Consider the following 230,686-nt stretch of genomic DNA (forward strand, 5'->3'; position numbering starts at 1 on the left):
CAGCAGGCCCGCCGTCATCCGCCCGGAGGACCTGCGCCGTTCCATCACCGCGATGGTGATGTCACTCATCGGTACGGAGCTGGGGGACGAGAACAACCAGGGGCGCTCCGAGGACGACTACCAGTCGTTCGCGGCCAGTTTCGTCAACAAGAGCGTGGAGCGCTCGACCCCGGCCCGCTCCGGCATCGGCTACCGCGGCATGTCGACCAGCCTGGCCGCCTCCCTGACCGTCCCCGTCGACGATCTCGCCGAGATAGTGGCGGGCCGGATGCTCGCCCACGCGGTCCGGGGCATGGCCGAGGACGCCCGGCGTCCCCGCGAGGACGGCACCGAGCGGGTCCGGGAGCTCTTCGAACGCTCGGGCATCGACAGGCTGTGGACCCGTGAGGCACCGGAGATCCCGGTCCCCGATCCGCTGCCCAAGGGGTCCAAGCAGATCGGCCAGGCGCTCCGCGACCGGATCGGTGACATGGAGGACCGCCTCAGCCGGCTGGGCCGCGACCTGGAGCGGGAGGTGCCGCGGCTGGTCGAGGACTTCAAGCCGCAGTCCGGTGCGCGTGAACTCCTGGGCCTGATCGGGCCGTTCCAGCTGGAGCGGACCCTCGCCGGTCTGCCCGGCCATCCTCAGCGGCCCGCGGAGGTCGGGTTCGCCGGGATGCTGGAGAACCGCAAGAACGACCCGGAGCGGCCGGACGGCATCCAGCCCTCCGCTCCCAAGATCCCGCGGATCAAGGGCGCCGTGGGCGGGCTCGTACCGGCCCGCTGGGGCGACCCGGACGTCCAGGAGGCGATCGACGAGCAGGACGCCTGGTACCGCTGGCGGGCCAACCGGCTGTGGCACCAGGCATGGAAGGAGCAGGAGTCACGGTGGCGGCCCCCGCTGGCCCGCGCGAGCAAGGAGATCGGTGAACTCGCCAGGGCCCTGCGCGCCCACGAGGAGGGCGAGCGCAAGCTCTTCATGGAGCGCCGCAAGGAGCTCTACCGCGACGACCGCACCGGTGTCTCGTATCTGCTCCCGCCGCAGAGCAACCTCCGGGCCTTCTACGACGATGTCTTCGACCGGCTCGTCCAGCACGAGGGTCTGCCGGACAACACCGATCCCGCCGGGCTGCTGGCCAGACTGATCCAGCCCGAGGACTGGCAGCGCGCGCTGGAAGCAGGACGCCGCTCCCCGCGCGCCGCCGTCAAGGAGATCAAGCAGGTCGTCGAGCAGCGCGTGAAGGGGCTCTTCGGGGAGGCGAGCGTGCTCAACGACCGTCCCCTGCTGCCCTCGATGGCGGTGCTGCTGCGGGCCGCGGCCGGGGACGAGGACGCCGAGGCCACCGTGGACAGCCGCTGGCTGGAGCAGTTCCGCTCGCAGCTGGCGGGACTGCTGCCGGTCGGCTTCACCCCCGACGGCAGCGGTCCGCTGAAGGTCCTGGTCGTACACCCGCAGAGCGAGGCCGACGGACGCGCCGCACAGTTCCTGCAGCAGGAGCTGAACCTGCCGCGCGACCCCCAGGCGACCCAGGAGTACCGGGCGGTGGACACCGAGTCCATCACGGTGGTCCTGTTCCGCAGCGGGATGAGTCTGACCGATGTCTCCGAGGTACGGCATGTGCTCAGGCTCTGGGCGGAGGCGCGGGACGCCGCCGGGGTGGACGACTTCCTGCACTGGCGGCAGCGGCTCGGCTACCGCGACGACTGGCTGGCCAGCACGGAGGACGACCGGCAGCGGATTCTGCACCGGATCCTCTGCGCGATGTGGAACGGCCGCGTCGACGTCGAAGGACCGGCCACATCACCCGAGTTGATAAGGATCCGGCTCCAGGACGGCGACTCGGCGACCATGACCCTGCGCCTGGAGGCCTTCGACGGATCCGTCTCCAGCTGGGCCGGGCTGCTGCCCGCCTACGAGCGGTGGGCGCTGCTGGACGAGGGGCAGATCATCGAGGACTTCTGCGACCGGCTGATGCGCACCCAGCCCACCGGGCTCGCCACCACGCCCGTTGCTCCCTCGCCGCTGTTCAAGACACTCGTGCACGAGGTGGCTCCGCGGCAGATCGCGCTCCTCGACGAGCTCACCGGGCAGTACGGCAAAGAGGACGAGGAGTGGCTCGTACCCCTGCGGCACTTCTGGGAGCAGACCCTCAAGGGAGCCATGGAGCTGCGCTTCCCGGGGGCGTCGCGGCCCACCCGGCCCTCGCTGCGGGCACTGGACGAGCGCTGTGCGCGGCAGGCCGCCGAGCAGCCGGACGGGCGGTCCAACGGCGGGCGCAGCGCCGGGGCACCGGCGCCCGGGTGGCACGAGCCCGAGCCCCCGCGTCGTGAACACGAACGGCGCGAGCCCCCGAGGCCACGGCAGTCCCCGGAGCACGGGGCGCCGGAAGCCGACACGTCCTCGGCGAGGTACCCCTGGGACCGGGACGGCGGGGAGGAGTGAAGCCGGCCGTGACACCCGAACACCACACTCCGTCCCATGCGGTCTGCCTCGACCTGCGGTCCTCCGCCCAGCCGCCCGACGGCAACCCGCCGCTGGAACGCGCGGTGGCCGACGCCCTGGACGAGCCCCAGCAGGGCGACGAGCGGCGCTTCCTCGTGATCGACGACGCGTGCGACCTCATCGCCCATCAACTCCTCTACGAGCAGCTCTACTCCTACGGACCGGCTCAGGTGATCTGCCTGGCGCTGGGCGCGGGAGACGACCGGACCCTGCGAAGGCCGCTCACCCTGCGGCCACCCGCCGCCGGTGTGCTGTGGCTCCTCGATGTGTCCGGCGGGGCGGGCACCACGGGAGGCGGCCCGCGGCCCGGGGCGGACGAGGCCCTGCGCCCGCTCGTCGAACTCCTCGTCCTGCCGGGGGTGTTCGACGCCGTGCTGAGCGCACTCGGGGATGTTGTCCACGGGGTCGCGGTGCCTGCCGTACGCATCCTGGAACACGATCTGACGGACGACGCCAGGACCAGGTCCTGGTGGCAGGCGCTGGAGAGCCTCGTCGGACAGGAAGGCCCCGCCCCCGCGCTGGGAGACGCCCTCCCCGCCGAACTGGCACTCCTCCTCGGCGACTTTGTCCCGCGCAACCTGGAGAGCCGGGCCTGGCTGCTGCCCGGCGGCCCGGCCGAGGCGCGGCACCGCGAGTGCGGCGCGGCGCTGCGTGACACCGTGGACGGATACGAGCAAGTGCGCGGCTGGGCCGGGCTGTTCACCAGGAAGGCCGGGGAGGCGGATCTGCCCAGCCGCCTCGAACGGCTGTCGTTCGCCCTGGCCGGATACCAGGAGACGATCGCCGGGGCGCTGTCCGACGGCGGCGGCGTACGGCTCACGTCCGAGCAGCGCAGCCGGCTCGTGGAGCGCGGTATCGATCTGCCGGAGATCCCCGAAGTCTCCCGCAGCAGCGTCGGACCCGGCCTCCGCGGCTTCACCGAGAGCCTGATCGCCAGGCGCCTGCCGCTGCGTTCGGTCGCCGCCAGGCTTGCGGCGCTCTCGGACCGCTCGGCCCCGGCAGGCAGTACCGCCAGGCTCGCCCGGCTCGACGAGATCTGCGACCGGACCTATCTGGCGCATCTCACCTCGCCCGTGCCCTTCACCGCGGGCGGTTCACGGCGCATCGCGGCCCTGGTGGCCTTCGTGCTGGCCCTGGCCGCCGGGCTGTGGCCCGGACTCGGCTGGGCGCTGGGACCGGCCACCGGGCTTGCCGGGGCGGCACTCGCCGTCCTCATGCTGCGCCGGCGGCCCAACAGATCGCCCGACGGCAGACTCGACGGCGGAGGCAGTACGGGGGCTCCGCCCCGCCTGTTCGGCGGTCTGGCGGGCGGGCTCGCCGGGGCGCTCACCGGTCAGCTCCTTGCGCTGCCCGCCTGGGCCGGTGCGCTCGCCCTGGTGATCTCGCTGGTGCTGCTTGTGCTGCTGGCCGTACGCCACTGGACCGCGGCCGTCGACTCCTGGTGGCGCGCGATGGACCCGGAGTTCGCCGCCCAGATGGTGGGGGAGGTCGATCAGCTGCTCATCGAAACGGCCGTCCACGACTGGCTGTTCGCGGATGCGCGCTACCACTGCTCCGACGGCGCGCGAGCCGTCTCCCTGCTCCTTCGGGGCCTCGCGGACACGGCGGAACAGCACACTCCGGGCGGCTCGCCACAGCCCGTGGCGGCGCGGGAGGAGGAGCAGGGGCCGGAGCCGTCGACGGGAGCGGATCCGCAGTCCGCGCCATGGAGCTGGGACAGCTGGGGCGACAGCGCGGCCGAGGACGGCTGGCTCGATGCCACGCCGACGGCCGGTTCCGCGGGTGGTCCGCAGCCCACCGGTTCGCCGGAGCACGCCGGCCCCTTCGAGCCCGCCCGGGCCCAGGAGGCGGTCCGGGCGCCCGAAGGGAAGGACGAGCCAACCGCCGAAGCCTGGAACGCCGAGCCCGTCGCCGATCCCGCATGGCTGGAGCGGGAGCGGGGAGACGGCGGCCCGGCGCTGGTCGACACGCTCGTCTCCGACCTCATGGACGGAGTGGCCCTCATCGTCAAACCCTGTTGGGGAGCCGTCGAACGTGACCCGTCGAACGCGGGCCGGATGCCGCTCCAGCGGCCCATGGGCGAGCTGCTCGACGAGGTGCACACCCGGCTGCAGCGGGACGGAGCAGCCTCTCCGCCGCCGTACGCGTCCCAACCCGAACGGCGCCCGGGCGCGCCCCAGTTGCTCGGGGTCTCGGCCGAGCGGGTCGCCTGGCTCCTCGGATCGGGCGGTGTGGCCGAGCAGGCCGTACCCCTGTGCGGCGCCGAACACCGGCGGATGCTCTCCAAGGACCCCGTGGCGATACGCCAGGTGCGGTTCGTCCCGGAGGCGATGCGCCGCGGCGCGGAAGCGGACGAGACCCAGGACAGCTGGCGCGGCGCTGCCGAGGACGTGGTGTGGACGGCTGCCGGCCGCCACGCGGGCGTACTGCGGCTCGTGCCGCTGCGCGCGGAGACCGTCCGCACCGTCAGGGGAGAGGAGGGCGGTGCGCCGTGAACCGGCCCGAAGGCGGTGCGCACTTCGCGCAGGGACCAGGACCGGACGAGCTGGAGTTCTTCACGCACAAGGAGGACGCGGTCCGGTTCGCGGCCCGCTTCGGCGCGGACCGGCCGACACCCGAGCGGCCGTCGCTGCTCGCCCGCAAGGTGATCCTGGGTGCGGGCTGGCAGGTGCACCAGTACCGGCTTCCGCTCTCGGCCCAGGGCGATCCCCAGGCGTACGGGACGCTGGAGCGAGAGGTGGCAGCGGCCGTCGCCCTGGAGCGGCGCTACGGCTCCGAGCGCTTCGGCGAGGTCTTCACCCGGATGATCGGCTTCGACCTGGAGGCCCCGGAACCCTTCATCCTCTACCGGATCCACGGCGGTGAGCCGATCAGCGCCCGGCGGGGCGCCCTGAGCGTGGACGAGCAGCACCGTGTGCTCGCCCAACTCGCCCTGTCCGTACGGCTGCTGGAGGACGTGGGCCTCGTACACCGGGCGATCGCGCCGGAGACCGTCCGCTGGGACGGCACCCATGTGCGGCTCACCGAGCCCTACGGCGCGCTGCGCACCAAAGAGCCCAGGAGCGCGTTCGGCGCGGCTCCCTGGGCGTCGCCGGAGCAGCGCGAGGGCACCGGCGTCGCCGATGCCAGGGACGATCTGTGGGCCGTGGCCCAGCTGATGTACTTCCTGCTCTCCGGGCGGGCGGACAAGGGTACGGGCCCGCCCGCCGACCTCGCCGACTTCCGGCGGCTGGCCGCCCTTGACCAGGGCGGTGTGTTCGCTCCGCTGGCGCAGGCGAGGCCCACGCCGTCGGAACTGATGCGGCTGCTCAACGTCTCCGACCCGCTGGCCACGGCCGCCGGTGCCAGTGACCCCCTCGGCCGGGCGCGTGCCGAATACGACGCGCAACGCGCCCGCAAGCGAAGGGAGCTGGGCCTCGACGGGCACGCCGACGAGGCGATCACCACCCCGCCCGCACCCGCCCGCCGCTCCCTGCGCTCGCTGCTGGGCGTGCCACCGCCGGCGAACGGAGCAGGACCCGCACAGCCCGCCCCCGAGCCGCCTGCGCCCACGCGCTCCCGGCTCTGCCCCCACTGCCTGCTCCCGGTCACGTTCGACGAGAGCATGCTGATCACCATCTCCGCCAAGGGCGACCGCGTACCGCTCGACCTCAGTACGGAACACCGCCCCACACACCGTGCGGACGCGATGCGCCAGGCGTTCCACCGCTGCCCCCACGCCGAAGGGGACAGGTCCCACGAGCTGCCGGTCCCGTATCTGACCAACGGCGAACCGCTGTCCATCGCCCTGGTGGGCAGCTCGGCCGTGGGCAAGACGCATCTGCTGGCCGCCATGCTCGGCGAGATCGAGCAGGGCGGCCTCGAGCCGTACGGGCTCAAGTGCCTTCCGCTCAACCCGGCTTCGCACCGCACCTTTCTGCGGGAGCGGGTGCAGGGACTGCACCAGGGCAAGCAGCTGGCCCGCACGGGACAGCAGACCTTCGCGCGCTTCGCCGACGGTCTCCTGGTCACCGGGCGCGGGGCGACCAGGCCCGTCGTCTTCTTCGACCTCGCCGGTGAGGACCTGGCCGAGGAGGGGGAGGTGACCGGATTTCTGATGGGGGTCGGCGCCTTCATCTTTGTACTGGATCCGCTGCGGGCACTGCGGTTGCCGTTCCTCGACCCGGTGCGCGAGCGCAACAAGCTGCGGCGGCGCGATCTGGGCGACGAGGCGTTCACCACCGTCCTCAACCGGATTCCGCGGCGCGGGCCCTATATCGAGGCCCCGGCGGCGGTCGCGGTGAACAAGAGCGACCTGGTGCGCTTCGACCCGTCCGTGGACCGCTGGCTGGGCCGTGCCCTGCCGCCGCACTTCGACGCGGAAGCGGTTCGGGCGGAGAGCCGCGACGCCTACGCGTTCGTCTCGCATCACGCCAGCTCCGCCTGGCTCAAGCCGTTCGACGACTGTGCCCGCTGCACGCTGCACTTCGTGGCGGCGACCGGGGGACAGGCGAGGGGCGACGAATTCCCCCACGGTGTCAGGCCACGCCGGGTACTGGCGCCACTGCTGTCGATCTTCGCCATGTGCGGGCTCCTGCCGGGAGCGGAGCCGAGAGAGGTGGGCGCCTGATGGTCCGGCAAGAGGAATCGGTGGACCAGATCGTCTTCCGCTGGGACGCGGACAACGCTTCGGGCACGACCGGATTCGGCCCGGTGGCGTGGTCCTGCGGTCAGGAGCACGCCGACATCGTCTTTCGCAGCGCGGCCGCGCTGCTGCGGGCAACCGGCGAGGACACGGTGCCGGCGCTGGTCCGGCTGGAGCGCGACAACAGTGCCTTGCTGCTGCACCGCACTCCCTGGCGCGACGAGAGCGGACGCACCCAGACGATCTGCCATGCGCTGCTCGGGTCGTCGCAGACACTCGACCCCGAGACCTGCCTCGGGCTGCACACCTGGCGCTGGGAGGGCAGCCAACTGCCGCTCGACGAAGTCCGCGGGCCCCTCGGCCAGGTGCGGGCGGCCGAGCTGATCGGCTCGGCCATGGAGGGACAGCGCCGGCTGGCGGGGAGCCTGGCGGATGTGGAGGAGGAACTGACCGGCCTGGTCGCGGAGTATCTGCGCCATCCGCGTCACTGCTTCACGGTGCTCGACCGGCAGGGCGGCGACAGCGCCTGCCGGGTGCTGTGGGGAATGGCGGGCATCTTCGGCGGGCTCTTCGAGAAGGGCTGGACCTTCGCCACCCACGACACCGCCGAGACGCCGCTGCTGCGCTTCGTCTTCGTACGGAGCTGGCCGGGCGCGGCGGCTCAGGACACCCAGCGGCTGCGTACGGATCCGCTGGAGCACCGCCGGGACCGCGTCCAGCAGCTCGCCTCCGAACTGGTCCGTCACCATGTGCGGGCGCAGGTCGAGGGGCGGGAGTTCGAGGTCGACAGGGAGCTGCGGCAGGCCGCCGCGCGGCGGGCGGGGAGTGGGGGCGGACGCGAAACCCTGCTGGACACGGTGGAACGCGCCGTATCCGCCCTGGAGAGCGCGGGACGGGACCGCACCCGCCGGGCGGAGGAACACCGTCCGCCGCCGTGGGAGGCGCCCGTGTCCCAGGCACGTGAGCCCTACGCCAGGCAGCCGGACCCGCACGCCGAGCGCGAGACGTACGCCAAACCGGACCCGTACGCCGGGCGTGAGAGGCACGCCGAGCGCGAGAGGTACGCCAAGCCGGACCCGTATTCCCGGCGCGAGCCGCATACGACGCATCAACGGCCCCCGGTGCAGCAGCCCCGGACCGTCGCGCAGCCGGCTTCGCACCCGAGCCCGCTCGCCGGCCCGCGCACGGTCCAGCAACCGTCCCCGGGCCCTGCGGCCGAGCCCGAAGTCCGCGTCGTACGGCCGGAATGGCCGCTCCCGCAGGGCAGCCCGCGCCGCTTCGTCCCCCGCGGTCGCCGCGGACGGCGGCCCACCGTCGAGCACCAGGAACTCCTGGCCGTCCTCGCCGCCTTCCCCGATCGCTACAACGGCTCCGCGGCCCAGGCCAGAACCGTGGTGCGGGGCGCCGCGGACGAGGATCTGCTGTACGCGCTGCGGGCGAGCATCCACTACGAGGCCCTGACACTCGTGATGGCGGAGATCGCCCGCAGATGGCCCCACTGGCCGCAGCGCCATCGCCGTCACCTGTGCGACACCCTCCTCGACCTGGACCTCTTTCTGACTCAGACGCATGGGCTCGGCATCGGAGGTCCCGGTGACGAGATCCGGGCCGCCAACGCCGCAGCGCTGTACGGCTGGGCGATCCGGCCTGTGCTGAAGGATCCGGCCGCGAACACCCGGCTGGCCGAACTGCTGCCGCGTCTGAGCACCGGACCGCACCGGGCCGGGCGAGCCGCGGTCTGGCAGATAGCGTCGGGCGAGCGGCCCGGACTGCCCGAGGCTGTGTGGTTCTCCCTGCTCAGCGCGGCGCACGCAAAGCACCAGCCGGACACCGTCGCCCCCGAAGCCCGGGCGGTCCCGCACGGGCTTCCGGACCGCCCTGTGCCGGACCGCCCTGTGCCGGACCGCCCTGTGCCGGACCGGCCCCCGCCTCCTTTGGCGGCCCCGCGCGATCCCGACCACTCCGCTCCACAGGACGGCCGGATGATCGTCGTCGCCCTCGCCGGGGTGCTCGTGGTGGCCGTTGCCCTCCTCGTGGTGCTGTGGAACGTCGTGTGAACGCTCGCGGACCATCAAGATTCACCGGATGAGTAGCTGTTCGCAGGTTGAATGGCGCTCAGCGCGGGTGAGGATGGGGTCATGGGATTCCATGTCGACTCCGAGACCGGGCGGCTGCGCCAGGTCATACTGCACAGGCCCGATCTGGAGCTGAAGCGCCTCACGCCCAGCAACAAGGACGCGCTGCTGTTCGATGACGTCCTGTGGGTCCGCCGTGCCCGCCAGGAGCATGACGGGTTCGCCGACGTGCTGCGTGACCGCGGGGTGGAGGTGCATCTCTTCGGCGACCTGCTGCGCGAGTCGCTGGAGATCCCGGAGGCCAGGAAGCTCGTCCTGGACCGGGTCTTCAACGAGAAGGAGTACGGTCCGCTCGCCACGGATCACCTCCGCGCGGTCTTCGACGAGCTGCCCTCGGCCGACCTGGTGGAGGCGCTGGTGGGCGGCATGACCAAACGGGAGTTCCTCGCAGGTCATCCCGAGCCGACCTCCGTCCGCTTCCATGTGATGGACCTGGACGACTTTCTCCTCGGCCCGCTGCCCAACCACCTCTTCACCCGCGACACCTCCGCCTGGATATACGACGGCGTCTCGATCAATGCCATGCGCTGGCCCGCGCGGCAGCGCGAGACGGTCCACTTCGAGGCGATCTACAAGCACCACCCGCTCTTCACCAGTCCGCAGGCGGGGGAGTTCCACCACTGGTCGGAGGGGCAGGACGACTATCCCTCGACCATCGAGGGCGGTGACGTCCTGGTGATCGGCAACGGTGCGGTGCTGATCGGAATGAGCGAGCGCACCACCCCGCAGGCCGTGGAGATGCTGGCACGCGGGATGTTCGCGGCCGGTTCCGCGCGGACCATCGTGGCGCTCGACATGCCCAAGCGGCGAGCCCTGATGCATCTCGACACCGTGATGACGATGGTCGACCGCGACGTCTTCACCCAGTACGCGGGGCTGGGGATGCTCCGCTCGTACACCATCGAACCGGCCGAGGGCAGGCAGGCGCTGAAGGTCACCGACCATCCGCCGGAGCACATGCACAGCGCGATCGCGGCTGCGCTCGGTCTGAAGGAGATCCGGGTGCTCACGGCGACGCAGGACGTGCACGCGGCGGAGCGCGAGCAGTGGGACGACGGCTGCAATGTCCTCGCCGTTGAGCCGGGTGTCGTCGTCGCGTACGAGCGGAATGTCACGACGAACACCCATCTGCGCAAGCAGGGCATCGAGGTGATCGAGATCCCCGGCAGCGAACTGGGCCGGGGCCGGGGAGGCCCTCGCTGTATGAGCTGTCCCTTCGAGCGCGACGCCGTCTAGCCGGCCGGGACTGCCCGGCCGGACCGTCTGTATAGCAATGCAGGAGTGCGTATATACTTCCACGGTCCCCGCATTCGTGACCCAGGAGCAGCAGCCACCATGGCGATACATCTCGAAGGCCGCCACTTCCTCAAGGAGCTGGACTTCACCGCCGAAGAGTTCCGCGGCCTGATCGATCTGGCCGCGGAGCTGAAGGCTGCCAAGCGGGCGGGAGCCGAGGTTCAGCGGCTGCGGGGCAGGAACATCGCGCTGATCTTCGAGAAGACCTCCACCCGCACCCGCTGCGCCTTCGAGGTCGCGGCCGCCGACCAGGGCGCCGCGACGACGTATCTCGACCCCGTCGGCTCGCAGATCGCACACAAGGAGTCCGTGAAGGACACCGCGCGCGTACTCGGCCGGATGTACGACGCCATCGAGTACCGCGGGCACGGCCAGGGCGTGGTGGAGGAGCTCGCCGTGCACGCCGGTGTCCCCGTCTACAACGGGCTCACCGACGAATGGCACCCCACCCAGATGCTCGCCGACGCGCTGACGATGACCGAGCACACCGACAAGCCGCTGGACCAGGTCGCGTACGCCTATCTCGGCGACGCCCGCTACAACATGGGCAACTCCTACCTGGTCACCGGCGCGCTGCTGGGCATGGACGTGCGGATCGTCGCCCCCCGGCTGCTGTGGCCCGACGACACGATCGTGGATCTGGCGCGCGGGCTGGCCAAGGCGTCCGGTGGCAGCGTCACGCTGACCGAGGACGTCACCGAGGGCGTGCGCGGTGCGGACTTCGTCGCCACCGACGTATGGGTCTCGATGGGGGAGCCGAAGGAGGTGTGGGACGAGCGGATCGCGCTGCTCGGCCCGTACGCCGTGACCATGGACGTGCTGCGCGGCACCGGCAACGCGAACGTGAAGTTCATGCACTGTCTCCCCGCCTTCCACGACCTGGGAACCAAGATCGGCCGCGAGATCTATGAGAGGCACGGTCTGACCGAGCTCGAAGTCACTGACGAGGTCTTCGAGTCGGAGCACTCCGTCGTCTTCGACGAGGCGGAGAACCGGATGCACACGATCAAGGCGATCATGGTGGCCACGCTCGGCCGGACGGGACCTGGCTAGGGGGCCGTCAGCCCCGCGACGGGAGGGTGAACCAGACCGCCTTGCCCGCGTCGGTGGCTCGGTGCCCGCAGGCCGAGCTCAGCGCGCGTATCAACAGCAGCCCCCGGCCGTGCTCCTGCAGGGCGTCGGGCTCGGGCGCGGGTGCGTGCCGGGACAGATGGCCCGGCGGGACCGGGTCCCCGTCGTGGACCTCCACCTGGCAGCCCGTCGGGAGCAGCTCCACCACCAGCTGGATGGGGCTCCCACCGCGCGTGTGCTCCACCGCGTTGGCGACGAGCTCCGCCGTGAGCAGCTCGGCCGTGTCGCGGTCCGCCGACGCCTCGATGTCCGCCAGCGCCGTACGCACCAGGGCGCGGGCGATGGGCACGGCGGCCGCGGAGTGCGGCAGGGCGACGCGCCAGGAGGCGGGGCCGGAGGCTTCGAGCAAGGCGGGCAGTTCCCTTCGACGGGGAGAGGTCCGGATTCCAACCCTAGAGAGGCATGGGGGCGAAGCAGGGGCCCGGGCCCGTCTTGGACAGGACCTGTGCCACGGCTGATACGAGACCTTTGTCTCGGTACAAACCGGCTACAAAGCTCGTATCGCGTAGTCGTGACGGGAGTCACGTAAGAGTGATAACTTCGGAAGGGCGGGCAGCAGCAGACCGCCCGCCTGAAGGAGGCCACACTTCATGAGCCCCTTTTCCGGCTCCGCGCAGCGCACCGAGCGCTGGCGCCATCTGCGGCTCAGCACGCACGACGGCGTCGCGACCGTCACCCTCGCCCGCCCCGAGAAGCTCAATGCCCTCACCTTCGGCGCCTACGCCGACCTGCGTGATCTGCTCGCCGAGCTGTCACGGGAGCGGTCCGTACGGGCGCTGGTGCTGGGCGGCGAAGGGCGCGGGTTCTGCTCCGGCGGCGACGTCGACGAGATCATCGGCGCGACCCTTTCCATGGACACCGCCCAGCTCCTCGACTTCAACCGAATGACCGGTCAGGTCGTACGCGCGCTGCGCGAGTGCCCCTTCCCGGTGATCGCGGCGGTCCACGGCATCGCGGCGGGCGCGGGGGCGGTACTGGCGCTGGCCGCGGACTTCCGCATCGCGGACCCGTCTGCGCGTTTCGCCTTCCTGTTCACCAAGGTGGGCCTCTCGGGCGGCGACATGGGGGCGGCGTATCTGCTGCCGAGGGTCGTCGGCCTCGGCCACGCCACGCGACTGCTGATGCTCGGCGAACCGGTCCGCGCTCCCGAGGCCGAACGGATCGGCCTGATCAGCGAGTTGACGGAAGAGGGCCAGGCGGACGCGCGGTCGGCCGAGCTGGCCCGCCACCTCGCGCAGGGCCCGGCCCTGGCCTACGCCCAGACCAAGGCCCTGCTCACCTCCGAGCTCGACATGCCGCTCGCGGCCTCGGTGGAACTGGACGCGGCGACGCAGGCGCTGCTGATGAACGGCGAGGACTACGCGGAGTTCCACGCGGCGTTCACGGAAAAGCGCGCCCCGAAGTGGCGGGGGCGCTGACCATGCCGCGCCGCCCGTCCCGCGGCTCCGCCCCGGACCCCGCGCCTCAAGCGCCGGCGGGGCTGGAGAATCCAGCCCGTCCGGCGATGGAGGAAACTCCCCCTGCGCCCGGGGGCGCCATCTCAGCCCGTCCGGCGTTTGAGGACACGGCCGAAGGCCGTACGGGGTCCGGGGCGGAGCCCCACGTCGGGAAGGGGCGGGGCGGGGAGAGGCCCGCCGCAGGTGCCGCGCCCCGTCAGCAGGGACAAGCCCACCCCCTCCGCGTCGCCGTCATCGGCGGCGGCCCCGGCGGTCTGTACGCCGCCGCCCTGCTCAAGCGCCTCGACCCCGACCGCGAGATCACCGTCTGGGAGCGCGGCGCCCCCGACGACACCTTTGGCTTCGGCGTCGTCCTCTCCGACGAGACCCTCGGCGGGATCGAGCACGCCGACCCCGTCATCTACCGCGCGCTCCAGGACGAGTTCGTCCGCTGGGACGACATCGACATCGTCCACCGCGGCCGCACCCTCACCTCCGGCGGCCACGGCTTCGCCGCCCTCGGCCGGCGCCGGCTTCTGCAGATCCTCCACGACCGCTGCGCCGGTCTCGGCGTACACCTCCGCTTCCGCACCCCCGCCCCGCCCGCCGCCGAACTCGCCACCACCCACGACCTGGTCATCGCCGCGGACGGCGTGAACAGCCTCACCCGCGAGGCGCACGCCGACGCCTTCGCCCCCCACATCACCACCCACCGCTGCCGCTACATCTGGCTCGCCGCGGACTTCGCCTTCGACGCCTTCCGTTTCGAGGTCGCCGAGACCGAGCACGGCGCGATGCAGCTGCACGGCTACCCCTTCTCGCCCGACGCCAGCACCGTCATCGTCGAAATGCGTGAGGAGGTCTGGCGGGCGGCCGGTCTCGACCGCTGCGACGAGCAGGAGTCCATCGACCGGTGCGCCAAGATCTTCGCCGACGCGCTCGACGGCCGGCCGCTGCACGGCAACAACTCCGCCTGGATCGCGTTCCGTACGGTCGTCAACGACCACTGGTCCCACGGCAATACGGTGCTGCTGGGCGACGCCGCCCACACGGCCCACTTCTCCATCGGCTCCGGCACCAAGCTCGCCGTCGAGGACGCCCTCGCGCTCGCCGCCTGCATCGAGGAGCAGCCCGACCTCCCCGCCGCCCTCGCCGCGTACGAGAGCGAGCGCCGCCCCGTCGTCGAGTCCACGCAGCGCGCGGCCGCCGCCAGCCTGCGCTGGTTCGAGGAGCTCGGCACGTATCTCGACCAGCCGGCCCGGCAGTTCGCGTTCAATCTGCTCACCCGCAGCCGCCGCGTCACCCATGACAATCTCCGGCTGCGCGACCCGGCGTTCACCGACGCAGTCGAGCACGACTTCGGCTCCCCGCCCGCCACCCCGCCGATGTTCACGCCCCTCACGCTGCGCGGGCTGACCCTGCGCAACCGCGTGGTCGTCTCGCCCATGGACATGTACTCCGCCAAGGACGGCGTCCCCGGCGACTTCCACCTCGTCCACCTGGGCGCGCGGGGCCTCGGCGGGGCGGGCCTGGTGATGACCGAGATGGTGTGCGTGAGCGCACAGGGCCGTATCACCCCCGGCTGCACGGGCCTCTACACCCCCGAGCAGGGCGCCGCCTGGCGCCGGGTCACCGACTTCGTGCACCTCCACGCACCCGGCACCGCGATCGGCGTCCAGCTCGGGCACTCCGGCCGCAAGGGCTCCACCAAGCTCATGTGGGAGGGCATTGACGAGCCGCTCGACGAGGGGAACTGGCCTCTCGTCGCGGCCTCACCGCTTTCCTACCGTCCCGGCGTGAACCAGGTCCCCCAGGCGCTGGACCGCGACGGACTCGCCGAGATACGAGAGCAGTTCGCCGACGCGACCCGGCGCGCGGACGAGTGCGGTTTCGACCTGCTCGAACTCCACTGCGCCCACGGCTACCTCCTCTCCGGCTTCCTCTCCCCGCTCACCAATCAGCGCACCGACGCCTACGGCGGCTCCCTGCAGAACCGTCTTCGCTTCCCCCTCGAAGTCTTCGACGCCATGCGCGCGGTCTGGCCCGACGACCGGCCCATGACCATCCGTATCTCCGCCACCGACTGGGCGCGGGGCGGCAACACCGCCGAGGACGCCGTCGAGATCGCCCGCGCGTTCGCCGCCCACGGCGCCGACGCGATCGACGTCTCCACGGGACAGGTCGTGTCCGACGAACAGCCGGAGTACGGCCGCTCGTACCAGACCCCGTACGCCGACCGGATCCGCAACACGCTCGGCATTCCCGTCATCGCAGTCGGCGCCATCTCCTCCTGGGACGACGTCAACTCGCTCCTGCTGGCGGGCCGCGCCGACCTCTGCGCGCTGGCCAGGCCGCACCTCTACGATCCGCACTGGACCCTGCACGCGGCCGCCGAACAGGACTACAAGGGACCGGGAGCGATCTGGCCCGACCAGTACGCGGCAGGCAGTCGCAGGCCCCCGACCGGCCGGACGGACGCGCCCAAGCCCCGGCTCACCCTGAGCTGAGCGCTCACGCCTGCACGAACGCCGCTCCCGCGTCCCGCAGCAGCGCGTGCAGCCGGGCGAAGACCTCCGCCGACCGTCCCCCCGGCCAGCCCTGCGGCAGCAGTTCGGCCGGCAGCCCCGGATCGATGTACGGCAGCCGCCGCCAGGAGTCCAGCGCCGGAAGATAGTCGCGGTACGCCTCCATGGGGGGCAGCTCGCCGCGCGCCTCCCACGCCCGCAGTCTCGGCTCGTGCAGATCGAGGAACTCCTCGTGCTCCTTGGCGATCGCACCCAGGTCCCACCAGCGGGCCACCGCCTCCGCCGTCGCCGCGAAGCCGAGATGCTCGCCGCGGAACAGCTCGACGTACGGGTCGAGTTGGAGTCGGCGCAGGGTGTGCCGCGCCTCCTCGTACAGCCGCGCGGGCGCGATCCACACGCCCGGTGCTGCCGAGCCGAAGCCGAGCCGCCCGAGCCTTGAGCGCAGCAGATGGCGCTTGTGGCGTTCGGCCTCGGGCACCGAGAAGACCGCGAGCACCCAGCCCTCGGACAGCAGGGGCGATTGGCGGGCGTAGATCCGCCGGTCGCCGTCGTCGAGCAGCTGGCGGGCGTCGTCCGACAGGGCGTACCCGGCCGCGTCGTCCTCGGTGCGTTCGGGGACCAGTAGTCCGCGGCGTTTGAGCCGGGAGACCGATGAGCGCACGGACGGGGCGTCGACGCCGAGAACCGCCAGCAGACGGATGAGTTCGGCCACAGGGAGGGGGCCCGGCCGCTCGCGTCCGTACGCGCCGTACAGGGAGACGATCAGGGAACGGGGAGTGTGCTGCTCGGCCACGTGATCACTTTAGAGCCCGCAGGCGGAAGCGCTGCAGCTTGCCGGTGGGCGTGCGGGGCAGCGCATCCAGGAAGACGATCTCGCGCGGACACTTGTACGGGGTCAGCTGCCGCTTGACCGCGTCGGTGAGCGCCTCCACAGTCTCCTCGCCTCTCGGGACGCCTTCCCGCAGGACGACATACGCGACCACGATCTGTCCGCGCAGGTCGTCCTCGCGGCCGATCACCGCGGCCTCCGCCACGTCCGGATGCCGCAGCAGCGCCTCCTCCACCTCGGGCCCGGCGATGTTGTACCCGGCCGAAATGATCATGTCGTCGGCGCGGGCGACGTAGCGGAAATAGCCGTCGGGTTCACGCACGTACGTGTCACCGGTGAGATTCCAGCCCTCGTGCACATACACCAGCTGGCGCGGGTCGTTCAGATAGCGGCAGCCCACCGGGCCGCGCACGGCGAGCAGTCCCGGCTCGCCGTCCGGAACCGGAACCCCGGAGCGGTCCACGACGCGAGCCTGCCAGCCCGGTACCGGTATCCCGGTGGTTCCGGGTCTGATCGCGTCGTCCGCCGCCGAGATGAAGATGTGCAGCAGCTCGGTCGCGCCGATGCCGTTGATGATGCGCAGCCCGGTCCGCTCCTGCCAGGCCTGCCAGGTGGCCGCGGGCAGATTCTCGCCGGCCGACACGCACCGCCGCAGTGAGCCGGTGTCGTACTCGTCGATGCGCTCCAGCATCACGCGGTACGCCGTCGGCGCGGTGAACAGCACCGACACCCGGTGGGCCTCGATCGCGGGCAACAGCCGGTCCGGGCCCGCCTGTTCGAGCAGCAGCGCCGACGCCCCCGCCCGCATCGGAAAGATCACCAGCCCGCCGAGCCCGAACGTGAAGCCGAGCGGCGGGCTGCCCGCGAAGACGTCGTCGGGCTCCGGCCGCAGCACCTGCGCGGAGAAGGTGTCCGCGACGGCCAGTACATCGCGGTGGAAGTGCATACAGCCCTTGGGCCGCCCGGTCGTGCCGGAGGTGAAGGCGATCAGCGCGACATCGTCGGCCGCGGTCCGCACCGCCTCGTAGGGCTCGGGGGGCCCGGCGGCGGCCAGTCGCAGCAGATCGTCGGGCCCGTCGCCGCCGTACGCCGTGATGCTCAGCCCCGGCACCTCGGCCTTGGCCAGGTCGTCGAGGGAGCGGATGTCGCACAGGGCGTGGCTGACGGCGGCGATCTCGCACACCGTGGCCAGTTCCTTGGCCCGCTGCTGGGCCAGCACGGTGACGGCCACCGCGCCCGCCTTCAGCACCGCCAGCCAGCAGGCGGCGAGCCAGGGCGTGGTCGGGCCGCGCAGCAGGACGCGGTTGCCCGGGACGACGCCCAGGCCGGAGGTGAGGACATGCGCGATCCGGTCGACCTGGTCCCGCAGCTCTCCGTAGGTCCAGACCTCGCCGCCGCCGGTCCGGAAGACGGGCCGGTCGGCGCCGAAGCGCTCGATCGTACGGTCCAGCAGTTCGGCTCCGCAGTTGAGCCGCTGTGGATAGTGCAGCGCGGGCAGATCGAAGAGAAGTTCCGGCCACTGCCCGGGCGGCGGGAGGTGGTCGCGCGCAAAGGTGTCGCGGTGGGCCGAGGGTGACAGTTCCATGGTTCGCCCCCTTCTCGTGGTGGGGTCGCGAATCGAGCGTATCGTGAAGGTGACGACAGTCAACAGTCCGCGATACCGTGCTTTCCCGGGGCCCACCCCGGATCCCCGGGCCGCATGAAATGGGGGCACGAATGCCCGTATTCTCGCTCGATCCGGAACAAACCGCCCGATGTGCTCAGCTGCGCACGCTGGCCGCCGAGCAGTTGCGCCCGATCGCCGACAAGGGGGAACCGGGCCACGTCAATCGCCCCTTGGTGGCCGCCCTCGGTGAACTGGGGCTCCTGGGCCGGCTGTTCGGAGCCGGGGCGCTGGAACTGTGCCTGCTGCGCGAATCCCTCGCCCACGGATGCACGGAGGCCGAAACCGCCCTCGCCCTCCAGGGCCTGGGCAGCTACCCCATCGTCCAGGCGGGCACCGCGGCCCAGCAGGAGCGATGGCTCCCCGACGTGATCATCGGGCGCGCCGTGGCCGCCTTCGCGCTCAGCGAGCCGGACGCGGGCTCGGACGCGGCGGCCCTCGCTCTCAGGGCCGAGCCGGATCGTGGGGGATGGCGCCTGAGCGGCGAGAAGCGCTGGATCTCCAACGCGCCCGAGGCCGACTTCTACACCGTCTTCGCCCGTACGACCGAGGGCGCCGGAGCACGCGGCGTGACGGCGTTCCTCGTCCCCGCCGACCGGCCGGGGCTGACCGGAACCGCCCTGGAGATGCTCTCGCCGCACCCCATCGGCGCGCTGACCTTCGCCGATGTGCCCGTGACCAGGGACGATGTCCTCGGTGACGTGGACGGTGGCTTCCGTGTCGCGATGAACACCCTGAACCTCTTCCGGCCCAGCGTCGGCGCCTTCGCCGTCGGTATGGCCCAGGCTGCCCTGGACGCGGCCATCGACCACACCGCCCACCGCACGGCCTTCGGCGGCCCGCTCAAGGACCTCCAGTCCGTCGCCCACCAGGTCGCCGAGATGGCCACCCGCACCGAGGCAGCGCGGCTCCTGGTCTACGCGGCGGCCGCGGCGTACGACGAAAGGGCCGCAGACGTGCCGAAACGGTCCGCGATGGCGAAACTGCTCGCGACGGAGACCGCGCAGTACGTCGTGGACGCGGCCGTCCAGCTGCACGGCGCCCGCGGGCTCCAGCGCGGTCATCTGCTGGAACATCTGTACCGGGAGGTCCGCGCGCCCCGGATCTACGAGGGCGCGACCGAGGTCCAGCGCACGATCATCGCCAAGGAGCTGTACGCATGAGCGCCAAGGAGCCGCACGCATGAGCCTGCACCGTCACAATCCGGCCGAGCTCTCGCCCCCCACCGGCTTCTCGCACGCCATCACGGCCACCGGCTCGCGGCTGGTGTTCCTGGCGGGGCAGACCGCGCTGGACCCCGGCGGCAAGATCGTAGGGGAGACGCTGCCCGAGCAGTTCGAGACGGCCCTGGCGAATCTGCTCACCGCACTCGCGGCCGCCGGCGGCGCCCCGCAGGACCTCGCCCGTGTCACGGTCTACGCCACCGATGTCGCCGGCTATCGCGCCCACGCCCCTGAACTGGGCCGTATCTGGCGGCGGTTGGCGGGCCGCGACTATCCCGCGATGGCGGTGATCGGAGTGGACCGGCTCTGGGACGAGGAGGCCATGGTGGAACTGGACGGCACGGCGGTGCTGCCCTGACCAAACTCTGGCGGGCCGCCATCCCCTCTACATAACATCGTTATGACCCAGGGAGAGGCCATGCCGGAGATCGAGCTCAGCGCGGGGACGATCACCTACGAGGACAGCGGAGGCACGGGCCCCGTCGTCGTCCTGCTGCACGGGCTCGTCCATGACGCGACGGTCTGGCGCAAGGTCGTCGCCGACCTGCGGCGCGACCACCGCTGCATCGCCCCGACCCTCCCGTACGGCGCCCACCGCACCCCCATGCGCCCGGGCGTCCCCCTGAGCCCCGACACCGTCAACGAGCTGATCGCGGAGTTCCTGGACCGCCTGGACCTGCGCGACGTCACCCTGGTCGAGAGCGACTGCGGCCGCGCCCAGACCGTCGCGGCCCGTCACCCCGACCGGCTCGCCCGGCTGGTGCTGATCTCCTGCGAAGCCTTCGACAACTACCCGCCGGGAGCGCCCGGAAAGATGATCTCGTTCGTCTGCAAGGTGCCCGGCGGCATCGCGCTGACCGCCCGGATCCTCGGGCTGAAACCGCTGCGCCGGCTGCCCATCGGCTTCGGCGCGCTCACCAAGCGTCCCGTACCCGACGAGATCATCGACAACTGGCTGCGTCCACTGCTGACCGACAAAGCGATCAGGGCCGACTTCAAGCGCTACAACGCGGGCCTGCGCAAGACCGAACTTCTCGAGGCGGCCGAGGGGCTGCGGAAGTTCGACCGGCCCGCGCTGGTGGTCTGGGCCACGGAGGACCGGATGATGCCGCGCGAACACGGCAGGCGGCTCGCCGAACTGCTGCCCGAGGGGCGGCTGCTGGAGATCGAGGACAGCTGCACGCTCATCGCCGAGGACCGGCCCGACGCGCTCACCGAGGCACTGCGCGCCTTCGTCGCGGAGCCCTCCGGCGGCGGATCTTGATCGACTGGTGGCGGGCTCGCCGTAGGTTTACCGTTCATTAGTGGACGGAACCGTCTACAGACCCTCGTGTGAGGGCTCGATGCGCCATGACGACCCCGCAGCCGGTACCCACATCGCAGATCGCCGCCTCGAACAAGATGAGCGGCGGCGATGTGATCGCACTCCTCGTCATCGCCTCCTGTCAGTTGATGGTGGTCCTCGACATCACCATCGTGAACATCGCGCTCCCGCACATCCAGAGCTCGCTGGACTTCTCCACCACGAGCCTGTCCTGGGTGGTCAACGCCTACACGCTCACGTTCGGCGGCCTGTTGCTCCTCGGCGGCCGTATGGGCGACATCCTCGGTCGACGCAGGGTCTTCATCTTCGGAGTGCTGCTGTTCGCACTCGCCTCGTTGCTCGGTGGCCTCTCCCAGAACTCCGGTCAGCTGCTGGCCTCGCGCGCCCTGCAGGGCGTCGGCGGCGCCATCGCATCGCCGACCGCGCTCGCGCTGATCACCACCACCTTCACCGAAGGCCCGAAACGCAACCGGGCGTTCGGTGTTTTCGCGGCCGTCTCCGCGGGCGGCGCCGCGATCGGCCTGCTGGCGGGCGGCATCCTCGTCGAATGGCTCGACTGGCGCTGGGTGTTCTTCGTCAATGTGCCCATCGCCCTGCTCATCGCTCTGGCAACTCCCCGCCACATCAAGGAGTCCGAACGCCATCCGGGCCACTTCGACCTGGCGGGTGCGTTCACTTCGACCCTCGGCATGGTGGCGCTGGTCTATGGCTTCATCCGGGCTGCCCAGGAAGGCTGGCGCGATCCGTGGACGATCGCGTCGTTCTGCGCCGCGGTGGTGCTTCTCACTTCGTTCATTCTGATAGAGCGCCGGTCCAAACAGCCGATCACGCCCCTGCACATGTTCGCCGACCGTAACCGGTCGGGCACGTATGGAATCATGCTCAGCATTGCTGCCGCGATCTTCGGCATGTTCTTCTTCCTCACGCTCTTCGTGCAGAACGTGCTCGACTTCAGCCCGTTGCAGGCTGGTCTCGCCTTCCTGCCCGTGAGCGCGGTCGTCGCGGTGGGCGCGGGCTTCGCCTCCCAACTCCTGCCGAAATTGGGCCCGAAGCCCTTCATGGTGACCGGTTCGATCCTGTGCGCGGTGGGTCTGTCCTGGCTGACCCTGACCGATATCAACTCCACGTATCTGGGCAGCATCCTGGGACCGATAGTGGTCTTCGGCTTCGGCATGGGCCTGAACTTCGTCTCGCTGACGCTGATGGCCGTCTCCGGCGTGCCCACGCACGAGACGGGCGCGGCGTCCGGCATGCTCAACGCGACCCAGCAGGTGGGCGGTTCGCTGGGTCTGTCCATCCTGGTCACGGTGTACGGCACGGCCAGCCGCAACGAGGCCGACGACCAGGTGCCGAGCTTCCTCGCCCAGGCGACCCCGGTGGAAAAGCTGCAATTCCAGCGCACCGGCCAGCTCCCGCCGCCCTTCAGCGACGAGGTCCTCACCTCGGGAGTCTCCGCCGCGTTCGTCGCGGCCGCCATCTTCACCGTCGTCGCGGCCGTGGTCGCCGTCCTGGCCATCCAGGTCCGCCCCTCCGACCTGGCACGCCTCCAGGGCGGTGTCACTCCCGGCCGGCCCTGAACCCCTCCCGCCATCCGGCCCGCATCCTCGCCCGGGTGCGGGCCCGGACCTGTGATGCGCGGGGACGAGGGGCGCATAAGACTTGAGGACAGCGCCCGTGCGGGAGGAGGTGATCGTGTGCGTGCCGACTCGCCGGACGGACGCGGGGACGCGTCCTCGCAGCCTCGGGCCTCGGTGGGGCTCGCCGTCCTCGGCACGGACATGAGATATCTCTTCGCGGACCCGGTCTACTGCCGTGTCTCGGGCGAAATACGCGCAGGGCTTGAAGGCAGGGCCGTCAGCCCCCGGGCCGAGCTGAGCGTCGGCCCGGCGGCGCTCGTCGCCGCCGTCCTGGCCGACGGGTGCCCCCGTACGCATGTGACGCCCGTCAGCCGCTGCACCTGGCAGCAGCTGACCATCCGCGGGGAGGTGGCCGGTCTGGTGGGCCTGGTCGTCGAGAGCCTCACTTCGGCCGACCGGCTGCACATCGCGGACGCCGCCGACCGGATCGGGACGACGCTCGACGAGAGAACCACCTGTCTGGAGGTAGTGAGCTTTCTCGGTTCGGGACTGGCCGACGCGGCCGCTGTGGACCTGCTGCCGCGGGAGACGCGGCCCGGCGGCGGGCCGGGCGTGGAGCGGGCCGCCGTGGCGGGTCATGCCGAGCTGCTGCCCCCGTACGCGCCTCGTGCCGTACTCCGCGGCCGGACAGCCCTCGACGAAGGCCGGCTCGCGATACCCCTCAGCATCCACGACCATGTCCTGGGCGCCGTCCTCATCGCCCGGGCGTCCGGCACCTTCACCGACCGCGACCTGCTGATCGCCCGGTCGGCGGCCCACCGGGCCGCGGTGGCCATCGAACACGCCCGCCTCTTCGGCCAGGCGCAACGCACCGCGGTCGAACTCCAACGGGCCCTGCTGACCGACCCCGGACTGCCGCACCCGAACCTCCAGCTGGCCACGCGCTACCTCCCCGCCGGCTCGGGCGACCTCGTGGGCGGGGACTGGTTCGAGACCGTACGCCTGCACTTCGGGCGCACGCTGCTGGTGATGGGCGATGTGATGGGCCACGGGGTGGAGGCGGCGGTCGACATGAACAGCTACCGCTCGGCCCTGCGCGACGTGGCGGCCGCCGACCTCCCGCCGCACCGGGTCCTGCGCCGCCTGGACATGGACATCTCCGACGCCTCCACCCGCCGCCCCGCCACCTGCCTGCTCGCCCGGGTGGACCCGGCGCGCATGCTCGCGTCCTTCTCCAGCGCGGGCCATCTGCCGCCCGTCGTCTTCAGCCACGAAGGCGTGGCCCACCTGGTCAATGTCCCGGTCGGACCACCGCTGGGGACGGGTGTGGGCGGCTACGAACTCGTCTCGCGCACCTTCGACCCCGGTGACACCCTGCTCCTGTTCACCGACGGCCTCGTCGAACGCCGCAGCGAGGACATCGACACCTCCCTCGCCCGCCTGGCCCATGTCCGCCCCGACCCGGGAGGCACACTCGACGACCTGGTCGACGAGGTCCTTCACGAACTCGACGCCGCGCACGCGGAGGACGACGTCGCGGTCATGGCGGCGCGCATCCGCCGCAAGGCGGCGCCGGACGACGAGTGATTGAACCTCCGGCCGATGCCGACCGACTGGGCAAGAAGTTCGGCCCTGGCGCCGACGAAAGGTCGGTGGTGCCAGGGCCGAGTAGGTCAAGAGTCGTACCTCATGTCGTACTGTGAGCCGCTTTCGTCGTCCCAACAGCGCAGACCCGATCGGCGAGCAGCAGCGCCAGTGGGCCGCCCTGCAGCAGGAACTGCCCCTCGGACGCGGCCGCGATCGCGTCCTGCATGGGCGACCACATCAACTTGAAGTTCCGTTCGCTGGGGGTCAACTGCTGGGGTCCGAGCGTGAGACCTTCGGCGAGGTAGAGATGGATCCGGGCCGTGGTGGCCAGCGTGATGGCGTAGGAACCCAGCGCGCGCCACGATTCGGCGGTGATGCCCGCCTCCTCGCGCAGCTCGCGCCGGGCGCATTCCTCCGTGGTCTCGCCCGCTTCGCGCCGGCCACCAGGGAGGAACAGATACTCGCCCCCGTGCTTGGGGAATTGCACTGTCAGCAGCGCGACTGAGCCGCCCGCGTCCCGCGCCACCACGACTGAAGCGTCCCGCATCGGCCCATGGTTTTGTGCGTCGTCCATGGGCCGTGAGCGTAGCGAGTGCTAGACCACCATCGCCGCGAACGGCACGTTCATCACCACGGGGTGGGTGATCCCGCGCCCGTGGTATCCGTCCTCGCCGAAGGCGTCGCCATGGTCGGCGCACATGATGATCAACCAACGGCCCTTTCCGCTCAGCTCGTTCACGAGCCTTCCGAGGTGCTCGTCCGCGTACGCGAGCGCCGCACTCTGCGAGCGCCATGAGTCCTGGCTCTGGTCCTCGTCGAACATGTCCGGCAGTACGGATCCGAGCGGTGTTTCTCGGGAGAAGTACGTGACTCCACCGACGCACACGGTGCGATATCCGTGTAGGGCCAGACCGGCGAGCAGATTGGGAGCGTCGAACACGAAGGTTTCCGCATTGATCTCCTTGAATGCGGGCGGCCTGCACTCCCAGAGCCTCGACGGCTGGTGGGGCTGCGGAAGCTTTGGAAGGAACCCTGAGAAGAAGGCCATGTGAGCCGGCAGAGTGAAGGTGCCCGGTGTACGGCGCTCCTCCCACTGCCCAGCGGGCAGCAGAGCGGCGAGGTGAGGTGTCTGGCCCGCGTGCATGGCCGCTCGGGCGACGTCGTAGCGCAGCGAGTCAAGCGTGACGAACAGGATGCTGGTCCGGGATTGGATGACCTCTGCCGCATTGATCACGACCGCGCCTCCAACCCCGCCACCAGGTCACCACGGTCTTCGACCTGCCCCTTGGCGGCCTCGTTGACTGGGATGGGAACGTGGTCGTCGGCGATCATCTCGCGGATGCGTGAGATCCCCGTCTCCTCCTCCAGCTGGTTCCCGTCCGCGTCGTACAGCCGGATGGAGACAATCACCCTGTCCTCGATCGAAGTTGAGGTCAGGTAGGCGCCGGGGATGCCGCCCAGCTCCTTCATCGCGAGTTTGAGCAGGTCCTCATCGGCCACCCCGAGATCGGAGACGAGGCAGGCCCAGTGCTGGGAATTCATCGCCCCGCTGTGAAACCGGCGGCGGAACTCCTCGGTGGTAGCCCCGCCGTCGTACGACACGACCAGGCGAGACGTGCCGCTCACCGCTACGAAGCAGGCGCCCATCCACCAGGCGACTCCTTCATGAATCTCACCAGGAAACCGGCCGACCGCACCGCCGTGGCGGATGACAGCGTTGGCGTCGATGGGGTTAAGCATTGCGGCCCTCCAGGATGCCGATGATGTGCACGGCCAACTCGTCCGGGCTGTGGTCGTCGGTGTCGAGAACCACAGCGCTCGGGTCGCTCGCGGCTATGGCGTCGAAGTTGGCCAGCAGGCTGGAGAGTCGGCCAGGTACGGCGAACAGATCGGTGTCGTCCTGGCTCGTGTCCGACTTCTGCCGCAGCCGGTCGCGCAGTACCCCTTCCGAGGCCCTCAGATAGAAGGTCCGATCCGGCTGCACGAGGTACGGGCGGAAGGGCGCGAGCATCCCCTCCACCTGGTCCATTGCGACGGCGTTGACGGCGGCGTGGCAGGCGATGACCGAGGACACGTACCGATCCGCCACGACGTGATCGCCGGCTGCCGAGGCCCGTACGAGATCCGACGCATGGAGCAGACCCGAGACGTAGAAGGCGAGCTGAGGCAACGGCCGTAGCAGGCTGTTCACTGCCGCCGAGAGACTCGTCAGCGGCTCTGGAAGGGTGTGCAACGTCGCGGCACCCATCCGCTCGCCGAGAATGGCTGCAAGCGTCGATTTTCCGATTCCTGAGACGCCTTCCAGGACGGCGAACTTCCCTTGCGGCGCCAGTTCCTCGGGTGTATAGGGAAAACGCAGCGGCGTCATAGGGTTCCCTCAGTGAACGACGTGAGATGACCGGCGACAGCAGCGGCCATTGCTTTCGGGTCGGCCAGGAGCGGCCGGATGTCCAGGCGAAGGTCATCGCGAAGCAGGCACGGTTGAACGCCTCCGGCGTGGTCCAGACGCAGAGCCCAGAACCCCTCGACGCATTGCGATCGCAGAGGGCACATGCCGCACTGTCCGACGTGATGGCGGCCGAGGTCGCGGTGGATAACGTCGATCTCGACTCCGTCGACGCAGAACACGCGGCGGCCTTGTCCGACGCCTGCCGCCTCGACGTGCTCCTCGCTGGTCAAGGTTCGCAAGTGGTCGATGACGCCCTGTGCGGAGACCGCCGATGAGTGACGGTCAGCGTTGAAGTCGGTGTCAACCAACTCGATGAACTGCACTGGCAAGCAACCGGCTGAGCGCGAATTCCAGGATGGGCAGGATCTCGTGTTCGTTCTCGCGCTGGAGCAGAGTGTTGAGCTCGACCCGCTCGAAGACCTCACGCGCCGCTTCGATCCCATCCAGCACTGCGTTGATGCCAACACGCGTGTGCGCGATCGCTTGAAGCGACTCGTCCGAGAAGTAGTGAAGTGACACCTTCACTTTGTCCAGGGCAGTAGTGGCGAGCCATTCCTGATGCGTCCGTACCAATGCGCCGTTGGTAATGAGCGTGTACGACACGTCAGGGGCGCGGACGGGTAAGCGAGTGAGCACTTCCCGTGCCAGAGGGGAGGACAGCGGCTCACCCCCGGTGAAGTAGACCCGCTTCAGTCCGGCGTCGATCAACGAGCGCATGACGGATGCGTAGTCGTCGGCGATGAGCTCCTGACGGCGCGGCTGGACGTCGCGGTGCAAGTGCGTGTACGGCGGCGGTACGTCACCCTCGTTGTGGCAGAACCAGCACTTGAAGTTGCAGCGGGGCGTAAGAGAGACCCGAAGCTGTCCGCGTAGCAGCGCGAGGTTCCGCAGCGCTGTCCAGTCCACGGCCGACGGGGTGGGCGGTGCTGATGGCAGAGTCATGTCGTGCCCCTCTCGATCGGCGCAGTGACCGACGGCGACAGGGCAGCGCGGTCCCGCTCTTCCACCTGGCCGAGAAAATGGACGGGGTCAGGGGCGAGCCGGAGTCCTGCCCTGCTGATGATCAAGTCGATGCGTGGCCGTAATCGCGTCCCGACGGGAATCGGCGCAGGTGCGGGCACTTCGAACTCGGCCCACGTCTTCTTGCCTCGGGCAGTCGGCGCCCAGCCGTGGTTGGAGGTGAGGAGATCCACCAGAGTCAGGCCCCGGCCGCCCTCGTCGTCCTCGGTGGCGTAGCGGCGCTCCGGAGGTTTGGGGTTGCTGTCGTGGACGACCAGATGGAGGCGGCCCTCGCCAAGGCGGAGACCAACAGCAATGAATCCGCTCGCGTGCACCACGGCGTTGCTGATCAGTTCCGAGGCCACCAGCTTCACCGCATCGCGTTGATCCGCATCCAGCGCCACTCCCCACAACCCGATCTGTATGACAACCCTGTCGCGAGCGAACGCGACGGCGGAGGGGTCTCCGGGTACGAGAAGGCGGGTGCAAGCGGGTGACCATCAGGAGGACTCCTTGGCAGCGGATTGGAGGGCGGCTCCGTCCGCGGCGGGGGACGGGGGACGGAACCGCCGGTCGGAAGGCCACACGGGCGGCACGCCTGTGGATCGCGCCTCCGAGCGGATGACAACCAGTCAACGAGGGTTTGTGGCCCGGGAGTTAGGAAGAACGCCGTCCATCTCCTTGCGTCCGACCAGAAGATTTGACCTTCTCGATACTCGGCTTCTGGCGCCCCGCGTGACCGGAGGGCTACTTTCGGTTGCATGGGGGACAATCCGATCCTGAGGCGACGTATCGAGGAACTCGGCCTGACCCAGGCTGAGCTGGCTCGTCAGATGAACGCCGAGATCGAGAGGCTGACCGGCCGGTTCGGAAGCGTCTCGGAACGTACGGTGCACAATCTGGTGACAGGCAAGACACGATGGCCGCAGTCCAAAATGAGGGTCGCGCTGGGCGCAGTATTCGGGTGTCAGGCCGAAGAGCTCGGCTTCATCCCGCCGAGCTCCAGGCGCCCGCCTCCGCCCTCGGAGGAGCATGTGAGGCGACGGACTTTTCTCACCTCAGCCACTGGCAGCGCTACATCGGTGGCTCTACCGCGTCGTTCGTCTCGGCTCACGATTGGCTCGTCCGATGTGAACCGCATGCGTTGTCTCGTCGACGGGCTCGCTGCCCGGGACGACGCTGATGGCGGCAGTCAGGCCCTGGAGAACTTGGCCCTCAGGGAGTCGCTGTCCATTCAGGATCTTCTCAACAACGGGACGGCATCGCAGCGTGTCCGCTCGGCGTTGTACGGGCTGGCCGCCGACGCCGCGACGACGGCGGCCTGGGCCGCAATCGATACGCAGGCGAAGGGCCGAGCTGGGCGCCATCTGGACCGGGCGCTCGTCCTGGCCGGCTTCTCCGGCGATGCGTCAGTGGCTCTGCGCGCCTGGCACAACATCTCAATGCTGGCTACCCAACGTGGGCGGCACGCGGATGCACTCGCGGCCACAACAGCGGCCAGAGCGACTCGGATCACCAGGATCGACCCCCTCTACGCTTCGCTCTGCCATGCCCGTACCGCGTCGTGCCACGCTCGTACGGGCGATCGGCAGGCTGCGCTTCGAAGCCTCGGCAACGCTGAAGAGGTCCTGGCCCGAGCTGCGTGGGACACCATGCGGCCAGGTTGGATGCGCTTCTACGATGCGGCCGAACTCGACGGTCTGGCGGCCATCGTCCATCTCCGCCTCGGAGAAGGAGACCTGGCGGAGTATCGCGCCCATCGGACTCTGGCCCGTCTGCGGCCCGAACTCGTCCGCAATCGCACGTACTACACCGCACAACTCGCGCTTGCTCAATTGTGCCAGGGCGATCCTGAGGAGGCGGGAGCGACAGCGAACCGAGTGATCGAGCTCGCCGGAGATTCTCCGTCGTCAGCCCGTGTGCGTACGCTCCTCAAAGACTTCCGCGCCGACCTGACGGCCCGGTACGGCGACACGCGCGCGGCTCGGGACTGGCTGGAGAGCACAGCGGAGTATGGAGGAGGGTGGAAGTGTCTCTGAAGCTGCGCCATGTCCATGCTGAAGGTCTCCCCAATGTCCGGGAGTTGCTCGTGGACCTCTACCTGGAGATCTACGGCGACGAGCGGGACAACCCCTTCTATGCACGGGAACGGATCGAGGAGCGCCTCGACATTCACGCATCGTGCGACGAGTGGAAAGCGGTCATCGGATACAACGACGGCGAGATTGTCGGATACGCCTACGCGGCCCGGCTCCCGTCCGGCTCCGGCTGGTGGAATGGCACCACCCCGGCTCTGCCACCCGAATTCTGCGAGGAAAGCGGGAATCGCACGGTGGCGCTCTTTGAGCTGATGGTGCGGAAGCCCTGGCGCAAGACCGGCGCCGCCCAATGCATCCATGATGATCTGTTGGCCGCTCGCGACGAGGAGCGCGCGACCCTGTTAGTCGATACCGCCCACCCCAAGGCGGTGGCTCTGTACGAGTGTTGGGGCTATGAAGCCATCGGGACCAAGCGGCCCTTCACCGACTCGCCGACGTACGCGGTCATGCTCAAACCCCTGCGCTGAAGCGTGGCGCCGCGCCCTCGGTGAATGGTGCGGGCCTCCCGTGCCCACTTCCCAGATGCCGTAGAAGAGACCGGACAGCCCTGTGACCTGGTGCAATGGACAGGTGCGGGGCTCTGACCAGCAGGGCCAGTAGGCGTACCAGGATCGGCTGCACGGCGCTGACCTGCGGGACGCGCGGGTGCCACGGAACCTCCGGCCGGAGCCGACCCATGGGGTCAGGTTCTGGCCTCCGCCACCCTGGCCAAGTGCGGATGCCGTTCCCGCCAGCGTGCGTACACAGGGCTGGCGGCGCAGGTGTCCAGATAGCCGTCCGCGACTCTGCGGTGGATTTCGGCACCGTGTGCGGCGAGGGGGCCGTCGCGGCGCCAGGCCAGGACATGCCGGTACCACAGAGGATGTCCTGCGAGGGGACGGACAGCGACGCCCGGGGCTTCGATGAAGGTGGCCTGGCAGAGGCTGACGGCCAGGCCGGCCCGTACGATCTCGATCAACTGCCGCCCCTCGGCGTCGTACGGGGTGAACGGACGGTGATCCACCTGAGCGCAGACGGACGACCAGTATTCGCGGGTGCGGTCGCCGTCGGGGCGGGGGACTGCCCAGTCCTCGTCCATGAGTTGGGCCAGCGACACCTCCTCCTGTGCCGCCAGCGGGTGGGCCGTTCGGCAGGAGGGCGAAGACGGGCTCGGTGACGATCAGGTTCAGCACCACGCCCTCACGCGGCGGCAGCTCCTGGTCGGGATGGTCGCCGAGCACCGTCGCTTCCAATCGGTCGACCGCGAGGTCGTCGAGCAGAGTCGCGGGGGAGTACTGGCAGCGTGAGGTCACGTCGGCATGAGGCAGCAACTGCTTTACAGCCCGGAGGAGATGGCCGAGCAGTGGGGCGCCGACCGAGCCGATGCGGACTCGATCAGGGGTCGACGTTCGGCGGGCGGCCCGGGCGGTGTCGGCGAGCAGGCCGTCGATGCCCGGCAGGATGGCGCGGGCCCGGCTCAGTACCAGTTCGCCGAAGGGTGTGGGGACGGCGCCGGCGTGCCTCCGGTCGAACAGGGTTCCGCCCAGCATGGCCTCGATACGGCGTAGTTGGGTGCTGAGTCCTGGCTGAGTCATGCACAGCGAGGCGGCGGCGCGAGTGAGGCTGCCCGCCTCGGCGACCGCGCACACCACCCGCAGATGCCGCACCTCCAGATCCATGGCGTGGATGTTATGGAGCGGCGACAGCTTTCGGACAGGGGCCTTCAGCCGCAGTCTTATGTGAAATGTCACACGCCATATATCGAGAGGTACTGATCCGGTGCGACTGTCCCACCCCTTGACGCCGGCGCACAGGGCGCTTCTGCCTGCGCTCCTCGCCGCCATGCTCCTGCTGCTCCTCGGCACGCCGCCCGCGAAGGCGGCCTCAACCGCCCCTTCAGCCTGTGCCCTTCGCGGCACGACCGGCTGGACGGACGAGGGCCACAACACCGACTACTCTGTCTTCCAGCGCCCCATTGGCACCATCAAGGTCGGCATGATCTTCGTGGACTTCCCGGACGCGCCGGCCACCGAGTCCCCGGCCGACGACGCGGCGCAGCTTATGCCGGGCGCCGACTGGCTGTGGAACGCCTCGTACGGCAAGGCGTGGCTCGCCATCACCCAGCAGCAGCGCTGGGTCCGGATGCCGCACAACTCCACCGACTACGGCTTCGCACGCGGTCTCAGCCACGAGACACACGAGGCCTACCTCAAGGATGCCGTGACGGCCGCCGACCGGGATGTGGACTTCTCGCGGTACGACATGGTGTACGTCGTCGCGACGAGGAACGCGTCGGCGATCTCCTTCACCCCCACGTACGTGTACGACCCGGGCACGGCGGGTGTCGTCGCCGACGGCACCAGGATCAAGTGGGCGGTGACCTTCGGTCAGGACATGTGGCACTGGGGGCCGAAGCTGGTCGCCCATGAGACCGCCCACAGCTTCGGGCTGCCGGACCTGTACGCCTTTGACGCGGGCACCGATGCCCACCGGTTCGTCGGAGGCTGGGACGTGATGGGTCTGATCGGGGGGAAGGCGCCGCAGTACTTCGCCTGGGAGTCGTGGAAGCTCGGCTGGATCGACGACGGCCAGGTCTACTGCCAGGCCTCGGTGGGCAGCGGCACGGCGCGTCTCACCGCTGTCGAGTACGGCAGCGGCACCAAGATGGCCGTGGTGCGTACGGGACCGACGACCGCGTACGTCGTCGAATCCCGCAGGGCGGTCCAGGCGGACACGGCGGCCTGCTCGACCGGCGCGCTGGTCTACAAGGTCGACACGTCCGCGCAGACCGGTTACGGACCGATCCGGGTCATGGACGCCAAGCCCGCTGCCACTCCGGCGAGCGGCTGCCGTCCGCTGGACGACGCCCCGTACTGGGCCGGTGAGTCCTTCACGGACTCCGCGGCCCGTGTACGGATCGACGTGCTGAGCGCCGATGGCTACGGAGAAACGGTGCGCGTCACCAAGTGGTAGCCAGGACGAAGCAGTTGTGCCCCGGATCCGTTGTGCGGATCCGGGGCACAGCCGTGTTCAGGCCGCCTCGGGGAAGTGGCAGGCGACCTCCCTCGGCTCGCCGGGTGCGGCGATCCGCAGCAGTGGTGCCTCGGCGCGGCAGATGGCCTGGGCCTTGGGGCAGCGCGGGTGGAAGGTGCAGCCCGGTGGGGGAGAGGCCGGGCTGGGCGGGTCGCCCAGGAGTGTGATGCGCTCACGGGCCCGCTCGGCCGCGGGGTCGGGCAGGGGCACCGCGGAGAGCAGTGCCCGGGTGTAGGGGTGGGCGGGGGCGGCGTACACCCGCTTCTTGTCGCCGATTTCGACGATCCGGCCGAGGTACATGACGGCGACCCGGTCGCAGACCCGCTTGACGACCGAGAGGTCGTGGGCGATGAAGAGGTAGGCCAGGCCGAGCTCCTGCTGGAGGCGTTCCATGAGGTTGACGATCTGGGCTTGTACGGAGACGTCGAGGGCGGAGACGGGCTCGTCGGCGACGACCAGCCGGGGGCTGGTGGCGAGCGAGCGGGCGATGCCGATGCGCTGGGCCTGGCCGCCGGAGAACTCGTGCGGATAGCGGTCGATGTGCTCGGGGATGAGTCCGACCAGGTCCATCAGCTCCGCTGCCCGTTTGCGTGCGTCTGCCGACGAACTCCCTTGCGCCAGAAGGGGGTCGGAGATGATCCGCGCCACGGTCTGGCGCGGATTGAGGGAGGAGTGCGGGTCCTGGAAGACCATCTGGAGTTCGCGGCGCAGTGGCCTCAGTTCGCGCTGGGACAGGTGGCTGATGTCGTGGCCGTCGTAGGTGATCGAGCCGGTGGTGGGTTCCAGGAGCCGTACGATCATGCGCCCGGTGGTGGACTTGCCGCAGCCGGACTCGCCGACCAGGCCCAGCGTCTCCCCGGCGGCCACATCGAAGCTGATGCCGTCGACGGCTCGCACGGGATCCGCACGGCGGCGCTTTCCCGGGAAGGCCATCGTTACGTCCCGCAGGCTGAGGAGCGGCCGCACGCTGAGGAGTGGCTGAGCTGTACTGGTCATGACGCGACGCCTTCGTATGCGGGGAGGTGGCAGGCAGCCGGATGCTCGGCCGGACCGGAGAGCAGGGGCCGTTCGGTCTCGCAGCGCAGCCGCTCGCTCGCCGAGGCGCCCGCCGCCCGGGGGCAGCGGGGCGCGAACGCGCAGCCGGGGCCGGGTGCCAGCAGGGACGGCGGGCTGCCGGGGATGGCTCGCAGCGGTTCGTCGTCGCTGTCGTCGAGCCGGGGCAGGGAGTCGAGCAGCCCACGGGTGTAGGGGTGGGCGGGGGTTGCGAACAGGTCGTCCACCGGGGCCTGTTCGGCCGCGCGCCCGCCGTACATCACCAGCACCTCGTGGGCAACCCGGGCGACCACCCCGAGATCGTGGGTGATCATGACGACGGCGAGTCCGCGCTCCTCCTGCAGCCGGGCGATCAGCTCCAGGATCTGGGCCTGGACCGTCACGTCGAGGGCGGTGGTCGGCTCGTCCGCGATGAGGAGTTCGGGCTCGCAGGCCAGCGCCATGGCGATCATCACGCGCTGGCGCATCCCGCCGGAGAACTGGTGCGGATACTCGCCCGCCCTGCGCTCCGGCTCGGGGATGCCGACCTCGGCGAGCATCTCCACGGCCCGCCTGTGGGCCACCGCACGGCGGGAGCTGAAGTGAACCCGGTGGTGTTCGGCGATCTGCTCGCCGACCGTGTAGTACGGGTGGAGGCTGGAGAGCGGGTCCTGGAAGATCATGGCCATCCGGCGGCCCCGCAGCCGGTTCAACTCCCGTTCCGGGAGCCCCAGCAGCTCCTGGCCTTCGAGGTTGATCGAGCCGGTGACCTCGGCGGCGGTGTGCAGCCCGAGCACCGCCATCGAGGTGACGGACTTGCCCGAACCGGACTCGCCGACGATGCCCAGGGTGCGGCCCTGGTGGACGTCGAAGCTGAGGGAGTCCACGGCCCGCACCGGCCCCCGCTTTGTCGCGAAGGTGACACTCAAGTCCCGTACGGTCAGCAGGGATTGGCTTCCGGTCATCAAAACCTCACCCTCGGGTCGACGACGGCGTACAGCAGGTCGACGGCCAGGTTGGCGACGACGATGAAGGTGGCGGCGAGCAGCGTGACCCCGAGGATGACCGGCTGGTCCCCGCTGGAGAGCGCGCCGTAGAAGAGCCGGCCGATGCCCGGCAGTCCGAAGATGGACTCGGTGATGACGGCGCCCGCGAGGAGCCCGCCCAGGTCCATGCCGAAGATGGTGAGGATCGGCGTCATGCCGGCCCGCAGCCCGTGCTTGACGACGACCGTGCGACGCGGCAGGCCCTTGGCGCGGGCAGTGCGGATGAACGGCTCCGCCATCGTCTCGATCATCGAACTGCGGCTCTGGCGTGCGTACATGGCCGCGTACAGAATGGCGAGTGCCAGCCACGGCAGGAGCAGATTGGTCGCCCAGTCGACGGGGTCGCTGCCGAAGGAGACGTACTGCGGATAGGGGAACAGCCCCGCCACCCGGATCAGCCCGTAGATGAGCATCATCGAGGTGAAGTACACGGGCATCGAGGCGGCGCCGACAGCGCCGATCATCAGGACCCGGTCGAGCAGGGTGTCCTTGCGCAGGGCGGCAGTGACCCCGGCGGTCAGGCCGAGCAGCAGCCACAGCACCGCCGCGCCGAACGCCAGCGAGGCGGAGACCGGCAGCCGGTCCATCAGCAGGCCCCAGACAGACTCGCTGTTCTCGTACGAGTAGCCGAGGCAGGGAAAGCCGCAGCGCAGCGCGTACTGGCCGCTGCCCAGGGTGCGGCCGGTGAAGATGCCGCTGAGGAACTCCCAGAACTGCACCCAGATCGGCTGGTCCAGGCCCATGTGGGCGCGGATCGCCGTCAGGCGTTCGGCGCTGCACGACTTGCCGCAGGCCGCGGCGGCCGGGTCGGAGGGCAGGACGTAGAAGATGGTGAAGGTGACGGCGGCGATCGCGATCAGCACGCCGACCACGCCGAGCAGCCGGCGGCCGAGGTAGCGGGTCATGTGCGGCTTCCCCTCGGGTCGAGGATGTCCCGCAACGCGTCTCCGAGGAGGGTGAAGGCGAGCACGGCGAGGAAGAGGCAGATGCTCGGGATGACGAAGTACATGGGATCCGTGTCGTAGAACGCGACGCTCTCGGCGATCATCTGGCCCCAGGACGGGGTGGGCGGGCGGACGCCGACGCCCAGATAGCTCAGGGCCGCCTCGGTGGCGATCATGCCCGGGATGATCAGGGTGGTGTACGCGATGACGGGCCCGGCAACGCCCGGGAGGATGTCGCGGGTGAGGATCCGCCAGGACCCCGATCCGCCCACCCGCGCGGCGTCGACGTACTCGCGGTGCTTGAGCGAGAGCGTCTGGCCGCGCACCACGCGGGCGATGCCGGGCCAGCCGAACAGCCCGATCACCGCGGTCATCAGCACGATCCGGTTGACGTCCTTGGCCACCGACATCATCGCGATCATGAAGATGAGGGAGGGGAAGGACATGGTCAGGTCCATGATCCGGCTGAGGACCGCGTCGGTGCGGCCGCCGAAGTAGCCGGCCGCGATACCGGCCGCCGTGCCCGCGACCACGACGATCGCGGTCGCGGTGAAGGCGATCAGGAGGGAGACCTGGGCGCCGTGCACGACCCGGGCGAACAGGTCGCGGCCGGTCACGGGTTCGACGCCCAGCCAGTGGTCGGCGGAGATCCCGCCGAGCGGTCCGAGCGGCAGCCCGCCCAGGTAAGGGTCGACGGCGGACTTGTCGAACTCCTCGGGCGACCAGCCGCCCAGTGCGCTCAGCAGGGGCGCGGCGGCGGCCATGACGACGAAGAGCGCGACAATGACGAGGGAGATCTTGACGGAGGTGCGGCGGCGTAGTTCCGCGCGGGCCAGCTGCCAGGGGCCGCTGCCCGCCGGAACCTCCACCGGTGCTGTTGTGAGAGCCATGATCTTTCCGAGCCCTCAGCCCTGGCTCTTGGACGGGTCCTTGAGGCCGACTGTGGCGTAGTCGAGCTGACCGCCGAAGGAGGTCTGTCCGTAGGCGCCGGCGATGTTGCTGCCGAGTACCAGGGGCCAGCGGCGGACCAGGACCGGTACGGCGGGGGCCTTGGCGAGGATCTCGCCGTCCAGCTGCTGCCAGGCGGTGTTGGCCTGTTTGGCGTCGGTCATGGCGGCGATTTCGTCCATCCGCTTCATGGTCGGCTCGTCGCGGAAGAGCGAGTGGTTGCCGGAGTTGCCCTTCTCCTTGATGTAGCGGCCGTCGAAGACGAACGGCAGGAAGGTGGAACCGGACGGGTAGTCGGGACACCAGCCCGTGTACGCGATGTCGGTGCGGTTCTTGGTGTCGCCGATCGTCGCGTAGAACGCCGACGGGTCGACGGTCTCGATGGTGACCTTGATTCCGGCCTTGCCCAGCGACTGCTGGATCGCTTCGGCCCGCCCCTTGTCCCCGGTCGAGACGGTCATCTTCGTCGCGAACCCGTCCGGCTTGCCCGCCGCCTTCAGCAGTTCCTTCGCCTTCTCGACGTCACCGGTCGCGGGGATCTTCAGAGTGTCCGGTTCCTTGCCGTCGAAGAGCGTGGCCGGCATGTAGGCGGTGGACAGGTCGTTGAAGGCGGGGCCGCCCGAGGCGGTGAGCACCGAGTCCCTGTCGAGCGCGTACTGCACGGCCTGACGGACCTTCAGATCATTGAACGGGGCCCGTCCGGTGTGCATTTGGACCATGTCCGTGCAGTTGGTCGACTCGGCGATCAGCCGTTTGCGTACCTCGGCGTTGGGCAGCACCTTGGCCGCGCTCTCCGGCCGCAGCGCACCCCAGGAGACGGCGGAGGCGTCAGCGCCCTGGCTGGCGATCAGGCGGTCGTCGATCTGGTTCGCCTTCAGCCCCATCACCATGACCAGCTTGTCCGGGTACGCCTTGCGCACCTGGTCGGTCGAGGCGTCCCAGTTGGTGTTGCGCACCAGCACGAGCTTCTTTCCGCGCTGGTACGACTCGATCTTGTACGGGCCCGAGGAGAACGGCCGGTTGTCGTACTGAGGCCCCTTGTCCTTGCCCTTGGGCACCGGGGCGAAGGTCGGCATGACGGTGGCGTTGGGGAACTCCGCGAAGGGCTTGCGGAGTTCGAAGACGATCGTGTGGTCGTCGGGCGTCTTGATGGAGGCGAGGTGCTTGCCCTCGGCGGGCCCCTGGTAGCCCTCGGCGCCGGCCAGATAGCGGGCCGCGTAGTCGGCGCCGCCGGGCAGGTCGGGGGAGAAGGACCGCTCCACGTTGTACTTGATGTCCTGCGCGGTGACGGGCGTGCCGTCCTCGTACTTCACTCCCTGCTTGAGGCGGAAGGTCCAGGTCTTGGCGCCGTTGGAGGAGGTGCCGAGGTCGGTCGCGAGGTCCGGGACGAGTTCACCGCCCCCCGTGCCGGGGGCCGCCTTGTAGGTGACCAGGGTGCGGTAGAGCAGCCGGGTCCCGAACTCCATGTCGCTCATCACCCAGTTGCGGGCCGGATCGAGGTGGGTGAAGTCCTGGTTGGACAGGACCGTGAGGGTGCCGCCCTTCTGCGGAGTGCCGCCGACCACGGCGCCCTGGTTGGCGGTCGCCGGGTTCTTGCCGTCGGCACCTTTGCCGCCGGACGGTTGCTTGGAGCCGGAACAGCCGGCTGCGCCGAGTGTGACGGTCGCCGCCAGGGCGGTGGCGACGGCGGTGAGGGTGCGCGTGTTCATCAGTGGTCACTCCGAGAACAGTCGGCCAGCCAAGGGCTGGAATGTGACAGGTAACATAGTAATGTGAAATTGCACTGACAAGGTGCTGGCGAGCCCGTTACTCACCTGTGTCCGAGTGGGCGCGCCACTGAGGGCGCCGGACGCCGTCAAGGAGAGGATGGGCGCCTTGCTGGAGAGGTGAGCGCGAGCGAGTCGTGCGAAGCCCTTGGCATCGGTTATGCAATGTGAAATATTACTGTCGTGCCCAAGAGAAACACCTCGGACGTCATCGTCGTCGGTGCGGGCGTGATCGGCGCGGCCTGCGCCTACTACGCAGCCCGAGCCGGCCTCTCCGTCACCGTGATCGACCGCGGCCCCGTCGCGGGCGGCACCACGGGTGCCGGCGAGGGCAACCTCCTGGTATCCGACAAGGAGCCCGGACCCGAACTCGAACTCGCGCTGCTGTCAACCGGGTTGTGGCAGGAGCTGGCCGAGCTGCTCCCGCCGCAGATCGAGTACGAACCCAAGGGCGGCCTCGTCGTCGCCTCCGGGGAGGCCGGGATGGGCGCCCTGCGTGACTTCGCGGCCGGACAGGACAGGGCCGGTGTGCGGGCGGAGGAAGTCCCGGCGGACCGGTTGAACGACCTGGAGCCACATCTGGCCCCCGGCCTGGCGGGTGGCTTCCACTACCCGCAGGACGCGCAGGTCATGCCTGCCCTGGCGGCCGCGCATCTGCTGCGCGCGGGCGGCGGGCGGGTGCGCCTGAGACTCGGCCATGAGGTCACCGGCCTGCTCACCACGGCGGACGGATCGGTAAGGGGGGTGCGTACGGTGGCCGGCGACGTGCATGCCCCGTACGTGGTCAACGCCGCCGGCACCTGGGGTGGCGAGCTGGCCCGGCTCGCGGGCGTCGAACTTCCCGTGCTGCCCCGCCGCGGTTTCGTTCTCGTCACGGAACCGCTGCCGCGTGTGGTGCGGCACAAGGTGTACTCCGCGGACTACGTCGCCGATGTCGCGAGCGGTTCCGCCGCGCTGCAGACCTCGGCCGTGGTCGAGGGCACCCCGGCGGGCCCGGTCCTGATCGGTGCCAGCCGGGAACGGGTCGGCTTCGACACCACGTTGTCGACCGAGGTGGTGCGGCGCCTGGCGGCGCAGGCCACCGCACTGTTCCCGGTCCTGGCCGGGGTCCGGGCGATGCGGACGTATGCGGGGTTCCGCCCGTATCTGCCCGACCATCTCCCTGCCATCGGCCACGATCCGCGGGTGCCGGGCCTGCTGCACGCCTGCGGTCACGAAGGCGCGGGGATCGGGCTGGCCCCGGCCACCGGGCTGCTCATCGCTCGCTGCCTGGACGGCGGTGAACCACCGCTGGACCTGGGCCCGTTCAATCCCGGCCGCTTCCAAGCCGCAGCTTGACCCCGTCTGCTACGAGAGGAGGCCCGCAGTGGCCCGTACCCCCACCGACCTGGTCGGGGCGAACCCCGGCCCGTCGTTCGAGATCACGATGGACGGCAGTCCGGTCGCCGCCCTGCCCGGGCAGTCCGTCGCCGCAGCCCTGTGGACCGCGGGCATCCTCGCCTGGCGCACCACGCGCAAGGCCGGTCGCCCGCGGGGTGTGTTCTGCGGCATCGGGCAGTGCTACGACTGCCTCGCCACCATCAATGGGGAGCCCAACCGCAGGGCCTGTCTGGTGCCCGCCGCTCCCGGCGACGTGATCACCACCCAGGAGGGACACGGCCATGCCCGCCTCGGCGTCTGAACCGTACGACCTCGCGGTGATCGGAGCGGGACCGGCCGGTCTCGCAGGTGCCGTCACCGCCGCCGAACTCGGCCTGTCCGTCGCCCTGTTGGACGGATCGCCGCAGCACGGCGGACAGTTCTACCGGCATCCGGCGCCCGGCCTGGGGGCGGCGCGGCCCGAGGCACTGCACCACGACTGGGCCGCCTTCGCCGAGCTCCGCCGACGCCTGGAGCAGAGCGACGTCAGTCACCTCTGCGGACACCATGTCTGGGCCGTCACCAAGGAGGACGACGGTGTGTGGGCGGTGCACGCCGTCACCGGGGCCGACGGCACCGCGGAGCGGTCGGTGCGGGTATCGGCCCGTACGGTCCTGTTCGCGACCGGGGCGTTTGAGCGCCAACTGCCCTTTCCCGGCTGGACCTTGCCGGGTGTCGTGGGTGCCGGGGGAGCGCAGGCCATGCTCAAGTCCGGCCTGGTGCTGCCCGGTAGGCGCGTTGTCGTGGCGGGCAGCGGCCCCCTGCTGCTCGCGGTCGCCACCTCGCTGGCCGCCGCGGGCGCACGCGTCCCGGCCGTGGTCGAGGCATCCGGCTATCTGCGGTACGCCCGCCGCCCCCGGGCGCTCGTCACCAACCCGCACAAGCTGGCGGAGGCCGCGGTACACGGCGCCGCTCTGCTGCGGCACCGGGTGCGGGTGCGGCTGCGCAGCGCGGTCACCCAGGTGCACGGCACCGACCGGGTGGAGGCCGTAACCGTCGCCCGGCTCGACCCCGACTGGCGGCCCGTACAGGGGGCGGGCCGGCGGATCGAGTGCGACGCGCTCGCTGTGGGGCACGGCCTTGCCCCTCAGATCGAACTGGCCACCGCACTCGGCTGCGCCACCCGTCCCCTGGCGGACGGGACATCCGCCCTGGCCCTGGACGGCCTTCAGGAAACCTCGGTGCGTGGCCTGTGGGCGGCAGGGGAGACCGGGGGAGTCGGTGGCGTACGGCTCGCCCGCTCGGAAGGGGAACTGGCCGGGCTGGCGGCTGCCGCCAGACTGCACGGGCACCCCGTCCGTGAGGGGCGCGTCCGCGAGCTGCAACGCCGCCGGGACCGTATGCGCGCCTTCGCCGATGCGATGACCGCCGCCCACGCCCCGGCACCGGGCTGGGCGGGCTGGCTGACCGACGACACGGAGGTGTGCCGCTGCGAGGAAGTATCGGCCGGCAGCATCCGCGAAGCCGTCACCGACCTCGGAGCCCGCGACGCGCGCACCGTCAAACTCCTCACCCGGGCCGGTATGGGATGGTGTCAGGGGCGGATGTGCGGGGCGGCCGTAGCGTGCCTCGCGGCCCGTGAGGGTGCCGTCGAGCCACCCGCTGAACGCCGTCCGTTCGCCGTGCCCGTTCCGCTCTCGGCACTCGCCTCGCTCGCCGGACCCGCCGAGATCGGGCCCGACCCGGCTCCGGGCGCCGACCACTGACCCGCGGTCCCCCTTGTGGGCGCCGCACACCAAGCAGTAAAATGTCACACATTATAGAGAGGGCTTAACTCATGACAGGCACCGCCTGGAACAGCACCCGTCCCTGGCGCGGGATCATGGTGGCCACCGCGCTGCCCCTGCGCGACGATCTGTCCGTCGACTACGACGCGTACGCCGAGCACGTCCGCTGGCTGATCGAGAACGGCTGCGACGGTGTCGTGCCGAACGGTTCGCTCGGCGAGTACCAGACCCTCACCGACGAGGAGCGGGCCCGCGTGGTCCGTACCGCCGTCGACGCCGCGGGCGACGGCGCGCGGGTCATGCCCGGTGTCGCCGCCTACGGCAGCGCCGAGGCCCGCCGCTGGGCGGAGCAGGCGGCCGAAGCCGGCTGCGGCTCGGTCCTCCTGCTGCCCCCGAACGCCTACCGGGCCGACGAGCAAGCCGTCCGCGCCCACTACACCGAGGCCGCCGAGGCGGGGGTGCCGGTCGTCGCCTACAACAATCCCATCGACACCAAGGTGGATCTGACGCCCGGGCTGCTGGCCCGTCTGCACCAGGACGGCAGCATCGTCGCCGTCAAGGAATTCACCGGCGATGTACGGCGCGCGTACGAGATCGCCGAACTCGCTCCGGAACTCGACCTGCTGATCGGCGCGGACGACGTGCTGCTCGAACTCGCCCTGGCCGGTGCGGTCGGCTGGATCGCCGGATACCCCAACGCCTTCCCCGCCACCTGCGCCGAGCTGTACAACGCTGCCGTCGCCGGTGACCTGGACACCGCCCTGCCGCTCTACAAGTCCCTGCACTCGCTGCTGCGATGGGATTCGAAGACGGAGTTCGTCCAGTCCATCAAGCTGTCCATGGACATCGTCGGCCGCCGCGGTGGCCCCACCCGCCCGCCGCGCTCCCCTCTCACGGGGGAGGTCGAGGCCGGAGTCCGGGCCGCCACCGAGAAGGCCGTCGCCGACGGTCACCACTGACCGCATCCGCGCTGCTTCGAAAGGATTGATCGTGCGCACGCGACACGTCTTCCACGCCGTCGATTCGCACACCGAGGGCATGCCCACCCGGGTGATCACCGGCGGCGTCGGGGTGATCCCCGGCGCCACCATGGCCGAGCGCAGGCTGCACTTCATCGAGCATCTGGACCATCTCCGGACGCTTCTGATGTACGAGCCGCGTGGCCATGCAGCGATGAGCGGGGCGATCCTCCAGCCGCCGACCCGGCCCGACGCCGACTTCGGGGTCCTCTACATCGAGGTGTCCGGGCTGCTGCCGATGTGCGGGCACGGCACGATCGGCGTCGCCACCGTCCTCGTCGAGACGGGCATGGTGCCGGTGAGCGAACCGGTCACCACGGTGCGGCTCGACACCCCGGCCGGCCTTGTCAGCGTCGACGTATCGGTCGTGGAGGGCGCGGCGAAGTCGGTCACGCTCACCAACGTGCCCTCCTTCTGTGTCGGCCTGGACCGCAAGGTGGACGTCCCCAAGTACGGGACGGTCACCTACGACCTCGCGTTCGGCGGCAACTTCTACGCCTTCGTCGACCTCGACGACCTGGGGCTGCCGTTCGACCGCGCCCGCAAGGACGACCTGCTGGCCGCCGGGCTCGCGGTCATGGACGCGATCAACGCGTCGCCGGACCGGCCCGTCCACCCGGAACAGCCGGAGATCGCCGGGGTCAAGCATGTCTACCTGGCGGCTCCTGGCTCGAACGCCGACCACTCGCGGCACGCGATGGCGATTCACCCGGGCTGGTTCGACCGCTCCCCGTGCGGCACCGGCACCTCGGCACGGATGGCACAGCTGCACGCTCGCGGTGAGTTGCCCCTGGGCCGCGATTTCGTCAACGAGTCCTTCATCGGGACGCGCTTCACCGGCCGCCTCCTCTCCCGGACGGAGGTCGGCGGGCTGCCCGCCGTCGTGCCGGCCATCACTGGCCGCGCCTGGATCACCGGCACCGCCCAGTACTTCCTCGACCCGGACGACCCCTTCCCCGGAGGCTTCCTCCTGTGACCAGCATCGTCTCCCACAACCCGGCCGACCCCACCGACGTACTCGTCAACATCCCGGCTCCCGGCGCGTTCGCGACGGTTGACGTCGTCGAGCGGGCCCGTGCCGCCCAGCCCGGCTGGCTGATCGGCGGCGCGGCCGCCCGTTCGGCGGCCCTCACCGCGGTCGCCGCCGGCATCGAGGCCGCCGCGGACGAGCTGGCCCACCTCGCCGTGCGCGAGGTGGGCAAGCCGCTCGCCGAGGCCAGGGCCGAGGTCGCGCGGACCGTCGCGATCTGGCGGTACTACGCCCAGGCCCCCTACGAACCCACCGGCGCCGTCCACGAACCCGCGGCCGGCCCCGGACTCCTCCTCACCCGCCGGCGCCCGCACGGCGTCGCGGGCCTCATCACCCCCTGGAACTTCCCCTTCGCCATCCCGAGCTGGAAGGCCGCCCCGGCACTCGCCGTGGGCAACGCGGTCGTCCTCAAGCCCGCTCCGGAAGCGACGGCGTGTGCCCAGCGGCTGGCGGAGATCGTCCAACAGAGCCTGACAGCAGGGGTGTTCACCGTGCTGCCCGGCGGGGCGACCGAGGGCAACGCCCTCGTCTCCGCCGCCGACGTCGTCTCCTTCACCGGCTCGACAGCCGTCGGCCAGGCAGTCGCACGTGCCGCCACGGCCCGGGGCATCCCGGTCCAGTCGGAGATGGGCGGCCTGAACGCGGCCCTCGTCCTGCCGGACGCCGACATCGAGCAGGCGGCGGTCCACATCGCCGCCGCGATCGCCGGATACGCAGGCCAGAAGTGCACCGCCACCAGCCGCGTGGTCGCGGTCGGCGCGGCCCTCGACCCCCTGCGCGAGGCACTCTCCGAGGCGCTGCGGACCGTCCCGGTCGGCGACCCCGCCGACCCGTCCACCGTGTGCGGACCACTGATCAACGGACAAGCCCGCGATCAGGTCAGCAGTGCCTGGGAGGGGTCCTCGGTGCTCGCGGGCGGCACCGTGCCCGACGGCCCCGGCTGGTACACGGCCCCGACCCTGGTCGAGAAGGTGTCCCCGGGCCACCGGCTGCTGCGCGAGGAGGTCTTCGGGCCCATCGCGGCCCTGCTGCCCGCCGACGACCTCGCCCATGCGGTACGGATCACCAACTCGGTCCCGTACGGTCTGGTCACCTCGGTCCACACCGCGGACCTGGACACCGCCCTGAACGGACTGGATCAGCTCGACACCGGGATGATCCGGATCAACGCCCCGTCCAACGGCGTCGACTTCCATCTGCCTTTCGGGGGCGCCAAGGCATCCAGCCACGGGCCGCGCGAACAGGGTCACTCGGCCTTGGACTTCTACACCTCCAGCCGTACGTACACCCTGTCACCTGTGAAAACAACGTGACATTGTACGCTGGTGATCCGCTCCGGCATGAAGGGATCACCACCGCTATGGGGCACCTGAAGCAGCGCGACCTCAACGCCACCCGCGAGCGGCTGCGCGACCAGGTCGCCCATGCCCTGCGGGCCGCCCTGATCTCCGGCGAGCTGAGGCCGGGCGAGGTGTACTCGGCGCCGGTTCTCGCCGAGGACTTCGGGATCTCCGCGACGCCCGTGCGCGAGGCGATGCTCGACCTGGCCCGGGAGGGCCTGGTCGAGCCCGTCCGCAACAAGGGGTTCCGGGTCACCGAGGTCAACGAGCGCGATCTCGACCAGTACACCGAGATCCGTGCCCTGATCGAGATCCCTACAGTCGGCCGGATCACCCGGTCCGCGGCTCGTGAGGCACTGGAGGCGCTGCGGCCGGTCGCCGAGGAGATCGTCCGGGCCGCGCGCGAGCACGACCTCATCGGCTATCTGGAGGCCGACCGGCAGTTCCACCTCTCGCTCCTTGCCCTCTCGGGCAATGAGAGGCTCGTCGAAACCGTCGGCGACCTGCGCAAGCGATCCCGCCTGTACGGGCTCACGGCCCTCGACGAGCGCGGCGGGCTGATCCCCTCGGCCGAGGAACACCTGGAACTCCTGGACCTGATGCTCGCCGGCGACGCGAAGGGAGCGGAGAAGCTCATGGCCAGGCACCTGAGCCATGTCCGCTCCCTCTGGGCGAAGAGCGGGACCGCGGCGAAGACCGCCGGGTAGCGGCCCCGGCCGCGTCGGGCCACGGCCGACTCGGGCCGCGCCGCCCTCCATAACGTGGAGTTATGCGGACATGGGGGCTCCCCACCGACAGTCGGCCGCATCATGCTGATCTGTGCAATGTCACACTGCATGCTGCGGCTTGGGCTGTGAAAGGGATCCATGAACCCCGCGTACGCGACCGTCGACCACGTCTTCACCGTCCCCCTGGACCACTCCGCGCCCAGCGGGCCGGGCATCCAGGTCTTCGCCCGTGAGGTCGTCGACCCGGCCCGCGCCGGCGAGCGACTTCCCTGGCTGCTCTACCTGCAGGGCGGACCGGGCGGCAAATCACCGCGTCCGTCGGCCGGTTCACCGAGCTGGCTGGCCCAGGCGCTCAAGACCCACCGGGTGCTCCTGCTGGACCAGCGCGGCACCGGCCGCTCCACCCCGGTCACCGCCCGGTCCGCCGCCCGCTTCACCTCCCCCGCCCAACTCGCCACATATCTCGGCCACTTCCGTGCGGACGCCGTGGTCGCCGACGCGGAACTGATTCGCCATCAGCTCTGCGGTGAACAGCCCTGGGAGACACTCGGCCAGAGCTACGGCGGCTTCATCACCCTCACGTACCTCTCCGAGGCGCCCGAGGGACTGCGGGCCTGCTACGTGACCGGTGGCCTGCCCGGTCTCACCGCCACCGCCGACGATGTATACGCCCGCACCTACCCGCGGGTGCGGGACCGCGTTCTCGACTTCTACGCCCGCTACCCCGACGACGCCCCACGCCTCCGCAAGATCGCCGATCTCCTCGCGGCCACCGAGGTCCGCCTGCCCAATGGAGACCGCCTCACCACCCGCCGCCTGCGCACCCTCGGACTCGCCCTCGGCATGGGCGACGGCTTCGAACGGATCCACTGGCTGCTCGACGAATCCCTGGACGCCGAGGGCGAGCCGAGCGACACCTTCCTCCACCAGGTGATGGCCCTCACCGGCTTCACCGACAATCCGCTGTTCGCCGTGATGCAGGAGACGCTCTACGGTCAGGGCGCGGGTTCGAGCGGCTGGGCCGCCTCGCGGGCGCTCGAGGACCTCCCCGAATTCGCCGAGGACGCGGATCCCCTCCTCCTCACCGGAGAAATGATCTACCCGTGGATGTTCCGCGACATCACGGGTCTGCGCCCCTTCGCGGACGCCGCCGACCTGCTGGCCGAACGCGCCGACTGGCCGCCGCTGTACGACCCCCACCGCCTGGCCGCCAACCAGGTCCCCCTCTCCGCGATCGTCTACCACGACGACATGTATGTGGACGCCGCACTCTCCCTGCGCACCGCGCGCGAGGTCGGCGGCACCCGCGTCTGGATCACCAATGAGTGGGAACACGACGGCGTCACCGCCTCCGGCGGCCGCGTGCTGGCCCGCCTGATGGACCTGGCCGCAGACCGCGCGTAGCCCCTCCTCCGCCCTTCCCCTCCCCTTCCGCCTATCTACCACTGCCTCCGATGGGAGAGACATGTCCACTCTGCCGACCACCCGCCTGCGGCCCCTCGCCGCCGCAATCGCCCTTGCCTCCTGTCTTGCCGCCCCGACCACGGCGACCGCTGCCGCCGAGCCCAATTCGCCTGCTCCGGCCGCTGATTGTGCTCTTGTCGGCAAGACCGGCTGGACCGACGAAGGCCACAACACCGACGCGAACCAGTTCCAGCCCTCCAGAGGCGTCCGCCGCGTCCTCACCCTGTTCGTCGACTTCCCCGACGCTCAGGCCACGGACTCCACCGATGCGTACGCCACCCAACTCGCCCCGGCCGCCGACTGGATGAGCCGAGCCAGCTACGGCCGCTCCCAGCTCGCCATCAGCTCGTTGCACCGCTGGATCCGGATGCCCGCGGACTCCACCTCGTACGGGTTCGCGCGCGGCCTCACCTTCGAGACCCACGAGAAGTACGTACGCGACGCGATCACCGCGGCCGACCCCTACGCGGACCTCTCCCAGTACGACATGGTCTATGTCGTCCCCACGAAGGCAGCGGCCGCGATCTCCTTCTCCCCGACCTACCTCTTCGACCCGAACACGTCCGGTGTCACCGCCGACGGCACCCGTCTCAAGTGGGCGGTCACCTTCGGACAGGACATGTGGCGCTGGGGATACAAGGTCGCCGCCCACGAGACCGGTCACACCTTCGGCCTCCCGGACCTGTATTCGTTCACCGCCCCCACCCACCAGTACGCCGGCGGCTGGGACGTCATGGGCAATATCGCGGGACCCGCCCCGCAGTACCTCGGCTGGCACTCGTGGAAGCTCGGCTGGACCCGCGACAGCCAGGTCGCCTGCCTGCCCGGACCCGGACGCCGCACGGTACGGCTGACCCCGGTGGAGCGCCCCGGCGGGACCAAGATCGCCGTACTGCGCACAGGCGAGACCACGGCGTATGTCGCGGAGTCCCGCCGCGCCGAGGGCAATGACGCGGCCGCCTGTTCCACCGGCGTGCTCATCTACAAGGTCGATTCCGCCGCCCAGACCGGCGAGGGACCGGTGAGGATCATGAACGCCAACCCGACCGCCACCCCGCCCACTGGTTGCACCCAGTTGGACCTGGCCGCCTACGCGCCTGGCCAGACCTTCACCGACCCGGACACCGGAGTTCGGATCGATGTCCTCGCGGACGGCTGGGCAGGGGATGTGGTGCGGCTAAGCAAGTCGTGAAGGCCCATGGCCTGCTGATCCCGCGTGATGTTCCGGCAGGGTGAAGTTCACCCTGCCGGAAACGTTGCCCTCTCAAGGTCCCCGACAGGACCACGTTCTGACGACTCATCAGTTTTTTTGCTGTTTGCAACCCTCTTTCACTGCCATGTGAACTGTGAAATTGTACGGTCACACTTTCCGTGGGCATGACAGCTGCGGGAGGGCTCAACTTCCGCTGCCATCACGGTCCGCACCCCCCACCGCCGTGCCCCACGCACGGCTGCCGACCGGCCTGGAGGCCATCGCTATGCGCCAACCCCCCACTCTCAGGAAACTCGCCCAACTGCTGATACCCACCGTGGCCGCCGCCGGCCTGGGGCTCACCATGCTCGCGCCCCATGGCGCGGCGGCCCCGGCCGGCTCCGGGGCACCCAAGCCCGCACCGAGGTCGGCCCCCGCCCCACAGCCCGCCTCATCCACCGTGCTTGCCGCCGATCTCGCACCCGGACACGCCGCCGACCCCGCGCGATCGGCGACGAAGACCTCGAACCCCGCGCAACGTCCTCCGCTCCCCGCGGCCCAGAACGCCGCAGAGCGCAAGCAGGCCCGCTCTACGGCGAAGGCCGCGGCGGACTGCAACGTCAGCGACTTCACCTCGAAGACGGGCGCTGCCCTGGTCGAGCAGATCAAGCAGTCGGAAACCACCTGCATCAACACGCTGTTCAGCGTGACCGGTGAGGACTCCAAGGCCCTCTTCCGCGAGGAACAGATGGTCACGGTGGCGAACGCACTCAAGGATGTCGCGGCCAACTACCCGGGGGACAACAGCACTTTCGCAACCCAGGTGGTGCTGTACCTGCGCGCCGGCTACTACATCCAGTACAACCAGCCGGAGAACGTCGGCGAATACGGCCCGACGCTGAAGAGCGGCATTCAGGGCGCCCTGGACGCCTTCTTCGGCTCGTCCCACGCCTTCGACGTCACCGAGGCCAACGGAGAAACCCTGGCCGAGACGGTCACGCTGATCGACAGCTCCGGCGAGAACACCCGCCACCTCGACGTGGTCAAGCGTCTGCAGAAGGACTACAACTCGTCGTACGACCAGTTCTACGGGATGCTCTCGGCGGTCAACAACACCTACACCGTGCTCTTCCGCGGCCACCAGCTGCCGGAGTTCGTGGAAGCCGTGAAGGCGGACCCGAGCGTTCTCACCGGACTGCGTGACTTCGCCGTCGCGCACGATGATCTGCTCGGCACCGACAAGTCCTACCTGACCGGCAACGCCGGACGCGAACTCGGCCGCTTCCTGCGGCACGCCGACCTCAAGGACACCGTCAAGCCGTTGGTCAAGGAGCTGCTCGGCCGCAGCGAGATCACCGGACGCACCGCCCCGCTCTGGGTCGGCCTTGCCGAGATGACGGACGAGTACGACAAGGAGAACTGCGCCGAGTACGACACCTGTGACCTGCAGAACCGCGTGCGCAACGCCGTGCTGACGGTCAAGCACGAATGCGGTCCGAGCGTGAAGATCCTCGCACAGGAGCTGACCGCGTCCGAACTGTCGGCCACATGCGACAGCGTCCTCAAGCAGGACCCGGTCTTCCACAACATCGTCAAGGACAACGGTCCGGTCAAGGACGACAACAACACCAGCATCGAGATCGTCGCCTTCAACTCCAGTACCGACTACAAGACGTACGCCGGTGTCGTCTTCGGCATCGACACCAACAACGGCGGCATGTACTTGGAGGGCGACCCGGCCGCCGAGGACAACCAGCCGCGCTTCATCGCCTACGAGCAGCCGGCCCAGGACAGCGCCTTCCAGATCTGGAACCTCAACCACGAGTACACCCACTACCTCGACGGCCGCTACGACATGTACGGCGACTTCGCAGCCGGGCAGACCACCCCGACCGTGATGTGGATCGAGGGTTTCGCCGAGTACGTCTCCTACTCGTACCGCGGCATCACCTACGACCGGGCGATCGAGGAGGCGGGCAAGAACAGCTACAAGCTCAGCCAGCTCTTCGGGACCACCTACGACAACGCCGACACCACGCGTATCTACCAGTGGGGCTATCTGGGCGTCCGTTACATGCTCCAGTCGCACCCCGAGGACGTGGCCACCCTGCTCGGCCACTACCGCGCAGGCGAGTACGACGCGGCCTACAGCCTGCTCCGCGACACCATCGGCACCACGTACGACGCCGATTTCGCCGACTGGCTGAGCAAGTGCGCCGGCGGCGACTGCGGCCAACTGCCGGCCCGGAGCGGTCAGTGACCGGGACCTCGGTCACCGGCAAGAACTGAGCCGTCCCCGAGGAAGTCACACGGGTGCCGCCGCACCCCCGACTGCCGGTGCTCCTGCCGGTCAGTTGGGGCGTGCGGCGGCATTCCCTGGTCATATGTCGCGGAAGAGACCAGCCAGCCCGATGACCTGCCACTCGTCTCTGCCTTCCCGTAGGAGGTGGTGCCCATGGTGGTGGTGACGTCGATGGCGCCAAGGGCCGAGCTTGGCAAAAGTGAGGACGCCGCCGTGCCAGCGGGGTCGGCGAGGGAGAGGGAGGCGACGTAGTAGCCGGAGTCCGTCACGATCAGGATCCGCGTCCGTAGGGGTGGAACAAAGGCCGGTCGTCGCTGGTGGGAGCGTCGGGGCGGAGCCAGTTACTGACGTCCACGGCCAGTACGATCCGCCCGTCGGCAGCGGTAGGTCTGCCAGAGCACGCCGCAGACGCGTCGGTTCAATCCAGCCCCGGTCCAGTGCCGGGCACAAGGCGCCGTGCCCGCGCCGGTGCTCGATCGTCAGCGACAGCTCGACCAGGGTGTTCACCGGCGCGTCCGCATACAGCGCGGAGTCGGTGAGCCCGAAGAGCGCGTCGGCGCGAGCGTAGAGGCTCTCGTACATGAGCAGCGGCCGTTCTCTTGCACTTCGTGACTCGACATCTCGAAGCGTGGAGAACGGCCGCGTCACATGCTGCCGGATCGCGGGGATCTCAGCAGGTCGAGTGACCAGCGACGTTGAACGTCAAGCCAGGTACCCGTTGTTGTACCGAGAGGTTCGCCCTCCGGCGGCACGTACGTCCGTTACATCGTCGACAGTGGCGGGCGAAGTACACGTCAGGCAGCAGTGGACAACTCGTGCAGGACGTCGCCAAGTTGTTCGAGCAGCCGCTCGGCTTGAGCGTCGGACATCCCGTCTGCGCGTCTGCTCAACACGAGCTCCCAGGCGCCATCGGGCTGCGGCACAGCCTCGATCAGCAACTCGAAACCGGTATGAGGGGGACGGATGCGCAGCGCTTCCGCGGTCACCCCTTCGCCGAGGCGCACCCGCGGGGGCTGGCGTTGCAAGATCACCCAGACCTGGAACCAGGGGTGCCGGTCCCGCTTGGGCTGCAAGGACCGCACCAGCTCGTCGAACGGCGTGCGGGCGTGCTGGAACCCCGACGCAACGGTCCGGGCACAGGTGGCCAGGAGCTCCGTGGCATCCCGTGCGGGCACGGACGTCAGCGGAATCGACAGGGAGTTGACGAAACAGCCGACTATCGATTCCAACTCGGGATTGTGTCGTCCGGTCGACACGGTGCCCAGGCACAGGTCCTCCACGCCGAACACCTGAGACAAGGACCTGCCGGCCGCGGCCAGCAGTGCGGCCACCGGTGGGCCGCCGAACGTGTCTGCGGTGCTTGTCAGTTGGGCGACCACCTCGGGGGACACCGGCAGGACGGATTCGATGCGGCGGGCCTGTGTGCCCTCGGAGGGGCGCGGCAGGAAGGGTCGCGGCGCATCCTTGAGCGCCTCCTGCCAGTACGGCAGATCGTGCTCGAGCCAGGAGCCGAGCCGGTCCCGCTCCCACCTGCTGTACCCGGCGTAGGTGACGTGTGGTGGCTCGGCCAGTGATACGTCCGGTTCCATGGCAGCGGCGAGGTCTTCCATGTACAGGGTTTCCGACCAGCCGTCGAAGGCCAGGTGGTGCACGCGCATGCAGAACAGATGTGTCTGCTCGTCTATGCGGCACAGCCGAAGTCGCAGCGACGGCTCCTTCTCCAGATCCGTGGGTCCGCCCCACCAATCCGCGCAGATCTCTTCGGCGAGCTCTCGCAGATCGTCCCCGTCCGTGTGGTGCGGGGCGCTCGTGTGTTCCAGGGCCACGGTGGCGTCGTCCGTCGGCAGGACGCGCTGTACCGTTTCGGCGCCTTCGTAGGGATACACGGTCCGCAGTACTGGATGCCGCGCGACCACCTGGCTCAGGGCCGCCTCGAACCGCTGGGTGTCCAAGGGGCCCTTCAGGGCGTAAGCGAGCACGATCATGTTGTCGGCGTCGCCGGGGGTGAACTCTTCGGACAGCCAGAACCGTTCCTGGGCCCGCGACAGAGGCGCGTCGCCGTGGCCGGCGTCCAGCGATCCAGGGCCGACATCAGCCGACTGCTCCCGATCGCCGCTCAAAGTCAGAAGCTTGTCGAGGGTCCGCTGCCGGTACACGTCGGCCGCCGTGATGTGAGCTCCCGTGCGGAAGGTTATCCGGGAGGCGAGTCGCACCGCGTCCAGGGAGGTGAGCCCGGCGTGGAAGAGATCCTCGTGAGGTGTGGTGCCCGGGCAGCCGAGAAGTTGTCCGACCTCGGCGAGCAACTGGTCGGCGACCGAGTCGGAAGACGTGTCCGTGACGCCGGCAGCGGAGGCAGGTGCCGGAGCGGCATCCTGCTCGACCAGGACGCGAACTGCCGCGTAGTCGGCTTTGCCTGTGGCAGTCAGTGGCAGTTGCCGCAGGTACAGGAGCCGGGTAGGCACCATGGCGCCGAGCAGCGTACGGGCCGCGAATTCGCGTAGTTCGCGCGGGTCCAGGGGCGCGTCGTCGAGCGTGGTGTAGGCACAGGCCAGCTCGGGCCGCCCGGGCGTGGTCTCTATGCGCAGCACACAACACGTGGCGACGTTGGAGTGTGCTTCCAACGCCTTTTCGACTTCTCCGGGGGCGATGCGCACGCCGCGGATCTTGAACTCACGGTCGGCGCGGCCCCGGTAGCGGTAGTTGCCGTCCTCGTCCAGGACCGCCAGGTCTCCCGTGCGGTAGTGGCGGACACCGTCCAGGTCGAAGAAGGCGCGCGCCGTGGCTTCGGGGTCCGCTAGGTAGCGCAGGGCGAGGCCGTCGCCCGAGATGGCGATCTCCCCGATGTCGCCGGGCTTCGTGCGGTCTCCGGAGGCGTTCACCAGGGCCACGCCGGTTCGGGGCACCGGCCGGCCGATGGGGACTTCGGTGGCCGTCTCGACGACGTCCTGGGCGCGCACGACGTGCGTGGTGGCGAAGATGGTGCTTTCCGCGGGCCCGTAACCGTTCACGATGTGCAGGTTGGGAAGGGCCGTCAGGACCCGGCGGACATGCGCCGGCGAGACACGCTCGCCACCGACGAGCAGCAACCGGATGCCGTGGAAGACCTCTACGTCCTCCTCGGTCAGTACGTTGAACAGCGAGCTGGTCAGCCACAGGCTGTTCACCCCGCTCCGCACAGCTTCACGCAGTGTGGCCGCGTCCAGGGCGGGATGACCTCGGTCGAGCAGGACGCTGCAGCCGCCGTTCAGCAACGGGGCCCACAACTCCAGGGACAGGCCGTCCCAGGGCAGGGGCGCCGACTGCAGGAAGACGCTGTCGGCGTCCAGGGGAATGGACGGGCAGTCGACCAGGGTGCGGATGGTGCCGCGGTGCGGTGACATCACGCCTTTGGGCTGCCCGGTCGAGCCGGAGGTGAAGAAGACGCACGCTGCTTCGGTGCCGTCCTCGAGGGGCTTCAGCGAGACGGGCTCGGCCGCGCCGGCCGCGAAGCGTGCGAAGTTGTCCTCCGACACCACCAAGGACGCCCCGGAACGCTGGATGATCGAGTCGGTGCGAGCCGTGGGCCAGGCGGTGTCGACGGCGATGTAGGTCGCCCCCGCCTCGAGGACGGCCAGGAGCGCCACGACCAGCTCCGGCGAGCGTTCCATGCGTACGGGGACACAGTCTCCGTGCCGCACTCCCGCGGCGTGGAGCCCCTCTGCCATGGTGGCGGCCCGCTGCCGTAGTTCCGCATAGGTGAACGCACGGTCACCCTGGCGGAGGGCGATCGCTTCGGGCGTGCGCTCGGCGTGGTGAGCGATGACGCGTTCGATGCGTTCACCACGTGCATAGGGGCTGTGCATGTCCATGGATCATCGGTCTTTCAGCTAGTGCCGTGGCTGGGAAGGTTTGCCAGGTCGCGGCGTCCGGTGCGGTACGTCGCAAGGCGGAGGGCCGCAGCTCGTACGGAATTGCTCGCGCGGTCCGACAACGCGGCGAGGCGCCGTGCCGGGCGCCGCGACCCGGGTGAACGTCTCCGGTCATGGCACTAGGGCCTTGCTGCGACGGTCCGTCACACTCGCGTGTCGTCGAAGGAGGTGCGGCGCGACGCGATGAGGATGGTGCCCGCCTCCTCGATCAGGTCGAAGAAGTCGCTGAAGGGTCAGGTCGGCGCGTGAACCGTCATGGAGGATCCCGGTGAACCGTCCTCGACCGCCACCTGCCGGTCTGAGTGGAACGGCGCTTCGACGACGTGCTGGCCCTTCACGATGACGCGGCGGGCGGCGTAGAACTCGCGGAATTCGGCGATTCCCTCGATCACGGGGTGGCCCGGACGCTTGTAGCGGATCGAGGGGTGGAACAGGTCGAACATCGCTGGGTCCTGACGGTCGACGCACGTGTAGTAGCGGCGGATCAGTCCCTCTGCCGTGTTGTTGGGGGCCGTCATATCGGGATGTCTCCGTCCTTGGTTCCGCCGATGGGCCAGCCCGGTCGGTCGGGCGGCTGTGGCAGAAGGTGGCGCGGTACTCCAGCGCGGCGTGCCAAAACATACATGGCCCCCGCACATGCATCCGGAAGGCTAGCAGGGATCGCCGTTCAGTTCGAAGGAGTTGTTCTTCGCATTGGGTTGTGTTTGCCCGAGGTTGGTAGAGACCGTATCTCCGCTGGTGGCAGGTCGGTTAGGTGCCGGATCGGAACGAAGGCAACGGGGTTGCGTTGGTAACGCAGCCCCCCGGGACCGCTGTTCCCCCTCTGCTCCCGCAGTCGCCACAGCGGACCCTGCTCTTCCGCTTCCGGAGGCCCGGATCGCCGCGGACCGCGGGATCCTGCCGGCCGTGCTGCACCACGCGACATATTCGATGGTTGGTCGATGCATGTTGTGGCAGGATCTGCACGTCGCCCGCCGCGGGTGTGATGCCGAACGCCCGCTGCGCTCCGTACAGTTCACGGACTCGCGTGCGCCGAGCATGCTCAGGACTTCCGATCGGCTTCGGCATTTGGAGGAGTGATGGCGCAGTGAACTCGACGGCGCCCCGCTTGCATTGGGCCTGCCCTACGACCCCTTCCGCCCGGCCGGGTTGTCGGGGTACGGCGGCCCGTACGCCCTCGACGGCCGTACGGCTGGGCTGGTCACCGAGGCGGCAGCGGGCTTGGGTGCCACGCTGTACGTGATCTGGGCGGCACGCTGTTCACGGCGCTCGACCATCAGGACCTGCCGCTGAGCGAGGTGGCCGGGCTGCCGCTAAAGGCCCCCCGGCGCCGCACTCTTCCTCACGGTGCCGTCACGGTGTTGACCGTCACAGCCGCCCGCCCTGGAACCGCACGGTCCGCCGTCAGAGGCGCCGCCGTGCACGCGTCGGCTCGCAACGAGCTGTATGTAGTCGTGAATCCCGGTCCGGAGAAGGCGAAGCTCACCTTTGAATACTCGACGGGCCTGTTTGGGCGCGACTATTGAGACTTGGGAGTCCGATTTCGGCCAGAACTTGTCGCGGCTGGAGGCCGGACCGGTGGTCCTCATCACATCGCGCGTTGGAAACTGACGAGCCGTCACCAAACCTCGTTGTTATGGTGTTTCCGTCCGTTTCGACTCTATAGGACCTGAAAATTAGGGTAGTCAGAGATAATTCGAAGGGATACACTCGATGGATCTTGGGCGGCCCCCTGGGTAATTCTGAATGACTGGAGGGTGCCACGCGCTTCAGGGGGAGTGTAGGTTTGCGCAGTCGTCGTTCTGCCCGGCTATTCACACGGCCGAGGGTCATGCCGAGTGTGACATCAACGATTAACGCGACACGGGGATTGGTCGGCGCTCGTCGCCGATAGCTTTTCTTGTACGACGGGGGAGTAGGAATCAGTGCAGCCTGCGGGAAATCTTGCCAAACCGGTAAGTATGTCCGAATCCGGTCTTCATGGAGAACTTGGGGGAGTTGCGGGTAGAGGGGGAGGTCTGGCCCAGATGCGCCTGGCAATTGTCGGCGGCGGCCCGTACTGCACCTACGCAATGGAGCGCCTTGCCGCTTCCGTGGCCTCTCATGACGGTTCCGTCAAGCTCGACATCCACGTCTTCGACCGCACCGGTCATTTCGGTGCTGGTGGGGTGCACAGCGACGCGCAGGCTCCCACGAGCTTCCTCAACCGCATCGCCAAGCATGTGTCTTTCGGTGCGGACGAGAGCGTCGAAGACGCAGGTCCGCTGCTTCCCGCGGAGCTTCGCCCCAACTTGTACGACTGGTGCAGGCGAAAGTTCGACGACACCGGGGATCCCCGCTTCGACATAGATCCGGACAGTTGGCCCAAGCGCTACCTGCACGGCCTCGCGCTGCGTGAGCACTTTTCCGAGTATGTGGAAATTCTGCGCTCCCAGCCCTCGGTCACGGTGACCCTGCACCATAGCGAGGTCACCGACATCGAGGACCTCGCCGAAAAGGGAGAAGAGGGCCCGCTTCTCATCACGTCGGCCCCCGTGGATGACGAACAGAACGGTGCCGTGACGCGGACGGCCGTCGATCAAGTCCTCCTCCTGACCGGTCACTCCTACAACGATCCCATGCGCTCGGAGCGCACCCGCCGGTGGGCCGAGTCCGCCGCACGTGTACCGGGTTCCCTGTTCGTGCCCAGCGCCTATCCGCTGCGTGAGCAACTCACTCCGGCGAATGCGGGCCCCGGCCAGGTGGTCGGTTGCGCCGGAACGATGCTCACGGGTATCGACGTTATCCTGCACCTCACGGAGGGCCGCGGCGGCCGCTTTCAGCGGGCCGCTACTGGTGAACTGCGCTACGTGCCTTCCGGGCAGGAGCCGAGTTCCATCGTCGCCTTCAGCGAATCCGGTCTGTTCGCCTTCGCCCGGCCCCACGAGTCCGGTCCGTCCGGTGCGAAGAAGAATAAGCGGAAAGGAATATTCCTCACCTTAGAAGCCATTGACCGGCTGCGCGAGAACTTCGGGAGCGACCCGGTCAGGGTGAGCCGATCGGTATCGCGCCAAATCGACTACGAGCGACACCTGTTCCCGCTCATCGTCGCCGAAATGTGGTTGCTGTACTACGAGACCCTGTTCGGCGCCGACTTCGGCGGGCACCTCGCGGAAGCCACGGCCGTCGCCCGGCAGGACTTCCTCGACCGGACCGCGGAGACCGCATCGACCGAGGAATCAGTCCGCATGCTGACGGCGCCGATCGAGCGCGTCGTCGCGGAGGCCGTCGACGCCCTGGAGTCACTCCTCCTCGGCCGTTCCCCGTACGCCTCGCTCCGCGCCGAGGTGCGGCCCTGGTGCTTCGACACCCTGCTGTGGCGCTACGTGGACGTGGTTCTCGGAGAGAGCGCCAGGGAGCGGCTGGAAGCCGCGCTCGACGACCCGGCCGAGGTGGCCTCGATCGTCGCCGGCCTGGAATCGCCGAGCCGGCACGCTGTCCTTCCCTCCGGCAACCTGTTCTCCTGGGAACGCACCCTCGACCCCATCGCGCCGAGTGATCAGACGTCGCCCGAGCAGTACCGCAAGGCGATGGTCGAGTTCATGACGGTCGATCACATCTGGGCGCGGCAGGGCATCTTCACCAGCCCCGCCAAGACCGCGGCGGACGGCGTCTGGCGCGGTCTTCGCCCCGCCGTCGTGCACGCCGTCAACTTCGGCGGCCTGCACGCCGATGCGCACCGCACCTTCCTCGGCAGCTGGCTGCGCCAGCACAACCGACTGGCGTACGGACCGGTGCCGGAGGTCATGGAGCGGATCCAGGCGCTCATCGAGCACGGAATCCTGGACGTGTCCCCGGGACCGCGGGCCCAGGTGGACACGGACGGCGACACCCTCGTCGTCAGAGGCCCGCGCACCGGCGCCGTCCGCCCGATCGACGTCCTGGTCGACGGCCGGGTCCCCTCCTTCGACGCCTCGGCCGACATCGCGCCGCTCTACCCGAACCTGCTGCGCCGCGGTCTCGTACGCGTCTGGCGCAACCCGCACACCGGCGGCGGCGAAGCCTTCGAACCGGGCGGCCTCGACCTCACCGAGGACTTCCGGGTGATCCGCCCGGACGGTTCAGTCGACGACCGGATCTCCGTGCTCGGCCCCGCCATCGAGGGGCAGCGGTTCTTCCAGGGCGGCGCGATGAAGCCCGACGCGAACCACCACGCCATGCGAAACGTCCTCTGCTGGCTGCGCACCTTCTGGAAGCAGACCACAGCAGCCTGACGTGGCCCACGCGCCGGACCTTCGCCCGTATCCGACCTCTCAAGAGACGCCACTCGTCATGGACACCCAGAATGCCTACTCCCGGGCCGACAATGTGGCCGGAGTTCACCACCCCATCGGACAGCACGCGCAGCACCACCCCGACGCGCTCGCCGTGCACGAGGCGACCACCGGACATCGCCTCACCTACCGCGACCTGTGGAACCTGGCCGGTTCCGTCGCCGCGCGGCTGACCGCCGCGGGCGTCGGCCCCGGCGACGCCTGCGGGATCGCCCTGGACCGCAGTGCGGACCTCGTGGTGGCCATGCTCGCCGTGGCCCGCGCGGGAGCACGCTACGTACCACTGGACAACGGCGCGCCGGCGCGCCGCTCCGCCGCACAGCTGACCGACACCGCGGCGCGCGCCATCATCGGCGCACCCGGCGACGTCGCCCGTGTGCAGGCGCTGGCTCCGGGACTGCCCGTGATCGAGGTGGTCCGTGAGTGCGCGGGCGACCCCCTGGGCACGAGTCACGCGAGCGGTCTTGACGACGCGCTGTACGTGAACTTCACCTCCGGAACGAGCGGCCTGCCCAAGGCCGTCGTCGTGCCCCACCGTGCGGTGCGCCGCCTCGTCGACGACCCGACGTACTGCACCCTCGGGCCGGGCACCCGCGTGGGCAACGCCGCCAACCCGAGTTTCGACGCCACCACGTTCGAGATCTGGGCGACCCTGTCCGCCCGAGCCACCGTCGTGGTCCTGCCGCCCGTGGTCGCCGCCGGCCTCGACGGCTGGCTGGAACTGCTGCGCACCGAGCGGGTCGACGCACTGTTCCTGACCACGGCGCTGTTCCACATGATCGCCCATGAGCGTCCGGCCGCCCTGGGCGTCCTGGACACCCTGCTCGTGGGCGGCGAAGCCCTCACGCCCGAGGCCGCGAGCCGCGTGCTCGCGGCCGGACCGCCGAAGCGTCTGGTCAACGTGTACGGACCGACGGAGGCCACCACCTTCGCCACGTACTACGACCTCACGCCCGAGCGCCTCGACCACACGGACCGGGTGCCGATCGGCCACGCCATCCAGCACACCACGCTCCACGTGCTCGGACCCGACCTGCTCCCCGTCCCGGACGGAGAGCGCGGCGAACTGTGCATCGGCGGACCGGGCGTCGCGCTCGGATATGAAGGCCGCCCCGACCTCACGGCCGAACGGTTCGTCACCGTTCCCGGTTCCGAGGACCTGGGCACGCTGTACCGCACGGGCGACGTGGTGAGCAGGGGCCGGGACGGCCGACTGGAGATTTTCGGGCGCCTCGACCGGCAGGTGAAGGTGCGGGGCTTCCGCGTCGAGCTGGAGGAGATCGAGCGGGCAGCCGTCGCCACGGGACTCGTCGAGACCGCGGTGGTCGAGAAGATCGCCGAAGGGGCCTCGGCCGCGCTCGTCGGCTTCGTGGTGCCGGCGGGCCACGACGGCCTCGAACACGCCGCTGTCGTAGGCAAGTTGCAGGCCGCTCTCGCCGAGGTGCTGCCCGACTACATGCTTCCGGCCCGGTGGAGCGTTCTGGACCGGCTGCCGCTCGGCTCCACCGGCAAGGTGGACCGTGCCGCACTGCTGGCGGCCGGTGCCGAGGCGGGAACGCCGCAGCCGGCACCCGCCGGTTCCGCCGATGACGGACTCCCCGAGGCGGACACCGTGCCCCGCGACGTCCTGCGCCTGTGGTGCGAGGTCCTCGACGTGCCCGACGCCCGCGTCGACGACAACTTCATCGCGTCCGGTGGCAACTCCATCCTCGCGATCCAGCTGTCGTCGCGCATCAGCGAGGCCGCGTCGGTCGACCTCGGCCCTGCGGACGTCCTGCTGGCGGCCGACTTGACCGAACTGATCGACGTGGTGCGGCGCTCGATGTCCGGTCGCGGCTGACGGATGGGGACGAAAATGACTGATCAGAACAACCCGGTCCTCGGCCGACGCGGCGCGGCCGAGGCGCCCCTTTCCGCGGTGCAGCAGAGCCTGTGGTTCATCGAGCAGGCTCATCCCGGCACTGCCGCCTACAACGTGCCACTGCTGCTCCGCTGGAGCGAAACGGTGGACCTGCCCGCCCTGCGCCGGGCCTTACAACACCTGACAACTCGTCATGAGGCGCTGCGCACCACGTACTCGTCGCACGACGGCCGGCCCGTGCAGGTCGTGGGCCCGCCCCGTGCCGTCGACGTCACGGTGAGTGCGCTCGACGCGCGGCCGGGTCCGGACGAGCTTGACGCCGTTGCACGGGTCCCCTTCGACCTGGAGAGCGGACCCCTGCTGCGGTGCCACCTGTGGCAGGGGGCGCCCGAGGGCGACACCCTGCTGCTGACGGCGCATCACATCGCCTTCGACGGCTGGTCCCTGGCGACGTTCTTCGACGACCTGCGCGAGGCGTACGACGCGGCCCCCTCCCGGGGCCTCGTCGCGTCCGGCGAACCGGCGCTCCAGTACGCCGACTTCGCCGCGTGGGAGAGTGAGTCCTGGCAGCAGCGCGACGTGGAGGGCCGGGCCGCGCGACGGGCCGACGAGCTGGCCGAGGCGGCCGACTCGCCGCTGTTCCCCGGCCGAGGCGCGCACACCGACGACGTCCGCACGGGCGGTCATCTGACGTTCTCCGTGCCCGCGGACCTGTGGGAGGAGACCGGCCTGGTGGCCACCCGGCTGCGGGCCACGCCCTTCGTCGTGCTCTTCGCCGCTTTCCAGGAGGTGCTGCGCCGCTGGTCGGGGGCGGCGGACTTCGTCGTCGGCACCGTCATGGCGAACCGCCCGAAGCCCGTCCTGGAGGGCGTGGTCGGCTGCTTCGTCAACATGGTTCCGCTCCGGTGCAGTCCTGCACCCGACATCACGTTCGAAGAGCTGTGCCTGCGGTCGCGTACGGAGTCCTTCCGGTCCCTGGCCCACCAGGACATCCCCTTCGACCGGCTCACGGCACTGACCGCCGCCAAGCGGGGATCCGGCCGGGGCCCGCTGGTGGAGGTCGCCTTCGGCCTGCAGAACATGCCGGCCCCCCGCGAGTCGGGCCACCACCGCTGGGAGCAGCCGGAACTCCTGCCCACCGGCACTGCCCGGTACGACCTGCTGCTCCTGATCGAGCAGCGTGCCGATGGGGTCGTCGGCACCATCGAGTACGACCTCGCGCTCTGTTCCGAAGAGACGGCCGAGCGCTTCCGGGACGCCTATCTCGCACTCCTCGCCGCGGCCGTGCGCGCCCCGGAGACCGCGCTCGCCGCGCTCCCGCTGTCCAGCAGGGCCCCGGGCGCCGCCATCCCGGGCATCCTGGCCGGACCCCGCAAGGACCTGAGCAGAAACGAACCGCCCGCCGACCGGACGCTGCTCGACGTGATCGCCTCCCGGCTGGCCGACGACCCGCACGCCACCGCCGTCCGTGTGGGCGACACCCGGCTCAGCAGGGGCGAGCTCGACGACTGGTCCTGGTCGGTTGCCGCGAGCCTCGGCTCCGAAGGCGCAGGCGGCATCGGCGGCGTCGTCCCCGTGCTCGCCGCGCGCGGCCCCGCCCTGGTGGCGGGCTGGCTCGGCACCCTGCGTGCGGGCAGCGCCTACGTCCCGCTGAACCTGGACACACCCGTCGAGCGCCTGGAGCACGTACTCGGCGACCTGGACGCCCGGGTCGTCCTCGCCGACGAGGCAGGGGCCGCGGCGCTCCGGCGGGTGAACACCGACGTACGCGTGATCGATGTGGCGGCTCTCCGGCACGGCTCCCAGGGCGAACGACGGTCTCCCGCGCTCACCGGGGACGACACCGCCGTGGTCATCTACACCTCGGGCACCACGGGCCGGCCCAAGAGCGTCCCCGTGCCGCACCGCGGACTCGCCAACACCGTGCTGTGGTGGGCCGATGACGCCGGGCTGGGGCCGGACGACAGGCTGCTGTGCGTCGTGGGCACCTCGTTCGACCCGGCGACCTTCGAGACCTTCCGCGCGCTTGCCTCGGGCGCGGAACTGGTCTACGCCGACGACGTCGAGCGCAAGGACGGCCGGGCCCTGCTCCGCCTCCTGCGCACCAGCACCGTGGTGTCCATGACGCCCGGCCTGTTGCGCGCCGCGCTGGACGCCGAAGACACGGCAGACACCGCAGGCGTCGGGCCCGCCGGGACCTCGCTGCGGCTGATCCACCTCGGCGGCGAGAAGCTCACCCGTGCCCTCGCCGCGGAGTGCGCACAGCGCTGGCAGGTGTCCCTGCGCAACGTCTACGGGCCCTCCGAGGTCTCGTGCACCAGCCTGTCGGCGTCGGTCGACCCGGACGACCCGCAGGCGCCGCCGATCGGCTCACCCGTGTGGAACACCCGGGCCTATGTGCTCGGGCCCGCCGGGGAGGAGCTGCCGCCCGGCGTGCCCGGCGAGCTCTACCTCGCGGGGGACGGCGTGTCCCGGGGCTATCTCGGCCGCCCCGACCTCACCGCCGCGGCCTTCCTCGCGGACCCGTTCGCCCCGGCTGATGAGCCGGACGCCCGGATGTACCGGACCGGGGACCGCGTCGTGGTCCGCGGCGACGGTCTGATCGAGTACCTCGGCCGCGCCGACGACCAGGTCAAGATCCTCGGCAACCGGATCGAACCCGCCGAGGTCGCCGCACTCCTCGAGGAGCAGCACGATGCGGTGCTGTCCGCCGCGGTCACCGTCGACGAGGACGACCCCGAGCGCCTGATCGCGTACGTCGTGCTCGCCGACACCGGCGCGGCGCCGACCCATGACGAACTGGTCGGGCCGCTGCTGCGCTGGCTGCCCGCGGCGGTCCTGCCCGGCGCGGTCCATGCGGTGGACGCACTGCCCATGACCCCGAACGACAAGATCGACTTCCGGGCGCTGCGCGCGCTGCGTCGCGTCCCGCTGCTCCGGGCCGAGCGCCGGGCGGCCGAGCTGGACCCGGCACAGCGGTGGGCGAGCGAGCAGTTCCTGTCCGCGTTGGGAGCCGACGGCCGGCTCGGTGCCTCCGCGGAGGCGCTCCGTGCGGGTTCGCTCGCCCCCGACGACGACTTCTTCGCCCTGGGCGGGCACTCGCTGCTGGCCGTGCGCATGCTGGCCGCCATCGAGCGCGAGGACGGCGCCGCGCCGGCGCTGGGGGCCTTCCTCGCACAGCCGACCGTGGACGGCCTCGCCCGGCTGCGGGAGACCGCACCCGGCGGGCCGCGGCACGGTGCGGCACCGACGCCGCAGGACGGCCGTCACCCGGCGACTCCGATCCAGCAGCGCATGCTGTTCCTGGACCGGCTCGCCAGCCAGCGCACCGCCTACCTGGCGCCCACCGTCGTGGAGTTCACCGGCCCGGTCGACCGCCAGGCCCTGGCCCAGGCCCTGACCCACGTCCTCGGACACCACCCGGCGCTGCGCTCCAGGTTCGCCCTGGACCGCGACAGCAGGCAGGTCTTCTACACGACCGACGGCACCGCCCCCGAGGTCGGCGTGAGCGACTGGACCGGGCTCGGCGGCGAGCGGTTCGCGGAGCACCTGAAGGAGCTGTGCTGGACGCCGTTCGACCTCGCCGAGGAGGCTCCGGCCCGGGCGGAGATCGCCGCGGTCGGCGACCGGACCGTGCTGGTCCTGGTGTGCCACCACATCGTCGCCGACGGCTGGGCCCAGCAGCTTCTGATGCGGCAGCTGGGGGAGGCGTACCAGGCGGTCGTGGCCGGTGTCCGGCCCGACCTGCCCCCGGCGGTCCACCCCGGCGCGCTGCCCGACGGCTGGGCCGCACTCGGCGCCGACCAACGCGCGGCCCGCACCGAGGTGTTGCTGGAACGGCTGCGCGGAGCGCCCACCGACATCGCGCTCCCGCGCGACCGCGAGCGCCCGTCCGTGCAGGACACCGCGGCGGACAGCTGCGCCGTTCGGCTGTCCGGGGCCACCAGTGCCCGGCTGCGCGCGGTCCTCGCCGGCGCAGGCGTCACCACTTCGATGGCGGCCCCCGCCCTGCTGGCCGCGGCGCTCGCGCGGCCCGGCGGCCAGCGCGACTTCCTGTTCGCCTTCCCCTGGGCCGGGCGCGAGAGCGTCGCGGGAACCGAGGCGGTGGCCGTGCTGATCAGGACGCTGGTGTTGCGGATCGACCTGAGGGACGACCCCACCTGGCGCCAACTCCTCTCCTCCGTACGGAAGGAGAGCCTGACGAGCTACCAGTACGCAGACGTCCCCTTCGAGGAGCTCGTCGCCGGCCTCGACCCCGGCCGCGGCCTCGGCCGCCCGCCCGTCACCCCGGTCCTCGTGACCGCCGCGTCGGGTCCGCCCGCCGTGCCCGACCTCGGGCCTGCGGTACGGGCCCGGCAGGCGCCGCCGCCCGGACTGCGCATCAAGTACGAGCTGGAACTGATGCTGCGGGACACCGACGACCGCATCGAGCTCGAACTGTCCTATTCGACGGCCCTGTTCGACCGCACGACCGTCGACGCTCTGCTGAGTGACGTAGCGCGCGCCGCTGACCTGCTGGCCACGCATCCGGACTCCCGAGTCCTGAACGATTTGACCCCGGCGCCCCAGGGCGCGCACGCCGACCGGCCCGACCAGGGTCCGGAGACTGGAGAAATACAGCCGTGACGGACCCGACGGAGGACATACGACGGATCTGGAGCACGGTGCTGGGCACCGAGATCCAGGACACCGACGTCAACTTCTTCGACGCGGGCGGCCATTCGCTGCTCGTCATGGTGCTCCAGGAGCACTTGGAGGAACTCGCGATTCGCGAGATCGCCCTTGAAGACCTCTTCGACCATCCCACCATCCGTGCACAGGCCGGCCTGCTCGCCGCCGGCCCCGATGCCGCTGCCGGTGCCGCGGTCGACGCGGGCCTGGGCGCGCGCGCCCGGTCCCAGCTGCTCGGCCGCAACCGCTCCGAGACCGTGGAGGACCGGGCATGAGCCATACGACGGACATCGCGGTGGTCGGCCTGGGCTGCCGCTTCCCCGACGGCCCCGACACGGGGGCGTACTGGAACAACCTGATGTCGGGGGTCGTTTCCACGCGTGCCCAGTCCGACGAGAGACTGCGGGCCACCGGCCTGTCCGAGGCGGAGCTGAACGACCCGAACTTCGTCGGGGTAGCCGCCACGGTCCCCGACGTGGAACTGTTCGCCGCCGAGTTCTTCGGCTACTCCCCGGCCGAGGCCGAAAGCATCGACCCCGGCCAGCGGCTCTTCCTCGAAGTCTGCTGGGAGGCCCTGGAGTCCGCCGGGCACGCACCCGCCGAGTCCGGTACGGGACCGGTCGTCGGCGTCTTCGCCAGCGGCGGCCCGAGCCCCTACACCGTGGCCCTGCAGGCGGCCAAGCTGCGTGAGGGCGGCCTCGCCGCCGCGGTCGACGACCTGGACCTCACCCTCGGCGGGGCACCGGACTTCCTGGCCTCGCGCGTCGCGTACAAACTGGGCCTGCGCGGCCCCTCGGTCGGCGTCCAGACGGCGTGTTCGTCCTCCCTCACCGGAGTGCACTACGCCGTCCTGAGCCTGCTGTCCGGCGAATGCGACCTGGCCGTCGTCGGCAGTGCGGCCGTCAGCGACCCGCTGGTCGGCTACAACTACCAGCCCGGCGGGGTGATGTCCGAGGACGGGCACTGCCGCCCGTTCGACGCCCGCTCCACCGGCACCGCTGCAGGCGCGGGCGCGGGAGCCGTGGTGCTCCGCCGCCTCGACGACGCGCTCGCCGACGGCGACCCCGTGCTCGCCGTGGTGCGCGGCAGCGCGGTCGGCAACGACGGGTCCCAGCGCTCCGGCTTCACAGCGCCCAGCTCCACGGGGCTCGCCGGGGTCGTCGCCGGGGCGCTCGCGGTGGCGGACACGGCGCCGCACACCGTGCGGTACGTCGAAGCACACGGCTCCGGCACCCAGCTGGGCGACAGCCTCGAACTCCGTGGTCTCACCGAGGGGTTCCGGACCGCCGCCGAGAGCGCGGGGACGCTGCAGCCGAGCCCCGGCGGGTGCGCCCTCGGCTCGGTGAAGGCCAACATCGGGCACGCCGGCTGGGCCGCGGGAATCGCCGGATTCATCAAGGCCGTACAGGTCGCGTACACCGGTGTCGTGCCGCCGCACCCGTCCTTCGAGCACCCCCGTGACCCGGGCGTCCTCGCCGACAGCCCCTTCCGAATCCCGAAGGAACCGTGGCCCATCGACGACGGCGACGGCTGGCACGTCCTGGTGAACTCGATGGGCCTCGGCGGCAGCAACGCCGCCGTGGTGCTCGCCCCGCCCCCCGCCCCCACCCGCCCCGCGGCCGAGCCCGCCGACCGGACGCGCCTCGTCCTCTCTGCGCGCACGCGCACCGAACTGGACGCGCTGTCACGCCTGCTGGCCGACAGCCTGGACGCCGGTGCCCCAGCGGGCGACGTGGCCCACACCCTGCGGGTCGGCCGCCGCTCCTTCGCCGAGCGCCGGGTCGTGACGGCGGCCCCGGACCGGCTCGCCGCCGCCCTGCGGCTGCCGCGTCCGCCGCATGCGCGGACCGTGCGGGCCACGCCCGGCAAGGTCGTCCTGGTCGCGCCGGAGCACGGGGAGGCCGTACCGGCCAAGCCGCTCCTCGACCACTTGGTGAAGGCGTTCAACGGCCGGGCCGACGTGGTCACGGAGGCCCCCGCTGATCCGGCGCCGCACACCCGCCTCCTGTGGCTGTCGGCCGATGCCGCCCCGGTCGGCGCCCACCTGCTCGTGCTCGGCCCGCAGGGCGTGCCGGAGCCGGACGCCCTGGACGAGGCCGTCACCACGGCGTGGCTCCACGGCGCCGAGGTCGACTGGGCGTACCTCGCGCGGGGCGCCCGCGGACGGCGGCTCGCCCTGCCCACCTATCCGTACGAGCGGCGCCGCTACTGGGCCCTCGACCGCATCGACGTACGGGCCGTCTCCGCCCCCGCCACTCCGGCAGGCACCGGCGGACCGGCGGCCGAAGGCCGTCCGGCGGGCGCCGACGTGACGGAGGAGACGCTCCTCGGCATCTGGGCCGAGCTGTTCGGCACCCCGGACATCGGCCTCGACGACGAGTTCGGCGCGCTCGGCGGGACCTCCCTGCTGTCGGTGAAGATGGGGCTGGAGGTCCACGCGCGGCTCGGCGTCCTGGTCAACCTGCACCGCGTCGGAGGGAGCCGGGCCACTGTGCGCAAGCTCGCGGCCACCGTGCGCGCCGGGCTGAAGGCCAAGGACGCGACGCCTGCCGACGGGGAGAACGCCGACGGCGAGATCGCGGACGGCGAGGGCGCACTCGTCGACGCCGATCTCGGGCTGTCGTTGGGAGAGGCGTCATCCGCCACCGCCCCGGGCACCGACGTCTTCCTCACGGGAGCCACCGGCTTCCTCGGCGCGTTCCTCCTGCACCAGCACCTCGCCGCGACGCAGCGCCGTGTGTACTGCCTGGTCCGTGCGGACAGCGAAGCCGAGGGCGAACGGCGTCTGCGGGAAGCCGCGGCCTCGTACGGGCTGCCCGAACCCGACCCCGAGCGGGTACGGGTGGTGACCGGTGACCTGCGCGACGTCGAAAAGGTCTGTGACGAATACCGCGACGGTGAACTGATGCGCCGTGTCGGGCACGTCATGCACTGCGCCGCCCGGGTGGTGTTCACCGAGCCCTACAGCGAACTGCGCGACGACAACGTGGTGCCCACCCTCGGGCTGCTGCGCTGGGCGCGGCGTCACGGCGTGCGGGAGTTCAACTTCGTCTCCTCGCTGGCGGCGACAGGAGCCGCGCTGGGGGCCGACGGCCGGACCCTGGAGACGCGGGAGCAGCCGCTCGATCCGGCCGCGGGCGGCTACGGCGTCGGCAAGTGGGTCTGCGAGCGGCTCCTGGAGCGCGCGGAGACGGACGGCATGCGCGTACGCGTGTTCCGGCCCGGCCTCATCCTGGGCTCGACCGTCACCGGAGCCTGCAACCCGAAGGACATGCTCTGGCGCATGCTGGCCGCCGGCCTCGCCACGGGGGTCCGTCCGCTGGACGACAGGCCGATGCCGATGGCACCCGTCGACCTCGTGTCGCGGGCCGTCGTCGACCTCGCGTTCACGCCCGGCGCGGCCGGGCGGGCCTTCCACCTCGTGGCGCCCGAAGGTGTCAGCGCGCAGCGGCTGTTCGCGCTGCTTGGCGAGAGCGGACTGCCCACCGAGCCGCTGAGCCGATCCGACTGGCTCTCCGCGGTGGTCGACCGGGCCCGTGCCTCGGACAACGAGGTGCTGAGCAGCATGGCGCTCTACGACCTCGCAGGACACGAGAGCGGCGACAGCGCCGTCGAAGCCGTGGCATGGCGACCCTGGCTGGCCGAGAGCGGCCACAGCCCGGAGCCCACCGGGGAGTTGCTGCGCACGGCGCTGCGGCACCTCGCCGGCAAGGACCCGGCCTATCTGGAACTACTCGGGAGCCGTGGCGCACCCGGACCCGATCGAAATGAGTGAGGAAGACGTGACGGAACGACAGCAGACCGATCTGCTCGCCGTGCTGGGCGCGGGAGTCATGGGTGTGGGAATCGCCGCGCTCGCCCTCGGCCACGGCATTCCGGTGGTCCTCGTCGACGTGGACGCCGCCGCGGTGGAACGGGCCGCCGAAGCGGTGCCGCTGCGCATCCGCCAGGGGCAGCTCCTCGGCAAGCTGCCGCGCGGCACGACGCACCCCCGGCTGGTGACCACCACCTCCCTCGACGAGGTGAGGGAGGCCACGGTCGTCGTGGAAGCCGTGGTGGAACTGCCGGCGGTGAAGGCCAAGGTCCTCAGCGAGGTGTCCGAACTGGTGGCTCCCGGCACGCCGGTGGTGACCAACACCTCCGGCATCCCGGTCGACGAGCTCGCCGGGCACACCGCCCGCCCGGCCGACGTCCTCGGGGCGCACTTCATGAACCCGCCGTACCTGATCCGCACCGTCGAGGTGATCAGGGGGCCGCGCACCTCCGAAGCCGCGCTCGGCCGGGCCCTGAAGCTGCTCACCGCCCTCGACCGGGAGTCGATCGTGGTGGGCGACGGCCCCGGCTTCGTGATCAACCGGATCCTCCAGCGGATGATCAACGAGTCCGCCCGGATCGTCGAGGAGGGCATCGCCTCCCACGAGGACGTCGACTCCCTGTTCCAGGGCTGTCTCGGCCACACGACGGGTCCGCTCGCCACCGCGGACCTGATCGGCCTCGACAACGTCGTCGACAGTCTGCGGGTACTCCACGAGCGCACCGGCGACGCCGGGTACGCGCCGTGCGACCTGCTGCTCAGCAAGGTCGCCGCGGGTGACTTCGGACGCAAGACGGGGCGTGGCTTCTATGCGTACGCACCCTGACCCGACCCGTCCGGACCCTGACCCGACCACCGCCGTCCCTTCGGGACCCATGACCGAGAGGCCTCTGATCACCGTGTCCACCACCTCTTCCGCCCAGCCGACCGCCGCCGAGATCGAGGCCGCGCTGCTCTCCTTCCTGGAGGGCCGAGTGAAGGTGCCGGTGGCCCCCGACGCCGACCTGTTCGCCTCCGGGGCGATCACCTCTCTGTTCTCCCTCGAACTGGTCGTCCACGTGGAGACGGTGTACGGCGTGGCGGTCCAGGGGGACGAGCTGCGGATGGACAACTTCCGCAGCGTGCGGGCCATGGTGGCGCTCATCGAGCGGCTGCGGTCCGGGATACGGGACGGGGCCCGCTCGTGAACGAGGCGATGGAGCAGGCGGCCGTCCTCGCCACCGGTCTCGCCGAGGGCATGGCCGAGGAGTGGGACCGCCGCGCCGAACTGCCGCGCGAGGTGATTCGTGAGCTCGGCGCCAAGGGCGTGCTCTGCGCCGACGTCCCCGAACACTTCGGCGGCCTCGGCCTGAGCAGTCTCGACAACGGGCAGCTGATCGTCGCCACGGGCGAGGTGTGCAGCTCCCTGCGCAGCATCATGACGTCGCAGGGCATCGCCGCCTGGACCGTGTCCCGGTTCGGATCGGCCGAGCAGCAGGCGGACTTCCTGCCGCGCCTCACGTCCGGCGAAAGCGCGGGAGTGGCATTCAGCGAGCCGGGGGCCGGCAGCGACCTGGCCGCGATGGCCACCGAGATCACCCGGGACGGCGACTCGATCGTCGTCGACGGCGTGAAGACCTGGGTGACGGGCGCCCATTACGCGTCCCTGCTCGTGGTCTTCGGCCGGTACGGCAACGGGGCCGCCATGGCCGTGGTCCCGGCCGACGCCCCCGGAGTGAGCATCGAGCGCGTCCCCGACCCGCTCGGCTGCCGCGCGGCCGGGCACTCCACAGTGCGCCTCAGCGGCGTGCGGCTGCCCGCGGAGTACCTGCTCGGCGGTGCGGGGATGCCGGTGACCATGCTGGCGACGTCGGCGCTCACCCACGGCCGGATCTCCGTGGCCTGGGGCTGCGTCGGCATGCTGCGGGCCTGCCTGCGCGAGGTCGTACGCCACAGTGCCCGGCGGGAGACCTTCGGCAGCCCGCTCTCGCAGCACCAGCTGATCCGGCGTCATATCGCCGAGCTGCACGTGGGTGAGCGCACCGCGACCCACGCGTGTGAGCGCGCCAGCGCGGACTGGGACGCCAAGCGGCCGCAGCACACGTCGGCGGCAGTGCTCGCCAAGCACGTGGCCGCCGGGCAGGCGGCGCGCGGCGCGGCCAGCGCCGTGCAGGTGCTCGCGTCGGCGGGAGCCACGTCCTCGCACGTGGTGGCCCGCGCGTTCCGGGACGCCAAGCTGATGGAAATCATCGAAGGAAGCAACGAGATCAGCCAGCTGCTCCTGGCTGACGAGGCAATGACGGTGTGGGCATGACGAAGCGCGACGGGTACGGCGACGAGATCGGCCTGGGTGCCATCCACTGCCTGCTGCCGGACGAACGGACGAAGGTGGCCGAGCTGCCCGAGATGGGTCTGCTCGGCCACGAGGAAGCCGAGTTCGCTCGGGGCTCGGGCGTGGAGACCGTCGGCGTTTTCGACGGGCGCGCCACCGCGGGCCTCGCGGCCGAGGCCGTGCGCGGCCTCGGCCTGGCGGACGCCGACCACCCGGATTTGCTGATCCTGGTCAGCCCCCGCTCCCCGGACGTGCTGCTCGGTTCGGACGTCGGCCAAGTGCAGGCCGAGGCCGGCCTGACCGGAGCGTTCTCCTTCACCGTGGACGGCCTCGGCTGCACCGGGTCCAGCGCGGCGTGGGCCCTGGCCCGCGACCTGATCGCAGCGGACCCGGGCCGCGACAGCGCGGTGATCGCCCACGCCAGCCGTCCCACGGGGGCCGACCGGGTGCGCTACCCGGTCACCGTGATCGGTGACGGCGCGTACGCCATGACCATGGTGCGCGGTGGCCGCCCGGTGCTGCGGGCCCACCGGATGGAGAGCGACGGCACCTTCCACGACCTCTTCCGCGTCGACTACAAGTCCGCCCCCTGGTACGAGTGGCGGGAGGAGTGCCAGTCGGCGGACCGCTACCGGTTCGAGCTGGCCCTGCACAGCCGGCAGCGCCTGGGCCGCCTGGTCGACGAGGTGCTCGCCGACGCGGGGATCGGCAAGCAGGACGTCGCCGCGACGCTGATGCAGAACGTCACCGCAGGGGCGTTCGACTTCTACGAGACCCTGCTCGGTCTACCCATCCACCCCGTCTGCCGACGCCATCTCACGGAGCTCGGCCACCTGGGGGCGATGGACGTCGTGCTCAACCTCCAACTGCTGCTCGCCGAGGGCGGACTGCGGCACGGCGATCACGTGCTCGTCCTGAACAACAGCCCGGTCGCCGCCTGGGCCGCCACACTCTGGGAGATCTGACCATGTCGCAATCCGCAGCCGGGCCGACGCCGGCCGAAGCCGACCAGCCTCTGGTCAAGTGTCTGGTCTGGGACCTGGACAACACCCTGTGGCGAGGCACGATCCTCGAAGACGAAGAGGTCGAGCTGCCCGAGGAGATCCGGCGCACCGTGGTGGAGCTGGACGCGCGGGGCATCCTGCAGTCCGTCGCCAGCCGCAACGACCACGACCTCGCCTGGGAGCGGCTGGAGAAGCTCGGGATGGCCGAGTACTTCGTCCTGCCCCAGATCGGCTGGGGCCGCAAGTCGGACTCCGTCCGCACCATCGCGAGCCGGCTCCAGTTCGCCGAGTCGGTCGTCGCCTTCATCGACGACCAGCCCACCGAGCGTGCCGAGGTGACCTATGAGCTGCCCGCCGTGCGGACCTACGAGGCCGAGCGCGCCACGGAGCTGACGGGGCTGCCGGAGTTCAGCCCCGCCCATGTCACCCAGGACGCGGCGAACCGCCGTGCGATGTACCAGGCCGGCTTCCAGCGCGAACAGGCCGAGCAGGAACACGTCGGATCCAGCGAGGAGTTCCTCAAGTCCCTCGACCTGCGCCTGGTCATCGAGCACGCGGGCGACGAGCATCTGGCCCGGGTCGAAGAGCTGACGCTGCGCACGAGCCAGATGAACGCGACCGGCGTGCACTACTCGGACGCCGACCTGCGGGCTCTGCTCGCCGACCCGGACCACGACGTCCTCGTCATGAGCCTGACCGACCGCTTCGGCAGCCACGGTGCCGTCGGCGTAATGCTGCTCGAGCGCGGCAAGGAGAGCTGGCGCCTCAAGCTCCTGGCCACGTCCTGCCGCGTGGTCTCCTTCGGCACCGGTGCCACGATCCTGCGCTGGCTCATGGCCCAGGCGCACCACGCCGGGGTGCACCTGACCGCCGACTTCCGCGCCACCGACCGCAACCGGATCATGGAAGTGGCCTACAGGTTCGCCGGGTTCACCCAGCAGCCGTGCGTGGACTGCGGCCCGGCGGCCGGATCCGACGCGGCCGACGGCGCGGAAACCGGCATCCAGCGGCTCCATCTCGTACCCACCGCGCAGGACGTCTCGGCCACCATGCGGGTCAACGCCCCGACGCTCGGCGCCGACCGGATCCACTCCGTGCACGAGTGCTACGGCTACCGCGTGGAATGCTCGTACGACGTCGCCGCGCGCGGCGTGGTGCGGGACTTCTTCGGCCCGGCCGTGGCCGATGACGCCCTGACCGGGGCCCACAGCCGCACCGTGCGGCTCGGCTTCTCGGTGCAGGACGGGCCGTCTGCCGAACCCGTGAACCCGCCGCACAACCTGGACGTGATGACGGGCGACCCCATCGTGATCGACACGGCCAGCTCCCGCTGCGTGTTCGACCCGACGAGCGCCTCGGGTGAACTCACCCTGGCCCGGGCCGACCTGGAGAGCTCCGCCGTGTGGGGCAGGTGGATCCTCGAGCGCCTCTTCCTGTACCTCGTCTGCCGCTCCCCGCGCAGTTACCCGCTGCACGCAGGGGCCATCGAGGCCGAAGGGCGGGTCGCCGTCCTGACGGCCGCCGCGGGCGTGGGCAAGTCGACGTTCACGTACTGGGCGCTGCACCGCGGGGCGCGCCTGGTGGGCGAGGACATCCTGGCCAGGAACATGGACGAGCCCGGCGGTGCGGTGTGGGGCTACCCGCGCGCCCTGTACCTGACCCCCGAGATGATCGCCCGCAGCACGGCGCTCCAGGACGCGATTGCCGCCCCGATCGAGAACGGCGCCAAGTGCCGGGTCACCGTCCCCGCGGCACTGGAGGACCGGCTGCTGTCGCGGGCCCGCCCCTCCTGCCTGGTCTTCCTGGTCAGGGGCGAGGGCGGTGCACCGCGCGAGCTGGACATCGAAGAGGCCCTCGACCGCTGCCGCGAGGACTACGCCACCGCGAAGAGCGCCGAAGGCGTCGCCGCGGTGGAGGAGGACCTCAGGGAGCTCCTGGCGGGGCTGCCGCTGTGGGAGTTCGAGGTCTCCGGCGACCTGGACGAGAGCTACGACAGGCTGCACGCGGCCCTCGTCGCCCTGCCGACGAAGTCCGCCGAGTGACCAGGAGAACCATGCACGAGCTGAAGCAGGCCACCTCCCTCTACGAGGTGTTCGCCGGGCAGGCCGCCCAGCGCCCCGACACCGTGGCGATCACGGACGGCCCGCTCGACATCACATACCGCGAACTCGACACCGCGGCGCGGGAGTACCGCGCCGCCCTCGCGCTCCACGGCGTACGGCCCGGGGACCTGGTCGGCATCAGCCTCGAACGGGGCTGGGAAGTCGTCGCGGCGATCCTCGGCGTCATCGGCCACGGCTGCGGCTACGTTCCGCTGGACCCCTCGTACCCGGCGGACCGGCTCGCCTTCATGGCGCAGAACAGCGGCGTGCGCGCGGTGATCTCGGCGCCGGACAACGCCGCGCTGCCCGTCGGCGTCGACCGGGTGGCGCGCTCGGACAGCGATGCGGCCGCACCCGCCGAACCCCTTCCGAGGCCGGAGGGCACACCCGTCTACGTGATCTACACGTCGGGGTCGACGGGGCAGCCCAAGGGGGTGGCCGTCCCCGAGAGCGCGGTCCTCGAACTGTTCAGGTCCTGCTCGGACGGCCCGTTCGATTTCGGTCCCGACGACACGTGGACGCAGTACTTCAGCTACAGCTTCGACTTCTCCGTATGGGAGATCTGGGGCAGTCTGCTGTTCGGCGGGCGGCTCGTGATCGTGCCGCCGGAGACCGCCCGTCGTCCCGCGGCCTTCCTCGAACTCCTCGCCGAGCAACGGGTCACGGTGCTCAACGCAGTCCCGAGTTTCTTCAAGTACATGCCGAAGGCGTACGAGCGTGCTCCCGTCCCGCTCTCCCTGCGCTACGTGGTCTTCGGCGGCGAGCAGCTGGACCCCATGTCGGTGCGCCGGTGGATGCAACTGCGTCCGGGCGCCGAGACGTTGGTCAACATGTACGGGATCACCGAGACGACCGTGCACACCACGTTCGGCGCGCTCACCGAGGACCGGGTGGCGTCCGACGGGTCCGGCACCTGGATCGGGGAGCCGCTCGCGCACCACCGGATGGCCGTGCTGACTCCGGAAGGGCGGCCGGCGCCCGAGAGCGAGCCGGGCGAGGTGTACATCGCGGGCCTGGGGCTCGCCGACGGATACTTCGGGCAGCCGGACCTGACGGCGGAGCGGTTCCCCCGGCTCAAGCTGGCCGGCGACGACGAGACGCGCACCTGGTACCGCACGGGTGATGTCGCCCGGCGGCTGTCCGACGGCACGTACGAGTACCTAGGCCGCAACGACCGGCAGATCAGCCTGCGGGGGTTCCGCGTCGAACTCGGCGAGGTCGAGGCGGCCCTGCGCGCCGAGTCCGACGTCCTCGACGCGGTCGTTCTGACCGAGGAGACCGCGGGCGGTGAGTCGCTCCTCGTCGCCTATGTGGCCCTCGCCCAGGACCGGACGGCGACGGAGCAGCTCACCGCGCAGCTGCGCGAGGCGTGCCGCAAGCGGCTGCCCGCGCACATGCTGCCCAACCGGATCGTGGTGGTCTCGGAGATGCCGCTCGCCCCGTCGGGGAAGCTCGACAGGGCGCGGCTCGCCACCGACAGCGGGTTGCGGGTGGCCGTGCGATGAGTCTGGAGATCGAGCGCAAGTTCACGGTGGCGGACGGCTGGCAGGTGCCCCCGGGTACGACCGGGGAGCAGCTGCGCCAGGCCTATCTGTCGCCGCAGGGCGCCCCCGTGGAATTCCGGGTCAGGTCCCGGCGGGACGCCCGCGTCATGACGGTGAAGACCTTCGACGCCGCTTCGGGTGCCATGGTGCGCCAGGAGGTCGAGTTCGAGATCGACGACGCGGTCTTCACGCAGCTCTGGGAACTGGCCGGCGGCGACTGCCTGAGCAAGTACCGCTGGAATGTTCCCCTGGAACACCACGTGGCGACCGTCGACGAGTACGACGGGACCCTGGCCGGATTGCGCGTCGTCGAGGTCGAGTTCGGCAGTCTGGAGGAGGCCAGGAGCTTCCAGCCGCCCGACTGGTTCGGCGAGGAAGTGACCGGCAGCCCGGCCTGGAGCAACCGTGAACTCGCGGCTTCGGCACCAGCGGTGCCCGACGAACAAGGAGAGACCCGATGAACCGGCACGTTGCGTTCGAGCGACTGCACAACTTCCGTGACCTGGGCGGCTACCGCTCGGCCGACGGCAGGATCGTCGCCTGGCAGACGCTGTACCGGGCCGACTCGCTCGGCAAGCTGCAGGGGGCCGACTGGGAGCGCTTCCTGGCGCTCGGCGTGCAGACCGTCATCGACTTGCGCTATCCCTGGGAGATCGAGGCCAAGGGCCGGGTACCCGAGGCCGAGCGCTTCCACTACGTCAACCTGAGCATCGAGCACCAGCCGTACGACCAGGCGGAGATCTCCCCCGACGTCGACCCGTGGCGCTACCTCGCCGACCGGTTCGCCGAGGTCACCGAGGACGGGGCCGAGGAGATCCGGCAGGTCCTGGAGCAGATCGCGGAGGCCCCCGGCCCCGTCGTCTTCCACTGCACGTCGGGCAAGGACCGCACCGGGCTCATCGGGGTGTTCGTCCTCACCTTGCTCGGCGTGGACCGCAAGGACGTCCTCGCGGACTTCGAGCTGACGGAGCTGGCCACGGAGCGCTTGCTCGCGGACTGGCACACCGCCAACCCCGACCGGGTCATGAAGTGGCCCGGCTACGGACGCGCTCCCGCAGAGATCATGGACCTGGTCCTGGCCGACCTCGAATCCCGCTACGGATCCGTGCACGGCTACCTCAAGGACCGGGTCAAGCTCACGGACGGCACGGTCGACCGGCTGCGGTCCCGGCTCCTCACCGGCGGGGACGCCTGACGCATGCCCGGGACGAACCTGACGGCCCAAGAGGCCGAACACCGCTCTCACGCGGTCACCGTGGACACGTACGACATCGCGCTCGACCTGCGTGACGCCGCCGGCTCCGCCACCTTCCCGTCGGTGACGGAGATCAGCTTCGACTGCGCCGACCCGGACGCGCCGGTCTTCCTCGACCTGCGGGCTCCCGAGGTCCGGGAGGTCGTGGTCAACGGCCGTGCCCTGGCCGCGGACCTGGTCTTCCGGGACTCCCGGATCGAGCTCTCGCACCTCGTGGCCGGCCGCAACGAGGTGCGGGTGGTGGCGGACTGCGCGTACACGAACACCGGCGAAGGGCTGCACCGCTTCACCGACCCGGTCGACGGCAACATCTACCTCTACTCCCAGTTCGAGGTCGCTGACGCCCGGCGGGTCTTCGCGTGCTTCGACCAGCCGGATCTGAAGGCGCAGTTCCGCTTCACCGTGACCGCGCCCGCCGATTGGACGGTGGTCTCCAACTCGGCCGCCGACACCGTCGCAGAGGCCGGCGACGAGGACGGGGACGTGCGCCAAGGGGACGCCACCGTCTGGTCGTTCGGGCGGACACCCAGGCTCTCCACGTACGTCGTCTCCCTCGTGGCCGGCCCCTACCACGCCGTGCGCGCGGAGCACCGGCGTGGCGACCGCACCATCCCGCTCGGCCTGTACTGCAGGAAGAGCCTGGCCGAACACCTCGACCCCGACGAGATCTTCGCGGTGACGCGGCAGGGCTTCGACTGGTTCGAGGACCGGTTCGGTCACCCCTACCCCTTCGAGAAGTACGACCAGATCTTCGTCCCGGGCTTCAACGCGGGGGCCATGGAGAACGCGGCCGCCGTCACGTTCCACGAGAAGTACGTCTTCCGCTCGCGGGCCACCGAAGCCGCCCACCGCAAGCGGGCCGCGACGATCCTCCACGAGCTCAGCCACATGTGGTTCGGCGATCTGGTCACCATGGCGTGGTGGAGCGATCTGTGGCTCAACGAGTCCTTCGCCACGTACAGTTCGTTCGCCTGCCAGGCGCTCGGGCCCGACCCGCGGTGGGCCGACTCGTGGACGACGTTCGCCAACCACCAGAAGGCCAAGGCGTACCGCCAGGACCAGCTTCCCTCCACCCACCCCGTCGTGGCGGAGATCCGCGACCTCGACGACGTCCTCGTCAACTTCGACGGCATCACCTACGCCAAGGGCGCCTCCGTCCTGAAGCAGCTGGTCGCGTACGTCGGCATGGACGCCTTCTTCGAGGGCGTACGCGCCTACTTCGCCGCTCACGCCTACGGCAACACGCGGCTGAGGGACCTGCTGGGGGCACTGGAGGAGGCTTCGGGGCGCGACCTGGGCACCTGGTCCAAGCAGTGGCTGGAGACCGCGGGGATCAATGTGCTGCGGCCCGAGATCGAGACGGACGCGGACGGCATCATCACCGCCTTCCGCATCCGCCAGGAGGCAAAGGACCTGCCGCCCGGCGTCCCCGGCGAGGCGACGCTGCGCCCGCACCGCATTGCGGTGGGCTCCTACACGCTGGACGGCGAGAACGGGGAGCTGCGGCGCACGCACCGCACGGAACTGGACGTCGCCGCCGCCGCGTACACGGATGTACCCGACATGGTGGGGCGCCGCCGCCCCGACGTGGTGCTGCTGAACGACGACGACCTCAGCTATGCCAAGGTCCGCTTCGACAACGCGTCCCTGCGCGCTCTGACGCGGCACCTCGGCTCCTTCGCCGACCCGCTGCCCCGCGCCCTGTGCTGGGCCGCGGCGTGGGACATGACGCGGGACGGAGAGCTGGCCGCCCGGGACTACCTGAGCCTGGTGCTCTCCGCGATCGGCTCGGAGAGCGACATCGGCGTCGTGGAGTCACTGCACCGCCAGGTCCTGCAAGCCCTGAAGCACTTCACCGACCCCGCCGAGCGCGTGCGCCTCACGGCCGACTGGGCCGGCGCCGCCCTCGAACGGCTGCGCGCCGCCGAGCCCGGCAGCGACCACCAACTCGCCTGGATGCGGGCCTTCGTCACGGCCGCCCGCACCGACGCGCACCTCTATCTGCTCGCCGCGCTCCTCGACGGAGCGACACCGGTGCCCGGGCTCGCCGTGGACGCCGAGGTGCGTTGGGCGATCGTGGTGCGCCTGGCCGCCGCCGGACGCCTCGACGAGGACGGCATCGCGGCCGAGCAGCGCCGTGACCCCACACCCGCGGGCGAGTGCCACGCGGCGACGGCCCGTGCCGGCCGGCCCGACGCGGAAGCCAAGGCAGCCGCCTGGGCGGCCGTGGTGGACCGCGGCGACCTGCCCAACCAGCTCCAGCGGGCGGTCATCGCGGGCTTCGCCGAGACCCTCGACCCCGCCCTGCTCGCGCCGTACACCGACCGGTACTTCGAAGCGGTCCTCGGCGTGTGGGAGACCAGGAGCCACGAGATGGCCAAGCAGATCGTCCTCGGTCTGTACCCCGCAGTGGCGGACGGCCGCACCGCGCTCGACAGGGCCGAGGCCTGGCTGGAGCGCCACGCCGCGGCCCCGCCCGCGCTGCGCCGCCTGATCCTGGAGCAGTACGACGACGCCGGGCGCGCCCAGCGAGCACAGGCCACCGACCGCGCCCGGAGGGGATAGGCATGCGAGAAGACCTTTACGAGTTCTACGGGTACCAGGTCGCTTGCACGGCGCCCCCGGAAGCCGAGGCCGTGGTGGGCAGGCTCTTCGGTGCCCCGCTGCGGACCGGCGAGGTGGCCCGGTCGCCCTGGACGCCGCAGACCGTGCACCTGTCCATCGAGCTGACCGACACGGACCGCGAACCCGTGCCGCCGCCCTACTTCCCGGAGCACTGGGACACCTCGGACGTGGTCGTCCTCGACACCGGAAGCTCCCGGGCGGCGATCACCCCCGCGCGCTGGACGGTACGGGTGACGCTGGCACGCTCCGACCTCAACGACCCCATCGTGTGGGGCCGCTGGCTCGTCGAGAAGGCCTTCCTCGTCCTCACGCTCCGCTCCGACCGGCACTACGGGCTGCACGCCGGCGCGCTGTCCGTCGACGGCCGCGCCGCCCTGGTCACCGCGGGCAGCGGTGTCGGCAAGTCGACCTTCACGGCATGGGGCCTTTTCAAGGGCGCCGACTTCGCCGGCGAGGACGCCATGATGCGGCACATCGACGACACGGAGGGCCGGTTCTGGGGCTACCCCCGCTGTGCCTACCTCGACCCGGCTCTGATCAAGAGCAGGCCGGAGCTCGCCGACGCGCCGGCCGCGCAGGTTCCCGCGCGCGACAAGAACCGCATCGAATGGCCCGCTCTCTACGAGAGCCGGTTGCGGCCCGCCGTACGCCCGCGGGCCCTGCTCGTGCTGACCCGGGACCACGAGACGGTCCGGCCACTCGAGGTCGACGCGGTACTCGACCTGTGCCGCAGCGACTTCGCGGCGGGCAAGGACAGCCCCGCCGTACTGGAGCAGGTGGAGAGCGACCTGCGCGTGCTGCTCTCGGACATGACAGTCCTCCAGTTCGGCCTCTCCACCGACCTGGACATCAACTTCGAACGCCTGGCAGCAGTGCTGCACGGCTGACACCGGACCCGCACCACCATGAACGAGAGAGTGATAGGCGACATGGGCCCCACGAACTGGAGCACCCTCACGCGTATGCCGGTCAAGGCGTACCACTACGAGCTCGACACCTGTTTCCGCGAAGGGTTGAGCGAGTGCCAGGAGGCCTTCGGCGGCCGGCGGGACGAGGTCCTTCACCGCTCCGCGCTGATGCTGGTCAAGCCCGACGGCGTGGCCACCGGGAAGCTCAAGGTCATCCTGGACTTCCTGACCGATCACGACTTCAGCGTCGTCGGCGCCGACATGTTCCACTTCAACCGGCACACCGGCCGTGAACTCTGGCGCCACCAGCACACGTTGGCCTCGCTGGACCGCCTCGCCGTCAACGACATCGTGCTGCAGGCCGGCCCCACCCTGATGCTGCTCCTGCGCAGCCACGGCAGCCACGCCGTCCCCGCGACCGTCCACCTCAGCTCGCTCAAGGGGAAGGCGGACATCTCGCAGCAGGCCGCGGACAGCCTGCGCAGCCTCCTGAAGCGTCCCAACCGGCTGTGCAGCATGATCCACTGTGCCGATGAGCCGGCCGACCTGGTCCGCGAGCTGAACCTGCTGATGGATCCCGCACCGCGTCACCGGCTGCTCGGCCGGCTGACGGAAGGCGTCCCGTCCCCGGCGGACGAGGAGCTCCTCGACCGGGCGCTGCACTCCGGCGAGTTCGGAGGGGTCAACCTCGACCGTGCGGCCGCCGCGCGGCGCATCGACGAGCTGGTCACGGAGCGCGCCGCCGAGCGTCCCGACCTCGCGGAGCCCGCGGGGCGGATCCGGGCGTGGCTGGAGGGTGCGGAGCGCGGTGAACTGCTGCCGTGGCGGGAGTTCGCCGGTGTCCTCGCCTCGCTCGAACTCAAGCTGGACGTCTGGGATCTCGCCATCGTGGGCGCCAGCCACATCCTGGAGGACGAGCCCGGCGCCATCAAGGTGATCGGCAATCCGGCACCCGGCTCCTGGCTCACGTGATCCCGTCCGTCGTGCGGCTCGCCCCGGGAGATGCCATGGCACTGCCTCCAGGGGTTCCGGTCCCGGTAGCGGGACCGGAACCCTCTCCCTCTCTGTTCCTGGTGCACGCCGAGGACTTGGCGGGGGAGTGGGAAGGTGCCCTGGCGGCGGTGCTCAGCGAGGAGGAGCGGGCCAGGGCCGCTCGGTTCCGCCGCAGTGAGGACAGGGACACGTATGCGGTCACCCACTTCGCGCTGCGGCTCGTCCTCGGCCGTCTCCTCGGCGTGGCCCCGGCCGCCGTGCCGTTCACCCGCCGGGCCTGCCCGGGCTGCGGCGAACCGCATGGCCGGCCGGGCGTGCCGGGCGATCCGCTGCACTTCTCCCTGAGCCACAGCGACCACCTGGGACTCATCGCCGTCGCCACCACGCCCGTGGGCGTGGACGTGGAGAAGACCGCGAGTGCCGAGGCGGCGGCACCGCTCGTCCCGTCCCTGCACCCGACCGAGTGCGCCGAGCTGGGCAGGCTCCCGGAGTCCGAACTGCCACGGGCCTTCACCCGCACCTGGTGCCGGAAGGAGGCCTACCTGAAGGGCATCGGAACCGGTCTCTCGCGTCCGCTGTCGGAGGACTACGTCAGCGCGACACCGGAGCCGGCCGCCCCGCCCGGCTGGCAGATCGCCGATGTTCCCCTCGGCGCGGACGACATGGCCGCCGCCGTCGCCGTCGCCGTCCATCGCCACCACATCTGATCCAGGAAGGCCCCCACAGTGCGTGTTCGAACGACCGCCCAGCCACAATGGTGGTCGCGGCTGCGACCGTACGGGGAGCCCGTGCCCGTACCCCGCGCCCGGCTCCTCGTCGTGCCGCACTCCGGCGGTGGCCCCAACCGCTATCTGCGGCTGTTCGGTGATCTCCCCGACGACGTGGAGATACTCGGGCTCACGCTCCCGGGCCGGGAGCGCCGCAGGACGGAGTCGCCCGGTGCCACCCTGGACGAGGTGCTCACCAGCCTCGCGGCGATCCGTCGGCCCGAACTGCCCACGCTGATACTCGGCCACAGCCTGGGTGCGACGCTCGGTCTCCACCTCGCGCACGCCCTCGGCGAGCACTGCGTCGGTCTGATCGCGTCAGGGCAGGAGCCTCGCGACGGAATCGGCTGGCTCTCCGAGCACTCCAGCGACGAGGACGTCCTGCGGCTGCTCGAACTCGGCGGGGACATGCCGTCCGTGATCCTGGAGGACTCGGGATGGCGCACGGCCCTCTTGGACAACCTGCGCGCGGACCTCAGGCTCGGCAGGGAGAGCGCCGAGCGGAGCAGGGGCATGCGCATCGACGCACCCATCACCGTGCTGTGCGGACGAGAAGACCGTCTGGTCAACCAGGACGTGCTGCCGGGGTGGGGCGCCCACTCGGCCGCGGAGTGCGAGGTGCACGTCTTCCCCGGCGGCCACTTCGCCCTCTTCGATCCCGTCAACAGGGCGCAGTACGTCGAGGCGGTCGAGCGCCGCTTCGCCGCGATCGCCGAATTCGCCGGCTGATGTCCAGATCCGCCCGGGCCTCCCGACCGCGACGAGTTTGCCTTTCCGGTGGCAAATGTCCGCAGCAGGGTTTCGCACGTCAAACACGAGCTTCAGTGCATGGTGATTGCGACGCAAATGGGCACGCTTATGGCGCAACACCAGCAGGTTGTCGACTACACTCGTTCGGCTGTGAATGAATGGGTGAAATAGCATATGGGGCAAAATGGCATACGCCTCCTATTGAAGTCGCCGGTACGGGTGGTCCGGTGGCCAGGTGCCTCAACCCCGCCACGCGGTGGGCGGGCGCCGAATGATCCCGATCCGAACAACGTCGGTGTGGGCAATCCCATGCCGACGGAATGGGGCGAACCATCCTGAGTCAAGTGGAATTACTCGTGGCGACACGATGAAGTTCGTCTATTATCTTCTGCAATCCGAAGTCAGGTTAAATGCAATCTCTGGGGGAAATTGTGCCGGAAGTCAACGACCTAGCGCGTCCAACGGCGAAGCCCGAGGCATCGGCAGACACGCTGCACACGTGGTTCGCCCGTCAGGCCGCCGGGAGCCCCCGGGCCACCGCGCTCACCGCCGGTGGAACCTCCATGACCTACGAGGAACTGCACGACCTGGCAGGACGCATGGCCGCGCGTCTGGTCGCGGCAGGCGTGCGCCCCGGTGACCTCGTCCCGGTGCTCGTCCAGCGCCGCTTGGTCATCCCCGCGATCCTCGGCGTGCTGATGGCGGGTGCCGCCTACGTGCCGCTCGACCCCCGGTACCCCGACATCCGCCACGCGAGCCTGGCCGAACGGGTCGGGGCGGGCGTGATCGTGACCGACGACGAACTCGTCGTGCGGGCGAAGGCATGGCACACCGGATCGTTCGTGCTCGTCGGCGACGCCGCGGATTCGGACCTTCCGGCGACGAGCGTGGAGGTCGCCCCTGACGACCTCGCCTACGTGATGTTCACGTCGGGCTCGACCGGCACGCCCAAGGGCGTGAAGATAACGCACCGCAACGTCACGCGGCTGATGACCGAATCGTCGGCGATCTACGACCTCGGTGCCGAGGACGTGTGGACGATGCTGCACTCCTACGCTTTCGACTTCTCCGTGTGGGAGATGTGGGGGGCGTTGCTGTTCGGCGGTCGTCTCGTCGTGGTCGAGGACGACGAGGCCCGTGCCCCCGACGAGTTGCTCGACCTGATGGACCGTGAAGGCGTCACGGTACTGAGCCAGACGCCCTCGGCCCTGGCGGCACTGGCCGGCGCCGACGAGTTGCGGCCGGCGGGCCTCGACCGCCTGCGGCTGATCGTGCTCGGAGGCGAACGCCTCGACCCGGCCACGCTGAGCGGATGGTTCGCCCGCCGGGGCGACGAGCAGCCGCGCGTGGTGAACATGTACGGGATCACCGAGACGACGGTCCATGTCACGTACTGCCCCATCACGGCGCAGGACGCCGCCGCCGGCGCGGGCAGCCCCATCGGGGTGCCGCTGCCCGACCTGGACGTGTCGCTGCGGGACGAGGACGGCGCACCGGCCCCGGTGGGCGAGGTCGGCGAGATCTGGATCTCCGGGCCCGGCCTGGCGCGCGGGTACTTCGGCGACGACGACGCCACCGCACGCAGCTTCCGCATGGCGGCCTGGGGTCCCGATGACCACCGGCGGACCTACCTCAGCGGCGATCTCGCGCGAGCGGACGCCGACGGACGGCTCTTCTACGTGGGGCGGCGCGACGAGCAGGTGAAGGTCCGCGGCTACCGCGTCGAACTGGGCGAGGTCGGTGCGGCGCTGAAGGCCCACCCGGACGTCATCGACGCCTGCGTCGCGACCGACACCGGCAACTCGGTGGGATCCCGGCTGCTGGCATGGGCGACCGTACGCCCCGGCGGCCCGGGCACGGACGGCCTCCGGGCGTTCCTGGCCGACCGGCTGCCCGGTCACATGGTTCCCAACGAATTGCGAATCGTGGACTCCATGCCGCTGACGCCCAACGGCAAGGTCGACCGCAAGGCCCTGCTCGAACAGGCCCGCGCGACCTCCCGCACTGCTTCCCCCGCCGCGCAGGACGCCCCCCAGGGCGATTCCCTGCAAGCGGCCGTGGCAGGCATCTGGGCCGAAGAACTCGGAGTCGCCGAAGTCGGCCTCGGGGACGACTTCTTCGACCTCGGCGGACATTCACTGCTGGTCTCGAAGGTCATCCGCCGCACGCGCACGGAGATCGGTGCACAGATCGGCGCGCGCGCCCTGTTCGAAGCACCGCGGCTCGCCGACTTCGTCGAGCGCGTACGTGCCCAGGCCGCGACCTCGGTGGGTGCGGCCGCCGACCGCTGAACGGACCGGTCGTCGGAAGCCGTGTACGAACTCCAGCCGCCACGGGGCGGCCTGAGGAATTGGGTGGAACAACGTGCGTGCAGTACGCATTGGTAACAAGGGCAGGACAGCGGGGATCGCGGCCTGCATGGCGGTGATCGCGCTCGTGGCCGGGTGCAGCAGCTCCGGGGGCAAGGCCGACGAAGCCGGCTCCGGTGACGCCGGCGGGAGCGCCCAGGATGTGAACACCCCTCGGCTGAAGATTGCGATGGTGACGCACTCGGGTGAAGGCGACACGTTCTGGGACATCGTGCAGAGCGGAGCCAAGCAGGCGGCCCGGAAGGACAATGTCGAGTTCCTCTACGCCAACGACAAGGAGGCCAAGGGGCAGGCTGAGCTGGTCCAGTCGTTCGTGGACAAGAAGGTCGACGGGATCGTGGTGACGCTGGCCAAGCCGGAGGCGATGAAGGACGTCTTGGGCAAGGCCGCGGCGGCGGGGATCCCGGTGGTGACGATCAATTCCGGAGCGGAGTTCTCCGCGAAGTTCGGTGCGCTCAGCCACGTTGGTCAGGATGAGTCGGTGGCGGGTGAAGCAGTGGGTCAGGAAATCAGCCGGCGCGGGAAGAAGAAGGCGCTCTGCGTAATCCACGAGCAGGGAAATGTGTCGCTGGAACAACGGTGCGCCGGAGTGAAGAAGACTTTCGAGGGCTCGGTGGAGAACCTGAATGTCGAAGGCACCAATGCACCCGCTGCGCAGTCCTCGCTGAGTGCGAAACTGCAGGCGTCCACGGACATCGACGCGGTGATCACCCTGGGTGCATCGATCGCGGCGGTGTCGGTGAAGGCGAAGCTGGACGCGGGGAGCAAGGCGGAAGTGGACACCTTCGACCTGAACGCCGAAGTGGTCAAAAGGCTCAAGGCGGAAGAGGTCGGCTTCGCGGTCGATCAGCAGCCGTATCTGCAGGGCTATCTCGCGGTGGACGAACTGTGGCTGTACAAGACGAACGGGAATGTCCTGGGCGGTGGCAAGCCGGTCCTGACGGGGCCCGCGATCGTCACTGAGAAGGACGTGCCGGAGCTCGAGAAGTACACCGCCCGCGGCACCCGATGAACGGCCTGGACGAGAAGCTCGCCAAGGGACCCGGGCCGGGGGCGCCCCCGCCACCCGCCGCGACCGCGCAGCCCGACGAACGCCTGCTGAGGCGGTCACCGCTGCGCAAGCTGCTGGGCCGGCCGGAACTGGGCTCGGTGGTCGGCGCCGTCGCCGTCTTCCTGGTCTTCGCGGTCGTCGCCGACAGCTTCCTGCGCGTCTCCAGCCTCTCCACCGTCCTGTACGCGGCGTCGGTGATGGGTGTCATGGCGGTGCCGGTGGCGCTGCTGATGATCGGCGGCGAGTTCGACCTGTCGGCCGGCGTCCTGGTGACGAGCTCGGCGCTGTGCTCCTCGATGTTCAGCTACCGGATGTCCGCCAACGTGTGGGTAGGCGTCGGCGTTTCGCTCCTGGTGGCCCTGGCCATCGGGTTCTTCAACGGCCTCCTGCTGACCCGCACGAAGCTGCCGAGCTTCATCACCACGCTCGGTACGTTCCTGATGCTGACGGGACTGAACCTCGGCCTGACCAAGCTGATCAGCGGCACCGTGTCGACGAAGTCGATCGCCGACATGGACGGCTTCAGCTCCGCCAAGGCGGTGTTCGCCTCGTCGTTCACCGTCGGCGGCGTCGACTACAAGGTGACTGTCCTCTGGTGGCTCGGCCTGGTCGCGGTCGCCACCTGGATCCTGCTGCGCACCCGCGCCGGCAACTGGATCTTCGCAGTGGGCGGCAACAAGGACGCGGCCCGCGCGGTCGGTGTGCCGGTCGCCAGGACCAGGATCGGCCTCTATCTCGGTGTCGCGTTCGGCGCTTGGGTCTCGGGTCAGCACCTGCTGTTCTCGTACGACGTGGTGCAGTCCGGCGAGGGCGTCGGCAACGAGCTGATCTACATCATCGCGGCGGTCATCGGCGGCTGTCTCATCACCGGCGGCTACGGCTCCGCGGTCGGTTCGGCGGTGGGCGCGCTGATCTTCGGAATGGTCAGCAAGGGCATCGTGTTCGCCGAGTGGAACCCGGACTGGTTCAAGTTCTTCCTGGGGGCGATGTTGCTCTTGGCGACCCTGCTCAACCACTGGGTCCGAAAGCGCGCGGAGGCGACGTCATGACGACCGGGAGGAAGGGCGTGACCAGGCAGGAAGCCGTGCCGGCCCGCACGCCGCTCGTCGAACTGGACGACGTCAGCAAGTACTATGGAAACGTCCGCGCCTTGGAGGGTGTGTCCCTCGAAGTCCACGCGGGTGAGATCTCCTGCGTGCTCGGCGACAACGGCGCGGGCAAGTCCACCCTCATCAAGATCATCGCGGGGCTGCACCGGCACGATGCGGGCACCCTCACGATCGAGGGCGCCGTGACGAAGCTCGTCTCACCGCGCGAGGCCCTCGATCTGGGTATCGCCACGGTCTACCAGGACCTCGCGGTCGTTCCGCTGATGCCGGTCTGGCGGAACTTCTTCCTCGGCTCCGAGCCGACGAAGGGCGCGGGCCCCTTCAAGCGCATGGACGTGGAGTTCATGCGCAGGATGACTCGTGCGGAGCTGTCGCGCATGGGCATCGACCTGCGCGACGTGGACCAGCCCATCGGCACCCTCTCGGGTGGCGAGCGCCAGTGCGTGGCCATCGCGCGGGCCGTCCACTTCGGTGCGAAGGTCCTCGTCCTGGACGAGCCGACGGCCGCGCTCGGCGTCAAGCAGTCGGGCGTCGTCCTGAAGTACGTCGCCGCGGCGCGGGACGCCGGGCTCGGAGTGATCTTGATTACCCACAACCCGCACCACGCGTACCTGGTGGGCGACCGTTTCGTACTCCTCAAGCGCGGCAGGATGTCCGGCAGCCACACCCGCCAGGACATCACTCTGGACGAACTGACCCGCCAGATGGCCGGCGGCAGCGAGCTCGACGACCTCCGCCACGAACTGGAAAGGGCATGAGGAGCTGTCCGGACTGCCCGAGGCGCGCCGAAAACGCGTCGGCAAGACGTCTTGACAGACTGTTTTATCCGGCATCTCCGTAGAGCCTGTCTCATTCAGGGATCGGCCGTTCCTGCGGATTGCCGTTAGCACCATGTTCCACAGGAACCTTTGGTTCCACATTACTTGACGGAGTGTTAAGTGATTAAAACGATTGATGCCGGCGTCAACTCTCTGATAGTTTCACGCGCCGATGTCTTCTCGCGTGCCGCACTGCACGCCACAGCCGAATGAGTCGCCGCGAGGCCACGCTGATCCCAGGAGCCCTACAGATGCAGCAGAAGCCACCTTATGCACCCCCTATTGCGGTGATCGGGATGGCGGCCCGTTTCGCGGGCGCGGAGAATGTCGAGCAGTACTGGTCGAACCTCATCGAAGGCGTCGAGTCCTCGAACCGGTCGGCCGGCGACGCAACCGGTCCGGACGACGGCAGCCGTAACGGCAAGTTCGTGCGAGCGGTCGCGCGGGTCGGCGACATCGAGTCGTTCGATGCCGACTACTTCCGCATACAGCCGACCGAAGCCATCATCATGGATCCGCAGCAGCGGGTGCTGCTGGAGGTGGCGGCCGAGGCGCTGGAGGACGCCGGCTACGCCGGAGAACACGACGCGGTCGTCGGCGTGTTCGTCGGTTCCGGCGAGAACCACTACTTCCGTGAGTACGTGGCCCCGACCGAGGCCCGCGCGGGACGGACCGGCGACGTACGCATCACACTTGCGAACGAAAAGGACTTCCTCGCACCGCGGCTCGCTTTCAAGCTCGGCCTCAACGGTCCTGCCATCACGGTGCAGACCGGCTGTGCCACGGCGCTCAGCGCGGTGGCGCTCGCCTGCTCGGCCCTGGCCGCGGGCGACTGCGACATTGCCCTGGCGGGCGGCGTGAGCCTGCTGATGCCGGACGTCGACGGCTACACGTACACCGAGGGCGGCATCCTGTCGGCCGACGGGCGATGCCGGGCCTTCGACGCCGAGGCCTCCGGCACGATACCCGGATCGGGAGCCGGTGTTGTCGTGCTGAGGCGCGAATCCGACGCACAGGCCGCCCGTGACCACCGCAGGGCGGTCATCCGCGGCTGGGCGGTCAACAACGACGGTGGGTCACGCGGGGGATTCACCGTCCCGAACATCAACGGTCAGGAAGCGGTCATCCGTGCCGCTCTCGTGCGCGCGGACGTCAAGCCCGACCAGGTGGGCTACGTAGAGACCCACGGCACGGGCACCGCGATCGGCGACCCCGTCGAGTTCGAGGCACTGCGGCGCGTCTTCGCGACCCCCGGCCGGCCGGCCGGAACGCCCCTCGTGCTCGGCGCGGTCAAGCCCAACATCGGACACACCGACGCGGCGGCGGGTGCCGCCGGGCTGATCAAGGCGGCGCTGACGGTCGAGCGGGCCATCGTGCCGGGAACACTGCACTTCCGCTCGCCCAACCCCGAGATCGACCTCGCCTCCACTCCCTTCACCCTCACCTCCGAGACCCGGCCCTGGGAAACCGAGGGACCACGCATCGCCGGTGTCAGCTCGTTCGGCCTCGGCGGGTCCAACGCGCATGTCGTGCTGGAGTCCGCGCCTGCCGCGCCGGCCGCGTCCTCGCCGCGCTCGCGTCAGATCCTCGCGCTCTCCGCGCGCAGCGACGATGAGTTGAACCGGATGCGGGAGCGGCTCGCCGACCGGCTCGCTGCGGCGGCCTCAATCGATGACGCCGAACTGGCCGACATCGCGTACACGCTCGGAGTGGGGCGCGCCAGATTCGCCCGCCGCTGGGCGGCCGTGGTCACCGGACCTGCCGATGCCGTCGCACAGTTGCGCGCGGCCGGCGAGGCGGACCGGCCCACCTCACGGTGGTCGCTGGCGATGCACGGGACCCCTGGCGAGCTGTCCGCGATGGGTGAACGGCTCGTCTCCACGGAGCCGTTGCTGCGCTCCGCGCTCACCGAACTCACCGGACACGCCGACCTCCGAGGCCTCGCCCCGGAACGAGCCGGTGCGCTCGCCGCGCTCGGCGTCGCCCGGGTCCTGCTCCGCCTCGGCCTGACCTTCGCCAGGGTGGACGCGCCGAAGTGGGCGCGTCCGGCCGCGCAGTGGCTGGCCGGCGGTGCCGACCCCGCGTCGCTGGTGGCGGCCCTCGCCGCCTGTACGGCCGACGCCGACGCCGGGTCCGTCCGCGAGGGCGCCGGCCGGATAATCGTCGGCCCGTCCTTCGACCTGGCCGACGTGGCGGCAGCGGCATGGCGAGCGGGCGTCGCGGTCGACTGGGCTGCCTACTATGGCGACGAGCCGCGCGGCCGCGTCCCCTTGCCGACCCACCCGTTCACGCGCCGCCGGTTCTGGCTCGATCGCCCGGAAGCGGACTTGGCCAGCAGCTCCCCGCAGGCCGCGCCGACCCGCGCCGATACTGCGAACATCACCGAATTCGTCGAGAAGGTCTGGTGCGGCGTCCTCGGCGTCGAGCGCATCGAGCACGACGCGCACTTCCTGGACGGTCTCGGCGGCGACTCGCTGCACGCGGTGGAGATCGGTGCCCGCCTGAACGAGGAGCTCGGGCTCGAGCTGCCGATCGACCTGCCTTTCATCGCGCCCACAATCGAGGCCACTTCGACCTACATCGAACAGGCCCTGGCTATGGAGAAAACCTCATGAGCACCATCAACACCAACGACGTCCTGATCCGCCGACTGGACGTGACCGCCCGCGTGACCGATCAGGTGGTGGAACTCAGCGAGCGCCACCAGGGCGGCCTCCTGATCGAAAGGCTGATAGGCCGCTACGTGATCGACGCCGACGCGCGCAAGGTCTGGCGGCTCATCGACGGGCGCCGCAGCATCGCCCGGATCGTCGAGGACCTCGCCGCGGAGTCCGGCCTCCCGGTCGCCGAGATCGAGCAGCCCGTGCTCACCCTCTGCGGCCGCCTCGTCGAACTCGACATCCTCCAGGTCGCCACGCCCGCCGACGCCGCAGTGCTCGAGCTGGTGGCAGTCGCCGGATGAGTCGCCCAGCAATCACCCAGGTCGGCCTGCAGATCCCCGGTTACTCCTTCCCCGGGACCATGGACATCCAGCTCTTCGACCGTGTCGTCGAGATGGCGCAGACCGCCGAGGCCAACGGCTTCGACAGCCTGTGGACCATGGACCACGTGCACCAGATCGCCTCGGTCGGCGAGCCGGACGAGCCGATCCTGGAGGCGTACACGACGATCGCGGCGCTGGCCGCCGTCACGTCGACCGCACGCCTCGGAGTGCTCGTTTCGTGCAACGGATTCCGTAACCCCGCGCTGCTGGCGAAGATGGTCACGACCATCGACGTCATCAGCAAGGGGCGCGCGATGCTCGGCATCGGCGCCGGCTGGCACGAGGAGGAGTGCCGCGCCTACGGCATGGACTTCCAGACCACCGGAGAGCGCCTCAAGGGACTGGCCGAGGCGGTGCAGATCTGCCGGGCGATGTTCACCGAGCATGCGCCGCGGTTCTCCGGCACGTACCACCGGATCGCCGAGCCGATCAACGTGCCGGGACCGATCAACCCTGACGGTCCGCCAATCCTCATCGGCGGCGGCGGCGAGCGGGTACTGATCCCGATGGTGGCCCGGTACGGGGACGCCTGCAACTTCTTCGGTGCGCCGGCCACCGTGCGTCACAAGATCGACGTGCTGGAGAAGGCGTGCGCCGCCGTGGGCCGCGACTCCGGAGAGATCACCAAGACATGGCTGGGGCATGCGATCGTCACCGAGTCCGAAGCGGAGCTCCAGGAAGGGCTGGAACGGCTCGGGACGCTGTTGGGCCGGGCGCCGAGCGCCGTCCGGGGGTTCGCCCTCTGCGGCACCCGCGAGGAAGTGCGGCGCCAGATCGCGGAGTACCGCGACGCCGGAGCCGAGGGCCTGATCGTCACCGTGCTCGACCCGGGCGATCTGGAGCATCTGAGCCTGGTCGGCACAACGCTGCGGGAGGCCATGGATGACTGATCTGCCAAGCACCTCCGCGACCGATGTCGACCTGGACGGCGACCCCACCGAAGTCGTCGCGGCGGTCTGGGCCGAGGCACTCGGCCTGGACACCGTCGACCCGGACGCCGGCTTCTTCGATATGGGCGCGACGTCGGCAACGGTCGTCGGTGTGGTCCGTGTCCTGCGTCGGCGCTGGCCGGGCATCAAGATCGTCGATGTCTTCGCCCACCCGACCGTCGGACAGCTCGCGGCCTTCCTCGGCGATGGGTAGGCCGACCGCGAGCTCCGGACGCTTACTTCAGCGCGGTACTGATCGCCTCTGCGAGCTCCAACCACGCGGCGCCGCCGAAGAGATGATCGGCACCGGCGACCTCGCGGAAGGTGCTCTGACCGGTGGTCTCATGGCGCCAGCCGTCGACCTCGGACCGGCTGAGCAGGTCGTCGCGCGCGCCGTAGAGCACGGTGAGGGGCACGTCGAGGGGCGCGTCCGGCGTGTAGACGTAGTCGGAGACCAGCCGCATGTCCGCGGCGAGGATCGGCAGCAGCACCTCGAGGAGTTCAGGCTCTTCACGAAGGTGCTCGGGCACGTAACGCGTGAGGTCCTCACCCGACTCGTCGTCGCCGTCCGCCAGGACGCGCGGCGGAAGCTGCGACGCGACGAGCAGGTGGGCGACCTCGGGTCCGTCGCCGGACCGGTGCAGCCGCTGCGCCGTCTTGTAGGCCAGGAGGGCTCCGGAGCACTGGCCGAACAGCGCGACGCGCGGGACGTCCAGTGCGACCAGCTCCGCCACCAGTTCGTCGACGACCTCGTCGAGGGACGTCGGCAGCGGCTCCGTCTGCCGGCTCTCGCGGCCGGCCAGCCGTACGCCGTACACGTCGGCCGCGTCGTCTATCACCGGACCCCAGGGACGGAACGGAGTCGCTCCGGCGCCGGCCCACGGAATGCACGCGAGTGCGGTGCTATTCCCCGTTGTTGTTCCCGTGCTCCACGGAACGAGCTTCGATGATTGCTTAGATATAGCCGCATAATTCGATATGTCCATGGGCGCGGATCCTAGCATGTTGTGCAGGTGATCCGCAGCGTGATTAAGGCGACGTAGATTAATCTCGGCTGCTGCCCTGGGAAGTCACGTCCAGCATTCCGATCCCCACCATTCGAGAGGATTCTGATGTTTAATCCAAGTGTCGAGGTCATTGTCGAGCAGCCGTCGGTTCTCGCCCAGCCCGACCTTTCGTTCGATGCCATACTCAAGCGCTTTCCCGGACTGGCCGAGGCCAAAGCCGTCTGTATGACGGGGTCGACCGCCGCCGGGTGGGGCAACACGTTCAGCGACATCGACATGTACGCGTTCGCCGACGGGGGTCTCGACCTTCCCGTCGACGAGACGATGGAGACCTGGCAGAGCTCCGACCCGAGTGGTGTGCGCTGGACCATCTGGATGGGCGCCTACGGCGACCAGCGCGTCGACCTGAGGGTGTGGCCGACCGATACGCTCGCCACGGTGCTGGCGTCCTATCTCGAAAAGGAGGTCGAATTCTGCAACACCGGCGACTTCCTCCAGGACTTCATCTACCGGCTTTCCATCGGAGTTCCGCTGAAGAACGAAGCCTTCTTCAAGGAAATGCGCGAGCTGCTCCACGGCTCGTCGTACAGTCGGTCGCTCGCCCGATTCCTGAAGGCCGATGCGGAGAACTGCCTCACCGATGTCATGGGGCAGCTCGACTCCGGTGACTACAAGTCGGCCCGCGTGTCCGCCGGGCTTGCCGCGGGATTCATGACGGACGCCGCCCTCGCGCTTTCCGGAGAGCTCTGCCGACGCAAGAAGTGGCTGCTCCGTCGCCTGGAAAGCACTCCGCAGTGCGGAATTGGTGTGGACGAATACCGCACGACGGTCCTCGACGGCCTGCGCCCCGGGGAGTCCGACGCCGACTGTGCCCTGCGCGTCGCCCGCTGGACCCAGTCGCACATCGTCCGGCTCGAGGACGCCTTCCTGTCCGCCCCCTGATCACCGTCGCCGAACCGGCACAGCGACGCCAGCACATGACCCCTGCGTACGCCGCAGTTGAGAAGGAGACAGAGTGATCATCGCCACACGGGCAGCCGCCGCGGGTAGCCCGTTCGCTGCCGAGACCGGCGTGAGCCTGGCTGGGGTGACCCCGTGAGCTCGACGACCTCGTTCGCAAAGCTCCGTGCCGCGGTGAGCGGTCCGGAGGATCCCCACCAGCAGTTGTTGGTGATGTCGACGATCGTGAACACCATCGGCATGGGGATGTTCCTGTCCGCGGGCACGATCTTCCTCATCAGATCCGCGGGGCTGAGCCCGACCGCTGCGGGCATCGGCCTCACCGTCGGGTCGCTGGCCGGCTTCGGCGCCGGAGTGCTGATAGGCGACCTGGCCGACCGCCGCGGCTCGAAGAAGGTCCTGATCGGCTCCATGCTGCTCGAGGCGATGGCGAGCGTCAGCCTGCTGCTGGTGCACAGCCTGTGGCCGCTCTTCGTGGTGGCCGCCGCCGCTGCCGTCGGCCGTGCGGGAACGGTCAGTGCGCGCGGTGCGATGATCGGTGTGCTCGCGGAGGAGGGCAAGGGCGCGCGGTTGCGCACCTATCTGCGTGCCGTGACCAACGTCGGGATCGCGGTGGGCACGATCGGGGCCGCGGTCGTCCTGGCCATCGACACGCGCGCGGCGTACGTGACGATGGTCCTCATCGACACGTTCACCTTCCTGATCGCCGCCGCGATCCTGACGCGGCTGCCGAACTTCGCCCCGACCCGGGCCGCCGATGACGAGGACCCCGCCGCGGAGAAGACGCCCCGGTGGCTGGCTCTCCGCGACCGGACCTATCTGAGTCTGACCGCCGCCTCGTCGGTCGCGAGCCTGCAGTACTTCGTGCTTGTCCAGGCCCTGCCGGTGTGGATCGTCCTGCGCACGAACGCGCCGCGGTGGATGGCCGCGATGGTCCTGTTCCTCGGAGCGGTCATCGTCGCCGCCACTCAGGTTCCCGCTACGCGGTCCATCACCGACCCGCGTTCGGCGGCCCGGCTGCTCGCGCTGTCCGGCCCGATGTTCCTGGTGGCGTGGATCCTGATGGCGGTATCGGCGGGACCCTCCGCGTGGATCGCGGTCGCCCTGCTCCTCGTCGGCATCGTCGTGCACTCGCTGGCCGAGGTGTGGCAGGCCGCCGGTACGTTCGAGCTGTCGTTCGCGCTGGCCAAGCCCGAGGCCCAGGGGCAGTACCAGGGAGTGATGGGACTCGGTCACGGCCTCTCCGAGGCCGTGGCGCCGATCGTCGTCATCGCGATGTGCGTCAACTGGGGCAAGCCCGGCTGGATCGTGCTCGCCGTGATCGTCACCGTGGCGGGCCTCATATGCGCACTCATCGAGCGCAGCTGGTCCCGCTCGAACCCGCCGGCCAAGGCCGAGGCCCTTGCCAGTGAGTGAGCCGGCCGCGCGGTGAACCGCCGGGGCCATGAGGTGGCCGTCCGCACGATCGAACGCCTGGTGCCCGAGACCGCTGGCGGTTCACCTCGATGTCCGGGAAGGCCCGGCGCCACGGTCAGGAGGACCCGCGACGCCGGGCCCCGGCTTCGGCCCGGGGCCGTCGGACAGTGCCTTCGACGCGGGCGCCTTCCGGGACCTGGGTCCTGCGCGCGATGGGCCACTCGGACCCGGGGTTCACGCTGCGGAAGTACTCCCACTTCCTGCCCCGTGCGGGCGCCCGAGGCAGCCGGCGCCATCGACGCGATCTTCGCGTGGCCTCGCCCGGACGGCGTCGGGCCCCGACAGCGGCCCACAGTCCGGCTCAGGCGCAAAGTCCCAGAGAAGTCCCACGGATGCCGCCGCACCCCTCTCTGACCCGCTGCCTTGCAGGTCAGAGAGGGTGCGGCGGCATTCCCCGGTCAGATGTCGCGGAAGATCTCGATCTGCGCCCCCACCGAGTTCAGCCGCTCCGCAAGCTCCTCGTACCCCCGGTTGATCACATACACATTGCGCAGCACCGACGTGCCCTCCGCCGCCATCATCGCCAGCAGCACCACCACCGCGGGCCGTAGTGCCGGCGGGCACATCATCTCCGCCGCGCGCCAGCGGGTCGGGCCCTCCACCAGGACGCGGTGGGGGTCGAGCAACTGCAGGCGGCCGCCCAGGCGGTTGAGGTCGGTGAGGTAGATCGCGCGGTTGTCGTAGACCCAGTCGTGGATCAGGGTCTTGCCCAGCGCCACCGCCGCGATCGCCGCGAAGAACGGGACGTTGTCGATGTTCAGGCCCGGGAACGGCATCGGGTGGATCTTGTCGATCGGCGCCTCCAGTTTGGAGGGGCGCACCGTCAGGTCCACCAGCCGCGTACGGCCGTTGTCCGCCGCGTACTCGGGCGAGCGGTCGTGGTCCAGCCCCATCTCCTCCAGCACCGCGAGCTCGATCTCCATGAACTCGATCGGGACCCGGCGGATTGTTAGCTCCGACTCGGTGACAACCGCGGCCGCCAGCAGGCTCATTGCCTCGACCGGGTCCTCGGAGGGGGAGTAGTCGACGTCCACGTCGATGTTCGGGATGCCGTGCACGGTCAGCGTGGTCGTGCCGACGCCCTCGACCTTGACGCCCAGCGCCTCCAGGAAGAAGCACAGGTCCTGGACCATGTAGTTGGAGGAGGCATTGCGGATGACGGTCATGCCGTCGTGCCGGGCCGCGGCCAGCAGCGCGTTCTCGGTCACCGTGTCGCCGCGCTCGGTGAGGACGATCGGGCGGTCCGGTGCGATCGCCTGCTCCACCTTCGCGTGGTAGAGGCCCTCCGTCGCGGTGATGTCCAGGCCGAAGCGGCGCAGCGCGATCATGTGCGGCTCGATGGTCCGCGTGCCGAGGTCGCAGCCGCCGGCGTACGGCAGCTTGAAGCTCTCCATCCGGTGCAGCAGCGGGCCGAGGAACATGATGATCGACCGGGTCCGGCGTGCTGCCTCCGCGTCGATGGCGTCCATGTCGAACTGCGCGGGCGGCACGATCTCCAGGTCCACGCCCTCGTTGATCCAACGGGTGCGCACCCCGATGGAGTTCAGCACTTCCAGCAGCCGGAAGACCTCCTCGATACGGGCCACCCGCCGCAGCACTGTACGGCCCTTGTTGAGCAGCGAGCCGCAGAGCAGCGCGACACACGCGTTCTTGCTCGTCTTCACGTCGATGGCCCCGGACAGCCGGCGCCCGCCGACCACCCGAAGATGCATGGGCCCGGCGTAGCCGAGCGAAACGATCTCACTGTCGAGTGCCTCGCCGATGCGCGCGATCATCTCAAGGCTGATGTTCTGATTGCCCCGCTCGATGCGGTTCACGGCGCTCTGGCTGGTGCCGAGTGCGTCGGCCAACTGCGTTTGTGTCCAGCCCCGATGCTGACGGGCGTCACGGATGAGCTTGCCGATGCGTACGAGGTAGTCGTCTGCCATGGCGGCAGGCTATCTCAGATATGAGATGTGATCGCGTGGGGTGGGCCATCAGGGTGACAGACTATGAGCAACAGGGTGTTTCGGTTCATACAGGGGCAGTTCGGCCCCGCTCGGCATCCGCACCGCGGCCAGTACTCCCCACCCCTGGTCGCTCGGTGGCTGCGAGACCTCGACCCCGCGCTCCGTGAGCCTGGCCAAGGTCCGCTGAAGGTCGTCGCACATCAGATAGAACTCCGCCTTCGGCTGATCCCCTGTCGGATGCACGGCGATCTCCGCCGGCGGCAGCTTGAAGATGAGCCAGCCGCGTCCCGCGTCGACGTGCGCGAAGCCGAGCACGTCCTTGACGAATGCTCGGTCGGCATCCGAGTCCCGGCTGTAGAGGATCACGTGCGCACCGCTGAACATGCTCCGATACTGAGCCGGGCGCACGCGCACGGCAATCCCGGTGCCGCCGTACGAGCGCCCGGGCCCCGCCCTCGGGGGAGGTCCGGGCATGACCCGGCAGCGGTCATGTACTAGAGTTATCTCGACATCGAGATATCTATCGAAGGCGTACCGCAGCCGCCACCTGGTAAGGGCTACCTAACTAAGTCTTACCTTAGCGGATCGGCGAGGAGCCATGGCGGCAGCATTGCGGTAGGTACGCGCACATTGATGAAGGAGACTGTCGTGTCGGCGAACAGCTTCGACGCCCGCAGCACGCTGCGCGTGGGCGACGAGTCGTACGAGATCTTCAAGCTGGACAAGGTCGAGGGCTCCGCCCGCCTCCCTTACAGCCTGAAGGTGCTGCTGGAGAATCTGCTCCGCACGGAGGACGGCGCGAACATCACCGCCGACCACATCCGCGCCATCGGCGGCTGGGACTCGCAGGCTCAGCCGAGCCAGGAGATCCAGTTCACGCCGGCCCGCGTGATCATGCAGGACTTCACCGGCGTTCCCTGTGTCGTCGACCTCGCCACCATGCGTGAGGCCGTGAAGGAGCTCGGCGGCGACCCGGCGAAGATCAACCCGCTGGCCCCGGCCGAGCTGGTCATCGACCACTCCGTCATCGCCGACAAGTTCGGCACCAACGAGGCCTTCGCGCAGAACGTCGAGCTGGAGTACGGCCGCAACAAGGAGCGCTACCAGTTCCTGCGCTGGGGCCAGACCGCCTTCGACGAGTTCAAGGTCGTCCCCCCGGGCACCGGCATCGTCCACCAGGTCAACATCGAGCACCTCGCTCGTACGGTCATGGTCCGCGGCGGCCAGGCCTACCCCGACACCCTCGTCGGCACCGACTCGCACACCACCATGGTCAACGGCCTCGGCGTGCTGGGCTGGGGCGTCGGCGGCATCGAGGCCGAGGCCGCGATGCTCGGCCAGCCGGTCTCGATGCTCATCCCGCGCGTCGTCGGCTTCAAGCTGACCGGTGAGCTCACGCCCGGCACCACCGCCACCGACCTGGTGCTCACCATCACCGAGATGCTGCGCAAGCACGGCGTCGTCGGCAAGTTCGTCGAGTTCTACGGCGAGGGTGTGTCCGCGACGAGCCTCGCCAACCGCGCCACCATCGGCAACATGTCGCCGGAGTTCGGTTCCACCGCCGCGATCTTCCCGATCGACGACGAGACCATCAAGTACCTGAAGCTGACCGGCCGCAGCGAGCAGCAGCTCGCGCTGGTCGAGGCGTACGCCAAGGAGCAGGGCCTCTGGCTCGACCCGGCCGCCGAGCCCGACTTCTCCGAGAAGCTGGAGCTCGACCTCTCCACGGTCGTCCCCTCGATCGCCGGCCCGAAGCGCCCGCAGGACCGCATCATCCTGGCCAACGCCAAGGAGCAGTTCGCGCAGGACGTCCGCAACTACGTCGACAACGACGACGAGGCGGGCAAGGAGTCCTTCCCGGCCTCCGACGCCCCCGCCGAGCACAACGGCGTACCGACCCGCCCGACGCTGGTCACCGCCCCCGACGGCTCGACGTACGAGATCGACCACGGCGCCGTCACCGTCGCCGCGATCACCTCCTGCACCAACACCTCGAACCCGTACGTCATGGTCGCCGCCGCGCTGGTGGCCAAGAAGGCGGTCGAGAAGGGCCTGACCCGCAAGCCGTGGGTCAAGACGACGCTCGCCCCGGGCTCCAAGGTCGTCACCGACTACTTCGACAAGGCGGGGCTCACCCCCTACCTCGACAAGGTCGGCTTCAACCTCGTCGGCTACGGCTGCACCACCTGCATCGGCAACTCCGGCCCGCTGCCGGAGGAGGTCTCCAAGGCCGTCAACGACCACGACCTGGCTGTTACGTCCGTCCTCTCGGGCAACCGTAACTTCGAGGGGCGCATCAACCCCGACGTCAAGATGAACTACCTGGCATCCCCGCCGCTGGTCGTCGCGTACGCCATCGCGGGTTCCATGAAGGTGGACATCACCAAGGACGCGCTGGGCATCGACCAGGACGGCAAGCCGGTCTACCTTCAGGACATCTGGCCGACCGAGGCCGAGGTCAACGACGTGGTGGCCAACGCCATCGGTGAGGACATGTTCAACAAGTCCTACCAGGACGTCTTCGCGGGCGACGCGCAGTGGCAGGCGCTGCCGATCCCGACCGGCAACACCTTCGAGTGGGACCCGCAGTCCACCTACGTCCGCAAGCCCCCGTACTTCGAGGGCATGACGATGGAGACCACCCCGGTCTCGGACATCTCCGGCGCCCGCGTGCTGGCCAAGCTGGGCGACTCGGTCACCACCGACCACATCTCCCCGGCCGGTGCCATCAAGGCCGACACCCCGGCCGGCACGTACCTCACGGAGCACGGCGTCGAGCGCCGCGACTTCAACTCCTACGGCTCGCGCCGAGGCAACCACGAGGTCATGATCCGCGGCACCTTCGCCAACATCCGCCTGCGCAACCAGATCGCGCCGGGCACCGAGGGCGGCTACACCCGCGACTTCACGCAGTCCGCCGAAGGTGAGGGAGGGGCGCCGGTCTCCTTCATCTACGACGCCTCGCAGAACTACCAGGCCGCCGGCACCCCGCTGGTGATCCTGGCGGGCAAGGAGTACGGCTCCGGCTCGTCCCGCGACTGGGCCGCCAAGGGCACCGCGCTGCTCGGCGTCAAGGCCGTCATCGCCGAGTCGTACGAGCGCATCCACCGCTCGAACCTCATCGGCATGGGCGTCCTGCCGCTGCAGTTCCCGGAGGGCGCTTCCGCCGCGTCCTTCGGCCTGAGCGGCGAGGAGACCTTCTCCTTCACCGGCGTGAGCGAACTGAACAACGGCACCACGCCGCGCACGGTCAAGGTCACCACCGACACGGGTGTGGAGTTCGACGCGGTCGTCCGTATCGACACCCCCGGTGAGGCGGACTACTACCGCAACGGCGGCATCATGCAGTACGTGCTGCGGAACCTGATCCGCAACTAAGTACGGCAGTACGGCGCAGGCAGCAAAAGGGCCGCATCCCCGGCGACGGGGGTGCGGCCCTTCCCTGTGGGCTACGGTGCCGACAGCTGCCGGATCAGAACAGCTTGGGGTAGATGTTGAAGCCCGAGCCGACCTTGACGCGAGGGGTGTTGAACGGGGCGGTGGCCTTGCCGCTGCCCTTGTACATCCACAGCGCGCCCGCGGCGTCGCGGACGACGACGTCCGCCAGGCCATCCAGGTTCAGGTCACCGTTGGCGATGACCTTGTTGTAGATGTTCCAGCCGGCGCCGACCTTGGTGCGGGCCGAGAAGGGCGCGGCGGCGTTGCCTGTGCCCTTGTAGAGCCACAGCGCGCCGGTCTTGTCCTTGGCGAGGATGTCCGTCCGGCCGTCGCCGGACAGGTCGGCCTTGCCGGTGATGTGCGAGTAGGCGTTCCAGCCGGGACCGACCTTCACCCGCGCGGTGACCGTGCCGTTGCTGTTGCCCTTGTAGAGCCAGAGCACACCGGCGTTGTCCCGGGCGAGGATGTCGTCCTGCACGGTACCGCCGAGGTTGCCCGGCGACAGGACCAGGTTGTAGCTCCAGCCCTTGCCCACCTGGCGGCTGCTTGTGTCGTTGGCAAAGAAGACGTTGCCGGCGGTGTCCCAGCTCCAGGCGCCGTCGTACTTGCCGTCCGCATTGAGGTCCATCGAGGCCACGTTCTTGACCGGCCCCCAGCCGCTCGAGACGTAGCTGCGGGCGGCGAAGCTGCCCTTCCCGTTGGGGCCGTAGAGGTAGGCGTTGGACTTCTTGTCCACCGCCCAGAGCAGATAGACCGGGGCGGCGGCGGCCTGTGCCGCTGCGGGCGCGTTCGACGGAGCCGCAAGCAGGCGGCTGACGTCGACGTCCTTCAGCGGCTGAGGAGCCGGAGTGTCGGCCACGGCCGCTCCGGCGGAGGTGCCGACCAGGGCAGCGGCTATTGCCGCGACGGCGAGACGCGACAGCACGCGTCCGCGCTTACGGCCGGGAAGATTGGCCACGTATGTACTCCGTGTGTGTGATGAGGCGCGATTTACCTCAGGTGGTCATCGCAGGATCTTCATGATCGTTGCACAACATCCTTACGAGTCAATCGATTTGAAGGGGAATGGGTGGGTCCGCAGCGGGCTCGGTAGGGGACAAAAGGGCCCGCACCCGGTGGGACCGGGTGCGGGCCTGTGGTGATGTGTGACGAACTCGATATGTCAGGAGAGCAGTTCGACCTCCGCGAGCGTCGCCGGGCCCGTCGCCACGAGCCGGTACTTCGCATAGCTGCCCGGGGCGCCGACCGTGAAGACGCGGGTCTGCCTGTCCCAGGCGAAGCTCTGGGCGGACCGTTTGTCCAGGTCCTTCCACGTCGCCCCGTCCTGCGAGCCCTGCAGCACCCACCCGGCCGGGGCCTTCGCCCGTGCCGACGAGGTGAGCGTGTACTGCACCGCCCGGGTCCCCGGCGTCACCGGCAGCTCAGTCGTCTCGAACGCTGCCTCCGTCGCCGAGGCGTTGTCGAAGAGCGGACCGCCCCCGGTGATCGCATCGCGGCGGGGGGAGGGCGCCTTGTCGTCCTGGGTGATGGAGACCGGGGCGGCGTTCTTGCCCGTGCCCCACGAGGACGGCTTCGCGCCCATGGAGAACTCCAGCGTGCCGCCCCGCGCGATCAGTTCGTGCGGAAGCGCGGTCGAGTTCCACGCCTTGCCGTTCACCCGCAGGCCCTGCACGTAGATGTTCCGCGCGCTGTTCTTCGGGGCCTTGACCACCAGATCGTGGCCGTTCTCCAGGTGGACCGTCGCCTTGGTGAACAACGGCGACCCGATCGCGTACTCGCCACTGCCCATCACCAGCGGGTAGAAGCCGAGCGCGGAGAAGAGATACCAGGCCGACTGCTCGCCGTTGTCCTCGTCGCCGTGGTAGCCCTGCCCGATCTCGCTCCCGGTGTAGAGGCGGGAGAGCACCTCGCGCACCTTCTCCTGCGTCTTCCAGGGCTGGGAGGCGGCGTTGTACATGTACGTGACGTGGTGGGCGACCTGGTTGGAGTGGCCGTACATGCCCATCCGGACGTCACGGGCCTCCGTCATCTCATGGATGACGCTGCCGTAGGAGCCGACGAATTCCGGCGAGGCCGTCTCGGGGGTGGTGAAGTACGCGTCGAGCTTCTCGCCGAGGGCCGGGCGGCCGCCGTAGAGATTGGCGAGGCCCCGGCTGTCCTGGGGCGCGGTGAAGGCATAGCCCCAGCCGTTGGTCTCGGTGTAGTCGTAGCCCCACACCCGCGGGTCGAACTGCCCGGAGGGAACCCGCCAGTCGCCCTTGAGGTCGCGGCCCTGGAAGAAGCCGGCCTTGGAGTCGAAGAGGGTGACGTAGTTCCGGGCCCGGTTGAGGAAGTACTGGGACTCCTCCTGGTAGCGGGCCTTCTTGGTCTTCTTGTAGAGCGCCTGGCCCATCTTCGCCAGGCCGTAGTCGTTGAGATAGCCCTCCAGCGACCAGGACAGGCCCTCATGGGTCTGTGTGGAGGCGTAGCCGAGGAACGGCGAGGTCTCCATGCCCTTGCGGCCCACACCCGGCGCGGGCGGCACCACGGTCGCGTTCTTCAGTGCCGCCTCGTACGCCGCCTCGGCGTCGAAGTCCACGCCCTTGACGTACGCGTCGGCGAAGGCCACGTCCGAGCTGGTGCCGGTCATCAGGTCCGCATATCCGGGTGAGGACCAGCGCGAGATCCAGCCGCCGTCCTTGTACTGCTGGACGAAGCCGTCCACCAGCTCGCCCGCCTTCGTCGGGGTGAGGAAGGAGTACGCGGGCCAGGTCGTGCGGTAGGTGTCCCAGAAGCCGTTGTTGACGTACACCTTCCCGTCGACGATCTTCGCGCCGGTACGGGTCGGGGTGTCGGGTCCGGTCATCGGCGAGAACGGGCTCGCGTACTGGTGCTTGGGCTGGGTCTTGGTGCCGGTGTTCTCGAAGCCGGAGTTCGGATAGAGGTACAGCCGGTACAGGCTGGAGTAGAGGGTGGTCAGCTGGTCGTGGTTCGCGCCCTCGACCTCCACCGTGCCCAGCAGCTCGTCCCAGGCATCCTGCGCGCGGTCCTTGACCCGCTCGAAGCCGGTGCCCTGCGGGATCTCGTCGGCGAGGTTCTTCTTCGCCTGGTCGACGCTGATGAGCGACGTGGCGATACGGAGCTGGACGGTGCGGTCCTCGCCCGCGCTGAAGCGGAGGTGGCCGCTGACGCCCTCGGAGCCCGAGGCGGTGACCGGCGCGTCGAAGACGCCGTACACGAAGAGCCGCGTCGCACCGGTGGACAGTCCGCTCTTGACGTCCGAGAAGCCGGTGAAGGAGCTGGTGGCCGGATCGAGGGTCAAGCCGCCTTCCTTGGTGACGTTGTCGAAGATGACGCTCGCGTCGTCACCGGGATAGGTGAAGCGCATCATCGCCGCGTGGTCGGACGGGGTGATCTCGGCCTTGAGGCCGTTCTCGAAGGTGACCCCGTAGTAGTGCGGACCAGCGGTCTCCTTCTCGTGCCGGAAGGGCAGGGCCCGCTTGGCACGGTCGGTGTCCGGGGCGCTCGCCGCCGAGGGCATCAGCTGGAAGGTCTGCCGGTCGCCCATCCAGGGGCTCGGTTCATGGCTGGCACTGAAGGCCTGCACGGTGGGCAGATTGTCCGCGTTGTTGCCGCGCGCGTACTCGTACAGCCAGCTCCTGGACTCGGAGTTGGTCGTCGGCGTCCAGAAGTTGAAGCCGTGCGGGACGGCGGTCGCGGGGAAGGTGTTGCCGCGGGAGAAGGACCCGCTGGAGTTGGTGCCGCGGACGGTCGAGGCGTAGTCCGAAAGATGGGCGAGCCGCTTCTCGGGAGCCTTCGGCTTCAGCGTGATGTCGTCGATCCAGCCCTGGAACTTCGCCGGGCCCTTGGCGGAGTCGTACGCCACCAGGATCCGGTCGACCGTCCGGCCGGAGGCGACCGCGCCGATCCTGGACGAGACCTGGTTCCACTGGTTGACGTAGAGCCGCTTGGCCGCGCCCTGACCCTGCGGAGTCAGCAGACCGCCGTGCGAGTCGGTGGCCCGAAGATCACTCAGATAGGTGCCGTCCGTGAACGCGAGGTCCACCGACACGTTCGTGGCCGGGTAGCTGAGATCCGTCTCCGGCAGGGAGGGGAAGATCCGGTACGAGAGCTCGGTGTCGCGGCCCACGGCCGTGTTGACGTCGAAGACCTTGTTGTACGAGTAGGCCCGGCCGTCCGCCTTGTGGGTGCCAGCGTACTTTAGCGCCCGCTTGCCGGTGAACCCGACATTGGACTTGGCGGTGGGGGAGCCGCTGGGCCCGCGGTCGACCTGGCTGCGCATGTCGTCGGGCGTGGGCGTGCTGGTGTCGCCGTTGGAGAACTGCACATCGGCGAGCTGGGTGAGTCCCGCGCCGCTGTTCTTGGTGATCTCCAGCCGATAGTGCGCATAGGCGGTGGCGTTCGCGCCCTCGGCGATGTCGTAGGTCTTGGTCTCGAAGCGCTTCTCGAAGGTCTGGCCCTCACGCGAGTCCAGGACCTTCCACTCCTTGCCGTCGGCCGAGCCCTTGAGGGTCCAGTCCGTGGGGTCGCGCTCCGCGGCGTCATTGGCCGAGGTCATCGCATACGTGACGACCTTGACCGGGGCGTCGGTGTCGAACTCGATCCAGGCGGTGGGCTCGAAGGCCAGCCATTTGGTGCCCGGTTGCAGATCGACCAGGTTCTCTTTGGTCTCTCCCGCGCCGGTGTTCTCGGCGCTGGCGCGCAGCTCTGTCACCTTATCGGTGACATTGCCCGGGATTCCGGTGGAGAATCCGCCGTCGACGCCGGATGACCGCTTCGTCCCACCGGCATCTACTTCAACCGTATTGCGCCAGTCCGGCTGGGGCTCGTCCGCTTCGAAGGACGAGGTGAATTCCCGTTCCGCCGAGGGGGATTGAGCCCACTGTGCGGGCAGGGCGACGGCCGCCGACTGGGCCGTCATCACGAGCAGTGAAGCGGCAGCCACGAGGGCTGCCGCACGGAATTGTCTCTGCCGAGGTCGGGTTCTGGGCTGCATCCCGGGGCCTTCCTGCACTGGAAACCGCGTTGGACAACGTTGTCAGGCGCGATGCGCAGGCTCCAGTAGGGAGGCAAGTGCCATACGGTGTCAAGGGTGTTGGCGGTGCGCGGCGGCTGGATTCCGCCGTTCCGCGCAGAACGCTGTGGTCGGATGGGCGCGCACGGGACTCAGATGTCCGCGAGGTCTCAACTCGGGAAAGACTGCCGTCCAAACTTGCTTTCGATCTTGCTCCCCCGGCCTGAAGTGGACTATACCTGTCGGCGTCCGCATAGCTGTTCCACATGGCAGCGGGCCAGGGGGGTCGGGGGCCGGTGACAGGCGTGCGCATCGGCTGCCGCCGCATGGCCCGTTCCCGCTGCCGACCGTGCACGACCCAAGCTTCACTGAGTTTCCCCCCGGGAAGACTCAGCAACTGACCGCGGTGGCGGGGCCCTTCGCCTGAGGCGAGACGGACGGGCGACCGGTACACCGCCTGAGTCCTGGAGAAGGCGAGGACTTGAGCATGGGATCCACCTCCGCCCACAAGAATGACGGCCTCGGCCGTCGTGATCTGATCAAGCGGTCTGCCGCACTCGGTTTGATCACCGTTCCGACGATGAGCTTCCTGTCCGCGTGTGCCTCCGGTGGCGGTGGCGGCGACGACAACGGCAACACCAAGGGGAAGGTCAGCAAGGACAACCCGTTCGGTGTGGCCAAGGGCAGCAAGGTCGACGTCGTCGTCTTCAAGGGCGGCTACGGCGACGACTACGCCAAGGCATGGGAAGCCGCCTTCGACAAGAAGTGGGGGACCAAGTCCTCCCACCTGGGTACCCAGGAGATCACCGGGAAGCTGCAGCCGCGCTTCAACGGAGGCAACCCGCCGGACGTCATCGACGACTCCGGCGCCCAGCAGATCAAGCTGGACGTGCTCTTCAAGAGCGGCCAGCTCGCCGATCTGGGGCCGATCCTGGACTCGCCCTCCATCGACGACCCGAGCAAGAAGGTCCGGGACACCCTGATCGCTGGCACCGTGGAACAGGGACTCCAGGGCGGCAAGATCGTCTCGCTCAACTACGTCTACACCGTCTGGGGGCTGTGGTACTCGGGCAAGCTCTTCAAGGAGAAGGGCTGGACGGCTCCCAAGACCTGGGACGAATTCCTCGCCGTCTGCAAGTCGGCCAAGGACGCGGGCATCGGCGGTCTCGCCCACCAGGGCAAATTCCCTTACTACATCAACGTCGCCATCATGGACCTGATCGCCAAGCTCGGCGGTCTGGACGCCATGAAGGCGATCGACAATCTCGACCCCAAGGCGTTCGTCGGCAGCAATGTCGCCAAGCAGGCCGTGGAAGCGGTTTACGAAGTGGTCGAGAAGGGCTATCTCATGCCCGGTACCAACGGCCTGACGCACACCGAGTCGCAGACCCGCTGGAACCAGTACAAGGCCGCGTTCATCACCTCGGGTTCCTGGCTGGAGAACGAGCAACTCAAGCAGACTCCGGACGACTTCGACATGAAGTTCCTGCCGATGCCGATTCTGACCGGCAGCAAGCTGCCGTTCGAGGCGATCCGGGCCGGAGCCGGCGAGCCCTTCATCGTCCCGGAAAAGGCGAAGAACAAGGCCGCGGGTCAGGAGTTCCTGCGCTCGATGCTCTCGAAGGAATGGTCGACGATCTTCGCCCAGAAGGCGAACTCGCTGACCATCGTCAAGGACGGCGTGGACGCGAACGTCCAGCTTCGCCCCGGCACCAAGTCCGCGGTGGACGCGGTGAAGGCGGCGGGCGACAACACCTTCAACTACCTGTACCCCAACTGGTACAGCCAGATGGACACCGACATCCAGAACGCGTCCAACGAGCTCATGGCCAAGCGAATCCAGCCGGCGGAATGGCTGAAGCGGGCTCAGGCGGCGGTCGACAAGGCAGCGAAGGACCCGAACAGCAAGAACAACCGCCGCGACTAGGTTCTGTCCGGTCGATCAGGCCGGATCAGTGAGCGGGGTCTGGTGCGTGCGATCGCAAGGCGGAGGAAGGAGCCGACGCGGAGCGTCGGCGACTGACGACAACGCGGCGGGCGTGCGTGCCAGGGCACGCGAGCCCGGAAAGATCGGCCGGACAGGGCCTTAAGCGGTCTCACCCCCGCTCACCCGGAACACCAGGGACAGGATGCCATGCGAAAAGGGCAGTACCGGTTTGTCACAGGGTTTCTTCTGGCACCCTTGGCGCTGTATCTGATCTTCGTGATCTGGCCGTATGTGCAGACGATCGGGTACTCGTTCACCGACTGGAAGGGTCAGTCGCAGACCTTCGGATTCGTCGGCTTCGACAACTACACCGCTCTGTTCGACGACGATGTCTTCCTGAAGGCAATCTGGCACAACATCCTGTTCCTGGTGTTCATTCCGGTGATCACCATCCTGCTCGCCCTCTTCTTCGCCTTCATGGTGAATGCCGGCGGGCGGGGTGGCGCCGGAGGCGTCAAGGGCGTCCGTGGGTCCGGCGTCTACAAGATCGTCTACTTCTTCCCCCAGGTCCTGTCCCTCGCGATTCTCGCGGTGCTCTTCGGTGCGGTGTACCGCAGTGACGAAGGCGGCCTGCTCAACGGTCTCCTGGTCAAAACGGGGCTGGTGGACGCCGCAAGCCCCATCGAGTGGCTCAATGAGCCGAACTTCGTGCTCTGGTGCCTGATGGCCGTGGTCGTCTGGCACGGAGTGGGCTTCTATCTCGTCCTGTTCTCGGCAGCCATGCAGTCCATCCCCAGGGACATCTACGAGGCGGCGCTGCTGGACGGTGCAGGCCGGGCCCAGACCTTCTTCCGGGTCACCCTCCCGCTGCTGTGGGACTCGGTGCAGACGTCCTGGGTCTACCTCGGCATCACGGTCATGGACCTGTTCGTGCTGGTGTCGACGATGACCTCAGGGCCGTTCGGAGGTGGTCCCGACCACCACAGCGAGGTCATGGCCACCGTACTGATGCGCAACTTCCTCTACTTCGGCAAGAGCGGCTACGCCTGCGCCATGGGTGTCGTGATGCTTGTCCTGACCTTGATCCTGTCCGTCGTCACGCTGCGCGCCACCCGCCGCGAGCGCATCGAGTTCTGAGCAGGGGAAGAGCGATGACCACACCCATCAAAGAGCCCGCCGCCACGTCGACGGACAAGGTGCCCGGGCAGCGGACCGCAGGTCGGTCCGTCCGGCAGGGCGCCCCCTCCACCGAGGGCTTCACCCTCAAGGTCTTCTCCCACGGCTTTCTGGCCCTGTGGGCCGTGATGATCGTGCTGCCGCTGCTCTGGCTCGTACTGAGCTCGTTCAAGACGGATGCACAGATCGGCGGTTCGGCCCTGAGCTGGCCGAGTGACTGGTCCCTGGATGTCTTCGGGCGGGCCTGGGACAAGGGCATCGGCGACTACTTCACCAACACCCTGATCGTGCTGGTCTTCTCGGTGCCCTTGACGATGCTCTTCGGCTCCATGGCCGCGTACGTCCTCGCGCGGTACGAGTTCCCTGGCAACCGGCTCATCTACTACTTCTTCGTCGGCGGGGCCATGTTCCCCGTGTTCCTCGCGCTCGTACCGCTCTACTTCATGGTGCAGCGGTTCGGCATGCTGAACACCTATCAGGGCCTGATCCTGGTCTACGTCGCGTACTCGATGCCGTTCACCGTGTTCTTCATGCACTCCTTCTTCCGTACGCTTCCGACGGCCGTGCACGAGGCGGCGGTGATCGACGGAGCCTCGCACACCCGGGTGTTCTTCCAGGTGATGCTGCCGATGGCGAAGCCGGGGCTGCTCAGCGTGGGGATTTTCAACACGCTCGGCCAGTGGAATCAGTACATTCTCCCCGCGGTGCTGATGCAGCCGAAGGACAACGCCGATCCGGAGCGCTATCTGCTCACGCAGGGCCTGATCCAGCTTCAGCAGCAGCAGGGGTATGCGACGGATCTGCCGGTGCTGTTCGCAGGTGTCACGATCGCCATGGTCCCGATGCTGGTGGTCTATCTCTCCTTCCAGCGGCAGGTTCAGGCCGGTCTGACGTCGGCGACGCTCAAGTAGCTCCGTGATGTGATGACGGAGGCGCCGCGGTGGCTACCGCGGCGCCTCCGGCGTTCGCTCCCTTAATAGTAGCCATGTACATAGTATCCATGTACCGTATCTGCCATGAGCGCAGCAACCGAAGGTCCGACGCCCGGCTTCCTGGTCTGGCGGCTGTCCATGAAGTGGCGGGTCGCCGTCGACCGGGCCGTCGCGCCGCTGGGGCTTACCCACGCGCAGTACTCACTTCTCGCCTCGCTGTACGGCATGCAGCGGTCCGGCCGGCGGCCCAGTCAGCGCGGGCTCGCCGATCACACGGGCCTCGAACCGCTCTATGTCTCGAAGCTGGCGCGCACCCTGGAGGCCGCCGGTCTGGTCGAGCGCCTCCCGGACCCCTCCGACACGCGGGCGGTCCAGCTGTCGCTCACCGATCAGGGGCGCGATGTCACGCGCCGCGCGATCGCCGTCGTCCAGCAGCTCCTCGACCGGCTCCTGGAGCCGTTGGGCGGACTGGAGGGACGTCGCGCCGAAGTGTTCTCCCGTGAATTGGCGGTTCTGCTCGACACACCACTCGACATCCCGGCCAAGGAGTAGCCATGTCCACTGCACCCACCCTGAACGGCCAGGTCATAGGCCGGGCCCACTTCGCGACCCGGGCCGTCCTTGACGGACTGCTGGCCGACGAGGACATCACCTTCCACCAGGCTGTGGCCCTCAATGCCACTGCCGACGGCGGCGACGCCGTCGAGCGCGACGGGCTCGTCGGCAGGATGACCAGCACGCTGAAGACCGACGAGTCGGCCGCGCTCGCGACGATCGCCGAGCTCACCGCGTCCGGGCTGCTGGAGGCCCTGCCCGGGGATGTGGGGCGCGTCGCGCTCACCGAAAAGGGCCGAGCACTGCAGAGCCGGATCAAGGCCGGCACGGCGAAGATCACTGAGCGGCTCTACGGCGATCTCCCGGCCGAGGACCTTCGGACCGCGGGCCGCGTGCTGACGCTGGTCACGGCCCGTGCGAACGCCGAGCTGGCCGGCCGCTAGGAGGTGTCCGGCCGGACACCGGAAACGCTCCTGGCACCCCGCTGCCGGACGGCCCCGGGTCGGCGCCCCGCGATCGCTCATCCGTGGTTCTCTCCGCTCAAGGTCTTGACGCGATAACGCGCGAGAGTTGTGCTTAGAGTTCACAAGTTGGAGAAACGTCGGGGTTGCCTCACGGTGACTCCGGCCGGGGGCGGTCGTCGCGCCGCCCACCGGGGGCAGGAGTGGATGAGTCAATGGAGACTCCGGGATCGCAGACATCTCTGCACCGGGCAAACCTCGAGCGGGTCGTGCGTGCCGTGCGTATGGCGGGCTCGCTCACGCAGGCGGAGATCGCGAGGAGTACAGGCCTCTCCGCGGCCACCGTCTCCAATATCGTTCGCGAACTGAAGGACGGCGGCACCGTTGAGGTGACGCCCACGTCCGCGGGCGGCCGCCGGGCTCGCAGCGTCTCCCTCAGCGGCGACGCGGGCATCGTCATCGGCGTCGACTTCGGCCATACCCACCTGCGCGTCGCCATCGGCAATCTGGCCCACCAGGTGCTCGCGGAGGAGTCCGAACCGCTCGATGTGGACGCCTCGTCCGCAGAAGGCTTCGATCGCGCGGAACAGCTGGTCAACCGCCTGATTGCGGCTTCGGGCATCGGCCCGGACAAGGTGGTCGGAGTGGGTCTCGGTGTACCCGGCCCGATCGATGTCGAGTCGGGCACCCTCGGCTCCACGTCGATCCTGCCGGGCTGGACCGGGATCAACCCCAGCGAGGAGCTTTCCGGGCGGCTCGGCGTGCCCGTGTACGTCGACAACGACGCCAACCTCGGCGCCCTGGGCGAGCTCGTCTGGGGCAGTGGCCGAGGGGTCCGGGACCTCGCGTACATCAAGGTCGCCAGCGGTGTCGGCGCCGGTCTGGTCATAGACGGTCAGATCTATCGTGGCCCGGGCGGCACGGCCGGCGAGATCGGCCACATCACCCTGGACGAGTCGGGTCCCGTCTGCCGCTGCGGCAACCGCGGCTGCCTGGAGACTTTCGCCGCGGCCCGTTACGTACTGCCGCTGCTCCAGTCCAGTCACGGCCCGGATCTGACCATGGAGCGCGTGGTCCAGCTGGCCCGCGAGGGCGACCCCGGCTGCCGCCGGGTCATCGCCGACGTCGGGCGGCACATCGGCAGCGGTGTGGCCAATCTGTGCAACCTGCTCAATCCCAGTCGCGTCGTGCTGGGCGGAAATCTCGCGGAAGCGGGAGAATTGGTTCTTGGACCGATCAGGGAGTCGGTCTCCCGGTACGCGATTCCCAGCGCGGCGCGCCAGCTGTCCGTCCTTCCGGGGGCGCTCGGCGCGCGCGCCGAGGTGCTTGGGTCACTGGCCCTCGTCCTGAGCGAAATGGGCGATTCAACCCTTCTGGACAGCGCGATGCCCGCCGGGGCACCTGCCTTCACTTAGATAACGAATGGCACCGTTGTCATCTCGTTAAGGATTTACTCCTTGACGATGACACCGGGGCCGAGTTGACTTCCAGCCACCTCGGCCGCAGCGACGCGGCCTCGTCAGGGAGGTTTCGAAGATGAACACGCGAATGCGTCGTGCAGCCGTAGCCGTAGCCGCCACCACGATGGCTGTTTCCCTCGCCGCCTGTGGCAGCGCCAAGGAGTCGGGCGAGAAGTCCGACCAGACCGGCGCCGCCAAGGGCGACGACATCACCATCGGTCTGCTGCTGCCGGAGAACCAGACCGCGCGCTACGAGCAGTTCGACAAGCCGCTCATTGAGAAGAAGATCAGCGAGCTGACCAACGGCAAGGCGAAGGTTATCTACGCCAACGCCAAGCAGGACGCGACGCTGCAGAACCAGCAGGTCGACACGATGATCACCAACAAGGTGGACGCCCTCATCGTCGACTCGGTGGACTCCAAGGCCATCGCCGGCTCGGTCAAGAAGGCCAAGGACGCGGACATCCCCGTCGTCGCCTTCGACCGTCTCGCCGAGGGCCCGATCGACGCCTACACCTCCTTCGACAACGAAGAGGTCGGCCACGTCCAGGGCAAGGCGCTGCTCACCGCACTCGGCGCCAAGGCCAAGGACGGCCAGATCGTCATGATGAACGGTGCCGTCACCGACCCGAACGCCGCCCTGTTCAAGAAGGGCGCGCACGCCGAGCTCGACGGCAAGGTGACCGTCGGCAAGGAGTACGACACCAAGGAGTGGAAGCCGGAGAACGCCAACGCCAACATGGAGGCCGCGATCACGGCCCTCGGCAAGGACAAGATCATCGGCGTCTACTCCGCCAACGACGGCATGGCGGGCGGCATCATCACCGCCCTGAAGGCCGGCGGCTTCACCAAGCTCCCGCCGGTCACCGGCCAGGACGCCGAACTCGCCGGTGTGCAGCGCATCGTCGCGGGTGAGCAGTACGCCAGCGTCTACAAGCCGTACGCGCCGGAGGCCGCTGCCGCCGCCGAGATGGCCGTCGCGCTCGCCAAGGGCGAGAAGCTCGACGCCATTGCCAAGGAGAAGGTCTCCAGCCCGACCACCAAGGACATCCCGTCGGTGCTCGTCCCGGTCGTCTCGCTGACCAAGGACAACATCAACGCCACAGTCGTCAAGGACGGCGTCTACACCGTCGCCCAGATCTGCACCCCGAAGTACAAGGCCGCCTGCGACGCGCTCGGTCTGAAGTAAGTCTCCTGAGCCGTATGGGACTTACGCACCCATGAAGCCTGTCCGGTGCCCCGCCCCCTTTTCAGCCCCCGCTACCGGGGCGGGGTGCCGGACAGAAACGCTTCTTCCTACTGTTCGCTTCTGCTCAACCTCCGCGCCCGTTCCCCCGGCGCGGCATCCCCGCCGGTCAGGCGGCGAAGGAGATGATTCACGTGTCCGCTACGCCCGTGCTGGCGTTGCGCGGGGTCTCCAAGCGATTCGGTGCCGTTCAGGCGCTCACCGATGTAGAGCTTGAGGTCCATGCCGGTGAAGTGGTCGCCCTGGTGGGCGACAACGGAGCCGGCAAGTCCACGCTGGTCAAGACGATCGCTGGCGTGCATCCCATCGATGAAGGCGTCATCGAGTGGGACGGCAGCAAGGTTCAGATCAACCGGCCGCACGACGCCCAGAACCTGGGCATCGCGACCGTCTACCAGGACCTCGCGCTGTGCGACAACATCGACGTCGTCGGCAACCTCTACCTGGGCCGGGAGATCCGCAAGCGCGGCATCCTCAACGAGGTCGAGATGGAGCGCCGCGCCCGCGAGCTGCTCCAGACGCTTTCGATCCGTATCCCGAGTGTGCGCATCCCGATCGCCTCCCTCTCCGGAGGCCAGCGCCAGACGGTGGCCATCGCCCGTTCGATGCTCGGCGAGCCCAAGCTCGTGATCCTCGACGAGCCGACGGCAGCCCTCGGCGTCGAGCAGACCGCCCAGGTCCTCGACCTGGTCGAGCGACTGCGCGAGCGCGGTCACGCGGTCATCCTCATCAGCCACAACATGGCCGATGTGAAGGCCGTCGCCGACAAGGTCGCCGTGCTCCGCCTCGGGCGCAACAACGGCGTCTTCGAGGTCAGGACCACCTCGCAGGAAGAGATCATCTCCGCCATCACAGGCGCCACGGACAACGCCGTGACCCGTCGTGCGGCGCGCACCACGGAGGTTCAGAAGTGAACGTCGACAAGACCTCCACTCCCACCGACGCGCCGGTCGTCAACCCGGAGGCCGCCCACGACGCGGTCACCGCGGTCGACCCCCGGCTGCTCGTGCGTGAGCAGGGCTTCGCCGGTTACATCTCGGAGTTCAAGCGCAAGCTGCACTCCGGCGATCTGGGCTCGATTCCGGTGGTGATCGGCCTGATCATCATCGCCATCGTCTTCCAGAGCCTGAACTCGAACTTCCTCTCCGCGCAGAACCTCAGCAACATCGCTGTCGCGATGGTCGCCACCGGCATGATGGCCGTCGGCATCATCTTCGTGCTGCTGCTCGGTGAGATCGACCTGTCGGTCGGCTCGGTCAGCGGTGTCTCCGGCGCGATCGTCGCCGTACTGACCGTCACCCACGGTATGAACGAGTGGCTCGCCGTCATCGTCGCGATCGCCAGCGGCGCGGTCATCGGCGCCATCCACGGCTTCTTCTTCGCCCGGATCGGCGCACCCGCGTTCGCCGTCACGCTGGCCGGCCTGCTCTTCTGGCTGGGCTTCATGCTCCAGCTCCTCGGCGACCAGGGCACGATCAACCTGGACGGCGAGGGTGTCGTCGGCAAGCTCACCACGTACTACTTCGCGGACGTGGCGGCCTCCTACGGCCTTGCCGCGGTCGCGGTCGCCGGGTTCTTCCTGTCGGCCTTCTTCGACGCCCGTCGCCGCGAGGCCGCCGGAATCCCGTCCCGGCCGCTCGTCGACATCGTGGTGCGTACGGTTCTGCTCGCCATCGTCGCCTTCGCGGCCGCTGTCATGTTCAACCAGTACAAGGGCCTGCCGCTCGCGCTGGTCCTCTTCCTGGTGGTGCTGGTCGTGACGGACTTCGTGCTCCGGCGCACCACCTACGGCCGCAAGATCTTCGCGCTCGGCGGCAGCGTCGAGGCCTCGAGGCGTGCCGGTATCAACGTCGAGATGGTGCGGATCTCGGTCTTTGCCCTCGCGGGCACCTTCGCCGCCATCGGCGGTCTGTTCTGGGCGTCCAAGATCGCGGCGGCCAACCAGAGCGCCGGTGCCGGTGACCTGCTGATGAACGTCATCGCGGCGGCCGTCATCGGCGGCACCAGCCTCTTCGGCGGACGCGGCCGGACCTGGAACGCGCTGCTCGGTGTCATGGTGATCGTCTCGATCCAGTACGGGCTGGCGCTGGAAGGCATCGCCACGCCGATCCAGTACATGATCACCGGTGGCGTCCTGCTGGCGACCGTGGTGATCGACTCCGTCACCCGGAAGACCCAGAAGACGGCGGGCCGCGCCTGACCGCGGCTCCGCAGGAGTGCCCGGCACCGCTCGCGGTGCCGGGCACCTCTGTGTGTTCGCCCGCCGTCGCCCACACCCCTGCAGCGGAGGCGCTACGCGCCACTTCACCCATTTGCGTGATGTAGATCGCACCGCCCGATGACGTCCGCAGCAGGCGGAACATTAGACTCGGCAGACCGGCACGCTAGACCGCTCAACTGCAAGGAGGCACGGGTGGCCCTGCTGACCCGCATCACGGGACCGCGCGATCTGGACCGGCTCAGTCCGGAGCAGCTCGACCAGCTGGCCGCCGAGATCAGGACCTTCCTCGTGGACGCGGTCTCCAAGACCGGTGGCCACCTCGGTCCCAACCTCGGCGTGGTGGAGCTGACGATCGCCCTGCACCGTGTCTTCGACTCGCCGAAGGACAAGGTCCTCTTCGACACGGGCCACCAGAGCTACGTGCACAAGCTTCTGACCGGGCGCCAGGACTTCTCGCGGCTCAAGATGAAGGGCGGACTGTCGGGCTACCCGGCGCGTGCCGAGTCCGAGCACGACATCATCGAGAACTCCCACGCCTCCACCGTCCTCGGCTGGGCCGACGGTCTCGCCAAGGCCAACGAGGTGCTGAAGAAGGACGACCACGTCGTCGCCGTCATCGGTGACGGAGCACTCACCGGCGGCATGGCCTGGGAGGCGCTGAACAACATCGCGGCCGCCAAGGACCGCCCCCTGGTGATCGTCGTCAACGACAACGAGCGCTCGTACGCCCCCACGATCGGCGGCCTCGCCAATCACCTCGCCACGCTGCGCACGACGGACGGCTACGAGCGCTTCCTGGCCCGCGGCAAGGACATCCTGGAGCGCACCCCCGTCGTCGGGAAGCCCCTCTACGAGACCCTGCACGGCGCCAAGAAGGGCCTGAAGGACTTCATCGCCCCGCAGGGCATGTTCGAGGACCTCGGCCTGAAGTACGTCGGCCCGATCGACGGCCACGACATCGAGGCCCTGGAGTCCGCGCTCGCCCGCGCCAAGCGCTTCGGCGGCCCCGTCATCGTCCACTGCCTCACCGAGAAGGGCCGCGGCTACCAGCCCGCCCTCCAGGACGAGGCGGACCGCTTCCACGCCGTCGGCAAGATCCACCCGGACACCGGCCTGCCGATCTCCAGCTCGGGCCTCGACTGGACCTCCGTCTTCGGCGAGGAGATGGTCGAGCTCGGCAAGGAGCGGCGGGACCTCGTCGCGATCACCGCGGCGATGCTGCAGCCGGTCGGCCTCGACAAGTTCGCCAAGGCCTTCCCCGACCGGGTCTACGACGTCGGCATCGCCGAGCAGCACGGCGCGGTGTCCGCCGCCGGCCTCGCGACCGGCGGACTGCACCCCGTCTTCGCCGTGTACGCCACCTTCCTCAACCGCGCCTTCGACCAGGTACTGATGGACGTGGCCCTGCACAAGTGCGGAGTGACCTTCGTGCTCGACCGCGCGGGTGTCACCGGCACGGACGGCGCCTCGCACAACGGCATGTGGGACATGTCGATCCTTCAGGTCGTCCCCGGTCTGCGGATCGCGGCCCCGCGCGATGCCGACCAGGTCCGCGCCCAGCTGCGCGAAGCCGTCGAGGTGGACGACGCGCCCACCGTGGTGCGCTTCTCCAAGGGCGCGGTCGGCCCCGCCGTGAAGGCCGTCGGCAAGGTCGGCGGCATGGACGTACTGCGCAACGCGGGCACCGACCGGCCGGACGTGCTGCTGGTCTCCGTCGGCGCGCTCGCCCCGATGTGCCTGGAGATCGCCGGCCTGCTCGACGCACAGGGGATCTCGACCACCGTCGTCGACCCGCGCTGGGTCAAGCCCGTCGACGAGGCGCTCGCGCCGCTCGCCGAGCAGCACCGCGTGGTCGTCACCGTCGAGGACAACAGCCGTGTCGGAGGCGTCGGATCGGCTGTCTCCCAGGCGCTGCGCGACGCCGGTGTCGACGTACCGCTGCGCGACTTCGGCATCCCGCCGCGCTTCCTCGACCACGCCTCCCGCAAGGAGGTCCTGGTGGAGATCGGTCTGACCGCACCGGACATCGCCCGTCAGGTGACCGGCCTGGTGGCCAAGCTGGACGGCCGGTTCGAGAGCGAGTCGGTGGAGCCCGCCCGCGACTAGGTCCTGTCCGGCCGATCTTGCCGGGCTCGCGTGCCCTGGCACGCACCTCCCGTAGCCCTTCGGGCACGGGAGGTGCCCCCATGCCGCGTTGCGTCAGTCGCCGACGCTCCGCGTCGGCTCTCCCCCTGCCTTCGGCGGGGGGACCGCCGTCCTCCGGCCTGCGATCGCACGCACCACAGTGACATCAGCCGCTCCGCGGCGGGCCGCTCACTGATCCGGCCTGATCGACCGGACAGGACCTAGCGGAACTGGTTCTCGTGCCGCCGATGGGCCGGTCGGTCACCCTGTATGGGTGGTCCGACCGGCCCATTCGCGTGAAATCCACTCGTACGGAGCTCTGTCGGGCCGCCGATGTCCCAATCATGGCGTTCACGACGAGTGCGTGGAGGTACGCCGGTGAGTACGCAGCAGGACACGGGCCCGCGCGGGAACGGGCTGTTCAGGACCAAGACGGTCGAGCAGTCGATCCGCGACACCGAAGAACCGGAGCATGCCCTCAAGAAATCCCTTTCGGCATGGGATCTGACCGTCTTCGGCGTCGGTGTCATCATCGGCACCGGCATCTTCGTCCTCACCGGGAAGGTGGCCAAGGAGAACGCGGGACCTGCGACCGCGCTGGCCTTCGTCGCCGCCGGCATCGTCTGTGCGCTGGCGGCCCTGTGCTACGCCGAGTTCGCCTCGACCGTCCCGGTGGCCGGGTCGGCATACACCTTCGCCTACGCCTCCATCGGTGAGCTGCCCGCCTGGATCATCGGCTGGGACCTCGTCCTCGAGTTCGCGCTGGGCACGGCCGTCGTCGCCGTCGGCTGGTCCGGATATGTGCGCTCCCTGATGGACAACGCGGACTGGCATCTGGCGAATGCGCTGGAAGGGCCCGATGTGCCAGGGGGCACCTTCGACATCCTGGCCTTCCTGCTGGTCCTCGTGCTGACCGCGATCCTGGTGGTCGGCATGAAGCTGTCCGCCAACATCACCGCGGTCGTCGTGGCCATCAAGGTGACGGTGGTCATGATCGTGATCATCGCGGGGCTGTTCTTCATCGTGGGAGACAACTACTCGCCGTTCATCCCCGACGCGGTGACCCCCGAGGGCGGGCTCGGCTGGGAAGACGCCCCCATGGTTCAGCTGATCTTCGGTTACGAAGCCACCAACTTCGGCGTCATGGGCATCTTCACCGCCGCCTCCGTCGTCTTCTTCGCCTTCATCGGCTTCGACGTGGTGGCCACCGCAGCCGAGGAGACCAAGCTCCCGCAGCGCGACATGCCGCGCGGCATCCTGGGCTCGCTCCTGATCTGCACCGTGCTCTACGTGGCCGTCGCGCTCGTCGTGACCGGTATGCAGCACTACACCAAACTGTCCGTCAGCGCCCCGCTCGCGGACGCCTTCAAGTCCGTCGGGCACCCCTGGTATGCCGGTGTGATCAGCTTCGGCGCCGCCGTCGGTCTCACCACGGTGTGTCTGATCCTGCTGCTCGGGCAGACGCGTGTGTTCTTCGCGATGAGCCGCGACGGTCTGCTGCCACGCTTCTTCTCCATCACGCACCCGCGCTTTCGGACCCCGTACCGTCCGACCATCCTGCTGGGCGTCCTGATCGCCATCATCGCGGGCTTCACCAGCATCAACGAGCTCGCGACCCTCGTGAACATCGGCACCCTCTTCGCGTTCATCGTCGTGGCCATCGGCGTGATGGTCCTGCGCCGCACGCGTCCCGATCTGCACCGCGGGTTCCGTACGCCGTGGGTGCCGGTCCTCCCGATCGTGTCGATCGCCGCATCGCTCTGGCTCATGTTGAACCTGCCGGGCGAGACATGGCTCCGCTTCGCCATCTGGATGCTGATCGGCTTCGTCGTGTACTTCCTCTACGGGCGCAGGAACAGCCGCCTCGGCAAGATGGGCAAGGACGCCCTGTTCTAGGTCGTCCCTTGACCGCTAGGGCGTGTTTGAGAAGTCGCTCCCCCAGAGCTTCGCCTGGGAGGTACCCCACCCCGCGACGCCTGGCACGCGCACTCGCGGTGTTGTCGGAGTCGCCCAAGTACGTCCAGTACGAGGACGATCTCCCCCAGACTTCGTCCGGGGGTGCCCCCACCGCCTTGCGACTGCACGCACCAGACGCCGCGGAGCCCGCCCTGCGGGCGGACGGCGCTACTTCTCAAACACGCCCCAGTCGCCGGATCCCGATGCGCCCGGCCCGTACGCCCTGCTCCAACAGGGCCTGCGCGGCCGGGCGCTACGTACGATCGCCCGGCGGCTGAACGCTCCGCGGCCCCAGGCACTGCGCGCCCCGCGCCTCCACGCGCCGTCTCAACTCCCGGTCCGCCGTGACCACCACACACTCCCGGCCCGTCTCACGGGCCGCCGCCAGCTCCACGATCAGGTCGTCACCGCTGCCCGGAGCGGACTCCACGCGTACGTCCGGCACGCTCTGCACTCCGCGGGCCGCGCCCTCCACGACGAGGACCAGCTCCACGGGACCAGGATGCCCCGGCACCCCGGCCGGGGCGAAGGCGGCGAGCCGGTTGCGCAGCCGCTCGGCCGCCCCGCGCCGGTCGCGCCACCAGCCGTCCGGGACCGAGCCGACCACATTCGCCGCGTCGACGATCACCAGCGCACGCATGCGCACAGCTTCGCACGGCACGATCCGTCGCGGGAACGCCGAACGGGCCGTACGGGAAGCCCCGTACGGCCCGTTCGTGCGACAACGGCCGGTTGTTACGCCGGGACGCTCGCGACGCCCTGCGCCAGGAACGGCTTGCCGTTCACGCGCTGGGAGACACCCTCACGGTCCAGGTACGGCGTGATGCCGCCCAGGTGGAAGGGCCAGCCGGCGCCCGTGATCAGGCAGAGGTCGATGTCCTGGGCCTCGGCCACGACACCCTCCTGAAGCATCAGACCGATCTCCTGCGCCACCGCGTCGAGCACGCGCGCGCGGGTCTGCTCCTCGGTCAGGACGGCATCGCCCTGCTTGAGGAGGGCGACGACCTCCGGGTCCAGCTCCGGCTTGCCGGAGTCGTAGACGTAGAAGCCGCGCTTGCCCGCCTTGACGACCGCGGCCAGGTTCTCGGAGACCGTGAAGCGGTCCGGGAAGGCCCGGTTGAGGGTCTCGGAGACATGCAGACCAATGGCCGGGCCGACGAGCTCCAGGAGGACCAGCGGCGACATCGGCAGACCCAGAGGCTCGACGGCCTTCTCGGCCACCTCGACCGGGGTGCCCTCGTCGATGACGTTCTGGATCTCGCCCATGAAGCGGGTCAGGATGCGGTTGACCACGAAGGCCGGGGCGTCCTTGACCAGGACGGCGGTCTTCTTCAGCTTCTTCGCCACGCCGAAGGCGGTGGCGAGGGCCGCGTCGTCCGTCTTCTCGCCGCGGACGATCTCCAGGAGCGGGAGGATCGCGACGGGGTTGAAGAAGTGGAAGCCGACCACGCGCTCCGGGTGCTGGAGCTTGGAGGCCATCTCGGTGACCGACAGCGAGGAGGTGTTGGTGGCGAGGATCGCGTGCGCCGGGGCGACCGCCTCGACCTCCGCGAACACCTGCTGCTTGACGCCGATCTCCTCGAAGACGGCCTCGATGATGAAGTCGGCGTCGGAGAAGCCCTCGGCCTTGTCCAGTACACCGGTGACCAGGCCCTTGAGGCGGTTGGCCTTGTCCTGGTTGATACGGCCCTTGCCGAGCAGCTTCTCGATCTCGGCGTGGACGTAGCCCACACCCTTGTCGACGCGCTCCTGGTCGATGTCGGTCAGCACGACCGGCACCTCGATGCGGCGCAGGAAGAGCAGCGCCAGCTGAGAGGCCATCAGACCGGCGCCGACGACGCCGACCTTGGTGACCGGGCGGGCCAGGTTCTTGTCCGGGGCCCCCGCCGGGCGCTTGCCGCGCTTCTGGACCAGGTTGAAGGCGTAGATGCCGCTGCGCAGCTCGCCGCCCATGATCAGGTCCGCGAGGGCGGTGTCCTCGGCGTCGAAGCCGGCCTGCAGGTCACCGCTCTTGGCGGCGGCGATGATGTCCAGCGCGCGGTAGGCGGCCGGGGCCGCGCCGTGCACCTTGGAGTCGGCGATGAAGCGGCCGCGCTCGACGGCCTGGTCCCAGGCCTCGCCGCGGTCGACCTCGGGACGCTCGACCGTGAGGTCGCCCTTGAGGACGGACGCCGTCCAGATCAGCGACTGCTCCAGGAAGTCCGCGCCCTCGAAGATCGCGTCGGCGATGCCGAGCTCGAAGACCTGCTTGCCCTTGAGCTGCTTGTTCTGGTTGAGCGAGTTCTCGATGATCACCGAGACGGCCTTGTCGGCGCCGATCAGGTTCGGCAGGATCGCGCAGCCGCCCCAGCCCGGGACGAGACCGAGGAAGACCTCGGGCAGCGAGAAGGCCGGGATCGCCTGGGAGACGGTGCGGTACGAGCAGTGCAGACCGACCTCGACACCGCCGCCCATCGCCGCGCCGTTGTAGTACGCGAACGTCGGGACCGCGAGACCGGACAGACGCTTGAAGACGTCGTGGCCGCCCTTGCCGATGGCGAGCGCGTCCTCGTGCCGCTTCAGCAGCTCGACGCCCTTGAGGTCGGCGCCGACGGCGAAGATGAACGGCTTGCCGGTGATGCCGATGCCGACGATGTCGCCGTTCGCGGCCTCGGCCTCGACCTGGTCGACGGCGGCGTTCAGGTTCGCCAGCGACTGGGGGCCGAAGGTGGTCGGCTTGGTGTGGTCCAGGCCGTTGTCCAGCGTGATGAGCGCGAACTTGCCCGCGCCCGCCGGGAGGTCGAGGTGGCGCACGTGCGCCTGCGTGACGACCTCGTCCGGGAACAGCTCGGCCGCGCCCTTCAGGAGTTCAGCGGTGCTCACTTGTTTCCTCCGTCGAAGTGCGGGTTCTCCCAGATGACCGTCGCGCCCATGCCGAAGCCGACGCACATGGTGGTCAGGCCGTAGCGGACGTGCGGCTGCTCCTCGAACTGCCGCGCCAGCTGCGTCATCAGACGCACGCCGGAGGAGGCCAGCGGGTGGCCGTAGGCGATGGCGCCGCCGTACTGGTTGACGCGCGCGTCGTCGTCCGCGATGCCGTAGTGCTCGAGGAAGGCCAGCACCTGGACGGCGAAGGCCTCGTTGATCTCGAACAGGCCGATGTCGTCGATCGACAGACCCGCCTTGGCGAGGGCCTTCTCGGTCGCCGGGATCGGGCCGTAGCCCATGACCTCGGGCTCGACACCGGCGTACGCGTAGGAGACGAGCCGCATCTTGACCGGCAGGCCCAGCTCGTTAGCGACGTCCTCGGAGGCGAGGAGCGAGGCGGTGGCGCCGTCGTTGAGACCGGCCGCGTTGCCCGCGGTGATCCGGCCGTGCGCACGGAACGGCGTCTTCAGGCCCGCGAGCGACTCCAGGGTCGTGCCCGGACGCATCGGCTCGTCGGCGGTGGCCAGGCCCCAACCGGTCTCGCCCGCCTCGGCGTTGGTACGGCGTACGGAGACCGGCACCAGGTCCTGCTGGATCTTGCCGTTGGCGTACGCCTTCGCGGCCTTCTCCTGCGAGCGCACGGCGTACTCGTCGGCGCGCAGCTTGGTGATGGTCGGGTAGCGGTCGTGCAGGTTCTCGGCGGTCATGCCCATGAAGAGGGCGGACTCGTCGACGAGCTTCTCGCTCACGAACCGCGGGTTCGGGTCGACGCCCTCGCCCATGGGGTGACGGCCCATGTGCTCGACGCCACCGGCGATCACGACGTCGTACGCGCCGAAGGCGATCGAACCGGCGGTCGTCGTCACGGCGGTCATCGCGCCCGCACACATGCGGTCGATGGAGTACCCGGGAACGGACTGCGGCAGACCCGCGAGGATGCCGGCGGTGCGGCCGAGGGTGAGGCCCTGGTCGCCGATCTGCGTGGTCGCGGCGATGGCGACCTCGTCGATCTTCTTGGGGTCCAGGCCGGGGTTGCGGCGCAGCAGCTCCCGGATGGCCTTCACAACGAGATCGTCGGCACGGGTCTCGTGGTAAATGCCCTTCGGGCCCGCCTTGCCGAACGGGGTGCGGACGCCGTCGACGAAGACGACGTCCCTGACGGTACGAGGCACGATGGCTCTCCTCCAGGGTGCGGGGTGGCACTGCTGCGGGCACGCGGCTAAGCGCGCGCTTCCTTGGCTCATGCTACTTGCGGGTAACCATCGTGCACAGCCCCAGGGGCGGGAGCGGCGAACGTCACACGGGTTCGGGACGGCGGCGCCTGCGGCGGGCCTGTTCCCCACCCCGCCCTCCCCCAGACTTCGTCCGGGGGACCCCCAAGGGGCTGAATTTCAGCCCGTCCGGCGTTTGAGGACACGCGCGAAGCGCGTTCGGGGGTCTGGGGGCTTGGCCCCAGTTCGGGAAGGGGCGGGTCGGGGAACAGCCCGCCGCAGGCGTCAGGCCTGTGCCGCCAGTGCCTCGACCAGCAGTGGCGCCACCTGTTCGATCTGCCAGCGGCGCGCGCCGTACGAGGCCAGAGCCTCGGCCACGGCGTCCTCGCCGATCTCTGCCGGCGGCTCCCAGCACACCCGCCGCACCGTGTCCGGCGTGATCAGGTTCTCCTGCGGCATGTTCAGCTCCTCGGCAAGCGCGGACACGGCCGCGCGCGCCGCGGAGAGCCGGGCCGCGGCCGCCGGGTCCTTGTCCGCCCAGGAACGCGGCGGCGGCGGACCGTTCAGCGGCTGGCCGGGCTGCGGCAGATCGGCGTCGGGCAGCGCCTTCGCGCGGTCGACGGCCGCCTGCCACTGCTCCAGCTGACGCCGCCCCATCCGGTGGCCGAATCCCGGCAGTGCGGTGAGCGCCTGGACGTCCGCCGGCACCGCGAGCGAGGCCTCGACGATCGCCGCATCGCTGAGCACCTTGCCCGGCGAGACGTCGCGCCGCTGCGCCACCGCGTCGCGGGCGTTCCACAGCTCCCGTACGACGGCCATCTGGCGACGGCGGCGCACCTTGTGCATGCCGGACGTACGGCGCCAGGGGTCCTTGCGCGGGGGAGCGGGCGGGGCCGAGGCGATCGCGTCGAACTCCTGGTGTGCCCACTCCAGCTTGCCCTGCCGGTCCAGCTCCTTCTCCAGCGCGTCGCGCAGATCGACCAGCAGTTCCACGTCGAGCGCGGCGTACCGCAGCCACGGCTCGGGGAGCGGGCGGGTCGACCAGTCGACCGCCGAGTGGCCCTTTTCCAGGGCGTAGCCGAGGACCGACTCGACCATCGCGCCGAGCCCCACCCGGGGAAAGCCCGCGAGCCGCCCGGCCAGCTCGGTGTCGAAGAGCCGGGTGGGAATCATGCCTATTTCGCGCAGGCAGGGAAGGTCCTGGGTGGCCGCGTGCAGAATCCACTCCGTGCCGTCCAGTACCTCGCCGAGCCCGGAGAGATCGGGACAGCCGACGGGGTCGATCAGCGCACTGCCTGCGCCCTCGCGGCGCAGCTGTACGAGATAGGCGCGCTGGCCGTAGCGGTAGCCGGACGCGCGCTCGGCGTCGACGGCCACGGGGCCGGTGCCGGAGGCGAACGCGGCGATCACCTCGGCGAGCGCGGCGTCGTCCGCGACAACCGGAGGAATGCCTTCGCGGGGCTCCAGCAAGGGAATCGGCGCCGGTTCGACGTCGTCCGGGGGAGCGCCCCCGGTGGTTCGCAGTGCGGTCTCTGCTGCGGTCTCTTGGGCGTCGGTCACGTGTCAAGGGTATCTGTGAACGGAAGGCGCCCGTCGACGGAACGTTCCGTCGACGGGCGCGAAAGATGTGTAAAGCGGTCAGTGAATGATGCCGGTGCGCAGTGCGACGGCCACCATTCCGGCGCGGTCGCCCGTGCCGAGCTTGCGTGCGATACGGGCGAGGTGGCTCTTGACGGTCAGCGCGGACAGGCCCATCGAGACGCCGATCGCCTTGTTGGACTGGCCTTCCGCGACCAGTCGGAGCACCTCGACCTCACGGCCGGAGAGCTCGCGGTAGCCGCCCGGGTGGCTCGGGGCACCCGGGGGGCGGCGGTGCATCCGGCCGGCCGCGGCGCCGATGGGGGCGGCGCCGGGACGGGTCGGGTGGCCGATGTTCGTACGCGTACCGGTGACGACATATCCCTTGACGCCGCCCGCGAGTGCGTTGCGTACGGCGCCGATGTCGTCGGCTGCGGAGAGGGCGAGGCCGTTGGGCCAGCCTGCGGCTCGGGTCTCGGACAGGAGGGTCAGCCCGGAACCGTCGGGCAGGTGGACGTCGGCAACGCAGATGTCGCGCGGGTTGCCGACGCGGGGACGGGCCTCCGCGATGGACGACGCCTCGATGACGTCACGCACTCCGAGGGCCCACAGGTGGCGGGTGACGGTGGAGCGGACGCGCGGGTCGGCCACGACGACCATGGCCGTCGGCTTGTTCGGGCGGTAGGCGACCAGGCTTGCGGGCTGCTCGAGAAGAACGGACACCAGGCCTCCTGGGGGGAAGGTGCGGGGCGGAGCCGGCTCGGGGCTGAAGCCGGGGCGAACCGTGCAGTTAGGGTCACAGACCTCTTCGGCAGCGAACCCGCCCGGCTTTAGAGAATGATCACGATTTGGTGAGTAACAATTGGGGCAATTCGGACGAGTGATCGATCATCCTAAGAGCGAACCGTCGTGCGCGGGCGCACACGAATGAGCGCGGGCGCGGGTCCGGGCCGCGGCTCCGCATTCGAGTTCGGCTTGAGGTCCGGCTCCGCGTTCGGGGATGCCCGGACCCGGGCGCCCTCTCGTCGCGTCCCGCGATGTTCCTGCGCGCCCGCGGCCCAGTGTCCCGGGCGCGGGCCGGGGTGCGGTGTCAGCGCTGCTGCGGACCGCGCCGCTGCGGAAGCGATACGACGCCCGTCGCCGCGTCCGCCTGACCCGCCTGCGACGGCGGCAGCCCGGCGATCTGGCAGAGCAGATCGCACCAGGCCGTGAGGTGTGCCGCCGAGTCCGGAACCCCGCCCAGACCCTCCCGCGGAGTCCACGAAGCCCGGATCTCGATCTGCGTCGCCGGACGCCGGTCGGAGAGTCCACCGAAATAGTGAGAACCCGCGCGGGTGACGGTGCCGCTCGGCTCCCCGTACGAGAGACCGCGGGCCTCCAGCGCACCCGTCAGCCACGACCAGCAGACCTCGGGAAGCAGCGGGTCGGCCGCCATCTCCGGCTCCAGCTCGGCGCGCACCAGCGTCACCAGCCGGAACGTGCCCTGCCAGGCTTCATGACCGGCCGGATCGTGCAGCAGCACGAGGCGCCCGTCGGCGAGATCCTCCTCGCCGTCGACAACCGCCGCCTCAAGTGCGTACGCGTGCGGGGCGAGCCGCTGGGGCGGGCGCGTCGGGTCCAACTCGATCTCCGGCCGCAGCCGCGCCGCCCGCAGCGCCTCGACCGCCTGCCGGAACGCACGCGGGACGGCATTCCCCTCCGCACTGTCCGTGTCGTCAGTGCCGTTGGAATGATCGGAAAAATGTCCCTGAGCCGCAGCCATGCGGGGAAGAGTAGGCGGAACGGGAGCTTCGCGCAGGGAGGGACACCCGGGCCGGGGCGGCCACTTCCGGACTACGTGCGAAGATTCTGGGCGTGAGTGCCAACGACCGCCCCTCGGGCCAGCCGACGAAGACGTACGACTCCGCGTTCCTGAAGGCATGCAGGCGTGAGCCGGTGCCGCACACGCCGGTCTGGTTCATGCGTCAGGCGGGGCGCTCACTGCCCGAATACCTGAAGGTCCGCGAGGGCATCGGCATGCTCGAGTCGTGCATGCAGCCCGAACTCGTCACCGAGATCACGCTGCAGCCGGTGCGCCGTCACAAGGTTGACGCCGCGATCTACTTCAGCGACATCGTCGTACCCCTCAAGGCGATCGGCGTCGATCTCGACATCAAGCCCGGCGTCGGCCCGGTCGTCGCCGAGCCGATCCGCACCCGTGCCGACCTGGGCCGCCTGCGCGATCTGACGCCCGAGGACGTCTCGTACGTCACCGAGGCCATCGGGATGCTCACCGGCGAGCTCGGATCCACCCCGCTCATCGGCTTCGCCGGAGCGCCGTTCACCCTCGCCAGCTACCTCGTCGAGGGCGGCCCCTCGCGCAACCACGAGCACACCAAGGCGCTGATGTACGGCGACCCGCAACTGTGGGCCGATCTGCTCGACCGCCTCGCCGAGATCACCTCCGCCTTCCTCAAGGTGCAGATTGAGGCGGGCGCGAGCGCCGTGCAGCTCTTCGATTCATGGGTGGGCGCACTCGCCCCCGCCGACTACCAACGCTCGGTGATGCCCGCCTCGGCCAAGGTCTTCGACGCGGTTGCCTCGTACGGAGTGCCGCGCATCCACTTCGGTGTCGGCACCGGCGAACTGCTCGGCCTGATGGGCGAGGCGGGCGCGGACGTCGTGGGCGTCGACTGGCGCGTCCCCCTGGACGAGGCCGCCCGCCGCGTCGGCCCGGGCAGGGCCCTGCAGGGCAACCTCGACCCGGCCGTCCTGTTCTCGACCCGGGAGGCCGTCGAGACCAAGACCCGCGAGGTCCTGGACGCGGCGGAGGGCCTGGAGGGCCACGTCTTCAACCTGGGCCACGGCGTCCTGCCGACGACGGACCCGGACGCGCTGACGCGTCTGGTGGAGTACGTGCACACGCGCACCACGCGCTAGACCCGGGGAACGGCTTCACGTGACACAGGACTCCCCGACGCTGGCCTTGCCCCGTATGAGGCAGGAGCCGGCGCCGGAGCACATAACCGTGCCCGCGCCCAGGCGCGGGCGAATACCGGCTCTGGACGGTCTGCGACTGCTCGCCGCGCTGATGGTGGTGGCCTACCACTACCTGGCGCGCGGCGAGGGGTGGTCGGCGTCCGGGCAGGCCATGTTTCCGACCGCTTTCCCCTTCGCCGCCTACGGGTGGCTGGGCGTGGAGCTGTTCTTCCTGATCAGCGGCTTCGTCATCTGCATGAGCTGCTGGGGCCGGTCGGTGGGGGACTTCTTCACCTCCCGGGTGACCCGGCTCTACCCGGCCTACTGGTTCGCCGTTCTCGCCACCACGGCGGTGCTGCTGCTCATACCCGGTGGCCAGAAGCCCCTGCCGTGGCCGGACGTCCTGACCAATCTGACCATGCTTCAGGAGCCCCTCGGGGTCCGCATGGTCGACGGCGTGTACTGGACCCTCTTCGCCGAGCTCCGCTTCTATCTGCTCTTCGCGCTCGTGGCCTGGTGGGGCCTGACCTACCGGCGGGTCGTTGTCTTCTGCTGCGTGTGGGCGGTGGCGGGCATCGCCTTCAGCAAGTTCGGCGACGACGCCTTCCGGCTGATGGTCATGCCGAACCACTGCTGGTACTTCATCGCCGGTATGGCGTTCTACCTCATGTACCGGTTCCGGCCGACGCTGCTGCTCACGGGCATCGTGCTGGTGTGCTTCGGGGCGGCGGTGCCGGCCGCGCGCAGCACCTTCAGCCGTACGCTCGGCTACTTCGACCACCCGGTCCCCTTCTGGCCGGTCGTCGCGGTCCTCGCGGTGTGCTTCGGCGTGATGGGGCTCGTGGCGACCGGGAAGCTGTCGTGGATGACCTGGCGCTGGCTGCCGTACGCGGGCGCGGCAACGTACCCCCTCTACCTGCTGCACCAGAACATCGGCTGGGAGCTGATCAGGCGGCTGGAGTCCCGCGTACCGGCGTATCCGCTGGTCGGCCTGCTGGTGGGTGGAATGCTGCTGACCGCCTGGCTGGTGCACCGGCTGGTGGAGCGGCCGCTGGCCCGGCCGCTGCGGCGCCGCCTCGACAAGGCGCTGGCCGACGCGCGGCTGTAGAGCTGCTGCCCGGGGGTGTCCTAAATCCCCTCCCGGCGGACCGCCGTCACCGCCTTGCGGGCCGCCACCAGGACCGGGTCCCAGACCGGGGAGAACGGTGGGGCGTAGCCGAGGTCCAGAGTCGTCATCTGTTCCACCGTCATGCCCGCCGTGAGCGCCACCGCCGCGATGTCGACGCGCTTCGCCGCGCCGTCGGTGCCGACGATCTGGACGCCGAGCAGCCTGCCCGTGCGGCGTTCCGCGAGCATCTTCACCGTCATCGGCCCGGCGCCGGGGTAGTAACCGGCGCTGTTCGTCGACTCGATCGTGGCCGTGACGTACCGCAGGCCCACCGCGCGCGCGTCCTTCTCGCGCAGGCCGGTGCGGGCGATCTCCAGGTCGCAGACCTTGCTGACGGCCGTGCCCACCACGCCGGGGAAGGTGCCGTAGCCGCCGCCCACGTTCGAGCCGATGATCTGGCCGTGCTTGTTGGCGTGCGTGCCGAGAGCGACATGGCGTTCGCGGCCCGAGACCAGATCGAGGACCTCCACGCAGTCGCCGCCCGCCCAGATGTTGTCGTGGCCGCGGACCCGCATCGCCAGGTCGGTGAGCAGCCCGCCGTACTCCCCGAGCGGCAGGCCCGCGGCGCGGGCGAGGGTGGTCTCCGGTTCGACGCCGATGCCGAGGACCACGACGTCCGCCGGGTACTCCGCGTCCTCGGTGGCCACCGCGCGGACCCGGCCGTTCTCGCCGGTGAGGATCTTGGTGACCTCGGCTCCGGCCACCGTCGTGATGCCCATGCGGTCCATCGCCCGGTGGACCAGGCGGCCCATGTCCGGGTCGAGTGTGGCCATCGGCTGTTCGCCGCGGTTGAGGACGGTCACCTCGAAGCCGTGCTTCAGCAGCGCCTCCGCCATCTCGACACCGATGTAGCCGGCGCCGACGACGACCCCGCGGCGGCCCTCGACGCTGTCCAGGGTGGTCAGCAGGTCCTGGCCGTCGTCGAGGGTCTGCACCCCGTGCACACCGGGCGCGTCGATGCCGGGCAGCGCCGGGCGCACGGGTCGCGCGCCGGTCGCGATGACCAGCTTGTCGTAGCCGGTCCACGTCTCGGTGCCCGTCTCCAGGTCACGGGAGCGCACCCGCCCGCCCGGGACGTCGATCTCCGTCACTTCCGTACGCATCCGCAGATCGATCGCGCGCTCGCGGTGCTCGGCCGGCGTACGGGCGATCAGGTCGTCGCGCTCGGGCACATCACCGCCGACCCAGTACGGAATGCCGCACGCCGAGTACGAGCTGAAGTGCCCGCGCTCGAAAGCGACGATCTCCAGCTCGTCCGGGCCCTTGAGCCTGCGTGCCTGCGATGCGGCGGACATGCCCGCCGCATCGCCCCCGATGACCACCAGTCGCTCCATCGCCATGGGAACACGCTACGGGGGAACGGCGGTTCAGTCCTGGCCGGGCCCGGGGTAGGGCGTGTGCCCGGTCTCGGTCGCGGGAGCCGTGGCCTTGTTGCGCGGACGCCTGGGCAGCCGCGGGCGCAGCACCCAGCGCCACAGCGCGTACAGCACCGCGAGGACCGCCGCGAACGGAGCCACCGCACCGACCACCACCGCGATCCACTCGCCCGTCGCCACCAGGGCGTGCCAGCCGCCGCCTAGCGCGTCCAGGAAGCCGGGGTCGTCGTCCTCCTTGTGCTCCCGCTTCTCGGGCTCCGAGAGCGAGAGGGTGATCGTCGCCAGCGCCGTACGGTCCTTCAGCGCGGCCTGCTGGGCGAGCAGCGACTCCAACTCCGCCTGGCGGCTGCTCAGTTGACCCTCCAGCGTGACCACGTCGCTGAGCTTGACCGCCCGGTCCATCAGCGCCCGTACGCGGTTCACGCTCGCCCGCTGGGTCGCTATCCGGCTCTCCACGTCGACGACCTGGTCGGTGACGTCCCTGGCGTCGGCCTTGCGGGAGAGCAGTTTCCCCGCACCGGCCAGCTCGGCGAGGACCTCGTCGTACTTCTCCTGCGGGACGCGCAGGACGACGCGCGAGGTCACATGGGTGTCGTCGATCCGCTCGGTGGACTCGTTGGCGACATGGCCTCCGGCGTTCTCGGCCGTCGTGCGGGCGGCTGCGAGCGCCTTGGGGGCGTCCTTGACCTCCACGTCGAGCACGGCCGTGCGGATGATGTGAGCCGGCAGCAAGGGCTGCTTCGGCTGATTCGGCTGGGTCTGCCGGGCGCCGGAGTCCTTGTCGGCGGCGTACCCCGAGCCCGCCGCCCCCTCCGCCGCGGGCCTCGGAGCCGACTTGTCGTCCGCACTGGACATGTCGTCCACCCCGCCGCTGCACCCGGCGAGGGCGAGTGAAGCGGTGAGAAACAGTGCCGCGACCGTACGACGTGCACGCATGCAGGCCCCCCGGGGACAGATGGTGAGTGTTGCCGGTTCGACGTACGAGGCACCTGCGCGGGTTGCCCCCTTTCGATCCCGAAGCGGTCACGGTCAGGACTCGGTACGGGGTTTGAGAGAGTTGGCTCATGCAGCGCTCTCTCAACCGGGACACACGCACCGGTCATGTCGTCGTCATCGGAGGCGGCATCGCCGGTCTCGCGGCCGCCCACCGGCTGCTCGACTCCGGTGTACGCGTCACCCTCCTCGAAGCCACCGACCGTCTCGGCGGCAAGCTCGAGACGGGCGAGATCGAGGGCGCCCCCGTCGACCTGGGCGCCGAGTCGATGCTCGCCCGCCGCCCCGAAGCCGTCGAACTGGCCCGCGCCGTCGGACTCGCCGACCGGCTCCAGCCGCCCGCGACCGCCACCGCCTCGGTGTGGACCCGCGACGCGCTGCGCCCGATGCCCAAGGGCCATGTCATGGGTGTGCCGGGCGACCCGGCGGCCCTCGCGGGGCTGCTCTCGCCCGAGGGCGTCGCCCGTATCGCCCGGGAGCGCGACCTCGCGCCCGCCGAGCTCGGAGACGATGTCGCGGTCGGCGCGTATGTGGCCGAACGCCTCGGCCGCGAGGTCGTCGACCGGCTGGTCGAGCCGCTGCTCGGCGGGGTCTACGCGGGCGACGCGTACCGCATCTCCATGCGCGCCGCCGTCCCCCAGCTCTTCGAGGCCGCGAAGACCCATGACTCGCTGCTCGACGGCGTACGGGACATCCAGGCGAAGGCAAGCGCGCAGCAGGCCGCGGGGCCCGTCTTCATGGGCATCGAAGGCGGCATCGGCATGCTGCCCGGCGCCGTCGCCGACGCCGTACGCGCCCGGGGCGGCGAGATCCTTCTGGAGACTCCTGTCCTCGGCATGACGCGCGGCGCCGGGGGCTGGGAGATCCGCACGGACGAGACCGTGATCGCGGCCGACGCGGTCGTGCTTGCGACCCCGGCCTGGTCCGCTTCCGCGCTGCTCGCCTCCGAATGCCCGGCCGCGGCGGCCGAGCTCGGTCAGGTCGAGTACGCCTCGATGGCCCTGGTCACCATGGCCTTCCGGCGCACCGACCTGTCCGGCATGCCGGACGGCAGCGGTTTCCTGGTGCCGCCCGTCGACGGCCACACGATCAAGGCGTCCACCTTCTCGACCCGCAAGTGGGGCTGGGTGGACCAGGCGTCCCCGGACCTCTTCGTCCTGCGCACCTCGATCGGGCGTTACGGCGAGGAGGAGCATCTGCACCGCGAGGACGCCGAGCTCGTCGGCGTGTCCCTGAGCGATCTCGGCGAGGCCACCGGACTGGCCGCCCGGCCCGTGGCCACCGAGGTGACCCGGTGGATCGGCGGACTGCCCCAGTACCCCGTCGGGCATCTGACGCGCGTCGCCCGGATCCGTGAGGAGGTCGCCAAGCTGCCGGGCCTCAGGGTCTGCGGCGCGGCCTACGACGGCGTCGGCATCCCCGCCTGCATCGCCAGTGCCCGGCGCGCGGCCGACGAGATCCTCGCCACGCCGACCCTGGCGCGGGGCACGGATCACGGCGCGGGAGAATAGCCCCATGAGTGCGCCCGAAAAGATCCCGAACGCAGGCAAGAAGGCCAAGGACCTCAATGAGGTCATCCGGTACACGCTGTGGTCCGTCTTCAAGCTGCGCGATGTACTTCCCGAGGACCGGTCCGGCTACGCGGACGAGGTCCAGGAGCTGTTCGACCAGCTCGCCGCCAAGGATGTCACCGTGCGCGGCACGTACGACCTGTCCGGGCTGCGGGCCGACGCCGACGTCATGATCTGGTGGCACGCCGAGACCGCGGACGAGCTGCAGGAGGCGTACAACCTCTTCCGCCGCACGAAACTCGGCCGCGCTCTGGACCCGGTCTGGTCGAACATGGCGCTGCACCGCCCCGCGGAGTTCAACAAGTCGCACATCCCGGCCTTCCTGGCCGACGAGACGCCGCGCAACTACGTCTCGGTCTACCCCTTCGTGCGCTCCTACGACTGGTACCTGCTGCCCGACGAGGACCGCCGCCGGATGCTCGCCGACCACGGCAAGATGGCTCGCGGCTACCCGGACGTGCGCGCCAACACGGTCGCGTCGTTCTCGCTCGGCGACTACGAGTGGCTCCTGGCCTTCGAGGCGGACGAGCTGCACCGGATCGTCGACCTGATGCGTCATCTGCGCGCGTCCGAGGCGCGGATGCACGTCCGCGAAGAGGTGCCGTTCTACACGGGGCGGCGGAAATCCCTCGCGGAGCTGGTGTCGGGGCTCGCCTGACCTCCGACTCCCCAGGGACCCCGACCCGGAAGATCAGAGGGCGTGCGGCACCTTCGGGGTGCCCGCGGGCCGCTCCAGCGACACCGGGTCCGGCTCCGGGTGCGGCGCGCACGAAGCGCGCCGCACCGGCGTCTCACCGCTGAGCAGATACTTCTCCAGGTGGGCGTTGACACACTTGTTGCTCCCGCCACCGATGCCGTGAGTACCGGCGTCCTCCTCCGTGATCAGCACGGAACCCTTCAGCCGCCGCGCCAGTTCGCGCGCCCCCTCGTACGGTGTCGCCGCGTCCCGCTCCGCGGCCAGGATCAGCGTCGGCGGCAGTGCGCCCCTCTTCGTACGCACATCCAGCGGCTGCTGCCGCGGCGTCGGCCAGAACGCGCACGGCAGGTTCATGAAGGCGTTGTCCCAGGTCTCGAACGGCGCCCGGCGCGCGAGGGCGGTGTTGTCGTGGTCCCAGACCTCCCACTCGGTCGGCCAGGGAGCGTCGTTGCACTCCACGGCGGTGTAGACGGCGGTGGCGTTCTCCGCTTCCCGCGCCTCCTCCGGCCGGGGTGCGGCCTGGCTGATCAGCGGCTTCTCATTGCCCTTCAGATACTCGGAGAGCGCCGTGGCGCGCGGGATCCAGTACTCGTCGGTGTACCCGGCCCCCAGGAACGCCGCATGCAGCTGGCCGGGACCGACGACGCCGCCCGCCGGCTCCAGGGCGAGGCCGGCGCGCGCCTTCTCGTAGCTGATGGCCACCTCTTCGGGCGTGGCGCCCAGGTGGAAGGTGCCGTCGTGCTTGGCGATCCAGGCGCGGAAGTCCGCCCAGCGGCTCTCGAAGGCGAGCGACTGGTCGAGGTTGCTGCGGTACCAGATCTGCTTGGGCTCCGGGTTGACCGCCGAGTCGAAGACCATCCGGCGCACATGCGAGGGGAAGAGCGTCGCGTACAGCGCGCCGAAGTAGGTTCCGTACGAGGCGCCCATGAAGGTCAGCCGCGGCTGGCCGAGCGCCGCCCGCAGCACATCGAGGTCGCGGGCGTTGTTGAGCGAGGTGTAGTGGCGCAGTGCCTCGCCCGCGCCCAGGGCACAGCCCTGCGCGTACGCCTGCGCCCGCGCGATCCGCTCCTGCTTGTACGACGGCGAGGGGTGCACCGGGGCCAGCGTCGGCGCCTTGCCGAAGTCGGCCGGGTCCTGGCAGGACAGCGGGGCCGAGCGGCCGACACCGCGCGGGGAGTACCCCACGATGTCGTACGCCTCGGCGATCCGCTTCCACTCGGGCAGCCGGGCGGCCAGCGGGAAGTACATGCTGGACGCGCCGGGGCCACCGGGGTTGTAGACGAAGGCGCCCTGGTGCTGGGCGGCGCTCCCGCTCGCCTTCACGCGGCTGACGGTCAGGGAGATCTGACGGCCCGACGGCTCGGCGTAGTCGAGCGGGACCTTCACCGTGCCGCACTGGACGGGGGAGGGGAGCATCTCGGACTTGGGGCAGTGCCCGAAGGAGATGCCCGCGGCCTCGGCGCGCCCGGCCGCGATGGCCGTGCCGTACGACTCGGCGTCCGCGGTGCTCGTGCCGCCGGCCGGGGCGACGGCCAGTGCGGTGATGACCAAGGAGCTGAGGCCTGTAACTGCCCCGTACATCGCCACTGCTCTCATCGCGTTCCCTTCGTGCGGAGGCCGGCCGTGCGGCAAAGGGAACGTCAGAGCATTTGTCGTTGTAAAGGACCGATGTCCGGTGTCGGGTTCAATGACTCCGATGCGCCGTACGGCCACTCGTGAGCGCCGCCCGCAGCTTCGGATCGTCGAGCGCGCGGACGCCGCCCACCGCGAGAGCCGTGAGCGAGTCCTCGGTGGACAGCGCGCGGAGCAGGCGCTGACCGTCGGGCGAGGCCCAGCGGGTGTACGGATGCGCCTCGATGCGCGCGATGGCCAGACAGCCGAGGGTGAGCAGCAGCGGCAGCGCGAACCAGCCGAGCACCGGTGCCGTCGTGCCCTGTCCCTGAGGGAGGAGCAGCGCGGCGGCCGCCGCCAGCGCGACCGTGAGCACGCTCGCGCCCTGCACCGCGCGCACGGCCGCCGCGACACCCGACCTGGCGCCGTCCGGGACGGCGAGCCCGGCGCTGACGAGCCGGTCGGCGACGGCCCGTACAGCATCGGCTGCGGAGGCGGCCGCCCGTACCGCCGCTATCCGCGCCTGGCCCGCGGGCCCTATAACGCCGATGACCGAACGCTCCAGGTCGTCCTCGCCCTCAGGGTCGACGACCGTGGCCCAACCGGTGTGTGCGAGCAGCAGCATGCGGCGGCGGTGCATCGAGACCAGGGTGAGCTCGGCGACCCGGTGCGGACCGCCGGACAGGAACGCCGCCTCGTACAGGCTCAACTCCCGCTTGCCCGCCCCTTCTTCGGGGGACGGCGGGCGGGCGGCCTCGACCGTGGCGATGCAGAGCCGGGCGCAGCTGATGCCTGCCGCGGCCCAGGCCACCAGCACGAACAGGACCCAGAGCATGGCTGGTTTCTACGCGAGGTGTCCGTGGGAGCGCCATGGGTTGTTCACCATGCGGACCGTGGCGTTATCCGTTCGTGATGTCAGAGCGCGGCCGGGAGGCCGCGGGCGGCAGCGAGAAGGAGGGGGTCGGCGTGGGTGTGACGGCCTGGGCCGGTGGCGGTGTCGCCCCCGGTCCGGGCGGCGGCGGTCCGGTCGGGCGCGCGGTCCCGCTGCCTGCCGCCTCTGACGCGATGGCGTCGAAGTCGACGAGACCGGTCGCTTCAAGGATCTTGATGTGGTCGAGGACGGTGGTGTTGGCGTCGTCGGCGAGTGCGCGCACCAGGGTGTTGCGCGTGCTGTTGCGTATGTCGGCGACGAGCGAGAAGACCTTGCCATGCGCCCGGCGCAGGATATTGGCGAACTTCGTCTCGTACTCCTGGCCGCGCGCCTTGGTGAACTCCTTCAGCCAGCCCTGCTGCTGGGCGGTCGGCTGGTTCGGCAGCTCCAGGTTGAGCCGGGACGCGACCTCGCGGACGCGGGCGTCGAGATACGTGTGGCCCTGCACGAGATGCTCGCCCGCCGTCCTGACCGCGACGCTGGGGGCGCGGCCCACGGCCTGCTGGCCTGCGGGCAGCTCCCACAGGCCGGCGAGTCGGACCCGGACGACGAAGTCACGGTCGGCGGCGGACAGCGGGCCCCAGGGGGTGGGGACGGAACCGGCCCGGAGGTTGGCCTCGGCGGTTCCTGAGCGGTCGTCGTACGACCAGACGGGGAAGAGGATCGCGGCGACGGTCGCCGTCAGGGCGACGACGATCAGGCCGGTGCCGGTGAGGAAACGCATAGTGCCTCCTGCGTGCGGTCCGCACGCTAGTCGGCTGCGTGATGATCCTGAGGGCGGTTGGCACAAGTGCGAGGTGGGCGCGTGGAGGCGGAGTCAGGAGCTGCTTCCGCAGCTGGAGCCGGAGGATGATCCGCAACTGGACCCGGACGAACTGCCGCAGCTGGAGCCACCGGACGATCCGCCGCAGCTCGACCCGCTGCTGCAGGCCGAGCCGGAGCCGCCCGATGACCCGCTGCCTGCGCCGCAGCTGCCGCAGCCCGATCCCGGGCTCGACCCGGCACACCACACGGCCACATAGTCCGTGGACGACGGCGAGTAGCTGCCGGTCCGGGCCGCCGGGTTACGGGCCGCGGCGATCAGCTGCGCCTGGAGCGCGGGGTCCGGCACCGCGCGCAGACCGTGCAGCGCGACGAGATGGGCCGCCGAGAACCCCTGTGCGTGCTGGGTCGCGTACGAGCGCAGGGCATGCTGCCCGGCCGTGGTGATCCGGCGCCGCGCGCGGCCCGCCACGACGAACCCGATCACGCCGCCGGCGATCAGGGCCGGGAGGACCATGACGATGAACGGCACACCGGGGTCGTCGTCCCTGACGAAGCTGATGATGGTGAGAACGAAGGCGACCGGCAGGGCGAGCAGGCTCAGAACGCCCTGCGTGACACCCCATACCGTCAGTCCGCGGTTCTGCCCCGGCGGCGCCATCAGACCACCGGCGGCGAGGCCGTCACCGATCTCCTGCACGGCGGGGTGCCGCATCACCGCGATGCGCAGCGTGTGCAGCGCCCCGGTCGGGGCGGCGGCCAGCTGCTCGAACACCGCGCGCTCGACCGGGTCGTGGGCGAGCGGGTGGCGTACGGAGACGATGCCCGGCCCGCCGATCGCCAGCCGGCCGTCCGCATGCAGCGCGGCGATCGCCGAGTCGACGACCCTGGCCGGGCCGCCGCTGAGGAAGGCGGCCTCGTAGACATGCGGGACGGGTCCGGGGGCGGGGTGGCTCCGCCGGGCGGAGGACGAACGGACGATCAGCGCGGCGGAGGACGCGCCGACGACGAGCCAGACGAGAACGGCGAGCAGGACCATCGGGGTTCACCTCCGGGTGAGGGCCGCACGGGCGGCGCGTACGAGCCGGGTGGCACGCCGCGGCGGATGCGGGGCGGCGCGCTCCTCCCACCAGCGGGTCAGCAGACCGCGGGCGGTCTCGTCCTCGGGGCGCCCCGCGATGAGCAGCTGCTCGGCGAAGTCGAGGGCGTCACGGCGGTAACCGGCCCGCATGGGACGGGACTTGGCATACGCGAGGAACGCATCGCGGTACCCGCTGCCGAGGATCTCGGGCAGCTCGGGAGCGACCTTGGCGACGACATCGGCACGTTTGGCGGCGAGAGCACGGCTCTGGACGCGCAGGCGCCGGGAGTCGAAGCCTTCGGGGGTGGGGGTGCCTGCGACGAGGGCGGACAGGAGGGCGGCCTGACCGAGTGCGAGCCGCTCGCGCGCACCGGGGTCCGCGCCTCCCCGCTCCTGGGGGCGTGCCCCGCCGGGCCCGTTCGAGCCCGCACCTCGGTGTACCGGCGCCGTCCCCACACCCACGGTCGTGCGGATCGCTGTCAGTTCCGCCGCCAGCTCCTCGGCGGGGGGAAAGTCGTCGTCCCGTTCCAGCAGCACTCCCGGCGGCGTCACCCGGTCCCGCAGCGCCGACAGGATGTCCAGGACCGGTTGGGTGACCGGGTGGGCGTGGGTGTCGTGCCAGATGCCGTCGCGTTCGATGCCGCCCGCCACGTGGACGTACGCGATCGCCTCCACCGGGAGCTCGTCCAGTGCCTTCACCGGGTGCTCGCCACGGTTGACGTGGTTCGTGTGGAGGTTGGCCACGTCTATCAGCAGGCCCACGCCTGTCCGGTCCACCAGTTCCGCCAGGAACTGGCCCTCCGTGAGTTCCTCGTCCGGCCAGGAGATCAGGGCCGCGATGTTCTCCAGTGCCAGCGGCACCGGGAGCGAGTCCTGCGCGATGCGGACGTTCTCGCAGAGCACCTTCAGCGCGTCCCAGGTGCGCGGCACCGGCAGCAGGTGGCCCGCCTCCAGCTGCGGGGACGCGGTGAGCACGCCTCCGGCCCGTACGAACGCGATGTGTTCGGTGACCAGCGGCGCCCCCAGCGCCGTCGCGCGCTCCGCCAGGTCCGCGAGCCGCTGCTCCGACGGACGGTCCGCGCCGCCCAGGCCGAGGGAGACGCCGTGCGGGATGATCCGGGTGCCGCGCGAGCGCAGCCGGGTCAGGGCGGCGGGCAGATGGCCCGGGCAGATGTTCTCGGCGACGACCTCGACCCAGTCGACGCCTGGCAGTTCCTCCACCGCGTCCGCGATCTCCGGGCGCCAGCCGATACCGATACCGAGTTCCATGGGTCCCCTCCCCTGCGCCGTGTGACGGTGCGTGCAGGGCCTATGGCCCCGCCGGACGGCGGTGAATCCAGAGGAGGGGACGTTCAGAGGTTGATTTGAGGTTCCGCCTGTGGCCGCCCGAGGTCGCCCTTGGTCGCCCGGCGGCAAAACCCCGCGCTACGGACGGTTCGTGTTGATCGCCGTCGGCGCCCCCGGCCCTGTCGACGGCCGCGACGTGAACGACTGGTCCCCGGACGGCGACGCAGGCGCCGGCTGCGGCGGCAGGTTGCCGTTCGGCGGCGGCGGACCGGACGGGCTGGCCGTCGCCCCGCCTGCCGCTTCGTTCGCCAGGGCGTCGAAGTCGACGAAACCGGTCGCCTCCAGCATGGTGATGTGGTCGAGCACCGTCTGGTTCGTGTCAGTCGCCAGCTGGCGTACCAGCGTGTTCCGGGTCGTGTGCCGGACCTGGGCGACCAGCGAGAAGACCTTGCCGTGCGCATTGCGCAGCAGATTCGCGAACTTGCGCTCGTATTCCTGGCCGCTGGCCGCGGACAGCTCGCGCAGCCACCCCTGCTGCTGATCGTTCGGCTGGTTCGGCAGCTCGACACCGAGCTTCGCCGACACATCGCGTACCCGCTTGTCGAGGTCGGTGTGGCCGACGACGAGATGGTCACCCGCGTCCTTGATCGCCTTGGACGGCGCGCGTTCGATCGCCTGCTGCCCCGCGGGCAGCTCCCACAGCCCGGCCAGTCGGACCCTCACCAGGAAATCGCGGTCCGTGGCCGACAGCGGCCCCCACTGGGTCCCCACACTCGCGGCGTTGAGGTTGTCCTGACCGGTGCCGGAACGGTCCGCGTATGACCACACGGGGAACGCGAGAGCCCCTACCGTGGCGACCAGAGCCGCGATGATGAGTGCTGTCCCGTTGATGCGCCGCAACAATGTGCCTCCAGAGCCGATGCGTTACACGGCAACCAACCGCCCGTTGAACCGCGGTTCAAAATAAAGGGCGGTACTGAGAGGTACGTAAGGGGGGTCCCCGGTGTTCAGCCGCGCAGCGACGGATGATCGGCGACCACCGTGCAGGACCCCGGAACGATCTCCGTGAAGCCGGCGTCGCGGACCACCGGCAGGCCGCTGACCGTGAGGTCTTGCCAGTGCGCCGGCTCGGCGGTGCGCACCGCCAGCGGGAAACCGGCCTCCCTCCACGCCTTGCGGTCCGCCTCCGACAGCTCCCACCAGGCGAGTTGGGCGCCGTGCCCGGCCTGTGCCATCGCCTTGCCAGCCGACATGTCCAGCTCGGGGCTGAGCCACAGCACCGGGCCCGCGAGGTCGGGTGCGGCGGGCGGTTCGGGATCGTCCAGGTCGGTGCCCGAGACCTGGAGCTTGGCCAGCTCCTTGGGCCAGCCGTCCAATGGGACGGGCGGGAAGACCCGAACCTCGGCCCTTCCCTGCGTGACCGTGATGCCCGGCAGCGCCGCCGCCTTGCGCCACTCCGCGCCCCGCGCCCTGCGCACCACCTTGCGGATACGGGCGTCCTGCCAGTCCCGCATCGCCTGCGCCCACTCTCCGTCGCCCAGCGAACGCTCGTCGGCGAGGATGTCGAGCACGGCGCGGGCAGCGGCCTCCAGCGCGTCGGTACGGGCCGGGGGTTCGGCCTTCTCGATCCGCACGACGAGCGGCAGCACGAACTGAGGGGCCGCGTCACGGGCGGTGCTCTCGTGCCGGAAGGGACTGTCGGCTGTTGCGGGTTCTTCGCTGCTCACACCGGCCAGTCTGCCAGCCGCCCGCGCCATGCCTTGAAGGACTGTTGGCGGAACGGAGTCGTCCGGGCGACGATGCTCCCCATGAAAAGTGATCTCTTCGCTTCCGAGAACATGGCACAGCAGGCCACCGTGCCCGGTATGAGCCTGCAGAACGCCAAGTTGATCAAGTACGCCGTCAACGGCGAGATGCACGCGCGGCAAGGATCGATGATCGCCTTCCGCGGCAACCTCCAGTTCGAGCGCAAGGGCCAGGGCATAGGCGGCATGCTCAAGCGCGCCGTCACGGGCGAGGGCCTGGCCCTGATGGCGGTCCGCGGCCAGGGCGAGGCATGGTTCGCGCACGAGGCGCAGAACTGTTTCATCGTCGACATCGACCAGGGCGACGCGCTCACCATCAACGGCCGCAACGTCCTGTGTTTCGACGCCACACTCTCGTACGAGATCAAGACCGTGAAGGGCGCCGGCATGTCCGGCGGCGGCCTGTTCAACAGTGTCTTCACCGGCTACGGGAAGCTCGCCGTCATCTGCGACGGCAACCCCATCGTGATCCCGGTGACCGGCCAGCAGCCCGTGTACGTCGACACCGACGCCGTGGTCGGCTGGAGCGCTCAGCTCAACACGTCGCTGCACCGCTCGCAGTCGGTCGGCTCGATGATCCGCGGCGGCTCGGGCGAGGCCGTCCAGCTGATGCTCCAGGGCGAGGGTTTCGTGATCGTCCGTCCCAGCGAGCTCACCCCGCAGGCGTCGGCAAGCTGAGCTAGGGCGTGTTCTAGAAGTCCCTCCCCCAGAGCTTCGCCTGGGAGGTACCCCCACCCCGCGACGCCTGGCACGTGCACTCGCGGTGTTGTCGGAGTCGCCCAAGTACGTCCAGTACGAGGGCGATCTCCCCCAGACTTCGTCCGGGGGTGCCCCCACCGCCTTGCGATTGCACGCACCAGACGCCGCGGGGCCCGCCCTTCGGGCGGACGGCGCTACTTCTCAAACACGCCCTAGGCGTGGCGGCCGAGGCGCCCGGCCGCCGCGACCCGGAGTCGGTCAAGGGCGTGACGCTGTGCCCGGTCTGCGAGTGGCACGAAGCCCAGCGGACGGCATGCTCGGGCTGACCTGACCACGGGCGATCACCGCATCAGATCCGAGACCTTCACCAGGCGGTAGCCCCGCCTGCGCAGTTCGGGCACGATCCTCCTGAGCGCCTGCTCCGTGACCGGCGCCGCGCTGCGCGTGCAGTGCATGACCACCAGGGACCCCGGCCGGACCCCCGCCAGCACCTGCTCGGCGACCGCGTCGGCATCCGTCGCGAAGGCGTCGCCGCTGACGACGTCCCACTGGACCGCGGTCACTTTCGTGGGGGCGATGGCGCGCAGGGCCTCGTCGTTGTAGCAGCCGCCGGGGAAGCGGAAGTACGGCACCACATTGCGCACCCCGGCCTTCCGGAACGCGGCGAAGGCCCGGTCCACATCGGCCTGCATGGCGTTCTTCGCCACCACCGGCAGGCCGTAGCAGGGGGATGCGAAGGCGTAGTGGCTGTAGGAGTGGTTGGCGATCTCGAAGAGCGGATCGTTGCCGATCGCCTTCGCCTGGTCCGGGTACTGATCGGCCCAGCGGCCCGTCATGAAGATGGTCGAGGGGACGTTCAGCTTCCGCAGCGAGGCGATGAGGGCGGGGTTGTCGAAGTGTTCGCCACGCGCGGCCCGGGGCCCCTGGCCGGCGGTCATGTCGGCGTCGAAGGTCAGCGCGACCGTCTTCTCGACCCTGGTGGCCGGCTCGGCCGCGCGCTCGAAGACGGGGGTCAGTCCACCGGGCCCGGGTGCCACGGTCGGCGCCGTCCGTGCCGTGTCCGTCAGCGGCTTACCGTGCTTGGGTGCGGCGGGGGCGGGCTTCGCGGGACCGCCGCCGTTGCCGCCGGAGCAGCCGACGAGCACGGTGCCCATGACGACAGCTGTCGCCATTCTTCGTACAAAAGTGATCACTGACGGAAAATATCCGAACAGTATGACTATCGGAGTGCGTGGCGTACGTGCGTCAGGGTTAGGTTCCGTCAGGGCGCGGGCCCAGGCCCCGACTCAGGCCCGACTCAGGCTCCCGTCCAGCCCAGCGGGTGCAGTCCGCCGGGGCGCTCCGGGAGCTCCGTCTCCCCGCCCGCCTCGGTGAACGCGGTCAGGGCGGCGATCAGCGCGGCGCGCTGCCCGGGTGCCAGCCGCTCCACGATCGATGCGATCTCCTTGTGGCGCCTGGCCATGACGTCCTCGACGATCCGTACGCCCTCCGGCGTCAGCCGCAGTACGGTCTCGCGCCGGTCGTCCTGATTGGTCCGCCGGTCCACCAGGCCGACGGCGATCAGCCGGTCCACCATGCGCATCGCCGTCGAGGGGCTGACCGCGAGCCGCTCCGCGAGCACGACGAGCTTGGCGGCACCGTGCGTGGACAGCACGACCAGCAGCCGGAACTGGGGGAGCGTCACCCGGTCCTCGACGGAGGTCAGGGAGCGCGCGGACACCGCGACCAGCAACCGGGACGCGGTCAGTACGGCGCGGGTCACCGCCTCCACGTCGTCCATGGCGCCGACGGCGCGCCTCTGCTCTGCCATGCCCCTTTCTATCCTGCGCGGATGCCGGCCCCCGCATCCCGTTCAGCCGCCCGAGTCCTTTGCACTGTGCAAGAATGCCGGACCCGGAGGGACGCCGTGCTCAGGAGGAATGACATGTCTATGGCCCCTGCGGTGGGCGTGCTCGCCCGGATAGCCGAGCTGCTGCACGAGGAACCCGCCGACCGCGGCGGTGCCTTGTGGCGGCTCTCCGCCGAAGGGCGGCAGCTGGACGCGAATGTCATCCGCATGCTGCCCGGTACCCGGGTCACCGGCCATGTCGACCCGGATCTCGACGTGTTGCTCTGCGTGCTGGGCGGCAGCGGCCGGCTGGAGGCCGACGGCAGCCGTCAGTCGCTGGAGACCGGGTGCGTGGCGTGGCTTCCGCGCGGCACCCGCCGCGCGCTCTTCGCCGACGAGGACGGCCTGGTCTACGTCACGGCGCACCGCCGTCGTCCGGGCCTCGCCATCCGCAGCGCCGCGCAGGCGGAAGGGGGCGAGGCGGCGTGTCTGCTCGACCGGGTCTGCCCCGGCTGCGACCGCCCTGCCGCGGAGATCGGTGCACGCTACTGCAGCCGTTGCGGCAGCCAACTGCCCTCGTAGAGCTTTGCCTTACGGTCCGTCAGAAGACCTTTTCGCGCTGTGGGTGAGTACAACTCCCGCCCCGTCCGTATCTAGGGGCGGACGCGTCCCCCCGGTTTCCGTCGGCAACCGGACTCCGTACCCCCATCAGGAGGCGACGAGTTGAGTCACAGGCGAATACCCAAACGGAAGGCCGTTCTCGCGGGAGCCGGGGCGGTGGGCATCGCCGCAGCGGCCATCCTGCTGCCCCAAGCGAACGCTTCCCAGTCCGGATCCGACACACAGTCGCAGGCGGGTTCGGCCCCCAGGACGATGAGCGCCGCATCGGCGGCCGAACTCGTCTCGCAGCTGGGCAAGAAGCTCGGTGAGGCCTACGGCGGGGCCTACTACGACGCCGAGAAGCAGCAGCTGGTCGTCAATGTCGTGGGCGACAACGACAACGTCGCCCACGAGGTCAACAAGGCCGGCGCCGTGGCGCGGAGTGTCGAGAACAGCACGGGCGAACTGAAGTCAGCCGCGAGCACGCTGGCCGCGAAGGCCACCATCCCGGGAACCGCGTGGGCCGTCGACCCGAAGACCAACCAGATCCTCGTCACGGCGGACCGTACGGTCTCCGGCGAGCGCTGGGACAGACTCGAGACGGCAGTGAAGTCCCTCGGTGACGGTGTGGCCCGGATCCAGAAGTCCACGGGTGAGTTCAAACCGTTCCTGGAGGGCGGCGACGCCATCTTCGGTGGCGGCTCCCGCTGTTCGCTCGGCTTCAATGTGACCACCCAGGACGGCAGCCCGGGCTTCCTGACCGCGGGCCACTGCGGTGTCGCGGCAGAGCAGTGGTCGGAGGCCGCGAACGGTCAGCCCATCGGCACGGTCCAGGAGGCGACGTTCCCGGGTGACGGCGACTTCGCGCTGGTGAAGTACGACGACCCGGCGACCCAGGCCGCGAGCGCGGTCGACCTGGGCAATGGGCAGACCGTGGCAATCACGCAGGCGGCCGAGGCAGCCGTCGGCCAGCAGGTGTTCCGTATGGGCAGCACCACCGGCCTCAAGGACGGCGCGGTCACCGGGCTCAACGCCACGGTCAACTACCCGGAGGGCACCGTCAGCGGGCTCATCCAGACCGATGTGTGTGCGGAGCCGGGTGACAGCGGCGGTGCGCTGTTCACCAGGGAGGGAAGCGCGATCGGCCTCACCTCGGGCGGCAGCGGAGACTGCACCCAGGGCGGCGAGACCTTCTTCCAGCCGGTGACGACGGCGCTGGCCGCGGTGGGCGCGCAGATCGGCGACGGCGGCGGTGGCGGTCAGGACGACGGCCAGGGTGGCGGCGCCGAGGAGAACGGCGGCGGCGCGGCCGACGACGGCGCGGGCCAGAACGGCTGATCCTCTACGGACGGACACAAGAGCCCTGGGCGTCCACGGATGCCCAGGGCCCTTGTGCCTGCAGCCTCAGTCGTCGGCGCTCGCGCAGGCGGAAGGGTCCGGGCCGCTGCCGTCCAGACTCGCGGTCAGGGCTTCGAGATCGGTGCGCAGCTGCCGGATCCGCTCCAGGGACAGGCCCGTGGCCGCGGCGATCCTGCGCGGTACGCCGAGCGCCTGCTCGCGGAGCCCGGCGCCCGCGGCGGTGGGGCGTGCGGTGACGGAGCGCTCGTCCTCGGGGCTGCGCCGCCGCTCCACGTAACCCGCCGCCTCCAGTCGCTTGAGCAGGGGTGACAGGGTGCCCGAGTCGAGTCGCAGATACTCACCGATCCGCTTCACCGGCAGCTCGCCGTGCTCCCAGAGGACCAGCATCACCAGGTACTGCGGATAGGTGAGGTTCAGATCCTTGAGCGTATCCCGGTAGACACCGTTGAAGGCGCGGGACGCGGCGTGCAGCGAGAAGCAGATCTGGTGTTCCAGGCGCAGGAAGTCCTCGTCCGGCACGGTCGTCAGCGTCTTCTTCTCCATGGAGACAGCATACCTGCGCATCACTGAGTTGTGCACAACTGAATTGTGTGCTGTAGTTACGCCATCGGTTCCCCACGGACGAAGAGGGATGCAACTCATGGACGCGCTCTACACCGCTGTCGCCACCGCCAATGGCCGTGATGGCCGCGCTGTCAGCTCCGACGGCCACATCGACCTGCCGCTAGCCTTCCCCCAGGCCCTGGGCGGCAACGGACAGGGCACCAACCCCGAGCAGCTCTTCGCCGCCGGGTACGCCGCCTGCTTCGCCAGCGCCATGGGGGCCATAGGCCGCCAGGAGAAGATCGACGTCAAGGACGCCTCGGTGACCGCCGAGGTCAGCATCGGCAAGGACACCGACGGCGGCTTCGGCCTCTCCGTGATCATGCGCGTCGAGCTGCCCGACCACCTCCAGGGCGAGGCGGGCCGTGACCTGCTGGAGAAGACCCACGCCTACTGCCCGTACTCCAAGGCGACCCGCGGCAACCTGCCGGTCGAGCTCGTCATCGAGTAGTCACCCGGACACCCCTGAGCCCCGTCGCCACGATTCGGCGACGGGGCTCAGGGGTGTCCCGGCGGACACCGCCTAAGGCATCTCCACCAGCCGTTTGCGGCACTCGTCGACATCGAAGTCGGCTGGGGGATACTGCGGATCCAGCGCCTCGAGATGTTCGAGGAGCAGCTTGCTGACCGCCCAGTTCCGGTACCACTTGCGGTCGGACGGTACGAGATACCAGGGCGCCGCCTCCGTCGAGCAACGCTCCAGAGCGATCGCGTACGCCTTCTGATATTCGGGCCACACGGCGCGCTCCTCGATGTCGCCCGGGTCGAACTTCCAGTGCTTGTCGGGGTTGTCGAGGCGCGCCAGCAGACGGCGGCGCTGCTGCTCGTAACTGATGTGCAAGAACACCTTCACCATCGTGACCCCCTCCTTGACCAGGCCCTCCTCGAAGCGGTTGATCTCGGCATAGCGGGGGCCGAGCTGCTTGCGCGGCACCAGTTCACGGACCCGGGCGATCAGTACGTCCTCGTAGTGCGAGCGGTCGAAGATCCCGATCTCGCCCGGCTGCGGCAGGGCGTTGATGATCCGCCAGAGGAACGGATGGTACTTGTCCTCAGGGGTCGGGGCCTTGAAGGCCTTGATCCGGCAGCCGGACGGGTTGAAGAGGCCGGCGACGTGCCTGACAGTGCCGCCCTTGCCGCTGGTGTCCATGCCCTGGAGCACGAGCAGGATGCGACGGCGGTCGCCCGCCGTGCTCGACGCGTGGAGCCGGTCCTGGAGATTGGCGAGACGTTCAGCCATCCGGGCGGTCGCGGCCAGGCCGGCGGCCTTGTCCTGGGGGCCGGCCGGGGTGGCGTCGGCCTCGTAGGCGGAGAGGTCGACGTGCTCGCCGCCGGGGACGCGCAGCAGCTCACGGAGCGGTGCCGGAGGCTCCTGCTGCTTCGTTCCGTCCTTCCCCGTGTGGTCCTGCGGCTCCATGGCCGGCTCCTGCTCGTCCTTCGTGGCCACAGTGCACCCCTTCCGGCTCCGGTCGTTCCCTCGATCCTCCGACGGAACACCGGTTGCCGCGAGCGTGGTGTGGTGGAAGAGCAGGTCCGGCGCGGAGGCGGTCGCCGCGGCGCCGGTGAACCCGCTGCCCGTGTGTGCCCGCCGGCGCGTCGATCGTGGTGGTGCAACTCCTTGCCGGACGACAGGAGATGTGACCCGCACGCGTGTATCACTCAGATTCGTGACACATCTGACCGTGCGGGCCACGGTGCCTCGTGGTGTGGCTGGGCCGAGCGGGGCGTCAGGCGAGTTCGGCGGTCAGGGTGATCGTCGTTCCGGCCAGCGCCTGGCTCACGGGGCAGTTCTTCTTGGCGTCCTCGGCCAGCTCGAGAAAGCGGTCCTTGTCCAGGCCCGGGACCTCACCGCGGACGGTGATGTGGCTGCCGGTAATGCCCTCGCCGGGCACGAAGGTGACGTCGGCCTTGGTCTCCAGGCGGGTCGGCGCGTGGCCGGCCTTGGCCAGGATGTTGGAGAACGCCATCGAGTAGCAGCTGGAGTGGGCGGCCGCGATCAGTTCCTCCGGGCTGGTCTTGCCGCCGGGCTGCTCGGTGCGGGCCGGCCACGAGACGGCGAAGGTGCCGTTGCCGGAGGAGTCGAGGGTGACCTCGCCCGAGCCCTTGAGGAGGTCGCCCTCCCAGATGGTGTGGGCGGTACGCGTAGCGGCCATGATGGTTCCCTTCGGTCGGGGTGACGGCCCCAAACCTACTGCGCCACAAGCCCCTTCGCGTCCCTAGCCAGGGCGGTCAGGCGGGAGATCGCCCGGAAGTACTTCTTGCGGTAGCCCCCGTTCAGCATTTCTTCGCTGAACAGCCGGTCGAAGGGCATCCCGGACGCGAGGACGGGTACCTCGCGGTCGTACAGCCGGTCGGCGAGTACCACCAGACGCAGCGCCGTCGACTGGTCGGCAATGGGCTGGACATCGGTGAGACAGACGGCGCGCAGACCGTCGGTGAGCGCCCCGTACCGGCTGGGGTGCACCTTCGCGAGATGTTCCAGCAGCTGCGGGAAGCCGTCGAGGGACGCGCCGTCGGTGGCGTACGCGGCCTTGTTGACCTGTTCCTCGGAGTACGGGGGAGGAGCCTCGGGCAGACCGCGGTGACGGTAGTCCTCGCCGTCGATCCGCAAGGGGCGGAAGTGCGCCGACAGACCCTGGATCTCCCGCAGGAAGTCGGCGGCGGCGAACCGGCCCTCGCCGAGCTTGCCGGGCAGGGTGTTGGAGGTGGCGGCCAGGGCAACGCCCGCGTCGACCAGCTTTCCGAGAAGGGTCGACACGAGGACGGTGTCGCCCGGGTCGTCGAGCTCGAACTCGTCGATGCAGAGGAGCCGGTGCCCGCTAAGGGTGCGCACGGTCTGCTGGAAGCCGAGGGCGCCGACCAGATTCGTCAGCTCCACGAAGGTGCCGAAGGCCTTGAGGGAGGCTTCCGCGGGGGTGGCGTGCCACAGGGACGCCAGCAGATGCGTCTTGCCGACGCCGTATCCGCCGTCGAGGTAGACACCGCGCGGGGCGGAGGGGGCCTCGGGCTTCCTGGAGAACCACCTGCGCCGGCCGGAGCCGCTCGCGTGCGCGCCGCCCAGGCCCGCGGCGAAGGAGCTGAGGACCGTGACGGCCTCGCGCTGGCTGGGCTGGTTGGGGTCCGGGACGTACGTGTCGAAGCGCACCGAGTCGAAGCGCGGCGGCGGCACCATCTCGGCGACCAGCCGGTCGGCGGGGACATGCGGCTCGCGGGCACAGAGGGACAGTGGGGCCGCTTCGGTTATGGCACTGGTCGACACAGTTCCTAACTGTAAGGGCCGTGGAAGACTGCACGGTATGCGACGCCTGCTCCCTGTGACCGACCCGACAGCCACCGAGGACCACGAGTGGTCCCTGGACGAGCTGGCCGACGCCTATGCGTATCCGGACGGCGCGGACGGCCCCTGGCTGCGGGCGAACATGGTCAGCTCGCTGGACGGGGCGGCCCAGCACGAAGGCCGCTCGCAGGCGATCTCCTCCGACACGGACATGCGGATCTTCGGCACGCTGCGGGGGCTCGCCGACGCGGTGGTGGTCGGCGCCGAAACGGTACGGCTCGAGGGCTACCGGCCGGCTCGCGCCCGGGAGGCTTTCGCGGCCCGGAGGGCGGCCGCCGGCCAGGGTCCCGCACCCGCGATCGCCGTGGTCAGCGCCTCGCTCGGCCTGGACTTCTCGCTCCCGCTGTTCGCCGAGCCGCTCGTGCCGACGTTGGTGCTGACGGGGTCCGCGGCGCCCCCGGACCGTATGCGTGAGGCGGAGAAGGCGGGCGCGGAGGTGGTGATCGCCGGGGACGGGTCCGGCGTGGAGCCGGCCAGGGCGGTACGGGCGCTGGCGGAGCGCGGCCTGACACGGCTGCTGACCGAGGGCGGCCCGCGGCTGCTCGGTCAGTTCGTGGCGGCCGGAGTACTGGACGAGCTGTGTCTGACCCTGTCGCCGACGCTGACGGCGGGGGACGCGCAGCGCATCGCGGGCGGACCGGCGCTGGCCGTTCCGGAGCGGTTCGACCTGGCGTCGGTGCTGGAGGAGGCGGGGTTCCTTTTCACCCGCTACCGTCGCATCTGACAAGGGGCGGAACTTGCCATTCCGGTCAGCTTCCGCCGGGCACAGTTACTCTCGCAGACCCCGTGCGGGCACGGGGAAGGATGGTTTCCGCAGAAGGGCTCCGGACGTGTTCACAAGCGTATTGATGATCGAGAAGCCCCTGACGTCGGAAGACGTGGAATTCGTCACGAGCCTGCACGGGGACGAGCGCGTGTCCTTCATCGTGCTGATGCAGCCCCGCGGTGATCAGGCCGATGTCCTGCTGCGGGCAATCGACGATGTCGCACTCGGCGAACTGAAGGAAGCCGTCCGCGAGGGCGACAAGCCCGAGGGCAAGGACGCCGAGGCACCCGCCCGGCTGGCCCTGGAGCACTCGCTGGCGGCCCTGCGGGCAGCGGGCAGCGAGGCCGTGGGCGAGGTCGTCGAGAAGCATCCGCTGGACAAGCTGACGTCCGTGGTGGACCAGTCCGGCGCGGACGAGGTGATCGTGCTGACCGAACCGCACTACGTGGAGGAGTTCTTCCACCGCGACTGGGCCTCCAGGGCCCGCCACAAGGTCGGAGTACCGGTGCTCAAGCTCTTCGCGCACAGCGAATAGGCTGGACCCTCGCACGTACTCGTACATCTTGGGGAGACACGCACATGGCACCCGCCATCCCTAGCGCCATGGAACGCCCGCACTTCATCGGCATCGGTGGCGCCGGGATGTCGGGCATCGCCAAGATCCTCGCCCAGCGCGGCGCGAAGGTCGCGGGCAGCGACGCGAAGGAAACGGCGACCGCCCAGTCCCTGCGCGAGCTCGGCGCCACCGTCCACATCGGGCACGCCGCCGAGCACCTCGCCGCCGACGCCAGCTGTGTCGTCGTGTCCAGCGCCATCCGCGCGGACAACCCGGAGCTGGCGCGCGCCGCCGAGCTGTCCGTCCCGGTCGTGCACCGCTCCGACGCGCTCGCCTCGCTCATGACCGGCCTGCGCTCCATCGCCGTCGCGGGCACGCACGGCAAGACGACCACCACCTCCATGCTGGCCGTGGCCCTGACCGAGCTCGGCCTCGACCCCTCGTACGCGATCGGCGGCGACCTCGCGGGACCGGGGACGAACGCCCGCCACGGCGAGGGCGACATCTTCGTCGCCGAGGCCGACGAGAGCGACCGCAGCTTCCAGAAGTACGACCCCGAGGTCGCGATCGTCCTCAACGTGGAGCTCGACCACCACGCCAACTACGCCTCGATGGACGAGATCTACGACTCCTTCGAGACCTTCGTCGGCAAGGTCGTCCCGGGCGGCACCCTGGTGATCGCCGCGGACCAGCCCGGCGCCGTCGAGCTCACCTCCCGCGTCCGCGACCTGTCGACGCTCAAGGTCGTCACCTACGGCGAGTCCCCCTCCGCCGACGTGCGCGTCCACAAGGTCACCCCGCGCGGCCTCACCAGCGAGGTCACCGTCCTGCTGGACGGCCGCTTCCTGACCTTCACGGTCTCGGTCCCCGGCCGCCACTACGCGCACAACGCCGTGGCCGCGCTCGCCGCCGGAGTCGCGCTCGGCATCCCGGCGCACAACCTCGCGTCGGCGATCGGCAAGTACACCGGCGTCAAGCGCCGCCTCCAGCTCAAGGGCGAGGCCGCGGGCGTCCAGGTCATCGACTCCTACGCCCACCACCCGACCGAGATGACCGCCGATCTCGAAGCGATGCGCGGCGCCGCCGCGGCCGCACGGCTGCTGGTGGTCTTCCAGCCCCACCTCTTCTCCCGCACCCAGGAACTGGGCACCGAGATGGGCCAGGCCCTCGCCCTGGCCGACGCGTCCGTGGTCCTGGACATCTACCCGGCCCGCGAGGACCCGATCCCGGGCATCACCAGCGCGCTGATCATCGACGCGGCCCGGGCGGCGGGCGCGGACGTCACCCCGGTCCACGACAAGGCGAGCGTCCCCGACGTCGTGGCGGGAATGGCGAAGCCCGGTGATCTGGTTCTCACGATGGGCGCGGGCGACGTCACGGACCTCGGTCCCGACATCCTGGCCCGCCTGACCGGTCGGTAGAACCTGAGGGAGCCGAGTTACATGTCGTACGACGTCGAAAAGCCGGACGAGCAGTGGCGCGCGGAGCTGTCCCCCGCCGAGTACAAGGTCCTGCGCCAGGCCGGCACCGAGCCCGCCTTCGTCGGTGAGTACACCGACACCAAGACGGAGGGCGTCTACTCCTGCCGGGCGTGCGGCGCCGAACTCTTCCGCTCCGACACGAAGTTCGAGTCGCACTGCGGCTGGCCGTCCTTCTACGACCCGAAGGACACGGACGCGGTCGAGCTGATCGAGGACCGCTCGCACGGGATGAGCCGCACGGAGGTCCGGTGCGCGCGGTGCGGCTCGCACCTTGGCCACGTGTTCGAGGGGGAGGGGTACGCGACCCCCACCGATCAGCGCTACTGCATCAACAGCATTTCGCTGCGGCTGACGCCGGACGAGGGCTGACGGCGCGGGGCCGTGGGCGTCCGCGCCCCGGCCCCGCCCGACGTGCGCTTGCAAATTTCCTGTGCTAACACTGGGTAACAGAGCGTGGTTGTCACAGACCGGAAGTTCTCAGACCGTAAGCACAGACCGGACGTGCCGTGCGCCATAAGCGTTTGTTGACACCGGCACTCGCCCTGCTGATTGTGATGCTGCCCGCGGCCACCGCGGCGGCGCAGGGTGAGGAGGAGGTACCGCATGGCCCGGGCTTCGGTGCCCGAGCCCTGCAGGCACTCCTCGACGGGATTCAGTTCGGCGTCATCATCGCGATCTGCGCGGTGGGCCTGTCCCTGATCTTCGGGACCATCCACCTGATCAACTTCGCGCACGGCGAGCTCGTGACGATCGGCGCCACATTCGCGTTCTTCCTGAATGTCTCGCCGGCCGGTCCCGGCTGGCATCTGATCCCCGCCGCGATCATCTCCGTGGCCTTCGGCGCCCTGCTGGGCCTGGGCATCGACCGCGGCCTCTGGCGGCCGTTGCGGGCCCGCGGCACGGGTCTGATCAACATGTTCATCGTCACGATCGGCCTTTCGCTGCTGCTGCGGCACATCGTGCTCGTGCTGTACGGAGCCCGGCCCGGCTCCTTTGCCCAGTACGACATCCAGAAGGCGTACGACCTCGGCCCGGTGGGCATCACCCCACGGGACCTCACCGTCACCCTGCTCTCGGTGGCGACCCTGCTCGGTGTCGCCCTGCTGCTCCAGAAGACCCGGATCGGCACGGCCATCCGGGCCGTCTCCGAAAACCGCGACCTCGCCGAGGCCTCGGGCATCGATGTGCAGCGGGTCGTCTCTGTGGTCTGGATGCTCGGCGGTGCGCTCGCCGCCCTCGGCGGGGTGTTCTTCGGACTGGTCGAGATCGTCACCTGGGACATGGGCTTCAAGCTGCTGCTGCTCATGTTCGCCGGAGTCATCCTCGGCGGTCTCGGCTCCGCCTACGGCGCGATGGTGGGCAGCCTCGTCATCGGCATCGTCGCCCAGATGTCCACGCTGTGGTTCCCGGTCGACCTGCAATACGCGTGGGCGCTGCTCACGCTCATCATCGTTCTGCTCATCCGGCCGCAGGGCATCCTCGGCCACCGGGAACGGATCGGTTGAGGGGCGGTGTGCCATGGAGTTCGACACGATCCTCTCTGACGCCATCCGGTCGGGCATCGGCCCCATCGCCGCCATCTACGTGATTGCCGCGATGGGCCTGAACCTGCACTTCGGCTACACCGGGCTGCTGAACTTCGGTCAGGTCGGCTTCATGCTCGTCGGCGGTTACGGGCTCGCGATCACCGTCTCGACCTGGGGCGGCTCGATGTGGCTCGGCATCCTGGTCGGACTTGCCTCCGCGATCGTGCTGGCCCTGCTGCTCGGCCTGCCCACCCTGCGGCTGCGTGCCGACTATCTCGCGATCACCACGATCGCCGCGGGGGAGACGCTACGGCTGTTCTACCGGTCCAGCTGGGCCCAGCCGACCACAGGCGGAGTGTTCGGGCTGCAGCGGTTCGCCAATGACTTCTACGACCTGAACCCCATCCCACGGGGCACCTACGGCTTCTGGACGGTCAAGTTCAGCGCCCGGGACCTGTGGGTGATGATCATCGCCTGGGCCCTTGTGGTGATCGTCGGGGCGCTGCTCGCCCTGCTGATCCACAGCCCGTGGGGCCGTGTCATCCGGTCCATCCGCGACGACGAGACCGCCCCACGCAGCCTCGGTAAGAACGTCTACGCGTACAAGATGACGAGCCTTGTACTGGGCGGTGTGCTCGGCGGGGTCGCCGGGATGCTGCAGGCCATTCAGGTGCAGTCGGTGAGCGCCGACAGCTTCGATCCGGCCGTCACGTTCTTCCTCTACACCCTGCTCGTGCTGGGCGGCGCCGGGACGATCCTCGGGCCCGTCGTCGGCTCGATCCTCTTCTGGTTCGTGCTCTCCTTCATCGACAGCGCACTGCGGCAGGCGATCGACGCCGACTACATCTCGTCCGACGTGATCAGCACGTCGGAGATCGGCGCCGTCCGCTTCGCCCTGGTCGGGCTCGCCCTGATCCTGCTCATGGCGTTCAGACCGCAGGGGATCCTCGGCAGCCGGAAGGAGATGCTGCTCAGTGGCCGCTGATACGCAACCCTCGTCCGCGCCCGAGCCCGGGCCCCGGTCCGGGGCGGGACTCGAGCCCGTGCCCGGCGTGCGCAAGCCCGACCCGCTGCTCGTCCTGGACGGTGTGACCCGCACCTTCGGCGGCCTCGTCGCCGTACAGGTCGATCACCTGGAGGTGCAGCGCGGGACCATCACGGCCCTCATCGGGCCCAACGGCGCCGGCAAGACGACGCTGTTCAACCTGGTGAGCGGGTTCGACCGGGCCGACGGCGGCGAGTGGTCGTTCGAGGGGCAGCCGCTCAGCGGGCGCCCGCCGCACCGGATCGCCCAGCGCGGACTGGTCCGTACGTTCCAGCTCACCCGGACCCCCGCCCGGCTCACCGTGCTGGAGAACATGCTGCTCGCGGCGACCGGGCAGCGCGGCGAGCGGGTGTTGCCGGCGCTGTTGCGGCCGCTGTGGCGCGCACAGGAGCGGGAGATCGTGGTCCGGGCCGACGAGCTGCTCAACCGCTTCCGGCTCACCAAGCTGCGTGACGAGTACGCGGGCACACTCTCCGGCGGCCAGCGCAAACTGCTCGAACTGGCCCGCGCGCTGATGGTCCGCCCCGTCATGATCCTGCTGGACGAGCCGATGGCCGGGGTGAACCCCGCGCTGACCCAGTCCCTGCTCGGTCACATCACCGCGCTGCGCGACGAGGGGATGACCGTGTGCTTCGTCGAGCACGACATGGATGTGGTGATGGGCATCAGCGACTGGGTGGCCGTCATGGCGGGCGGCCGCCTCGTGGCCGAGGGACCGCCGTACACGATCGGCCGGAACCGCGCCGTCGTGGACGCCTACCTCGGCAAGCGGCACGACGAACCCGAAGCGACCGGCGAGGAGGCGTGAGCCCATGCCCGAATACGGAAACGGGCCCGTGGACGAGCCCGTGCTGGTGGCCGACGAGATCGTCGCCGGATATGTGCCGGGCGTCGATGTGCTGCGCGGCTGCAGCGTCGAGGTGCGGACCGGCGAGCTGGTCGGAGTGATCGGCCCCAACGGCGCCGGAAAGTCGACCCTGATCAAGGCGGTCTTCGGCCTGCTGCGCGTGCGCGGCGGCACCGTGCAACTCCACGGCGAGAACGTCACCAATCGCCCCGCACACGAGCTGGTCCGTCGGGGCGTGGGGTATGTGCCGCAGCTGCAGAACGTCTTCCCCGCGCTGACCGTCGAGGAGAACCTGCGGATGGGCATCTATCTGCAGCCCAAGAAATTCATCCGCCGGACCGCGGCGGTGGAGGAGATCTTCCCCCTGCTGGGCACCCGCCGGAAGCAGAAGGCCGGATCGATGTCCGGCGGTGAACGGCAGATGCTCGCCATGGCCCGGGCACTGATGATGGAGCCGCAGGTTCTGCTGCTCGACGAGCCGTCGGCAGGACTGTCCCCGATCTTCCAGGACCAGGTGTTCGAGCGGGTGAAGGAGATCAACGGCGCGGGCGTGGCCGTGCTCATGGTCGAGCAGAACGCCCGCAGGTGCCTGCAGATCTGCGACCGCGGTTACGTCCTCGACCAGGGCCGCAACGCCCACACCGGCACCGGTATGGGTCTGCTGCACGACCCGAAGGTGATCGAGTTGTACCTCGGCACGCTCGCCCGCGTCCGCTGAACTCCAATTACTCCCTCACTCCTGACCCTTGCTCACCTGGGTGCTCACGGTCTGCAGCTTGCCCTGCTGGTTGTACGTGTACACCTCGATCGTCGCCTGGCCGGGCTCACCGGCGTCGGTGAAGTCGAGCGGACCGCTCACGCCGTCGTAGTCGATGTCCTTGCCATCCGCGATCAGCTTCTTGCAGGCGGCGAACGAATTGCACTTCTCGCCGTCCTTGGTGACTCCGACGATCTCCTCCGCAAACTTCCCGGGGTCGTCGGACTTGGCCTGCTCGGCGGCGAGCGCGATGGTCGTCACGCAGTCGAAGACCTGCGGTGCGAACTGCAGCTCCTTCAGACTCGGAGCGAACTTCTTCAGCTGCGTCACGAACTGCGGGTTGGACGCCGATGCCGGAGCCGTCCCCTTCATCCCGGCAAGCGTGGCGGGCTTGCCCGGGGCGACGAGGTTGGGCAGTTCCTCGCTCCGCAGCCCGTCGGCTCCGTACACACCGATCTGCTGGGGCCCGATTCCCGCCTCGATCATGGCCTGGAGGATCTGCGTGCCCTCCTCGAAGGCGACCACCACGGTGGCATCCGGCTTCGAGTCCTTGGCCTTCTGGACGATCTGGTCGTAGTTGGTGGCCTTCGTGTCGTACGTCTCGGCGAACGTCACGGTGGCGCCGCCTTCCTCCAGCGCCTTCTTGGTGGAATCCAGCAGCCCCTTTCCGTAGTCGTCGGCACGCGCCATCAGGGCCACCCGCTTGTGGCCGTCGCCCTGGATGGTCTTCGCCAGGATCGGCCCCTGGAGCGCGTCGCTCGGCGCGGTGCGGAAGTAGAAGCCGCCGTCGTCGTAGTCGGTGAAGGTGGGCGCGGTATTGGAACCCGAGCACTGGACGACACCCTCACCGGTCACCCGGTCGATGAATGCCAGCGACATTCCGGAAGCCGCGGCACCGATGATCGCATCGACACCCGCGTTCAGCACGCGGTCCGCCGACTGTGCCGCCACGGCCTCCTGGCCTGCCTCGTCGCCCCCGACCACGGCCGGTATCGGCTTGCCCAGCACTCCACCGCCGGCGTTGATACCAGCGATTGCGAACTTCATCGCCTCGATCTGCGGTGGGCCGAGGAAGGCCAGTTGCCCGGTCTCCGGGAGGACATAGCCGAGCTTCAGCTGACCATCCTCGTCCGCCGATTCAGCGCTGCCATTCGAGCCGCAGGCCGCCAGAAGCAGCACGGCCGCGCTGGTGAAGATCGTGGACCGTCGTATCGACGTTCTCATGTCCGCCTCCTCTTGGTGGAGGCCGGCGGCAGGTCGACAGGTTGCCTTCCGCCTGCCTTCTGTAAAAAGAGTAGAACGATCAGACGCTGTTGGGGCAGTCGAGACGGGACGTGAAGTCGAGAAGGATGAATCGTCAACGTCCGCGCCCGCTCGACCTCACGTCGGCGTGAGGGCCCAGCCTGGGTGCCGGCGCCGCCGACCGCTCACCGGGGGCGGCTCAACTGCGGCTGCGTGCCTACGAGTTGCCCGGCCGTACGCGCCGTCGCACGTGCGGTCTGTCGTGCGGCCGAAGGTTACCTGGGCTGCAGCAGGTCCCAGCGGTTGCCGTACAGGTCCTCGAAGACCGCGACCGATCCGTACGGCTCGTGCCGCGGCTCCTCCAGGAAGTGGACGCCCGCCGCGGTCATCCTGGCGTGGTCGGCCGCGAAGTCCGCGGTGTGCAGGAAGAAGCCGACCCGGCCGCCGGTCTTGGCGCCCACGCTCGCGCGCTGGGCCTCGTCGCCGGCGCGGGCGAGCAGCAGAGCGGTGCCGTGCCCCGAGCCGCGCGGCCGGACCACGACCCAGCGGCCGCCGTCCCCGCGGTCGGTGTCCTCGACCAGTTCGAAGCCGAGCGCGTCGGTGTAGAAGGCGATGGCCTCGTCGTAGTCACGGACGACGAGGGTGACCAGGGCGATGTACGACATGAGCCACACGTTATACGTATGACGGTGATCGGTTCAACGCAATGGAAGAATGCCCGCCATGCACGCGCCGCCGCCCCCGCCCCCGCAGTACCCACCGCACGTCCTGTACCGCGCCCGCGCCCTCGCCGTCTCCGGCCGCCGCGTCGTCCTGGGCATCGCCGGAGCCCCGGGTGCCGGCAAGTCGACCCTCGCCGCCCACATCGTCGACGTCCTCGGCGGCCTCGCCGTCCTCGTCCCCATGGACGGCTTCCACTTCGCGCAGGCCGAGCTCGAACGCCTCGGCCGGGCCCGCCGCAAGGGTGCGCCCGACACCTTCGACGCCGCCGGGTACGCCGCCCTGCTCGCGCGGCTGCGCGCACCCGTCCCGGGCGTCACGGTCTACGCCCCCGCCTTCGACCGCGCCCTGGAGGAGCCGGTGGCCGGAAGCATCGCGGTCGGGCCCGACGTCCCCCTCGTCGTCACCGAGGGCAACTACCTGCTCCACGACGAGGGCCCCTGGGCGCAGGTCCGCCCCCTCATCGACGAGGTCTGGTACCTGGAGCTCGACGACGCCGTCCGCGTCAGCCGGCTGGTCGACCGGCATGTGCGGTTCGGCAAGCAGCGGGCGTTCGCCGAGCGATGGGTCCACGACTCCGACGAGCCCAACGCCCGGCTGGTCGCCCGCGGCCGCAACCGCGCCGACTTCGTGGTCACGCAGTCGCCGTAGCCGTCGCGACGGCGGCGTCCCGTCCCCGTACAGCTGCGCACCGAGCCCCGGCTCGTCCACCGGACCGGGTTGTTGCACACGAACGTGCTGCGGGGCACCGCCGAGGGGTTGGCCGAGCGTATGCGGAGCAGGCTCCGGGGAGTGTCTGCACGCAGACGGGACTTTGAAGGCACGACCTGGTCGTGCAGGTCGCGGTCTGTACGCTCGGGGTTCTGGCATGCCGACGGAAGGCGGGTTGACGTGGGGCTGTTCCGGCGAGGGCCGAAGCGCGACCGACGCGATGCACCCCGGGACCCCGAGTTCTCCTTCTTCTCGGCCGATGAGGGCACCCGCTTCCGCGCCCAGATGCGCGAAGCCTTCGCCGAACACGGCCTGGAGGTGACCGTCTACGCGGACGTGGTGTCCGACAGTTCGGGCCGCCTGTTCGGGCTCGCCAATCTCGCCGCCGTCTGCCACAACGACGAGCGCGGGGTCCGCGCCTGGCCCGAACTGGTCCGCCAGCACGTCGGGATGGTCCTGCGCACCATGGACGCACCCTCCGCGCTCGACACCCTGCCGACCGAGCAGATCCGCGCGCAGCTCTACCCCCGAGTCGTCGGCCGCGACGGCTTCAACCCGGAGAACTTCGGCTACGCCCGCCCCCTCGCCCCCGGCCTGTACGAGATCATCGCGCTCGACCTCCCCGAGAGCGTCATGATGCTCACCGACGAGGCCCTGGAACCCCTCGGCGACCTCCAGTACCTGCGGGACCAGGCGCTGTACAACCTCCGGGGACTGCCCGTCGAAGGCCACGAGACCGTCGAGGACGCCGACGGCATGCGCTTCGAGGTGGTCCTCGGCGACTCCTTCTACACCGCGAGCCGGGTCCTGGCGCTGGACAGCGTCGTACGGCAGGTCACCGGGGAGCAGCTGTCCGCCGACGGCGCGCTGGTCGCCATGCCCTTCCGGCACCAGCTGGCCTTCCACGCCATCCACGACACCGGCATGATCCCCGCGCTCAACGCCATGGCCTCCTTCGCTGCCTCCGGCTACGCCGACACCCCCGGCGCCATCAGCCCCTACGTCTACTGGTGGCGCGAGGGCACGCTCACCCAGCTCAGCGACCGTGACGAGGACGGCGAGGGACTGCGGATCGTGGTCGGCGAGGAATTCCAGGAGTTGCTGGAACGGCTGGTGGCCAAGGGCGAGGAATGAACTCGCGGGCCCCATGCCCGGCAGGCAGGATGGCCCCATGCCGACCACACCCGCGCCCTTCACCGCCGACGACTACCGGGCCAGGATGGCCCGCGCCGCCGAGTCCGCCGCCGACGCCGGGCTCGCGGGTCTCCTCGTCGCCCCCGGCCCCGACCTGGTCCACCTCACCGGCTACCGGCCCGCGGAAACCGAACGGCTCACCCTCCTCGTCCTCGCGGCCGGCCAGGATCCCGTCCTCGTCCTCCCGACCCTGGAGGCCCCGGACGCCGCGGAGGCCCCGGGCGCGCCCGCGCTCACCCTGCGGGACTGGACCGACGGCAAGGACCCCTACGACGTCACCGCGCCGCTCCTCGACGCGGCCGGGCGGTTCGGCGTCAGCGACAACGCCTGGGCGATGCACCTGCTCGGCCTGCAGAACACGCTGCCGGAGACCTCGTACGTATCGCTGACCGAGGCGCTGCCCATGCTGCGGGCGGTGAAGGACGCGCACGAGCTGGAACGGCTGGCGGCCGCGGGCGCGGCGGCGGACGCGACGTACCAGGAGATCCTGAAGGTCCGCTTCTCGGGGCGCAGTGAGCTGGACGTCGCGGCCGATCTCGCCGCGCTGCTCAAGCATTTCGGCCACTCCCAGGTGGACTTCACAGTCGTCGGCTCCGGCCCGAACGGCGCGAATCCCCACCACGAGGCGGGGATACGGACCATCGAGCAGGGTGACATGGTCGTCCTCGACTTCGGCGGCCTCAAGCACGGCTACGGCTCGGACACCTCCCGTACGGTCCACGTCGGCGAGCCGACCCCCGCCGAGCAGCACATCCACGACGTGGTGCAGGAGGCCCAGCGGGCCGGGGTCGACGCGGTGAAGCCGGGAGTGGCCTGCCAGGAGATCGACCGGGCGGCCCGCGAAATCATCGACGAGGCGGGCTACGGGGACCTGTTCATCCACCGCACGGGCCACGGGATCGGCGTCACGACGCACGAGCCGCCGTACATGATCGAGGGGGAGGAACGGGAGCTGGTACCGGGGATGTGCTTCTCGGTGGAGCCGGGGATTTATCTGCCGGGGCGGTTCGGGGTGCGGATCGAGGACATCGTGACGGTCACTGGGGAGGGTGGGCGGCGGCTCAATGTGACGTCGCGCGAGATGGCGATCGTGGAGTAGGCGAGCGCCTGCGGCTGGGCTTGTTCCCCACCCCGCCCTCCCCCTACGGCCTGGCGGCCGTGGGAGGTACCCCCATCCCGAACTGGGGGCAAGCCCCCAGACCTCCGACGGGGTTTCGCCCCGTACCCCGTATGCGACCTTCGGCCGCATGTCCTCAATCGCCGGACGGGCTGACTGTGCGGCTCTGCCGCACATTTCAGCCCCGCCGGCGTTTGAGGCGTGGTCCCGGACGCGAAATTCAGCCCCGTGGGGGTCCCCCCGGACGAAGTCTGGGGGAGTTTGAGGCGCGGGGGTCCGGGGGCAGCGTCCCCGCACGGGGTTCGGGGCGGAGCCCCGGTGGGGGCTGGGGGCTTGCCCCCAGTTCGGAAGGGGCGGGGTGGGGAACACTCAACCCTCCGCCAGGACCACGCACGACTCCGGCGGGAGACGCAACACCCCGTCCACCCCCGGCGCTTCGACCGGGTCCCAGGACGCCAGCACCCGCGCCCCAGCCCCCAGCGGAATCCCCGTCGCCTCCTTCGCGAGGTTGATCGCCACCAGCGTGTCGCCCCGGCGGTAGGCCAGCCACCGGGCCGATCCGTCGTACGCCACCTTCACCGCCTCCAGGTCCGGATCGGTCAGGTCGGGCTGGGTGCGGCGCAGGGCGATCAGTTCGCGGTGCCAGGCCAGCAGACGGGCGTGCGGCTCGCGGGAGCGTTCGGTGCGGTCGAGGCAGGAGCGGGCCCGGGTCGCGGGGTCCTGCGGGTCGGGGATCTGGTCCGGCGCCCAGCCGTGTGCCGCGAACTCCCGCCGCCGGCCGTTGCGTACCGCCTCGGCGAGTTCCGGGTCGGTGTGGTCGGTGAAGAACTGCCAGGGCGTACGGGCGCCCCACTCCTCGCCCATGAACAGCATGGGGACGAAGGGCCCGGTCAGCACCAGCGCGGCCGCGCAGGCCAGCAGCCCGGGGGAGAGGGTGGCGGAGAGCCGGTCGCCCTGTGCGCGGTTGCCGATCTGGTCGTGGGTCTGGGCGTAGCCGAGGAAGCGGTGCGCGGGGGTGATGGTCACATCGAGCGGGCGGCCGTGCGTACGCCCGCGGAAGCTCGAATACGTTCCGTCGTGGAAGAAGGCGTGTGTCAGGGTCTTGGCGAGGGCCGCGAGCGGTGCTGCCGCGAAGTCGGCGTAGTAGCCCTGGGATTCGCCGGTCAGCGTGGTGTGCAGGGCGTGGTGGTGGTCGTCGTTCCACTGCGCGTGCAGGCCGAGACCGCCCGCCTCGCGCGGCGTCGTCGTCCGCGGGTCGCCGAGGTCCGACTCGGCGATGAGGAACAGGGGCCGCCCGAGGTCGCCGGAGAGTGCGTCGACGGCTGCGGACAGCTCCTCCAGGAACGTGAGCGCGCGGGTGTCGGCGAGGGCGTGCACCGCGTCGAGGCGCAGCCCGTCGAGTCGGTAGTCGCGCAGCCAGGCCAGCGCGCTGCCCAGCAGATACGCGCGTACCTCGTCGGACCCCGGGGCGTCGAGGTTGACGGCGGCGCCCCAGGGCGTGTGGTGGGTGTCGGTGAAGTACGGGCCGAAGGCGGGCAGGTGGTTTCCGGACGGTCCGAGGTGGTTGTGGACCACGTCCAGGACCACTCCGAGGCCATGACCGTGCGCCGTGTCGACAAAGCGCTTGAGCGCCTCGGGCCCGCCGTAGGGCTCGTGGACCGCCCACGACGACACGCCCTCGTACCCCCAGCCGTGCACTCCGGGGAAGGGGCACAGCGGCATCAGCTCAACATGGGTGATCCCCAACTCGGCGAGTTCCCCGAGGTGTTCGGCCGCCGCGTCCAGTGTGCCCTCGCGGGTGTACGTGCCGATGTGAAGCTCGTACAGCACCGCACCGCCGAGCCCCCGCCCCGCCCACCCCTGCCGCCACTCGTACGCGTCCTGGTCGACGATCGCGCTGGTCCCGTCGGGTCCGTCCGGCTGGCGGCGCGAGCGCGGATCGGGCAGCACCTGCCCGCCGTCCAGCGCGAAGCCGTACCGCGCGCCGTCGCCCGCGTCCGCCTCCGTCATCCACCAGTCCGGTCGCCCTTCGGCGCGCTCCATGGGGCGCTCGGCGCCCTCCAGCCACAGCGAGACCTGGTCCTCGGCCTGCGGTGCCCACACCTCGAACAGCACTGGCGTCCCCTCAATCGTCGATGCGCGTCGTCGATGCCGGTTCCATCCTGGCAAGATCGGGGTCTAGAAGCGGTGTCCTTGGGGCCATTAAGGTCACGGCCATGTCGACGCCGCTGCCGCCGCTGCCCGCCTTCCCGCCCGGCTTCCTCTGGGGAGCGTCCGCCTCCGCCTTCCAGACCGAGGGAGCGGCCGACACCGACGGCAAGGGGCCGTCCGGCTGGGACGCCTTCGCCGCCCAGGGCCGTATCAAGGACGGAGCCGACGCCTCGCGCGCCACCGGCTTCCACGCCCGCTACCGCGAGGACGTCGCTCTGCTCGCCGGGCTCGGCGCGGACGCCTTCCGCTTCTCCGTCAGCTGGCCGCGTGTCGTCCCCGGCGGGTGCGGCCCGGTCAACACCGCCGGGCTCGACTTCTACGACCGGCTCGTCGACGAGCTGTGCGCCCACGGCATCACGCCCGCGCCGACCCTCTACCACTGGGACACCCCGCTCCCGCTGGACGAGGCGGGCGGCTGGCTGAACCGGGACACGGCGGCGCGCTTCGCCAGCTGGCCTGTACGCCTCGGCCGTCGCCGAGCGGCTCGCCGACCGCGTACCGATGTGGATCACCATCAACGAACCGGCCGAGGTCACCCTGCTGGGCTATGCACTGGGCGAGCACGCGCCCGGCAGGCAGCTGCTCTTCGACGCGCTGCCCGCCGCCCACCATCAGCTGCTCGCCCACGGCCTCGCCGTCCAGGCTCTGCGCGCGGCGGGCGCCGCGAACATCGGGACAGCCGTCTCCCACTCACCCGTGCGGACGGCCGGGACGAGCGAGGAGGACCGGTTCGGCGCCGAGCTGTACGACACGATCACCAACTGGATGTTCGCCGACCCGATCCTGACCGGCCGCTACCCGGACGAGAACTTCGCCGCACTGATGCCGGGACCGGTCGCCGAGGACCTGGAGGTCATCTCCTCCCCGCTCGACTGGTACGGCGTGAACTACTACCAGCCGATGCTCGTCGGCGCGCCGTCGAACGACGCACTCGGCGACTTCGCCGGCGTCGGCCTGCCCGCCGAACTGCCTTTCGGGGTGCGGGAGATCGAGAGCGAGCAGCGCACCGACTTCGGCTGGGCGGTCGTGCCCGACGGGCTGCGCGAGCAGCTCGTCCTGCTGAAGGACCGGTTCGGCGACCGGCTGCCGCCTGTGTACATAACCGAGAACGGCTGCTCGTACGACGGGCTCGACGACCGCCGCCGTATCGACTTCCTCGACGGCCATCTGCGCTCGCTGCACCAGGCGATCGACGCGGGGGTCGACGTACGCGGCTACTTCACCTGGTCGCTCACCGACAACATCGAGTGGGTCGAGGGCGCGGCGCAGCGCTTCGGTCTCGTCCACATCGACTACGAGACGCTGGAGCGCACGCCGAAGGCCTCGTACGCCTGGTACCGGGACGCCATCGCCGCCCAGAAGTCGGGCCACTGAACCTCCCGGCACCGGACCTCCCCGCACTGAACCTCACAGCACGAACTTCACGGCACCGAGCGGATCTTCCACACCAGCACGCCACCGAGGGCCGTCACCACGGCCGCCGACAGATACAGCCCGGCGTACCCGCCCGCGTACGTCACGACCGGTGCGGCCAGCGCCGGGCCGAGAACCTGCGGGGCCGAGTTGGCGATATTGATGACACCCAGATCCTTGGCACGGTCGCCGGCCCGCGGGAGCACCTGAGTGATCAGCGCCTGGTCGACCGCGATGTACATCCCGAAGCCGAGCCCCAGCAGTGCGGCCGCGCCCATCGCCATGGGCCACGTGTGCCACAGCGCCAGCAGCAGCGAGGCCACCGCCATCACCGCCGAACCGGCCGCCACCAGAGCCTTTCGCCGCCCCAGCCGGTCCGAGACCACCCCGCCGGCCACCGCCGTCACCACCACGCCCGCCGTGTACAGAAGCGTCAGGATCAGCACACCCTCGTCCGGATCCGCGTAGTGCACCGCGTCCTTGAGGAAATACAGCAGAAAGAGCGTGCCCAGCGCATTGCCGAGCATGACCAGGAAGCGGGTGAGCCAGGCCCAGCCGAAGTCCGGATACGCCCGCGGACTCACCCAGAAGTCCTTCAGCCGCACCGGCTCCCTTGCGGACACCGGTACCTGAGGGTCCGGCATGAACAGGACGAACGGCAGCGCGCAGAGCACCGTCAGCGCGGCCAGCAGCAGATAGCCCGTGGCGATCCCGGTCACCACCATGGTGACCAGAAGCGCCCCGACCACCAGACCCAGCGTCATCGGTATCCCGAGGAATCCGGAGACCGCGGCCCGCTGACGCACCGGCACCTGGTCGGGCACGACGGCGTTCGTCCCGGCGAGCATGGCGTTCAGGCCGAGCTGGGCCAGACACCAGCCGAGCGCGACCCCGACGACGGTCGTCTGTGCGGCGGTGACGGTGAGTCCCACGGCGCCCAGTACCGCCCCGCCGAGGATCCATGGCCGGCGTCGGCCGAAGCGCCCGCTCGTACGGTCCGAGAGCGCGCCCGCCAGCGGATTGGCCACGACGGCGACCAGCGCCCCGACACCCGTCGCCCAGCCCAGCGCGACCTCCTTGCCCGACGGGGACAGCTCGTCGATCTGCTCGGCGAGCAGCACCTGTATCGGCGTGAGAAAGGCCATGAACAGGCCCAGGTTGGCCAGCACGAGAGCCGATATCCAGCCGCCGCCCACGCGGACCCGTGGCTCGGAGTCCAGCTCTTGCGTCGTCATGGGCGGCTCGCCATCAGCTCGGGGGTGTCCGGAGCTTACGGACACCCCCGAGCACGATCAATGCGGGGAGCCGGGCAGGAAGTGGACGCGCTCCTGCACGATGGGATGTCCGGCCTTGGCGAAGTTCGCCGCCATCGGGAAGTTGCCCTGATCGGTGGCGCCCGCGATGAACTCCGCGCCCCGCTCGGCCAGGAAGTGCGTGCACTCCACCAGCAGGTCGTACGCGTAGCCGTGGCCGCGTTGCTCCGGCACGACCCCGATGAAGCCGACACACGGCCCCGACGGGTTGTGCGCCGGGATGTGCAGACCGACCAGCTCACCCTGGGGCGTGTGCGCCAGCTGCCACCACTCGCGCGGCGACGGGCACCAGTGGAAGAAGTCCAGTTCCTCCTGTGCCGCCCGGTCCACGCCCGATGCGGCGATGGCGCGCAGCGCGTGCGCGTCGAGCGTCACGGAGTGGACGCGGCGCAGTACGTCGAGAATGACCTCGTCGTCGGGTTCCGTCCGGAACTCCAGCCGTCCCGGCCGCTCCGGCAGCCCGCACTCGGGTGTCCAGCGGTACTGGTAGCGCTCCACCAGGACCTTCATCCCGGCCGCCTCCGCGGCCCGGATCCTGGCCTCACCGGCCGCCAGGGGCGCCGGGTCCTCGCGCCAGCCGGCGGGCAGGATCAGTTCGAACTCGACCTGGAACGGAGAGGTCCGCAGCAGCTCGGCGCCCGCTTCCTCCTCGCCCTCGGCGACGTCGAACCAGTTGGTGTTGACGGGGGTTTCGTCATCGGGTCCGCCCCACCAGGCGGCCCGCGCGACGACTTTGCCGTCGCGCAGCGCGACCCGCTTCCAGTCCGGCCGGTGCGTGGCCCGGGCCAGTGCGCGGCCCACACCGAGAGGGTCGGGCAGGGTGTCGAAGAGATGTGCGTCGCTCTCGCTGAGCGCGCGAATGACCAGATCGGTCATGAGAGTTGTCCTCCGGGAAGAGTGGTGCGGTGTGCGCTCCCGGTCAGACTGCGAACGCGCGGTGGACGGGGCGGGAGCGCGGGAATCGTGTGGTCTGCACTGCTCTCGCCTCCTTCCCTCGGTCCGTGGCGTCGCGATCACGCTAAAGGGCCTCGCGGGGATCCGTCCAGCGCTTTTGTTTCGGCGGCTTTGTTTCAACTGCGCTCCAGAAACGCGGCAAGAGCGGCGGAGGAAATGCTTCCGTGCAGGTCAGCAGCCGCTCGCGCACGGATGGGAACGACGGTTCTTCTGGACACTTGTAGCCCTTCGGACCGACAATCTCGTATGTGACGTCGTCCTTCGAGTTCCACACGTATCCCGCTCGGCCCTCCGATGCCGAGCGCGACCGTGTCCTGGGTGTGCTCAGAGAGGGCGCGGCCCAGGGCAAGCTGTCGCACGACACCTTCATCCGGCGTATGGAACTCGCCCTGGCCGCCCGCCGGCCCGACGAACTGCGGGCGCTCACCGCCGACCTCGACACCGAGAGCCGCTGGTCGCGGCGGCTGTACAGCGCGGTCGGCCGCGTCTCCGCCCTCTCCGTACGGCTGCGCAGGGCCTGGCAGGCCGAGAAGCTGCCGCCGCTGCTGCTGCCCGAACCGGGACCGTACCCCCTGCGGATCGGCCGTGACCCGGGCAACGGCCTGCGGCTGAGCCATGACACGGTCTCCCGCCTGCACGCCGAGTTGAGCCGGCAGGGCAGCCTGTGGATCCTGCGCGACCTCGGCTCGACCAACGGCACCACGGTGAACGGACGGCGGGTGACCGGCTCGGTCGTCGTGCATGACGGGGACATGGTGGGCTTCGGCCGGATGAGCTTCCGCCTCACCGCGCGCTGACGTCCTTGTCATCCTGAGACGTCTTCATCACCCGTACGGGTGCACGCGAACTGCGCGCAGGACGACACGGTGGTCGCCTGATACAGACGCGCGCGAGCGGGCGCGGCTGTGACAGGGGAACGAGACGACATGAACAACGCGGTACCGCGCGGCACGGCGCGAAACCCTGCGCCTGCGGGAGGCGGTCCGGTGGGTGCCGTGACGGCCGGGGCGGGGCCCCGGAGCGACCACGTACCCCTCCTCCTCATCCACGCGAGCGAGCAGGACCCGTACCACCACTACCGGCTCCTGCGCGAGGCGCATCCCCTCGTCCACGACCACTCCATCGGTGCCTGGCTGCTGAGCCGCCACGCCGATGTCGCCGCCGCGCTCACCGACCCCCGCTTCACCCACGGCCACCGGCCCGGTGACCCGCCGTGCGAGGCCCACCGCGGAAGCCTGCCGCAGGCCGTGCGGGATGTCGTCGAGCGGACCGCGTACGTCCTGGCCCGGCGCATCGCGCGGCGGCAACAGGCCGACCTCGTCGAGGAGTTCTGCCGCTGGCTCCCCACCGGCGCGGTCGGCGTGCGGGGCCGGGGCGCGCGCGGGCTCGTCGTCGCGGGGACATGCGTTGCTCAGCTGTCCCTGCGCGAGAGGGCGCTCGCCTCCTTCCTCGCCAACGTCCTGGACCACCCCGACCAGCTCGCCACCCTGCGCGAGCATCCCGAACTCATCGGGCGCGCCTGGGCCGAGTCGCTGCGGCGCGATCCGCCCGTCCTCGTCGTACTGCGCCAGGCATCCGTCGAGGTCGCGGTGAGCGGCGGCACGATTCCGGCGGGCGCGGACGTCGCCCTCCTCATCGGGGCCGCCGGGCGCGACCCCGAACGGTTCCGGGACCCGGACCGGTTCGACGGTGGAGGACCCCGGTCAGCTGACCTTCGGGCCCGGCGAGTGCCCCGCCGTACAGCTCGCGGCCCTGGAGGCGCGGTACGGACTGCGCGCGCTGCTCGACGCCATGCCCGGTCTGCGCCGCGCGGACGGACTGCGGCCCGCCGCCACCGGGCTGCTCACCCGCGCCCCGGGGACTCTTCTCGTACGGCCCTGCGGCTGAGGAGCGCCACCGGGCGCTCGGCGAACAGCTTCGCCAGCGGCACGGACCCGCCCGTGAACTCCCGTTCCGGAGCGAGCTGATCCTCCCAGCGGCCCTGCGGAAGAGTGAGCTCCGTCTCCACCCAGCCACCCGCCTCCGCCAGGCGCAGCGAAAGACGGGTGACGGCCGTGACCACCTCGCCGGTGCGGCAGAAGGCCACACAGTGCTCCGCCGCGGGTCCGCTCGCGCTCAGCGGTGCGTACGTCCCCGACTCGCCGAAGACCTCCGGCCTTTCCCGCCGCAGCCGCAGCGCCGCCTTCGTCACGGCCGTCTTCTCGTCGGCCGGGCCCTCACGGAACGGCTGCCGGTTGTCCGGGTCCACCAGCGCCAGATACTCGTGCTCCGTGCCCTGATACAGGTCCGGCACCCCCGGCATCGTGAGCTGGAGCAGCGCCGCGCCGAGGGCGTTGGCCCGGACATAGGGATCCAGCCCCCTGGCGAAGAGCGCGACCGAGTACATCGGCGGCCCGGCCGGACCCGCGTCGACGAAGGCGGCGACAGCCTGCTCGTACGCCGGGTCCTGCTCCGTCCAGCTCGTGTGCAGCGCCGCCTCCCGTACGGCCTTCAGCAGCGCGGTCTGCAGCCTCTCCTCGTACGGGAACCCGAAGCCCACCGCCGTCTGCCAGGCCACCCACGCCACATGGGGATCGGGCGCCCGTCCGCCCTCCAGACGGCCCGCCTGCTCGGTGATCCGCGCGAGGAAGTCCGCCCAGGTGGCGGGGCACTCGGACAGCACGGCGATCCTGGCCCGGACATCCGCGCTGCGCTTGGTGTCGTGCGTGGTCAGGACGATCCCGGTGGCCGGCCAGTCGCGCGCGAGCCGTTCGCAGTAGGCGTGGAACCGCTCCGGGCTCACCGCCGGGCTCCCCGGGTCCCCGCCCACCTCGTTCGCCGAGATCAGCGGCACATAGCGGTAGAAGGCCGTGTCCTCGACGGATTTGGCGCGCAGCGCCGACGAGGTCTGTGCGAAGCGGGCACGGAACGTGTCATGGTCGGGCCCGTCGCCGAGCCGGCCGAGCGCGAGGTCACGCACGACGTCGACGGCCCCGGCCTCCTCGGCCACCGCGAAGGCGGCCTTCGCCCCCTCAGCCGCCTCCTCGGTCAGCACGTCCTCGCCGCCGATGCGGTACGGGCGGTAGACGGGCATGCGAACCAGCAGCTCGCGCAGTGCCGCCCGCAGCGCCCACGGGGCGTGGTCGCGCAGCGCGGGATCCGCGGCGCACACCCGCCCGGCCAGGCGGGTCAGCGCCGCGGTCTCGCTGGCCAGCTCGTGGGTGACCACCTTGTACGCGGCGCGGCGCACGGTGGCCTCCCAGTGGCCGCCCCGGTCACCGGCGGGAGCGGCGAACTCCCGGTACTGGCCGACCAGTTCGGCCTCTCCCGCCGGATCGGTGAACAGGCCGTCGATCTGCCGCAGCGCGTCGTACCCCGTCGTCCCCGCCACCGGCCAGCCGGCCGGCAGCCGCTCGTCCCCGGTGAGGATCTTCTCGACGACCGTCCAGCACGCCCCGCCCGCCGCCTCGTCCAGCCGCCGCAGATACTCCTCAGGATCGGCGAGCCCGTCCGGGTGGTCGATCCGCAGACCGTCGACGACCCCGTCCCGTACCAGCTCGAGGATCTTGGCGTGGGTGGCGTCGAAGACCTCCGGGTCCTCCACCCGCACCCCGATCAGCTCCGAAATGGTGAAGAAGCGCCGGTAGTTGAGCTCGGTACGGGCCAGCCGCCACCAGCCGAGCCGGTACCACTGCGCGTCCAGCAGCTCGGGCAGCGGCAGCTTCGCGGTGGACTCGCGCAGCGGGAAGCGCTGCTCTCCGTAGTGCAGGACGCCGCCCTTGACACGCATCGCACCCAGCTCCTCCCCGATCCGGCCCGCGAGCACCGGCAGCAGCACCTTCCCGCCGCCCGCCTCCCAGTCGATGTCGAACCAGGGGGCGTACGGCGACAGGGGGCCCTCGCGCAGCACCTCCCACAGGGCGCGGTTGTGTCCCGGCACCGCGGCCATATGGTTCGGCACGATGTCCAGGACGAGCCCGAGCCCGTGCGCCCGTGCCGTACGCGACAGCTCGCGCAGCCCCGCCTCGCCGCCGAGCTCCTCGCGCACCCGTGTGGGGTCGACGACGTCATAGCCGTGCGTGGACCCGGGCACCGCCTCCAGCACGGGCGACAGATGCAGATGCGAGACACCGAGCCCGGCGAGATAGGGCACGGCTCGGGCGGCCGCCGAGAACGGGAAGTCCGGCTGGAGCTGAAGCCGGTAGGTGGCGATGGGCGTCATGCGAACATACGTACCCACCTTGCGGGCTTCTCTGTCACCCGCTCATACGTCCGTGTCGGCCGTTCGGACTACGCCCACCGGACAGGACCTGGTCACGCCGGGCGCCGCAGCACCGCGAGGCTCCGCCCCACCAGCCGCACCCGATCGCCCGCCGCCACCTTCGGGCCCTCGCCCGGCGGGACGCCCTCCTTGCGGCCCGTGTCCACGACGACCTGCCACTGGCGTCCGTGGTTCACCGGCACCGCGAAATCCAGGTCATCCGCGCTCGCGTTGAACATCAGCAGGAAGGAGTCGTCGCCGATGCGCTCGCCCCGCGGGCCCGGCTCGGAGATCGCGTGACCGTTCAGGAACACCGACAGCGCCTTCGCGTGCGCCGCCTGCCAGTCCCGCTGGACCATCTCCTCGCCCTCCGGTGTGAACCAGGCGATGTCGGTCAGCTCGTCGTGCGTCCCCTCCACCGGCCGCCCGTGGAAGAACCGCCGCCGCCGGAAGACCGGATGGTCACGCCGCAGCCACACCATGGCCCGGGTGAAGGCGAGCAGCGTGCCCTCCTTGTCCTCGCCCGGCTCCGGCCAGCGCACCCAGGACACCTCGTTGTCCTGGCAGTACGCGTTGTTGTTGCCGCCCTGCGTACGCGCGAACTCGTCGCCGTGGCTGAGCATCGGCACACCCTGCGACAGCATCAGCGTGGCGATGAAGTTGCGCATCTGCCGCTCACGCAGCTCCAGCACCTCGGCGTCGTCGCTCTCACCCTCGACCCCGCAGTTCCAGGACCGGTTGTGACTCTCGCCGTCGCGGTTGCCCTCGCCGTTGGCCTCGTTGTGCTTGTCGTTGTACGAGACCAGATCGTGCAGCGTGAAGCCGTCGTGGCAGGTGGTGAAATTGATCGAGGCCAGAGGCCGCCGGCCGTCGTCCTGGTAGAGATCGGACGAGCCGGTCAGCCGCGAAGCGAACTCCGCGAGCGTCCGCGGCTCACCCCGCCACAGGTCCCGTACGGTGTCGCGGTACTTGCCGTTCCATTCGGTCCACAGCGGCGGGAAGTTCCCCACCTGGTAGCCGCCCTCACCCACGTCCCACGGCTCGGCGATCAGTTTCACCTGGCTGACCACCGGGTCCTGCTGCACCAGGTCGAAGAACGACGACAGCCGGTCCACCTCGTGGAACTGCCGCGCCAGCGTGGCCGCGAGGTCGAAGCGGAAGCCGTCGACATGCATCTCGGTCACCCAGTACCGCAGCGAGTCCATGATCAGCTGCAGCACATGGGGACTGCGCATGAGCAGGGAGTTCCCGGTGCCCGTCGTGTCCGTGTAGTAGCGCGGATCCTCGGACAGCCGGTAGTACGAGGCGTTGTCGAGGCCCCGGAAGGAGAGGGTCGGGCCCAGATGATTGCCCTCCGCGGTGTGGTTGTAGACCACGTCGAGGATGACCTCGATGCCCGCCTGGTGCAGCGCCCGTACCGCCTGCTTGAACTCCAGCACCTGCTCGCCGCGGTCGCCCCAGGAGGCGTAGGCGTTGTGCGGCGCGAAGAACCCGATGGTGTTGTAGCCCCAGTAGTTGTTCAGGTTCGCGTCCACCAGCCGGTGGTCGTTGACGAACTGGTGCACCGGCATCAATTCGAGCGTCGTGACGCCCAGTTCGGTCAGATGCGCGACGACCGACGGATGCGCGAGCCCGGCGTAGGTGCCGCGCAGCTCCGGCGGCAGCTCCGGGTGCAGCATCGTCATGCCCTTCACATGGGCCTCGTAGATCACCGTCCGGTGGTAGTCGGTACGCGGCGGCCGGTCGTCGCCCCAGTCGAAGTACGGATTGACCACGACCGACGTCATCGTGTGCGGCGCCGAGTCCAGGTCGTTGCGCGAGTCCGGCTTGCCGAAGTGGTAGCCGTAGACCGACTCGCCCCAGTCAATCGCACCGCTTATCGCACGCGCGTACGGGTCGAGGAGCAGCTTCGCGGAGTTGCAGCGCTGCCCGCGCTCGGGCGCGTACGGGCCGTGTACGCGAAATCCGTAGCGCTGACCCGGCATCACGCCCGGCAGATAGGCATGCCGTACGAAAGCGTCGGCCTCGCGCAGTTCCACCGCGGTCTCCGAGCCGTCGTCGTGCAGCAGGCACAGCTCGATGCGCCGTGCGGCTTCGGAGTACACCGCGAAGTTGGTGCCGGCGCCGTCGTACGTGGCACCGAGGGGATACGCCTGTCCCGGCCAGACCTGCATAGATAGACTCTTCCACTTCTGATCCGGGTGCTGGGGGGCGCTTGGCCCAGATCCTCCCCGAAAGTATTGCCCGTAAGAGGCGCCCGCAGCGGTGGACGACGCGGTCAACATCGGGTTCCGTGTGTCGCCCCAGGAAGCAACCGCTATGAATCAGCTCACTCCGGCAGATCTCGCCTGGCGGAAACGGCCGTACTTGACAAGGGAGTTGGGAAAGTACAGTGCTGATCCGGCTGCAGTGCGTACCGCGGGCGGAGTAGTCTTCCTTGATCGTTGAAGGGCCAGAGAAGGCGGTAGTTGGGTGAGCTCGGGAGGGCTGGAGCTTCCCCCCGGTGACGCAGGTCACGAGGGGGAACCCGCCGACGTCCCGCCAGGAGCGGTCTCCCTCGCCAGACCTGTGGAGATCGGGGCGGAACTGGACTGGGGCGCGGACGCCTGGAGCGAGGTCCGTACGCGCGCCCAGCGCGCCGGGCGCGCCTACATCTGGCTGAACCTCGTGGAACAGCGGCTGCGGGCGGTCGTGGCCGCGGTACTGCGCCCGATCTACGAGCCGGTGCACGGCGACGAATGGGTGGTGGCCGCGGCGGGCCCCGCCGGGCAGGAGTGGGTGCAGCGCGCTGTCGCGGTGCGGGAGGTCTCGCGCCGCAAGGGCTATCTGCTGGACCCCGCGGACGACAATGTCCTGTCCTTTCTCACGCTCCCTCAGCTGCGGGAGCTGATGGTCCAGCACTGGCCCTGCTTCGAGCCGTACTTCGACGACCGGCGCGATGTGGAGCTGGCGCTGGACGAGCTGGAGGTGGCGCGCAACGTCGTCTCCCGCAACAGGGCGCTGAACGAAGCGGTCCTCGCCCAGGCGGAGCGGGCCTCCGCCCGCCTCCTGGAGATACTCGGCAGCGGCGCCGGTGTCCCCTCCGCCGACCGGCTCCCCGTCGACGCGGTCGAGGAGCTCGTCGGCGACCGCTACGCGGACGTGGTCTCCGTCCACCCGGACCGGGTGCGCCTGCAGCGCCAGATCCCGGCCGAAGACCTCTTCGGCGGGGCGCGCCGCCTCGACGCGATCGGCATAGGCCTGAACCTCCTCGTCCAGAACTTCTCAGGCCGCAGGCTGGTCCGGCTGGCCGAGTCGGGCTGCCGGGTGCGGCTGCTGTTCCTGAACCCGGCGAGCAGTGCGGTCAAACGGCGAGAGCGCGAACTCGGCCTCAAGAAGGGTGAGTTGAGCCGTACGGTCGAGATGAACATCCTCCATATGCGCCGGGTCCGCTCCCGGCTGCGGGACCCGGGTGCCTTCGAGATCCAGGTCTTCGACGAGACCCCCCGCTTCACCGCCTACCTCGTCGACGGCGACGGTCCGGACGGCCTTGCGGTCGTTCAGTCATATCTGCGCAAGGCGCGGGGCATGGAGGCGCCGGTCCTGGTGCTGCGGGGCGGCGGACGGGCGGTTGTCCGCGCCGGCCAGGACAGCGAGAACGGTCTGTTCCAGACATATCGCGAGGAGTTCGAGTCCGTGTGGGCGGACTCGCGGCCGGTTTCCTGAGTTGTCAGTGGCGCGTGGGAGGGTGAATACGCGATGGGGGAAGCCCGTGGGTGATGCCCATGGCTGATGCCCATTGACGTCCGCGGGGCAGCCCACGGGGGAAGCACCACCGCACCACAGAGGAGGGGGCCACGATGGCTTGGCACGGGGAACCGCTGGTCGGCTTCGACCTGGAGACGACAGGGACGGAGCCGCAGGAGGCGCGGATCGTGACGGCGGCGGTCGTCGAGGTCCGGGCGGGGGAGCCGGTACGGCAGCGGGGCTGGCTGGCGGACCCGGGGATCCGCATCCCGGCACAGGCGTCGGCGATCCACGGCATCAGCAGCGAGCACGCCACGGCCGAGGGCCGCCCGGCGCGGGACGTCGCGGACGAGGTCGCTGAGATGCTTACGGGGTACTGGACGCAGGGGGTGCCGGTCGTCGCGTACAACGCGGCATTCGATCTGACGCTGCTGACGGCCGAGTTGCGGCGCCACGGCCTGCCCTCGCTGAGCGCCCGGCTGGACGGCCGCCCGATCGGCCCCGTGATCGACCCGTACACCATCGACCGTGCGGTCGACCGCTACCGCAAGGGCAAGCGCAATCTGGAGGCGGTCTGCGCCGAGTACGGCGTCCGGCTGGACGCGGCCCACGACGCCACGGCGGACGCGCTGGCGGCGGTCCGGGTGGCCTGCGCGACAGCGGCCCGCCATGAGGCGGTGGCAGCACTGACACCGGCAGAGCTGCATGAGCGTCAGATCCAGTGGTACGCGGAATGGGCGAAGGACTTCCAGCGCTTCCTGCGGGGGAAGGGCGAGCGGGACGCGGTGGTGGACGGCGCGTGGCCGCTGCGGGAGCCGGCGAGCGTGGTGGGCTGAGCCGGGGTCCTCAATCGCCGGACGGGCTGGATGTGCGGCCGGGCCGCATGTCCAGCCTCGTGAGGGTCCCCCGCGAAGTCAGGGGAGCGTGATGCGGGAGCAGGACCGCCCGACCTGACGAGCCGGCAGCGGGGGCCCGCGTCGGCATAGGTCGCCGCCCGGCACGTTGGGCCGTACTTTCTCCAGCATCAGACTGCGATGCCGAGTTCGGCGACCGTGATTGAGCGCTGAAGTCGTACGAGCCGGGGGCCTCGTCGATCAGGCGCGTGATCCGCGGATCGGCTCTGCACCGCGCACTGTATCCCTGGCCGAGGGTGGCGTACGGGCCGTCGCGGCCCTCATGCGCGGCTTCCGGTGCCGTGGCCCGTGGCGCGTTGCGCGATCCTCGGCTCCCACCCGGTCCCCGTCTTCTCGATCACCGCGGGGACCAGCCCATGGGGCTCGGGATTGACCCGCGCGGTGAAGTCCACCAGCTCGATGCGGTGCGGAACCAGCTCCAGCAGGGCGAAGTCGCCGCCGGTCGGCCCGTCCGGGAAGAACCGGAGGCCGGGTTCGTCGTCCCACAGTTCGAGGCATCTCGCCTGGTCATCGACCAGCCGCCCGTAGAGCGTGACGTACGAGAACGCGGCGCGGTCCTCGATCGCGTAGCCGACCTCGGGAGCGCCCGCGATATCGGTGACCTTGCGTGAGCGCCGGCTGGCGCCGAAGCACACCGTCGCGTCGTCGTCGACGACGAGGTGCTGCATCAGGCGCACGTTCGGGCGCCCCGCGTCATCGGCGCTGGCGAGAAAGCCGTAGGGGTTCCTCCTGGCCGTGCCCACCGCGAGCGCGAGCAGATCGGTCGGCTGCTGAATCTCAGGCTGCTGCGCTTTGGTCATCGAAGCGGTCCTCTCCATTGCCGGCGTCACCGGCGTTGTCGTCTTATCCGTTCAGTGCGGTGTGCATGCGGGCGGTGTACGCACGGCTCCCCTATGCCTCAGAGGCCGGCGGTACGGCGGAAAAGTCTGAGGTCAGTGCACCGGCAGCTCTCAGACTGCCGATCATGGTCATGCCGCTCAGTACGGGCCTGCTCGCGAACTCGGTGAGGACACCGCGGTCAACTCCACACAGTGCGAGAGCAGCCGCGATCACCGGCATCATCGCGCGATCGCCACCGTCAGAGATCTTCACTCCGACCGCCCGGCCATCGGGCAGTGCCGCTACCTGGATCCCTTCGAATCCGTCCTTGGCCAACAGGCCTGGGACGGCTCTCATCAGCCGCGCCACATCCCGCCAACTCCCGGAAGCCATCTCCGGATAGTTGCGAATGGCGTTGGAGACCCCCGCCTCTTCAGTTCCCGGGTCCGCAGAGGCAATCTGGGACACCGCTCGAGTGAGGCCTCGCAGCGAAACAGAGAAGAGCGGTGCTCCACACTCGTCGACCGTCACCCGCGCGATGCGCTCGCCCGTCAGATCCTCCACTGCCTCGGCGATCGACTGCTGCAGCGGATGCTCGGAATGGAGGTAATCGTCGAGCGCCCAGCCCCTGGCCTGGGCCGTCACCAACATGGCTGCATGCGTGCCGGATCCGTTCTGCGCGAGCCGGGACAAGCCGCGACCACAACGGACCCACGCCTCGCGCACCGCGGGATCGCAAGGCCAGTCAGGCGCATTGCCCAGGTCGGCTTCGGCCAGCCCCGCAAAGGCCAACATGCCCTGGACGCCCACGAGATGGCGCTCCTCGCCCGAGTGACTTGCCACAGCCAGCGCCAGCAATTCGCCGTCCAGCGACAGCCCGGCGCGCAGCATGCCCACGACCTGGACCGGCTTGAGCGCGGAGGATGGATAGAACGCCGCCTCGATGTCGCCGGCCTGGAATGCAACGCCACCGTCGGCGGACAGCACGACGACCGAGCCGTAATGCACGCCCTCGACGATGTCCCCGCGCACCACATGGGCGAGCGGGACATGGCGGGGCTCACGAATGACAGCTGCCTTTCGCTGCCTACGTTCAGGGGAGCTGGTCTCCTCTACGGGCTGAGTCACCGTCAGCCCTCGATCTCGCTGTCCGCGTCTGCCTTGTTCATCCGGCCGGAAACGGGGCGCGGAACCTAAATGGTCCGCGGATTGCTCACTCACGTCTCGTCTCCGCATTCTGTTGAGGTCTCGTGCGGCCGGGCCGCACGATGGGGGCGGGTTGTCTCCACACGGGTCGCCACCTGCATGATGTGCGGGTCGGCGAGGCCGCTTGCATAGCACCGCCGCACCGCGCCGGCCCTGTCTGGTCCCGGTCAGGTGCGTAGGGTTTCGTAGCCACGCGACCACTGTGCCGTCACTCGTCTCATTGCTCCAGTGGATGTTTTCGAGTGACAATCGTTAGAGAAAGCGACGATTCTTTGGCTGGCTTCATGTTCGATCTCCACCGACTCCGCCTTCTGCGGGAGCTCAAGCACCGGGGCACGCTCGCTGCAGTCGCCTCCGCGTTGTCATACAGCCCTTCTTCGGTCTCGCAGCAGCTCTCGTTGCTGGAGTCGGAGGTCGGGGTCCCGCTCCTTGAGCCCGTGGGCCGACGGGTGCGTCTGACCCCTCAGGCTGAGATCCTGGTCGCTCACACCGAAGCCGTGCTGGAGCGGCTGGAACAGGCCGAAGTCGACATTGCCGGCTCACTGCGCGAGCTGACCGGCACCCTGCGCATAGCGTCTTTTCAAACTGCTGCGCTGACTCTCGTCCCGACGGCACTGACGCTGCTGCGCGATGCCCACCCTCGCCTGCGCATACAGGTCACCCAGATGGAGCGTGAAGGCGCGCTGTCGGCCCTGCTCGTCCGCGATGTCGACCTGGTCATCGACGTCGAATACCCGGGTGATCCCAGCCCGCGCCCCGCCGAGCTCGAGCAGGAGGTGCTCGGCCAAGAAGCTCTGCACGTAGTCGACCCGGGCGTAACCAAGGCGACCAAGCCACAGGAGATGCTGCGCATACTGGCTGATCGCCCATGGGTCATGGAACCTGAGGGAACGGCCGCCCGTAGCTGGGCGATGACCGTGTGTCGTGGCGCCGGATTCGAACCCGATGTGCGCTACGAGTCGGCCGACCTTCTTCTCCATCTGCGGCTCGCGGAACAGGGGCATGCCGCCGCACTGCTCCCAGACCTCGTATGGCTGGGTCGGCGGCCGACCATCCCCTTGCGGCCGGATCCCTTCGGTCCGCGGACGCGCACACTTGTTACCGCCGTACGCCGCGGCAGCAGCCAACACCCAGCCATCCAGGCCGGACGCCGAGCGCTCCTCAGGGCGGTTGACAAACATTTCAGCCGCGCGGCAGACGACACCTCGCCATCGTTCCCCGGGGCCGAAGATCCCGCCGCTGTCGAGAACTGATACTCGCCGAGCGGTACTTGAGGGTGAGTGCGTCGGCGATCGACCTCCGCAGGTTCTGCCTCGCGGCCCCGGATCGCACATGCCCGCCCTGCCGGGATCTCCCCGACGACCTCGGCTCGTTCCGGGCCGCCAGCAATCATCGGTTTTTCTAATGATCGACGATCGAAAACGTTCGCTGGAACAATGACAGAAGCTTCGGCACAGTGGGCACGTGCTTCGAAGCCTGGGATGCCGCTCTCTTTCCGTGGCTCGGTCCGCTGCCGCCGTGTTCGCGTTCTTGAGAGATCGCCGCTCCGTCCCTGTACCCACATTCAGCAGTCTTCGACGCCCCGGACGGCGGTGAGGCACGCACGTCCGGGCTCATCGTGCCCAGCCGGGTCTGACAGGCGCTCTCGAGGAGCAGTTCGCTACCTGCTTTTCGTTTCGGCGGTTCGCCACGGCACGCACCGTGTCTCTCCCGGCCGTGGTGACGAGTGCCGAAAGCAGCAGGACAAAGGGAATGAGTAATGTACACACAGACGACGCGGCGCATTTATCCGGACCCGTCGGCCCGCCCACACGTTCCGGCCTTGGTGTCGGTGGATGAAACCCCAAGTTCGGTATTGGCTATGAGGCTGGGCACAGCCGGTCTCAGTCTCGGCGCCGCTGTGCGTTGGGGAAGCGAATCAGCCTGCGCCTCCATGCTGGAACGAAGACCGGCGATGATCCTGCTCGACGCGCACTCGACGGAGGCCGGCGGGCTGGTCGGACTCGTCCGGGCGGCGTCCCTTGTCGCCCCCGTTGCCATCTTGCGGCACGAAGGGCGGGATGCCCTCGCGGCGTTCTCTGCCGGGGCAGTCAATGTTCTCGACCGGCAGGCACCGGCTGCTGAACTGGCCTGGCGCATCCGTGCCAACCTGAGACGCTGCCCGCCAGTACCGCCGCCCCCTGCGTACCCCCAGCGCACCGCAAGCCAGCGGCTGCTGTTTCACGTGATCGCCCAGGCCCAAGGGCCCGTCTGCTGTCACGATCTGAGACTGCTCCTGGGAACTCCCAGCCTTCCCCTGACACTGCGGGCACTCAGGGCTCGGATCCAACGGCTATTGCCCCACTTCGCTGACCACGGACTGGCACTTGTCGTGGATGGACAGTGGGGACTGGTGACCTACCAGACCCGCAGCGCAGACGCTCCGGGCGCGGGCGAACGCCCTTAGGAGGTTGGGGTGATGGGCGGTGGGGGTGGAAGCCGTGGTCGGGCTGGAGCCGCGGCGGGGGGTGGTGGCGGGGGCGCCGAGGGAGGACGACTGGGCTGCCGGGGCCGGAGCTGTGATGGGGCCGGGGGCGGCGGAGTTGGTGGCGGGGGCGGAGGCGGCTCGATCGCCGGCAGCAGCGGCCCACCCGCGCGCAACCGGGCGATGGTCAGCTCGTTGCGGCGGCGTGCTTGCGGGGCGTCGTCGCGCTCGTAGTCGAGCCGGACTCCGGCGAGGCCGAGGTTGTGGACGGCGAGCAGCCGGTAGCCGAGCGCGTGGGCGATCTCTTCGATCCGGCGCCGCTTCGAGGCTGTGGCATTGCCGGGCAGCAGTTCGACGCGGCCACGGCCGTCGAAGCGCGCGCGTATCTCGTCGTCCTTCACCTGACTCCACTCCCGGGAATGTTCGGCAGCCACCCGGCCTGCGACCAGACACTACCGGGCCCGGGCTGGACCGCGAGGTGCCGCAGTATCCGGGCTCTGCCTCCGCTCGGCGTTGCGGGACAGCCCGCAGGGGCGGGGTGGGGAAGCTCAGAACGCGTACCAGCGGACGCCTTCCGCTCCCTCCCGCAGCGACGCCACCCGCCGCGCGAACTCCTCCCGCGCTCTCGGGTTCGTCGGCGCGTGCTGCGCCACCCACGCGCAGCTCGCCGTTTCCCGCGCGCCCCGCAGCACCCCGCATCCGTCCCACTCGCGCACATCCCACCCGTACGCCCTCGTGAACGACTCGTACGCCTCCGGCGCCAGCCCGTAGCGGTCGAGCGCCAATGCCATGACCACCAGGTCGTGTTCGCGCAGGTCCTGCGAGAAGGTCTCGAGGTCCACCACGACCGGCCTGTCCGGGGTGGTCATCACTTGGGGGAACGCACCACAGAAAGGAGGTACGGGATGAGCTGGGTCAGCGGGCCGTTGATGGCGTTCGATCTGGAGACCACGGGGACGGATGTCGAGACCGACCGCATCGTGACGGCGGCGGTCGTCCGGCTGGAGGCGGACGGATCCGTGTCGGAGGAGCGGATCTGGCTGCTGAACCCCGGTGTGGCCATACCTGAGCAGGCATCGGCGATCCACGGCATCTCGACGGAACACGCCCGCGAGCACGGGGTGCCGGCCGCCTCCGCGATCGAGGAGATCACACGGGCTGTCGCGGACGGGCTGCGCTCAGGGACGCCACTGGTGGTGATGAACGCGCGCTACGACCTGTCCCTGTTCGACCGTGAGCGCCGGCGGGCAACGCACCTTCGCCCGTCATCGATCCGCTGGTGATCGACAAGCACGTCGACAAGTACCGGAAGGGGAAGCGGGCCCTCTACGCGCTGTGTGCCCACTACGGGGTGTCGCTCGACGACGCGCACGACGCGAGGGCGGACGCCGTGGCCGCTGCCCGAGTGGTGCGACGTCTGGGGGAGGAGCACCAGCCCGTCGGAGTGATGCCGTTGGCGGACCTGCATGGTCTGCAGGTGCGCGAGGCAGCCGAGCAGTCGCTCTCCTTGCAGGCCTATCTGCGGCGCACCGCGGATCCGGCGGCGGTCGTCGAACCGGCCTGGCCACTCATCCCCCGGATGCGGGAGCCCGCAGCCGGGAGAGACTGACCCGACGGCGCGGAGGCCCGGATGTCAGTTGGCGGCCGGGGAAGCTGTCTCGTCGGCCTTGATGTCGAAGTTGATCTTTTTTCCGTCGACCGAGGTGACGGTGGCCGACACGCCCAGCGTGCTGCCGTCCTTCGCCGTGAGCGTGCACCGGGTGGTGGTGCCGACCTTGCCGACGAGGTCCTCGGGACAGGTGATGTCCGGCTTCGGCTGGCCCGTGGTGGCGGCGAGCTTTTCGGAGACCGTGGTGGCCAGCTTGTCCGAAGACAGTTTCGGCTCGGAGTTACCGACGTTGACCGAGGCCGAGCAGCCGACGAGCAGCGCGCAGGCGGCCACAGCCGAGAGGCTCCACGTTGCTACGGGCAAGCGGGCTATGGTCATGGGGTTCCATTCCGAATGATCAAGACAGTCGCCGGAAGCATACGCGGCACCGTGGTGCCGGGATTGTCGCCGGCGGTGCCGAAAGGCCACTCAGAGCTTACCGAAGATCACTCCGCGCCAGGTCCAGCCCGATTCGAGGGCGGCGTTCCGCAGGGGGTTGGTCAGCTGCGCGCTGTCGAAGCTGAATGTCTCCGTCGCTTCGAGGCGGCCGTTCTCCCCTCGTTGGAGCGTCCACCGGCGGGAGACGGTCCTGCCCGCGCCGCGCGCGTACTCCGCCGAAGTCTGGAGCCGCGGAGGATTCCCGACGCGGGTGACCTCCCACTGCTCCTCGACGGCACGCACCTCAGGGACCTCCTCGACCAGGCGCATCCGGATCCGGAGGGCGTGCGTCAGTTGGGACCCGATAAAGAAGGTCTGCCAGGCGGGCTCGGCGATCCGCCACTCCGCCACCAGATCGGCGTCATGCGCTGCGCCGTCGCTGATGATGTACGGGACATCCGGCCGGTTGAGACTGAGCAGGGCTGTCCGCAATTCCTCGGCCGAGCGTGGCGCGACCCCGTCCTCGGGGCGCTTGGTTCCGGTCAGCATGTCGAAGAATCCCATGAGGTCACCCGCGCCACCGATCCACCACCGGCCGCCATGCGGCTGGCTGACTGGGTGCCAGGCATCTGATGCTCGTCCAAGTACTTCGTCGCGCGCTGCTTGTCGCTCGCCGAGCTCGCGAGCTTCTGCTCGCCGCCTGCTCCGGTTCCCATGGGCAACCCCCGTTGCAATCGAACTGTCCGGCCTCGCAGCCAAAGAGGCGAAGTACGGAAGACTGTCCCGCACCCTATCGGGGTGAACTGCGGTGCGAGCAGGCGGCCCACCGTGTGTGTCCGGAGCGTCCGCGCGTCGGGAAGCGCTGGTCAGAACGGGTACCAGCGGACGCCTTCCGCTCCCTCCCGCAGCGACGCCACCCGCCTCGCGAACTCCTCCCGCGCCCTCGGGTTCGTCGGCGCGTGCTGCGCCACCCACGCGCAGCTCGCCGTTTCCCGTGCGCCCCGCAGCACCCCGCATCCGTCCCACTCGCGCACATCCCAGCCGTACGCCCCCGTGAACGACACGTACGCCTCCGGCGCCAGCCCGTAGCGGTCGAGCGCCAATGCCATGACCACCAGGTCGTGTTCGCGCAGGTCCTGCGAGAAGGTCTCGAGGTCCACCACGACCGGCCCGTCCGGGCCGACGTGGACATTGCGGGGGAGCGCGTCGCCGTGGATCGGGCCGGGCGGCAGGTGGGGCGTCAGTGCGGACGCCGCCTCCGCGAAACCGTCCCGGCGTTCGCGCAGATACGCCGCGTCCGCCGGGTCGATCGCGTCCCCCGCCAGCCGTAGCCACCGCTCGACGCCGCCCAGTACATCCCGCCGCGGAAGTGAGAAGGCGGGCGACGGCAGGGCGTGAATCAGCCGCAGCAGCCCTGCCAGATCCGCCGGCTCCGCCTCGCGTACCGGGTCGGGCAGCCGGTGCCAGAGGGTGACCGGATGGCCCTCCACCAGGCGCGGCTTCGGCTCCGCCGGGCGGACGGCCGGGACGCCGGACTCCTCCAGCCAGGCGCCGACGGCCAGTTCACGTTCCGCACGTGCCAGCAGCTCCGCGCCGCGGCCGATCTTGACGACCACCTCGCCCGCCCCGAACACCGCGTTCTCGCCGAGCGCCAGCAGCGTGGCGTCGGCGGGCAGTCCGGCGGCCGCCAGTACGGCGCGTGCCCGTGTCTCGTTCATGGCGACAAAGTTTCGCATCCCCGCAGGTTGGGTTGACGAACCGACGGACCGTCAGCACGATGACGGGGCCGCCGAGGCGACCACCGGGACTGGGGGGAGTCGATTCCGTGACACTGGCGAGCACTGCGCCGCGGTCCGAGAGACAGTCCGGAAGGCGGTCGCCCGGAAAGCCGCGACCGGGAAAGCAACTCGACCACGGTGCCTGGTTCCTCGTACTGCCTGCCCTCATCCCGATCCTCGTCCTGAGCGTCGGCCCTCTCCTCTATGGCATCTCGCTCGCCTTCACCGACTCCCAGGCCGGCCGCACCGAGCCCACCGAGTGGATCGGCACGCTCAACTTCCAGGACCTGATCCACGACACCCTCTTCTGGGACTCGTTCAGGATCGGCCTGCTCTGGGCGGCCGGCGTCACCGTCCCCCAGTTCGCGCTCGCCCTGGGCCTCGCCCTCCTGCTCAACCAGAACCTCCGCTTCCGCTGGCTGGCCCGGGCGCTCGCGATCATTCCCTGGGCCATGCCCGAAGTCGTCGTCGGCATCATGTGGCGGCTCGTATACAACCCCGACGCCGGAATTCTCAACGAGACGATCCGCGATCTCGGCCTCGGCGACGGGCGGGACTGGCTCACCGGACTGGCCACCGCCCTGCCCGCCGTGATCGTGGTCGGAATCTGGGCGGGCATGCCGCAGACCACCGTCGCACTCCTCGCGGGCCTGCAGAACACCCCGTACGAACTCCACGAGGCCGCCGCCCTCGACGGCGCGGGCGCCTGGCGCCGGTTCCGCACGGTCACCTGGCCCGCCCTCAGGCCCGTCGCCCTCGCCATCACCGCGCTCAATTTCATCTGGAACTTCAACTCGTTCGCCCTGGTCTATGTGCTCACCAACGGCGGACCCGGCGGACGCACCCGCCTCCCCATGCTCTTCGCCTACGAAGAGGCCTTCCGTTACGGCCAGTTCGGCTACGCCGCGGCCATGGGCTGCGTCATGGTCGCGGTGATCTCGGTGTTGCTCGCCCTGTATCTCGTAGGACGGCTCAAGGGAGGCGATGAGAAGTGACGGCGCTGCGCACGAGCAGATCGGGCCGCACCGGCCAGTACCTCGCGCTCCTGGGCTACCTCGTCTTCCTCGCGTTCCCCTTCCTCTGGCTGATCTCCACCGCCTTCAAACCGCCACGCGAACTCGGCTCCCTGCACCCCACCTGGATCCCTGAGAACCCCACCCTCGACAACTTCCGCCAGGCCTTCGACGAACAGCCCCTTCTCCGGGCCGCCGGCAACAGCCTCGTCGCGGCCCTCGCCGCCGCGCTCATCGCCGTCGCGATCGCGACACCCATGGCGTATGTCATGGCCCGCAACCGCACCAAGCTCTCCACCGCCGCCACCGGCTGGGTCGTGGTCAGCCAGGCGTTCCCGTTCGTCCTGGTGATCATTCCGCTGTTCCTGATCCTCAAGAACCTGCATCTGATCAACACTCTGTTCGGTCTGATCATGGTGTACGTGGTGTGGTCGCTGCCGTTCGCGCTCTGGATGCTGGTCGGCTACGTACGGGCCGTGCCGCGCGAGCTGGAGGAGGCCGCGGCCGTCGACGGCGCGGGCAGGGCACGCACCCTCGTCTCGGTCACCGCGCCGCTGCTCGCGCCCGGCATCGTCGCGACCGCGCTGTTCGCGTTCATCACCGCGTGGAACGAGTTCTTCTTCGCGCTCGTCCTGCTCAAGACCCCGGAGAAACAGACCTTGCCCGTCGTCCTCACCCACTTCCTCGGCGCGGAGGGCGTCGCCGACCTCGGGCCGCTCGCAGCGGCCGCGTTCCTCGCGACGATCCCCTCGCTGGTCATCTTCGCGATCATCCAGAAGCGGATCACGGGCGGGATGCTCGCAGGGGCGGTGAAGTCCTGATGCGCGTACGGATCCTGACGGCGGCGGCCGCCGCGCTCACTCTTGTGCTGAGCGGATGCTCGGGCGGCGGAGCCGGGAACACCGACGGGAGGATCACGCTGCGCTTCCAGTCGCTGGCCTGGCAGAAGGAGTCCGTCGACGCCAACAAGGAGCTGGTGAAGGAGTGGAACGCGAGCCATCCCGGCATCCAGGTCCAGTACGTCCAGGGCAGCTGGGACAGCGTCCATGACCAGCTGCTGACCTCCTTCGAAGGCGGCGAGGCGCCGGACGTCATCCATGACGCGTCCGACGACCTCGCCGACTTCGCGTACGGCGGCTATCTCGCGGACCTGAGCGAGCTGCTGCCCCAGCGCCTCAGGTCCGACATCCCGCAACGCAGTTGGGAGACGACGACCTTCGGCAAGGGGATCTACGGCGTCCCCTTCCTCCAGGAGCCACGCGTCCTGATCGCCAACAAGAAGATCCTCGACGCGTCCGGGGTCCGTCTCCCGACGGATTGGCGCCCCTGGAGCTGGGAGGAGTTCCGGGACGTCACCAAGACGCTGACGGCCACGATGGGGCAGGGCAAGTACGGCATCGCCTGGCCGCTCAAGGAACCGGTGTCCCTCACCCTCAACCTGGGCCTCTCGGCAGGCGGGCGGCTGTTCCACCGTGGGGAGGACGGGAAGGTCACCGTCGCATTCACGGACGGCGACGCGGTGGTGCCCGGCACCATCCACGCCCAGGTCAACACCGACAAGAGCGCATCGCCCACCACCCTGGGCTCAGGCGGCTCGGACACGCTGCCCGGATTCTTCGGCGGCAAGTACGCCATGGTCCCGCTGGGTTTCTCCTACCGGCAGCAGATCGTGCAGCAGGCACCCAAGGGCTTCGAGTGGACGGTGCTGCCCGCGCCCGCCGGACCCGAGGGCCCGGCCCAGGGGGTGAGCCCGCAGACGCTTTCCGTCGCCGAGGACAGTCCGTACAAGAAGGAAGCGGCGCAGTTCATCGACTTCATGCTGCGGCCGCGGAACATGGTGCGTCTGGCGAAGGGCGACTGGATGCTGCCGACCGGCACCGAGGCGCTCGCCGATCCGGCGCTGCACACCGAGAAGGACGGGTGGGCGACGGGCGCGGCGCTCGCGCGTGAACTGCGGTCGGCGCCCGCGCAGTCGGTGCGGGGCTATCCGGAGTGGAAGGACAAGGTGGCGACGCCGGCGCTGCAGGAGTACTACAGCGGGGCGATCGGTACGGGCGAGCTGAGGAAGCGGCTGGTCGGGGACGGAAATCTGGTGCTGGCGCGCTACCAGCGGTAGGCGGGTGCCGCTGCGCGGGGCTGCTCCCCACCCCGCCCTCCCCCTACGGCCTGGCGGCCGTGGGAGGTACCCCCATCCCGAACTGGGGCTCCGCCCCAGACCCCGCGCCTCAAACGCCGGCGGGGCTGAATTTCCGCCGGTCGGCCTGAAATTCAGGCCGACCGGCGGAAATCCAGCCTGTCCGGCGATTGAGGACACGCCCGAAGGGCGTATGGGGGCCGGGGGGCAAGCCCCCAACTGGGGTCTGGGGGCTTGCCCCCAGTTACGGGAAGGGGCGGGGTGGGGGAAGACCCTCAGACCCGCACCGGGTCCGGGCGGTCGTCGTCGTGGCGCGTGCCCGGGACCGCCTGGGTCGGCGGTAGCACCGGCTCGTCGTGGGTCAGGTCCGGGAGCCAGCGCAGCCACTTCGGGAAGTACCAGTTGCGCTCGCCCAGCAGCGCCATGATCGCCGGAAGCAGCACCCCGCGGATGACGGTCGCGTCGATCAGCACCGCCGCCGCCAGGCCGACACCCATCTGCTTCATCGACTGCATCGACAGCGTGCCGAAGATCGCGAACACCGCGACCATGATGACCGCCGCGCTCGTCACCACACCCGCCGTCGTCACCACGCCGTGCGTGATCGCCTCCCGCGTCCCGCGCCCGGCCAGCTTCGCCTCGCGGATCCGCGACACCACGAACACGTGGTAGTCCATCGAGAGGCCGAAGAGGATGACGAACAGGAACAGCGGCAGCCAGGAGATGATCGCTCCCACGCCCTCCGCGCCGACCAGCGAGGCGCCCCAGCCGTGCTGGAATACCGCGGTGAGGATGCCGTAGGCCGCGCCCACCGACAGCAGGTTGAGCACGATCGACGTGATTGCGATCGTCAGCGAGCGGAACGACAGCAGCATCAGGACGAAGGCGAACACCACCACAAAGGCGAAGACCGGGGTCACCGCTCCGGTGAGCTGGTCGTTGAAGTCCTTCGACCCCGCGACCTGACCGCTGATGGGCGCCTCGACGCCGTCGACCTTGCCGAGCGTCGCCGGCCGGACTTCTTTACGGAGGATGTCCAGGCTCTTCCCCGCCTTGTCCTGGTCGGAGCCGCCGACGAGCGGTACGTAGACGAACGCGAGGTTCTGCGCGTCGTGCATGACGACCTCGACCGGGCCGCGCGAGGCGCCCGAACTCACTGCACGCTCACGGAAGTCGGCGATCGCCTGCTTGACCGGTGCGGCGTTGATGTCGTCCGCCTTGACGACGACCTCCGCGGGATCCGTCCCGCCCGGGAACGCCTCGTTGACCCGCTGGTACGTCGCCACGATCGGCAGCGAGTCGCCGAACTCCTGGTCCAGCGTGAAGTTCTGGGTCTTCATGCCGACCGCGGGCAGCGCGATCGCGACCAGCGCGCCGGCCGCCACCACCAGGGAGACCAGGGGCCGCTTCAGTACGCCGCCGAGCACCCGGCTCCACACCCGGCTCCCGCCGTCCGGACCGTTTACGCCGCGCTTCGCACGGTTGAGGAAGGGGATGCGCCCCTTTTCCACCCGATCGCCGAGGAGCGAGAGCAGCGCAGGCAGCACCGTCACCGAGCCGACCATGGCCACGGCCACCACGATCAGCGAGGCGAGGCCCATCGACTTGAACTCGCCGATCCCGGTGAAGAGCATGCCCGCCATCGCCACACACACCGTCACACCGGAGACGACGACGGCCCGTCCGCTGGTCGCGGCGGCGATCATGATCGCCGTGCGGCCGTCGCGGCCCGCCTCGCGCTCCTCGCGTTCACGCCGCAGATAGAACAAGCAGTAGTCGACACCGACCGCCAGACCCACCAGCAGCATCACGGAGCTGGCGGAGTCGCCCATCGGCATCAGATGACTCGCGAGGCCCATCAGACCCATCGTCGCCATGATGGCGGTGATGGCGAGCAGTACCGGCAGCAGCGCTGCCACAAGCGCGCCGAAGGCGACCAGCAGAATGCCGAGCGCGATCGGCACCGCCAGGAGCTCCGCCTGCTGGAAGTCGTCACCGAAGGCGTCGTCGAAGGTCTTGTTCATGCTGGCGCCGCCGATCTCCTCGATCCGCAGCTCCTTGTGCTCCTCCTGGACCTTGGCGACGGCGTTCAGGACGGGCTCTATCCGCTCACCCGCCGTCTCGGGGTCTCCGCGCACATCGAACTGGACGAGCGCACTGCGTCCGTCCCTGGAAATGCTCTTGGTGTCGTACGGAGACTTCACGCCGGTCACTTCACCGGTGCCGCCGACGGCCTTGATGACGGCGTCGACGGCTTGGCGGAACTCCGCGTCGGTCGCCTTCGCCGTTCCGTTGCGCGCCTGGACGAGCACGGACTCGCCGGCCGGCTCCTCGATGCCCGCCTCTTCCGTGATCCGTGCCGCCTGGGTGGTCTCACCCTTCAGCTGATCGCTCTCCTTGAGCTCCACCTGGCCCGCGGCCGATCCGGCCACCATGGCGAGCAGGACGAACAGTACCCAGATCCCCACGGCGGCCCAGCGGTGCTGAGCGCTCCAGCCGCCCGCCCGCGCGGCGACTCCGCGCGGACCCCCTCCTGCGTTTGCCATGACAGCCCTGCCCCCTCACGCGTGACGTCGGCGCGGCGCCGTCGTCTTCGCTTCGAAACTAAGGGCGGAATCAAGCCTTCTCCTCCTGCTCGTCGGTGACCCCGCACGGTGTTCTCTCCTCCTTTCGGAGTGCTCGCGTCCCCGACAAGGAGGATGGAAGCCCCTTACATGTAAAGGGGTTGGGGGCAAAGTCCGACTTGTACGGCGCTGGCCGATTCCTTATTACGAACCCTTGTTGACTAAGTCACAGCTGTATGAAGGTCTTGATCTGGGCGCGTCAATCGGTCAGGGTTTCGAGTCGGCCCCCGGAATTTTTTCGTCCGCGGGCCAATCCCCCCACAAAAACTGAATGACGAGGAGTCCCCTCTTCATGGCAACTCACAAGCGCGCGAGCCGGATCAAGCTCACCGCCGCCATAACTGCCGTGGCCGCCGCAGCCGGAGTGACCGTATTCGGCACGTCCTTCGCGGGAGCCGCAACTCCCGCCGAGGGCACCGTCTACGGCGCGAACGCCGAAGGCGCCGTCGCCGGCAGCTACATCGTGATGCTGGACAAGAAGGCCGACAAGCAGGACCTGGCCAAGGAGTACGGCGGCAAGCTGCAGCGCAACTACAGCTCCGCCATCAACGGCTTCTCCGCCAGCGGCCTTTCGGAGACCGAGGCCAAGCGCCTCGCCGCCGACCCGGCCGTCGCCAAGGTCGTCCAGAACAAGAAGTTCTCGATCAACGCGACCCAGGACAACCCGCCGTCCTGGGGCCTGGACCGCATCGACCAGGCCGACACCGCCGGCGACAAGAAGTACACCTACCCGGACAGCGCCGGTGAAGGTGTGACGGCGTACGTCATCGACACCGGAGTCCGCATCTCGCACAAGGACTTCGGCGGCCGCGCCGCGCACGGCTTCGACGCCGTCGACAACGACGACTCCGCCGACGACGGCAACGGCCACGGCACCCACGTCGCCGGCACCATCGCCGGTACGGCCCACGGCGTCGCCAAGAAGGCGAAGGTCGTCGCCGTCCGCGTACTCGACGACAACGGCTCCGGCACCACCGAGCAGGTCGTCGCGGGCATCGACTGGGTCACCAAGAACCACCAGGGCCCGTCCGTCGCCAACATGAGCCTCGGCGGCGGCGTCGACGAGGCGCTCGACGAGGCCGTCCGCAAGGCGATCGCCTCCGGCGTCACCTTCGCGGTCGCGGCGGGCAACGAGTCCTCGGACGCGAGCCAGGGCTCCCCGGCGCGTGTCAAGGAGGCCATCACCGTCGCCTCCTCCACCAAGGAGGACGCGCAGTCGGAGTTCTCCAACTTCGGTGAGATCGTGGACATCTACGCCCCGGGCTCGGACATCACCTCGGCGTGGAACGACAGCGACGAGGGCACCAAGACCATCTCCGGCACCTCCATGGCGACCCCGCACGTCGTCGGCGCCGCGGCGGTCTACCTCGGCGCCCACCAGGACGCGACCCCGGAGCAGGTGGCCAAGGCGCTGACCGACGGTGCCACGGCCGACAAGATCACCAACCCCAGCGCGGGCACGCCCAACAAGCTGCTGAAGGTCGTCGAGTAACCGACGGACCGCGACGTTGAGCCGGCGGTCGCCGTGCCCTCCCCCACGGGGCGCGGCGGCCGCCTTATGGTGTGCCCATGACCACGAGGTATGCGGCACTCCTGCGCGGGATCAATGTGGGCGGGCATAAAAGGGTCCCGATGGCCGAACTCCGTGAACTGCTCACGGAACTGGGCCACGGAGACGTCGCCACGTATCTGCAGAGCGGCAACGCCGTCTTCAGCAGCGCGTCGCAGGACGAGCAGGCGCTCGCCACCGCGCTGGAGCGTGCCATCCACCAGCGCTTCGGCTTCGGCGTCGACTGCCTGGTGCGCAGCGGCCCGTATCTGCAGGCCGTGGCCGACGACTGCCCCTTCCCGGCCGATGAGCTGGAGGGCAAGCAGCTGCACGTCACCTACTTCTCGGAGCCCGTCGGACCCGAGCGGCTCGCGTCGATCGACACGGCGGCATTCTTGCCGGAGGAGTTCCGGCTCGGCGACCGGGCGCTGTATCTGTACGCGCCCAACGGCCTCGGCCGCTCCAAACTGGCCGAAGCGCTCGGCAAACCCAGCCTGTTCAAGGGCATCATCTCCACCAGCCGTAACTGGAACACCGTCGTCAAACTGGCGGAGCTGACCCGTGACTGACCCGATGGAGGCGGTGAACGCCGCCATGGAGGCGGAGTTCCGCCTGCTCGACCCGGCCGTACGTCTCTCGCCGACGCGGATGGCCGAGCTGCTTCACCCGGACTACCGGGGTTGCGGCACCTCGGGCCGTATCCGGGACCGGGACGCGATCATCGAGGCTCTCGCCTCGCGGGACGTGTCCGCGCAGCGGCCGGTCACCGCCTCACGGATGCAGGGCACCCAGCTCGCCCCCGACGTGGTGCATCTGACTTTCGACACCGAGACGGGAGCGCATCGCGCCCACCGCAGCTCGCTGTGGCGGCTGACCGACGAGGGCTGGCTGCTCTACTTCCACCAGGGCACGCGCTGCGGCGGCGAGTAGACGAAATGGCCCAGCGAATCACGCGCAGAGTGGCCCGTTGTCCGGGGCCATTCCTTGCTTACGCTGAGGTCATGAACGCCACGAGCACCGAGGCAACCAAGACCGTCGTCGACTTCTGGTTCGACCCCGCCTGCCCCTTCGCCTGGATCACCTCCCGGTGGATCCTCGAGGTCGAGAAGGAACGGGACATCGAGCTGCGCTTCCGGCCGATGAGTCTGTATCTCCACAATCAGGGTAATGAACTGCCCCAGTGGTACCGCGAGTTGGTCGACAAGTCGATCGGTCCGGTACGGGTCGCGATAGCCGCGGCCGAGCAGCACGGTGACGGAGTACTGCGCCCGCTCTACACCGCCTACGGCACCCGTATCCACGAGCAGGACAACAAGGACTTCGACAAGGTCGTCGTCGAGTCGCTGGCCGAGCTCGGCCTGCCGGCGACGCTCGCCGACGCCGCGTATGACGAGACGTACGACGATGCCGTACGCCGCAGCCATGACGCGGGCAGGGACCCCGCCGTCGAGGCCTATGTCGGCACGCCCACCATCCATGTCGACGGCACGGTCTGGTTCGGGCCCGTCCTCAACTCCATCCCGCGCGGCGAGGAGGCGGCCCGGCTCTTCGACAGCTTCAGGGTGATCGCCGGGTACCCGGACTTCTTCGAGCTGAAGCGCACCCGCACCGGGAGCCTGAACTTCGACTGACGGCGGTGCCGCGTTCCTTCAGGTGTCGCGTTCCTTCAAGACCGGCCGGAAGCGGCGGGCATAGCTTCGCCGGCATGAACAGCATCCACACGCACCTCACCACCTGTGCCGCCGAATCTGCCCGCGTCGCCCGCCTGGTCACCGCCGAGCAGCTGTCGGCCCCGTCCGTATGCGAGGACTGGGAGGTCCGGGAGCTCGTCAATCACCTCGTTCTGTACACCTCCCACGGCCTGGAGCACCGCGCCCTGCGCCGGCAGCTCCCCGAGGGGCTCACCAAGCGCGACTTCACGGCGTCCGACGACTGGGCCGAGCAGTACGCGGCCCAGCTGGACCGTGCTCTCGCCGCCTGGTCCGATCCGGCGGTCTGGGAAGGCGATGTGGACCTCGGCTTCATGACGATGCCCGCCCCCGAGATCGCCTCGCTCCTCGTCAAGGAGCTCGCGGTCCACGGCTGGGACCTGGCCCGCTCCATCGGCCAGGATTTCGAGATCCCGGACGAGGCGGGCCAGTTCGTGCTCGGGGTGGTCGAGGAGCACGCCGAGGTCTACCGCCAGTACGACGGCTTCGCCGAGCCGGTCCGCGTGGGGGACGATGCCTCCGCCTTCCAGCGGGCGCTGGCGACGAGCGGGCGCGACCCGCGGGCCTGAAGGTGGCCGCGCCTGCCGTCACGCCGGACGGGCGGGCGGGGCATCGTGTGCAGTCCCTCACACGACGGCGGTCGCATGGTGTCTTATGTCCCGTTATGGGAAGGAAGTGACTTCAGTGGGTCGACGGTCCGTTTCGTGCGGTGACGGCCCCTTTGAGCTGACGCTTCCTCGGTTCGAAGGCCCTTGATAGACACGACGGGTTCGGCCACCGACCCGGCGAGAGAAGCACCGCATGATCCACGACCAGACTCCGGATCACCATGAGTTCGAGATCGACCTGACCGTCGACGAGGCCAGGCGGCGCGCCGCGGTGCTCGAGGCCGTCGGAGACGACTGGGACCCGGTGGCCGTGCTGGAGGGTGAGCAGGAGGCGTACCGCCTGCTGTACTCGAACCTGGACCCGCAGCAGCAGGAGACCTACGACCGGCTCGTGTCGGCCGGCGTCCTTCCGGGACGGGAGGGCGGGGGCCATGCTGCCGCTTGATCCGACGGCCGATGCCGGGCGCCGGGCCTGGGTGCCGTGCCCGGGATGCGCCGACCACCGGGACTGCGCCGTCTGCCTGGCGGGGCGCACCTGCAGTGACCACTGGCGCTATCTGCTGTCCAACAAGGGCAGCCTGCTGAATCTGCAGTGCTCCAACTGCGCCCATCTGTGGGCCCATGAGACCGGTTTCGGCGCCGGATCGCGCGGTGCGTGCCCGTCGTAGCGCTCGTACGGCGGCGTGATCACCCCGTAAAGGCGAGCGCGGCGCGGGCAGGCGTCCGCGCCTGCTCGTAACGCCGGAAAAGCAGCTCCGCCAGCTCCGGGGCCGGCCCCAGGACATCGGCGAGCACGTCCGCCTCCCGCGCACCTGCGGCGATGCGGTCCGGGAGGCGGCCCGGGGCGATGACATACGGCGCCACCGCCACGCGCTCGCAGCCCTCGTCGCGCAGCGCCCGCACCGCGTCCTCGGTACGGGGAAGAGATGCGGAGGCGAACGCAGGCCGCACGGCGCACCAACCGGTGTGCCGCAGCTCCCGCGCTACATCTGCGATCACTGCGATCGCCTCCGGGTCTGTGGAGCCCGCCGAGGCCAGTACCAGGCCCGTCGAGCGCTTGTGGGACGCGTCGAGCCCGGCCTCGTACAGCCGCCGTTCGAGGGCGGACAGCAGCAGGGGGGACGGGCCGAGAACATCGGCCTGGTGGATGCGCAGGCGCGGCGGGGCCTTGCGCAGTACGGCGGGGATGTCGGCCTTCGCGTGGAAGGCGCGGGTCAGCAGCAGCGGCAGCGCCACCACGTCCGATGCGCCCTCGGTCGCAAGACGCTCCAGCACCCTCGGTACGGACGGCGCGTTGAAGTCCAGGAAGCCCGTCTCCACGCGCAGCCCCGGCCGCAGCGACCGGGCACGCTCCACCAGGGCATGCACGGTCGCGGCGTGCCGCGGATCGCGGCTGCCGTGGGCGATGACGAGGAGGATGGGCCGTGGCATGAGGTGGCTCAGTTCTTGACGAGGAGACCGCGGCTGCGCAGCACCCACCGCTCCAGCGGGCTGAAGATCAGCAGGTCGATGGCGATACCGACGATCAGGATGAGCAGGATGGCGAGGAAGACGCCCGGCATGTCGGAGTTGTTGCGGCCGTTCTCGAGCAACTGCCCGAGCCCCAGGCCGAGATCGGGGGAGGAGGCAATGATCTCCGCCGCCATCAGCGAGCGCCAGGAGAAGGCCCAGCCCTGCTTCAGGCCCGCGAGATAGCCGGGCAGTGCCGCAGGCATCACGATGTGCCAGGTGCCCTTGAGCCCGGTCGCGCCAAGGGTGCGGCCGGCCCGCAGATAGAGCGGCGACACCTGGTCGACGCCCGACACCAGGCCGTTGGCGATCGAGGGCACGGCGCCCAGCAGGATCACCGCGTACATCATCGAGTTGTTCAGTCCGAGCCAGATGACGGCCGGCGGCACCCAGGCCACGGACGGCAGGGACTGCAGACCCGACAGGATCGGACCGATCGCGGCCCGGACGAACTTCACCCGGGCGACCAGCAGTCCCAGCGGCGTACCGATGGCGAGCGCCAGCAGGAAGCCGAGCAGACCGCGCGAGACGCTGGTCCAGACGACCTCGAGCAGCGTGCCCTGGAGCCACATGTCGGACACGCTGTCCCACACCGCGGACGGCGCCGGCAGGCTTCCCTCGTCGGTGACCTTGGTCGCCACCAGGACCTGCCAGACGACGAGGACCAGAGCGACGGCGGTCAGCGGCGGCAGGATCTTCTTGACCAGCACCTCGCGCACGGGCGTACGGCGTACCTGCACCGCGTCGAGTGCGTCGAGGCCGGCTTCGAGTCCGGCCAGATCGTCGGTCTTGCCGACGGCCTTGGTCTCAGTGCTGGCCATGACGGCGGATCTCCCCACGCAGTTCTTCGGTGATCTCGACGGACAGTTCCGCCACGGCGGCGTCCTCGATACGGCGCGGCTGCTCGATGTCCACGGTCCACTCGCGGGCGATCCGGCCCGGGCGGGAGGACAGCAGGATCACACGCTGGGCCAGCCGCACCGCCTCACGGACGTTGTGCGTGACGAAGAGGACCGAGACGTTCGTCTCGCGCCAGATACGGGTCAGCTCGTCGTGCAGGACGTCCCGGGTGATGGCGTCCAGCGCCGCGAACGGCTCGTCCATCAGCAGCAGTTGGCTGTCCTGGGCCAGGGCCCGGGCCATGGCGACGCGCTGCCGCATACCGCCGGAGAGCTCGTGCACCCGCTTGCCGTACGCGCCCTGGAGCCGTACGAGCTCCAGCAGCCGCTGCGCCTCCGCGCGCCGCTCGGTCTTGGGGACACCGCGCAGCCGCAGCGCCAGTTCGATGTTCTTGCCCGCGGTCAGCCACGGGAACAGGGCGTGCTCCTGGAACATCAGGGCGGGCCGCCCGCCGGGGGTCGCGATGGACCCCGCGGTCGGACGGTCGAGCCCTGCCACCAGATTGAGCAGCGTCGACTTTCCGCACCCGGAGGCTCCCAGGAGGGTGACGAACTCGCCCGGAGCGACATCGAGGGTGATGTCGTCCAGGACGAGCTGCTGCCCGGACGGTCCGGCGAAGGACTTCGAGACATGGTCGAGACGGGCGGCGTGCTCGACCGTCACGCGGTCCTCGGCCTTGGCGATCGCTGTGGCCATGGTCGTCACCTCCTGGGAAATCGGTCGGATGCGGGGTTGCCTGCAGGCCTACTTGACGCCGAGCGAGGCGTCGGCGACCTCGGGCTTGCCCTCGGCCTTGAGGACCTTGTTGAGCAGCGTCAGGTCGTAGATGCCGGCCAGGTCGGGCTCCTTCAGCAGGCTCGCCTTCACCGCGTGGTCCGCCTCGGTCTGCAGCGTGGCGGCCAGCGGGTCGTCGGTGAACTGGATCGACTTCCACGCCGGGTCGATCACCTCGGGCGCGAGCGCCTTGCCGGTGAGCTCCTTGAGCTTGGCGTTCGCGGACGCCTTCGCCTTGTCCGGGTTGGCGTTGATCCACGCGTTGGTCTTCACCGAACCGCGCAGCACGGCCTCGACGACGTCCGGGTGATCCTTGAGGAACTTCTGCGACACGATGATGTTCGTGATCACGAACTTCTTGTCGGGCCACAGCGTCGACTCGTCGAGCAGCACCTTGGCACCCTCGCTGACCAGCTTGGACGCCGTCGGCTCCGGCACCCAGGCGCCGTCGATGGAACCGGACTTGTAGGCGTCGGGGGCCACCTTGTTCTCCGTACGCACGACGGAGACGTCACCCTTGCCGCTCTGGGCGTCGACCTTCCAGCCCTTCTCGGCGATCCAGTTCAGGAACGCGACGTCCTGGGTGTTGCCGAGCTGAGGCGTGGCGATCTTCTTGCCCTTGACGTCGTCCAGGGTCTTGATCTTGTCCGGGTTGACGACCAGCTTCACGCCGCCGGAGGCCGAGCCGCCGATGATGCGCAGGTTCTTGCCCTTGGACTTGGTGTAGCCGTTGATGGACGGCGAGGGGCCGATGAAGCCGATGTCGATGGAGCCCGCGTTCAGCGCCTCGATCTCGGAAGGACCGGCATTGAAGGTGGTCGAGGCGAGCTTGGTGCCGCCCAGCTCCTTCTGGATCAGACCCTCCTGGTCGCCGACCAGCGCCGTGGCGTGCGTGAGGTTCTGGAAGTAGCCGACCTTGACGGTGTCGACGGAGAGCTTCTCGCCCTTGGCGGCGGGAGCGACCTTGTCGTCCTTCTTCGCCTCGGAACCGTAGCCGCAGGCGGTGAGTGCCACAGCGAGCAGCGGCAGAGCGGCGGCGACCGCGATGCCGCGGCGCAGGGTCGTACGGGTGGCAGGCACGGGAGGGTTTCCTCTCGGAGGCCCGGTTCTTACGTCACATCGGACGCGGCCGGGGAGTCGGCGGGTCTTCGGCGGTGCGGGGTGCGGGGGGTGCGGGCGCGCAGGCAGTGCGCGTACGTCATCGCGCACATCGCGCCACCCCGCCCGTGCCCGCGCCGAGGGTGCCGCTGCCGACGCGGCCGCCCTCCTTCGCGAACGTGCCGTAGAAGTCGGTTGTCATCAGAAGTCCCAGCCCTCGTCGTCGGCCACGTGCACGGCCTCGGCGGTGGTGGCGAAGGAGTCGCCCGCCATGCCGGCCGCCAGCGTGGTGCCGTCCGCGGGGTCGATCAGCAGGAACGAGCCGGTGCGGCGGGAGTCGGCGTACGAGTCGAGCGCGAGCGGCTCGGCCGTACGGACCTTGACGAGGCCGATGTCATTGGCGACCAGATGCCCGGGGTTCGGGTGCTGGGACAGGTCGTCGAGGGTCAGCCGGGAGGGGATCTCCTTGACGATCGCCTTGACCGTGCGGGTGGTGTGCTTGAGCAGCACCCGCTGGCCGACGGTGAGCGGCTGGTCCGCGACATGGCAGACCGTCGCCTCGACGTCCTGGGTGGTCGCGGGCGCGTCCCCGCTCGGCACGATCAGGTCGCCGCGCGAGATGTCGATGTCGTCCTCCAGCAGGAGGGTGACGGACTGCGGAGCCCAGGCGATGTCCACCGACTCGCCGAGCAGATCGATCCCGGCGATCTTCGACGTACGGCCCGCGGGCAGCACCGTGACCTGCTCGCCGACGCGGAACGTACCGGCCGCGATCTGGCCCGCGTAGCCCCGGTAGTCGGGGTGCTCGGCGGTCTGCGGACGGATCACGTACTGCACGGGAAGCCGGGCGTGGCAGCCGGTCAGATCGTGGCTGACCGGGACCGTCTCCAGGTGCTCCAGGACGGTCGGTCCGCCGTACCAGTCCATGTTGGCGCTGGGCTCCACGACATTGTCGCCCGCGAGCGCCGAGATCGGGATCGCGGTGATCTCGGGGACGCCCAGGGACGCGGCGTACGCGGTGAACTCCTCGGCGATCGCGGCGAAGACGGGCTCGGCGTAGTCGACGAGGTCCATCTTGTTGACGGCGAGGACGACATGCGGGACGCGCAGCAGGGCGGCGACGGCGGCATGGCGGCGGGTCTGCTCGACCACGCCATTGCGGGCGTCGACCAGCACCACGGCCAGCTCGGCCGTGGACGCGCCGGTGACCATGTTCCGGGTGTACTGCACATGGCCCGGGGTGTCGGCGAGGATGAACCTCCTGCGCGCGGTGGCGAAGTAGCGGTAGGCGACATCGATGGTGATGCCCTGCTCACGCTCGGCCCGCAGACCGTCCGTGAGCAGCGCCAGGTCCGGTGTCTCCTGGCCGCGCGAGCGGGAGGCGTGCTCGACGGCCTCCAGCTGGTCGGTGAGCACCGACTTGGAGTCGTGCAGCAGCCGCCCGACGAGGGTGGACTTGCCGTCGTCGACGGAGCCGGCGGTGGCGAAGCGCAGCAGGGTGGTGGCCGAGATCCCGGCGAGCTGTTCGGTCGTGGTGCTCATGGCTAGAAGTACCCTTCGCGCTTGCGGTCTTCCATCGCGGCCTCGGACATCTTGTCGTCGGCGCGGGTGGCGCCCCGCTCGGTGAGCCGGGATGCGGCGATCTCGGCGATCACGGCGTCGAGCGTGGTGGCGTCTGAGTCGACGGCGCCGGTGCAGGACATGTCGCCGACGGTGCGGTAGCGGATCAGCCGCGTCTGGACGCTCTCCGACTCCTTGGGGCCGCCCCACTCGCCGGCGGTCAGCCACATGCCGTTACGGGCGAAGACCTCACGCTCGTGCGCGAAGTAGATCTCGGGCAGCTCGATCTTCTCGCGCTCGATGTACTGCCAGACGTCCAGCTCGGTCCAGTTGCTCAGCGGGAACACCCGGACATGCTCGCCGGGCGCGTGGCGGCCGTTGTAGAGCTGCCACAGCTCGGGCCGCTGGCGGCGCGGGTCCCACTGCGAGAACTCGTCCCGGAGGCTGAACACCCGCTCCTTGGCGCGCGCCTTCTCCTCGTCCCGGCGGCCGCCGCCGAACACCGCGTCGAAACGGTGCTGCTGAATCGCCTCGGTCAGCGGCACCGTCTGCAGCGGATTGCGCGTCCCGTCGGGACGCTCGCGCAACTTTCCGGCGTCGATGTACTCCTGTACGGACGCCACGTGCAGCCGGAGACTGTGCTGCGCCACCGCGCGGTCGCGGTACTCCAGCACCTCGGGGAAGTTGTGTCCGGTGTCCACGTGCAGCAGAGAGAAGGGGATCGCCGCCGGGGCGAAGGCCTTCAGCGCCAGATGCAGCATGACGATGGAGTCCTTGCCGCCGGAGAAGAGAATCACCGGCCGCTCGAACTCTCCCGCCACCTCGCGGAAGATGTGCACCGCCTCGGACTCCAGCGCGTCCAGGTGCGACAGTGCGTACGGGCTGGAGCCCTCGGAATTGTCTGCGGCCTCGTTCAACGCAGCGACGGCTCTCATGCCAGACCCCTCTCAGTGAGCAGCGCGTGAAGCGCCGCCGCGGACTCCTGCACGGTCTGCTGGTGCGACTCGATCCGCAGATCCGGGCTCTGCGGCTCCTCGTACGGGTCGTCGACGCCGGTCAGACCGCTGATCTCGCCGGCGGCCTGCTTGGCGTAGAGCCCCTTCACATCGCGTACGGAGCAGACCTCCACCGGAGTCGCGACATGCACCTCGACGTACTCGGTGCCCTCTGCGGCGTGGCGCTTGCGGACGGCCTCGCGGCTGTCCTCGTACGGAGCGATCACCGGAACCAGCGCCTTGACGCCGTTGGACGCCAGCAGTTCGGCGACGAAGCCGATCCGCTGGACGTTGGTGTGCCGGTCCTCGCGGCTGAAGCCGAGGCCCGCCGAGAGGAACTCGCGGATCTCGTCACCATCGAGCACCTCGGTCCGGTGGCCCTCGGCGCGCAGCCGCTCCGCCAGCGCGTAAGCGATGGTGGTCTTGCCCGCGCTCGGCAGCCCGGTGAGCCAGATGGTGGCCCCAGTCACGTGCTTGTCTCCCAGAATCGTCATCCGTGCAGCCCGCATTCGGTCTTGCCCCGCCCGGCCCAGCGGCCGGCCCGGGCGTCCTCGCCCTCCAGCACCCGGCGGGTGCAGGGTGCGCAGCCCACCGAGGCGTAACCGTCCATCAGCAGCGGGTTGGTGAGGACGCCGTGCTCGGCGACGTAGGCGTCCACGTCGTCCTGCGTCCAGCGGGCGATCGGCGAGATCTTGACCTTCTGCCGCTTCTCGTCCCAGCCGACGACCGGGGTGTTCGCCCGGGTCGGGGACTCCTCCCGGCGCAGGCCCGTCGCCCACGCCTCGTAGCCGGTCAGTCCCTCTTCGAGGGGCTTGACCTTGCGCAGGGCGCAGCACAGGTCGGGGTCGCGGTCATACAGCTTCGGGCCGTACTCGGCGTCCTGCTCGGCCACCGACTGACGGGGCGTGAGCGTGATGACGTTGACGTCCATCACGGCCTCGACCGCGTCGCGGGTCCCGATGGTCTCGGGGAAGTGATAGCCGGTGTCGAGGAAGACCACATCGACGCCGGGGAGGGCACGGGAGGCGAGATGGGCGACCACCGCGTCCTCCATCGAGGAGGTGACGCAGAAGCGCGGGCCGAAGGTCTCGGCCGCCCACTTCAGGATCTCCAGGGCGGAGGCGTCTTCCAGCTCCCGCCCGGCCCGCTCGGCGAGTTCCTTCAGGCTCGTGTCCTGAGTGGTCGTCATATCTCATTCCCTCCACCGTCGTTGCGCTGAAGTCCGCGGGTCAGCAGCCCGAGGAACTTCAACTGGAAGGCTCGATTGCAGGCTGCGCATTCCCAGGCGCCGTGGCCCTGCTCGCTGGGACGCAGGTCCTCGTCGCCGCAGTAGGGGCAGTAGAAGGGCGCGGCACGCTCGCTCACGAGAGGGCCTCCTCGGAGGCGCGGGCCGCCCAGGTGGCGAAGCGCTCGCCGTCCTCGCGCTCCGCCTGGAAGCGCTTGAGCACCCGCTCGACGTAGTCGGGCAGCTCGGCCGATGTGACCTTCAGGCCACGGACCTTGCGGCCGAACCCGGCCTCCAGGCCGAGCGCGCCGCCCAGGTGCACCTGGAAGCCCTCGACCTGATTGCCCTCGTCGTCCAGGACCAGCTGGCCCTTGAGACCGATGTCCGCGACCTGGATACGGGCGCAGGCGTTGGGGCAGCCGTTGATGTTGATGGTGATCGGCTGGTCGAACTCGGGGATGCGGCGCTCGAGTTCGTCGATCAGCGAGGCGCCGCGCGCCTTCGTCTCGACGATCGCCAGCTTGCAGAACTCGATACCGGTGCAGGCCATCGTGCCCCGCCGGAACGGCGAGGGGTTGACCCGCAGGTCCAGCGCCTCCAGACCGGACACGAGCGACTCGACCTGCGCCTCCTCGACATCGAGCACGATCATCTTCTGCTCGACGGTGGTACGCAGCCGGCCCGAGCCGTGATCGGCGGCCAGTTCGGCGATCTTCGTGAGCGTGGTGCCGTCCACCCGTCCGACGCGCGGCGCGAACCCGACGTAGAAACGTCCGTCCTGCTGCCGGTGCACACCGACGTGGTCGCGCCACTGCTGCACGGGCTGCTCGGGGGCGGGCCCGTCCACCAGCTCGCGCTTCAGGTACTCGTCTTCAAGGACCTGGCGGAACTTCTCGGCGCCCCAGTCGGCGACCAGGAACTTCAGCCGGGCGCGGGTGCGCAGCCGGCGGTAGCCGTAGTCGCGGAAGATCGAGATGACGCCCTCGTAGACATCGGGCACCTCGTCGAGGGGAACCCAGGCGCCCAGCCGGACACCGATCTTGGGGTTGGTGGAGAGACCGCCGCCGACCCACAGGTCGAAGCCGGGGCCGTGCTCCGGGTGGTTCACGCCGACGAAGGCGATGTCGTTGATCTCGTGCGCGACGTCCAGCAGCGGCGATCCGGAGATCGCCGACTTGAACTTGCGCGGCAGGTTGGAGAAGGCGGGGTTGCCCACGATCCGGCGGTAGATCTCGTCGACGGCAGGGCTGCCGTCGATGATCTCGTCCTCGGCGATACCGGCCACCGGCGAGCCGAGCACGACGCGGGGAGTGTCACCGCAGGCCTCGGTGGTCGACAGGCCGACCTCTTCGAGACGGCGCCAGATCTCCGGCACGTCCTCGATGCGAATCCAGTGGTACTGAACGTTCTGCCGGTCGGTGAGGTCGGCCGTGCCGCGCGCGAACTCCTGCGAGATCTCGCCAATGACCCGCAGCTGATCGGTGGTCAGCCGCCCGCCGTCGATACGGACGCGCAGCATGAAGTACTTGTCGTCCAGCTCCTCCGGCTCCAGGATCGCGGTCTTGCCGCCGTCGATCCCCGGCTTGCGCTGGGTGTAGAGCCCCCACCAGCGCATCCGTCCGCGCAGGTCGGCGCCGTCGATCGAGTCGAAGCCGCGATGGGCGTAGATCGTCTCAATGCGTGTCCGTACGTTGAGACCGTCGTCGTCCTTCTTGGTCTGCTCGTTGGCGTTCAGCGGCGTCATGTGGCCAACAGCCCACTGGCCCTCGCCGCGGTGGCGTCCGGCCTTGCGGCGGGGCGTGGCGGTGGCGGGCTTTTCGGGGGTGGCGGCCATGGCGGTATGTCCTTCGAGACTGCAGGAGGGCGGCTCTGAGCTGCACACTCGCGCGGAGGCGCGACGGTGCGCAGGGGGATTAAGAAGAATGCGGGAGATCGGCTGTGCTGTTCTTTCAGCAGGCCGGACAGATGGCGCTGGACATGCGGCCGAGGTCGACGTGCCGCCGACTCACCAAGGCAATTCCAGTTCCAGACATGACGGAAGCGTGTCATGGCGGTCCAAGGGCAGTCCACCATTATCCAGAATGTGGACAACACTGTCCCGCATCACGAGACAGTGTGGCGCCCGTCACTCAGCCGTGCGCACCGGGCCAGGGGCCGGGCGTAGCCGTCTCGGTCTCCTGCTCGACCTTCGTGTCGAACAGAGTGAAGCCCCGCCGCAGATAGTTGTCCATCGCATGCGGGCCGTCCTTGGAGCAGGTGTGCAGCCAGACCCGCTTCGTCGGCGGGAGACCGGGCCATCGCTCCGCCAGGTCCCAGGCCCTCGCGACTCCGTAACTGAGCAGATGGCCGCCTATCCGGCGTCCGCGGAAGGCAGGGACCAGTCCGAAGTAGACGATCTCGACGGAGCCCCCGTCCTGCGCCTCCAGCTCCACATAACCGGCCGGGGTGCCCTTCTCGTACGCCACCCAGGTCTCGGTGCCCGGCCGCGCGAGCAGTTCCTCCCACTGCGCGAACGTCATGCCGAGCCGGTCGTTCCAGTGGATGTCGCCGCCGACGGCCGAGTACAGGAAGCGGCTGAACTCGGGCGAGGGCACCTCGGCGCGGACGATCCGCAGATCTCCTTCGGGCACGGGGGACGGGCGAAGATCCGCGGGCGAGGTCTGTTCCAGGGACCACGTGGTCACAGTGATGCTCATGTGCGCCAGAAAATCACGCCACCGTGAACTGGCCAAAGACGGTGCCGGAGCGTGCCCGCGCGGTCACTGCTTCCCGCGGCGCGCCCGGCGCACCGCCGGGGCCGTCGAGTGCGGCAGCAGCTCGGCCGGCTCCGGCGGCCCGACCAGCTCCACCTCGACATCCTCGGCGAAGCGGTACGGGCGGTGCGCCAGCACCTGTGCCAGATGCCGCCGCAGCCGCGACATCTCGGCCCGTACCGTCACCGTCCGCGTCGGGTCCTCGAAGATGTCCTGCGCCAGCTGGGCCGCGCTGCGCCCGTCGCGATACAGCGCCAGGACATACAGCAGCTCGGCATGGCGCGGGCTGAGCTCCTTGGCCCAGCTGCCCGCCTCGCCCGAGACGGTCACACAAGGCCGCCGGGGCAGGCTGAGATCCAGAACCACCCGGGTCGGCGCAGCGGTGGACCGCTCTTCCGGCCGTACCAGCCAGCCGCCGGGCAGCGGTTCGACCGAGCACATGCCCAGCGAGGGCAGCCAGACGCGGCTGCCGAGGGACTTCGGCAGCGGGAGCCGGCCGGGCGGCTGCATCCCGGTGACCGCGGCGGGCCAGCCGTTCACATCCACGGCCAGCGCGCGGCCCGCCAGCCGCGCGAGCAGTGGCGACGCCACCGTTCGCAGCCGGTCCAGCGCCGCGAAGTGCGCGTTGCGCAGCTCCGCCTCCGCGAGCCGGGTCACCGTGGTGACCAGCTTGAGGGTCGCCGGATGCATCGTGGCCAGCGGTCCGCTGACGTCGACCACCCCGATCAGCCTGCCGTCGCGCGGATCGGTGACCGGAGCGCCCGCACAGGTCCAGGTGTCGTGGGTCGAGACGAAGTGCTCGGCGGAGTGCACCTGGACGGGCCGCCGGGAGACCAGGGGAGTGCCGACGCCATTGGTGCCGACGAGGCTCTCGTTCCAGTCGGCGCCCAGGACGAAGCCGTGCGCGTCACCCTTGCGCAGCACCGACGATTTCCCCTCGCGCCACAGCACCCGCCCCTCCGGGTCCGCGACGACCATGATGTGCTGCGCCCCCTCCGCGATCGAGACGAGACCGTCCCGCAGGACGGGCAGCACCTCCCGCAGCGGGGATGCCTGCCGACGGCGTTCGATCTCCTCCAGCGGCAGCAGCCCGGCCCTGCGGTCCCGGTCGGGATCCACACCGCGGCGCAGCATTCGCTGCCACGACTCCTCGATGTCGGCCCGCGGGGCGACCCGGGACCGGCGCCCGCTGAGCGCGGCGTCCCGTACCCCCTTCAGCAGCCGGGTGGCTTCCCCGGTGTCCATGCCGGAGAGCCTGGCCAGGTCGAGCGGCGTGTTGTGCACTGGGTCCTCCTGGGCGACGCCAGCGTCCGAGCGTGGGGGCAGCCCGGCTCAATCCTGCCCGTCGCGGGCGGGAGTCCGTGGCGATACGGCGCACAAGGCTGCAACCCCTTGCAACCCTCGCGAACGGGCGTGCGCTTGTACGAAGGTGACGGTGCACCGGTTCGCCGGTGGTCGTGCACCGCACAGCGGCGCATGACGGAGCGCGGGGTGGTGCCGTGTCGGCGCAGCACCACCCCGACAGCCCTGGGGCGTGTTTGAGAAGTCGCTACCTCCCCAGCGACGCCTGGCACGCCCCAGCCGTCACACCACGGCTCGCGCCCGCTCCACGACCGACGCCAGATCGAGCGTGTGCGGCAGCGTGCCGAAGGCAGTGCCCCAGTCCCCGCCCAGCCGTGAGGCGCAGAACGCGTCCGCCACCTCCGGCGGCGCCCAGCGCACCAGCAGCGACCCCTGAAGCACCAGTGCCATCCGCTCCACCAGCCTGCGCGCCCGTGCCTCGATGCCGTCCAGATCGGCCAGTTCACTCAGCAGATCCTTGATCGCCGCATCGAGCCGGTGATCGGCGCCCCGTGCCTTTCCGACCTCCTGCAGGAAGGCGTTCAGCGCCTGCGGCTCCCTCTGGATCGCACGCAGCACGTCCAGCGCCTGTACGTTGCCCGAGCCCTCCCAGATCGAGTTGAGCGGCGACTCGCGCAGCAGCCGTGGCAGCCCCGACTCCTCGACATAGCCGTTGCCGCCCAGACACTCCAGTGCCTCGGCCACGGTCGGCGTACAGCGCTTGGTCACCCAGTACTTGGCGGCGGGCACCGCGAGCCGCAGGAAGGCCCGCTCCTCCTCCGTATCGGCGTCGTACGCGGCGGCGAGCCGCAGCGCCAGCGTCGTGGCGGCCTCCGACTCCAGCGCCAGATCGGCCAGTACGTTGCGCATCAGCGGCTTGTCGATCAACAGCCCGCCGAACGCGCTGCGATAGGCGCTGTGGTGGATCGCCTGCGCCACCGACTGCCGCATCAGCGCGGCCGATCCCACAACACAGTCCAGCCGGGTCGCGGCCACCATCTCGATGATGGTGCGCACCCCGCGGCCCTCCTCGCCGACCCGGCGCGCCCAGGTGCCCTCGAACTCGACCTCGCTCGACGCGTTGGACTTGTTGCCGAGCTTGTCCTTGAGCCGCTGGATCCGGAACACGTTCCGGGTCCCGTCCTCAAGGACCCGCGGCACCAGGAAGCAGGTCAGACCACCGGATGCCTGGGCGAGTACCAGAAAGCCGTCACACATCGGAGCGGAGCAGAACCACTTGTGACCGGTGAGCAGGTACTCCCCGTCGCCGGCGATCGGCTCGGCCCGGGTCGTATTGGCTCTGACGTCGCTGCCGCCCTGCTTCTCCGTCATCCCCATCCCGAACAGGGACCCCGCCTTCACCGAGGCAGGCCTCAGCCCCTGCTCGTACACCTCGGACGTCAGCCGCGGCTCCCACTGGGCGGCCAGCGCCGGGTCCGTCCGCAGCGCGGGCACCGAGGCGTGTGTCATCGACACCGGGCAGCCGTGCCCGGCCTCGGCCTGCGTCCACACCAGGAACCCGGCCGCCCGGCGCACATGCCCGGCCGGCCGGCCCCAGGCATTGGTCAGCCCGGACGAGACGGCCTTGCCCAGCAGCCGGTGCCAGGCCGGATGGAACTCGACCTCGTCGATGCGGTTCCCGTACCGGTCGTGCGTCCGCAGTTTTGGCGGATTCTCGTTGGCCTGCACCCCCCATTCCTGGGCCTGGGCGGAGCCTGCGGTGCGCCCGAGGAGCGAAAGGTCCTCCCGTACACCGTCGAGGAGTTCGGGAGCGACATGCCGCTCCACGCCCTCCGTGAGGGCCTGGTCGGACGTGTAGACGTCGTACCCCACCAGGGGCGGAGCCTGGTTGGTCACTGTGTGGGTGCTGGGTGCCATGCCGCTACGGTAAGGAGGTGCAGGCAGCAAACGAAACACCCGAGCGGCCATCGGGCCGACTCCACCGGGCCCGGGTCCTCTACCGCAACGTCTCGAAGCGGAAGATGGCATGGCTGCTGCTGAAAGACACGGTCAATTCGTGCATCGAGTACCGCATCCTCGGCCTCGCCGCCGAGGCGGCGTTCTTCACGCTGCTGTCGCTTCCGCCGCTGCTGCTCGGCGTGATCGGTCTCCTCGGCTACGTCGACGACTGGACCGACACCACGACCGTCGCCTCGATCGAGGAGAACATCCTGGACGCCGTCGGCACGGTCCTGTCCGAGCGTGGCGTCAACGAGATCGCCAAGCCCCTGCTGGAGGACGTCACCCACGGCGGCCGGCCGGACATCATCTCCATCGGCTTCGCCATCGCCCTGTGGTCGGGGTCGCGGGCGGTCAACGTCTTCATCGACACGATCACCGTGATGTACGGCCTCGACGGCCAGCGCGGCATCGTCGCCACCCGGCTGCTCGCCTTCCTGCTCTACATCGTCGCCCTGCTGATCGGCGCGGTGGTGCTGCCGCTGGCGGTCGTCGGCCCGGACAGGGTGGTGGAGCTGCCGTGGGGCACGGAAGTCGTCAGCGTCCTGTACTGGCCGGTGGTCACCCTGCTCTCGGTCGCCTTCCTGACCACGCTCTACCACGTGTCCGTCCCCGTCCGCTCCCCGTGGATCGAGGACGTGCCCGGCGCGCTGGTGGCGCTGGGGATGTGGGTGCTCGGCAGCTTCCTGCTGCGTATCTACCTCACCAGCACGGTCGAGGGCCCCACGATCTACGGCTCGCTCGCCGCCCCCATCGCTGTCCTGCTCTGGATCGGCCTCACCGCCTTCGCGGTCCTGGTGGGCGCGGCGGTCAACGCCGCGATCGACCGCGTCTGGCCGTCGCTGGCCACGGCGGCGGCCCGCGCGGCCAACGAGCGGCTGCGCGCTGCCAACGCGGCGGAGCTCGTGGCACGGGCGAAGGCGGCGCATGTCTTCAATGACGACGGCGAGGACGACGAGGAGGACGAAGACGGGGAGGGGGACGGGGGAGGCGGCGGGGACATGCCCTCGGAGTTCCCCGAACGGTGGTCGCGCTTCCTGCCGCCCGACGACGTCAGGTCCCGGCTGCACACGGGCCGGGACAACGGCCGGGACAGCCGCGACAAGGAGAACAAGGACTAGGGCCTGTCGTTCGGACCTTGCCGGGTTCGCGTGCCCTGGCACGCACTCCCCCGTAGCCCTTCGGGCACGGGAGGTGCCCCCATGCCGCGTTGCGTCAGTCGCCGACGCTCCGCGTCGGCTCCTTTCTCCGCCTTGCGACCGCACGCACCACAGTGACATCAGCCGCTCCGCGGCGGGCCGCTCACTGATCCGGCCTGATCCAAACGACAGGCCCTGGCGGCCGGGCGGTAGCCGGACCCGACACCCATGGGTACGTCCCCGCGCCAACCGGCCCTGATATCAGGTGGTATCGGCCCGGAACGCCGTTTCGAGCACGTCGAGCACGATGTCGCGAAGCAGCTCCACCTTGTAGCGGGTCTGCGGCAGAGGTGAGCAATGTTCAGTGGCCGCGGTCGCGGCGGTGAACAGGTTCTCGGGGGTCGGCTCGCGCCCGAGCAGGGCATCCTCGACGTCCGGCAGCCGCAGCGGGGTGTGGGCGATGCCGCCCGCGGCGACGGCGACCGTGGTGACGATGCCGTCGGAGACGATCACGCGGGCCACCGCTTCGACGAGTGGCCATTCGGCCCTGGCGCGGCTGATGGCCCGGTTGTACGCGGCACGTTCGCCGGGGAGGGGAGCCGGCAGGGTGACGGCGGTGAGGATCTGCTGCGGGGCGAGCAGATGGTCTCGGGTGGGGTCGGATCCGTCGCCGTACAGGTCCGCCACGGGGAGGGCTCCCCGTTCGTGAACGTCGACCTGGGCGTCGTAGCTGAGCAGGGCGATCGCGATCGACGAGGGGTGCGGTGCGATGCAGGGGCCTTGGTCGATCACCGCGGCGTGCAGGTGGACCCCGGTGCGCGCCGGACAGCCGTCGCCGCCGTCGCGGTAGCAACTGAAGTGCGGATTGCGGTAGTACCAGCAGCGGTTGTGCTGGAGCAGATTGCCGCCCAAGGTGCCTGCGTTACGGATCTGCGGTGTGGCCAGGGCGCCCGCGGTCATCGTCAGGGCCGGGTAGTCCGCCTGCAGCCAGGGGTCCTCGGCGAGTTCGGCCACACCGGTCAACGCGCCTATCCGCGTGGTCCCTTCGGCCTGGCGGGTGATGCCCCGCAGGGCGGGAAGCAGGGGAATCTGGACAGACGCGCCGCGCGTGACTCCGCCACGCCGGCGGGCGACAGTGTCGGTGCCACCGGCGCGCAGCTCTCCGCCGTTGTCGGCAACGACGGCCGCGGCCTCGTCGAGAGTGCGGGGCTGGTTCACGGGCGCAGTCCTTCCAGGAGGCGGTCCGGGCGGATCGGCAGGTGGTGGGGGCGCCACCCGGTGGCGGCGTGGACGGCGTTGCCGATGGCTGCCGCTACCGGCATCGTCGAGACCTCTCCCAGGCCGACCCCGCCGCCGTCGGCGTGCTCGAAACCCGCCTCGTGGAAGTGGATGTCGATCTCGGGGATGTCGCCGATGCCGGGGATGCGGTAGTCCTCGAGGTTGTCGCTCAGCAGGACACCGGTCAGCGGGTCGGTGATGCGCTCCTCGTACAGGGCGTACCCGATGCCTTGGATGACGCCGCCCTGGCACTGACTGCGGGCCAGCGCCGGCGAGTAGATGTGGCCGGCGGCGATCCCGCCCCACACGCGCGTGACCCGCGTCCGGCCGAGGCGGGTGTCGACCTCGACCTCGGTGACATGGACAGCGCCGGTGAATCCCCGGCCGACGACCAGGTGGTCGAGTTCCACGGGCGTGACATAGCCGCGGCGGTCCCGTGGGCGACTGCCGACCACCCGAAGGCCCTCGGCGTCGGCGAGACGCTGCTCCAGTGATCCGCCGGTGCCGCGCGACTCGGCCTTGTCGGCCAGCGCGGAACGCAGGCGAACGGCCGCGTCGCGGGCGGCCGGGCCGATGGAGGCGGTGGTGCGGCTGCCGCCCGAAGCGGGCCCGTGGACGGTCCCGGTCCGGCCGATGTCCACGCGGACCCTCCCCGGCGGCAGTCCCAGTTCGGCGACGATCACATCCGCGATGACGGACCGGGAGCCCTGGCCCATGTCCTGGGTGGTCGTCCGGGCGACCACGATGCCGTCCTCGACGGTGAGCTCGATCTGCGTGCCGCGGTCGAGGAAGTACATCCAGTTGGCGGCGGCGACGCCCACTCCGCGCCGGAAGCGACCGGTCTGGGAACCGGCGGCGGGCCGCCCGGTCCACATCGGAAGAGCCGCTGCCAGGTCGTACAGGGCCCGCCGCTTGGAGTTGCCGTCCCAGCGGTGGCGCAGCGCGATGGGATCCTCCCCGATGCGGTGGGCCATTTCGTCGACGGTCTGCTCCAGGACCCACGCCAGCGGCGGACCGCCCGGCCCGCGGAACGGGGTGGCGGGTGGCCGGTGGGTGACGATGTCGTAGTCCCGGAGCCGCCGCGGGGCGTGCCCGTACATGAACCGGGCCAGAGCGGCTACCCCCGAGCCGATGGAGGTGCCACCGTCTCCGTGCACATCGAGGGTCAGCGCGGCCAGCTTCCCGTCGCCGTCGGTGAGCATGGCGATGTCGGCCCGGGCGCCGGGCCGGTAACCGCCGTCGGTGAGTTCCTCGGCCCGGCCCAGGACGACCCGCACCGGGGCGGCATGGCGCCGGGCCAGTTCCGCAGCGGCGACGATCTCGCTGGTCAGGGTGAGCTTCGAACCGAAGCCGCCTCCGACGTGCTCCGCGGAGACATGCACCTGCTCGGGCTTCAGACCGAATCGCTCGGCGGCCCGCTCGGCGACCACGCCGACGGCCTGGGTGGAGACCCAGAGATGCAGCTCGCCGCGCCTGTCCCACGAAGCCAGGCACGCGTGCGGCTCCAATGGCGTGTGCACCTGTGGTTCGGCGGTGAACCTGGCCTCGACCAGCCGGTCCTCGCCCTGCTCGCGGGCCTGCTGGATCCTCTTCACGGCGAGGCCGCCGCGCCAGTTCATCGGCACCGGGCCCCGTACGTTCCCGTGCCACCTCGCGGGAATCGACAGTGCCTCGGACGACTTGGGAGCCTGCTTCCGCTCCTGCTTCGTGGGATAGACCACGGGACTGTCCGGGAGCTCGGCCAGGTGCAGGTCCACGACAGCCGGCAGTACCTCGTAGGCCACCTGGATCCGCTCGGCGGCGGCCTGGGCCGCGGACAGGCTCTCGGCGGCCACGGCGGCGATCGGCTGGCCGACGTAGCGGACCGTACGGTCGGCGGGCAGGAGATCGACCACCCGGTCGCCGCCCGTCACCGACGTGACGCGGGCGTGCGGGTGCCGGGAGCGGACGATGACCCCCTCGAGGAGGCCGTCCATGTGGACATCCGTCGTGTACAGCGCTGTGCCGTTGATCTTCGCCATCGCCTCGACGCGGGGCGGCGGAGCGTCATCGGTGTCGTGGGCGCCGGTACACGCCGCGGCGACGGCGGCGTAGATCCCCTCGTACGCGCCACAGCGACACAGGTGTCCCGCCAGCGCTGAGGCGATCTCGGCCCGCGACGGGGCGGTGTCGCCGTGCTCGGCCCGCCGGCGGTCCACGAAGCTCGTGGCCTCCATGACGAAACCGGGCGTGCAGTAGCCGCACTGCAGGGCGTCATGGGCGGCGAACGCCCGCTGCACAGGGTGCTTGCCGTGCAGACCTTCCACTGTGGTGACCGACGCGCCCTCCAGGGCGGACGCCGGGGTCAGGCACGCCACCGTGGGGACACCGTCGACGTGCACGGTGCAGGCACCGCACACGCCCGCCCCGCAGACCAGCTTGGTCCCCGTCAGACCCAGCGTCTCGCGCAGGAGCTGGACCGCGGTGGCGTCCGCTTCACCCCCGACCTGACAGGCGGATCCATTGACCGTGACATCCATGGGCAAAGTCCTTGAAAGATCTGGAAGAGGGGAGAAGTGGCTCTTCGGCCTGCCGCTGCCGCGCGGCCCGCTTGCTGCAGTCGGGACCACTGTGGTGGTTCGAGGGCGCGACGGGATGAGTAACTTTTGCTCATTTCGGCTCTGGTGCGCGGCTCCGATCAGCTCCTCCCGCAAGTAAACCGTCGCGATCGCGCGGCCGCTCGTCGGCGAAACCCCGCACCCGGGTGCGGTCCTCCGTACCATCCAGCGTCTTGAGCATTCTGACGTTTCGTGCATAGAGTGTCAGCGTGACCTCGCGACTCGACCAGGTGCTCGACGCGGCATACGAGACCTTCACCAAGCACGGTGTGCGCCGCGCGACCATGGAGGACATCGCCAAGGCGGCGGGCATGTCCCGCGCCGCCGTCTATCAGTACGTACGCAACAAGGACGACGCCTTCCTGCGGCTCGCCGAGCGCCTGCACGGCCAGGCGCTGGTCCGGGCCGGAGAAGCCGCGGTCGCCGACGGCACCGCCCGCGAACGCGTCCGCGGGATCCTCGGGGTCAAGCTCGGCCTCTTCCAGAAGGTCGTCCAGGACTCTCCGCACGCCGCCGAGCTGATCGATGCCGCGGACCGGCTGTGCGGGCCCATCGTGCAGCAGTTCACCAAAGACCTGCACGCATTGCTCACCGAGGCTTTCGCGACGGCAGGCACCAGGACCGTGACCCCGGCCCAGGCCGCCGACATCGCCATTGCCCTCGTCCGGGGGCTGGAACTGACGCCCGAGGCCGCCGTGCTGCTGCGCCCCGCCGCCGACGCCCTCATCGTCGGACTCACCGGGGAAGACGGTCCATGACGATGGCCGGCCCGGTGACAGCGCCCGGCTTCACGGATGTGTTCGTGGGCCGGGGCGGGCAGTTGGAGCTGTTCGCCCGCGGGCTGGCCGATCGGCGGTGCCGGGGATTCGTGGTGGCCGGGTCGGCGGGTGTGGGCAAGTCGCGGCTGGTGGAGGAGTGTCTGGCGCGGGCGGAGAAGGCGGGTTTCCGGGTTGCGCGCGCGACGGCGAGTGCCGCCGCCGGGGCGGTGCCCTTGGGGGCGATCGCGCATCTGGTGCCGGCGGGGGTGGATCTGTCGGATCCGGTGGTGGGCTTCGCGGCGGTCGCACGGCGGTTGGCCGGACCGGACGCACGAGCGCTGGTACTGCTGATCGGCGACCTGCACCTGCTGGATGCCGCCTCCGCGGTGCTGCTGCGGCAGTTGATGGATGCGGGTGTGGTGCGACTCCTCGGGACCTTGTGTACCGGCGCGCCGGTGGGGGAGGCGGTGGACGCGCTGTGCCGCGGGGACGCGGTGTGGCGGGTGGAGCTGGCGGAGCTGGACCGTGGCGAGGCCGAGGAGCTGCTGCGGGCGGTGCTCGGCGGTCCCGTGGCGCAGTGGGCAGTACGGGAGTTGCACGAGGCCTGCGGCGGCAACGTGCTGTATCTGCGGGAGTTGGTCACCGGGGCGCTCGAGCGGGGTGCCCTCGTCAGCGACGGGGAGATCTGGCAGCTGGAGCGGGGGCCGGTCCGGGGGACAGCCCGGCTGGCCGAGCTGATCGGCGCTCGGCTGGCCGCGGCCGGTGCCGCGGCCCGTCCGGTACTGGAACTGCTGGCGCTGTGCGAGCCGCTGCCTCTGGCCGATGCGGAGCAGGCCGCGTCGCCGGCCGTGGTGGCCGGTCTGGAGTCCGCCGGTCTGGTGCGTGCGGGACTGGACGGACGCCGCACATCGGTGGCGCTGGCACATCGGCTGTACGGGGAGGTGCTGCGGGCGGAGCTGCCGGTGCTGCGGCGGCGGGAGTTGCTGTTGCGGCAGGCGGCGCGGGTCGAGGCGCGCGGACTGAAGCGCCGTGACGACGCACTGCACGTCGCGTCCTGGCGGCTGGCGGCGACCGGGACGGCCGATCCGGCGATGCTGGTCCGGGCGGCGGCGCAGGCCCGGTACGCCCACGACTACAGGCAGGCCGGCCTGCTGCTGGCGGCCCTGCCCGAAGAGCATCACACCACCGCCACCCGCCTGATGCTGGGCGAGACGTACTTCGAGCTGGGGGATCCGCAGCGGGCCGAAGCCGTACTGGCCTCCGCCGCCGCGGATGCCGCGGGCGAGCATGACCAGCTGGCCGTCGCGATGGCGCGGAGCTTCAACCTCTTCTGGGGAGCCGCGCAGCCGGACGAGGCACTGAGGGTCAATGACGCCGCCCGCGCCCGGGTCACGACCGCGGACGGCCTGCGGATGCTGGACCACAACGAGGGGTCCATGCGGATCGCCTCGGGCGAGCCCGCCCGTGGGCTGGCCCTGCTGGAGGACCTGGAGGAAGACGTCCACCAGGCTCCGGACCCGGTGGCCTGGCTCACCGGCGCCATGATGAAACCGCTCGGGCTCGAACTGGTCGGCCGCACCGGCGACGCGGTGGCCTGGGCCGAACGCGCCCACGCCGCCCATCTCTCGGTCGGCCACCAGACCCTCAGTCCCCACCCGGCAGTCCAGCTCACCTTGGTGAACCACGCTCTGAGCAGCCACGGACGGCTGGCCGAAGCCCGCGAGGCGGGCCTGCGCGGGTACGCGGAACCGGCCGGGGCCAGCACGACTCCCGTCCACCAGATCTGGCTGGCCTTCAGTCTGGGCCGCACCGAGTGGCTGGCCGGGCATCCGGCGAGCGCGCGCCGCTGGTACGCCGAGGCCGCCGCGCTGGCCCGTACGCACCAGCACATCAGACCGCTCGGCCCGGCGCTGAGCGGCCTGGCGGCCTGCGCGGCGGTACTCGGCGACCTCGACGCGGCCGAGCAGGCCTGTGCCGAGGCCCGGAACTGCCTGTGGCCGGACGTCTTCGCGGGCGAGGAGCTCCTGGGAGAGGCCTGGCTGCATGCCGCCCGGGGACACTTCGCCCAGGCCCGCACCGTCCTGACCGGCGCGGCCCGGCGCGCCCGCGCCGCCGGCCTGGTCACCCCCGAGGCCATCCTGCTCACCGACGTCGCCCGCCTCGGCGGCGCCAAGGAGGTGTCCGGGCGGCTGTCCGAACTCGCCCGGCACAGTGACAGCGCCCTCACCCGCGCCGGCGCCCGCCTGGCCGCCGCCCTGGCCGCCGACGCCCCCGACCAACTCCTCGCCGTCGCCGCCGTATTCGAGCAGGCCGGTGCCGACCTCCCGGCCGCCGAAGCGGCCGCGGCAGCCGCTTCCGCGTGGCAACGCGCCGGCCGGGCCCGCCGTGCCACCGCTGCCGCCGGCCGGGCCGCCGCCATCGCCGGCCGCTGCGAGGACGCACGTACCGCTCTGCTGACCGCAGCGGCGCCCACCGCCGCGCTCACCGCCCGCGAACGCGAAGTCGCTCTCCTCGCCGCCGCCGGCACCCGCAGCAAGGACATCGCCGACGGGCTGCAGCTGTCGGTGCGCACCGTCAACAACCACCTCCAGCACGCCTACGCCAAACTCGGCGTCACCACCCGCCGCGAACTCGCCACCGCCCTCCATCGACGTGTTCAGGCGGACGCAGGCCCACTGACGGAACTGCTGAACAGCGACACGGCGCAGCCGTCGGGGTCGAGGACGAGTGCGTAACGCTGCACCGCAGGCAGGCCCCGGCCTGTGGTCTTGAACGAATCGGACGTCGACGGGCACATGGGCCTTTCCCGGGGCGTCACAGATTCGTAAGGGGGACCGGGGCCTGGACCGCTGGCGGCACAGAGCACACTTGCGGTATGCACAACATTCTCGTCGTCGACGACGATCCGACCGTCGCCGAAGTCGTCACCGGCTATCTGCAGCGCGCGGGCTTCACCGTGGACCGGGCCGCCGACGGGCTGCAGGCGCTGCGGATCGCCGCCGACCGGCTGCCCGATCTGGTCGTCCTCGATCTGATGCTGCCGGGGATGGACGGCCTGGAGGTGTGCCGCAGGCTCAGGGCCGGTGCCTCCGCCAACGTTCCGGTGATCATGCTGACCGCCCGCGGCGACGAGGACGACCGGATCCTCGGGCTCGAAATCGGGGCGGACGACTATGTGACCAAGCCGTTCAGCCCGCGCGAGCTGGTGCTGAGGGTCGAGTCCGTACTGCGGCGCAGGGGCGCCGTCGGCGAACGGCGAACCGGGCCCGAGCTGACCGCTGCGGGCATCGTGCTGGATCCGGCAGCCCGGCGCGCGACGAAGGAGGGGCGTGAACTGGGCCTGACTCTGCGGGAGTTCGACCTGCTCGCGCATCTGATGCGGCACCCCGGTGAGGCCATCGGCCGGGAGCGGCTGATGCAGGACGTGTGGGGCTGGGAGTTCGGCGACCTGTCCACCGTCACGGTCCATGTACGGCGGCTGCGCGGGAAGATCGAGGACGATCCGGCCAGGCCCCGGCTGATCCAGACGGTGTGGGGCGTGGGCTACCGCTTCGACGTGCCGCGGGAAGACGTGCCGGGGGAAGGCGGTCCGCCGGAAGAAGTGCCGCGGGAAGACGTGCCGGGGGAAGAGGTGCCGCAGGACCGCGGCGCGCTGCCGCGAGAAGAGGCCTGATCACCATGAACGACATGCTTCTCATCGCCCTGTTCGCCTTCCTCGGGGCCGCCGCCAGCGGTCTGGTCGGGGCGCTGGCTCTGCGTCTGCTGCGCCACCGGTCCGTCGCCGTCTCGCTCACTGTCGTCGCCGCCGTCGCGGTCACCGCCATGCTTGCCGGGACGCTCGCCGTCGCCCAGGCGATGTTCCTGTCCCCGCACGACCTCACCGTCGTCACCACGGTCGTCGCCATGGCGGCGGTCGTCTCGCTCGCCACCGCACTGCTGCTCGGCCGCTGGGTCGTCGCGCGCAGCCGCGAACTCACCCTGGCGGCACGCTCGTTCGGCGACGGCGGCTCCTTCTCCGCCCCCGACGGCACCTCCACCGCCGAACTGGCCGCGCTCAGCCGCGAACTGGCCGCCACCAGCGACCGGCTCGCCGCGTCCCGCGAGCGCGAACGCGCCCTGGAGACCTCCCGCCGCGAACTCGTCGCCTGGATCTCGCACGATCTGCGCACCCCGCTCGCCGGGCTGCGCGCCATGTCCGAGGCCCTGGAGGACGGGATGGTCGCCGACCCGGCCCGCTACCACCGCCAGATGCGCACCGAGGTCGACCGCCTCAACTCCATGGTCGGCGACCTCTTCGAGCTCTCGCGCATCCACGCGGGCACGCTGGCCCTGACACCCACCCGGATGTCGGTCTACGACCTGGTGGGGGAGGCGCTGGCCGGTGCCGACCCGCTGGCCCGCGAGCACGGCGTACGCCTCGTCGGGGACATGGTCGAGCAGGTCCCGGTCGAGGTGGACGGCAAGGAGATGACCCGCGTCCTGGCCAACCTCCTGGTCAACGCCATCCGCCGGACACCCGCCGACGGCACGGTCGCCATCGCCGCCGAACGCCGCGAGGACTGGGTGGTCCTCTCCGTCACCGACGGCTGCGGCGGCATCCCGGAGGAGGACCTGCCGCGGGTCTTCGACACCGGGTGGCGCGGCACCCAGGCCCGTACGCCCCCGGCGGGCGCGGGTCTCGGCCTCGCCATCGTCCGCGGCATCGTCGAGGCGCACGCGGGAAAGGCCGACGTACACAATGTGACGGGCGGCTGCCGCTTCGAGGTGTCGCTGCCCGCGGCGTAGATCGTGTGGGGCGTTGTCGTCAAAAGCCGGACGGGCTGAAAACGCAGCCCGTCCGGCCTTTGAGGAGCGAGGTCCGGGGCGGAGCCCCGGTGGGTCAGTTCGCTGCGGCCGGCGCCCGCGACGCCGTGCTCTTCCCCTCCGCCGCGGCCGGCGCAGGAGCGAGAAGCCGCTCGGCGAAGTGGCCGAAGACCAGCCCGAAGACGGTCCAGACCGTGACCTGGATCGCGAGCGTCGCCAGTCGGAACTCCCAGACCACCGAGGCGGGGAAGCCCTTCGGTACCTCGTTGAACGAGGGCAGGAAGGCGAACGCGACCCCGGCGGCGACGACGAACGCGGCCGCGGCGGCGACGGTCGCGTTCCAGTTGCCCAGCCTGGGGGCCAGGCGCTTGCCGAGGATCACCGCGGCGATCGAGAGCAGGACGCTGAGCAGGATCATCAGGAAGTACAGCGTCGTCCGCTTGCCGATGGTGTCGGGGTCGCCGACGGCAGGCGGATTCGGCGGGTACTTCAGATACGGCACGACGTACACGCTCAGCAGCGCGCCGAGCGAGACCAGCGCGGCCGTGGCACGCGGGCCGAACCGCCCGATGCGGCCGAGCGCGAAACAGTACGCGAGGGCGGCGATGCCGCCGATCGCGACGCCGAAGACCAGCACACCCGTGGCGAGACCGGCCGTGGACTGCATGGTGCGGCTGACGAGTTCCTCGCCGCCGTGCTCATGGGCGTGGCTCTCCTCGAACGCGATGGCGGCATCGACCGGACCCTCGCCGAGCAGATAGGCGACGGCCATCGCGAAGACGCCCGCGATCAGGCCCGCGAGCATGCCGCGGACGAGCAGGGCTCTGACAGAAATGGAGTTCATGAGGTTCCCCTAGATTTCAGTGGCAGGGGAATCAGTGGCAGGGGAAGCCGAGCAGATGGCGTCCGTCGTGGACCCACTCGTGCACGTTCTCACCGGAGATGAGCGAGGTGGCGCCCTGCTCGGCGCCGACGAAGTAGAGCAGGACGAGCATCAGAACGCCGAAGAACAGCGCCCACGGAGCGATCGCCGTCAGCGAGATGGGGGTGATGGCCGGTGCGGCGGTGGCGGGCGCGGCAGAATGTGCCATGGCAGAACCTCCTGGGGGAACACGCGTCCCGATCGTGGTGCCTCAGACGAAGGTGCTGGGTCTGACTTCCCGCGCTTCCCACAGGGGAACGGGTTCACAGTGGCGCGACCGTGCCGGATTCTCACCGGACTTCCGTCACACCGTCGTCATGTCCACGCGACCGTACCGCTTGTCGGCCTGCGACGCTACGGCGCACGGGGGCGTACCGGGCGCCCCAACACCCGTGATGTGCTTGGGTCATGGGCCGCGGCGGGAGAAGGGCGTACGGGATGACGGTACGGGTGATGTTGGTCTCACCTGCGACGAGTGCGGCACTGCGGGAGGCCCGCTTCGACGGCGACGGCGACGGCGGCGGTCCGCTGGACGAGGCGGGAGCGCGGCGCGCGCGGGCCGCGGCGGGTGTGGTGGCGAGGGTGGACCGGTTCCTCAGCGGGCCCTCCCGGCGCTGCCGCGAGACGGCCGGGGAATTGGGGGCGGCGGTACCTCCCGCCGAGGTCCTGGGAGAACTCGGCGACTGGGACATGGGGCGCTGGCGGGGGCGGCGGCTGGACGAGGTCGGCGCGAGCGAACCGGAGGCGGTGTCGGCCTGGCTGACCGACCCTGCGGCCGCGCCGCACGGCGGCGAGTCGCTGCTGGCGCTGTGCGAACGGGTGGGCGGCTGGCTGCGGTCGCTGCCGGACGACGCCGGGAGGGTGCTGGCGGTCGTCGAACCGGCGGTGGCACGGGCGGCGGTCGTGCACGCCCTGTCGCTGCCCGCGGAGGCGTTCTGGCGGCTGGACGTCGCGCCGCTGACGCTGACGGAACTGAGCGGGCGGGCGGGGCGGTGGAACCTGCGGTGCGGGAGGTCTTTGGGCGCGGACTCGGGCTGAGGGGGTGCGCCTGCGGCGGGGCTTGTTCCCCACCCCGCCCTCCCCCTACGGCCTGGCGGCCGTGGGAGGTACCCCCATCCCGAACTGGGGGCAAGCCCCCAGACCCCCGACGGGGCTTCGCCCCGGACCCCGTATGCGACCTTCGGCCGCATGTCCTCAACCGGACGGGCTGAATGTGCGGCCCTGCCGCACACCCAGCCCCGCCGGGGTTTGAGGCGTGGTCCCGGACGCGAAATTCAGCCCCCGTGGGGGTCCCCCCGGACGAAGTCTGGGGGAGTTTGAGGCGCGGGGGTCCGGGGGCGGAGCCCCCGCACGGGGTTCGGGGCGGAGCCCCGGTGGGGGCTGGGGGCTTGCCCCCAGTTCGGGAAGGGGCGGGGTGGGGAACAAGCCCCGCCTCGTGAATGATGGCTCCGGCATGCCGCAGACCCTCCACCCCCCGTCTCGCCGCGCGCCGCGTACCCGGTGGGGCGTGCGGAGCGCCCGCGCTGGTGTGTTCGGCGTCGCGAGCGCCGGTCTCGCCGGCGCGGGCCACCATGTCGCCGCAGCGGAACCCGTCGCCTGGCCGCTGCTGTTGGCGGCCGCGGGCCTCGCCTTCCTCGGCGCGCTGCCCTGGGCCCGGCGGCGCCGTTCGCTCGGCGTGGTGGTGGCCGCGACCTGCGCCGCCCAACTGGTTCTCCACGAACTGCTGGCGCGGACCGGGCCCGAGCACCACGGTGTCCAGCACGGGCACCCGATGCCGATGCCCTTCGCGCACACGCTGGCCGCCCTCGCCGTCGCCCTGCTGCTGCAGCAGACGGACGACCAACTGGCCGCGATCCCCTGTGCGTTGAGCCAGCTCGCCGCCACGGTCCGCTCCACCGTCGCGCGCTGGATGGGCCGTTGGGTTACGCATCCGTGCCACGGCCCGGACGGCGCGCCCGCCGCGGCCGGACCACGGCGGCACCCGGGCGTGCCCGCGTGTGCCGTCCTCGCTTATGCCGTCGTCCGCCGGGGGCCGCCCGGTCATGGGCAGTTGTCGTTCCGCCCCTGACCATTCGTGCTGTTTCACAGGAGTTGACCCCCATGACCAGAAGGACCTTCATCCTGCCCGCGGCCTCCGCGGCGGCCTTCGCCGCGGTGCTCGCCGTAGCCGGACCGGCTGCGGCGCATGTCGAGGTGAGCGCATCCGACCCGCGCGCCCTGGCGAAGAACGTCACCCTGACGTTCACGTCCGAGGCGGAGTCGGACACGTCGGGCATCGCAAAGCTCCAGATCGTGCTGCCCAAGGGCATCGCGCCCGACGCGGTGAGTCTCGCGAAGGCGCCAGCGGGCTGGAAGCTGACGCCGTCGGAAGGCGGCTACACCGTCGGCGGTAAGGCGCTGGCCATCGGCACGGACGCCGTGTACAGCATCACCGTCACCCAGCTGCCGGACGCCAAGTCGCTCGCCTTCAAGACCATCGAGACGTACGGCGACGGTTCGGTGGACCGCTGGATCGAGCTTCCGAGCGGCGGCGCGGAGCCGGAGAACCCGGCCCCGGTCCTCGCCCTGAAGCCGGCGGCACCGGGTGCGACGGCGAGCTCGGCCGCGCCGACCCCGACCCCGTCCGCCTCCGTGCCCACGACGGAGCCGAGCACCTCCACAACCGAGAGAGCGGCCGAGAAAGCGGCCGAGAAGGACGACGACGGCAACGGAACCACCGTCGCGATCGTCGCCGCCGCCGTGGTAATCGCCGCGGGCCTCACCCTCTGGTGGTTCAGGCGCAATCGGGGAACCGGCTCCGCCTGATGCCCGGGCCGGGCGGGTCACGCAGCTCGCCCGGCCCGCCCGGCGTCACTCCCCGCCGGAGGTCAGCGGTTGCTCCGTCCAGATGACCTTGCCGTCGGGCGTGTACCGCGTGCCCCAGCGGTCCGCGAACTGCGCGACCAGGAACAGGCCCCGGCCCCCCTCGTCCGTGATCGCCGCCTGCCGCAGATGCGGGGACGTACTGCTGTGGTCGGAGACCTCGCAGATCAGGGTGCGGTCACGGATCAGGCGTACCCGGATCGGGCCCGTGGCGTACCGGATCGCGTTGGTGACCAGCTCGCTGAGGATCAGCTCCGTCGTGAACGCCTCCTCCTCCAGCTCCCACTCGGCCAGCTTGCGCGTCACCGCGGCCCGTACCCGCCGCACGGCCGCGGGATCGGGCGGCACGTCCCAGTCGGCCACCCTGCTGGAGTCCAGTACCCGCGTACGGCCCACCAGCAGCGCGATGTCGTCGCGCGGGCGCGCCGGCAGCAGCGCCTTGAGCACCGCCTCGCAGGTCTCCTCCGGCGTGCGGTCCGCGTTGTCCGCCAGTGTGTGGCGCAGCAGCGTCAGACCCTCGTCGATGTCCCGGTCACGGTCCTCGACCAGGCCGTCCGTGTACAGCACCAGCCGGCTGTCCTCGGGCAGCTGAAGCTCCAGCGTCTCGAAGGGCAGACCGCCGAGTCCGAGCGGCGGGCCGCCGGGCACATCGGCGAAGACCGCGGTGCCGTCGGCGTGGACGATCGCCGGCTGGAGATGGCCGGCGCGCGCCATCGCGCAGATCCCGGAGACGGGGTCGTAGATCGCGTAGACGCAGGTGGCTCCGGTGACTGAGGCGTCCGAGCCGTTCGAGCCCGCCGAGCCGTCGCCCGCCTCGTCCTGGTCGATGCGGGCGACGAGCTCGTCGAGATGCCACAGCAATTCGTCGGGCGGCAGGTCCAGCGTCGAGAAGTTGTGGACCGCCGTGCGCAGCCGGCCCATGGTGGCGGCGGCGTGCAGACCGTGGCCGACGACGTCGCCCACCACGAGCGCGACCCGCGCGCCGGGCAGCGGGATGATGTCGAACCAGTCGCCGCCGACGCCGCCGAGCCCACCGAGTCCGGCCTGTGCGGGCCGGTAGCGGTAGGCGACGTCGAGGGCGTTCTGCTCGGGCAGGACGCGCGGCAGCAGGCTGCGCTGCAGGGTCACCGCCATGGTGTGCTCGCGGGTGTAGCGGCGTGCGTTGTCGACGCTCACCGCGGCCCGCGCGACCAGCTCCTCGGCGAGGGAGAGGTCCTCCTCCTCGAACGGCTCGGGCTTCTCGGAGCGCCAGAACATGGCCACGCCGAGGATCACCCCGCGGGCCCGCAGCGGCACCGCGATCATCGAGTGGATGCCGTACTCGACGAGCTTGCGCGCCCGGTCCGGGTCCTGGTCCTGCCATCCGGTGTACGCGGACAGATCCGCCTCCAGGACGGCCTCACCCATGCGGATGCCGAAGCCGAGCGGGGTGGACGGCACGAAGCGGATCAGTTTGCCCAGCGGGTAGAGCGCGGTGTCCTCGCGCAGACCGCTGAAGGCGGTGCGGCGCATGTCCGTGCCCGCGCCGGTGACCGGCGGCTCCTCGCCGCGCAGTACGGCCTCCACGAGGTCGACGGTGGCGTAGTCCGCGAACCGGGCCGCCGCGAACTCCGCCAGCTCCTCGCAGGTGCGCACCACATCCAGCGTGGTGCCGATCTCGGTGCCCGCGTCGTACAGCAGCTTGAGCCGCCCCCGCGCCACATCGGCCTTTCCGCTCAGGGCCTGCAGTTCGGTGGTGTCCCGCAGGGTAGCGACACTTCCGGGGGGCCCGCCGGCCTGGTCGGTCGACCGCTGGTTCACGGCGAGCAGCCGTTCGCCGACGAGATGCAGTTCGTCGGTGGCGGTCCGGCCCGAGGCCAGCAGCCGGGCGGTGAGCGGATCGAGCCCGAGTTCGGTGACCGGGACGCCTTCCACATGCTCCGGAAGGGCGAGCAGCCGGCGTGCCTCGTCATTGGCGAGCAGCAGCCGGCCGTCGCCGCCGACGATGAGCACGCCTTCCCGCACGGCGTGCAGCACCGCGTCGTGGTGCTCGTACATGCGGGTCATCTCCAGCGGCCCGAGACCGTGCGTCTGGCGGCGCAGCCGCCTGCTCACCAGTGCGGTACCGCCCGTGGTGACGAGCAGCACCGCCCCGGTGGCGCCGAACAGCAGCGGGAACTGGTCCTCGACGACTCCGCTGACATGCTCGATGGTGATCCCGGCGGAGACCAGCCCGACAACCTTGCCGTTGCTGCCGATGACCGGGACGACGGCCTGGACGAGCGGCCCGATGGTCCCGATGATCTTCTCGGTGGTGACCTCACCGGCGAGCGCGGGCTGCAGATTGCCGACGAACTTCTTGCCGATGCGGTCGGGCAGCGGGTGCGTGTAGCGGATGCCGTCGGTGTTGAGTACGACGATGAAGTCGACCCCGGAGCGGATACGGGCCTCTTCGGCGCGCGGCTGCAGCACGAGGGTCGGATTGGCAGCCTTGAGCGCTGCTTCGATACCCGGCGAATTGGCGAAGGTCTCGGCGACGGCGACGGACCGGTTCTTGGCCTCGCGCTCGCTGTCGGACCTGGACTGCAGCACCAGCGCCACCATGGCGGCCGCGACCAGCAACACCACGATCGCCAGCTGCAGGAGAAAGACCTGACCTGCGACAGTTCGCATTCGCAGAACCGAGCGCGGGCGGCCGTAGCGTCCGGCCATGTCCTATTTCTACACCTCCCGCCTACGGTGAGCTATCTGCGCACCGTAGAGCGCGGAGGCCGCCTGCGCGACGTGTTCGCGACAGATTCCGTAACCGGAACGGCCGAGTCCCCTTGGTCGCACGGGCGACCAAAGGGACTCGGCGGGATGATCGGGACGCGCTCAGGGCGGGCTCAGGACCGGCTCAGCACCGTCGCCATGACCTCGTGCAGCACCCCTTCCGGATCACTCACCGCTCCCGGCGACCGCCAGGCCACGAAGCCGTCGGGGCGCACCAGCACCGCGCCCTGCTCCGTCACGCTGTGCAACGCGGCCCAGTTGGTATCACCCTCCGGAACCAGATCGGCGTCCGGGCCCTCGCCGATCGCGTACGCGTCCAGCCGCACGGACAGCCGCTCGGCGACTTTCCGCGCCGCCCCGCGCCACTCGCTGCCCTCGGCACTCAGCAGCACGAACGACCGCTCGTAGAGGTCCAGCGTCGACTGCCGGCCACCGGGACCGCTCACCCACATGTGCGGAGACCGGGTGCCCGGGTCGCCCGCCAGCCGCATCCGCTCCGGCACGACGGGGCGCTCGGGATCGGCGCCGAGGACCGCGCCGCGCGGATAGCCGTACCCCATGGCCACCGAGAGGATCCCGCCCTTGGGGCCCCCGGCCTGCGTGGGTGCCGGGGCATAGCCGGGGTGGCTGTGTTCCGCCGAGCGCGCCGAGGCCCGCTCGCTCGTCGCCCGGGCCACCGGCTGCCGTTCCGCGCTGTAGGTGTCGAGCAGTCCGGGACCCGCCGAGCCGTCCAGCACCATCGCCAGCTTCCACGCCAGGTTGTGGGCGTCCTGGATTCCGGTGTTGGAGCCGAAAGCGCCGGTCGGGGACATCTCGTGCGCCGAGTCCCCGGCCAGGAAGACCCGCCCGGAGCCGTACCGGTCGGCCACGCGTTCCGCCGCGTGCCACGGCGCCTTGCCGGTGATCTCGACATCCAGGCCGGGCGCGCCGACGGCCCGCCGGATGTGCTCGACGCAGCGCTCGTCGGTGAAGTCCTCTAGCGGCTCGCCCTGCTCGGGGTGCCAGGGCGCGTGGAAGACCCACTGCTGCGCGTTGTCCACCGGCAACAGGGCGCCGTCCGCTCCCGGCTTGGTCAGGTAGCAGACGATGAAGCGCTTGTCGCCGAGTACGTCGATGAGGTCCCGGGAGCGGAAGGTGATGCTCACGTTGTGGAACAGATCGCCGTTGCCGCTCTGCCCGATCCGCAGCTGCTCCCTGACCGGGCTGCGCGGCCCGTCCGCCGCCACCAGATAGTCCGCCCGAATGGTGGAGTGCTCGCCGGTCTCCCGGTTCTTCACGATCGCCGTGACACCCGACTCGTCCTGTTCGAAGGAGAGCAGCTCGGTGGAGAACCGCAGATCGGCTCCCTGCTCACGCGAGCGCTCCATGAGCTGCGGCTCGATGTCGTTCTGGCTGCACAGACACCAGGTGGACGGGCTGAACTGGGCGAGCTTGCCACCCGGGTCGATCTCCTTGAACAGCCACTCCTGATCGTCGCCGGTGAGTGATCCGGCCTGCAGGATCCCGTGATTGTCCGCGAGGACCGACGCGGCCTGCCGGATCTGTGCCTCCACCCCGGCAATCCGGAACAGCTCCATGGTGCGCACGTTCATTCCGCGTCCGCGCGGATGGGTCGAAGTGCCCGAATGCTTCTCGACCAGCAGAGGTCTGACGCCGTGGCGGCCCAGAAACACCGAGGTGGACAGGCCGACCAGGGACCCGCCCACGATGAGGACCTGCACGCGCTCCGCGCTTTGGCCGACGTTTTCATCCATCAGTAACTCCAGCTCCTGCCGCCCTTGGGGGATGCACTTTCCATGCCCTGTGCGACGGCGGTTGCCTCGCCCATTCACCCGCTTGGTTCTCAGCTCTCGCGCCAGTCGAAGTACCGGACCACGATCGTTTTCGGGAGCGCCCCCGACTCACGGGAGGCGGACCGTCCGTATCCGCAGGGCTGTTGACCCGCGCGGTGACGCTAAGGAGTGTGAGAGATGACAACCCTGTCGGAACGGATATCTCAGTCCGCCTTCGACGGCTCAAGGCTTCGAGTCGTTCTGCTGCTCGATCTCCACGACGGCGCACAGAACCAGTTCCTGGAGGCGTACGAGCACCTGCGCAACCAGGTCGCGTCGGTCCCCGGCCACATCAGCGATCAGCTGTGCCAGTCCATCGAGAACCCCTCCCAGTGGCTCATCACCAGCGAGTGGGAGAGCGCGCCGCCGTTCCTGGCCTGGGTGAACAGCGAGGAGCACGTCGAGACGGTCCAGCCGCTGCACAGCTGCGTACGCGACACCCGCTCGCTGCGCTTCAGCGTTCTGCGCGAGACCGGAAAGACCGTCACCTCCGCGCCCGAGGAGCTCAAGGGCCGCCTCCAGGCCTCGCCCAGGCTCGGCGACGGAATCGTCCGGCACGCCCTCACCTTCACGGTGAAGCCGGGCACCGAGAAGAAGGTCGCGAAGATCCTTTCCGGCTACACCTCGCCGTCGGCCAGGGTCGACGAACACACCCGGCTTCGCCGCACCTCCCTCTTCATGCACGGCAACCGGGTCGTACGGGCCATCGAGGTGCAGGGGGACCTTCTTGCCGCACTGCGCCACGTGGCCAAGCAGCCCGAGGTCCGTGAGGTGGAGGAGGCCATCAACCCGTATCTGGAGCAGGACCGGGACCTCAACGACCCCAACTCCGCGCGGGTGTTCTTCACCCGGGCCGCACTGCCCGCCGTACACCATGTGGCGGCGGACGGGCAGCAATCGGCCGAGCTCACGCGGCACGCGCTGTACTACCCGGCCAAGGAAGGCTGCGGCATGGCGCTGGCCCGGCTGCTCGCCAAGCAGGACGAGGCGGCGGCCCAGAGCCCGGACAGCCCCATCGCGAGCAGCACGATCTTCCAGCGCGACGACATCGTGGTCCGGCTCGTCGACATGACCGGAAAGCTCGAGGCGCAGCCCGCGCTCGCGCTCGGCATGAGCGGTCCCCGCAAGGCCGCCACGCTCGCCCGGCTGCTCGCCGTCGGCGAGGAGGGCGTCCCGGAGACCGACAAGGAGATGGCGCGCTTCCTCAAGCACTCCGCCATGGAGCTGATCACCGACCGCAACGCGCCGCCGGAGTCCTGACCCGTACGTCCGGCGCGTCGCGGCCTGGCAGGCCGAGCCGTCGGGGGCACCGCACCTGGAGGAACCAGACATGACGAAGCACAGCCCACGCATCGTGGATCTCAGCGAGACCCAGCCCAACCGACGGCGCGGCGGTGACCTGCGCGCCATGCTCACCCCGACCGCGGTGGGCGCGACCAGCGGCTTCATGGGCCTTGCCATCGTGCAGCCCGGTGAGCGCATCGGCGAGCACTACCACCCGTACTCCGAGGAATTCGTGTACGTGGTGAGCGGTCTCCTCGAGGTGGACCTTGACGGCGAGACGCACTCGATGCGGCCCGATCAGGGGCTCATGATCCCCCTGAACGTGCGCCACCGGTTCCGCAACGTGGGGGACGTGGAGGCCCGCATGGTCTTCCACCTCGGCCCGCTTGCCCCGCGCCCCGAGCTCGGGCATGTCGACACCGAGCCCACCGAAAACAGCGAAGGCGCCGAGCAGGGCAGGCCGCCGGAACGGACTGGGGCCGTTTCGTGAACCGGCGGGTGGCGGTCACCGGGGTCGGTATCGTCGCCCCCGGAGGAGTGGGCGCCCGGCAGTTCTGGGACCTGCTCGCGAACGGCCGTACGGCGACGCGGGGCATCACGCTCTTCAACCCGGAGGGCTTCCGCTCCCGCATCGCCGCCGAGGTCGACTTCGACCCCGAGGCCCACGGTCTCGACCGGGACCAGGTGGCGCGCGCGGACCGGTACATCCAGTTCGCGCTGGTGGCCGCCCGTGAGGCGATGTCCGACGCCGGGCTCGACCCCGAGAAGGAGGACCCCTGGCGGATCGGTGTCTCTCTGGGCACGGCCGTCGGCGGCACCACTCGCCTGGAGCACGACTACGTCGCGGTCAGCGAATCCGGCGCCCGCTGGGACGTGGACCACCGCCCGGCGGGAGCGCATCTGCACCGCGCGTTCTCGCCGAGCAC

At 70.0% G+C, this 230,686-nt stretch carries 190 protein-coding genes and 6 pseudogenes (2 of these 196 only partly in view); 115 read left to right on the forward strand and 81 right to left on the reverse strand.

The features are described from left to right. From OOK40_RS16875 to argF, 6 genes are all read left to right on the forward strand, one after another. On the forward strand, positions 1-2,422 hold the 3' portion of the coding sequence (locus tag OOK40_RS16875) for a tubulin-like doman-containing protein (RefSeq protein WP_266481961.1). Its footprint begins 908 nt before the window's first position; 2,422 of the gene's 3,330 nt are visible here — the last part of the coding sequence; its start codon lies off the left edge, out of view; it ends in the stop codon at positions 2,420-2,422. An 8-nt stretch (positions 2,423-2,430) separates the two neighbouring features. After that, positions 2,431-4,977 carry a hypothetical protein gene (locus tag OOK40_RS16880; RefSeq protein ID WP_266481964.1) on the forward strand — a complete coding sequence of 849 codons (2,547 nt, stop codon included), beginning with the start codon at positions 2,431-2,433 and terminating at the stop codon, positions 4,975-4,977. Next, on the forward strand, positions 4,974-7,091 hold the full coding sequence (locus OOK40_RS16885) for a hypothetical protein (RefSeq protein WP_266481966.1): 2,118 nt from the start codon (positions 4,974-4,976) through the stop codon (positions 7,089-7,091). The genes OOK40_RS16880 and OOK40_RS16885 overlap by 4 nt, the downstream gene beginning before the upstream one ends. After that, on the forward strand, positions 7,091-9,163 hold the full coding sequence (locus tag OOK40_RS16890; RefSeq protein ID WP_266481968.1) for a hypothetical protein: 2,073 nt from the start codon (positions 7,091-7,093) through the stop codon (positions 9,161-9,163). Before OOK40_RS16885 ends, OOK40_RS16890 begins: the two co-directional genes overlap by 1 nt. Before the next feature lie 81 nt (positions 9,164-9,244). After that, positions 9,245-10,477 (forward strand): arginine deiminase, encoded by a 1,233-nt coding sequence (locus OOK40_RS16895; RefSeq protein ID WP_266481970.1) that lies wholly within the window; start codon positions 9,245-9,247, stop codon positions 10,475-10,477. Positions 10,478-10,576: 99 nt separating this feature from the next. Continuing rightward, complete coding sequence (argF, locus tag OOK40_RS16900; RefSeq protein ID WP_266481972.1) at positions 10,577-11,590, forward strand: ornithine carbamoyltransferase; 1,014 nt, start codon at positions 10,577-10,579, stop codon at positions 11,588-11,590. 7 nt (positions 11,591-11,597) lie between these two features. On the opposite strand, the gene OOK40_RS16905 is transcribed toward argF, so the two are convergent. Beyond that, on the reverse strand, positions 11,598-12,017 hold the full coding sequence (locus OOK40_RS16905; protein WP_266481974.1) for an ATP-binding protein: 420 nt from the start codon (positions 12,015-12,017) through the stop codon (positions 11,598-11,600). Between the two features lie 241 nt (positions 12,018-12,258). Between OOK40_RS16905 and OOK40_RS16910 the strand changes: the two genes are divergently transcribed. Then, on the forward strand, positions 12,259-13,086 hold the full coding sequence (locus tag OOK40_RS16910) for an enoyl-CoA hydratase family protein (RefSeq protein WP_266481976.1): 828 nt from the start codon (positions 12,259-12,261) through the stop codon (positions 13,084-13,086). 86 nt (positions 13,087-13,172) lie between these two features. After that, entirely contained in the window at positions 13,173-15,611 is a 2,439-nt protein-coding gene (locus tag OOK40_RS16915) for a bifunctional salicylyl-CoA 5-hydroxylase/oxidoreductase (RefSeq protein ID WP_266481978.1), read from the forward strand. A gap of 4 nt (positions 15,612-15,615) precedes the next feature. On the opposite strand, the gene OOK40_RS16920 is transcribed toward OOK40_RS16915, so the two are convergent. After that, positions 15,616-16,422 (reverse strand): PaaX family transcriptional regulator C-terminal domain-containing protein, encoded by an 807-nt coding sequence (locus OOK40_RS16920; RefSeq protein WP_266481982.1) that lies wholly within the window; start codon positions 16,420-16,422, stop codon positions 15,616-15,618. A gap of 4 nt (positions 16,423-16,426) precedes the next feature. Further along, positions 16,427-18,043 (reverse strand): AMP-binding protein, encoded by a 1,617-nt coding sequence (locus OOK40_RS16925; protein ID WP_266481984.1) that lies wholly within the window; start codon positions 18,041-18,043, stop codon positions 16,427-16,429. A gap of 131 nt (positions 18,044-18,174) precedes the next feature. Between OOK40_RS16925 and OOK40_RS16930 the strand changes: the two genes are divergently transcribed. The 5 genes from OOK40_RS16930 to OOK40_RS16950 all read left to right on the forward strand — a co-directional run bounded on the left by OOK40_RS16930 (position 18,175) and on the right by OOK40_RS16950 (position 23,832). Further along, positions 18,175-19,284, forward strand: coding sequence for an acyl-CoA dehydrogenase family protein (locus OOK40_RS16930; RefSeq protein WP_266481987.1), 1,110 nt, complete (start codon positions 18,175-18,177; stop codon positions 19,282-19,284). 19 nt (positions 19,285-19,303) lie between these two features. Next, on the forward strand, positions 19,304-19,702 hold the full coding sequence (locus OOK40_RS16935; RefSeq protein ID WP_266481989.1) for a RidA family protein: 399 nt from the start codon (positions 19,304-19,306) through the stop codon (positions 19,700-19,702). 60 nt (positions 19,703-19,762) lie between these two features. Beyond that, complete coding sequence (locus tag OOK40_RS16940; RefSeq protein WP_266481991.1) at positions 19,763-20,608, forward strand: alpha/beta fold hydrolase; 846 nt, start codon at positions 19,763-19,765, stop codon at positions 20,606-20,608. 137 nt (positions 20,609-20,745) lie between these two features. Then, positions 20,746-22,245, forward strand: a complete 1,500-nt coding sequence (locus tag OOK40_RS16945; RefSeq protein ID WP_266484381.1) for an MFS transporter — start codon at positions 20,746-20,748, stop codon at positions 22,243-22,245. Positions 22,246-22,362: 117 nt separating this feature from the next. Beyond that, complete coding sequence (locus OOK40_RS16950; protein WP_266481994.1) at positions 22,363-23,832, forward strand: PP2C family protein-serine/threonine phosphatase; 1,470 nt, start codon at positions 22,363-22,365, stop codon at positions 23,830-23,832. Positions 23,833-23,932: 100 nt separating this feature from the next. Here OOK40_RS16950 and OOK40_RS16955 read toward each other — a convergent pair whose 3' ends face one another. The 4 genes from OOK40_RS16955 to OOK40_RS16970 are packed head-to-tail and all read right to left on the reverse strand — an operon-like array spanning position 23,933 to position 26,200. Continuing rightward, positions 23,933-24,406 (reverse strand): NUDIX hydrolase, encoded by a 474-nt coding sequence (locus OOK40_RS16955; RefSeq protein ID WP_266481997.1) that lies wholly within the window; start codon positions 24,404-24,406, stop codon positions 23,933-23,935. 21 nt (positions 24,407-24,427) lie between these two features. Then, entirely contained in the window at positions 24,428-25,066 is a 639-nt protein-coding gene (locus tag OOK40_RS16960) for a sulfatase-like hydrolase/transferase (RefSeq protein ID WP_266482000.1), read from the reverse strand. Then, positions 25,063-25,572, reverse strand: a complete 510-nt coding sequence (locus tag OOK40_RS16965; RefSeq protein ID WP_266482002.1) for a hypothetical protein — start codon at positions 25,570-25,572, stop codon at positions 25,063-25,065. Before OOK40_RS16965 ends, OOK40_RS16960 begins: the two co-directional genes overlap by 4 nt. Further along, the gene (locus tag OOK40_RS16970; protein ID WP_266482004.1) at positions 25,565-26,200 is read right to left on the reverse strand and encodes a thymidylate kinase; all 636 of its coding nucleotides are present in this window, start codon (positions 26,198-26,200) and stop codon (positions 25,565-25,567) included. The genes OOK40_RS16965 and OOK40_RS16970 overlap by 8 nt, the downstream gene beginning before the upstream one ends. A 26-nt stretch (positions 26,201-26,226) precedes the next feature. On the opposite strand from OOK40_RS16970, the gene OOK40_RS16975 reads away from it, so the two are divergent. Continuing rightward, positions 26,227-26,556, forward strand: coding sequence for a hypothetical protein (locus tag OOK40_RS16975; RefSeq protein WP_266482006.1), 330 nt, complete (start codon positions 26,227-26,229; stop codon positions 26,554-26,556). A gap of 25 nt (positions 26,557-26,581) precedes the next feature. On the opposite strand, the gene OOK40_RS16980 is transcribed toward OOK40_RS16975, so the two are convergent. Further along, the gene (locus OOK40_RS16980) at positions 26,582-27,187 is read right to left on the reverse strand and encodes a radical SAM protein (protein WP_266482008.1); all 606 of its coding nucleotides are present in this window, start codon (positions 27,185-27,187) and stop codon (positions 26,582-26,584) included. A 32-nt stretch (positions 27,188-27,219) separates the two neighbouring features. After that, entirely contained in the window at positions 27,220-27,684 is a 465-nt protein-coding gene (locus OOK40_RS16985; protein ID WP_266482011.1) for an ATP-binding protein, read from the reverse strand. 357 nt (positions 27,685-28,041) lie between these two features. Here OOK40_RS16985 and OOK40_RS16990 point away from each other — a divergent pair, with 357 nt between their 5' ends. Both OOK40_RS16990 and OOK40_RS16995 read left to right on the forward strand, forming a co-directional pair. Continuing rightward, a complete protein-coding gene (locus OOK40_RS16990; protein ID WP_266482013.1) occupies positions 28,042-29,319 on the forward strand; it encodes an XRE family transcriptional regulator in 1,278 nt (425 codons plus the stop codon). Then, entirely contained in the window at positions 29,310-29,846 is a 537-nt protein-coding gene (locus tag OOK40_RS16995; RefSeq protein WP_266482017.1) for a GNAT family N-acetyltransferase, read from the forward strand. Before OOK40_RS16990 ends, OOK40_RS16995 begins: the two co-directional genes overlap by 10 nt. 215 nt (positions 29,847-30,061) lie before the next feature. Here OOK40_RS16995 and OOK40_RS17000 read toward each other — a convergent pair whose 3' ends face one another. Then, the gene (locus OOK40_RS17000) at positions 30,062-30,475 is read right to left on the reverse strand and encodes a LysR substrate-binding domain-containing protein (protein ID WP_266482020.1); all 414 of its coding nucleotides are present in this window, start codon (positions 30,473-30,475) and stop codon (positions 30,062-30,064) included. A 202-nt stretch (positions 30,476-30,677) separates the two neighbouring features. On the opposite strand from OOK40_RS17000, the gene OOK40_RS17005 reads away from it, so the two are divergent. Continuing rightward, the gene (locus OOK40_RS17005; RefSeq protein WP_266482022.1) at positions 30,678-30,926 is read left to right on the forward strand and encodes a hypothetical protein; all 249 of its coding nucleotides are present in this window, start codon (positions 30,678-30,680) and stop codon (positions 30,924-30,926) included. On the opposite strand, the pseudogene OOK40_RS35270 reads toward OOK40_RS17005, so the two are convergent. Next, positions 30,906-31,202: pseudogene (locus tag OOK40_RS35270) on the reverse strand (LysR family transcriptional regulator); the annotation flags it as partial. The gene OOK40_RS17005 and the pseudogene OOK40_RS35270 overlap by 21 nt on opposite strands. Between OOK40_RS35270 and OOK40_RS17015 the strand changes: the two are divergent. Further along, positions 31,201-32,331 carry a M6 family metalloprotease domain-containing protein gene (locus tag OOK40_RS17015; protein ID WP_266482024.1) on the forward strand — a complete coding sequence of 377 codons (1,131 nt, stop codon included), beginning with the start codon at positions 31,201-31,203 and terminating at the stop codon, positions 32,329-32,331. The pseudogene OOK40_RS35270 and the gene OOK40_RS17015 overlap by 2 nt on opposite strands. Positions 32,332-32,388: 57 nt before the next feature. Here the strand turns inward: OOK40_RS17015 and OOK40_RS17020 are convergent, their stop codons facing one another. The 5 genes from OOK40_RS17020 to OOK40_RS17040 are packed head-to-tail and all read right to left on the reverse strand — an operon-like array spanning position 32,389 to position 38,070. Further along, positions 32,389-33,387 carry an ABC transporter ATP-binding protein gene (locus OOK40_RS17020; RefSeq protein ID WP_266482026.1) on the reverse strand — a complete coding sequence of 333 codons (999 nt, stop codon included), beginning with the start codon at positions 33,385-33,387 and terminating at the stop codon, positions 32,389-32,391. Beyond that, positions 33,384-34,388 carry an ABC transporter ATP-binding protein gene (locus OOK40_RS17025; protein ID WP_266482029.1) on the reverse strand — a complete coding sequence of 335 codons (1,005 nt, stop codon included), beginning with the start codon at positions 34,386-34,388 and terminating at the stop codon, positions 33,384-33,386. Before OOK40_RS17025 ends, OOK40_RS17020 begins: the two co-directional genes overlap by 4 nt. Further along, entirely contained in the window at positions 34,388-35,374 is a 987-nt protein-coding gene (locus OOK40_RS17030; protein WP_266482031.1) for an ABC transporter permease, read from the reverse strand. Before OOK40_RS17030 ends, OOK40_RS17025 begins: the two co-directional genes overlap by 1 nt. Beyond that, complete coding sequence (locus OOK40_RS17035) at positions 35,371-36,303, reverse strand: ABC transporter permease (protein WP_266482033.1); 933 nt, start codon at positions 36,301-36,303, stop codon at positions 35,371-35,373. The genes OOK40_RS17030 and OOK40_RS17035 overlap by 4 nt, the downstream gene beginning before the upstream one ends. Before the next feature lie 15 nt (positions 36,304-36,318). Next, a complete protein-coding gene (locus OOK40_RS17040) occupies positions 36,319-38,070 on the reverse strand; it encodes an ABC transporter substrate-binding protein (protein WP_266482035.1) in 1,752 nt (583 codons plus the stop codon). A 240-nt stretch (positions 38,071-38,310) separates the two neighbouring features. Here OOK40_RS17040 and OOK40_RS17045 point away from each other — a divergent pair, with 240 nt between their 5' ends. From OOK40_RS17045 to OOK40_RS17090, 10 genes are all read left to right on the forward strand, one after another. Further along, positions 38,311-39,465, forward strand: coding sequence for an FAD-binding oxidoreductase (locus tag OOK40_RS17045; RefSeq protein ID WP_266482037.1), 1,155 nt, complete (start codon positions 38,311-38,313; stop codon positions 39,463-39,465). 28 nt (positions 39,466-39,493) lie between these two features. After that, positions 39,494-39,808, forward strand: a complete 315-nt coding sequence (locus tag OOK40_RS17050) for a (2Fe-2S)-binding protein (RefSeq protein ID WP_266482039.1) — start codon at positions 39,494-39,496, stop codon at positions 39,806-39,808. Next, on the forward strand, positions 39,789-41,252 hold the full coding sequence (locus tag OOK40_RS17055; protein WP_266482043.1) for an NAD(P)/FAD-dependent oxidoreductase: 1,464 nt from the start codon (positions 39,789-39,791) through the stop codon (positions 41,250-41,252). The genes OOK40_RS17050 and OOK40_RS17055 overlap by 20 nt, the downstream gene beginning before the upstream one ends. A 71-nt stretch (positions 41,253-41,323) precedes the next feature. Further along, complete coding sequence (locus OOK40_RS17060; protein ID WP_266482048.1) at positions 41,324-42,232, forward strand: dihydrodipicolinate synthase family protein; 909 nt, start codon at positions 41,324-41,326, stop codon at positions 42,230-42,232. 31 nt (positions 42,233-42,263) lie between these two features. Next, a complete protein-coding gene (locus OOK40_RS17065) occupies positions 42,264-43,268 on the forward strand; it encodes a proline racemase family protein (RefSeq protein WP_266482052.1) in 1,005 nt (334 codons plus the stop codon). Then, positions 43,265-44,635, forward strand: coding sequence for an aldehyde dehydrogenase (locus OOK40_RS17070; protein ID WP_266482056.1), 1,371 nt, complete (start codon positions 43,265-43,267; stop codon positions 44,633-44,635). Before OOK40_RS17065 ends, OOK40_RS17070 begins: the two co-directional genes overlap by 4 nt. Before the next feature lie 47 nt (positions 44,636-44,682). Further along, the gene (locus tag OOK40_RS17075) at positions 44,683-45,369 is read left to right on the forward strand and encodes a GntR family transcriptional regulator (RefSeq protein WP_266482058.1); all 687 of its coding nucleotides are present in this window, start codon (positions 44,683-44,685) and stop codon (positions 45,367-45,369) included. Positions 45,370-45,528: 159 nt separating this feature from the next. Then, positions 45,529-46,794 (forward strand): alpha/beta fold hydrolase, encoded by a 1,266-nt coding sequence (locus OOK40_RS17080; RefSeq protein WP_266482061.1) that lies wholly within the window; start codon positions 45,529-45,531, stop codon positions 46,792-46,794. A gap of 61 nt (positions 46,795-46,855) precedes the next feature. Then, on the forward strand, positions 46,856-48,046 hold the full coding sequence (locus OOK40_RS17085) for a M6 family metalloprotease domain-containing protein (RefSeq protein ID WP_266482063.1): 1,191 nt from the start codon (positions 46,856-46,858) through the stop codon (positions 48,044-48,046). 286 nt (positions 48,047-48,332) lie between these two features. After that, a complete protein-coding gene (locus OOK40_RS17090) occupies positions 48,333-50,306 on the forward strand; it encodes a collagenase (RefSeq protein ID WP_266482066.1) in 1,974 nt (657 codons plus the stop codon). A gap of 319 nt (positions 50,307-50,625) precedes the next feature. On the opposite strand, the pseudogene OOK40_RS17095 reads toward OOK40_RS17090, so the two are convergent. The 4 genes and pseudogenes from OOK40_RS17095 to OOK40_RS17110 form a co-directional block, all read right to left on the reverse strand. Further along, positions 50,626-50,930, reverse strand: a pseudogene (locus OOK40_RS17095) (transposase); the annotation flags it as partial. 212 nt (positions 50,931-51,142) lie between these two features. Beyond that, a complete protein-coding gene (locus OOK40_RS17100) occupies positions 51,143-54,190 on the reverse strand; it encodes an amino acid adenylation domain-containing protein (protein WP_266482068.1) in 3,048 nt (1,015 codons plus the stop codon). Between the two features lie 299 nt (positions 54,191-54,489). Then, the gene (locus tag OOK40_RS17105) at positions 54,490-54,774 is read right to left on the reverse strand and encodes a nuclear transport factor 2 family protein (protein ID WP_266482071.1); all 285 of its coding nucleotides are present in this window, start codon (positions 54,772-54,774) and stop codon (positions 54,490-54,492) included. Positions 54,775-55,380: 606 nt separating this feature from the next. Beyond that, positions 55,381-55,533, reverse strand: coding sequence for a hypothetical protein (locus tag OOK40_RS17110; RefSeq protein ID WP_266482074.1), 153 nt, complete (start codon positions 55,531-55,533; stop codon positions 55,381-55,383). A gap of 750 nt (positions 55,534-56,283) precedes the next feature. Here OOK40_RS17110 and OOK40_RS17115 point away from each other — a divergent pair. From OOK40_RS17115 to OOK40_RS17240, 26 genes are all read left to right on the forward strand, one after another. Further along, entirely contained in the window at positions 56,284-58,509 is a 2,226-nt protein-coding gene (locus OOK40_RS17115; RefSeq protein WP_266482077.1) for an FAD/NAD(P)-binding protein, read from the forward strand. A 58-nt stretch (positions 58,510-58,567) separates the two neighbouring features. Beyond that, positions 58,568-60,409 carry a non-ribosomal peptide synthetase gene (locus OOK40_RS17120; protein ID WP_266482079.1) on the forward strand — a complete coding sequence of 614 codons (1,842 nt, stop codon included), beginning with the start codon at positions 58,568-58,570 and terminating at the stop codon, positions 60,407-60,409. 15 nt (positions 60,410-60,424) lie between these two features. Continuing rightward, the gene (locus OOK40_RS17125) at positions 60,425-65,056 is read left to right on the forward strand and encodes a non-ribosomal peptide synthetase (RefSeq protein ID WP_266482082.1); all 4,632 of its coding nucleotides are present in this window, start codon (positions 60,425-60,427) and stop codon (positions 65,054-65,056) included. Continuing rightward, positions 65,053-65,376 (forward strand): acyl carrier protein, encoded by a 324-nt coding sequence (locus OOK40_RS17130; protein ID WP_266482084.1) that lies wholly within the window; start codon positions 65,053-65,055, stop codon positions 65,374-65,376. The genes OOK40_RS17125 and OOK40_RS17130 overlap by 4 nt, the downstream gene beginning before the upstream one ends. After that, complete coding sequence (locus OOK40_RS17135; RefSeq protein WP_266482087.1) at positions 65,373-68,876, forward strand: thioester reductase domain-containing protein; 3,504 nt, start codon at positions 65,373-65,375, stop codon at positions 68,874-68,876. Before OOK40_RS17130 ends, OOK40_RS17135 begins: the two co-directional genes overlap by 4 nt. Then, positions 68,869-69,741 carry a 3-hydroxyacyl-CoA dehydrogenase family protein gene (locus OOK40_RS17140; protein WP_266482091.1) on the forward strand — a complete coding sequence of 291 codons (873 nt, stop codon included), beginning with the start codon at positions 68,869-68,871 and terminating at the stop codon, positions 69,739-69,741. Before OOK40_RS17135 ends, OOK40_RS17140 begins: the two co-directional genes overlap by 8 nt. A gap of 49 nt (positions 69,742-69,790) precedes the next feature. Continuing rightward, positions 69,791-70,102, forward strand: a complete 312-nt coding sequence (locus OOK40_RS17145) for an acyl carrier protein (RefSeq protein WP_266482093.1) — start codon at positions 69,791-69,793, stop codon at positions 70,100-70,102. A gap of 8 nt (positions 70,103-70,110) precedes the next feature. After that, entirely contained in the window at positions 70,111-71,208 is a 1,098-nt protein-coding gene (locus tag OOK40_RS17150; RefSeq protein ID WP_266484383.1) for an acyl-CoA dehydrogenase family protein, read from the forward strand. Then, positions 71,205-72,191: a 3-oxoacyl-[acyl-carrier-protein] synthase III C-terminal domain-containing protein gene (locus OOK40_RS17155; protein WP_266482095.1), complete on the forward strand. Its 987-nt coding sequence runs from the start codon at positions 71,205-71,207 to the stop codon at positions 72,189-72,191. The genes OOK40_RS17150 and OOK40_RS17155 overlap by 4 nt, the downstream gene beginning before the upstream one ends. A gap of 2 nt (positions 72,192-72,193) precedes the next feature. Continuing rightward, positions 72,194-74,272: an HAD-IIIC family phosphatase gene (locus OOK40_RS35275; protein WP_323136070.1), complete on the forward strand. Its 2,079-nt coding sequence runs from the start codon at positions 72,194-72,196 to the stop codon at positions 74,270-74,272. 11 nt (positions 74,273-74,283) lie between these two features. Next, positions 74,284-75,837, forward strand: coding sequence for an amino acid adenylation domain-containing protein (locus OOK40_RS17165; protein WP_266482099.1), 1,554 nt, complete (start codon positions 74,284-74,286; stop codon positions 75,835-75,837). Continuing rightward, positions 75,834-76,337: a CYTH domain-containing protein gene (locus tag OOK40_RS17170; protein ID WP_266482101.1), complete on the forward strand. Its 504-nt coding sequence runs from the start codon at positions 75,834-75,836 to the stop codon at positions 76,335-76,337. The genes OOK40_RS17165 and OOK40_RS17170 overlap by 4 nt, the downstream gene beginning before the upstream one ends. Continuing rightward, positions 76,334-77,071, forward strand: coding sequence for a tyrosine-protein phosphatase (locus OOK40_RS17175; RefSeq protein WP_266482104.1), 738 nt, complete (start codon positions 76,334-76,336; stop codon positions 77,069-77,071). Before OOK40_RS17170 ends, OOK40_RS17175 begins: the two co-directional genes overlap by 4 nt. Before the next feature lie 3 nt (positions 77,072-77,074). After that, a complete protein-coding gene (gene pepN, locus OOK40_RS17180; protein ID WP_266482106.1) occupies positions 77,075-79,696 on the forward strand; it encodes an aminopeptidase N in 2,622 nt (873 codons plus the stop codon). 2 nt (positions 79,697-79,698) lie between these two features. Then, positions 79,699-80,643: a hypothetical protein gene (locus tag OOK40_RS17185; protein ID WP_266482108.1), complete on the forward strand. Its 945-nt coding sequence runs from the start codon at positions 79,699-79,701 to the stop codon at positions 80,641-80,643. Positions 80,644-80,661: 18 nt separating this feature from the next. Continuing rightward, complete coding sequence (locus tag OOK40_RS17190) at positions 80,662-81,636, forward strand: nucleoside-diphosphate kinase (protein WP_266482111.1); 975 nt, start codon at positions 80,662-80,664, stop codon at positions 81,634-81,636. A 35-nt stretch (positions 81,637-81,671) separates the two neighbouring features. After that, positions 81,672-82,364 carry a 4'-phosphopantetheinyl transferase superfamily protein gene (locus tag OOK40_RS17195; RefSeq protein WP_266482113.1) on the forward strand — a complete coding sequence of 231 codons (693 nt, stop codon included), beginning with the start codon at positions 81,672-81,674 and terminating at the stop codon, positions 82,362-82,364. A gap of 81 nt (positions 82,365-82,445) precedes the next feature. After that, the gene (locus tag OOK40_RS17200; RefSeq protein WP_266482117.1) at positions 82,446-83,153 is read left to right on the forward strand and encodes a thioesterase II family protein; all 708 of its coding nucleotides are present in this window, start codon (positions 82,446-82,448) and stop codon (positions 83,151-83,153) included. Between the two features lie 431 nt (positions 83,154-83,584). After that, positions 83,585-85,465 carry a non-ribosomal peptide synthetase gene (locus OOK40_RS17205; protein ID WP_266482119.1) on the forward strand — a complete coding sequence of 627 codons (1,881 nt, stop codon included), beginning with the start codon at positions 83,585-83,587 and terminating at the stop codon, positions 85,463-85,465. Between the two features lie 127 nt (positions 85,466-85,592). Further along, a complete protein-coding gene (locus OOK40_RS17210; protein ID WP_266482122.1) occupies positions 85,593-86,555 on the forward strand; it encodes a sugar ABC transporter substrate-binding protein in 963 nt (320 codons plus the stop codon). After that, positions 86,552-87,643 carry an ABC transporter permease gene (locus OOK40_RS17215; RefSeq protein WP_266482126.1) on the forward strand — a complete coding sequence of 364 codons (1,092 nt, stop codon included), beginning with the start codon at positions 86,552-86,554 and terminating at the stop codon, positions 87,641-87,643. Before OOK40_RS17210 ends, OOK40_RS17215 begins: the two co-directional genes overlap by 4 nt. Further along, positions 87,640-88,461, forward strand: a complete 822-nt coding sequence (locus OOK40_RS17220; RefSeq protein WP_266482129.1) for an ATP-binding cassette domain-containing protein — start codon at positions 87,640-87,642, stop codon at positions 88,459-88,461. The genes OOK40_RS17215 and OOK40_RS17220 overlap by 4 nt, the downstream gene beginning before the upstream one ends. 311 nt (positions 88,462-88,772) lie before the next feature. Then, complete coding sequence (locus OOK40_RS17225) at positions 88,773-91,136, forward strand: beta-ketoacyl synthase N-terminal-like domain-containing protein (RefSeq protein ID WP_266482132.1); 2,364 nt, start codon at positions 88,773-88,775, stop codon at positions 91,134-91,136. Then, a complete protein-coding gene (locus OOK40_RS17230) occupies positions 91,133-91,483 on the forward strand; it encodes a PqqD family protein (RefSeq protein WP_266482134.1) in 351 nt (116 codons plus the stop codon). The genes OOK40_RS17225 and OOK40_RS17230 overlap by 4 nt, the downstream gene beginning before the upstream one ends. Next, positions 91,480-92,454: a TIGR03560 family F420-dependent LLM class oxidoreductase gene (locus OOK40_RS17235; RefSeq protein WP_266482136.1), complete on the forward strand. Its 975-nt coding sequence runs from the start codon at positions 91,480-91,482 to the stop codon at positions 92,452-92,454. The genes OOK40_RS17230 and OOK40_RS17235 overlap by 4 nt, the downstream gene beginning before the upstream one ends. Further along, positions 92,447-92,707: a phosphopantetheine-binding protein gene (locus OOK40_RS17240; protein ID WP_266482139.1), complete on the forward strand. Its 261-nt coding sequence runs from the start codon at positions 92,447-92,449 to the stop codon at positions 92,705-92,707. The genes OOK40_RS17235 and OOK40_RS17240 overlap by 8 nt, the downstream gene beginning before the upstream one ends. Before the next feature lie 22 nt (positions 92,708-92,729). On the opposite strand, the gene OOK40_RS17245 is transcribed toward OOK40_RS17240, so the two are convergent. Next, on the reverse strand, positions 92,730-93,497 hold the full coding sequence (locus tag OOK40_RS17245; protein ID WP_323136071.1) for a thioesterase domain-containing protein: 768 nt from the start codon (positions 93,495-93,497) through the stop codon (positions 92,730-92,732). 108 nt (positions 93,498-93,605) lie between these two features. Here OOK40_RS17245 and OOK40_RS17250 point away from each other — a divergent pair, with 108 nt between their 5' ends. Then, positions 93,606-94,442, forward strand: coding sequence for a hypothetical protein (locus OOK40_RS17250; protein WP_266482144.1), 837 nt, complete (start codon positions 93,606-93,608; stop codon positions 94,440-94,442). Between the two features lie 153 nt (positions 94,443-94,595). Continuing rightward, on the forward strand, positions 94,596-95,876 hold the full coding sequence (locus OOK40_RS17255) for an MFS transporter (RefSeq protein WP_266482146.1): 1,281 nt from the start codon (positions 94,596-94,598) through the stop codon (positions 95,874-95,876). A 458-nt stretch (positions 95,877-96,334) separates the two neighbouring features. Here the strand turns inward: OOK40_RS17255 and OOK40_RS17260 are convergent, their stop codons facing one another. After that, on the reverse strand, positions 96,335-97,864 hold the full coding sequence (locus tag OOK40_RS17260) for a UDP-N-acetylglucosamine 1-carboxyvinyltransferase (RefSeq protein WP_266482148.1): 1,530 nt from the start codon (positions 97,862-97,864) through the stop codon (positions 96,335-96,337). A gap of 48 nt (positions 97,865-97,912) precedes the next feature. Next, positions 97,913-98,269 carry a VOC family protein gene (locus tag OOK40_RS17265; RefSeq protein WP_266482150.1) on the reverse strand — a complete coding sequence of 119 codons (357 nt, stop codon included), beginning with the start codon at positions 98,267-98,269 and terminating at the stop codon, positions 97,913-97,915. 264 nt (positions 98,270-98,533) lie between these two features. Here OOK40_RS17265 and acnA point away from each other — a divergent pair, with 264 nt between their 5' ends. Continuing rightward, positions 98,534-101,263 carry an aconitate hydratase AcnA gene (gene acnA, locus OOK40_RS17270; protein WP_323136072.1) on the forward strand — a complete coding sequence of 910 codons (2,730 nt, stop codon included), beginning with the start codon at positions 98,534-98,536 and terminating at the stop codon, positions 101,261-101,263. Between the two features lie 94 nt (positions 101,264-101,357). Here acnA and OOK40_RS17275 read toward each other — a convergent pair whose 3' ends face one another. Continuing rightward, entirely contained in the window at positions 101,358-102,281 is a 924-nt protein-coding gene (locus OOK40_RS17275) for a VCBS repeat-containing protein (protein WP_266482154.1), read from the reverse strand. 204 nt (positions 102,282-102,485) lie between these two features. Continuing rightward, positions 102,486-106,319, reverse strand: a complete 3,834-nt coding sequence (locus OOK40_RS17280) for a GH92 family glycosyl hydrolase (protein ID WP_266482156.1) — start codon at positions 106,317-106,319, stop codon at positions 102,486-102,488. 505 nt (positions 106,320-106,824) lie between these two features. Here OOK40_RS17280 and ngcE point away from each other — a divergent pair. From ngcE to OOK40_RS17335, 11 genes are all read left to right on the forward strand, one after another. Further along, entirely contained in the window at positions 106,825-108,264 is a 1,440-nt protein-coding gene (ngcE, locus tag OOK40_RS17285) for an N-acetylglucosamine/diacetylchitobiose ABC transporter substrate-binding protein (RefSeq protein ID WP_266482159.1), read from the forward strand. A 207-nt stretch (positions 108,265-108,471) separates the two neighbouring features. Then, on the forward strand, positions 108,472-109,401 hold the full coding sequence (locus tag OOK40_RS17290) for a carbohydrate ABC transporter permease (protein WP_266482161.1): 930 nt from the start codon (positions 108,472-108,474) through the stop codon (positions 109,399-109,401). Between the two features lie 14 nt (positions 109,402-109,415). Then, positions 109,416-110,351, forward strand: coding sequence for a carbohydrate ABC transporter permease (locus OOK40_RS17295; RefSeq protein WP_266482163.1), 936 nt, complete (start codon positions 109,416-109,418; stop codon positions 110,349-110,351). 105 nt (positions 110,352-110,456) lie between these two features. Continuing rightward, the gene (locus tag OOK40_RS17300; RefSeq protein ID WP_266482165.1) at positions 110,457-110,924 is read left to right on the forward strand and encodes a MarR family winged helix-turn-helix transcriptional regulator; all 468 of its coding nucleotides are present in this window, start codon (positions 110,457-110,459) and stop codon (positions 110,922-110,924) included. Positions 110,925-110,926: 2 nt separating this feature from the next. After that, the gene (locus OOK40_RS17305) at positions 110,927-111,370 is read left to right on the forward strand and encodes a hypothetical protein (protein WP_266482167.1); all 444 of its coding nucleotides are present in this window, start codon (positions 110,927-110,929) and stop codon (positions 111,368-111,370) included. A 233-nt stretch (positions 111,371-111,603) separates the two neighbouring features. Next, entirely contained in the window at positions 111,604-112,803 is a 1,200-nt protein-coding gene (locus OOK40_RS17310; protein ID WP_266482169.1) for an ROK family transcriptional regulator, read from the forward strand. A gap of 121 nt (positions 112,804-112,924) precedes the next feature. Then, positions 112,925-114,037: a substrate-binding domain-containing protein gene (locus OOK40_RS17315; RefSeq protein WP_266482171.1), complete on the forward strand. Its 1,113-nt coding sequence runs from the start codon at positions 112,925-112,927 to the stop codon at positions 114,035-114,037. 182 nt (positions 114,038-114,219) lie between these two features. After that, positions 114,220-115,008 (forward strand): ATP-binding cassette domain-containing protein, encoded by a 789-nt coding sequence (locus tag OOK40_RS17320; RefSeq protein WP_266482173.1) that lies wholly within the window; start codon positions 114,220-114,222, stop codon positions 115,006-115,008. Next, a complete protein-coding gene (locus OOK40_RS17325) occupies positions 115,005-116,294 on the forward strand; it encodes a sugar ABC transporter permease (RefSeq protein WP_266482175.1) in 1,290 nt (429 codons plus the stop codon). Before OOK40_RS17320 ends, OOK40_RS17325 begins: the two co-directional genes overlap by 4 nt. A 213-nt stretch (positions 116,295-116,507) precedes the next feature. Continuing rightward, complete coding sequence (gene dxs / locus OOK40_RS17330) at positions 116,508-118,421, forward strand: 1-deoxy-D-xylulose-5-phosphate synthase (RefSeq protein WP_266482178.1); 1,914 nt, start codon at positions 116,508-116,510, stop codon at positions 118,419-118,421. 396 nt (positions 118,422-118,817) lie between these two features. Further along, a complete protein-coding gene (locus OOK40_RS17335; protein WP_266482181.1) occupies positions 118,818-120,335 on the forward strand; it encodes an amino acid permease in 1,518 nt (505 codons plus the stop codon). A gap of 313 nt (positions 120,336-120,648) precedes the next feature. Here OOK40_RS17335 and OOK40_RS17340 read toward each other — a convergent pair whose 3' ends face one another. The 6 genes from OOK40_RS17340 to OOK40_RS17365 all read right to left on the reverse strand — a co-directional run bounded on the left by OOK40_RS17340 (position 120,649) and on the right by OOK40_RS17365 (position 127,853). Beyond that, a complete protein-coding gene (locus OOK40_RS17340) occupies positions 120,649-121,035 on the reverse strand; it encodes an NTP pyrophosphohydrolase (RefSeq protein WP_266482182.1) in 387 nt (128 codons plus the stop codon). Between the two features lie 95 nt (positions 121,036-121,130). Continuing rightward, a complete protein-coding gene (locus OOK40_RS17345; RefSeq protein ID WP_266482184.1) occupies positions 121,131-123,257 on the reverse strand; it encodes a 3-hydroxyacyl-CoA dehydrogenase NAD-binding domain-containing protein in 2,127 nt (708 codons plus the stop codon). Continuing rightward, positions 123,254-124,474, reverse strand: coding sequence for an acetyl-CoA C-acyltransferase (locus OOK40_RS17350; RefSeq protein WP_266482186.1), 1,221 nt, complete (start codon positions 124,472-124,474; stop codon positions 123,254-123,256). Before OOK40_RS17350 ends, OOK40_RS17345 begins: the two co-directional genes overlap by 4 nt. Before the next feature lie 324 nt (positions 124,475-124,798). Beyond that, positions 124,799-126,073, reverse strand: coding sequence for a ribonuclease D (locus OOK40_RS17355; RefSeq protein ID WP_266482188.1), 1,275 nt, complete (start codon positions 126,071-126,073; stop codon positions 124,799-124,801). A 78-nt stretch (positions 126,074-126,151) separates the two neighbouring features. Beyond that, positions 126,152-126,814: a response regulator transcription factor gene (locus OOK40_RS17360; RefSeq protein WP_108153209.1), complete on the reverse strand. Its 663-nt coding sequence runs from the start codon at positions 126,812-126,814 to the stop codon at positions 126,152-126,154. 367 nt (positions 126,815-127,181) lie between these two features. Further along, positions 127,182-127,853, reverse strand: coding sequence for a DUF3000 domain-containing protein (locus tag OOK40_RS17365; RefSeq protein ID WP_266482196.1), 672 nt, complete (start codon positions 127,851-127,853; stop codon positions 127,182-127,184). A gap of 92 nt (positions 127,854-127,945) precedes the next feature. Here OOK40_RS17365 and hemE point away from each other — a divergent pair, with 92 nt between their 5' ends. Next, positions 127,946-129,010, forward strand: coding sequence for a uroporphyrinogen decarboxylase (gene hemE, locus OOK40_RS17370; protein WP_266482198.1), 1,065 nt, complete (start codon positions 127,946-127,948; stop codon positions 129,008-129,010). Positions 129,011-129,065: 55 nt separating this feature from the next. Then, positions 129,066-130,157 carry an acyltransferase gene (locus OOK40_RS17375; RefSeq protein WP_266482200.1) on the forward strand — a complete coding sequence of 364 codons (1,092 nt, stop codon included), beginning with the start codon at positions 129,066-129,068 and terminating at the stop codon, positions 130,155-130,157. A 20-nt stretch (positions 130,158-130,177) separates the two neighbouring features. Here OOK40_RS17375 and OOK40_RS17380 read toward each other — a convergent pair whose 3' ends face one another. Beyond that, complete coding sequence (locus OOK40_RS17380; RefSeq protein WP_266482202.1) at positions 130,178-131,557, reverse strand: FAD-dependent oxidoreductase; 1,380 nt, start codon at positions 131,555-131,557, stop codon at positions 130,178-130,180. A 27-nt stretch (positions 131,558-131,584) separates the two neighbouring features. Continuing rightward, positions 131,585-132,529, reverse strand: a complete 945-nt coding sequence (locus OOK40_RS17385) for a DUF4349 domain-containing protein (protein ID WP_266482204.1) — start codon at positions 132,527-132,529, stop codon at positions 131,585-131,587. Positions 132,530-132,657: 128 nt separating this feature from the next. Here OOK40_RS17385 and hemG point away from each other — a divergent pair, with 128 nt between their 5' ends. Further along, positions 132,658-134,097, forward strand: coding sequence for a protoporphyrinogen oxidase (hemG, locus tag OOK40_RS17390; protein ID WP_266482206.1), 1,440 nt, complete (start codon positions 132,658-132,660; stop codon positions 134,095-134,097). Between the two features lie 4 nt (positions 134,098-134,101). Next, positions 134,102-134,815, forward strand: coding sequence for a hydrogen peroxide-dependent heme synthase (hemQ, locus tag OOK40_RS17395; protein WP_266482208.1), 714 nt, complete (start codon positions 134,102-134,104; stop codon positions 134,813-134,815). Positions 134,816-134,848: 33 nt separating this feature from the next. On the opposite strand, the gene OOK40_RS17400 is transcribed toward hemQ, so the two are convergent. From OOK40_RS17400 to OOK40_RS17430, 7 genes are all read right to left on the reverse strand, one after another. After that, positions 134,849-136,450, reverse strand: coding sequence for an alpha/beta hydrolase (locus OOK40_RS17400; RefSeq protein WP_266482211.1), 1,602 nt, complete (start codon positions 136,448-136,450; stop codon positions 134,849-134,851). Between the two features lie 88 nt (positions 136,451-136,538). Next, positions 136,539-137,300 carry a TIGR04222 domain-containing membrane protein gene (locus OOK40_RS17405; RefSeq protein ID WP_266482213.1) on the reverse strand — a complete coding sequence of 254 codons (762 nt, stop codon included), beginning with the start codon at positions 137,298-137,300 and terminating at the stop codon, positions 136,539-136,541. A 64-nt stretch (positions 137,301-137,364) separates the two neighbouring features. Then, entirely contained in the window at positions 137,365-138,120 is a 756-nt protein-coding gene (locus OOK40_RS17410; RefSeq protein WP_266482215.1) for a DUF4142 domain-containing protein, read from the reverse strand. Positions 138,121-138,213: 93 nt separating this feature from the next. Then, on the reverse strand, positions 138,214-139,197 hold the full coding sequence (locus OOK40_RS17415; RefSeq protein WP_266482217.1) for a TIGR04222 domain-containing membrane protein: 984 nt from the start codon (positions 139,195-139,197) through the stop codon (positions 138,214-138,216). Between the two features lie 6 nt (positions 139,198-139,203). Beyond that, positions 139,204-140,508: a DUF692 domain-containing protein gene (locus tag OOK40_RS17420; protein ID WP_266482220.1), complete on the reverse strand. Its 1,305-nt coding sequence runs from the start codon at positions 140,506-140,508 to the stop codon at positions 139,204-139,206. 156 nt (positions 140,509-140,664) lie between these two features. Next, positions 140,665-141,426 (reverse strand): DUF4142 domain-containing protein, encoded by a 762-nt coding sequence (locus tag OOK40_RS17425; RefSeq protein WP_266482223.1) that lies wholly within the window; start codon positions 141,424-141,426, stop codon positions 140,665-140,667. Between the two features lie 107 nt (positions 141,427-141,533). Next, positions 141,534-142,283, reverse strand: a complete 750-nt coding sequence (locus tag OOK40_RS17430; protein WP_266482226.1) for a peptidyl-tRNA hydrolase — start codon at positions 142,281-142,283, stop codon at positions 141,534-141,536. 51 nt (positions 142,284-142,334) lie between these two features. On the opposite strand from OOK40_RS17430, the gene OOK40_RS17435 reads away from it, so the two are divergent. After that, positions 142,335-143,009, forward strand: coding sequence for an AIM24 family protein (locus OOK40_RS17435; RefSeq protein WP_266482229.1), 675 nt, complete (start codon positions 142,335-142,337; stop codon positions 143,007-143,009). A 362-nt stretch (positions 143,010-143,371) separates the two neighbouring features. On the opposite strand, the gene OOK40_RS17440 is transcribed toward OOK40_RS17435, so the two are convergent. Beyond that, positions 143,372-144,202 (reverse strand): polysaccharide deacetylase family protein, encoded by an 831-nt coding sequence (locus OOK40_RS17440; protein WP_266482232.1) that lies wholly within the window; start codon positions 144,200-144,202, stop codon positions 143,372-143,374. Between the two features lie 125 nt (positions 144,203-144,327). Beyond that, on the reverse strand, positions 144,328-144,840 hold the full coding sequence (locus OOK40_RS17445) for a MarR family winged helix-turn-helix transcriptional regulator (protein WP_266482234.1): 513 nt from the start codon (positions 144,838-144,840) through the stop codon (positions 144,328-144,330). Between the two features lie 114 nt (positions 144,841-144,954). On the opposite strand from OOK40_RS17445, the gene OOK40_RS17450 reads away from it, so the two are divergent. Beyond that, on the forward strand, positions 144,955-145,440 hold the full coding sequence (locus OOK40_RS17450; protein WP_266482237.1) for a hypothetical protein: 486 nt from the start codon (positions 144,955-144,957) through the stop codon (positions 145,438-145,440). A 141-nt stretch (positions 145,441-145,581) separates the two neighbouring features. Beyond that, positions 145,582-146,796: a S1 family peptidase gene (locus tag OOK40_RS17455; protein ID WP_266482240.1), complete on the forward strand. Its 1,215-nt coding sequence runs from the start codon at positions 145,582-145,584 to the stop codon at positions 146,794-146,796. Positions 146,797-146,862: 66 nt separating this feature from the next. Here the strand turns inward: OOK40_RS17455 and OOK40_RS17460 are convergent, their stop codons facing one another. After that, positions 146,863-147,360 carry a MarR family winged helix-turn-helix transcriptional regulator gene (locus tag OOK40_RS17460; RefSeq protein WP_266482243.1) on the reverse strand — a complete coding sequence of 166 codons (498 nt, stop codon included), beginning with the start codon at positions 147,358-147,360 and terminating at the stop codon, positions 146,863-146,865. Positions 147,361-147,457: 97 nt separating this feature from the next. On the opposite strand from OOK40_RS17460, the gene OOK40_RS17465 reads away from it, so the two are divergent. After that, positions 147,458-147,871, forward strand: a complete 414-nt coding sequence (locus OOK40_RS17465; RefSeq protein ID WP_266482246.1) for an organic hydroperoxide resistance protein — start codon at positions 147,458-147,460, stop codon at positions 147,869-147,871. Positions 147,872-147,943: 72 nt separating this feature from the next. Here OOK40_RS17465 and OOK40_RS17470 read toward each other — a convergent pair whose 3' ends face one another. The 3 genes from OOK40_RS17470 to zapE all read right to left on the reverse strand — a co-directional run bounded on the left by OOK40_RS17470 (position 147,944) and on the right by zapE (position 150,679). After that, a complete protein-coding gene (locus OOK40_RS17470) occupies positions 147,944-148,837 on the reverse strand; it encodes a PPK2 family polyphosphate kinase (protein ID WP_266484385.1) in 894 nt (297 codons plus the stop codon). A 310-nt stretch (positions 148,838-149,147) separates the two neighbouring features. After that, the gene (locus OOK40_RS17475) at positions 149,148-149,573 is read right to left on the reverse strand and encodes an OsmC family protein (RefSeq protein WP_266482248.1); all 426 of its coding nucleotides are present in this window, start codon (positions 149,571-149,573) and stop codon (positions 149,148-149,150) included. Positions 149,574-149,608: 35 nt separating this feature from the next. After that, the gene (zapE, locus tag OOK40_RS17480; protein ID WP_266482250.1) at positions 149,609-150,679 is read right to left on the reverse strand and encodes a cell division protein ZapE; all 1,071 of its coding nucleotides are present in this window, start codon (positions 150,677-150,679) and stop codon (positions 149,609-149,611) included. Between the two features lie 37 nt (positions 150,680-150,716). Here zapE and OOK40_RS17485 point away from each other — a divergent pair, with 37 nt between their 5' ends. The 8 genes from OOK40_RS17485 to OOK40_RS17520 all read left to right on the forward strand — a co-directional run bounded on the left by OOK40_RS17485 (position 150,717) and on the right by OOK40_RS17520 (position 157,696). Continuing rightward, complete coding sequence (locus tag OOK40_RS17485; RefSeq protein WP_266482254.1) at positions 150,717-151,481, forward strand: pyrimidine reductase family protein; 765 nt, start codon at positions 150,717-150,719, stop codon at positions 151,479-151,481. A gap of 106 nt (positions 151,482-151,587) precedes the next feature. Further along, on the forward strand, positions 151,588-152,058 hold the full coding sequence (locus OOK40_RS17490; RefSeq protein ID WP_266482257.1) for an indole-3-glycerol phosphate synthase: 471 nt from the start codon (positions 151,588-151,590) through the stop codon (positions 152,056-152,058). Between the two features lie 44 nt (positions 152,059-152,102). Next, on the forward strand, positions 152,103-153,500 hold the full coding sequence (gene murC / locus OOK40_RS17495) for a UDP-N-acetylmuramate--L-alanine ligase (RefSeq protein WP_266482259.1): 1,398 nt from the start codon (positions 152,103-152,105) through the stop codon (positions 153,498-153,500). Between the two features lie 21 nt (positions 153,501-153,521). Further along, positions 153,522-153,929: a peptide-methionine (R)-S-oxide reductase MsrB gene (msrB, locus tag OOK40_RS17500; protein WP_266482262.1), complete on the forward strand. Its 408-nt coding sequence runs from the start codon at positions 153,522-153,524 to the stop codon at positions 153,927-153,929. A 152-nt stretch (positions 153,930-154,081) separates the two neighbouring features. Further along, complete coding sequence (locus OOK40_RS17505; protein ID WP_266482265.1) at positions 154,082-155,065, forward strand: branched-chain amino acid ABC transporter permease; 984 nt, start codon at positions 154,082-154,084, stop codon at positions 155,063-155,065. A gap of 13 nt (positions 155,066-155,078) precedes the next feature. After that, complete coding sequence (locus tag OOK40_RS17510; protein ID WP_266482268.1) at positions 155,079-156,071, forward strand: branched-chain amino acid ABC transporter permease; 993 nt, start codon at positions 155,079-155,081, stop codon at positions 156,069-156,071. Then, positions 156,061-156,939 carry an ABC transporter ATP-binding protein gene (locus OOK40_RS17515; protein ID WP_266482270.1) on the forward strand — a complete coding sequence of 293 codons (879 nt, stop codon included), beginning with the start codon at positions 156,061-156,063 and terminating at the stop codon, positions 156,937-156,939. Before OOK40_RS17510 ends, OOK40_RS17515 begins: the two co-directional genes overlap by 11 nt. 4 nt (positions 156,940-156,943) lie before the next feature. Next, positions 156,944-157,696: an ABC transporter ATP-binding protein gene (locus OOK40_RS17520; protein ID WP_266482272.1), complete on the forward strand. Its 753-nt coding sequence runs from the start codon at positions 156,944-156,946 to the stop codon at positions 157,694-157,696. Positions 157,697-157,711: 15 nt separating this feature from the next. On the opposite strand, the gene OOK40_RS17525 is transcribed toward OOK40_RS17520, so the two are convergent. Both OOK40_RS17525 and OOK40_RS17530 read right to left on the reverse strand, forming a co-directional pair. After that, entirely contained in the window at positions 157,712-158,959 is a 1,248-nt protein-coding gene (locus OOK40_RS17525) for an ABC transporter substrate-binding protein (protein WP_266482275.1), read from the reverse strand. 293 nt (positions 158,960-159,252) lie between these two features. Next, positions 159,253-159,642 carry a VOC family protein gene (locus OOK40_RS17530; protein ID WP_266482277.1) on the reverse strand — a complete coding sequence of 130 codons (390 nt, stop codon included), beginning with the start codon at positions 159,640-159,642 and terminating at the stop codon, positions 159,253-159,255. Positions 159,643-159,700: 58 nt separating this feature from the next. Here OOK40_RS17530 and OOK40_RS17535 point away from each other — a divergent pair, with 58 nt between their 5' ends. From OOK40_RS17535 to OOK40_RS17545, 3 genes are all read left to right on the forward strand, one after another. Then, positions 159,701-160,348: a nucleoside/nucleotide kinase family protein gene (locus OOK40_RS17535; RefSeq protein ID WP_266484389.1), complete on the forward strand. Its 648-nt coding sequence runs from the start codon at positions 159,701-159,703 to the stop codon at positions 160,346-160,348. A 240-nt stretch (positions 160,349-160,588) separates the two neighbouring features. After that, a complete protein-coding gene (locus OOK40_RS17540; RefSeq protein WP_266482279.1) occupies positions 160,589-161,542 on the forward strand; it encodes a hypothetical protein in 954 nt (317 codons plus the stop codon). A gap of 37 nt (positions 161,543-161,579) precedes the next feature. Beyond that, positions 161,580-162,701 carry an aminopeptidase P family protein gene (locus OOK40_RS17545; protein WP_266482282.1) on the forward strand — a complete coding sequence of 374 codons (1,122 nt, stop codon included), beginning with the start codon at positions 161,580-161,582 and terminating at the stop codon, positions 162,699-162,701. A gap of 387 nt (positions 162,702-163,088) precedes the next feature. On the opposite strand, the gene treZ is transcribed toward OOK40_RS17545, so the two are convergent. Beyond that, on the reverse strand, positions 163,089-164,834 hold the full coding sequence (gene treZ / locus OOK40_RS17550) for a malto-oligosyltrehalose trehalohydrolase (RefSeq protein WP_266482284.1): 1,746 nt from the start codon (positions 164,832-164,834) through the stop codon (positions 163,089-163,091). 101 nt (positions 164,835-164,935) lie between these two features. Between treZ and OOK40_RS17555 the strand changes: the two are divergent. Further along, positions 164,936-166,304 (forward strand): annotated as a pseudogene (locus tag OOK40_RS17555) (GH1 family beta-glucosidase). 47 nt (positions 166,305-166,351) lie between these two features. Here the strand turns inward: OOK40_RS17555 and OOK40_RS17560 are convergent. Beyond that, positions 166,352-167,578 (reverse strand): MFS transporter, encoded by a 1,227-nt coding sequence (locus OOK40_RS17560; protein ID WP_266482287.1) that lies wholly within the window; start codon positions 167,576-167,578, stop codon positions 166,352-166,354. Between the two features lie 57 nt (positions 167,579-167,635). Continuing rightward, on the reverse strand, positions 167,636-168,532 hold the full coding sequence (locus OOK40_RS17565) for a GNAT family N-acetyltransferase (RefSeq protein WP_266482289.1): 897 nt from the start codon (positions 168,530-168,532) through the stop codon (positions 167,636-167,638). A 326-nt stretch (positions 168,533-168,858) separates the two neighbouring features. Here OOK40_RS17565 and OOK40_RS17570 point away from each other — a divergent pair, with 326 nt between their 5' ends. Next, positions 168,859-169,407 carry a DUF1707 and FHA domain-containing protein gene (locus tag OOK40_RS17570; RefSeq protein ID WP_266482291.1) on the forward strand — a complete coding sequence of 183 codons (549 nt, stop codon included), beginning with the start codon at positions 168,859-168,861 and terminating at the stop codon, positions 169,405-169,407. Between the two features lie 129 nt (positions 169,408-169,536). Next, a pseudogene (locus tag OOK40_RS17575) lies at positions 169,537-170,497 on the forward strand (cytochrome P450). Here the strand turns inward: OOK40_RS17575 and treY are convergent. Then, complete coding sequence (treY, locus tag OOK40_RS17580; RefSeq protein ID WP_266482293.1) at positions 170,454-172,811, reverse strand: malto-oligosyltrehalose synthase; 2,358 nt, start codon at positions 172,809-172,811, stop codon at positions 170,454-170,456. The pseudogene OOK40_RS17575 and the gene treY sit on opposite strands and share 44 nt — an antisense overlap. Positions 172,812-172,903: 92 nt before the next feature. Then, positions 172,904-175,024: a glycogen debranching protein GlgX gene (glgX, locus tag OOK40_RS17585; protein WP_266482295.1), complete on the reverse strand. Its 2,121-nt coding sequence runs from the start codon at positions 175,022-175,024 to the stop codon at positions 172,904-172,906. Positions 175,025-175,322: 298 nt separating this feature from the next. Between glgX and OOK40_RS17590 the strand changes: the two genes are divergently transcribed. Together OOK40_RS17590 and OOK40_RS17595 are read left to right on the forward strand one after the other, a co-directional pair. Beyond that, positions 175,323-176,555, forward strand: coding sequence for an SAV2148 family HEPN domain-containing protein (locus OOK40_RS17590; protein ID WP_266482297.1), 1,233 nt, complete (start codon positions 175,323-175,325; stop codon positions 176,553-176,555). A gap of 134 nt (positions 176,556-176,689) precedes the next feature. Beyond that, a complete protein-coding gene (locus OOK40_RS17595; RefSeq protein WP_266482299.1) occupies positions 176,690-177,412 on the forward strand; it encodes a 3'-5' exonuclease in 723 nt (240 codons plus the stop codon). Positions 177,413-177,750: 338 nt separating this feature from the next. Here OOK40_RS17595 and OOK40_RS17600 read toward each other — a convergent pair whose 3' ends face one another. Together OOK40_RS17600 and OOK40_RS17605 are read right to left on the reverse strand one after the other, a co-directional pair. Next, positions 177,751-178,290 carry a pyridoxamine 5'-phosphate oxidase family protein gene (locus OOK40_RS17600; protein WP_266482302.1) on the reverse strand — a complete coding sequence of 180 codons (540 nt, stop codon included), beginning with the start codon at positions 178,288-178,290 and terminating at the stop codon, positions 177,751-177,753. 91 nt (positions 178,291-178,381) lie between these two features. Continuing rightward, positions 178,382-179,344, reverse strand: coding sequence for an asparaginase (locus OOK40_RS17605; protein ID WP_323136073.1), 963 nt, complete (start codon positions 179,342-179,344; stop codon positions 178,382-178,384). Positions 179,345-179,799: 455 nt separating this feature from the next. Between OOK40_RS17605 and OOK40_RS17610 the strand changes: the two genes are divergently transcribed. Then, on the forward strand, positions 179,800-180,768 hold the full coding sequence (locus OOK40_RS17610; RefSeq protein WP_266482305.1) for a LysR substrate-binding domain-containing protein: 969 nt from the start codon (positions 179,800-179,802) through the stop codon (positions 180,766-180,768). Positions 180,769-181,957: 1,189 nt separating this feature from the next. Here OOK40_RS17610 and OOK40_RS17615 read toward each other — a convergent pair. Then, on the reverse strand, positions 181,958-182,380 hold the full coding sequence (locus tag OOK40_RS17615; protein ID WP_266482308.1) for a hypothetical protein: 423 nt from the start codon (positions 182,378-182,380) through the stop codon (positions 181,958-181,960). Positions 182,381-182,527: 147 nt separating this feature from the next. Beyond that, positions 182,528-182,839, reverse strand: a pseudogene (locus OOK40_RS17620) (aminoglycoside phosphotransferase family protein); the annotation flags it as partial. A 45-nt stretch (positions 182,840-182,884) separates the two neighbouring features. On the opposite strand from OOK40_RS17620, the pseudogene OOK40_RS17625 reads away from it, so the two are divergent. Beyond that, positions 182,885-183,588: pseudogene (locus tag OOK40_RS17625) on the forward strand (exonuclease domain-containing protein). 24 nt (positions 183,589-183,612) lie between these two features. Here OOK40_RS17625 and OOK40_RS17630 read toward each other — a convergent pair. The 3 genes from OOK40_RS17630 to OOK40_RS17640 form a co-directional block, all read right to left on the reverse strand. Next, entirely contained in the window at positions 183,613-183,951 is a 339-nt protein-coding gene (locus tag OOK40_RS17630; RefSeq protein ID WP_266482310.1) for a DUF4333 domain-containing protein, read from the reverse strand. 105 nt (positions 183,952-184,056) lie between these two features. Next, positions 184,057-184,569 (reverse strand): hypothetical protein, encoded by a 513-nt coding sequence (locus OOK40_RS17635; RefSeq protein ID WP_175260724.1) that lies wholly within the window; start codon positions 184,567-184,569, stop codon positions 184,057-184,059. A 302-nt stretch (positions 184,570-184,871) separates the two neighbouring features. Beyond that, entirely contained in the window at positions 184,872-185,723 is an 852-nt protein-coding gene (locus OOK40_RS17640) for a phosphotransferase enzyme family protein (protein ID WP_266482317.1), read from the reverse strand. Positions 185,724-185,830: 107 nt separating this feature from the next. On the opposite strand from OOK40_RS17640, the gene OOK40_RS17645 reads away from it, so the two are divergent. From OOK40_RS17645 to OOK40_RS17655, 3 genes are read left to right on the forward strand one after another with little or no spacing between them, the layout of a single operon-like run. Then, entirely contained in the window at positions 185,831-186,778 is a 948-nt protein-coding gene (locus tag OOK40_RS17645; protein WP_266482320.1) for a carbohydrate ABC transporter permease, read from the forward strand. Next, positions 186,775-187,617, forward strand: a complete 843-nt coding sequence (locus OOK40_RS17650) for a carbohydrate ABC transporter permease (RefSeq protein WP_266482322.1) — start codon at positions 186,775-186,777, stop codon at positions 187,615-187,617. Before OOK40_RS17645 ends, OOK40_RS17650 begins: the two co-directional genes overlap by 4 nt. Continuing rightward, positions 187,617-188,912 carry an ABC transporter substrate-binding protein gene (locus OOK40_RS17655; protein ID WP_266482325.1) on the forward strand — a complete coding sequence of 432 codons (1,296 nt, stop codon included), beginning with the start codon at positions 187,617-187,619 and terminating at the stop codon, positions 188,910-188,912. The genes OOK40_RS17650 and OOK40_RS17655 overlap by 1 nt, the downstream gene beginning before the upstream one ends. Positions 188,913-189,205: 293 nt before the next feature. Here the strand turns inward: OOK40_RS17655 and OOK40_RS17660 are convergent, their stop codons facing one another. Next, complete coding sequence (locus OOK40_RS17660) at positions 189,206-191,476, reverse strand: MMPL family transporter (RefSeq protein ID WP_266482327.1); 2,271 nt, start codon at positions 191,474-191,476, stop codon at positions 189,206-189,208. A 370-nt stretch (positions 191,477-191,846) separates the two neighbouring features. Between OOK40_RS17660 and OOK40_RS17665 the strand changes: the two genes are divergently transcribed. The 7 genes from OOK40_RS17665 to OOK40_RS17695 all read left to right on the forward strand — a co-directional run bounded on the left by OOK40_RS17665 (position 191,847) and on the right by OOK40_RS17695 (position 196,088). Further along, positions 191,847-193,046: a S8 family peptidase gene (locus OOK40_RS17665; protein WP_266482330.1), complete on the forward strand. Its 1,200-nt coding sequence runs from the start codon at positions 191,847-191,849 to the stop codon at positions 193,044-193,046. A gap of 77 nt (positions 193,047-193,123) precedes the next feature. Continuing rightward, positions 193,124-193,672, forward strand: a complete 549-nt coding sequence (locus tag OOK40_RS17670) for a DUF1697 domain-containing protein (protein ID WP_266482337.1) — start codon at positions 193,124-193,126, stop codon at positions 193,670-193,672. Then, on the forward strand, positions 193,665-194,033 hold the full coding sequence (locus tag OOK40_RS17675; RefSeq protein WP_266482341.1) for a nuclear transport factor 2 family protein: 369 nt from the start codon (positions 193,665-193,667) through the stop codon (positions 194,031-194,033). Before OOK40_RS17670 ends, OOK40_RS17675 begins: the two co-directional genes overlap by 8 nt. Positions 194,034-194,104: 71 nt before the next feature. Then, complete coding sequence (locus OOK40_RS17680; protein ID WP_266482344.1) at positions 194,105-194,734, forward strand: DsbA family protein; 630 nt, start codon at positions 194,105-194,107, stop codon at positions 194,732-194,734. Between the two features lie 74 nt (positions 194,735-194,808). Further along, positions 194,809-195,381 carry a TIGR03086 family metal-binding protein gene (locus OOK40_RS17685; protein ID WP_266482347.1) on the forward strand — a complete coding sequence of 191 codons (573 nt, stop codon included), beginning with the start codon at positions 194,809-194,811 and terminating at the stop codon, positions 195,379-195,381. Between the two features lie 232 nt (positions 195,382-195,613). Then, positions 195,614-195,865: a DUF6400 family protein gene (locus tag OOK40_RS17690; RefSeq protein ID WP_266482349.1), complete on the forward strand. Its 252-nt coding sequence runs from the start codon at positions 195,614-195,616 to the stop codon at positions 195,863-195,865. Then, positions 195,852-196,088, forward strand: a complete 237-nt coding sequence (locus OOK40_RS17695; RefSeq protein WP_266482351.1) for a hypothetical protein — start codon at positions 195,852-195,854, stop codon at positions 196,086-196,088. The genes OOK40_RS17690 and OOK40_RS17695 overlap by 14 nt, the downstream gene beginning before the upstream one ends. 19 nt (positions 196,089-196,107) lie before the next feature. Here OOK40_RS17695 and OOK40_RS17700 read toward each other — a convergent pair whose 3' ends face one another. The 14 genes from OOK40_RS17700 to OOK40_RS17760 all read right to left on the reverse strand — a co-directional run bounded on the left by OOK40_RS17700 (position 196,108) and on the right by OOK40_RS17760 (position 209,453). Further along, positions 196,108-196,851 (reverse strand): sirohydrochlorin chelatase, encoded by a 744-nt coding sequence (locus OOK40_RS17700; protein WP_266482353.1) that lies wholly within the window; start codon positions 196,849-196,851, stop codon positions 196,108-196,110. Between the two features lie 8 nt (positions 196,852-196,859). Continuing rightward, complete coding sequence (locus tag OOK40_RS17705; RefSeq protein WP_266482357.1) at positions 196,860-197,750, reverse strand: ABC transporter permease; 891 nt, start codon at positions 197,748-197,750, stop codon at positions 196,860-196,862. Further along, entirely contained in the window at positions 197,737-198,525 is a 789-nt protein-coding gene (locus tag OOK40_RS17710; RefSeq protein ID WP_266482359.1) for an ABC transporter ATP-binding protein, read from the reverse strand. Before OOK40_RS17710 ends, OOK40_RS17705 begins: the two co-directional genes overlap by 14 nt. Before the next feature lie 48 nt (positions 198,526-198,573). Beyond that, complete coding sequence (locus tag OOK40_RS17715) at positions 198,574-199,683, reverse strand: aliphatic sulfonate ABC transporter substrate-binding protein (protein ID WP_266482362.1); 1,110 nt, start codon at positions 199,681-199,683, stop codon at positions 198,574-198,576. A gap of 219 nt (positions 199,684-199,902) precedes the next feature. Next, positions 199,903-201,243 carry a sulfate adenylyltransferase subunit 1 gene (locus tag OOK40_RS17720; RefSeq protein ID WP_266482364.1) on the reverse strand — a complete coding sequence of 447 codons (1,341 nt, stop codon included), beginning with the start codon at positions 201,241-201,243 and terminating at the stop codon, positions 199,903-199,905. Positions 201,244-201,245: 2 nt separating this feature from the next. Beyond that, positions 201,246-202,196 (reverse strand): sulfate adenylyltransferase subunit CysD, encoded by a 951-nt coding sequence (gene cysD, locus OOK40_RS17725; protein WP_266482368.1) that lies wholly within the window; start codon positions 202,194-202,196, stop codon positions 201,246-201,248. Then, positions 202,193-202,765 (reverse strand): adenylyl-sulfate kinase, encoded by a 573-nt coding sequence (gene cysC, locus OOK40_RS17730; RefSeq protein ID WP_266482371.1) that lies wholly within the window; start codon positions 202,763-202,765, stop codon positions 202,193-202,195. Before cysC ends, cysD begins: the two co-directional genes overlap by 4 nt. Next, a complete protein-coding gene (locus tag OOK40_RS17735; RefSeq protein ID WP_266482373.1) occupies positions 202,747-203,445 on the reverse strand; it encodes a phosphoadenylyl-sulfate reductase in 699 nt (232 codons plus the stop codon). The genes cysC and OOK40_RS17735 overlap by 19 nt, the downstream gene beginning before the upstream one ends. Continuing rightward, positions 203,442-203,621, reverse strand: a complete 180-nt coding sequence (locus OOK40_RS17740) for a hypothetical protein (RefSeq protein WP_215090936.1) — start codon at positions 203,619-203,621, stop codon at positions 203,442-203,444. Before OOK40_RS17740 ends, OOK40_RS17735 begins: the two co-directional genes overlap by 4 nt. Further along, positions 203,618-205,315 carry a nitrite/sulfite reductase gene (locus OOK40_RS17745; protein WP_266482380.1) on the reverse strand — a complete coding sequence of 566 codons (1,698 nt, stop codon included), beginning with the start codon at positions 205,313-205,315 and terminating at the stop codon, positions 203,618-203,620. The genes OOK40_RS17740 and OOK40_RS17745 overlap by 4 nt, the downstream gene beginning before the upstream one ends. A 115-nt stretch (positions 205,316-205,430) precedes the next feature. After that, positions 205,431-205,514, reverse strand: a complete 84-nt coding sequence (locus OOK40_RS35280) for a putative leader peptide (RefSeq protein ID WP_313904670.1) — start codon at positions 205,512-205,514, stop codon at positions 205,431-205,433. A 96-nt stretch (positions 205,515-205,610) separates the two neighbouring features. Continuing rightward, the gene (locus OOK40_RS17750; RefSeq protein WP_266482388.1) at positions 205,611-206,177 is read right to left on the reverse strand and encodes a GNAT family N-acetyltransferase; all 567 of its coding nucleotides are present in this window, start codon (positions 206,175-206,177) and stop codon (positions 205,611-205,613) included. A 63-nt stretch (positions 206,178-206,240) separates the two neighbouring features. Next, the gene (locus OOK40_RS17755; protein WP_266482390.1) at positions 206,241-207,518 is read right to left on the reverse strand and encodes a GAF domain-containing protein; all 1,278 of its coding nucleotides are present in this window, start codon (positions 207,516-207,518) and stop codon (positions 206,241-206,243) included. A gap of 300 nt (positions 207,519-207,818) precedes the next feature. Beyond that, positions 207,819-209,453, reverse strand: coding sequence for an acyl-CoA dehydrogenase family protein (locus OOK40_RS17760; RefSeq protein WP_266482393.1), 1,635 nt, complete (start codon positions 209,451-209,453; stop codon positions 207,819-207,821). Between the two features lie 17 nt (positions 209,454-209,470). Here OOK40_RS17760 and OOK40_RS17765 point away from each other — a divergent pair, with 17 nt between their 5' ends. After that, positions 209,471-210,655 (forward strand): YihY/virulence factor BrkB family protein, encoded by a 1,185-nt coding sequence (locus OOK40_RS17765; RefSeq protein ID WP_266482395.1) that lies wholly within the window; start codon positions 209,471-209,473, stop codon positions 210,653-210,655. Positions 210,656-210,934: 279 nt separating this feature from the next. On the opposite strand, the gene OOK40_RS17770 is transcribed toward OOK40_RS17765, so the two are convergent. Together OOK40_RS17770 and OOK40_RS17775 are read right to left on the reverse strand one after the other, a co-directional pair. Continuing rightward, complete coding sequence (locus OOK40_RS17770) at positions 210,935-211,891, reverse strand: xanthine dehydrogenase family protein subunit M (protein ID WP_266482398.1); 957 nt, start codon at positions 211,889-211,891, stop codon at positions 210,935-210,937. Further along, positions 211,888-214,470, reverse strand: coding sequence for a molybdopterin-dependent oxidoreductase (locus OOK40_RS17775; protein WP_266482402.1), 2,583 nt, complete (start codon positions 214,468-214,470; stop codon positions 211,888-211,890). Before OOK40_RS17775 ends, OOK40_RS17770 begins: the two co-directional genes overlap by 4 nt. A gap of 287 nt (positions 214,471-214,757) precedes the next feature. Between OOK40_RS17775 and OOK40_RS17780 the strand changes: the two genes are divergently transcribed. The 4 genes from OOK40_RS17780 to OOK40_RS17795 all read left to right on the forward strand — a co-directional run bounded on the left by OOK40_RS17780 (position 214,758) and on the right by OOK40_RS17795 (position 220,091). Then, positions 214,758-215,306: a TetR/AcrR family transcriptional regulator gene (locus tag OOK40_RS17780; RefSeq protein WP_266482404.1), complete on the forward strand. Its 549-nt coding sequence runs from the start codon at positions 214,758-214,760 to the stop codon at positions 215,304-215,306. Next, positions 215,303-218,041 (forward strand): LuxR family transcriptional regulator, encoded by a 2,739-nt coding sequence (locus tag OOK40_RS17785; protein WP_266482408.1) that lies wholly within the window; start codon positions 215,303-215,305, stop codon positions 218,039-218,041. Before OOK40_RS17780 ends, OOK40_RS17785 begins: the two co-directional genes overlap by 4 nt. Before the next feature lie 140 nt (positions 218,042-218,181). After that, positions 218,182-218,979 carry a response regulator transcription factor gene (locus tag OOK40_RS17790; protein ID WP_266482410.1) on the forward strand — a complete coding sequence of 266 codons (798 nt, stop codon included), beginning with the start codon at positions 218,182-218,184 and terminating at the stop codon, positions 218,977-218,979. A gap of 5 nt (positions 218,980-218,984) precedes the next feature. Beyond that, a complete protein-coding gene (locus OOK40_RS17795; protein ID WP_266482413.1) occupies positions 218,985-220,091 on the forward strand; it encodes a sensor histidine kinase KdpD in 1,107 nt (368 codons plus the stop codon). Positions 220,092-220,185: 94 nt separating this feature from the next. Here OOK40_RS17795 and OOK40_RS17800 read toward each other — a convergent pair whose 3' ends face one another. Next, a complete protein-coding gene (locus tag OOK40_RS17800) occupies positions 220,186-220,953 on the reverse strand; it encodes a CbtA family protein (protein ID WP_266482415.1) in 768 nt (255 codons plus the stop codon). A gap of 31 nt (positions 220,954-220,984) precedes the next feature. Next, positions 220,985-221,200 carry a CbtB-domain containing protein gene (locus OOK40_RS17805; protein WP_266482417.1) on the reverse strand — a complete coding sequence of 72 codons (216 nt, stop codon included), beginning with the start codon at positions 221,198-221,200 and terminating at the stop codon, positions 220,985-220,987. A gap of 269 nt (positions 221,201-221,469) precedes the next feature. Here OOK40_RS17805 and OOK40_RS17810 point away from each other — a divergent pair, with 269 nt between their 5' ends. The 3 genes from OOK40_RS17810 (at position 221,470) to OOK40_RS17820 (ending at position 223,836) form a co-directional block, all read left to right on the forward strand. Then, on the forward strand, positions 221,470-222,069 hold the full coding sequence (locus OOK40_RS17810; protein WP_266482421.1) for a histidine phosphatase family protein: 600 nt from the start codon (positions 221,470-221,472) through the stop codon (positions 222,067-222,069). Between the two features lie 469 nt (positions 222,070-222,538). Beyond that, positions 222,539-223,099 carry a hypothetical protein gene (locus tag OOK40_RS17815; protein WP_266482424.1) on the forward strand — a complete coding sequence of 187 codons (561 nt, stop codon included), beginning with the start codon at positions 222,539-222,541 and terminating at the stop codon, positions 223,097-223,099. 32 nt (positions 223,100-223,131) lie between these two features. Next, positions 223,132-223,836: a DUF1775 domain-containing protein gene (locus OOK40_RS17820; RefSeq protein WP_266482427.1), complete on the forward strand. Its 705-nt coding sequence runs from the start codon at positions 223,132-223,134 to the stop codon at positions 223,834-223,836. A 45-nt stretch (positions 223,837-223,881) separates the two neighbouring features. On the opposite strand, the gene OOK40_RS17825 is transcribed toward OOK40_RS17820, so the two are convergent. Together OOK40_RS17825 and OOK40_RS17830 are read right to left on the reverse strand one after the other, a co-directional pair. After that, positions 223,882-226,584, reverse strand: a complete 2,703-nt coding sequence (locus OOK40_RS17825; protein WP_266482430.1) for a SpoIIE family protein phosphatase/ATP-binding protein — start codon at positions 226,582-226,584, stop codon at positions 223,882-223,884. 173 nt (positions 226,585-226,757) lie between these two features. Continuing rightward, positions 226,758-228,398 (reverse strand): FAD-dependent monooxygenase, encoded by a 1,641-nt coding sequence (locus tag OOK40_RS17830; RefSeq protein WP_266482434.1) that lies wholly within the window; start codon positions 228,396-228,398, stop codon positions 226,758-226,760. A gap of 216 nt (positions 228,399-228,614) precedes the next feature. Between OOK40_RS17830 and OOK40_RS17835 the strand changes: the two genes are divergently transcribed. The 3 genes from OOK40_RS17835 to OOK40_RS17845 form a co-directional block, all read left to right on the forward strand. Then, complete coding sequence (locus OOK40_RS17835; RefSeq protein WP_266482436.1) at positions 228,615-229,736, forward strand: SchA/CurD-like domain-containing protein; 1,122 nt, start codon at positions 228,615-228,617, stop codon at positions 229,734-229,736. A 70-nt stretch (positions 229,737-229,806) separates the two neighbouring features. Further along, positions 229,807-230,250, forward strand: a complete 444-nt coding sequence (locus OOK40_RS17840; RefSeq protein WP_142213057.1) for a cupin domain-containing protein — start codon at positions 229,807-229,809, stop codon at positions 230,248-230,250. After that, positions 230,247-230,686 carry the 5' portion of a beta-ketoacyl synthase gene (locus tag OOK40_RS17845; protein WP_266482442.1) on the forward strand. Its footprint extends 829 nt past the window's final position, so the window shows 440 of its 1,269 coding nt (coding positions 1-440); it begins with the start codon at positions 230,247-230,249; its stop codon lies beyond the right edge, outside the window. Before OOK40_RS17840 ends, OOK40_RS17845 begins: the two co-directional genes overlap by 4 nt.

Source organism: Streptomyces sp. NBC_01481 (assembly GCF_026339995.1).
Classification (GTDB): Bacteria; Actinomycetota; Actinomycetes; order Streptomycetales; family Streptomycetaceae; genus Streptomyces.

What these genes read in the sequence shown, in the direction of transcription:
- OOK40_RS16890 (WP_266481968.1), top strand. Translation starts at nt 7,091, where the DNA reads ATGGTCCGGCAAGAGGAATCGGTGGACCAGATCGTCTTCCGCTGGGAC.
- OOK40_RS16895 (WP_266481970.1), top strand. Translation starts at nt 9,245, where the DNA reads ATGGGATTCCATGTCGACTCCGAGACCGGGCGGCTGCGCCAGGTCATA.
- argF (WP_266481972.1), top strand. Translation starts at nt 10,577, where the DNA reads ATGGCGATACATCTCGAAGGCCGCCACTTCCTCAAGGAGCTGGACTTC.
- OOK40_RS16910 (WP_266481976.1), top strand. Translation starts at nt 12,259, where the DNA reads ATGAGCCCCTTTTCCGGCTCCGCGCAGCGCACCGAGCGCTGGCGCCAT.
- OOK40_RS16915 (WP_266481978.1), top strand. Translation starts at nt 13,173, where the DNA reads ATGGAGGAAACTCCCCCTGCGCCCGGGGGCGCCATCTCAGCCCGTCCG.
- OOK40_RS16925 (WP_266481984.1), bottom strand. Translation starts at nt 18,043, where the DNA reads ATGGAACTGTCACCCTCGGCCCACCGCGACACCTTTGCGCGCGACCAC.
- OOK40_RS16930 (WP_266481987.1), top strand. Translation starts at nt 18,175, where the DNA reads ATGCCCGTATTCTCGCTCGATCCGGAACAAACCGCCCGATGTGCTCAG.
- OOK40_RS16935 (WP_266481989.1), top strand. Translation starts at nt 19,304, where the DNA reads ATGAGCCTGCACCGTCACAATCCGGCCGAGCTCTCGCCCCCCACCGGC.
- OOK40_RS16940 (WP_266481991.1), top strand. Translation starts at nt 19,763, where the DNA reads ATGCCGGAGATCGAGCTCAGCGCGGGGACGATCACCTACGAGGACAGC.
- OOK40_RS16945 (WP_266484381.1), top strand. Translation starts at nt 20,746, where the DNA reads ATGAGCGGCGGCGATGTGATCGCACTCCTCGTCATCGCCTCCTGTCAG.
- OOK40_RS16955 (WP_266481997.1), bottom strand. Translation starts at nt 24,406, where the DNA reads ATGGACGACGCACAAAACCATGGGCCGATGCGGGACGCTTCAGTCGTG.
- OOK40_RS16965 (WP_266482002.1), bottom strand. Translation starts at nt 25,572, where the DNA reads ATGCTTAACCCCATCGACGCCAACGCTGTCATCCGCCACGGCGGTGCG.
- OOK40_RS16970 (WP_266482004.1), bottom strand. Translation starts at nt 26,200, where the DNA reads ATGACGCCGCTGCGTTTTCCCTATACACCCGAGGAACTGGCGCCGCAA.
- OOK40_RS16975 (WP_266482006.1), top strand. Translation starts at nt 26,227, where the DNA reads ATGACCGGCGACAGCAGCGGCCATTGCTTTCGGGTCGGCCAGGAGCGG.
- OOK40_RS16990 (WP_266482013.1), top strand. Translation starts at nt 28,042, where the DNA reads ATGGGGGACAATCCGATCCTGAGGCGACGTATCGAGGAACTCGGCCTG.
- OOK40_RS17005 (WP_266482022.1), top strand. Translation starts at nt 30,678, where the DNA reads ATGAGGCAGCAACTGCTTTACAGCCCGGAGGAGATGGCCGAGCAGTGG.
- OOK40_RS17015 (WP_266482024.1), top strand. Translation starts at nt 31,201, where the DNA reads ATGCTCCTGCTGCTCCTCGGCACGCCGCCCGCGAAGGCGGCCTCAACC.
- OOK40_RS17020 (WP_266482026.1), bottom strand. Translation starts at nt 33,387, where the DNA reads ATGACCAGTACAGCTCAGCCACTCCTCAGCGTGCGGCCGCTCCTCAGC.
- OOK40_RS17025 (WP_266482029.1), bottom strand. Translation starts at nt 34,388, where the DNA reads ATGACCGGAAGCCAATCCCTGCTGACCGTACGGGACTTGAGTGTCACC.
- OOK40_RS17030 (WP_266482031.1), bottom strand. Translation starts at nt 35,374, where the DNA reads ATGACCCGCTACCTCGGCCGCCGGCTGCTCGGCGTGGTCGGCGTGCTG.
- OOK40_RS17035 (WP_266482033.1), bottom strand. Translation starts at nt 36,303, where the DNA reads ATGGCTCTCACAACAGCACCGGTGGAGGTTCCGGCGGGCAGCGGCCCC.
- OOK40_RS17040 (WP_266482035.1), bottom strand. Translation starts at nt 38,070, where the DNA reads ATGAACACGCGCACCCTCACCGCCGTCGCCACCGCCCTGGCGGCGACC.
- OOK40_RS17055 (WP_266482043.1), top strand. Translation starts at nt 39,789, where the DNA reads ATGCCCGCCTCGGCGTCTGAACCGTACGACCTCGCGGTGATCGGAGCG.
- OOK40_RS17060 (WP_266482048.1), top strand. Translation starts at nt 41,324, where the DNA reads ATGACAGGCACCGCCTGGAACAGCACCCGTCCCTGGCGCGGGATCATG.
- OOK40_RS17075 (WP_266482058.1), top strand. Translation starts at nt 44,683, where the DNA reads ATGGGGCACCTGAAGCAGCGCGACCTCAACGCCACCCGCGAGCGGCTG.
- OOK40_RS17080 (WP_266482061.1), top strand. Translation starts at nt 45,529, where the DNA reads ATGAACCCCGCGTACGCGACCGTCGACCACGTCTTCACCGTCCCCCTG.
- OOK40_RS17085 (WP_266482063.1), top strand. Translation starts at nt 46,856, where the DNA reads ATGTCCACTCTGCCGACCACCCGCCTGCGGCCCCTCGCCGCCGCAATC.
- OOK40_RS17090 (WP_266482066.1), top strand. Translation starts at nt 48,333, where the DNA reads ATGCGCCAACCCCCCACTCTCAGGAAACTCGCCCAACTGCTGATACCC.
- OOK40_RS17100 (WP_266482068.1), bottom strand. Translation starts at nt 54,190, where the DNA reads ATGCACAGCCCCTATGCACGTGGTGAACGCATCGAACGCGTCATCGCT.
- OOK40_RS17105 (WP_266482071.1), bottom strand. Translation starts at nt 54,774, where the DNA reads ATGACGGCCCCCAACAACACGGCAGAGGGACTGATCCGCCGCTACTAC.
- OOK40_RS17110 (WP_266482074.1), bottom strand. Translation starts at nt 55,533, where the DNA reads ATGGTCGAGCGCCGTGAACAGCGTGCCGCCCAGATCACGTACAGCGTG.
- OOK40_RS17115 (WP_266482077.1), top strand. Translation starts at nt 56,284, where the DNA reads ATGCGCCTGGCAATTGTCGGCGGCGGCCCGTACTGCACCTACGCAATG.
- OOK40_RS17120 (WP_266482079.1), top strand. Translation starts at nt 58,568, where the DNA reads ATGGACACCCAGAATGCCTACTCCCGGGCCGACAATGTGGCCGGAGTT.
- OOK40_RS17125 (WP_266482082.1), top strand. Translation starts at nt 60,425, where the DNA reads ATGACTGATCAGAACAACCCGGTCCTCGGCCGACGCGGCGCGGCCGAG.
- OOK40_RS17135 (WP_266482087.1), top strand. Translation starts at nt 65,373, where the DNA reads ATGAGCCATACGACGGACATCGCGGTGGTCGGCCTGGGCTGCCGCTTC.
- OOK40_RS17140 (WP_266482091.1), top strand. Translation starts at nt 68,869, where the DNA reads ATGAGTGAGGAAGACGTGACGGAACGACAGCAGACCGATCTGCTCGCC.
- OOK40_RS17145 (WP_266482093.1), top strand. Translation starts at nt 69,791, where the DNA reads ATGACCGAGAGGCCTCTGATCACCGTGTCCACCACCTCTTCCGCCCAG.
- OOK40_RS17150 (WP_266484383.1), top strand. Translation starts at nt 70,111, where the DNA reads ATGGAGCAGGCGGCCGTCCTCGCCACCGGTCTCGCCGAGGGCATGGCC.
- OOK40_RS17155 (WP_266482095.1), top strand. Translation starts at nt 71,205, where the DNA reads ATGACGAAGCGCGACGGGTACGGCGACGAGATCGGCCTGGGTGCCATC.
- OOK40_RS35275 (WP_323136070.1), top strand. Translation starts at nt 72,194, where the DNA reads ATGTCGCAATCCGCAGCCGGGCCGACGCCGGCCGAAGCCGACCAGCCT.
- OOK40_RS17165 (WP_266482099.1), top strand. Translation starts at nt 74,284, where the DNA reads ATGCACGAGCTGAAGCAGGCCACCTCCCTCTACGAGGTGTTCGCCGGG.
- OOK40_RS17170 (WP_266482101.1), top strand. Translation starts at nt 75,834, where the DNA reads ATGAGTCTGGAGATCGAGCGCAAGTTCACGGTGGCGGACGGCTGGCAG.
- OOK40_RS17175 (WP_266482104.1), top strand. Translation starts at nt 76,334, where the DNA reads ATGAACCGGCACGTTGCGTTCGAGCGACTGCACAACTTCCGTGACCTG.
- pepN (WP_266482106.1), top strand. Translation starts at nt 77,075, where the DNA reads ATGCCCGGGACGAACCTGACGGCCCAAGAGGCCGAACACCGCTCTCAC.
- OOK40_RS17185 (WP_266482108.1), top strand. Translation starts at nt 79,699, where the DNA reads ATGCGAGAAGACCTTTACGAGTTCTACGGGTACCAGGTCGCTTGCACG.
- OOK40_RS17190 (WP_266482111.1), top strand. Translation starts at nt 80,662, where the DNA reads ATGAACGAGAGAGTGATAGGCGACATGGGCCCCACGAACTGGAGCACC.
- OOK40_RS17195 (WP_266482113.1), top strand. Translation starts at nt 81,672, where the DNA reads ATGGCACTGCCTCCAGGGGTTCCGGTCCCGGTAGCGGGACCGGAACCC.
- OOK40_RS17205 (WP_266482119.1), top strand. Translation starts at nt 83,585, where the DNA reads ATGCAATCTCTGGGGGAAATTGTGCCGGAAGTCAACGACCTAGCGCGT.
- OOK40_RS17210 (WP_266482122.1), top strand. Translation starts at nt 85,593, where the DNA reads ATGGCGGTGATCGCGCTCGTGGCCGGGTGCAGCAGCTCCGGGGGCAAG.
- OOK40_RS17215 (WP_266482126.1), top strand. Translation starts at nt 86,552, where the DNA reads ATGAACGGCCTGGACGAGAAGCTCGCCAAGGGACCCGGGCCGGGGGCG.
- OOK40_RS17220 (WP_266482129.1), top strand. Translation starts at nt 87,640, where the DNA reads ATGACGACCGGGAGGAAGGGCGTGACCAGGCAGGAAGCCGTGCCGGCC.
- OOK40_RS17225 (WP_266482132.1), top strand. Translation starts at nt 88,773, where the DNA reads ATGCAGCAGAAGCCACCTTATGCACCCCCTATTGCGGTGATCGGGATG.
- OOK40_RS17230 (WP_266482134.1), top strand. Translation starts at nt 91,133, where the DNA reads ATGAGCACCATCAACACCAACGACGTCCTGATCCGCCGACTGGACGTG.
- OOK40_RS17235 (WP_266482136.1), top strand. Translation starts at nt 91,480, where the DNA reads ATGAGTCGCCCAGCAATCACCCAGGTCGGCCTGCAGATCCCCGGTTAC.
- OOK40_RS17240 (WP_266482139.1), top strand. Translation starts at nt 92,447, where the DNA reads ATGACTGATCTGCCAAGCACCTCCGCGACCGATGTCGACCTGGACGGC.
- OOK40_RS17245 (WP_323136071.1), bottom strand. Translation starts at nt 93,497, where the DNA reads ATGCTAGGATCCGCGCCCATGGACATATCGAATTATGCGGCTATATCT.
- OOK40_RS17250 (WP_266482144.1), top strand. Translation starts at nt 93,606, where the DNA reads ATGTTTAATCCAAGTGTCGAGGTCATTGTCGAGCAGCCGTCGGTTCTC.
- OOK40_RS17260 (WP_266482148.1), bottom strand. Translation starts at nt 97,864, where the DNA reads ATGGCAGACGACTACCTCGTACGCATCGGCAAGCTCATCCGTGACGCC.
- OOK40_RS17265 (WP_266482150.1), bottom strand. Translation starts at nt 98,269, where the DNA reads ATGTTCAGCGGTGCGCACGTGATCCTCTACAGCCGGGACTCGGATGCC.
- OOK40_RS17280 (WP_266482156.1), bottom strand. Translation starts at nt 106,319, where the DNA reads ATGCAGCCCAGAACCCGACCTCGGCAGAGACAATTCCGTGCGGCAGCC.
- ngcE (WP_266482159.1), top strand. Translation starts at nt 106,825, where the DNA reads ATGGGATCCACCTCCGCCCACAAGAATGACGGCCTCGGCCGTCGTGAT.
- OOK40_RS17290 (WP_266482161.1), top strand. Translation starts at nt 108,472, where the DNA reads ATGCGAAAAGGGCAGTACCGGTTTGTCACAGGGTTTCTTCTGGCACCC.
- OOK40_RS17295 (WP_266482163.1), top strand. Translation starts at nt 109,416, where the DNA reads ATGACCACACCCATCAAAGAGCCCGCCGCCACGTCGACGGACAAGGTG.
- OOK40_RS17300 (WP_266482165.1), top strand. Translation starts at nt 110,457, where the DNA reads ATGAGCGCAGCAACCGAAGGTCCGACGCCCGGCTTCCTGGTCTGGCGG.
- OOK40_RS17305 (WP_266482167.1), top strand. Translation starts at nt 110,927, where the DNA reads ATGTCCACTGCACCCACCCTGAACGGCCAGGTCATAGGCCGGGCCCAC.
- OOK40_RS17310 (WP_266482169.1), top strand. Translation starts at nt 111,604, where the DNA reads ATGGAGACTCCGGGATCGCAGACATCTCTGCACCGGGCAAACCTCGAG.
- OOK40_RS17315 (WP_266482171.1), top strand. Translation starts at nt 112,925, where the DNA reads ATGAACACGCGAATGCGTCGTGCAGCCGTAGCCGTAGCCGCCACCACG.
- OOK40_RS17320 (WP_266482173.1), top strand. Translation starts at nt 114,220, where the DNA reads ATGATTCACGTGTCCGCTACGCCCGTGCTGGCGTTGCGCGGGGTCTCC.
- OOK40_RS17340 (WP_266482182.1), bottom strand. Translation starts at nt 121,035, where the DNA reads ATGCGTGCGCTGGTGATCGTCGACGCGGCGAATGTGGTCGGCTCGGTC.
- OOK40_RS17365 (WP_266482196.1), bottom strand. Translation starts at nt 127,853, where the DNA reads ATGGCTGCGGCTCAGGGACATTTTTCCGATCATTCCAACGGCACTGAC.
- OOK40_RS17375 (WP_266482200.1), top strand. Translation starts at nt 129,066, where the DNA reads ATGAGGCAGGAGCCGGCGCCGGAGCACATAACCGTGCCCGCGCCCAGG.
- OOK40_RS17380 (WP_266482202.1), bottom strand. Translation starts at nt 131,557, where the DNA reads ATGGCGATGGAGCGACTGGTGGTCATCGGGGGCGATGCGGCGGGCATG.
- OOK40_RS17385 (WP_266482204.1), bottom strand. Translation starts at nt 132,529, where the DNA reads ATGCGTGCACGTCGTACGGTCGCGGCACTGTTTCTCACCGCTTCACTC.
- hemG (WP_266482206.1), top strand. Translation starts at nt 132,658, where the DNA reads ATGCAGCGCTCTCTCAACCGGGACACACGCACCGGTCATGTCGTCGTC.
- hemQ (WP_266482208.1), top strand. Translation starts at nt 134,102, where the DNA reads ATGAGTGCGCCCGAAAAGATCCCGAACGCAGGCAAGAAGGCCAAGGAC.
- OOK40_RS17400 (WP_266482211.1), bottom strand. Translation starts at nt 136,450, where the DNA reads ATGAGAGCAGTGGCGATGTACGGGGCAGTTACAGGCCTCAGCTCCTTG.
- OOK40_RS17405 (WP_266482213.1), bottom strand. Translation starts at nt 137,300, where the DNA reads ATGCTCTGGGTCCTGTTCGTGCTGGTGGCCTGGGCCGCGGCAGGCATC.
- OOK40_RS17410 (WP_266482215.1), bottom strand. Translation starts at nt 138,120, where the DNA reads ATGCGTTTCCTCACCGGCACCGGCCTGATCGTCGTCGCCCTGACGGCG.
- OOK40_RS17415 (WP_266482217.1), bottom strand. Translation starts at nt 139,197, where the DNA reads ATGGTCCTGCTCGCCGTTCTCGTCTGGCTCGTCGTCGGCGCGTCCTCC.
- OOK40_RS17420 (WP_266482220.1), bottom strand. Translation starts at nt 140,508, where the DNA reads ATGGAACTCGGTATCGGTATCGGCTGGCGCCCGGAGATCGCGGACGCG.
- OOK40_RS17430 (WP_266482226.1), bottom strand. Translation starts at nt 142,283, where the DNA reads ATGGCGCGGGCGGCTGGCAGACTGGCCGGTGTGAGCAGCGAAGAACCC.
- OOK40_RS17435 (WP_266482229.1), top strand. Translation starts at nt 142,335, where the DNA reads ATGAAAAGTGATCTCTTCGCTTCCGAGAACATGGCACAGCAGGCCACC.
- OOK40_RS17440 (WP_266482232.1), bottom strand. Translation starts at nt 144,202, where the DNA reads ATGGCGACAGCTGTCGTCATGGGCACCGTGCTCGTCGGCTGCTCCGGC.
- OOK40_RS17445 (WP_266482234.1), bottom strand. Translation starts at nt 144,840, where the DNA reads ATGGCAGAGCAGAGGCGCGCCGTCGGCGCCATGGACGACGTGGAGGCG.
- OOK40_RS17450 (WP_266482237.1), top strand. Translation starts at nt 144,955, where the DNA reads ATGTCTATGGCCCCTGCGGTGGGCGTGCTCGCCCGGATAGCCGAGCTG.
- OOK40_RS17460 (WP_266482243.1), bottom strand. Translation starts at nt 147,360, where the DNA reads ATGGAGAAGAAGACGCTGACGACCGTGCCGGACGAGGACTTCCTGCGC.
- OOK40_RS17465 (WP_266482246.1), top strand. Translation starts at nt 147,458, where the DNA reads ATGGACGCGCTCTACACCGCTGTCGCCACCGCCAATGGCCGTGATGGC.
- OOK40_RS17470 (WP_266484385.1), bottom strand. Translation starts at nt 148,837, where the DNA reads ATGGAGCCGCAGGACCACACGGGGAAGGACGGAACGAAGCAGCAGGAG.
- OOK40_RS17475 (WP_266482248.1), bottom strand. Translation starts at nt 149,573, where the DNA reads ATGGCCGCTACGCGTACCGCCCACACCATCTGGGAGGGCGACCTCCTC.
- OOK40_RS17485 (WP_266482254.1), top strand. Translation starts at nt 150,717, where the DNA reads ATGCGACGCCTGCTCCCTGTGACCGACCCGACAGCCACCGAGGACCAC.
- murC (WP_266482259.1), top strand. Translation starts at nt 152,103, where the DNA reads ATGGCACCCGCCATCCCTAGCGCCATGGAACGCCCGCACTTCATCGGC.
- msrB (WP_266482262.1), top strand. Translation starts at nt 153,522, where the DNA reads ATGTCGTACGACGTCGAAAAGCCGGACGAGCAGTGGCGCGCGGAGCTG.
- OOK40_RS17510 (WP_266482268.1), top strand. Translation starts at nt 155,079, where the DNA reads ATGGAGTTCGACACGATCCTCTCTGACGCCATCCGGTCGGGCATCGGC.
- OOK40_RS17520 (WP_266482272.1), top strand. Translation starts at nt 156,944, where the DNA reads ATGCCCGAATACGGAAACGGGCCCGTGGACGAGCCCGTGCTGGTGGCC.
- OOK40_RS17525 (WP_266482275.1), bottom strand. Translation starts at nt 158,959, where the DNA reads ATGAGAACGTCGATACGACGGTCCACGATCTTCACCAGCGCGGCCGTG.
- OOK40_RS17530 (WP_266482277.1), bottom strand. Translation starts at nt 159,642, where the DNA reads ATGTCGTACATCGCCCTGGTCACCCTCGTCGTCCGTGACTACGACGAG.
- OOK40_RS17535 (WP_266484389.1), top strand. Translation starts at nt 159,701, where the DNA reads ATGCACGCGCCGCCGCCCCCGCCCCCGCAGTACCCACCGCACGTCCTG.
- OOK40_RS17545 (WP_266482282.1), top strand. Translation starts at nt 161,580, where the DNA reads ATGCCGACCACACCCGCGCCCTTCACCGCCGACGACTACCGGGCCAGG.
- OOK40_RS17560 (WP_266482287.1), bottom strand. Translation starts at nt 167,578, where the DNA reads ATGACGACGCAAGAGCTGGACTCCGAGCCACGGGTCCGCGTGGGCGGC.
- OOK40_RS17565 (WP_266482289.1), bottom strand. Translation starts at nt 168,532, where the DNA reads ATGACCGATCTGGTCATTCGCGCGCTCAGCGAGAGCGACGCACATCTC.
- treY (WP_266482293.1), bottom strand. Translation starts at nt 172,811, where the DNA reads ATGACGCCCATCGCCACCTACCGGCTTCAGCTCCAGCCGGACTTCCCG.
- glgX (WP_266482295.1), bottom strand. Translation starts at nt 175,024, where the DNA reads ATGCAGGTCTGGCCGGGACAGGCGTATCCCCTCGGTGCCACGTACGAC.
- OOK40_RS17595 (WP_266482299.1), top strand. Translation starts at nt 176,690, where the DNA reads ATGGCTTGGCACGGGGAACCGCTGGTCGGCTTCGACCTGGAGACGACA.
- OOK40_RS17600 (WP_266482302.1), bottom strand. Translation starts at nt 178,290, where the DNA reads ATGACCAAAGCGCAGCAGCCTGAGATTCAGCAGCCGACCGATCTGCTC.
- OOK40_RS17610 (WP_266482305.1), top strand. Translation starts at nt 179,800, where the DNA reads ATGTTCGATCTCCACCGACTCCGCCTTCTGCGGGAGCTCAAGCACCGG.
- OOK40_RS17635 (WP_175260724.1), bottom strand. Translation starts at nt 184,569, where the DNA reads ATGGGATTCTTCGACATGCTGACCGGAACCAAGCGCCCCGAGGACGGG.
- OOK40_RS17640 (WP_266482317.1), bottom strand. Translation starts at nt 185,723, where the DNA reads ATGAACGAGACACGGGCACGCGCCGTACTGGCGGCCGCCGGACTGCCC.
- OOK40_RS17655 (WP_266482325.1), top strand. Translation starts at nt 187,617, where the DNA reads ATGCGCGTACGGATCCTGACGGCGGCGGCCGCCGCGCTCACTCTTGTG.
- OOK40_RS17660 (WP_266482327.1), bottom strand. Translation starts at nt 191,476, where the DNA reads ATGGCAAACGCAGGAGGGGGTCCGCGCGGAGTCGCCGCGCGGGCGGGC.
- OOK40_RS17665 (WP_266482330.1), top strand. Translation starts at nt 191,847, where the DNA reads ATGGCAACTCACAAGCGCGCGAGCCGGATCAAGCTCACCGCCGCCATA.
- OOK40_RS17670 (WP_266482337.1), top strand. Translation starts at nt 193,124, where the DNA reads ATGACCACGAGGTATGCGGCACTCCTGCGCGGGATCAATGTGGGCGGG.
- OOK40_RS17680 (WP_266482344.1), top strand. Translation starts at nt 194,105, where the DNA reads ATGAACGCCACGAGCACCGAGGCAACCAAGACCGTCGTCGACTTCTGG.
- OOK40_RS17685 (WP_266482347.1), top strand. Translation starts at nt 194,809, where the DNA reads ATGAACAGCATCCACACGCACCTCACCACCTGTGCCGCCGAATCTGCC.
- OOK40_RS17690 (WP_266482349.1), top strand. Translation starts at nt 195,614, where the DNA reads ATGATCCACGACCAGACTCCGGATCACCATGAGTTCGAGATCGACCTG.
- OOK40_RS17695 (WP_266482351.1), top strand. Translation starts at nt 195,852, where the DNA reads ATGCTGCCGCTTGATCCGACGGCCGATGCCGGGCGCCGGGCCTGGGTG.
- OOK40_RS17700 (WP_266482353.1), bottom strand. Translation starts at nt 196,851, where the DNA reads ATGCCACGGCCCATCCTCCTCGTCATCGCCCACGGCAGCCGCGATCCG.
- OOK40_RS17705 (WP_266482357.1), bottom strand. Translation starts at nt 197,750, where the DNA reads ATGGCCAGCACTGAGACCAAGGCCGTCGGCAAGACCGACGATCTGGCC.
- OOK40_RS17710 (WP_266482359.1), bottom strand. Translation starts at nt 198,525, where the DNA reads ATGGCCACAGCGATCGCCAAGGCCGAGGACCGCGTGACGGTCGAGCAC.
- OOK40_RS17720 (WP_266482364.1), bottom strand. Translation starts at nt 201,243, where the DNA reads ATGAGCACCACGACCGAACAGCTCGCCGGGATCTCGGCCACCACCCTG.
- cysD (WP_266482368.1), bottom strand. Translation starts at nt 202,196, where the DNA reads ATGAGAGCCGTCGCTGCGTTGAACGAGGCCGCAGACAATTCCGAGGGC.
- cysC (WP_266482371.1), bottom strand. Translation starts at nt 202,765, where the DNA reads ATGCGGGCTGCACGGATGACGATTCTGGGAGACAAGCACGTGACTGGG.
- OOK40_RS17735 (WP_266482373.1), bottom strand. Translation starts at nt 203,445, where the DNA reads ATGACGACCACTCAGGACACGAGCCTGAAGGAACTCGCCGAGCGGGCC.
- OOK40_RS17745 (WP_266482380.1), bottom strand. Translation starts at nt 205,315, where the DNA reads ATGGCCGCCACCCCCGAAAAGCCCGCCACCGCCACGCCCCGCCGCAAG.
- OOK40_RS35280 (WP_313904670.1), bottom strand. Translation starts at nt 205,514, where the DNA reads ATGTCTGGAACTGGAATTGCCTTGGTGAGTCGGCGGCACGTCGACCTC.
- OOK40_RS17750 (WP_266482388.1), bottom strand. Translation starts at nt 206,177, where the DNA reads ATGAGCATCACTGTGACCACGTGGTCCCTGGAACAGACCTCGCCCGCG.
- OOK40_RS17760 (WP_266482393.1), bottom strand. Translation starts at nt 209,453, where the DNA reads ATGGCACCCAGCACCCACACAGTGACCAACCAGGCTCCGCCCCTGGTG.
- OOK40_RS17775 (WP_266482402.1), bottom strand. Translation starts at nt 214,470, where the DNA reads ATGGATGTCACGGTCAATGGATCCGCCTGTCAGGTCGGGGGTGAAGCG.
- OOK40_RS17785 (WP_266482408.1), top strand. Translation starts at nt 215,303, where the DNA reads ATGACGATGGCCGGCCCGGTGACAGCGCCCGGCTTCACGGATGTGTTC.
- OOK40_RS17790 (WP_266482410.1), top strand. Translation starts at nt 218,182, where the DNA reads ATGCACAACATTCTCGTCGTCGACGACGATCCGACCGTCGCCGAAGTC.
- OOK40_RS17795 (WP_266482413.1), top strand. Translation starts at nt 218,985, where the DNA reads ATGAACGACATGCTTCTCATCGCCCTGTTCGCCTTCCTCGGGGCCGCC.
- OOK40_RS17800 (WP_266482415.1), bottom strand. Translation starts at nt 220,953, where the DNA reads ATGAACTCCATTTCTGTCAGAGCCCTGCTCGTCCGCGGCATGCTCGCG.
- OOK40_RS17805 (WP_266482417.1), bottom strand. Translation starts at nt 221,200, where the DNA reads ATGGCACATTCTGCCGCGCCCGCCACCGCCGCACCGGCCATCACCCCC.
- OOK40_RS17810 (WP_266482421.1), top strand. Translation starts at nt 221,470, where the DNA reads ATGACGGTACGGGTGATGTTGGTCTCACCTGCGACGAGTGCGGCACTG.
- OOK40_RS17820 (WP_266482427.1), top strand. Translation starts at nt 223,132, where the DNA reads ATGACCAGAAGGACCTTCATCCTGCCCGCGGCCTCCGCGGCGGCCTTC.
- OOK40_RS17825 (WP_266482430.1), bottom strand. Translation starts at nt 226,584, where the DNA reads ATGGCCGGACGCTACGGCCGCCCGCGCTCGGTTCTGCGAATGCGAACT.
- OOK40_RS17830 (WP_266482434.1), bottom strand. Translation starts at nt 228,398, where the DNA reads ATGGATGAAAACGTCGGCCAAAGCGCGGAGCGCGTGCAGGTCCTCATC.
- OOK40_RS17835 (WP_266482436.1), top strand. Translation starts at nt 228,615, where the DNA reads ATGACAACCCTGTCGGAACGGATATCTCAGTCCGCCTTCGACGGCTCA.
- OOK40_RS17840 (WP_142213057.1), top strand. Translation starts at nt 229,807, where the DNA reads ATGACGAAGCACAGCCCACGCATCGTGGATCTCAGCGAGACCCAGCCC.